The 227,750-nt window shown below is 72.2% G+C and carries 222 protein-coding genes, 7 tRNA genes, 1 other RNA gene and 1 pseudogene (2 of these 231 only partly in view); 89 read left to right on the top strand and 142 right to left on the bottom strand.

The features are described 5' to 3' along the window. Positions 1-302: the end of an NAD-binding protein gene (locus V3N99_17205; protein MEO3938473.1), read on the top strand. 1,090 nt of this gene lie to the left of the window's left edge; the window shows 302 of its 1,392 coding nt (coding positions 1,091-1,392); the start codon falls outside the window, past its left edge; the stop codon is at positions 300-302. Here the strand turns inward: V3N99_17205 and V3N99_17200 are convergent. The 7 genes from V3N99_17200 to tig form a co-directional block, all read right to left on the bottom strand. Beyond that, positions 291-941 carry a hypothetical protein gene (locus V3N99_17200; GenBank protein ID MEO3938472.1) on the bottom strand — a complete coding sequence of 217 codons (651 nt, stop codon included), beginning with the start codon at positions 939-941 and terminating at the stop codon, positions 291-293. The two genes, V3N99_17205 and V3N99_17200, sit on opposite strands and share 12 nt — an antisense overlap. An 82-nt stretch (positions 942-1,023) precedes the next feature. Further along, a complete protein-coding gene (locus V3N99_17195) occupies positions 1,024-1,173 on the bottom strand; it encodes a hypothetical protein (protein MEO3938471.1) in 150 nt (49 codons plus the stop codon). A 27-nt stretch (positions 1,174-1,200) separates the two neighbouring features. Beyond that, positions 1,201-2,490: an ATP-dependent Clp protease ATP-binding subunit ClpX gene (gene clpX, locus V3N99_17190; GenBank protein ID MEO3938470.1), complete on the bottom strand. Its 1,290-nt coding sequence runs from the start codon at positions 2,488-2,490 to the stop codon at positions 1,201-1,203. Positions 2,491-2,722: 232 nt separating this feature from the next. Continuing rightward, the gene (locus V3N99_17185) at positions 2,723-3,397 is read right to left on the bottom strand and encodes an ATP-dependent Clp protease proteolytic subunit (protein MEO3938469.1); all 675 of its coding nucleotides are present in this window, start codon (positions 3,395-3,397) and stop codon (positions 2,723-2,725) included. A gap of 11 nt (positions 3,398-3,408) precedes the next feature. Beyond that, positions 3,409-4,032: an ATP-dependent Clp protease proteolytic subunit gene (locus V3N99_17180; GenBank protein MEO3938468.1), complete on the bottom strand. Its 624-nt coding sequence runs from the start codon at positions 4,030-4,032 to the stop codon at positions 3,409-3,411. A 161-nt stretch (positions 4,033-4,193) separates the two neighbouring features. After that, on the bottom strand, positions 4,194-5,765 hold the full coding sequence (locus V3N99_17175) for a hypothetical protein (protein MEO3938467.1): 1,572 nt from the start codon (positions 5,763-5,765) through the stop codon (positions 4,194-4,196). 171 nt (positions 5,766-5,936) lie between these two features. Next, positions 5,937-7,298, bottom strand: a complete 1,362-nt coding sequence (gene tig, locus V3N99_17170; GenBank protein MEO3938466.1) for a trigger factor — start codon at positions 7,296-7,298, stop codon at positions 5,937-5,939. 254 nt (positions 7,299-7,552) lie between these two features. Between tig and V3N99_17165 the strand changes: the two genes are divergently transcribed. Continuing rightward, entirely contained in the window at positions 7,553-8,119 is a 567-nt protein-coding gene (locus V3N99_17165) for a hypothetical protein (protein ID MEO3938465.1), read from the top strand. Between the two features lie 10 nt (positions 8,120-8,129). Here V3N99_17165 and V3N99_17160 read toward each other — a convergent pair. After that, a tRNA-Pro gene (locus V3N99_17160) sits at positions 8,130-8,203 on the bottom strand. A 98-nt stretch (positions 8,204-8,301) separates the two neighbouring features. Between V3N99_17160 and V3N99_17155 the strand changes: the two genes are divergently transcribed. Further along, a tRNA-Gly gene (locus tag V3N99_17155) sits at positions 8,302-8,375 on the top strand. 29 nt (positions 8,376-8,404) lie between these two features. Here the strand turns inward: V3N99_17155 and V3N99_17150 are convergent. Next, the gene (locus V3N99_17150) at positions 8,405-9,121 is read right to left on the bottom strand and encodes a tRNA (guanosine(46)-N7)-methyltransferase TrmB (GenBank protein ID MEO3938464.1); all 717 of its coding nucleotides are present in this window, start codon (positions 9,119-9,121) and stop codon (positions 8,405-8,407) included. Between the two features lie 157 nt (positions 9,122-9,278). On the opposite strand from V3N99_17150, the gene V3N99_17145 reads away from it, so the two are divergent. Further along, positions 9,279-9,503, top strand: a complete 225-nt coding sequence (locus tag V3N99_17145; protein MEO3938463.1) for an antitoxin — start codon at positions 9,279-9,281, stop codon at positions 9,501-9,503. 39 nt (positions 9,504-9,542) lie between these two features. Here the strand turns inward: V3N99_17145 and V3N99_17140 are convergent, their stop codons facing one another. From V3N99_17140 to V3N99_17130, 3 genes are all read right to left on the bottom strand, one after another. Continuing rightward, positions 9,543-10,583: a PP2C family protein-serine/threonine phosphatase gene (locus V3N99_17140; protein MEO3938462.1), complete on the bottom strand. Its 1,041-nt coding sequence runs from the start codon at positions 10,581-10,583 to the stop codon at positions 9,543-9,545. Between the two features lie 280 nt (positions 10,584-10,863). Further along, positions 10,864-11,331, bottom strand: coding sequence for a ribose-5-phosphate isomerase (locus tag V3N99_17135; protein MEO3938461.1), 468 nt, complete (start codon positions 11,329-11,331; stop codon positions 10,864-10,866). Continuing rightward, the gene (locus V3N99_17130; protein ID MEO3938460.1) at positions 11,331-11,915 is read right to left on the bottom strand and encodes a DsbA family protein; all 585 of its coding nucleotides are present in this window, start codon (positions 11,913-11,915) and stop codon (positions 11,331-11,333) included. Before V3N99_17130 ends, V3N99_17135 begins: the two co-directional genes overlap by 1 nt. Positions 11,916-12,097: 182 nt before the next feature. Between V3N99_17130 and pepN the strand changes: the two genes are divergently transcribed. The 3 genes from pepN (at position 12,098) to V3N99_17115 (ending at position 16,259) form a co-directional block, all read left to right on the top strand. Next, complete coding sequence (gene pepN, locus V3N99_17125; protein MEO3938459.1) at positions 12,098-14,686, top strand: aminopeptidase N; 2,589 nt, start codon at positions 12,098-12,100, stop codon at positions 14,684-14,686. After that, complete coding sequence (locus V3N99_17120) at positions 14,679-15,626, top strand: mechanosensitive ion channel family protein (protein ID MEO3938458.1); 948 nt, start codon at positions 14,679-14,681, stop codon at positions 15,624-15,626. The genes pepN and V3N99_17120 overlap by 8 nt, the downstream gene beginning before the upstream one ends. A 171-nt stretch (positions 15,627-15,797) precedes the next feature. Further along, positions 15,798-16,259 (top strand): hypothetical protein, encoded by a 462-nt coding sequence (locus V3N99_17115; protein ID MEO3938457.1) that lies wholly within the window; start codon positions 15,798-15,800, stop codon positions 16,257-16,259. 224 nt (positions 16,260-16,483) lie between these two features. On the opposite strand, the gene V3N99_17110 is transcribed toward V3N99_17115, so the two are convergent. Further along, positions 16,484-16,909, bottom strand: a complete 426-nt coding sequence (locus V3N99_17110) for a globin (GenBank protein MEO3938456.1) — start codon at positions 16,907-16,909, stop codon at positions 16,484-16,486. Between the two features lie 117 nt (positions 16,910-17,026). Here V3N99_17110 and V3N99_17105 point away from each other — a divergent pair, with 117 nt between their 5' ends. The 3 genes from V3N99_17105 (at position 17,027) to V3N99_17095 (ending at position 20,175) form a co-directional block, all read left to right on the top strand. Then, positions 17,027-18,829, top strand: a complete 1,803-nt coding sequence (locus V3N99_17105; GenBank protein ID MEO3938455.1) for a glycoside hydrolase family 13 protein — start codon at positions 17,027-17,029, stop codon at positions 18,827-18,829. A 4-nt stretch (positions 18,830-18,833) separates the two neighbouring features. Then, positions 18,834-19,805: a phosphotransferase gene (locus V3N99_17100; protein MEO3938454.1), complete on the top strand. Its 972-nt coding sequence runs from the start codon at positions 18,834-18,836 to the stop codon at positions 19,803-19,805. A gap of 211 nt (positions 19,806-20,016) precedes the next feature. After that, on the top strand, positions 20,017-20,175 hold the full coding sequence (locus V3N99_17095) for a hypothetical protein (protein ID MEO3938453.1): 159 nt from the start codon (positions 20,017-20,019) through the stop codon (positions 20,173-20,175). A gap of 473 nt (positions 20,176-20,648) precedes the next feature. Here V3N99_17095 and V3N99_17090 read toward each other — a convergent pair whose 3' ends face one another. Next, positions 20,649-20,855, bottom strand: coding sequence for a hypothetical protein (locus tag V3N99_17090; GenBank protein MEO3938452.1), 207 nt, complete (start codon positions 20,853-20,855; stop codon positions 20,649-20,651). A gap of 61 nt (positions 20,856-20,916) precedes the next feature. Between V3N99_17090 and V3N99_17085 the strand changes: the two genes are divergently transcribed. Continuing rightward, the gene (locus tag V3N99_17085; GenBank protein ID MEO3938451.1) at positions 20,917-21,720 is read left to right on the top strand and encodes a glycerophosphodiester phosphodiesterase; all 804 of its coding nucleotides are present in this window, start codon (positions 20,917-20,919) and stop codon (positions 21,718-21,720) included. A 34-nt stretch (positions 21,721-21,754) separates the two neighbouring features. On the opposite strand, the gene V3N99_17080 is transcribed toward V3N99_17085, so the two are convergent. The 3 genes from V3N99_17080 to V3N99_17070 form a co-directional block, all read right to left on the bottom strand. Then, positions 21,755-22,414 (bottom strand): hypothetical protein, encoded by a 660-nt coding sequence (locus V3N99_17080; GenBank protein ID MEO3938450.1) that lies wholly within the window; start codon positions 22,412-22,414, stop codon positions 21,755-21,757. Beyond that, a complete protein-coding gene (locus V3N99_17075) occupies positions 22,411-22,914 on the bottom strand; it encodes an acyl-CoA thioesterase (protein MEO3938449.1) in 504 nt (167 codons plus the stop codon). The genes V3N99_17080 and V3N99_17075 overlap by 4 nt, the downstream gene beginning before the upstream one ends. 111 nt (positions 22,915-23,025) lie before the next feature. Then, positions 23,026-23,382, bottom strand: a complete 357-nt coding sequence (locus tag V3N99_17070) for a VOC family protein (protein MEO3938448.1) — start codon at positions 23,380-23,382, stop codon at positions 23,026-23,028. Positions 23,383-23,521: 139 nt separating this feature from the next. On the opposite strand from V3N99_17070, the gene V3N99_17065 reads away from it, so the two are divergent. Then, positions 23,522-25,867: a RecQ family ATP-dependent DNA helicase gene (locus V3N99_17065; GenBank protein MEO3938447.1), complete on the top strand. Its 2,346-nt coding sequence runs from the start codon at positions 23,522-23,524 to the stop codon at positions 25,865-25,867. Here V3N99_17065 and V3N99_17060 read toward each other — a convergent pair. Further along, the gene (locus V3N99_17060) at positions 25,816-26,532 is read right to left on the bottom strand and encodes a hypothetical protein (GenBank protein MEO3938446.1); all 717 of its coding nucleotides are present in this window, start codon (positions 26,530-26,532) and stop codon (positions 25,816-25,818) included. The genes V3N99_17065 and V3N99_17060 overlap by 52 nt on opposite strands. A gap of 61 nt (positions 26,533-26,593) precedes the next feature. Between V3N99_17060 and V3N99_17055 the strand changes: the two genes are divergently transcribed. The 3 genes from V3N99_17055 (at position 26,594) to fabG (ending at position 30,087) form a co-directional block, all read left to right on the top strand. Further along, positions 26,594-28,081, top strand: coding sequence for a PLP-dependent aminotransferase family protein (locus V3N99_17055; GenBank protein MEO3938445.1), 1,488 nt, complete (start codon positions 26,594-26,596; stop codon positions 28,079-28,081). Between the two features lie 39 nt (positions 28,082-28,120). Continuing rightward, positions 28,121-29,119, top strand: a complete 999-nt coding sequence (locus V3N99_17050) for an acyl-CoA thioesterase II (GenBank protein ID MEO3938444.1) — start codon at positions 28,121-28,123, stop codon at positions 29,117-29,119. A 209-nt stretch (positions 29,120-29,328) separates the two neighbouring features. Then, complete coding sequence (fabG, locus tag V3N99_17045; GenBank protein ID MEO3938443.1) at positions 29,329-30,087, top strand: 3-oxoacyl-ACP reductase FabG; 759 nt, start codon at positions 29,329-29,331, stop codon at positions 30,085-30,087. Between the two features lie 74 nt (positions 30,088-30,161). Here fabG and V3N99_17040 read toward each other — a convergent pair. After that, positions 30,162-31,306, bottom strand: a pseudogene (locus V3N99_17040) (acyl-CoA dehydrogenase family protein). Between the two features lie 59 nt (positions 31,307-31,365). Between V3N99_17040 and V3N99_17035 the strand changes: the two are divergent. Beyond that, on the top strand, positions 31,366-31,980 hold the full coding sequence (locus tag V3N99_17035; protein MEO3938442.1) for a TetR/AcrR family transcriptional regulator: 615 nt from the start codon (positions 31,366-31,368) through the stop codon (positions 31,978-31,980). Positions 31,981-32,093: 113 nt separating this feature from the next. Further along, positions 32,094-32,447, top strand: a complete 354-nt coding sequence (locus tag V3N99_17030; protein ID MEO3938441.1) for a hypothetical protein — start codon at positions 32,094-32,096, stop codon at positions 32,445-32,447. Positions 32,448-32,463: 16 nt separating this feature from the next. Here V3N99_17030 and V3N99_17025 read toward each other — a convergent pair whose 3' ends face one another. The 5 genes from V3N99_17025 to V3N99_17005 form a co-directional block, all read right to left on the bottom strand. Beyond that, on the bottom strand, positions 32,464-32,988 hold the full coding sequence (locus V3N99_17025; protein MEO3938440.1) for a hypothetical protein: 525 nt from the start codon (positions 32,986-32,988) through the stop codon (positions 32,464-32,466). 66 nt (positions 32,989-33,054) lie between these two features. After that, positions 33,055-34,737, bottom strand: a complete 1,683-nt coding sequence (gene ettA, locus V3N99_17020) for an energy-dependent translational throttle protein EttA (GenBank protein ID MEO3938439.1) — start codon at positions 34,735-34,737, stop codon at positions 33,055-33,057. Between the two features lie 104 nt (positions 34,738-34,841). Continuing rightward, entirely contained in the window at positions 34,842-35,411 is a 570-nt protein-coding gene (locus V3N99_17015) for a single-stranded DNA-binding protein (GenBank protein MEO3938438.1), read from the bottom strand. A 152-nt stretch (positions 35,412-35,563) separates the two neighbouring features. Next, entirely contained in the window at positions 35,564-37,249 is a 1,686-nt protein-coding gene (locus tag V3N99_17010) for a GTP-binding protein (protein ID MEO3938437.1), read from the bottom strand. Then, a complete protein-coding gene (locus V3N99_17005) occupies positions 37,246-38,958 on the bottom strand; it encodes a dynamin family protein (protein ID MEO3938436.1) in 1,713 nt (570 codons plus the stop codon). The genes V3N99_17010 and V3N99_17005 overlap by 4 nt, the downstream gene beginning before the upstream one ends. Before the next feature lie 254 nt (positions 38,959-39,212). Here V3N99_17005 and V3N99_17000 point away from each other — a divergent pair. After that, positions 39,213-39,285: transfer RNA gene (locus tag V3N99_17000), tRNA-Arg, on the top strand. A gap of 32 nt (positions 39,286-39,317) precedes the next feature. Here the strand turns inward: V3N99_17000 and V3N99_16995 are convergent. Next, positions 39,318-40,478, bottom strand: a complete 1,161-nt coding sequence (locus V3N99_16995; protein MEO3938435.1) for a PrsW family intramembrane metalloprotease — start codon at positions 40,476-40,478, stop codon at positions 39,318-39,320. Between the two features lie 40 nt (positions 40,479-40,518). On the opposite strand from V3N99_16995, the gene orn reads away from it, so the two are divergent. The 6 genes from orn to V3N99_16965 all read left to right on the top strand — a co-directional run bounded on the left by orn (position 40,519) and on the right by V3N99_16965 (position 44,534). After that, positions 40,519-41,157 (top strand): oligoribonuclease, encoded by a 639-nt coding sequence (gene orn, locus V3N99_16990; GenBank protein MEO3938434.1) that lies wholly within the window; start codon positions 40,519-40,521, stop codon positions 41,155-41,157. 149 nt (positions 41,158-41,306) lie between these two features. Next, positions 41,307-41,543 (top strand): hypothetical protein, encoded by a 237-nt coding sequence (locus V3N99_16985; protein MEO3938433.1) that lies wholly within the window; start codon positions 41,307-41,309, stop codon positions 41,541-41,543. Between the two features lie 9 nt (positions 41,544-41,552). Further along, positions 41,553-42,116: a ferric reductase-like transmembrane domain-containing protein gene (locus tag V3N99_16980; GenBank protein ID MEO3938432.1), complete on the top strand. Its 564-nt coding sequence runs from the start codon at positions 41,553-41,555 to the stop codon at positions 42,114-42,116. Further along, entirely contained in the window at positions 42,113-43,267 is a 1,155-nt protein-coding gene (locus V3N99_16975; protein ID MEO3938431.1) for an NADH-ubiquinone oxidoreductase-F iron-sulfur binding region domain-containing protein, read from the top strand. The genes V3N99_16980 and V3N99_16975 overlap by 4 nt, the downstream gene beginning before the upstream one ends. Then, the gene (locus V3N99_16970) at positions 43,264-43,485 is read left to right on the top strand and encodes a ferredoxin (protein MEO3938430.1); all 222 of its coding nucleotides are present in this window, start codon (positions 43,264-43,266) and stop codon (positions 43,483-43,485) included. Before V3N99_16975 ends, V3N99_16970 begins: the two co-directional genes overlap by 4 nt. After that, positions 43,482-44,534 (top strand): FAD:protein FMN transferase, encoded by a 1,053-nt coding sequence (locus tag V3N99_16965; GenBank protein MEO3938429.1) that lies wholly within the window; start codon positions 43,482-43,484, stop codon positions 44,532-44,534. The genes V3N99_16970 and V3N99_16965 overlap by 4 nt, the downstream gene beginning before the upstream one ends. Here the strand turns inward: V3N99_16965 and V3N99_16960 are convergent. Next, positions 44,523-44,598 (bottom strand) — tRNA-His (locus V3N99_16960). The two genes, V3N99_16965 and V3N99_16960, sit on opposite strands and share 12 nt — an antisense overlap. 130 nt (positions 44,599-44,728) lie before the next feature. Here V3N99_16960 and V3N99_16955 point away from each other — a divergent pair. From V3N99_16955 to V3N99_16945, 3 genes are all read left to right on the top strand, one after another. Further along, on the top strand, positions 44,729-45,130 hold the full coding sequence (locus V3N99_16955) for a hypothetical protein (GenBank protein ID MEO3938428.1): 402 nt from the start codon (positions 44,729-44,731) through the stop codon (positions 45,128-45,130). Positions 45,131-45,164: 34 nt separating this feature from the next. After that, positions 45,165-45,239 (top strand) — tRNA-Lys (locus V3N99_16950). Positions 45,240-45,425: 186 nt separating this feature from the next. Beyond that, entirely contained in the window at positions 45,426-45,824 is a 399-nt protein-coding gene (locus V3N99_16945; protein MEO3938427.1) for a hypothetical protein, read from the top strand. Positions 45,825-45,873: 49 nt separating this feature from the next. Here V3N99_16945 and V3N99_16940 read toward each other — a convergent pair whose 3' ends face one another. The 10 genes from V3N99_16940 to clpS all read right to left on the bottom strand — a co-directional run bounded on the left by V3N99_16940 (position 45,874) and on the right by clpS (position 52,690). After that, positions 45,874-46,206 (bottom strand): DUF3618 domain-containing protein, encoded by a 333-nt coding sequence (locus tag V3N99_16940; GenBank protein MEO3938426.1) that lies wholly within the window; start codon positions 46,204-46,206, stop codon positions 45,874-45,876. A gap of 62 nt (positions 46,207-46,268) precedes the next feature. Next, positions 46,269-46,736 carry a thioredoxin-dependent thiol peroxidase gene (gene bcp / locus V3N99_16935; protein MEO3938425.1) on the bottom strand — a complete coding sequence of 156 codons (468 nt, stop codon included), beginning with the start codon at positions 46,734-46,736 and terminating at the stop codon, positions 46,269-46,271. A gap of 74 nt (positions 46,737-46,810) precedes the next feature. Continuing rightward, positions 46,811-46,890 (bottom strand) — tRNA-Leu (locus V3N99_16930). A 54-nt stretch (positions 46,891-46,944) separates the two neighbouring features. Beyond that, on the bottom strand, positions 46,945-48,555 hold the full coding sequence (locus V3N99_16925; protein MEO3938424.1) for a molybdopterin-dependent oxidoreductase: 1,611 nt from the start codon (positions 48,553-48,555) through the stop codon (positions 46,945-46,947). Positions 48,556-48,601: 46 nt separating this feature from the next. Then, on the bottom strand, positions 48,602-49,261 hold the full coding sequence (gene rdgB, locus V3N99_16920; GenBank protein MEO3938423.1) for an RdgB/HAM1 family non-canonical purine NTP pyrophosphatase: 660 nt from the start codon (positions 49,259-49,261) through the stop codon (positions 48,602-48,604). Then, on the bottom strand, positions 49,258-50,031 hold the full coding sequence (gene rph / locus V3N99_16915; protein ID MEO3938422.1) for a ribonuclease PH: 774 nt from the start codon (positions 50,029-50,031) through the stop codon (positions 49,258-49,260). Before rph ends, rdgB begins: the two co-directional genes overlap by 4 nt. A gap of 64 nt (positions 50,032-50,095) precedes the next feature. Beyond that, positions 50,096-50,905 carry an MBL fold metallo-hydrolase gene (locus tag V3N99_16910; protein ID MEO3938421.1) on the bottom strand — a complete coding sequence of 270 codons (810 nt, stop codon included), beginning with the start codon at positions 50,903-50,905 and terminating at the stop codon, positions 50,096-50,098. Beyond that, positions 50,902-51,708 carry a glutamate racemase gene (gene murI, locus V3N99_16905; protein MEO3938420.1) on the bottom strand — a complete coding sequence of 269 codons (807 nt, stop codon included), beginning with the start codon at positions 51,706-51,708 and terminating at the stop codon, positions 50,902-50,904. The genes V3N99_16910 and murI overlap by 4 nt, the downstream gene beginning before the upstream one ends. A 67-nt stretch (positions 51,709-51,775) precedes the next feature. Then, complete coding sequence (locus V3N99_16900; GenBank protein MEO3938419.1) at positions 51,776-52,387, bottom strand: DUF2017 family protein; 612 nt, start codon at positions 52,385-52,387, stop codon at positions 51,776-51,778. Next, entirely contained in the window at positions 52,388-52,690 is a 303-nt protein-coding gene (gene clpS / locus V3N99_16895; GenBank protein MEO3938418.1) for an ATP-dependent Clp protease adapter ClpS, read from the bottom strand. 15 nt (positions 52,691-52,705) lie between these two features. Here clpS and V3N99_16890 point away from each other — a divergent pair, with 15 nt between their 5' ends. The 4 genes from V3N99_16890 (at position 52,706) to V3N99_16875 (ending at position 56,571) form a co-directional block, all read left to right on the top strand. Further along, a complete protein-coding gene (locus V3N99_16890) occupies positions 52,706-54,034 on the top strand; it encodes a nicotinate phosphoribosyltransferase (GenBank protein ID MEO3938417.1) in 1,329 nt (442 codons plus the stop codon). A gap of 92 nt (positions 54,035-54,126) precedes the next feature. Beyond that, a complete protein-coding gene (locus V3N99_16885; GenBank protein ID MEO3938416.1) occupies positions 54,127-54,723 on the top strand; it encodes an isochorismatase family protein in 597 nt (198 codons plus the stop codon). 155 nt (positions 54,724-54,878) lie between these two features. Then, entirely contained in the window at positions 54,879-55,211 is a 333-nt protein-coding gene (locus tag V3N99_16880; protein MEO3938415.1) for a YciI family protein, read from the top strand. 40 nt (positions 55,212-55,251) lie between these two features. Further along, complete coding sequence (locus V3N99_16875) at positions 55,252-56,571, top strand: sigma-70 family RNA polymerase sigma factor (protein MEO3938414.1); 1,320 nt, start codon at positions 55,252-55,254, stop codon at positions 56,569-56,571. On the opposite strand, the gene V3N99_16870 is transcribed toward V3N99_16875, so the two are convergent. The 3 genes from V3N99_16870 to V3N99_16860 form a co-directional block, all read right to left on the bottom strand. Further along, positions 56,548-58,383: a 5'-nucleotidase C-terminal domain-containing protein gene (locus V3N99_16870; protein MEO3938413.1), complete on the bottom strand. Its 1,836-nt coding sequence runs from the start codon at positions 58,381-58,383 to the stop codon at positions 56,548-56,550. The genes V3N99_16875 and V3N99_16870 overlap by 24 nt on opposite strands. 256 nt (positions 58,384-58,639) lie before the next feature. After that, positions 58,640-59,578 (bottom strand): hypothetical protein, encoded by a 939-nt coding sequence (locus V3N99_16865; GenBank protein MEO3938412.1) that lies wholly within the window; start codon positions 59,576-59,578, stop codon positions 58,640-58,642. A 254-nt stretch (positions 59,579-59,832) separates the two neighbouring features. Beyond that, a complete protein-coding gene (locus V3N99_16860; GenBank protein ID MEO3938411.1) occupies positions 59,833-61,074 on the bottom strand; it encodes a homogentisate 1,2-dioxygenase domain-containing protein in 1,242 nt (413 codons plus the stop codon). A 117-nt stretch (positions 61,075-61,191) separates the two neighbouring features. Here V3N99_16860 and fahA point away from each other — a divergent pair, with 117 nt between their 5' ends. Next, positions 61,192-62,454, top strand: a complete 1,263-nt coding sequence (gene fahA, locus V3N99_16855) for a fumarylacetoacetase (GenBank protein ID MEO3938410.1) — start codon at positions 61,192-61,194, stop codon at positions 62,452-62,454. 19 nt (positions 62,455-62,473) lie between these two features. Here the strand turns inward: fahA and V3N99_16850 are convergent, their stop codons facing one another. Then, positions 62,474-63,451: an RDD family protein gene (locus tag V3N99_16850; protein ID MEO3938409.1), complete on the bottom strand. Its 978-nt coding sequence runs from the start codon at positions 63,449-63,451 to the stop codon at positions 62,474-62,476. 110 nt (positions 63,452-63,561) lie between these two features. Between V3N99_16850 and V3N99_16845 the strand changes: the two genes are divergently transcribed. After that, entirely contained in the window at positions 63,562-65,076 is a 1,515-nt protein-coding gene (locus tag V3N99_16845; GenBank protein ID MEO3938408.1) for an amino acid permease, read from the top strand. Between the two features lie 33 nt (positions 65,077-65,109). Here the strand turns inward: V3N99_16845 and hppD are convergent, their stop codons facing one another. Continuing rightward, positions 65,110-66,342, bottom strand: coding sequence for a 4-hydroxyphenylpyruvate dioxygenase (hppD, locus tag V3N99_16840; GenBank protein MEO3938407.1), 1,233 nt, complete (start codon positions 66,340-66,342; stop codon positions 65,110-65,112). A 107-nt stretch (positions 66,343-66,449) separates the two neighbouring features. Here hppD and V3N99_16835 point away from each other — a divergent pair, with 107 nt between their 5' ends. Further along, positions 66,450-66,944, top strand: a complete 495-nt coding sequence (locus V3N99_16835; protein ID MEO3938406.1) for an Lrp/AsnC family transcriptional regulator — start codon at positions 66,450-66,452, stop codon at positions 66,942-66,944. Between the two features lie 63 nt (positions 66,945-67,007). Here V3N99_16835 and V3N99_16830 read toward each other — a convergent pair whose 3' ends face one another. Then, positions 67,008-68,756 (bottom strand): DEAD/DEAH box helicase, encoded by a 1,749-nt coding sequence (locus V3N99_16830; GenBank protein MEO3938405.1) that lies wholly within the window; start codon positions 68,754-68,756, stop codon positions 67,008-67,010. A gap of 248 nt (positions 68,757-69,004) precedes the next feature. Here V3N99_16830 and V3N99_16825 point away from each other — a divergent pair, with 248 nt between their 5' ends. Both V3N99_16825 and V3N99_16820 read left to right on the top strand, forming a co-directional pair. After that, positions 69,005-69,271 carry a hypothetical protein gene (locus V3N99_16825; protein MEO3938404.1) on the top strand — a complete coding sequence of 89 codons (267 nt, stop codon included), beginning with the start codon at positions 69,005-69,007 and terminating at the stop codon, positions 69,269-69,271. A 178-nt stretch (positions 69,272-69,449) separates the two neighbouring features. Then, positions 69,450-70,265 (top strand): hypothetical protein, encoded by an 816-nt coding sequence (locus V3N99_16820; GenBank protein MEO3938403.1) that lies wholly within the window; start codon positions 69,450-69,452, stop codon positions 70,263-70,265. Here V3N99_16820 and V3N99_16815 read toward each other — a convergent pair. From V3N99_16815 to V3N99_16790, 6 genes are all read right to left on the bottom strand, one after another. After that, the gene (locus V3N99_16815; GenBank protein ID MEO3938402.1) at positions 70,226-70,537 is read right to left on the bottom strand and encodes a DUF3039 domain-containing protein; all 312 of its coding nucleotides are present in this window, start codon (positions 70,535-70,537) and stop codon (positions 70,226-70,228) included. The two genes, V3N99_16820 and V3N99_16815, sit on opposite strands and share 40 nt — an antisense overlap. A gap of 40 nt (positions 70,538-70,577) precedes the next feature. Then, positions 70,578-73,244 (bottom strand): hypothetical protein, encoded by a 2,667-nt coding sequence (locus V3N99_16810; protein MEO3938401.1) that lies wholly within the window; start codon positions 73,242-73,244, stop codon positions 70,578-70,580. Between the two features lie 136 nt (positions 73,245-73,380). After that, a complete protein-coding gene (locus V3N99_16805) occupies positions 73,381-73,965 on the bottom strand; it encodes a YqgE/AlgH family protein (protein ID MEO3938400.1) in 585 nt (194 codons plus the stop codon). Positions 73,966-74,048: 83 nt separating this feature from the next. Then, positions 74,049-76,175, bottom strand: a complete 2,127-nt coding sequence (locus tag V3N99_16800; protein ID MEO3938399.1) for a DEAD/DEAH box helicase — start codon at positions 76,173-76,175, stop codon at positions 74,049-74,051. A 265-nt stretch (positions 76,176-76,440) separates the two neighbouring features. Continuing rightward, the gene (locus V3N99_16795) at positions 76,441-76,884 is read right to left on the bottom strand and encodes a VanZ family protein (GenBank protein ID MEO3938398.1); all 444 of its coding nucleotides are present in this window, start codon (positions 76,882-76,884) and stop codon (positions 76,441-76,443) included. A 70-nt stretch (positions 76,885-76,954) separates the two neighbouring features. Continuing rightward, a complete protein-coding gene (locus tag V3N99_16790) occupies positions 76,955-78,352 on the bottom strand; it encodes a lytic murein transglycosylase (protein MEO3938397.1) in 1,398 nt (465 codons plus the stop codon). 235 nt (positions 78,353-78,587) lie between these two features. Between V3N99_16790 and V3N99_16785 the strand changes: the two genes are divergently transcribed. After that, the gene (locus V3N99_16785; GenBank protein ID MEO3938396.1) at positions 78,588-79,262 is read left to right on the top strand and encodes an SIMPL domain-containing protein; all 675 of its coding nucleotides are present in this window, start codon (positions 78,588-78,590) and stop codon (positions 79,260-79,262) included. A 28-nt stretch (positions 79,263-79,290) separates the two neighbouring features. Then, positions 79,291-79,689, top strand: a complete 399-nt coding sequence (locus tag V3N99_16780) for a thioredoxin domain-containing protein (protein MEO3938395.1) — start codon at positions 79,291-79,293, stop codon at positions 79,687-79,689. 111 nt (positions 79,690-79,800) lie between these two features. Here the strand turns inward: V3N99_16780 and ssrA are convergent. Then, positions 79,801-80,167: a transfer-messenger RNA gene (gene ssrA, locus V3N99_16775) on the bottom strand. A gap of 146 nt (positions 80,168-80,313) precedes the next feature. On the opposite strand from ssrA, the gene V3N99_16770 reads away from it, so the two are divergent. The 4 genes from V3N99_16770 (at position 80,314) to V3N99_16755 (ending at position 83,110) form a co-directional block, all read left to right on the top strand. Then, the gene (locus V3N99_16770) at positions 80,314-80,745 is read left to right on the top strand and encodes an SRPBCC family protein (protein MEO3938394.1); all 432 of its coding nucleotides are present in this window, start codon (positions 80,314-80,316) and stop codon (positions 80,743-80,745) included. Then, on the top strand, positions 80,742-81,266 hold the full coding sequence (locus V3N99_16765; GenBank protein MEO3938393.1) for a DUF427 domain-containing protein: 525 nt from the start codon (positions 80,742-80,744) through the stop codon (positions 81,264-81,266). Before V3N99_16770 ends, V3N99_16765 begins: the two co-directional genes overlap by 4 nt. A 151-nt stretch (positions 81,267-81,417) precedes the next feature. Continuing rightward, complete coding sequence (locus V3N99_16760) at positions 81,418-82,005, top strand: acetoacetate decarboxylase family protein (GenBank protein ID MEO3938392.1); 588 nt, start codon at positions 81,418-81,420, stop codon at positions 82,003-82,005. Between the two features lie 85 nt (positions 82,006-82,090). Then, a complete protein-coding gene (locus tag V3N99_16755; protein MEO3938391.1) occupies positions 82,091-83,110 on the top strand; it encodes an NADP-dependent oxidoreductase in 1,020 nt (339 codons plus the stop codon). 21 nt (positions 83,111-83,131) lie between these two features. Here V3N99_16755 and V3N99_16750 read toward each other — a convergent pair whose 3' ends face one another. Then, positions 83,132-84,463: an MFS transporter gene (locus tag V3N99_16750; GenBank protein ID MEO3938390.1), complete on the bottom strand. Its 1,332-nt coding sequence runs from the start codon at positions 84,461-84,463 to the stop codon at positions 83,132-83,134. Positions 84,464-84,533: 70 nt separating this feature from the next. On the opposite strand from V3N99_16750, the gene V3N99_16745 reads away from it, so the two are divergent. The 3 genes from V3N99_16745 to V3N99_16735 all read left to right on the top strand — a co-directional run bounded on the left by V3N99_16745 (position 84,534) and on the right by V3N99_16735 (position 87,970). Further along, positions 84,534-85,709 carry an MFS transporter gene (locus tag V3N99_16745; protein ID MEO3938389.1) on the top strand — a complete coding sequence of 392 codons (1,176 nt, stop codon included), beginning with the start codon at positions 84,534-84,536 and terminating at the stop codon, positions 85,707-85,709. Between the two features lie 115 nt (positions 85,710-85,824). After that, complete coding sequence (locus V3N99_16740; GenBank protein ID MEO3938388.1) at positions 85,825-87,201, top strand: TrpB-like pyridoxal phosphate-dependent enzyme; 1,377 nt, start codon at positions 85,825-85,827, stop codon at positions 87,199-87,201. A gap of 52 nt (positions 87,202-87,253) precedes the next feature. Continuing rightward, positions 87,254-87,970: an alpha/beta fold hydrolase gene (locus tag V3N99_16735; protein ID MEO3938387.1), complete on the top strand. Its 717-nt coding sequence runs from the start codon at positions 87,254-87,256 to the stop codon at positions 87,968-87,970. 7 nt (positions 87,971-87,977) lie between these two features. Here V3N99_16735 and V3N99_16730 read toward each other — a convergent pair whose 3' ends face one another. The 21 genes from V3N99_16730 to V3N99_16630 all read right to left on the bottom strand — a co-directional run bounded on the left by V3N99_16730 (position 87,978) and on the right by V3N99_16630 (position 108,426). Next, complete coding sequence (locus V3N99_16730; protein ID MEO3938386.1) at positions 87,978-88,448, bottom strand: cupredoxin domain-containing protein; 471 nt, start codon at positions 88,446-88,448, stop codon at positions 87,978-87,980. A gap of 23 nt (positions 88,449-88,471) precedes the next feature. Beyond that, positions 88,472-89,188 carry a class F sortase gene (locus tag V3N99_16725; protein MEO3938385.1) on the bottom strand — a complete coding sequence of 239 codons (717 nt, stop codon included), beginning with the start codon at positions 89,186-89,188 and terminating at the stop codon, positions 88,472-88,474. An 8-nt stretch (positions 89,189-89,196) separates the two neighbouring features. Then, on the bottom strand, positions 89,197-89,964 hold the full coding sequence (locus tag V3N99_16720; GenBank protein ID MEO3938384.1) for a hypothetical protein: 768 nt from the start codon (positions 89,962-89,964) through the stop codon (positions 89,197-89,199). Between the two features lie 126 nt (positions 89,965-90,090). Further along, entirely contained in the window at positions 90,091-91,143 is a 1,053-nt protein-coding gene (locus V3N99_16715; protein ID MEO3938383.1) for a GNAT family N-acetyltransferase, read from the bottom strand. A gap of 153 nt (positions 91,144-91,296) precedes the next feature. Next, complete coding sequence (locus tag V3N99_16710; protein MEO3938382.1) at positions 91,297-93,243, bottom strand: DUF2207 domain-containing protein; 1,947 nt, start codon at positions 93,241-93,243, stop codon at positions 91,297-91,299. Further along, entirely contained in the window at positions 93,240-93,710 is a 471-nt protein-coding gene (gene smpB, locus V3N99_16705; protein MEO3938381.1) for an SsrA-binding protein SmpB, read from the bottom strand. The genes V3N99_16710 and smpB overlap by 4 nt, the downstream gene beginning before the upstream one ends. Before the next feature lie 69 nt (positions 93,711-93,779). Continuing rightward, positions 93,780-95,060 carry a peptidoglycan DD-metalloendopeptidase family protein gene (locus V3N99_16700; protein ID MEO3938380.1) on the bottom strand — a complete coding sequence of 427 codons (1,281 nt, stop codon included), beginning with the start codon at positions 95,058-95,060 and terminating at the stop codon, positions 93,780-93,782. A 127-nt stretch (positions 95,061-95,187) separates the two neighbouring features. Next, the gene (gene ftsX, locus V3N99_16695) at positions 95,188-96,096 is read right to left on the bottom strand and encodes a permease-like cell division protein FtsX (GenBank protein MEO3938379.1); all 909 of its coding nucleotides are present in this window, start codon (positions 96,094-96,096) and stop codon (positions 95,188-95,190) included. Between the two features lie 22 nt (positions 96,097-96,118). Beyond that, entirely contained in the window at positions 96,119-97,003 is an 885-nt protein-coding gene (gene ftsE, locus V3N99_16690; GenBank protein MEO3938378.1) for a cell division ATP-binding protein FtsE, read from the bottom strand. A gap of 146 nt (positions 97,004-97,149) precedes the next feature. Continuing rightward, a complete protein-coding gene (gene prfB, locus V3N99_16685; GenBank protein ID MEO3938377.1) occupies positions 97,150-98,280 on the bottom strand; it encodes a peptide chain release factor 2 in 1,131 nt (376 codons plus the stop codon). A 35-nt stretch (positions 98,281-98,315) separates the two neighbouring features. Beyond that, positions 98,316-98,735 carry a pilus assembly protein TadG-related protein gene (locus tag V3N99_16680; protein ID MEO3938376.1) on the bottom strand — a complete coding sequence of 140 codons (420 nt, stop codon included), beginning with the start codon at positions 98,733-98,735 and terminating at the stop codon, positions 98,316-98,318. Positions 98,736-98,794: 59 nt separating this feature from the next. Continuing rightward, positions 98,795-99,280 (bottom strand): pilus assembly protein, encoded by a 486-nt coding sequence (locus tag V3N99_16675; GenBank protein MEO3938375.1) that lies wholly within the window; start codon positions 99,278-99,280, stop codon positions 98,795-98,797. 44 nt (positions 99,281-99,324) lie between these two features. Further along, positions 99,325-99,783, bottom strand: coding sequence for a TadE/TadG family type IV pilus assembly protein (locus tag V3N99_16670; protein ID MEO3938374.1), 459 nt, complete (start codon positions 99,781-99,783; stop codon positions 99,325-99,327). A 4-nt stretch (positions 99,784-99,787) separates the two neighbouring features. After that, positions 99,788-99,940 carry a hypothetical protein gene (locus V3N99_16665; protein ID MEO3938373.1) on the bottom strand — a complete coding sequence of 51 codons (153 nt, stop codon included), beginning with the start codon at positions 99,938-99,940 and terminating at the stop codon, positions 99,788-99,790. Positions 99,941-100,112: 172 nt separating this feature from the next. Then, positions 100,113-101,057: a type II secretion system F family protein gene (locus V3N99_16660; GenBank protein ID MEO3938372.1), complete on the bottom strand. Its 945-nt coding sequence runs from the start codon at positions 101,055-101,057 to the stop codon at positions 100,113-100,115. Next, on the bottom strand, positions 101,054-101,923 hold the full coding sequence (locus tag V3N99_16655; protein MEO3938371.1) for a type II secretion system F family protein: 870 nt from the start codon (positions 101,921-101,923) through the stop codon (positions 101,054-101,056). The genes V3N99_16660 and V3N99_16655 overlap by 4 nt, the downstream gene beginning before the upstream one ends. Before the next feature lies 1 nt (position 101,924). Next, on the bottom strand, positions 101,925-103,154 hold the full coding sequence (locus V3N99_16650; GenBank protein MEO3938370.1) for an ATPase, T2SS/T4P/T4SS family: 1,230 nt from the start codon (positions 103,152-103,154) through the stop codon (positions 101,925-101,927). Between the two features lie 383 nt (positions 103,155-103,537). After that, a complete protein-coding gene (locus tag V3N99_16645) occupies positions 103,538-104,506 on the bottom strand; it encodes a zinc-binding dehydrogenase (GenBank protein MEO3938369.1) in 969 nt (322 codons plus the stop codon). A gap of 91 nt (positions 104,507-104,597) precedes the next feature. Beyond that, positions 104,598-106,340: a hypothetical protein gene (locus V3N99_16640; protein MEO3938368.1), complete on the bottom strand. Its 1,743-nt coding sequence runs from the start codon at positions 106,338-106,340 to the stop codon at positions 104,598-104,600. 57 nt (positions 106,341-106,397) lie between these two features. Next, positions 106,398-107,291 (bottom strand): glycosyltransferase family 2 protein, encoded by an 894-nt coding sequence (locus tag V3N99_16635; GenBank protein MEO3938367.1) that lies wholly within the window; start codon positions 107,289-107,291, stop codon positions 106,398-106,400. After that, positions 107,281-108,426, bottom strand: a complete 1,146-nt coding sequence (locus V3N99_16630) for a glycosyltransferase family 1 protein (protein MEO3938366.1) — start codon at positions 108,424-108,426, stop codon at positions 107,281-107,283. The genes V3N99_16635 and V3N99_16630 overlap by 11 nt, the downstream gene beginning before the upstream one ends. Positions 108,427-108,606: 180 nt before the next feature. Here V3N99_16630 and V3N99_16625 point away from each other — a divergent pair, with 180 nt between their 5' ends. The 3 genes from V3N99_16625 (at position 108,607) to V3N99_16615 (ending at position 111,771) form a co-directional block, all read left to right on the top strand. Next, positions 108,607-109,575: a methyltransferase domain-containing protein gene (locus tag V3N99_16625; GenBank protein ID MEO3938365.1), complete on the top strand. Its 969-nt coding sequence runs from the start codon at positions 108,607-108,609 to the stop codon at positions 109,573-109,575. After that, positions 109,572-111,146, top strand: a complete 1,575-nt coding sequence (locus V3N99_16620) for a glycosyltransferase (GenBank protein MEO3938364.1) — start codon at positions 109,572-109,574, stop codon at positions 111,144-111,146. Before V3N99_16625 ends, V3N99_16620 begins: the two co-directional genes overlap by 4 nt. Before the next feature lie 370 nt (positions 111,147-111,516). Beyond that, positions 111,517-111,771, top strand: coding sequence for a hypothetical protein (locus V3N99_16615; protein ID MEO3938363.1), 255 nt, complete (start codon positions 111,517-111,519; stop codon positions 111,769-111,771). Between the two features lie 20 nt (positions 111,772-111,791). Here the strand turns inward: V3N99_16615 and V3N99_16610 are convergent, their stop codons facing one another. Further along, positions 111,792-112,880: a hypothetical protein gene (locus V3N99_16610; GenBank protein MEO3938362.1), complete on the bottom strand. Its 1,089-nt coding sequence runs from the start codon at positions 112,878-112,880 to the stop codon at positions 111,792-111,794. A gap of 98 nt (positions 112,881-112,978) precedes the next feature. Here V3N99_16610 and V3N99_16605 point away from each other — a divergent pair, with 98 nt between their 5' ends. Further along, a complete protein-coding gene (locus V3N99_16605) occupies positions 112,979-113,329 on the top strand; it encodes a hypothetical protein (GenBank protein MEO3938361.1) in 351 nt (116 codons plus the stop codon). 268 nt (positions 113,330-113,597) lie between these two features. Beyond that, positions 113,598-114,422 carry a hypothetical protein gene (locus tag V3N99_16600; GenBank protein ID MEO3938360.1) on the top strand — a complete coding sequence of 275 codons (825 nt, stop codon included), beginning with the start codon at positions 113,598-113,600 and terminating at the stop codon, positions 114,420-114,422. 17 nt (positions 114,423-114,439) lie between these two features. On the opposite strand, the gene V3N99_16595 is transcribed toward V3N99_16600, so the two are convergent. Then, positions 114,440-115,591 (bottom strand): glycosyltransferase family 1 protein, encoded by a 1,152-nt coding sequence (locus V3N99_16595; protein MEO3938359.1) that lies wholly within the window; start codon positions 115,589-115,591, stop codon positions 114,440-114,442. Between the two features lie 122 nt (positions 115,592-115,713). Here V3N99_16595 and V3N99_16590 point away from each other — a divergent pair, with 122 nt between their 5' ends. From V3N99_16590 to V3N99_16580, 3 genes are read left to right on the top strand one after another with little or no spacing between them, the layout of a single operon-like run. Continuing rightward, on the top strand, positions 115,714-116,562 hold the full coding sequence (locus V3N99_16590) for an ABC transporter permease (protein ID MEO3938358.1): 849 nt from the start codon (positions 115,714-115,716) through the stop codon (positions 116,560-116,562). Next, positions 116,563-117,861 carry an ATP-binding cassette domain-containing protein gene (locus V3N99_16585; GenBank protein ID MEO3938357.1) on the top strand — a complete coding sequence of 433 codons (1,299 nt, stop codon included), beginning with the start codon at positions 116,563-116,565 and terminating at the stop codon, positions 117,859-117,861. After that, positions 117,858-118,826: a glycosyltransferase family 2 protein gene (locus V3N99_16580; protein ID MEO3938356.1), complete on the top strand. Its 969-nt coding sequence runs from the start codon at positions 117,858-117,860 to the stop codon at positions 118,824-118,826. The genes V3N99_16585 and V3N99_16580 overlap by 4 nt, the downstream gene beginning before the upstream one ends. Before the next feature lie 231 nt (positions 118,827-119,057). Here the strand turns inward: V3N99_16580 and V3N99_16575 are convergent, their stop codons facing one another. Beyond that, the gene (locus tag V3N99_16575; GenBank protein ID MEO3938355.1) at positions 119,058-121,634 is read right to left on the bottom strand and encodes a glycosyltransferase; all 2,577 of its coding nucleotides are present in this window, start codon (positions 121,632-121,634) and stop codon (positions 119,058-119,060) included. After that, positions 121,631-122,524 (bottom strand): dTDP-4-dehydrorhamnose reductase, encoded by an 894-nt coding sequence (gene rfbD, locus V3N99_16570; GenBank protein ID MEO3938354.1) that lies wholly within the window; start codon positions 122,522-122,524, stop codon positions 121,631-121,633. Before rfbD ends, V3N99_16575 begins: the two co-directional genes overlap by 4 nt. Positions 122,525-122,614: 90 nt before the next feature. Here rfbD and rfbA point away from each other — a divergent pair, with 90 nt between their 5' ends. Further along, a complete protein-coding gene (gene rfbA, locus V3N99_16565) occupies positions 122,615-123,493 on the top strand; it encodes a glucose-1-phosphate thymidylyltransferase RfbA (protein ID MEO3938353.1) in 879 nt (292 codons plus the stop codon). Further along, positions 123,493-124,092 (top strand): dTDP-4-dehydrorhamnose 3,5-epimerase, encoded by a 600-nt coding sequence (gene rfbC / locus V3N99_16560; GenBank protein MEO3938352.1) that lies wholly within the window; start codon positions 123,493-123,495, stop codon positions 124,090-124,092. The genes rfbA and rfbC overlap by 1 nt, the downstream gene beginning before the upstream one ends. A 7-nt stretch (positions 124,093-124,099) precedes the next feature. Here the strand turns inward: rfbC and V3N99_16555 are convergent, their stop codons facing one another. Beyond that, entirely contained in the window at positions 124,100-125,167 is a 1,068-nt protein-coding gene (locus tag V3N99_16555) for an NAD-dependent epimerase/dehydratase family protein (GenBank protein MEO3938351.1), read from the bottom strand. 63 nt (positions 125,168-125,230) lie between these two features. Continuing rightward, a complete protein-coding gene (locus V3N99_16550) occupies positions 125,231-126,451 on the bottom strand; it encodes a malic enzyme-like NAD(P)-binding protein (GenBank protein ID MEO3938350.1) in 1,221 nt (406 codons plus the stop codon). Between the two features lie 272 nt (positions 126,452-126,723). Between V3N99_16550 and V3N99_16545 the strand changes: the two genes are divergently transcribed. Then, complete coding sequence (locus V3N99_16545) at positions 126,724-127,077, top strand: S26 family signal peptidase (GenBank protein ID MEO3938349.1); 354 nt, start codon at positions 126,724-126,726, stop codon at positions 127,075-127,077. Between the two features lie 113 nt (positions 127,078-127,190). Then, positions 127,191-127,607, top strand: a complete 417-nt coding sequence (gene sodN / locus V3N99_16540) for a superoxide dismutase, Ni (GenBank protein ID MEO3938348.1) — start codon at positions 127,191-127,193, stop codon at positions 127,605-127,607. Between the two features lie 56 nt (positions 127,608-127,663). Here the strand turns inward: sodN and V3N99_16535 are convergent, their stop codons facing one another. The 11 genes from V3N99_16535 to V3N99_16485 all read right to left on the bottom strand — a co-directional run bounded on the left by V3N99_16535 (position 127,664) and on the right by V3N99_16485 (position 138,453). After that, complete coding sequence (locus V3N99_16535; protein ID MEO3938347.1) at positions 127,664-129,052, bottom strand: HD domain-containing phosphohydrolase; 1,389 nt, start codon at positions 129,050-129,052, stop codon at positions 127,664-127,666. Next, positions 129,049-130,458: an HD domain-containing phosphohydrolase gene (locus V3N99_16530; GenBank protein MEO3938346.1), complete on the bottom strand. Its 1,410-nt coding sequence runs from the start codon at positions 130,456-130,458 to the stop codon at positions 129,049-129,051. Before V3N99_16530 ends, V3N99_16535 begins: the two co-directional genes overlap by 4 nt. 35 nt (positions 130,459-130,493) lie before the next feature. After that, entirely contained in the window at positions 130,494-130,631 is a 138-nt protein-coding gene (locus tag V3N99_16525) for a hypothetical protein (protein ID MEO3938345.1), read from the bottom strand. 92 nt (positions 130,632-130,723) lie between these two features. Continuing rightward, positions 130,724-130,873 carry a hypothetical protein gene (locus tag V3N99_16520; GenBank protein MEO3938344.1) on the bottom strand — a complete coding sequence of 50 codons (150 nt, stop codon included), beginning with the start codon at positions 130,871-130,873 and terminating at the stop codon, positions 130,724-130,726. 131 nt (positions 130,874-131,004) lie between these two features. Then, positions 131,005-131,169: a hypothetical protein gene (locus V3N99_16515; protein MEO3938343.1), complete on the bottom strand. Its 165-nt coding sequence runs from the start codon at positions 131,167-131,169 to the stop codon at positions 131,005-131,007. Positions 131,170-131,654: 485 nt separating this feature from the next. Beyond that, entirely contained in the window at positions 131,655-132,659 is a 1,005-nt protein-coding gene (locus V3N99_16510) for a glycosyltransferase family 2 protein (GenBank protein MEO3938342.1), read from the bottom strand. A gap of 29 nt (positions 132,660-132,688) precedes the next feature. Continuing rightward, entirely contained in the window at positions 132,689-135,535 is a 2,847-nt protein-coding gene (locus V3N99_16505; protein MEO3938341.1) for a YfhO family protein, read from the bottom strand. A gap of 134 nt (positions 135,536-135,669) precedes the next feature. Next, complete coding sequence (rsrA, locus tag V3N99_16500; GenBank protein ID MEO3938340.1) at positions 135,670-135,966, bottom strand: mycothiol system anti-sigma-R factor; 297 nt, start codon at positions 135,964-135,966, stop codon at positions 135,670-135,672. Next, complete coding sequence (locus V3N99_16495) at positions 135,963-136,718, bottom strand: sigma-70 family RNA polymerase sigma factor (GenBank protein ID MEO3938339.1); 756 nt, start codon at positions 136,716-136,718, stop codon at positions 135,963-135,965. Before V3N99_16495 ends, rsrA begins: the two co-directional genes overlap by 4 nt. A 137-nt stretch (positions 136,719-136,855) precedes the next feature. Continuing rightward, entirely contained in the window at positions 136,856-137,608 is a 753-nt protein-coding gene (locus tag V3N99_16490; GenBank protein MEO3938338.1) for an alpha/beta family hydrolase, read from the bottom strand. After that, entirely contained in the window at positions 137,605-138,453 is an 849-nt protein-coding gene (locus V3N99_16485) for an SOS response-associated peptidase (protein ID MEO3938337.1), read from the bottom strand. The genes V3N99_16490 and V3N99_16485 overlap by 4 nt, the downstream gene beginning before the upstream one ends. Positions 138,454-138,635: 182 nt before the next feature. Here V3N99_16485 and V3N99_16480 point away from each other — a divergent pair, with 182 nt between their 5' ends. From V3N99_16480 to hisN, 5 genes are all read left to right on the top strand, one after another. Continuing rightward, positions 138,636-139,169 (top strand): DoxX family protein, encoded by a 534-nt coding sequence (locus V3N99_16480; protein ID MEO3938336.1) that lies wholly within the window; start codon positions 138,636-138,638, stop codon positions 139,167-139,169. A gap of 3 nt (positions 139,170-139,172) precedes the next feature. After that, entirely contained in the window at positions 139,173-140,537 is a 1,365-nt protein-coding gene (aroA, locus tag V3N99_16475) for a 3-phosphoshikimate 1-carboxyvinyltransferase (GenBank protein MEO3938335.1), read from the top strand. Between the two features lie 9 nt (positions 140,538-140,546). Next, positions 140,547-141,650, top strand: coding sequence for a ribosome small subunit-dependent GTPase A (rsgA, locus tag V3N99_16470; protein MEO3938334.1), 1,104 nt, complete (start codon positions 140,547-140,549; stop codon positions 141,648-141,650). 98 nt (positions 141,651-141,748) lie between these two features. Further along, positions 141,749-142,171, top strand: a complete 423-nt coding sequence (locus V3N99_16465) for a DUF2231 domain-containing protein (GenBank protein ID MEO3938333.1) — start codon at positions 141,749-141,751, stop codon at positions 142,169-142,171. Between the two features lie 42 nt (positions 142,172-142,213). Next, entirely contained in the window at positions 142,214-143,002 is a 789-nt protein-coding gene (gene hisN, locus V3N99_16460; GenBank protein ID MEO3938332.1) for a histidinol-phosphatase, read from the top strand. A 114-nt stretch (positions 143,003-143,116) separates the two neighbouring features. Here the strand turns inward: hisN and V3N99_16455 are convergent, their stop codons facing one another. The 19 genes from V3N99_16455 to V3N99_16365 form a co-directional block, all read right to left on the bottom strand. Then, positions 143,117-144,550 carry a pitrilysin family protein gene (locus V3N99_16455; protein MEO3938331.1) on the bottom strand — a complete coding sequence of 478 codons (1,434 nt, stop codon included), beginning with the start codon at positions 144,548-144,550 and terminating at the stop codon, positions 143,117-143,119. After that, a complete protein-coding gene (locus V3N99_16450; protein MEO3938330.1) occupies positions 144,547-145,887 on the bottom strand; it encodes a pitrilysin family protein in 1,341 nt (446 codons plus the stop codon). Before V3N99_16450 ends, V3N99_16455 begins: the two co-directional genes overlap by 4 nt. Before the next feature lie 39 nt (positions 145,888-145,926). Beyond that, a complete protein-coding gene (locus tag V3N99_16445; protein ID MEO3938329.1) occupies positions 145,927-147,297 on the bottom strand; it encodes an NAD(P)/FAD-dependent oxidoreductase in 1,371 nt (456 codons plus the stop codon). Then, entirely contained in the window at positions 147,294-148,943 is a 1,650-nt protein-coding gene (locus tag V3N99_16440; protein MEO3938328.1) for a DUF2142 domain-containing protein, read from the bottom strand. The genes V3N99_16445 and V3N99_16440 overlap by 4 nt, the downstream gene beginning before the upstream one ends. A 75-nt stretch (positions 148,944-149,018) precedes the next feature. Then, positions 149,019-150,293, bottom strand: a complete 1,275-nt coding sequence (locus V3N99_16435) for an ABC transporter substrate-binding protein (protein ID MEO3938327.1) — start codon at positions 150,291-150,293, stop codon at positions 149,019-149,021. A gap of 76 nt (positions 150,294-150,369) precedes the next feature. Continuing rightward, positions 150,370-151,563, bottom strand: a complete 1,194-nt coding sequence (locus V3N99_16430) for a hypothetical protein (GenBank protein ID MEO3938326.1) — start codon at positions 151,561-151,563, stop codon at positions 150,370-150,372. Beyond that, the gene (locus V3N99_16425; protein ID MEO3938325.1) at positions 151,556-152,437 is read right to left on the bottom strand and encodes a branched-chain amino acid ABC transporter permease; all 882 of its coding nucleotides are present in this window, start codon (positions 152,435-152,437) and stop codon (positions 151,556-151,558) included. The genes V3N99_16430 and V3N99_16425 overlap by 8 nt, the downstream gene beginning before the upstream one ends. Next, complete coding sequence (locus V3N99_16420) at positions 152,434-153,327, bottom strand: ABC transporter ATP-binding protein (protein MEO3938324.1); 894 nt, start codon at positions 153,325-153,327, stop codon at positions 152,434-152,436. Before V3N99_16420 ends, V3N99_16425 begins: the two co-directional genes overlap by 4 nt. After that, positions 153,327-154,130, bottom strand: coding sequence for an ABC transporter ATP-binding protein (locus V3N99_16415; protein MEO3938323.1), 804 nt, complete (start codon positions 154,128-154,130; stop codon positions 153,327-153,329). Before V3N99_16415 ends, V3N99_16420 begins: the two co-directional genes overlap by 1 nt. A gap of 205 nt (positions 154,131-154,335) precedes the next feature. Then, the gene (locus V3N99_16410) at positions 154,336-155,580 is read right to left on the bottom strand and encodes a globin domain-containing protein (protein MEO3938322.1); all 1,245 of its coding nucleotides are present in this window, start codon (positions 155,578-155,580) and stop codon (positions 154,336-154,338) included. Positions 155,581-155,637: 57 nt separating this feature from the next. Beyond that, complete coding sequence (locus V3N99_16405) at positions 155,638-156,006, bottom strand: LuxR family transcriptional regulator (GenBank protein ID MEO3938321.1); 369 nt, start codon at positions 156,004-156,006, stop codon at positions 155,638-155,640. 48 nt (positions 156,007-156,054) lie between these two features. After that, positions 156,055-156,525 carry a hemerythrin domain-containing protein gene (locus V3N99_16400; GenBank protein ID MEO3938320.1) on the bottom strand — a complete coding sequence of 157 codons (471 nt, stop codon included), beginning with the start codon at positions 156,523-156,525 and terminating at the stop codon, positions 156,055-156,057. A 15-nt stretch (positions 156,526-156,540) separates the two neighbouring features. After that, entirely contained in the window at positions 156,541-157,269 is a 729-nt protein-coding gene (narI, locus tag V3N99_16395; protein ID MEO3938319.1) for a respiratory nitrate reductase subunit gamma, read from the bottom strand. Then, complete coding sequence (gene narJ, locus V3N99_16390; protein MEO3938318.1) at positions 157,266-157,967, bottom strand: nitrate reductase molybdenum cofactor assembly chaperone; 702 nt, start codon at positions 157,965-157,967, stop codon at positions 157,266-157,268. The genes narI and narJ overlap by 4 nt, the downstream gene beginning before the upstream one ends. Continuing rightward, the gene (narH, locus tag V3N99_16385) at positions 157,964-159,613 is read right to left on the bottom strand and encodes a nitrate reductase subunit beta (GenBank protein MEO3938317.1); all 1,650 of its coding nucleotides are present in this window, start codon (positions 159,611-159,613) and stop codon (positions 157,964-157,966) included. Before narH ends, narJ begins: the two co-directional genes overlap by 4 nt. Further along, on the bottom strand, positions 159,613-163,344 hold the full coding sequence (locus tag V3N99_16380) for a nitrate reductase subunit alpha (GenBank protein MEO3938316.1): 3,732 nt from the start codon (positions 163,342-163,344) through the stop codon (positions 159,613-159,615). The genes narH and V3N99_16380 overlap by 1 nt, the downstream gene beginning before the upstream one ends. 93 nt (positions 163,345-163,437) lie before the next feature. Further along, positions 163,438-164,640, bottom strand: a complete 1,203-nt coding sequence (locus tag V3N99_16375) for a NarK/NasA family nitrate transporter (protein MEO3938315.1) — start codon at positions 164,638-164,640, stop codon at positions 163,438-163,440. Positions 164,641-164,834: 194 nt separating this feature from the next. Then, positions 164,835-164,908: transfer RNA gene (locus V3N99_16370), tRNA-Met, on the bottom strand. Between the two features lie 87 nt (positions 164,909-164,995). Further along, positions 164,996-168,043, bottom strand: coding sequence for a UPF0182 family protein (locus V3N99_16365; GenBank protein ID MEO3938314.1), 3,048 nt, complete (start codon positions 168,041-168,043; stop codon positions 164,996-164,998). 132 nt (positions 168,044-168,175) lie between these two features. On the opposite strand from V3N99_16365, the gene V3N99_16360 reads away from it, so the two are divergent. Further along, positions 168,176-168,730, top strand: a complete 555-nt coding sequence (locus V3N99_16360) for a PPA1309 family protein (protein MEO3938313.1) — start codon at positions 168,176-168,178, stop codon at positions 168,728-168,730. A gap of 32 nt (positions 168,731-168,762) precedes the next feature. Here V3N99_16360 and V3N99_16355 read toward each other — a convergent pair whose 3' ends face one another. Both V3N99_16355 and V3N99_16350 read right to left on the bottom strand, forming a co-directional pair. Then, a complete protein-coding gene (locus V3N99_16355) occupies positions 168,763-169,905 on the bottom strand; it encodes a PDZ domain-containing protein (GenBank protein MEO3938312.1) in 1,143 nt (380 codons plus the stop codon). After that, a complete protein-coding gene (locus V3N99_16350; protein MEO3938311.1) occupies positions 169,902-170,333 on the bottom strand; it encodes a molybdenum cofactor biosynthesis protein MoaE in 432 nt (143 codons plus the stop codon). The genes V3N99_16355 and V3N99_16350 overlap by 4 nt, the downstream gene beginning before the upstream one ends. A 242-nt stretch (positions 170,334-170,575) precedes the next feature. On the opposite strand from V3N99_16350, the gene V3N99_16345 reads away from it, so the two are divergent. Next, positions 170,576-172,327, top strand: a complete 1,752-nt coding sequence (locus V3N99_16345) for a zinc-dependent metalloprotease (protein ID MEO3938310.1) — start codon at positions 170,576-170,578, stop codon at positions 172,325-172,327. Between the two features lie 47 nt (positions 172,328-172,374). Then, positions 172,375-172,914, top strand: coding sequence for an NUDIX domain-containing protein (locus V3N99_16340; protein ID MEO3938309.1), 540 nt, complete (start codon positions 172,375-172,377; stop codon positions 172,912-172,914). Here V3N99_16340 and V3N99_16335 read toward each other — a convergent pair. Beyond that, positions 172,911-173,495, bottom strand: a complete 585-nt coding sequence (locus V3N99_16335; protein ID MEO3938308.1) for a M48 family metallopeptidase — start codon at positions 173,493-173,495, stop codon at positions 172,911-172,913. The two genes, V3N99_16340 and V3N99_16335, sit on opposite strands and share 4 nt — an antisense overlap. Positions 173,496-173,634: 139 nt before the next feature. Here V3N99_16335 and V3N99_16330 point away from each other — a divergent pair, with 139 nt between their 5' ends. From V3N99_16330 to V3N99_16320, 3 genes are all read left to right on the top strand, one after another. Beyond that, entirely contained in the window at positions 173,635-173,832 is a 198-nt protein-coding gene (locus V3N99_16330) for a DUF5679 domain-containing protein (GenBank protein MEO3938307.1), read from the top strand. Between the two features lie 149 nt (positions 173,833-173,981). Beyond that, complete coding sequence (locus tag V3N99_16325) at positions 173,982-174,917, top strand: helix-turn-helix domain-containing protein (protein ID MEO3938306.1); 936 nt, start codon at positions 173,982-173,984, stop codon at positions 174,915-174,917. Further along, positions 174,914-176,239 (top strand): AarF/ABC1/UbiB kinase family protein, encoded by a 1,326-nt coding sequence (locus tag V3N99_16320; protein ID MEO3938305.1) that lies wholly within the window; start codon positions 174,914-174,916, stop codon positions 176,237-176,239. The genes V3N99_16325 and V3N99_16320 overlap by 4 nt, the downstream gene beginning before the upstream one ends. A 16-nt stretch (positions 176,240-176,255) precedes the next feature. Here V3N99_16320 and V3N99_16315 read toward each other — a convergent pair whose 3' ends face one another. The 8 genes from V3N99_16315 to V3N99_16280 form a co-directional block, all read right to left on the bottom strand. After that, the gene (locus tag V3N99_16315) at positions 176,256-176,468 is read right to left on the bottom strand and encodes a hypothetical protein (GenBank protein MEO3938304.1); all 213 of its coding nucleotides are present in this window, start codon (positions 176,466-176,468) and stop codon (positions 176,256-176,258) included. A gap of 5 nt (positions 176,469-176,473) precedes the next feature. Next, complete coding sequence (locus V3N99_16310; protein MEO3938303.1) at positions 176,474-177,049, bottom strand: HhH-GPD-type base excision DNA repair protein; 576 nt, start codon at positions 177,047-177,049, stop codon at positions 176,474-176,476. Between the two features lie 51 nt (positions 177,050-177,100). Beyond that, the gene (locus V3N99_16305) at positions 177,101-177,955 is read right to left on the bottom strand and encodes a methyltransferase domain-containing protein (GenBank protein ID MEO3938302.1); all 855 of its coding nucleotides are present in this window, start codon (positions 177,953-177,955) and stop codon (positions 177,101-177,103) included. A 142-nt stretch (positions 177,956-178,097) separates the two neighbouring features. After that, positions 178,098-178,241 carry a hypothetical protein gene (locus V3N99_16300; GenBank protein ID MEO3938301.1) on the bottom strand — a complete coding sequence of 48 codons (144 nt, stop codon included), beginning with the start codon at positions 178,239-178,241 and terminating at the stop codon, positions 178,098-178,100. An 88-nt stretch (positions 178,242-178,329) separates the two neighbouring features. Continuing rightward, on the bottom strand, positions 178,330-178,623 hold the full coding sequence (locus V3N99_16295) for a WhiB family transcriptional regulator (protein MEO3938300.1): 294 nt from the start codon (positions 178,621-178,623) through the stop codon (positions 178,330-178,332). 265 nt (positions 178,624-178,888) lie between these two features. Beyond that, the gene (locus V3N99_16290; protein MEO3938299.1) at positions 178,889-179,125 is read right to left on the bottom strand and encodes a hypothetical protein; all 237 of its coding nucleotides are present in this window, start codon (positions 179,123-179,125) and stop codon (positions 178,889-178,891) included. A gap of 153 nt (positions 179,126-179,278) precedes the next feature. Further along, a complete protein-coding gene (locus tag V3N99_16285) occupies positions 179,279-181,432 on the bottom strand; it encodes an ATP-dependent DNA helicase UvrD2 (GenBank protein ID MEO3938298.1) in 2,154 nt (717 codons plus the stop codon). A gap of 96 nt (positions 181,433-181,528) precedes the next feature. Beyond that, a complete protein-coding gene (locus tag V3N99_16280) occupies positions 181,529-181,978 on the bottom strand; it encodes a PPOX class F420-dependent oxidoreductase (GenBank protein MEO3938297.1) in 450 nt (149 codons plus the stop codon). A gap of 73 nt (positions 181,979-182,051) precedes the next feature. On the opposite strand from V3N99_16280, the gene V3N99_16275 reads away from it, so the two are divergent. Then, complete coding sequence (locus V3N99_16275; GenBank protein ID MEO3938296.1) at positions 182,052-182,324, top strand: mycoredoxin; 273 nt, start codon at positions 182,052-182,054, stop codon at positions 182,322-182,324. Between the two features lie 18 nt (positions 182,325-182,342). On the opposite strand, the gene nudC is transcribed toward V3N99_16275, so the two are convergent. Continuing rightward, a complete protein-coding gene (gene nudC / locus V3N99_16270; GenBank protein ID MEO3938295.1) occupies positions 182,343-183,332 on the bottom strand; it encodes an NAD(+) diphosphatase in 990 nt (329 codons plus the stop codon). A 93-nt stretch (positions 183,333-183,425) separates the two neighbouring features. Between nudC and V3N99_16265 the strand changes: the two genes are divergently transcribed. Then, a complete protein-coding gene (locus V3N99_16265) occupies positions 183,426-184,628 on the top strand; it encodes a phosphotransferase (protein ID MEO3938294.1) in 1,203 nt (400 codons plus the stop codon). A 1,296-nt stretch (positions 184,629-185,924) separates the two neighbouring features. Here V3N99_16265 and V3N99_16260 read toward each other — a convergent pair. The 4 genes from V3N99_16260 to moeB form a co-directional block, all read right to left on the bottom strand. Continuing rightward, complete coding sequence (locus V3N99_16260) at positions 185,925-189,422, bottom strand: UvrD-helicase domain-containing protein (protein MEO3938293.1); 3,498 nt, start codon at positions 189,420-189,422, stop codon at positions 185,925-185,927. Beyond that, positions 189,419-192,625 carry an ATP-dependent DNA helicase gene (locus V3N99_16255; protein ID MEO3938292.1) on the bottom strand — a complete coding sequence of 1,069 codons (3,207 nt, stop codon included), beginning with the start codon at positions 192,623-192,625 and terminating at the stop codon, positions 189,419-189,421. Before V3N99_16255 ends, V3N99_16260 begins: the two co-directional genes overlap by 4 nt. 70 nt (positions 192,626-192,695) lie before the next feature. Then, entirely contained in the window at positions 192,696-193,052 is a 357-nt protein-coding gene (locus V3N99_16250) for an MGMT family protein (GenBank protein ID MEO3938291.1), read from the bottom strand. Between the two features lie 199 nt (positions 193,053-193,251). Beyond that, positions 193,252-194,517, bottom strand: coding sequence for a molybdopterin-synthase adenylyltransferase MoeB (gene moeB / locus V3N99_16245; GenBank protein ID MEO3938290.1), 1,266 nt, complete (start codon positions 194,515-194,517; stop codon positions 193,252-193,254). Positions 194,518-194,625: 108 nt separating this feature from the next. Here moeB and V3N99_16240 point away from each other — a divergent pair, with 108 nt between their 5' ends. From V3N99_16240 to V3N99_16230, 3 genes are all read left to right on the top strand, one after another. Next, positions 194,626-195,267 (top strand): TetR/AcrR family transcriptional regulator, encoded by a 642-nt coding sequence (locus V3N99_16240; protein ID MEO3938289.1) that lies wholly within the window; start codon positions 194,626-194,628, stop codon positions 195,265-195,267. 143 nt (positions 195,268-195,410) lie between these two features. Continuing rightward, a complete protein-coding gene (locus tag V3N99_16235) occupies positions 195,411-195,632 on the top strand; it encodes a DUF3107 domain-containing protein (protein ID MEO3938288.1) in 222 nt (73 codons plus the stop codon). An 85-nt stretch (positions 195,633-195,717) separates the two neighbouring features. Beyond that, positions 195,718-195,984 carry a GlsB/YeaQ/YmgE family stress response membrane protein gene (locus V3N99_16230; protein MEO3938287.1) on the top strand — a complete coding sequence of 89 codons (267 nt, stop codon included), beginning with the start codon at positions 195,718-195,720 and terminating at the stop codon, positions 195,982-195,984. A 103-nt stretch (positions 195,985-196,087) separates the two neighbouring features. Here the strand turns inward: V3N99_16230 and V3N99_16225 are convergent, their stop codons facing one another. Further along, on the bottom strand, positions 196,088-196,777 hold the full coding sequence (locus V3N99_16225) for a ferritin-like fold-containing protein (protein ID MEO3938286.1): 690 nt from the start codon (positions 196,775-196,777) through the stop codon (positions 196,088-196,090). Positions 196,778-196,983: 206 nt separating this feature from the next. Between V3N99_16225 and V3N99_16220 the strand changes: the two genes are divergently transcribed. Next, complete coding sequence (locus V3N99_16220) at positions 196,984-198,813, top strand: DEAD/DEAH box helicase (GenBank protein MEO3938285.1); 1,830 nt, start codon at positions 196,984-196,986, stop codon at positions 198,811-198,813. Between the two features lie 80 nt (positions 198,814-198,893). Here the strand turns inward: V3N99_16220 and V3N99_16215 are convergent, their stop codons facing one another. From V3N99_16215 to V3N99_16200, 4 genes are all read right to left on the bottom strand, one after another. Continuing rightward, positions 198,894-199,970 (bottom strand): NAD(P)-dependent alcohol dehydrogenase, encoded by a 1,077-nt coding sequence (locus V3N99_16215; protein MEO3938284.1) that lies wholly within the window; start codon positions 199,968-199,970, stop codon positions 198,894-198,896. Positions 199,971-200,083: 113 nt separating this feature from the next. Continuing rightward, positions 200,084-200,878 carry a ParA family protein gene (locus V3N99_16210; protein ID MEO3938283.1) on the bottom strand — a complete coding sequence of 265 codons (795 nt, stop codon included), beginning with the start codon at positions 200,876-200,878 and terminating at the stop codon, positions 200,084-200,086. Between the two features lie 28 nt (positions 200,879-200,906). Further along, positions 200,907-201,758: a PHP domain-containing protein gene (locus V3N99_16205; GenBank protein ID MEO3938282.1), complete on the bottom strand. Its 852-nt coding sequence runs from the start codon at positions 201,756-201,758 to the stop codon at positions 200,907-200,909. A 3-nt stretch (positions 201,759-201,761) separates the two neighbouring features. Next, a complete protein-coding gene (locus V3N99_16200; GenBank protein ID MEO3938281.1) occupies positions 201,762-202,244 on the bottom strand; it encodes a TMEM175 family protein in 483 nt (160 codons plus the stop codon). 122 nt (positions 202,245-202,366) lie between these two features. On the opposite strand from V3N99_16200, the gene V3N99_16195 reads away from it, so the two are divergent. The 3 genes from V3N99_16195 to V3N99_16185 all read left to right on the top strand — a co-directional run bounded on the left by V3N99_16195 (position 202,367) and on the right by V3N99_16185 (position 205,728). Next, complete coding sequence (locus V3N99_16195) at positions 202,367-202,900, top strand: SigE family RNA polymerase sigma factor (protein MEO3938280.1); 534 nt, start codon at positions 202,367-202,369, stop codon at positions 202,898-202,900. Continuing rightward, a complete protein-coding gene (locus tag V3N99_16190) occupies positions 202,897-203,943 on the top strand; it encodes a hypothetical protein (GenBank protein ID MEO3938279.1) in 1,047 nt (348 codons plus the stop codon). The genes V3N99_16195 and V3N99_16190 overlap by 4 nt, the downstream gene beginning before the upstream one ends. Positions 203,944-204,093: 150 nt before the next feature. Continuing rightward, on the top strand, positions 204,094-205,728 hold the full coding sequence (locus V3N99_16185; GenBank protein ID MEO3938278.1) for a sigma factor-like helix-turn-helix DNA-binding protein: 1,635 nt from the start codon (positions 204,094-204,096) through the stop codon (positions 205,726-205,728). A gap of 33 nt (positions 205,729-205,761) precedes the next feature. On the opposite strand, the gene V3N99_16180 is transcribed toward V3N99_16185, so the two are convergent. After that, entirely contained in the window at positions 205,762-206,280 is a 519-nt protein-coding gene (locus V3N99_16180) for a MaoC family dehydratase (protein MEO3938277.1), read from the bottom strand. Positions 206,281-206,486: 206 nt separating this feature from the next. Here V3N99_16180 and V3N99_16175 point away from each other — a divergent pair, with 206 nt between their 5' ends. Beyond that, positions 206,487-207,620, top strand: a complete 1,134-nt coding sequence (locus tag V3N99_16175) for a hypothetical protein (GenBank protein MEO3938276.1) — start codon at positions 206,487-206,489, stop codon at positions 207,618-207,620. Between the two features lie 130 nt (positions 207,621-207,750). Here V3N99_16175 and V3N99_16170 read toward each other — a convergent pair whose 3' ends face one another. Beyond that, the gene (locus tag V3N99_16170) at positions 207,751-209,226 is read right to left on the bottom strand and encodes a threonine/serine exporter family protein (protein MEO3938275.1); all 1,476 of its coding nucleotides are present in this window, start codon (positions 209,224-209,226) and stop codon (positions 207,751-207,753) included. Positions 209,227-209,373: 147 nt separating this feature from the next. Here V3N99_16170 and V3N99_16165 point away from each other — a divergent pair, with 147 nt between their 5' ends. Next, entirely contained in the window at positions 209,374-210,879 is a 1,506-nt protein-coding gene (locus V3N99_16165) for an aminopeptidase P family protein (GenBank protein ID MEO3938274.1), read from the top strand. Between the two features lie 85 nt (positions 210,880-210,964). Here V3N99_16165 and V3N99_16160 read toward each other — a convergent pair whose 3' ends face one another. From V3N99_16160 to V3N99_16150, 3 genes are all read right to left on the bottom strand, one after another. Continuing rightward, positions 210,965-211,477, bottom strand: coding sequence for a general stress protein (locus V3N99_16160; protein MEO3938273.1), 513 nt, complete (start codon positions 211,475-211,477; stop codon positions 210,965-210,967). Between the two features lie 68 nt (positions 211,478-211,545). Beyond that, positions 211,546-212,745 carry an acyl-CoA dehydrogenase family protein gene (locus V3N99_16155; protein ID MEO3938272.1) on the bottom strand — a complete coding sequence of 400 codons (1,200 nt, stop codon included), beginning with the start codon at positions 212,743-212,745 and terminating at the stop codon, positions 211,546-211,548. A 133-nt stretch (positions 212,746-212,878) separates the two neighbouring features. Beyond that, positions 212,879-213,814: a hypothetical protein gene (locus V3N99_16150; GenBank protein MEO3938271.1), complete on the bottom strand. Its 936-nt coding sequence runs from the start codon at positions 213,812-213,814 to the stop codon at positions 212,879-212,881. Positions 213,815-213,869: 55 nt separating this feature from the next. On the opposite strand from V3N99_16150, the gene V3N99_16145 reads away from it, so the two are divergent. From V3N99_16145 to V3N99_16135, 3 genes are all read left to right on the top strand, one after another. After that, positions 213,870-214,400 (top strand): DinB family protein, encoded by a 531-nt coding sequence (locus V3N99_16145; protein ID MEO3938270.1) that lies wholly within the window; start codon positions 213,870-213,872, stop codon positions 214,398-214,400. Positions 214,401-214,613: 213 nt separating this feature from the next. Further along, positions 214,614-214,901: a hypothetical protein gene (locus V3N99_16140; GenBank protein MEO3938269.1), complete on the top strand. Its 288-nt coding sequence runs from the start codon at positions 214,614-214,616 to the stop codon at positions 214,899-214,901. Between the two features lie 158 nt (positions 214,902-215,059). Then, positions 215,060-216,169 carry a beta-propeller fold lactonase family protein gene (locus V3N99_16135; protein ID MEO3938268.1) on the top strand — a complete coding sequence of 370 codons (1,110 nt, stop codon included), beginning with the start codon at positions 215,060-215,062 and terminating at the stop codon, positions 216,167-216,169. A 101-nt stretch (positions 216,170-216,270) separates the two neighbouring features. Here V3N99_16135 and V3N99_16130 read toward each other — a convergent pair whose 3' ends face one another. Genes V3N99_16130 through V3N99_16120 form a run of 3 tightly spaced genes read right to left on the bottom strand, consistent with a single transcriptional unit; the run spans position 216,271 to position 218,679 of the window. Next, positions 216,271-216,723, bottom strand: coding sequence for a YdeI/OmpD-associated family protein (locus tag V3N99_16130; protein ID MEO3938267.1), 453 nt, complete (start codon positions 216,721-216,723; stop codon positions 216,271-216,273). Between the two features lie 19 nt (positions 216,724-216,742). Next, positions 216,743-217,618 (bottom strand): CoA ester lyase, encoded by an 876-nt coding sequence (locus tag V3N99_16125; GenBank protein ID MEO3938266.1) that lies wholly within the window; start codon positions 217,616-217,618, stop codon positions 216,743-216,745. After that, on the bottom strand, positions 217,615-218,679 hold the full coding sequence (locus V3N99_16120; GenBank protein ID MEO3938265.1) for a CoA ester lyase: 1,065 nt from the start codon (positions 218,677-218,679) through the stop codon (positions 217,615-217,617). Before V3N99_16120 ends, V3N99_16125 begins: the two co-directional genes overlap by 4 nt. Positions 218,680-218,801: 122 nt before the next feature. On the opposite strand from V3N99_16120, the gene V3N99_16115 reads away from it, so the two are divergent. The 4 genes from V3N99_16115 to V3N99_16100 are packed head-to-tail and all read left to right on the top strand — an operon-like array spanning position 218,802 to position 222,437. Beyond that, positions 218,802-219,326, top strand: a complete 525-nt coding sequence (locus V3N99_16115; protein MEO3938264.1) for a hypothetical protein — start codon at positions 218,802-218,804, stop codon at positions 219,324-219,326. A gap of 46 nt (positions 219,327-219,372) precedes the next feature. Beyond that, the gene (locus tag V3N99_16110; protein MEO3938263.1) at positions 219,373-220,644 is read left to right on the top strand and encodes a CBS domain-containing protein; all 1,272 of its coding nucleotides are present in this window, start codon (positions 219,373-219,375) and stop codon (positions 220,642-220,644) included. Then, the gene (locus V3N99_16105; protein MEO3938262.1) at positions 220,637-221,284 is read left to right on the top strand and encodes a DUF1003 domain-containing protein; all 648 of its coding nucleotides are present in this window, start codon (positions 220,637-220,639) and stop codon (positions 221,282-221,284) included. The genes V3N99_16110 and V3N99_16105 overlap by 8 nt, the downstream gene beginning before the upstream one ends. 10 nt (positions 221,285-221,294) lie before the next feature. Next, the gene (locus V3N99_16100) at positions 221,295-222,437 is read left to right on the top strand and encodes a P-loop NTPase (GenBank protein ID MEO3938261.1); all 1,143 of its coding nucleotides are present in this window, start codon (positions 221,295-221,297) and stop codon (positions 222,435-222,437) included. 103 nt (positions 222,438-222,540) lie between these two features. On the opposite strand, the gene V3N99_16095 is transcribed toward V3N99_16100, so the two are convergent. The 3 genes from V3N99_16095 to sigE form a co-directional block, all read right to left on the bottom strand. Further along, positions 222,541-222,909, bottom strand: coding sequence for a twin-arginine translocase TatA/TatE family subunit (locus tag V3N99_16095; GenBank protein MEO3938260.1), 369 nt, complete (start codon positions 222,907-222,909; stop codon positions 222,541-222,543). Positions 222,910-223,018: 109 nt separating this feature from the next. Further along, complete coding sequence (locus V3N99_16090) at positions 223,019-223,621, bottom strand: zf-HC2 domain-containing protein (GenBank protein ID MEO3938259.1); 603 nt, start codon at positions 223,619-223,621, stop codon at positions 223,019-223,021. 60 nt (positions 223,622-223,681) lie between these two features. Further along, positions 223,682-224,296, bottom strand: coding sequence for an RNA polymerase sigma factor SigE (sigE, locus tag V3N99_16085; GenBank protein MEO3938258.1), 615 nt, complete (start codon positions 224,294-224,296; stop codon positions 223,682-223,684). Between the two features lie 245 nt (positions 224,297-224,541). Here sigE and V3N99_16080 point away from each other — a divergent pair, with 245 nt between their 5' ends. Further along, complete coding sequence (locus V3N99_16080; protein ID MEO3938257.1) at positions 224,542-225,174, top strand: O-methyltransferase; 633 nt, start codon at positions 224,542-224,544, stop codon at positions 225,172-225,174. A 6-nt stretch (positions 225,175-225,180) separates the two neighbouring features. Then, entirely contained in the window at positions 225,181-225,831 is a 651-nt protein-coding gene (locus tag V3N99_16075; GenBank protein MEO3938256.1) for a class I SAM-dependent methyltransferase, read from the top strand. 18 nt (positions 225,832-225,849) lie between these two features. Here the strand turns inward: V3N99_16075 and V3N99_16070 are convergent, their stop codons facing one another. The 3 genes from V3N99_16070 to V3N99_16060 form a co-directional block, all read right to left on the bottom strand. Continuing rightward, on the bottom strand, positions 225,850-225,993 hold the full coding sequence (locus V3N99_16070; protein ID MEO3938255.1) for a hypothetical protein: 144 nt from the start codon (positions 225,991-225,993) through the stop codon (positions 225,850-225,852). Between the two features lie 14 nt (positions 225,994-226,007). Further along, complete coding sequence (locus V3N99_16065) at positions 226,008-226,739, bottom strand: sigma-70 family RNA polymerase sigma factor (protein MEO3938254.1); 732 nt, start codon at positions 226,737-226,739, stop codon at positions 226,008-226,010. 83 nt (positions 226,740-226,822) lie between these two features. Further along, positions 226,823-226,996 (bottom strand): DUF3117 domain-containing protein, encoded by a 174-nt coding sequence (locus tag V3N99_16060; GenBank protein ID MEO3938253.1) that lies wholly within the window; start codon positions 226,994-226,996, stop codon positions 226,823-226,825. A gap of 211 nt (positions 226,997-227,207) precedes the next feature. On the opposite strand from V3N99_16060, the gene V3N99_16055 reads away from it, so the two are divergent. After that, positions 227,208-227,750, top strand: partial view of an enoyl-CoA hydratase-related protein gene (locus V3N99_16055; protein ID MEO3938252.1) — the 5' portion only. 279 nt of this gene lie beyond the right edge of the window; the window shows 543 of its 822 coding nt (coding positions 1-543); it begins with the start codon at positions 227,208-227,210; its stop codon lies off the right edge, out of view.

Below are 227,750 nucleotides of genomic sequence, written 5' to 3'. Positions count from 1 at the left end.
AGCTCGACAACATCGCCATCGCCATCGCCGCCCTGGCCATCGCGCCGGACGCGCGCGTCGTCGTGCGCGCCGGTGAGGACGACGTCATCGCCGAGACGACCTCGCTCTTCCGGATCGGGCGAGTCGTCGACGTCTCGGCGCTCATGGCTCTCAGCGTGGCCGCCACCGTGGGGCGGCGTCCCCCCCTGGTGGTGTTCGCCCAGCCCGGTGGGGTGGGCCTGCTCGGCGCGCAGGGTCCGCCCGTGTCCAGCAGCTCACCCCAGCGGTGCCGCTGCGGTGAGGCCACCGCGTCAGGGGGGTGAGGACCCGGCGCGCGGCAGGACGGCACACCACGCCACGTCCCAGCCGGCGATGCCGAGCCGTCCCGTCACGAAGCGCTCGACGTCGAAGGCGGTGACCACTCCGCCCGCGGGGTCGTAGAGACCCACCGGTCCTCCCGGGGCCGCGGTCCCGGGGCTGACCGCCAGGATCACGTGCCGCGGCAGCCACCGGTCGCCGAGGTAGAGCGCGGCGGGGCGACCCGGCGAGAGCTGCCGCCGCAGCCGCTCGGCGACGTGCCGGCGGGCCGCCGCGCCTCGGCACCACACGACGTCGTACGAGGTGCCGGGAAGCGAGCCACCGTGCTCGAGCTCGCGTCGCGCCCCCCAGGGTGGCGTGCCCAGTGCTCGTGGCCACGGCAGCTGGACGCCTCGGCCGGGGCCCACCAGCCGGTTGGTCCGCCGGATGGTGAGCTCCTCAGCCGCCGCGAACCGCTGGTCCGGGGTCGCGAGCTCAGGCAGGAAGGCCCGACCGACCGAGCCGACCGACACGCCGCTGTCCATCCAGCGGGCGAAGCCGGGGTCGGCCAGCAGCCGGGCGACCGTCAGCGACGCGGCACCGCAGGTCGTCGCAGTGTGCTGCACCGGTGCCCGGTCTCCCACGCGGAGCTGGAAGGCCGTCATCGGGCCATCGTGGCACGGGTCGACCCACGGACGTCCGGGTCGAGGCGGGGCAGGACCCACCCCGACCCGGACGCTCGGTGGGTCAGCCGAGGTGCGCGACTGCGCCGTCCTCGCGAGCCGCGAGCTCCTCGCGGGTGACCGTGAGCACGGTGAACACGAGCACGAAGGCGACGACGACCATGGTCGCCCCCACGAGGGAGCCCTGCGTCGAGCCGTCGGTCTGGGCCACCATCGGCAGCGCGCCCTTCGCCGCCTGAGGTCAGGCACTCTCCTTGCGCTGGTTGCGTCGCGGCCTCGCCGTGGCGGTGTCGCGTCGCACGATCGTGGGGTTGACGTTCTCGAGGACCGCCTCGCGGGTGATGACCACCTTGGCGATGTCGTCCTCGCTGGGCACGTCGAACATCACGGGGAGCAGGACCTCCTCCATGATCGCGCGCAGCCCGCGGGCTCCGATCCCGCGCAACAGGGCCTGGTCGGCCACCGCCTCGATCGCCTCGGGGGTGAACTCCAGCTCGACCCCGTCGATGTCGAACATCTTCTGGTACTGCTTGACCAGGGCGTTGCGCGGGCCCGTGAGGATCTGCACGAGGGCCGACTGGTCGAGGGGGCTGACCGTCGTGATGACGGGCAGGCGACCGATGAACTCGGGGATCAGGCCGAACTTCATCAGGTCCTCGGGCATGACCTCGTGGATCTGCTCGCTGAGGTCCTTGGCCATGTGCAGCTCGCTGCCGAAGCCGAGGCCCTTCTTGCCGTTGCGTGACTCGATGAGCTTCTCGAGACCCGCGAAGGCACCACCGACGATGAAGAGCACGTTCGTCGTGTCGATCTGGATGAACTCCTGGTGCGGGTGCTTGCGGCCGCCCTGCGGCGGCACCGAGGCCGTCGTGCCCTCGAGGATCTTGAGCAGGGCCTGCTGCACACCTTCACCGGACACGTCGCGGGTGATGGACGGGTTCTCGCTCTTGCGGGCGATCTTGTCGACCTCGTCGATGTAGATGATGCCCGTCTCGGCCTTCTTGACGTCGTAGTCAGCGGCCTGGATCAGCTTGAGCAGGATGTTCTCGACGTCCTCGCCGACGTAGCCCGCCTCGGTGAGCGCCGTGGCGTCCGCGATGGCGAAGGGCACGTTGAGCATCTTGGCCAGCGTCTGGGCGAGGTAGGTCTTACCGCACCCCGTGGGACCGATCAGCAGGATGTTGGACTTCGAGATCTCGACGTGGTCGGCGTCCTTCTTGGCCGGCCCGGCCTCCTGTGCCTGGATGCGCTTGTAGTGGTTGTACACCGCGACGGCGAGGGCCTTCTTGGCGACGTCTTGGCCGACCACGTAGCTCTGCAGGAAGTCGAAGATCTCCCGCGGCTTGGGCAGCTCGTCGAGCCCCAGGTCGGATGACTCGGCGAGCTCTTCCTCGATGATCTCGTTGCACAGGTCGATGCACTCGTCGCAGATGTAGACCCCCGGCCCGGCGATGAGCTTCTTGACCTGCTTCTGCGACTTGCCGCAGAAGGAGCACTTCAGCAGGTCACCACCGTCTCCGATGCGTGCCACTCCGCGCCTCCTGTGCCTGCTGTCACCCGATCGGGTGACGTGCTGTCTATCGGCTGACGCTACCCGTCAGTTGAACGTTTTGCTGATCATTACACGCGCTGCGAGCGGTGTGGCGCACCCTCTTGCCGGCAGTTCCGCTGACGGCTGACAGTGCGACCGCGCTCACGCCGGGCAACGGGAGCGGGTCGACCCCTGGTGAGGGGGGCCGACCCGCGTCGCCGAGCCGGTGGGCTCAGACCTGGAACGAGGCCTTGCGCGAGGTGAGGACCTCATCGATGAGGCCGTAGTCCTTGGCCTCGGCCGCGGACATGATCTTGTCGCGCTCGATGTCCTCGTTGACCTGCTCGGCCGTGCGGCCGGTGTGGCTGGCCAGGGTGTCCTCGAGCCAGGTGCGCATGCGCAGCACCTCGTTGGCCTGGATCTCGATGTCGGACGCCTGGCCGTAGTCGCCGCCACCCAGAGCCGGCTGGTGGATGAGGATGCGGGCGTTGGGCAACGCGAAACGCTTCCCTGGGGCGCCCGCCGCCATCAGCACGGCGGCCGCAGAGGCGGCCTGGCCGACCACGAAGGTCTGGATGTCAGGACGGATGTACTGCATCGTGTCGTAGATCGCCGTCATGGCAGTGAACGACCCGCCCGGGCTGTTGATGTACATCAGGATGTCGCGGTCGGGGTCGAGCGACTCCAGCACGATGAGCTGGGCGATGATGTCGTCGGCCGAGGCGTCGTCCACCTGCACCCCGAGGAAGATGATGCGGTCCTCGAACATCTTGGTGTACGGGTCACTGCGCTTCATGCCGTAGGACGTGCGCTCTTCGAACTGCGGCAGGATGTACCGGCTCGAGGGGCCGGGCACGTGCAGCCCGCCCACGTGGGCGGAGGGGCGGTTGTTCATCAGCTCTCCCATGGTCTCGCGCCTCACTTCTCGGTGGTGTCGGCGGTCGTGGCGTCACCGGTGATCGGGCTGTCGCTGCGGGCGGCGCCGTGCTCGGCGTCGGCCGCCCGGGAGAAGACGGCATCGACGAAGCCGTACTCCTTGGCCGCCTCGGCCGTGAACCAGCGGTCACGGTCGGAGTCGCGCTCGATCTGCTCGAGGGTCTGACCGGTGTGCTCGGCGATCAGCTCGGCCATCGTCTTCTTGATGTGCAGCATCTGCTCGGCCTGGATCTTGATGTCGCTGGCCGTGCCGCCGATGCCGCCCGACGGCTGGTGCATCATGACCCGCGCGTGCGGGGTGGCATACCGCTTGCCGGGGGTGCCCGCACTGAGGAGGAACTGACCCATCGAGGCCGCCATCCCCATCGCCACGGTGGCGACGTCGTTCGGCACCCACTGCATGGTGTCGAAGATGGCCATGCCGGCCGTCACCGACCCACCAGGGCTGTTGATGTAGAGCCAGATGTCCTTCTCAGGGTCCTCCGCCGCGAGCAGGAGCATCTGCGCGCAGATGGCGTTGGCATTGTCGTCGCGGACCTCGGACCCGAGGAAGATGATCCGTTCCTTGAGGAGACGGTTGTAGATGTGGTCGTCCAGCCCACCCATGCCTTCACCGGCGGCGACGATCTCACGCTGTGGGGCCACTGCGGTCTCTTTTCCTTCTCGTGACGTTGTCCTGCCCACCATCGGCAGGAGCCTTCCAGTGACCCTAACGTCAGGCCCCGACACAGGAATCCCGAAGACGGCCCTGTTCGCCGTGAGCGCACTCAGCGAGCGAGGGCACGCACCTGCCACGACGGCACGGCATGGACCCAGTCGCGCAGGTCGGGGTCCTCCACCGCGGGGTAGGCCTCGAACGAGCCGACCACGTCGAGCACCGCCTCGACCGGTCCGCTCGACGCCGTCAGGACGAGGCGCCCGGATGCTCCGACCTCGGCCTGCACGGACGTGGTGGCCTGGTCTGCGGCACCGGCGGGCAACGACCCTGCCGTCGCCGCGGTGGGAGCCGAAGCTGCGAGCTCGTCACGTCGCAGGGCGAGCTCGGTCACCCCCTGGGCTCCGGTCGAGGTGGTCAGGGTGGTGAGCGACCCGACCAGGGCGAAGGTGTTGTCGCCGACCACGTCGGCGGGCGGGCTGACGACCCGCGGTCCCCCGGTCCCGAGCGGTGCGGCTCCGGAGCCGGTGCGGGTGTCGAGCACCCGGCCGACCGGTAGAGCGCGGAACCGCAGGTCGGCCCCGAGACCTCCGTCGTCGTAGAAGCCGACGAGGTCGACCACGACGGGCACCGTGGTGGACGAGCCGTTGGAGACGGTCAGCCGGATCAGTCCCTCGTCGTCGAGCAGGGCAGGGACGACGGCGAGGTTGGAGGCCGTGACCCCCCGGTCGAGCGAGAGCGTCGGCGTGGAGAGGGTGGTCGACGGGCTACTGGTCGGGGAGGCGGGCACCGCGCCCGGTCCGGCGGCGCCGAACGGGCCGGGAGGACCGAACGGGCCGAGCGGCACGGACCCGTCGGACGAGCGGGCCCCCGAAGCGGCGTCGGCGGCCACGGTCACCTGCCCGCGGGACGGAGCCGAGACGACCGACACCCGCAGCAGCAGCGCGGTCACGTGCCGGGCCGTGCCGTCGCCGAGGTCGACCGCCACCCGGCGCACCCCGCCGCCCGGGAGCGGCGACGCGAGCACCGGGTCGACGGTGGGGGTCGGGGACGGTGTGGGGTCGAGGGTGTCCCCGACCGGGGGCGCCGGCTCGACACCGAGACCAGGCCCCAGGAGCCGGACGGGGTCGCTCGGTTGGTAGCCACCGCTGGAGCCGAAAGTGGCGACGACCGTGTCGTCGGCGGCATACAGGCCGACGAGGTCGACGGTGATCAGGGCCGGCGACGACGTGACGACGTCGAGGGCGCCCTCGGGGTCGAGCGGCACCGTCACCAGGCTCGTGCGGGTGCCGTCCGGCGGCACCGTCACCGACGTCGTCGGACGAGCGGAGGCCAGGGGGCCCCGACCGGGACGGAGGGCGACCAGGGTGGTGCGGGCCGAGGTCGCGCTCACGGTGACGTTCACCACGACGGCCGACACGCCCGCGGTCGGCAGCCCGGGACGACCGAGGACGGGCACCCGCAGCGGCACCCCGGGCGAGAGCGACTGCCCCGTCGCGGCGCCCACGAGTCGTGTGGCGGGCACGGGGTAGAAGCTGCCAGCCGACGGGTTGACCGTCGCGACCGGTTCGGGAACCGGGACCGCGCGAGCGGTGACCGCGGGGACCAGGGTGGCGGCAGCCAGGGTGGCTGCCCCCAGCGCGGCCCGCAGTCGACGGCCCGAGACGAGGTGGGGGTGCCGCATGAGCCGCTCCTTCCGCCGTGGTCGTGTGGGTCCGGTGCGACCGAGAGATTGATCCTACGCGCGCACGCCGGGCCGTGGTCGAGCCCGGGACGACAGGATCCGGTCAGGCGCGAGGCGACTGACCGGATCCTGGTCGAACGTGGAGCGGCCCGCGACCCGGGCCGCGACCCGTCAGCTGGTGCTGGCCTCGTCGTCCGGCCCGTTGGTGACCTCGACGGCCTCGACCGCCTCGACGGCCTCGGACTCGACGACGTCGTCGGCCTCGTCGGACAGCTCGAGGGCGTTGAGGTCGACGACGTTGCCGTCGGTGTCGGTGACCGTGGCGCGCTCGAGCACGTGGGCGAGCGCCTTGCGGCGGCCCACCTCGGCCACCATGGCCGGCACCTGCCCCTGGCCGTCGATCGCCTGGGCGAACTGGTTGGGGTCCATGCCGTACTGCTGGGCCGACATGACGATGTACTCGATGAGCTCGGGCTGCTCGACCGTGATCTCTTCCTTCTCGACGATCGCGTCGAGGAGCAGCTGCGCCCGCAGGGCCTTGCGGGTGCTCTCGGTGACCTCGGCGCGGTGCTCGTCGTCCTCGAGGCGGCTCTCACCCTCGAGGTGCGAGTGCACCTCGGCCTCGACGATGCTGTCGGGCACCGGCACGTCGACCGCCGCCAGCAGGGAGTCGAGCACCTTGTCGCGGGCCTGCACACCCTGCTCGAAGCGCTTGGCCTGCTCGGCCTGCTTCGTCAGGTCGGCGCGCAGCTCCTCGAGGGTGTCGAACTCGGAGGCGAGCTGGGCGAAGTCGTCGTCGAGCTCGGGCAGCTCGCGCTCCTTGACCGACGCGACGGTGACGACGCACTGGGCGGCCTCACCCTGGTGGTCGCCACCGGCGAGCGGGGCGCTGAAGTCCTTGGTCTCGCCGGCGTTCATGCCGACGAGGGCGTCGTCGATGCCCTCGATCATGTTCTTGGAGCCGACCTCGTAGGAGACCCCGGTGACGGCGTCGATCTCCTCGCCGCCGATGGTGGCCTTGAGGTCGATCGAGACGAAGTCGCCCTCCTGGGCCGCGCGGTCGACGCCCTTGAGGGTGCCGAAGCGCTGACGCAGGGTGGTCATCCGCTCGTCGATGTCGTCGTCGCTCGCGGCCACGGGGTCGACCTCGACGGCGATCGCGGAGTAGTCGGGCAGCGTGATCTCGGGGCGCACGTCGACCTCGACGGTGAACTTGAGGTCCTGGCCGACCTCGGCCGGCACCTCGGTCACGTCGACGTCGGGCTGCCCGAGCGGACGCACCGAGTTCTCGTCGATGGCCTGGCCGTAGAACTTCGGCAGGGCCTCGTTGACGGCCTCCTGCAGCACGGCGCCGCGGCCGACCCGCTGGTCGATGATCCGCGTGGGCACCTTGCCCTTGCGGAAGCCGGGCACCTGGATCTGCGCGCCGATCGTCTTGTAGGCCGCGTCGAGGCTCGGCTTGAGCTCGTCGTAGGGCACCTCGACGGTGAGCTTGACCCGGGTCGGGTTGAGGGTCTCGACGGCACTCTTCACTACAGGGCTCTCCAAGGCTTCAGATCGGCTGGGGGGTGGTGCACCGCACGCCCGCGTGACCGAGCAGAGGCTCGGACGGCGATGGCGGCCGGGCTGGCGGAGTCCGGGAAGGGCGAGCAGGACGACGGGCCTGTCCGGCCCGTCCTTGCCGCACGGCGGACGAAGGACCATGCTAGCCGCCCGGCCGTGCGGTGCCGAATCGTCGCTTCGGGCGTCGTCCCCGGTGCTGCCGAGCGCCCCGCTAGGTTGGCGCCATGAGCTCGTCATCCCCCTCGTCCTCCCCCGTCGCCGCGCCGACACCAGCCCTGCGCGTGCTCCAGGTGGTGGTGGGTGGCATGACGTCCGGGATCGTGCTCATCGGCGTCGCGTTCGCCCTCATCCTGCCGCTCGCGGCCCCGCCGCTGATGGCCGTGCTCGCCGTCGTCGTGGTCGCGGCCGCGATGCACCTGCTGATCGAGCGGGTCGGCTACCGGGTCGCACCGCTGGCGGCTTCAGAGCCGGTCGCGCAGACGCACCAGCAGGCGCAGGCTGCCTTCCAGCGTCTGCTCTTCGTGCGGGCGGTGCTCGCCGAGACCCCCGCCCTCATCGGCATCGTCGTAGCCTTCGCCTGGTCGCCCAGCTCGTGGTTCACGTATGCCGTCGGTGCCGTCCTCGCGGTCGCCCTCGTCGCGCGGCACGCGTGGCCCACGGCCCGCAGCGTCGACCGGGTCGTCGTGGCGCTCGAGGCCGACGGCACCGGGTCGGGCATCCGCGAGGTGCTGGGGCTGACCGCGGCCCAGCCGGGCCGGACCGGGTCGGGTGACGTCACCGAGTCCGGGTGAGCTGACCGAGTCGGGGTAACAGGATTTGAACCTGCGGCCTTCCGCTCCCAAAGCGGACGCGCTACCAAGCTGCGCCATACCCCGTGGACTCGTGGGACCGAGCCGGATTTGGCTCGTGCCCGAGCACTGCCACTAGGCTAGCCCCTCGGACGCATCCCCCCGACCCCGGTCGGCGCGTCAGCGCGGGCGTAGCTCAATGGTAGAGCCCCAGTCTTCCAAACTGATTACGCGAGTTCGATTCTCGTCGCCCGCTCCACCTCGTCACCGCCGCCTCGCGAGCTGAGATCAGCCCGCTCGAGTCAGCCTCAGCTCGCTGACCGTGCGCCCTGCCGCGAGCGCCTTGGCCTCGAAGCCCGCCACAGGTCGCCACGCAGGCCGTGAGCCCGGCGAGACGACCAGCCCGCCGTGGTGGCCGACCACCTCCCGGACATGGTCGGCGTAGAACGTCTGGTCGGTGGCCAGGAGCAGCTCACCCCCGGGAGCCAGCCGGTCGGCGATGAGGTCGAGGGTGTCGGGGCGCAGGAACCGGCGGCGCCGGTGGCGCTCCTTGGGCCAGGGATCGGGGAAGAACAGGTGGATGGTGTCGAGCTGTGCCGGCGCGACCCGCTCGACCAGGAACGCGACGGCGTCCTCTCGGTCGACCCGCAGGTTGCCACCCACGCCAGCCTCCTCGGCGAGGGCCATGAGGCGCGCCAGCCCGGGCACGTGCACGTCGAGGGCGACGAGGTCGCGCTCGGGGTGAGCACCGGCGAAGGCGACGGCGGCCGCGCCGTGGCCGCAGCCGATCTCGAGCACGACCGGGGCCTCCCGGCCGAAGGCCGCCTGCGGGTCGAGCAGGCCCGGGGGCAGCTGGCGCCGGGGTCCGAAGCTCGCGAGGCGCTCGTCGGTGAGCTCGCTGCGTCGACCCTGGCGTCCGTTGAAGGTGCGCACGTGGCGCAGACCGGTCTCGCGCATCGGGTCACCGATGAGGCGGCGCTCGGGAGTGGGCAGGTCGGATGGCACGGCCGCGATGCTAGCGGCCAGGCCGGGCACCGGGTGTTTCCTGACAGTTCGCTGTTCCGATGCCGCACGGGTCCACTCCGTCCTAGGGTGGGCGGGGATCGCCGGGGCCACGCCCCTGCGGGCCACCCACCCCCCAGCATCACAGGAGTCGATCACCATGGGCCTCTTCGACAACATCTCCGACCTCGCCGACCAGGCGAAGGAGAAGGCGGGCGAGCTCGTCGACCAGCACGGCAACCAGGTGGGTGACGGCCTCGACAAGGCCGGGGCCTTCGTCGACGAGAAGACCGGCGGGCAGCACAGCGACCAGATCGCCCAGGGCGTCGACAAGGCCAAGGTCGGCCTCGACGGCCTCGACGGTCAGGACGACGACATCCGCTGACCGCTGCCGTCCGACCCCGGGTCGTGGCGCCGTCTGCGGTCAGTCGCGCCAGATCATGACGACGGCGCGGTCGTCGCTCTCGCCCGCTCCCGCGGCCGCGCAGATGCGGGCCGCACCACCCTTGAAGCCCTTGGTGACCAGGCGCTCCGCGGTGCCCAGCATCCGGTCGACACCGGCGCTGAGGTCGCGGTCGCGGGTCTCGATGACCCCGTCGGTGTAGAGCACGAGCGCGTCACCCCGCTCGAGCGAGCCCTGGGTGCGGTGGTACTCCGCACCGTCGAGCACCCCGAGCACCGGACCCGACGTCGAGTCGAGCACCGACCACCGCCCCGACCCGCGGTGGAACTGCACGGCCGCGGGGTGGCCGGCCGTGCCGACGTCGTACAGGCCGGTGGTGAGGTCGATCGAGACGTGCACGGCCGTGGCGAAGCCCTCGTCCCACTGCTGCGCGACGAGGTAGCTGTTGGCGGCGCCGAGGAAGCGGTCGGGTCGGGTCTCGCCGAGCAGGCCACCGAGGGCGCCCGACAGCAGGAGCGAGCGGGTGCCGGCCTGGACGCCCTTGCCCGAGACGTCGACCACCGTGATCTCGAGGTGCTGCCCCTCGCGCCCCTTGGTGGCGACGACGAAGTCACCGGAGAAGGACTGGCCGTAGGCCGACTCGACCGCGCTCTCGGCGTGCCACCCCGCCGGCAGGGCGGGCAGCTCGCCGAACGCCTTGAGCCGGTCGCGCAGGTCGACGAACATCGACTCGCCGCCGTGCCCCTCGACCCCGACCCGCGAGCGGGAGCGATTGGCTGCGTAAGCCATCAGGATGACCAGGGCGTTGGCGACCAGCGCCCCCCAGGACGAGACGGCGATCCCCCGGTTCCAGCTGGTGGCCGCGGTCAGGACGATCAGCTCGATCGGGAACGCCACGGCGACGGCCGTCATCCACGAGGGCCGCAGGTAGAGGGCGGCCAGCAGGACTGCAGGCGCGTAGGCGCTCGGGGGGATCGTGTAGGGCCGCCAGACGCCGACAAGGCACATCATCAGGCCCAGCAGCAGGAACCCGATGCCGCGGGCGGTCTGGCTCTGTCGCATCCACCGACCCAGGTCGTGTGCAGATCGCACCACGCGACCCTGGTCCCGGACGCCGCGGGTGGGCAGCACGACCGTCGTCTCGGCCTGATCGCCGGCCTGGAGGGGGTCGACGGCCGCGGGGGCCGGTGTCCGAAGGGTCAAGGGTCACCGCCTGCCGTGGGGTCGAGGATGGTCGGAGGATCGAGTCGAGAGCACCGTGCGCCTGGTCCTGATTGTGGGGCAACGGGCCCGCCCGTGTCCCGGCAATCCGTACAACTCCCCCCGCGCGTTTGTTCCGTGCTCAGGCCTGGTCGGGGAGGGTCCCGTCCGCCTCGAAGGCCGCGACCATGGCGAGCCTGCGGGCGTGGCGCTCCACCCCGGAGAAGGGCGTCGCGAGGAAGGCGTCGACGATGGCTGCAGCCTCCTCGAGGGCAGTGAAGCGGCCGCCGATCGAGACGACCCGGGCGTCGTTGTGCTCACGGGCCAGCGTGGCGAGCTCGACGCTCCACGCGAGCGCCGCCCGCACGCCGGGCACCTTGTTGGCGGCGATCTGCTCGCCGTTGCCCGACCCCCCGAGGACGACGCCGAGCGACTCCGGGTCAGCGGCGACGGCGCAGGCGGCCCTCAGCACGGCCACCGGGTAGTCGTCCTCGGGGTCGAGCACGTGCGGGCCGTGGTCGGTCACGTCGTGTCCGGCCCCGGTCAGATGGGCCACGAGGGCCTGGTGCAGGTCGTAGGCCGCGTGGTCACCACCGATGTGGACCCGCATCAGTCGAACACCGGGCCCTGCGTGCGGGTGCGCTTGATCTCGTAGAAGCCGGGTGTGCTGGCGACCAGGAGGGTGCCGTCCCAGAGTCGGCCGGCGGCCTCTCCCTTGGGGGCGGGCGTCACGACCGGGCCGAAGAACGCCGTCCCGCCGACGGAGACGACCGGCGTGCCGACGTCCTCGCCGACGAGCGAGATACCGCGCTTGTGGCTGCGCTTGAGGGCGGCGTCGTACTTCTTCTGGGTGGCGGCCTTGGCCAGGGTGGCCGGAAGGCCGACCTGCGCGAGCGACTCGACCACGACCTGGGCGTAGTCCTTGTTGCCCTCGAGGTGGATCCGGGTGCCCATGGCGTCGTAGAGGGGCTTGACGACCTTCTGACCGTGGGCCTCGGCCGCGGCGATGACGACCCGGACCGGGCCCCACGCCTTGGTCATCAGCTCCTGGTAGGCCGGGGGCAGGTCGCGGCCCGAGTTGAGCACGGCCAGGCTCATCACCGACCACGTCACCGTGATGTCGCGCACCTGCTCGACCTCCATGAGCCAGCGGGAGGTCATCCAGGCCCACGGGCAGGCGGGGTCGAACCACATCTCGACCTTCTCGCGCTTGGGGCGGCGGGTGGCGGTCGTCTTCTTGGCGGCCGTCGCGGCGGCGGGCTTCTGCACAGGCGTCATGACCAGATCCTCTCACTGCGTGTGGTCGTGCAACGATGGACGCCGCCCACGAGGCGGCTCCCCACCCGCCGATCCACCCATGCAGAAGCGAGCCCGACGTGCCCGGTACCAACCTCACCCGCGACGAAGCGGCCACCCGTGCGGCGCTGGTCAGCGTCGACAGCTACGACGTGGTCCTCGACCTGACGACCGGGCCCCGCACCTTCACCACGTCGAGCACCATCCGCTTCTCGGCCCAGGCGGGCGCCGAGACCTTCCTCGACTTCGACGGCGAGTCGGTCGACGCGATCACGCTCAACGGCGAGTCCCTCGACCCCGCCGTCCTCGTCACCGACTCACGGATCACCCTGCCGGAGCTGGCGGTCGACAACGAGGTCGTCGTCGCGGCCACCGGGCGCTACACCAACACCGGCGAGGGCCTGCACCGCTTCGTCGACCCGGTCGACGACGAGGTCTACCTCTACTCGCAGTTCGAGGTCGCCGACTCCCGCCGGGTCTTCGCGGTCTTCGAGCAGCCGGACCTCAAGGCCACCTTCGCCTTCACCGTCACTGCTCCCGCCCACTGGCAGCTGGTCTCGAACTCCCCCACCCCGGAGCCGAGCGACGTCACCGATCGTGGCGGGGCCGCCTGTCGCACCTGGGCCTTCGAGCCGACGCCGCGACTGTCGTCGTACGTCACGGCGCTCGTCGCCGGCCCCTACGAGGTCGTGCGGGACGAGGCACCGTCGCGCAAGGGTCCGGTGCCCATGGCGATCTACGCCCGCAAGTCCCTGATGGGGCACGTCGACGCGGAGCACATCTTCGAGCTGACCAAGACCGGTTTCGAGTTCTTCGAGCGCGAGTTCGACTGCGAGTACCCGTTCGCGAAGTACGACCAGATCTTCACACCGGAGTACAACGCCGGGGCCATGGAGAACGCCGGGTGCGTCACCATCACCGAGGTCTACGTCTTCCGCGGCAAGGTCACGCAGTCGACCATCGAGCGGCGCGGTCTGACCATCCTGCACGAGCTGGCCCACATGTGGTTCGGCGACCTCGTCACGATGCAGTGGTGGGACGACCTGTGGCTGAACGAGTCCTTCGCCGAGTGGGCGTCGACCGTCGCCCAGGCCGAGGCCGGCACGCCGTGGCCCGACGCGTGGACGACCTTCCAGAGCCACGAGAAGACCTGGGCCTACCAGCAGGACCAGCTGCCGTCGACCCACCCCGTCTACGCCGACATCCGCGATCTCGACGACGTGCTCGTCAACTTCGACGGCATCACCTACGCCAAGGGCGGGTCGATCCTCAAGCAGCTCGTCGCCTACGTCGGGCGCGAGGCCTTCACCGCCGGGCTGCGCACCTACTTCGCGAAGTATGCCTGGGGCAACACGCAGTTCGCCGACCTCCTCGCCGAGTTCGAGGCCGGGTCGGGCCGCGACCTCAGCGCGTGGTCGCAGGCCTGGCTCAAGACCTCCGGGGTCAACACCCTGCGCGTCGAGCTCGAGGCCGACGAGTCGGGCACGATCACGCAGGCGAGCATCATCCAGACCGCCGACCCGGCCTACCCGACCTTGCGGCCGCACCGCATCGCGGTGGGTCTCTACTCGCTGCAGGACGGCGTGCTGCAGCGCACCAGCCGCCACGAGGTCGACGTCGAGGGCGAGCAGACGCCGCTGCCCGACCTCGTCGGCCTGACACAGCCCGACCTGATCCTGCCCAACGACGACGACCTCAGCTACGCCAAGCTGCGCTTCGACGACCGCTCGCTGGCCACGGCCCTCGCGCACGCGGCCGACTTCGCCGACAGCCTCCCGCGCTCGATCGTCATCGGCTCGCTGTGGGAGATGGTGCGCGAGGGCGACCTGGCTCCCGGGGACCTCGTGACCGTGCTGCTCGCATGCGCCGCCGTCGAGCAGCAGTCGACGGTCCTGCGCACGATCCTGCAGACCACCAAGCAGATCCCGTCGTCGCTCATCACCTCGGCCACCGCCTTCACCGCACCAGCCCACCGGGCCGCGCGGGTGCGGGCCGTCGCCGACGCCCTGCGCGACCTCGCCCAGACCGCCGAGCCCGGCAGCGACCGGCAGTACCAGCTCGTCACCGCCTTCGCCCGGCTCGGCCACGGTGAGCAGGACGTCGCCCGGCTCCGCGGCGCGCTCGACGGCACGGCGCCCTACCCCGGCCTCGAGATGGACCAGGACCTGCGCTGGGTCTTCCTCTCGGCCCTCGCCGCGGCCGGTGCGGCGGACGAGGCCGAGATCGAGGACGAGGCGGCCCGCGACCGCACCGCCGTCGGTCGTGAGCGCGCCTTCCACGCGCAGGCGGCCCGTCCGACGCCGCAGGCGAAGGCCCAGGCCTGGCGCCTGGCGGTCGAGGAGGACGGTCAGCCCAACTCCGTCATCGAGGCGCTGGGCACCGGCTTCAACCGGGCCCTCGACGCCGAGGCGCTGCTCGGCGACTACGTCGCGAAGTGGCACGAGATGCTGCTGCCGGTGTGGGAGTCGCGCTCGGCCGCGATCCGCGAGCGGATCGTCACCTTCTTCTACCCGCTCGGCCTCGTCGGCCCCGAGCTGGAGGCGACCACGAGCTCCTGGCTCGAGGAGCACCCCGACGCTCCGCCCGCCCTGCGCCGCCTCGTGAGCGAGAACCTCGACACGGTGCGGACGGCGGTGCGAGCCCAGGAGGCGGATGCCAAGCGTGGTTGAGGGGGCCCTCATCCGGCTCGCCGAGGCGCTGCGCACGATCCTGCCCTCCGCGAACACCGGCTCGGTGTGGGACCGGCTCCTCGGCACGCCGCTGCTGATCGTCGTCACCCTCGTCGGCGCTGTCGTGCTGCGCTGGGTGCTGCACCGTGTCATCGCGCGCACCGTCGTGGCGGCGACCAGCCGCAGCGCCGCCCGCATCCCCACCCTGCCCGGGCGGGCGGGCCGAGCCCTGGCCGACGCCGCGGGCCTGGCCCACCAGCGGCACGTCCAGCGCACGACGACGATGGGCTCGCTGCTGCGCAGCATCACCTCGTTCGTCGTGCTGGGCATCGCCCTGCTCACCGTGATGTCGCTGCTGGGCCTGCCGCTCGGGCCGCTCCTCGCCTCGGCAGGCGTGGGGGGCGTGGCGCTGGGCTTCGGTGCGCAGAGCCTGGTCAAGGACTTCCTATCGGGCATCTTCATGATCGTCGAGGACCAGTACGGCGTGGGTGACGTCGTCGACACCGGCGAGGTCGTCGGCACCGTCGAGGAGGTCTCGCTGCGGGTCACCCGCATCCGCGACTGGACCGGCATCGTCTGGTACGTGCGCAACGGCGAGATCCTGCGCATCGGCAACCGCTCCCAGGGCTGGTCGATGGCGGTCGTCGACATCCCCGTCGGGTCTCGCGACGACGTGCCCCGCGCCATCGAGGTCATCAACAGCGCACTGGCCTCGATGCCCACCGAGCCGCCCTGGGACGATGACCTCGTCGAGGCCCCCACCGTCGCCGGGGTCGAGTCGGTGACGGCCGGGATCGCGACGATCCGGGTGCTCGCCCGCTGCGCTCCGACGCAGAACGTCGGGGTGCAGCGCGAGATGCGCGAGCGGGTGCTCAAGGCTTTTGACGAGGCCGGCCTCGTCGTGCCGGTCGGCATGGTCCTGCCTCCGTCCCCGACCTGACCCCGACGCCGACCCCGCCGCTGACGCCTGGAGGCGACTGGGTACGCGCTCCCCGACCTGCGCCACGGAGAGGGTGCCCCGAGACTCGCCGCCCACCTCACCCGTGGGGCATGTCCGGGTGGCCTGTGGATGACGCGAGCAGTGGCGCCGCGCGATGAGGAGGCTGGCTCCATGAGGGCATCGAGCCACGACGTCGGGCAGGTGCTGCGCCGATTCGGTGACTGCGCCACCTGGCGTCAGCTGCGGACGGTGACCGAGCACCAGCGCGTGGCGCACCTGACCAGCGGGACCCTCTCACACCTGTCGGCCGCCGTCGCCCACGGGTGGGCGGTGAAGACCGAGCCGCACAGGCCCTGGGTGACCTACCAGCGCACCCGTCACCTCAACGCTGCCGACGCCACTGCCGTGCACCCGAGCTGGCGCAACCTGCCTGCCGCCGACCGCGAACGCGCCATCATCTCGGAGATCCCCGAGCTACACCGAGCCGCAGCACGCCATCTGGGACTGCGGCCTGTGGGCCAGGGTCGACCTCGGCGACCCCCGCCTGCTGCTCGCTCTCGAGGCCGAGGGCTTCGAGGCCCCACAGCTCACGCCGGCACCTGCGCCGTGACGCCCGTCGCTACACCGGGCTGACCGTCTGGCAGTGGGCGGTCCTGCGCTTCTCGTGGGAGGACGTGATGCTCGAGCCAGACTGGGTGCGGTGGGCGCTCCGGTCCTGGCTGGACGCGCGCCGCGGGATCCCTGTGTGGCCTCCGCCGAGGACTCGGGCCGCCTGAGGGGTCTCCCGGACACGCGCCACAGCGCAGGACCGGCCCGTATGCCGCTCTGTTGACCCTGAAGCATGTCGGGTGGCGCGCTCAGAGCGTTGCGTGCCCGCCCTGCCCGCCCGGCGCAGCCGGCTCGTCGGGGGCGTTGACCAGGGACTCGGCGGCCCTGTGCAGGTAGTCGCGCAGCAGCAGGTCGTGGGTGGCGTCGAGGGTGCCGTCGTCGCGCAGCAGGTCGACGGCCCCGATCATGTGCGTGAGCCAGCGGTCGCGCTGGGTGGGGGTGACGGCATACGGGTGGTGGCGCATGCGCAGGCGGGGATGGCCCCGCTGCTCGCTGTAGGTCGTGGGCCCGCCCCAGTACTGCTCGAGGAAGCCGAGGAGCCGGTCCTGCGCGGGACCGAGGTCCTCCTCGGGGTAGAGCGCGCGCAGACCGGGGTCCTCGGCCACTCCGCGGTAGAACTCGTGCACCAGCCGGGCAAACGTCGGGCGACCCCCGACCTCCTCGTAGAAGCTCACCGCTCCATCCTCACAGACGCTGCCGCGACGCTCGTCACCAGCGACCCGCCAACGCCACCGGGTTCAACCGGCTCCATCGATTTTGCCCACTGCCGACCGGACGGCAGGCTGGTCACCGTGACCCTCGCCACCGAACAGACCCCCACCACCGACCTCCCGGCCACTCCCCCACCAGCCGAGGACGCCAATTGGTGGCGCCATGCCGTCACCTACCAGGTCTATCCCCGCTCGTGGTCCGACAGCGACGGCAACGGCATCGGCGACCTGCCCGGCATCACCGCCCGCCTGCCCTACCTGCGCGACCTCGGGGTCGACGCCCTGTGGTGCTCGCCGTTCTACACCTCGCCGCAGGCGGACGCGGGCTACGACGTCGCCGACTACCGCGACATCGACCCCGTCTTCGGCACCCTGCAGGACGCCGACGCCATGATCGGCGAGGCCACCCGTCTCGGCCTCAAGGTCGTCGTCGACCTCGTCCCCAACCACTCCTCCGACGAGCACCCGTGGTTCCAGCAGGCCCTGGCCGCCACCCCCGGCTCGGCCGAGCGCGCCCGCTACCTGTTCCGCGACGGCCTCGGCGGCGACGGCGCCACGCCGCCGAACAACTGGCGCTCCGTCTTCGGCGGCGAGGCCTGGACCCGCGTCACCGAGGCCGACGGCACCCCGGGTCAGTGGTACCTCCACCTCTTCGACACCAAGCAGCCCGACTTCGACTGGACCAACCCGCAGGTGCGCGAGGAGTTCGAGTCGGTCCTGCGCTTCTGGCTCGACCGCGGCGTCGCCGGGTTCCGCGTCGACGTCGCGCACGGCCTGGTCAAGCGCGAGGGCCTGCCCGACTGGTCGGAGCCCACTGAGCTGCTGGGCAACCGCGACGAGCACGGCGAGGGCGAGCACGGCGCTCCCGACGCCAGCGGCGCCGAGACGCAGCGCGAGACGCGCGACGCCCCGATGTGGGACCAGGACGGCGTGCACGAGATCTACGAGGGCTGGCGCCAAGTGCTCGACACGTACGCCTCCCCCTCCCGCATCCTCTGCGCCGAGGCGTGGGTCGAGCCCCCGGAGCGGATGGCGCTCTACGTGCGGCCGACGGAGATGAACCAGGCCTTCAACTTCGACTTCCTCTCGTGCCCGTGGGAGGCCCCGCGGCTGCGCGAGGTCATCGACCACTCGCTCGCGGCAGCGGCCCGGGTCGGCGCCCCGAGCACCTGGGTGCTGTCCAACCACGACGTCGTGCGCCACGCCTCGCGCCTCGGCCTGCGCCAGGATCGTCGGCGCCCCAACGGGATCGGCGCCGACGACCCCCAGCCCGACCGCGCCCTGGGCCTCCAGCGGGCACGTGCCGCAACGGCGCTCATGCTCGGGCTCCCCGGGGCGGCCTACCTCTACCAGGGTGAGGAGCTCGGGCTGCCCGACTCCACCGACATGCCCGACCGTTACCGACAGGACCCCGCGTTCCTGCGCTCCGGCGGCACGGAGCTCGGTCGCGACGGCTGCCGCGTGCCGATGCCGTGGGTCAAGGACGCCGAGGCCTTCGGCTTCGGCACCGGCGCCCAGGGCGAGCCGTGGCTGCCGCAGCCCGAGGTCTACGGCGACTACGCCGTCGACCAGCAGGAGGGGGTTGCCGGCTCCACGCTGGAGCTCTACCGCGCTCTGCTCACGGCCCGTCGGACCCATGGCCTGGGCTCACGCGACCTGCAGTGGCTCGAGGCGTATGCCGCCCTGCCGCACGTCGTGGCGCTCGCCTCCACCGCCACGACCGAGACGGGTGACTCCACCACCCGGACGGTCGCGGTCGTGGCGAACCTCGGCGTCATCCCCGTGGCGCTTCCGGCCGGCGAGGTCGTGCTCTGCTCGGGCGACCTGGCCGCCGACGGGATGCTGCCGACCGACACCACCGCGTGGGTGCTGCTGGCAGGCTGAGCGCATGACGAGGTCCGGCCTGGCGGTGTGGTCGACCCCGCAGTGGCGCGAGCAGTCCACGGCGTGGGCCGACGACGCCCTGGCCGCCCACGGCATACGGCGCACGGGTGAGACGCAGCAGCCCCACCTGCGACCGTGGTCGACGGTCCTGCGGCTGCCGACCACGGCAGGCTCGGTGTGGCTGAAGGCCCCCGGGCCCGCCACGGTCGCCGAGGTCTCACTGGTGCCGGTGCTGTCGCGTCGGGCCGGTGACCGGGTGCTGATCCCCTACGCGGTCGACGTGCCTCGCGGCTGGCTCCTGCTGCCCGACGGCGGGGCGGTGCTGGCGACGAACACGCCGGAGGCACTGGAGGTCTGGAACCACGCCCTGCGGGGGTATGCCGAGCTGCAGCTCCAGGTCGTCCCTCACGTCGACGAGCTGCTGGCGGCCGGCGCGCCCGACCACCGGCCGGCTCGGCTACCCCAGCTGCTCGACGAGGTCGTCGCCGAGGCTCGTCCTCATGCCCGCACCGAGCAGGAGCGGGCCGTGGTCGAGGCGGCCGCCGGCCGGCGTGGTCTCGTCGAGGACCTGGCCGGCCTGCTCGAGCGCGAGCCGCACCACTCGTCGGTGCAGCACGACGACCTGCACCGGGACAACGTCTTCCGCAGCGGCGCGCGGGTCTTCGACTGGGGCGACGCCGTCGTGGGGCACCCCTTCTCGTCGCTGCTCGTCGCCCTGCGCGACACGGCCGAGCCCCTCGGGGTCGGGTTGGAGGACCCGCGGGTCGTCGCCGCCCGCGACGCCTATCTGGAGGCCTACGGGGGCCCGACGGCCGCCAACCTCACAGCGCTGTCGGCGGCCCGCACCCTGGGGGTGCTCAGCCGCGCCGCGAGCTGGCTGAGAGTGCTCGGGTCGGTGAGCACGCAGGAGGCCCGCGAGGTGCGTGAGGCACCGATCCGCTGGCTGGGGATGCTGGGCCCGGACGAGCCCTTCTGACCGTGGGCGCTCCGCTCCCCGCCATGGTTCCGCCGCTCCCCCCCCTCTCGGGGAGCGGATGAACCGTGCGGAGGCGGAGCGCCCCTGGAGGTGCCTCCTCAGCCGAGGAGGCCGGCAGTGAGCGATCTGCTCACGATGTCGGTGGCCCGGAAGCCGACCACTGCCCGGAGCCGGGTTCGCAGCGCTCACAGGCGCTTTCGAACTCACCGGGGTGCTTGACCCAGACGACGCCGCCGAGGTCGCCCGCCCCAGCGGGGCCGTTGCCGTTGCGCGAGGTGTCGACGACGGAGTGCGGGTCGACCAGGGCACACGCGCCCGGATGCCGGCCACGACCGTGGCGCCGAAGGAGACCTCGCTCGCGGTGGAGTAGAGGTTCGTGACCTTGAGGCTGAACCGTGATCACAGCGAGGGCGGACGGGCTTCGACGTCGGAGGGACCGCGAGGTGGGGAGGATCATGGCGGTGCCCTTCGGGAGGGCACGCAGCCGCACAGCAGTGACGTCGACGAGATCGATGGCGTCAGCACGAGCGCAGGCGGGCCGGTGTGGGGGGAGGACCAGACCGGTCGGTGGGAGCCGAGGGTCGTAGGCGGGTGGTGCGGGTGGTGCGGGTGGGTCGCCCGTGGATGCGGGCGATCAGGCAGGTCGACCGGCGAGCGGGGTGGGGTGCCGGGTCGGTCGGGTGGAGCTGGTCGGTCGGGTGGAGCTGGTCGGGCGGTGGAAGCGCCTACCTCGACCATAAGCCATAAATCGGACAGCCGGACATGGGCCGTTCGGGCGGGCCCGGCCGGTCTTCGACCGACGTGGGACACCGGTCGGCGGGCGCGTCGGGCTCCTGCGCAGAGCTAGGCTCGGGCGCGCTCGGCGACGACGGCCTGCGGCACCTCGCCCATCCAGTCGATCGGCGTCCACGACTCGGTGCGCACCCACTCGGACCCGCAGCCGTCGCAGACGAACAGCGGCTCGTGGCCGAGCCGCTCACCGGTGGTCAGCCACTCGCACTCACGTCGGCAGTCCGTCATCTCGAGGGGGCGGTGGGGTGAGGAGGTCACACCACCATCATCGGTGCACACCTGCGCCGAGTCTCCCCGGGTCACGTGCCAGAGTGCTGCGGTGTCCTCCACCCGTGCATCCGGCTGGCCCTACCTGGGCGCGCCTCCCCTGGCGCTGGCCCACCGTGGCGGCGTGGCCGGCGGTCCCGACGCGGGCCTCGAGAACTCCCTGGCCGCCTTCCGCTCCGCGGTCGGGCTCGGCTACCGCTACCTCGAGACCGACGTGCACGCGACCGCCGACGGCCAGGTGGTGGCCTTCCACGACGACCGGCTCGACCGGGTGACCGACGGGTCGGGCCTCGTGGCGCGCCTGCCCTGGGCGACGGTCGCGCAGGCCCGCATCGCCGGGCGCGAGCCCGTGCCGCTGCTGGCCGAGCTGCTCGAGGAGCTGCCGACGGCACGGTTCAACATCGACCTCAAGTCGTCGGGCGCCGTGGAGCCGCTGTGGCAGGTCCTGCGGGCGCACTCGGCCCTCGACCGGGTCTGCGTCGCGTCGTTCTCCGACCGGCGGCTCGCGGCCTTCCGGCGCCTCGCCGGCGACCGAGTCGCCACCGCTGCCGGCCCCCGCGAGACAGCGGCCGTGCGGTTCGGCCCGGCCCCCCTCCGCGCCCTCGCCCGCCTCCCCGCTGCCGTGCTGCAGGTGCCCGTCGTGCACCGGATCGGTCGTGTGCCGCTGCGGCTGGTGACGCCGGGCTTCGTGCAGCGCGCCCACCGCCTCGGCAAGCAGGTGCACGTGTGGACGGTTGACGACCCCGACGAGATGGTGCGCCTGCTCGACCTCGGGGTGGACGGCCTGGTGAGCGACCGCATCGACGTGCTCAAGCGGGTGCTGGTCGAGCGGGGCCAGTGGCACGACGAACCTTGAGGGACAACGGTTTCGGCGTTCACGGCCGGGTGGCTCAGCGCACGAGCACGTGTCCGTGGGCCGCTGCCAACCGCACCCAGCGCCCCTGCTGGAGCACCGTCGCGGTGCCGCCCGCCCCCGGGCCGCTGAGGAATCCGAGCACGTGCGCCGCGAATGCTGCCCCGGCCGGGACGGGCGGGGTGGTGGGCGTCAGCCGTGACCACACGGCATACCGGAGCGCGGCGAGCGCGGGGGCACCACCGGAGGCGCGGCCGTCAGCGGTGCGGCTGCCCAGCGCGACCTCCTCGATGCCCACCACCGCGGCGGCACGGAGGTCGTCGTCAGCGACCTCGCCGACCGTCTCCCAGCCACCGCGGGGCGCGGCCAGCGAGGCCCACGACACCGAGACGACGGTCGGGGGGACGGGCAGCGCGACCCCCGTGGGGTGGCGCGCGAGACGGTCGGTGAGCGCCGCGAGGGGCACGACGACATCGAGGTCGAGGGACTCACCGAGCCCGTAGGCCCGCAGCGCCGTCACGCCGCCGTCGGCGAGCAGGCCGCGCCCCGGCAGCACCTGCACGTGCGCCGCGAGGGTGGCCCCGACGGCCTGGAGGCGCATGGCCCCGTCGGCGTCGAGCGAGCGGGCCCGTCCGACGAACGTCGCGAAGTCGGCGTAGCCCCGTTCGTCGTCGAAGTGCAGTATGGGCGTGCTCATCGACTGCGCCACCGAAACCCTTGCACCGGGCCGAGATTCGCCTCGAGCACCTCGCGCTCCTCGCGGTCGAGGCGGCGCGGGGCGGCGCGGTCGAAGTCGTAGGTCACGATGCCGGTGGCTGCGCGGGCGTAGGTCACGTCACCGACCCCCTCGGGGTCGCGCAGGTCGTAGGAGAGGTCGAAGGAGGCCGCTCCGACCTTGGTGCACCACATGTCGACGGCGACGGGAGCGTGCCGGAAGGCGAGCGGCGCGAGGTACTCGATCTCGTGACGGGTAACGAGCACGCCGTGGTCGAGCAGGCTGCGTCCGCGCCCGAACCACTGCTCGAAACCGATGACGCGGGCGTCCTCGAGCAGCCGCAGGAACTGCACGTTGTTGACGTGACCGTAGGCGTCCATGTCGGACCAGCGCAGCGGGACGTCGACGGTGTAGCCCGTGCGGCGGGCGTCGCCGGGGACAGGGTCGGCATCGGGGGTCGCGCTGGAGGTGTCGTCGGGCATGGCGTCATCCTCGCAGCCGCGGTGGGTCGGTGGCGCCAACCGTCACGGGGTCGACGTCGTCCGGTCGACCGCCGCGCGGATCGAGCGCAGCCCCCCGCTGCCCCCGCGGGGTCAGCCCAGACACAGGCAGAACGGGTGACCGGCCGGGTCGAGGAAGACGCGGAAGGTCGTGCCGGGCTGGTGCTCGGCCCTGGTGGCCCCGAGCGCGCGCACCGCCGCCTCACCCTCGTCGAGGTCGTCGACGACGACGTCGATGTGGTGCTGCTGCGGCACCTCCTGGTCCGGCCACGTGGGCCGGCGGTAGTCGTCGACCCTCTGGAAGGCGAGCGGTGGCCAGTCCTCGCTCCAGGCCTCGGCCCACCCGTCCTCGACCTTGACCTGCCAGTCGAGCAGGGCGGCGTAGAACGCGGCGAGGGCCTCGGGGTCGGGGCAGTCGACGACGGTGGTGGGTCTGCGGGCGATGGCCATGCCCTGACCCTAGGCCGGGTGGGCCGGGGTCGCGGCGCGTCGTCGAGGATCGCGGCGGGTTCGCCGATGGTGGTCGACCTCGCCACGGGCCTGTGGATGACCCGCGGGCCGTGTCGGTGCGGCGGCATACGGTGGTCGTATGACGCCACCCCCCACCGCCCCGCTCACGGGTGCCGCCGGCTCGGCCACCCTCGCCGACGAGGCGCGCGTCGCCCTGCGCCGACTGGTCGGGCGTGACGACGTCGACTTCCGCGACGGGCAGCTCGAGGCCATCGAGACCCTCGTCGGGGCCCGCCAGCGCGTCCTAGTCGTGCAGCGCACCGGGTGGGGCAAGTCGGCGGTCTACTTCGTCTCGACGGCCCTGCGACGGGCCCAGGGCGCCGGCCCGAGCATCATCATCTCGCCGCTGCTGGCCCTGATGCGCGACCAGGTGGCCGCCGCGGCCCGGGCCGGCATCCGTGCGGTGACCATGAACTCGTCCAACGCGCAGGACTGGGGTGACGTCGCCGCCGCCCTGGCGGCTGACGAGGTCGACGTGCTGCTCGTGAGCCCGGAGCGGCTCAACAACCCCCGGTTCCGCGACGAGCAGCTGCCTGACCTGGCCCGCCGCTGCGGCCTGCTCGTGGTCGACGAGGCGCACTGCGTCAGCGACTGGGGCCATGACTTCCGGCCCGACTACCGTCGCATCCGCGACCTGCTCCAGACCCTGCCCAGCGACACCCCGGTGCTGGCGACGACGGCCACGGCCAACGCCCGGGTGGTGACCGACGTCGCCGAGCAGCTCGGCGCCGGAGGGCACGAGGTGCTGACCCTGCGCGGCCCGCTGGCGCGCGACTCGCTGCGGCTCGGGGTGCTGCCGCTGGCTGCTCCCGAGCAGCGGATCGCCTGGCTGGTCGCCCACCTGGCTGACCTGCCGGGCAGCGGCATCGTCTACACCCTGACCGTCTCGGCCGCCGACGACGTCGCGGCCACCCTGCGGGAGGCCGGGCACGAGGTGCGCGCCTACACCGGGCGCACCGACCCGGCCGAGCGTGAAGAGCTCGAGGGCGCCCTGCGCGACAACCGGGTCAAGGCGCTCGTGGCGACCAGCGCGCTGGGGATGGGGTTCGACAAGCCCGACCTCGGCTTCGTGCTCCACCTCGGGGCACCCTCGTCACCCGTCGCCTACTACCAGCAGGTAGGCCGCGCCGGGCGCGCCACCGACCACGCCGACGTGCTCCTGCTCCCCGGCCCGGAGGACCGTGACATCTGGCGCTACTTCGCCTCGGCCTCGATGCCCCGACAGGAGCAGGCCGATGCCGTGCTGCGTGCCCTGGCCGCGGCGCCGAAGGCGATGTCGACGGCGGCGCTCGAGACCGCGGTCGACGTGCGGCGCACCCGGCTCGAGCTGCTGCTCAAGGTGCTCGATGTCGACGGTGCGGTCGACCGTGTCACCGGTGGGTGGGTCGCCACCGGACGCGAGTGGGTCTACGACGCCGAGCGCTATGCCCGGGTGGCCCAGTCGCGCGAGCGCGAGCAGCGGCTGATGATCGACTACGAGCGCGGCGACGGGTGCCGGATGGCCTTCCTGCAGCGCGCTCTCGACGACGACACCGCGGTCCCGTGCGGGCGCTGTGACCGCTGTGCCGGGCCGTGGGTCGACACCACCATCCCCGAGGCCGCCATCGGTGCCGCGCGCGAGCGTCTGCGCCAGGTGGGTGTGCCCTTCGAGCCCCGGGCCCAGTGGCCGACGGGCATGTCGCGGCTCGGGGTGCCCGTCTCGGGCAAGATCGCCCCCGGCGAGGGCCTCGAGCCGGGGCGCGTCCTCGCCCGCCTCACCGACCTGGGCTGGGGCCAACGCCTGCGCGACCTGCTGTATGCCGCCCGCCCGGCTCCCCTGCCCACCGGCCCCGACCCGTGGGGTGAGCCCCCACCCGACCCGTGGGACCTGCCACCCGACCCGATGGACGACCAGCATGGCGCCGCCGGAATCGGCGGAACCGGTGGGTCCGGTCGCGACCCCTGGGCGGAGCCCGCGGGGCCACCACCCGCGGACGTCGTCGACCCCGCCCCTCGGCAGGCGTCCGACATCGAGGCCGACCCTGCCCTCGTCCAGGCCTGCGTCGGGGTGCTGCGCGACTGGGGCTGGTCGACCCGCCCGTCCGCCGTGGTCGTCGTCCCCTCGCGGGCGCGCCCGCGGCTGGCCGTCTCCGTGGCGCAGGAGCTGGCCCGGCTCGGGCGGCTCGACTACCTCGGCGAGCTCGCCCTCGAGCACGGGGGACCCACGGGTGGGGCCGGCGGCAACAGCGCGTTCCGGCTGGCCGGGGTGTGGGAGCGCCTGGTCGTGCCACCTGAGCTGGCTCGGGCGGTGGCGGCGACACCGGGCCCGGTGCTGCTGGTCGACGACCTGGTCGACTCCCGCTGGACGATGACGATCGCCGGCCGGGCGCTGCGTCAGGCCGGTGCGTCGGCGGTGCTGCCCTTCGCGCTGGCGAGCGCCGGCTGAGACGAGTCGGGCGTCGCGCCCGAGCGAGGCAGGGCCACCGTCACCCGCGGCAGCACGACGTGCACGATGGGTCCGATGAGCAGGGCGTAGGCCATCGTGCCCACTCCGACCCCGCCACCGAGGAGCCAGCCGACGACCAGCACGGTCAGCTCGAGACCGGTGCGCACGAGCCGCAGGCTCCAGCCGGTCCGCCGAGCCAGGCCGGTCATCAGCCCGTCACGGGGTCCGGCGCCGAACTGGCTCCCGATGTAGAGCCCGCCCGCGATGCCGTTGAGCAGGATCCCCGCGAGGAGCAGGGCCGCCCGGTCGACCAGACCGCCCGGGGCCGGCAGCAGAGCCAACCCGAGGTCGCTCACCACGCCGATGACGACGACGTTGGCGACCGTGCCGAGCCCCGGCCACTGCCGCAGCGGCCACCAGAGGGCGAGGACGAGAGCCCCCACCACCATCGTCACCTGCCCGAAGGTCAGGGGCAGGTGCGACTCGAGCCCGACGTGCAGCACGTCCCACGGTGCGAGGCCGAGGTCGGCGCGCACCATCATGGCCATTGACAAGCCGTAGAGCGCCAGCCCGACGACGAGCTGGGGCACCCGATGCCCCAGCCGCCCCGCTGTCAGCTGCTGGAGGGGCGAGAGGGCGGTCAGGGTGACGGACGGCAGAGCCATACCCCCCAGCGTGGCAGGTAAGTGGACTGTAAAAAAGAGCCACTTGTGATTGGGTGGCCCCATGTCCTCGACGATCTCCGCCCACCGGCTCGCCGACCTGCTCGCAGCCGGCGGCACGGGCGGTGTGGGGGCCGTGGGCGGTGAGCAGGCGGCCTACCGCGTGCTGGCGGAGGGGGTGCGGCGCCTCGTGGCCGACGGCCGGATCCTGGCCGGGGCCCGCCTGCCCAGCGAGCGTGACCTCACCACCGCCCTCGGCGTCAGCCGCACCACGGTCTCGAGCGCGTACGCCGTGCTCCGCGACCGCGGCTACCTGCTCTCGCGCCGGGGCTCGGGCAGCGTCGTCTCGCTGCCGACGGGGCGCGTCCCCGGCGGGCCGCTCCTGCCGGCTGACGGCGCCGACACCGACGGCACCGACGGCACCGACGTGTCTGACGTGATCGACCTGACCCTGGCGGCGCCGCGTGCCCCCGACGGCCTGACCGAGGCCTTCGAGGAGGCGCTCGCTGCGCTGCCCCACCACCTCGGCGGCACCGGCTACCACCCCTTCGGCCTGCTCGAGGTGCGCGAGCTCGTCGCCGAGCGCTACACCGAGCGGGGGCTCCCGACAGCCCCCGGGCAGGTCGTCCTGACGACCGGCGCGCTCGCCGGCCTGAGCGTTGCGCTGCGCGCCCTCGGTCGCCCCGGTGACCGCGTCGTCCTCGAGTCGCCGACCTACCCCAATGCCATGGCGGCGGTGCGCCAGTCCGGTCTGCGTCCCGTCGGTCTGGCTCTCGACCCGGGCGGTCTCGACGCCGAGGGCCTCGCGATCACCCTGCGGCAGAGCGCAGCCCGGCTGGCTTATCTCGTCCCCGACTTTCACAACCCCACCGGGGCGCTCGTCGACGAGGCCACACGCGCGCAGGTCGCCTCCGTGCTGCGCCGGCACCGCGCCGTGGCGCTGGTCGACGAGACACCGGCCGAGCTGCTGGTCGATGTGGCCGACGGCGACATGCCCCGGCCGCTGGCCGCCTTCGACGACCGGGCGATCTCGATCGGCAGCGCGAGCAAGACCTTCTGGGGCGGGCTGCGGGTCGGGTGGCTGAGGGCCCCCGTCAGCGATGTCCCCCGGTTGCAGCAGGCCCGGCTCAGCCTCGACCTCGGAGCCCCGCTGGTCGAGCAGCTGGCCCTGGCAGCGCTGCTACGGCGGCGGCACACGGTCATCGAGCACCGCCGGCGCGAGCTGCGCGCCTCGCGGGACGCGCTCGTCGGCGCCCTGCGCACCCGCCTTCCGGACTGGCGCTTCACCGTGCCCGCGGGCGGTCTGTGCCTGTGGTGCGAGCTCCCCCAGCCGCGCTCGTCCGCCCTGGTCGAGGCAGGTCTGCGACACGGCGTGCGGCTCGCCCCCGGCGGCAGCTTCGGCGTCGACGGCGGGCTCGAGTCGTTCTGCCGCATCCCGATGGCCCAGCCGGCTGCCGTGCTGGTCGAGGCGGTCGAGCGGATCGCCCGTGCGTGGGGTGACGCCCAAGGCGCGACGGTGCACCGCACGTCGCTCCCCGCCCTGATCGCCTGAGGGCACCCACCCAGGCGGGTTGTCGATAGGGTCCGGAGGGTGACGCGCGAGGACTCCATCTCCCCCATGTCCCCTCCCCCGTCGGCGGGGACCGACCCGCAGGGGGCGATCGCCGACCTGCTCGAGGTGCTCGACCTGCAACCGCTCGGCGAGGCCCACTTCACGGTCGAGGGCGCGGAGGGTGACCCCGAGAGCGAGCTCGGGCACTCGTCGGCCGCGGTCTTCGTCGGCCGCAGCCAGAAGCAGCTTCACGGGCGCGTCTTCGGCGGGCAGGTGCTCGCCCAGTCGGTGATCGCCGCCGGCCGCACGGTCGACGAGGTCGATGGGAGGCCGCGACCCATCCACTCGCTGCACGGCTACTTCGTGCGCCCCGGCGACGACAAGCACCCCATCCGCTTCGCCGTCGAGAACGTGCGCGACGGCAGGTCGTTCTCGACCCGCCGGGTGCACGCGATCCAGTACGGCCAGCCGATCCTGTCGATGATCGCCTCCTTCCAGGAGGAGGCCGACGGCCTCGACCACCAGGACCCGATGCCCGCCGCACCCGACCCCGAGAGCCTGCCCAGCCTGGTCGAGCTGGCGGCGAACACCGACGACCCGCGCACCGTGCGCTTCGCGCAGACCCGCCCGATCGACCTTCGGCACGTGCAGGGCAACCTCTTCGTCGAGGCGGCGCCAGAGCTCGTCGCCCGCCAGGACGTCTGGATGCGGGCCATCGGCCGGTTGCCCGACGACCCGCTCCTGCACGCCGCCGTCCTCGCCTACGCCAGCGACTACTCCCTGCTCGAGCCGATCATCCGTCGCCACGGCCTCGCGTGGTCCGACCCGCGCCTGCGCCCGGCCAGCCTCGACCACGCCATGTGGTTCCACCGCCGCGCCCGCGCCGACGAGTGGATCCTGTATGCCGAGGAGTCCCCCTCCGCCCAGAGCGGCCGCGGCCTCTCCCAGGCCCGCATGTTCACCGCCGACGGGCGTCTCGTCGCCTCGGTGGCCCAGGAGGGCATGATGCGCGTCAAGCACCCCTCGCCCCCCGCGTAACCCCCTCCCTCTCGCGTTCGGAACGAGGGAAACCCGTCGTTCCGAGCCTTCCCGGGGCTCGGAACGACGGGTTTCCCTTCGCTGGAACGGGGTGTGAGGGGCGCGACAGGGGTGGCGGACGTCAGGTAAGCGAGCGCTCAGTACGATCGGTGAGGCGCCGGAGCTTTCGGCGACCGTCCGCCTGACCCCTGTCGACGAGGAGCACACCCATGCCCACCACCCCCCGTACCGCCATCGTGACCGGCGCCGCCCGCGGCATCGGCGCCGCGACGGCGAAGCGACTGGCCGCCGACGGGCACGCCGTCGGGGTGCTCGACCTCGACGAGGCCGCCTGCGCCGCCACCGTCGACGCGATCACTGCGGCGGGTGGCAAGGCCCTCGCCGTGGGTGTCGACGTGAGCAAGTCCGACCAGGTCGAGGCCGCGGTGGCCAGGGTGGCGGCCGAGCTCGGCGCGCCCACCATCCTGGTCAACAACGCGGGCATCACCCGCGACAACCTCATCTTCAAGATGACCGAGGAAGACTGGGACTCCGTCATGGGTGTGCACCTGCGGGGGGCCTTCCTGATGACCAAGGCCGTGCAGGCGCACATGACCTCCGAGAAGTTCGGCCGCATCGTCAACCTCTCGTCGACCTCGGCGCTCGGCAACCGCGGGCAGGTCAACTACTCAGCCGCCAAGGCCGGTATGCAGGGCTTCACCAAGACCCTCGCGATCGAGCTCGGCAAGTTCGGCGTGACCGCGAACGCGATCGCGCCCGGCTTCATCCAGACCGAGATGACCAGGGCCACCGCCGAGCGCCTCGGCGTCGCCTTCGACGACTTCATCGCCTTCTCCGCCAAGGAGATCCCGGTGCAGCGCGTGGGCCAGCCCGACGACATCGCGGCGACCGTCTCCTTCCTCACCAGCGACGAGGCCGGTTTCGTCAGCGGCCAGGTCATCTACGTCGCCGGTGGTCCCAAGGACTGACGCGGTGCACGCACGCAGGGCCCCCTCCGGTCTCGGCGGGGGCCCCGCGTCGTCTCGTGCCCCGAGTTGGCGGGTCAGAGGCCGAGGTCGCGCCCGATGAGCTCCTTCATGATCTCGTTGGAGCCGGCCCAGATCTTCGTCACCCGGGCGTCACGCCAGGCGCGGGCGGCGCGATACTCGTTCATGAAGCCGTAGCCACCGTAGAGCTGGACGCACTCGTCGAGGACCTCGTTCTGCACCTGCGCCGACCACCACTTCGCCTTCGCGGCATCGACCGCCGTCAGCTCGCCCTTCGCGTGGGCGAGGACGCAGTCGTCGACGTAGGCCTGGGTGACCTCGATCTTCGTGACGAGCTCGGCGATCTTGAACTTGTTGTGCTGGAACGACCCGATGGGCTGCCCGAAGGCCTTGCGCTCCTTGGTGTAGGCGATCGTCTCCTCGAGGATCTGCGCCGCGTGCGCGGTGTTGGAGACCGCCGCGCCGACCCGCTCCTGCGGCAGACGCTGCATCATCGCGATGAAGCCCATGCCCTCGTCGCCGATGCGGTTCGCATCCGGGACGCGCACGTCGGAGAAGAAGAGCTCAGCGGTGTCTGACTCCTCCTGCCCGACCTTGTCGAGCTTGCGCCCGCGGGTGAAGCCCTCCATCCCGTTCTCGAGCACGAGCAGGGTGATGCCCTTCGCGCCACGGCTCGGGTCGGTGCGGGTGGCGACGATGACCAGGTCGGCCTGGTAGCCGTTGGTGATGAAGGTCTTGCTGCCGTTGACGATCCAGTCGTCGCCGTCGCGACCGCGGTCGTCCTGAGCGCGGCCAGGTCGGAGCCGCCCGAGGGCTCGGTCATCCCGATGGCGCAGATCAGCTCACCCGAGGCCATGCCCGGCAGCCAGCGCTGCTTCTGCTCGGGGGTGCCGAGGTCGACGACGTAGGGCGGGCAGACGTCGGAGTGGATTCCGAAGCACGACGAGACCGCCGCGGTGAACTTCGCGATCTCCTCGGCGACCACCGCGTTGAAGCGGTAGTCCTCCGCACCGACGCCGCCGAACTCCTCGGGGATGTCGAGGCCGAAGAGCCCCTGCTTGCCGGCCTCCTGCCAGATGTCGCGGGGGATCGACTTGAGCTCGATCATCTCCTCCGCCCGGGGCACGAGGGACCTCTCGACGAACTCACGGACGCTGCTGCGGAATGCGTCGTGGTCCTCGTCGTAGACGTGACGGGGCATCCTACCTCCTGGTTACTAAGCGCTTGCTTAGTGTCATGACGCTGGGGCATGCTGTCAATGTGACGAGCGCCGCGCAGGTCGACGGGTCCGGCGGGACGGCCACCCCCACCGTCACCCGGCTGCTGGCTGCGGCTGCGGGAGCCTTCTCGGCCAGGGGTTTTCACGCCACGACCACCCGCGACATCGCTTCCCGCGCCGGGCTCTCACCCGCCGGGGTCTACGTGCACTTCGCCTCGAAGGAGGAGCTGCTGCACGCCCTCAGCCATACCGGCCACCTCGAGGCGCTGGCTGTGGTCACGCGTGCGGCCGGCTCCGACGGCGACGCGACCGACCGTCTCGCGGCGGTGATGCGCTCGTTCTCGAGCTGGCACGCCGAGCACCACGAGGTGGCCAGCGTCGTGCAGTACGAGTTCCCCCACCTCACCCCCGCCCACCGCGACGACGTGCTCACCCTGCGCAAGCACATCGACGCCACGGTGCGGTCGGTCCTCGAGGACGGGCTCCTCGAGGGGACGATGGTCGTCGACGACGTGCGCGACACCGCCCTGGCCCTGATGTCCATGTGCATCGACGTCGCGCGGTGGTACTCCCCCACGATCAGCCGCTCCGCCGCCCAGATAGGCGACACGTATGCCGAGCTCGGCCTGCGGCTCGTCTCGGCGACTCCTCGCTGAGCGGGTCGCGTTTCTGCTAAACGCGACCTCGACATCCCGCTCACCTCACTGCATCAGGTCGGCACGGGCGAGACGCCACATCGGATGGCGTCCACGACAGGGGGAGCTTGGTCATGCTGTTCTGGGGATGGGGACGCAAGTCCCTTCAGCGTCAGGTCTCACCGGAGACCACGGTCGTCCGTAGCGACCGATACCTGCACCTGATGTTCTCCTTCACCGTCACGTGGGGCTACGACTACGCGATCGCCACCCTCACCCCGGTCGGCTGGGCGACCCGTCCTGCCCCTCCCCTCGAGGCCCGAGCGATGCTGAACGGCGAGGACCTCGAGCCGAGCTTCAGGAAGCGTGACAGCCTCGTGCTCGCACTGGCGGTCGTCGTCGCCATCCTCATCGGCAGCGCCCCTCATCAGGTAGACCCCGGGCCGAGACAGGTCTCGCTCGACGGGCAGGGCCTTGCCGGGCGATGAGCGCTTAGCGGGACGCTCAGTCCGGCTGGTCGAGCCCGATAGCCAGCAGGGCGAGGGGCCGCCCGGAGCGTGATCGCAGGGTGAGCCGGGTCAGCGAGTCCTCTCGCGCAAACCCCGAGAGGACCACTGCCCCGCTCTGCATCCCGACCACGACGGCGGCGAGGTCACGACCTCCGCCGCTGCGGGCCAGCACGACCGTGCCATCGGCGAAGCAGACCCGTGCGGTGCGGGTCCCGGGGGCCGCGCGGATGGCCCGGACGGGGACCTGCCGGGCGATGAGGCCGTGCAGCCTCGTCTCCAGCAGGTCGCCGAGCTCGTGGGCATGGGCGGCGAGGACGGCGTCGAAGGTGGCGTTGAGCTCGTCGTCGACCGGGAACCCGTCGCTCGCGGCCGCGGGGTCGGCACCGGCAGCACCCGCCGCCGCACCCCAACCCGAGGTCGTGGGCTGACCTGCGGCCGTTGCGCGGCGCCGCACGACCACGGCTCGCACGAGGCCCAGCACCCCCAGGAGGGCGGCTGCGACCAGCAAGCCGATGATCATTGACCCAGTGTGACCTCCTGACCGGCCCGCCGCCATCGACCGCTTTCGGGGGCCGGCACCCGGGCCTCAGTCGCGGGTCAGCTTGCGGTGCGTCATCCGGTGGGGACGCGAGGCGTCAGGGCCGAGGCGCTCGACCTTGTTGATCTCGTAGGAGTCGTAGTTGCCCTCGAACCAGTACCACGCGCCGGGGTGCTCCTCGGTGCCCTCGTAGGCCAGGATGTGGGTCGTCACCCGGTCGAGGAACCACCGGTCGTGGCTGATGACCACCGCGCAGCCGGGGAACTCGAGCAGGGCGTTCTCGAGTGACCCGAGGGTCTCGACGTCGAGGTCGTTGGTGGGCTCGTCGAGCAGGAGCAGGTTGCCGCCCTGCTTGAGGGTCAGCGCCAGGTTGAGCCGGTTGCGCTCCCCGCCGGAGAGGATGCCGGTCATCTTCTGCTGGTCGGGACCCTTGAAGCCGAACTGCGAGACGTAGGCGCGCGACGGGATCTCGACGTGACCCACCTTGATGAAGTCGAGGCCGTCGGAGACCGTCTCCCAGAGATTCTTCGTGGGGTCGAGACCCTGACGGCCCTGGTCGACGTAGGAGATCGAGACCGTCTCACCGACCTTGACGCTGCCGCTGTCGGCCTCTTCGAGCCCGACGATGGTCTTGAACAGGGTGGTCTTGCCGACACCGTTGGGGCCGATCACTCCCACGATGCCGTTGCGGGGCAGCGAGAAGGACAGGCCCTCGATGAGCACGCGGTCGCCGAAGCCCTTCTTCAGGTCCTTCACCTCGATGACCGTCGAGCCCAGCCGCGGGCCCGGCGGGATCTGGATCTCCTCGAAGTCGAGCTTGCGGGTGCGGTCGGCCTCGGCCGCCATCTCCTCGTAGCGCGCCAGCCGCGACTTCGACTTCGTCTGGCGGCCCTTGGCGTTGGAGCGGACCCACTCGAGCTCGGCCTTGAGCCGCTTCTGCAGCTTCTGGTCCTTCTTGCCCTGCACCTGCAGGCGCTCGGACTTCTTCTCGAGGTAGGTCGAGTAGTTGCCCTCGTAGGGGTAGAGGCGCCCGCGGTCGACCTCGGCGATCCACTGGGCGACGTTGTCGAGGAAGTACCGGTCGTGGGTGACCGCGAGCACGGCGCCGGCATAGCCGGCGAGATGCTGCTCCAGCCACTGCACCGACTCGGCGTCGAGGTGGTTCGTCGGCTCGTCGAGCAGCAGCAGGTCGGGCTTCTGCAGCAGCAGCTTGCACAGGGCGACGCGGCGGCGCTCACCGCCGGACAGGACGGTGACGTCGGCGTCGGGCGGCGGGCAGCGGAGCGCGTCCATCGCCTGCTCGAGCTGGGTGTCGAGGTCCCACGCGTCGGCGTTGTCGATCTCCTCCTGCAGGGTGCCCATCTCGGCCAGCAGCGCGTCGTAGTCGGCGTCCGGCTCGCCCATCAGGACCGAGATCTGGTTGTAGCGGTCGAGCTTGGCCTTGATCTCCCCCGCGCCCTCCTCGACGTTGCCAAGGACGGTCTTCTCCTCGTTGAGGGGCGGCTCCTGCAGCAGGATGCCGACGCTGGCACCCGCGGCGAGGCGGGCCTCTCCGTTGGACGGCTGGTCGAGCCCCGCCATGATCTTGAGGATCGTCGACTTGCCCGCGCCGTTGGGACCGACGACACCGATCTTGGCGCCGGGGTAGAACGACATCGTCACGTCGTCGAGGATGACCTTCTCGTTGTGCGCCTTGCGCGCCTTGGTCATGACGTAGATGAACTCGGGCATGACCGCAAGGCTATCCGCGTGGCCGACGGCGACCCAATCGCCGGCCCCACCCGGGCGGGAGTCGACCCCACCCGGGCCGGCCGCGCGGTGACGGCCCCGGGCGGTCAGTGGGCGCTGACGACGTAGGGGTCGGTGTCGGCATCCTCCTCACGCAGACCCGACCCCTGCTGCGTGCGGCCCACGGACTCGACGGGGTCGCCACCCTCGTGGTCTCCCGACGACTCACCGGCGAGCTCGTCGAGCGCCTCGACCTCGTCGAAGCTGGCCAGGATGTGCGGGTCGGCGAGTCGGTCGTGCGGCTCGAACTGCGGCCGCGAGGCCCGGCTGAAGGCGCTGCTGCCGCGGGTGAGGTCGTGCCCGACCCCGTGCGCGTCGACCTCGACCGAGGTCATGTTCTTGCCGTCGGCCGCGAGGTACTGGTTGACCCGCAGCCGACCGTAGACGATGACCGGGTCACCCCGCTTGAGGCTGGCCATGACGTTGGCGCCGAGCGCGTTGAAGCCGATGACGTTGACGAAGTTGGTGCTGCCGTCGACGAACCCGCGCGCCTCGGCGTCCCACCGCCGGGTCGTCGAGGCGACACGGAAGGACGCGAAGGGTTTGCCGGTCTTGGTCGAACGGCCCTGCGGGTCGGCGACCACGTTGCCGCACACGGTCACGAAGCTCTCGTTCATGTCGGGTCAGCTCTCCTGGTGCGAGTCGCCCACGCCGGGGTGGCGGGGCTGGTGGCACCACCCTCGACACTGCGCGGCGTCCGCACCAGCGACGGCAGGGCGGGCTGTGGACAACCCCCGACCGAGCCGGGGTTGTGGACGACCGGGTGAGGTCAGCCCACCTCGCCCACCGCGCCCACCGCGCGGTCGAGTGCCGCCCGGGTCGCGGCATGCCGCTGCAGCACGGCTCGCGTCGGGGACACCAGCTGCTCCTCCGCGACCTCGGAGATGGCGGCCTCGAGCCGCTCGGCCACCAGGGCGCGTCGTCGCACCGCACCACGGGCGGACAGCACGCGTGCCAGCGCGGCCAGACCGAGCCCGAGCGCGACCCCGAGCACCAGCATGAGCACCCCCAGCGGCACCGCGCCCAGCGACGCCGTGGGCAGCGCGGGCAGACGGAGCCACGCCGCGACGACGACCGCCACGAGCCACAGGGCACCCAGCACGGCCATGACGGCGAGCAGCCACTGGAGCACCCCTGTGACGCGCCACCACAGCGGGTCGGGCGCGCGCAGCGGGGTGCGCGTGACGGCCCGGTCGAGGTGCTCCTCGAGCCGGGTCTGGTCGGGCGAGGAGTGCTCCGCGACCGCGCGGGCCCAGCGCAGCGGCAGGCCCACGGCGGCGCGGTCGGTCAGCTCGCGGGTGGCCAGGCGCACGGCCGAGCGGGCGGCGGGCGACGGCGCCGGCAGCGACGAGCGACCGAGCACCGCGCGCACGTCGGCACTGTCGACCTCGGGCAGGACGAAGCTCGCGGTGTCGAGACGCAGCCGACCGAGGGGGTCGGGGTGCAGGTGCCGCCGCCAGCGGGTGAAGAGCCAGCCGGTGCGAGCGGTCGAGTTGCGCACGAAGTCGGCCTCGACAGCATCGAGGACAACCGGGACGCCGGCGGCCCGGGACAGGGCCTGCACGAGGCTGCCGTCCGGCCCCTCGGCGAGCACGACCTCGGTGTCGCCCACCGACCGCCGCAGCTGGGTCGACGTCCTGGTGAGGTCGGTGCCCAGCCGGTACCGCGACGCCGACTCGCCGGCCACGGCGTTGGCCAGCCGCTGGCGCAGCTCGGGCACCCCCTGCCCGGTGTGCGCGGAGGTCGTGAGCACTGACGAGCTGGGCAGGCCGTCGTGCTCGAGCAGCCGGATCAGATCGGTGCGGCACGCGCTCACCTCGGGCGTCTGGAGCCGGTCGACCTGGTTGAGGACGATGACCGTGGCCGCCTCGTGCGCTGACAGCTGGTGCAGGTAGTCGTCGTGCAGCACCGCGTCGGCGTACTTCTGCGGGTCGGTGACCCACACGAAGATGTCACACAGCTCGAGCACGCGGTCGACCTCGACCCGGTGGGCGCCCTCGCGCGAGTCGATGTCGGGCAGGTCCAGCAGCACGAGACCGTCGAGGCTGCCGAAGACCTCGTCGTTGCGCGTCGGTGAGGCCATGCCGTGCCGGCGCTCGATCTCGAGCCAGTCGAGCAGCGGCGCGGCCGGCTTCGGTCCCCAGACGGCCGCGGTGGCCGTCGAGGTCGTCGGGCGCCGCACCCCGACCTCGGCGAGGTCGGAGCCCGTGATCGCGTTGAAGAGCGACGACTTGCCGCTGCCGGTGGCGCCGGCGAGGACGACCACGGTGTGGTCCCCCCCGAGGGTGATCCGCTCCTGCACCCGCTGCACGAGGACGCGGGCGTCGTCGACGTCGGCGGGCACCAGCTGCTCGCCACCGAGCTCGAGCGCCGTGTCGATCGCCCGCGCGCGGTCGAGCAGCGCCGCACCGGGTGGGCCGGCCGTGCGACGCGACCCCGCGACGAGAGGGCTCATCGAGCCGCCCTGACCGCGTCAGCGGCAGTCGTCAGCGCCCGCCCCTGGTCGTCGGGCACCTCGAGCGCCTCGACGGCGTCGATGAAGCGTCGCTGCTCCTGCGCATACAGGGCGTCGACGCGTTCCAGGAGGCTCGAGCGGGCGGTGGCCGAGAGCGACCGCACGGCCTGGTCGCCGAAGATGGCCTCGAGCAGCTTCTGCCCGAGGACGGCCGTGCCGCCGGCGATGCCGACCTCGGCGCCGGTGAGCCCCGCCGTCGAGGCCAGGGTGACGAGCGTGAGGACGGTGCCCACCGCGTTGACGCCGTATGCCGTCACCCGAGCGCGGGTGCGCCGGTCCTGTCCCTCGGTGGCCACGAGCTCGAGCACCGAGGTCTGCCAGTCGTGCACGAGCGAGTCGACCCGCCCGGGGAACCCCTCGGACAGCCGCTGCAGGGCCGGGTCGCGGCGCAGCGCCTCGCTCCCGCCGGCCAGCCCACGCCAGCGGGCGACCGTCGTCGCGACCGCGCCCGAGCCCTCGGCCCGCACGAGCTGCGAGATGCCGCTGTGCAGAGCCTCTCCGAGGCCGTCGGCGCGGGTGGTCTCGCCCCGGATCGCGGCCACGAGGTGGTCGCGCCAGCGCGAGACGGTCGACTCGACCTGCTTGAAGAACTCTCCGGTGCCGACGAACTCCTGCCACCGGGCCAGCACCTCTCCGCGCAGCAGCGTGCCGTCGCTCATGCCGTCGACCACGGCGCGCAGGCCCTGGTCGAAGGCACTCGATCCGGCCCGACGCAGACGCGTGGTCGCCTCGTGCTGTGCCTCGGTGGCGTCGGCGAGCACCTGGACGCGGGTGTCGAACGAGTCGAGGGCCCCCCGCAGGGTCTGCCGCACGACCCCGGAGCGGGCCTGCTGGTCGCTCGCGAGGGCGACGAGCCACGACCGCAGCCGACCCACCTGTGCGCGCGGCAGGCGGCCCTCGTCGTCGAGGCCGCCCTCGGCCACGGCGAAGACGGGAGTGGCACCGAGGCCCTGCTCGAGGAGCATGGAGGTCAGGTGGTCACGGATGTCGGTGACCGAGGCAGGGGGCACCCGGTCGAGCACGACGGCGACCGACGTGCCGCGCTCCTGAGCCTGGCGCAGCAGGTCCCACGGCACCGCGTCGGCGTAGCGGGCGGCGGTGGTGACGAAGAGCCACAGGTCGGCCGCCGACAGCAGCTGGCGGGCGAGCATGCGGTTCTCGCTGACCACCGAGTCGATGTCGGGGGCGTCGAGCAGCGCAAGCCCCGCCGGGATCGCGCTGGAGGCGACGAGGCGCACGGTGCGGGGGCTCTCGACGGCGGCCTCGCCCGTGACCCGGCTCAGGTCGGGCAGGACCCGGTCGTCGGCGAACCAGGCGCGGTCGTCGGGGTGGTGCACCAGCACGGCCGAGCGGGTCGTGGGCCGCAGCACCCCGGGGGTGGACACCGTGGCTCCGAGCACCGAGTTGACCAGCGTGGACTTGCCCGCCCCGGTGGACCCGCCGACCACGGCGAGCAGGGGGGCGTCCAGGGAGCCGAGCCGGGGCAGCACGTAGTCGTCGAGCTGGTGCAACAGCTCACCGCGCACGGCGGTCGCGGTCGCCGCCTCGGGCAGGTCGACCGGGAAGCGGGTGCCGGCGACCCGGGTGCGCAGGACGCGGGCAGCACTGAGCAGTGCCTCGCCCTCGCGGGTCGCGGTCGGTGTGACCATCACCCCCAGATCCTCCTCATTCATCGCGTCTGGTAACAACCGACGCACCGCGCGCCTCACTGCCCGATGCTGCCACCCGGGGGGCGCCGACGCCGCATCGTCGCGCACCCAGCACGCACTCGGGTGCTCCCACCGCACAGTGTGAGCGTTCGGCCGATGGGGCCCGCCCGCTTGGCTGCCCCCTAGACTGTGCGGTCGGCACCGCCCGCACCCCTCGTCGACCGCGCGTCAGCGTGCCCGTCCCGACCCGCCCCGCCCTCGTAGCACAACGGATAGTGCAGCGGCCTTCTAATCCGCAGGTTGCAGGTTCGAGTCCTGCCGGGGGCACGACCACCCGCCCGCGTCGTGCGCTCCGCCCCTCAGGGCGAGCCGTGGGCGCCGGTGCCGAGGAACCCCGTGCGGTGGGCGACCACGGCGTCGAGCAGCGCTCGCTCACGGGCCTCGGCCTGCGGCTCGGCGGCCCCGCGGGCCATCCGGGCGCGCAGGAGCCCCAGGTCGGAGGCGCTGTCCTGGAAGGCTCGCATCGAGGCGAGCGCGGCCCGCCCCCCGTGCTGGCGGGCCCAGCCGCGGGCCTCGCGGCGTGCGCTGAGGGAGCCCAGCATCGCGACCTCGGGGTGAGCGAGCCACCCGGCGTCGGCATACAGGCTGAGGTAGAGGCGGATCTCGCGCCCCTCGCGCCATCGGGCCCACCCGAGGGTGGCGAGGTAGCCGACGAAGATGGGCACCTGCACCAGGAGGTAGGCGGTCAGGAGCGACCCGAGCGAGGCGCTGAGGTTCCACCAGCCGTGCAGCAGCATGGCCAGGAGGTATCCCGAGAGCCCCGCTGCCACCTTGGCCTGCCGGCTGCGCACGAGCGAGACGGCGACGCCCAGCCCGATGCCGGTCATCGAGGTGAAGAGCGGGTGGGCGAAGGGGCCCATCACGCACCGCAGGACGAAGAGGTAGCCCAGGCCCTCACCGCCGTAGTCGGTGTAGATGCGACCGAGGTAGAGGATGTTCTCGGTGAAGGCGAAGCCCGCGCCGATCAGGCCGGCGTAGACGATGCCGTCGACGATGCCGTCGAAGTGGTGACGCCGCAGCAGCACGACGAGCAGGATCCCGAGCCCCTTGAGACCCTCCTCGACGACCGGGGCGCTGACCACCGCCCCCAGCAGGTCGACCTGGTCGGGGTCCTGGCCGACGAGCAGCAGCACGAGGCTGAAGCCGGTGTTGAGCAGCAGCGCCCCCGCCGCCGCACACAGGGCTCCCCAGAGGAAGGCCACGACCAGGTATGCGGGGGGCTCGGCCTCGTAGCGGTCGACCCAGAGGTAGGTCGGCACGACCACCAGCAGGGGCAGGGCCGCGAAGAAGGCCGCGAGCAGCGTCGTGCGCAGACCGAGGCTCGCCCCGAGCTCGGAGCTGAGCACCACCGCGGCGAGCAGGAACGCCGTGAGGAGGCCGCCGTAGGCGACCACGCGCCGCCGGCTCGGCCGCGTGGTGACGTTACCGACCGCGCTCGGAGCGCGCTCCCCTGTGGACATGGCCGGAACGATAGTGGAGCTCTACCTCTAGGGTGGAGGCGTGACCCAGTCTGTAGATCGCGCCTCCACCGACCGCATCGTGTGGATCGACTGCGAGATGACCGGGCTGTCGCTGCAGCACGACGCGCTCGTCGAGGTGGCCGCCCTCGTGACCGACTTCGAGCTCAACCAGCTCGGCGACGGCGTCGACGTCGTCATCGCCCCGCCGCCCGAGGCGCTCGCGCAGATGGACGACTTCGTGCGCGACATGCACACGTCGTCAGGGCTGCTCGACGAGCTGGCCGCAGGCACGACGATGGCCCACGCGCAGGAGCAGGTGATGGCCTACATCCGGCAGTGGGCCCCCGAGGCCCGGAAGGCGCCCCTGGCGGGCAACACCGTGGGCACCGACCGCGGCTTCCTGGCCCGTGACATGCCCGAGCTCGAGACCCACCTGCACTACCGCATCATCGACGTGAGCTCGATCAAGGAGCTGTCACGCCGGTGGTACCCGCGGGCCTACTTCAGTGCCCCCAAGAAGTCGGGTGGCCACCGGGCGCTCGCCGACATCCGCGAGTCGATCGCCGAGCTGCGCTACTACCGCGCCGCGGTCTTCGTGCCGCAGCCCGGGCCCGATTCGGCCACCGCCCGCGGGCTGGCGGCCGAGCACCTCGTCGACCACCAGCGACCCACCGCCTGACGCTCCTCCCGGTTCTTGGAGGTTCCTGAGCCGTGCACGAAGACGTCACAAGAAGTGCACAGCGACCGAACAGCGGCGCAGAGCACAGTCCTCTCCATCACCCCAGGAGGTGGACGGGTCCCGTCCACCCAGGACCCCGGAGACGTCAGATGAGCCCTCGCCGCAAGCCCGCCCTGCGCACCACCCGACGATGGACCGCTGGCGCCCTGCTGGCTGCCGCCCTCGTCACCGGGGGTGTCGGTGTCCACCTCGAGCAGACGGCCACCACCGCGAGCACGACCGTGGCCGTAGGGTCGAGCGCCGGCACCACGACCTCGGGCTTCGCGGCCACGGACGCGGTCGCCCCCGCCGCGGGAGCGGTCAGCACCACGACCACCGGGTCCTGAGGCAGCGCCGTGAACGAGCTGCTCTGGTACGTCTCGCGGGGCACGGGGGTGGCGAGCATCGTCCTGCTCACCGCCGTGCTCGTCCTCGGGATGCTGACCGCCTCGCGCCGACCACCGGCCGGCATCCGCTCCGCCGTCGTGATGGGGCTGCACCGCTCACTGGCGCTGGGCTCCACGGTCTTCCTGTTCCTGCACATCGCCACCGCCATCGCCGAGACCTACGTCTCGATCGACCTCGTGTCGGCGGTCGTGCCGTTCACCAGCGGCTACGAGCGGGCGTGGGTCGGCCTCGGCACGCTGGGCGTCGACATCGTCGCCACCCTCGTCGTCACGTCGCTGCTGCGCCACCGGATGCCCGAGCGCATCTGGAGGGGCGTCCACCTGCTGGCCTTCGCGTTCTGGCCGATGGCCCTGGTGCACGGTCTCACCCTCGGCACCAGCGACCAGCCCCTCCTGCGGGGCACGACCCTGGCCTGCGGTGTGGTGGGCGCGGCTGCGCTCGGCTGGCGGCTGCTGGCCACCTCACCCGACCACGTGCGCCGCCACGCCGTCCTCGCGGAGGAGTGGTCATGACCACGACGACCGGAGGGTCCCCGACGATGCGCAACGCCCCCCAGGGTGCCCGGCTCGCCGACGTGCTCGCGGACGCCGGCCTGACCGGACGCGGCGGTGCCGCCTTCAGCACGGCGACCAAGCTGCGCTCGGCGCTGACGCGCTCCTTCGACCTGGTCGTCAATGCCTGCGACGGCGAGATCGGGGCGCTCAAGGATGCCTGGATCGTCGCCAACCGGCTCGACGAGCTCGAGCGTGGTGCGGCACTGCTCGGCGCCCGCTCCACCCGCTGGGCCGCCCACCGCGACAGCGGCACCCACGCCACGCTGGTCGCCGCCCGCCTCGACGTGCTCTCGGTGCCCCACCGCTACGTCTCGTCGGAGGAGAGCGCGCTCGTCTCGCTCGCCCACGGCGGGCTGGCCCGACCGCTCACCAAGCACGTGCCGGTCTCCACGGGTGGGGTCGACGGCCGCGGCAAGCGGCTGCGCCCGACCCTCGTGCTCAACGCCGAGACCGTGTGGAGGGTCGCTCAGGTCGTCGACCGCGCCGACCAGGGCCCGGCCTGGTTCCGGGGTCACGGCACCGCGGCCGAGCCCGGCCCGCGCCTGGTCGCCGTCGGCGGGGCCGTGGCGTCGCCGGGCGTCCTCGAGACCGCGGCCGGCGTGCCCGTGCACGACCTCGTCGCCGCCGCCGGGGGCGCCACCTCGCGGGTGATCGGCGTCGGGATCGGCGGCCTCAGCGGAGGCTGGCTGACCCCCTCTGAGGTCGAGCGGGCCGTCTGGTCACGTGCGGGTCTCTCCGCCTACGGCTTCCTCCCGGGAGCGGGGGTCGTCCATGTGCTGGGGGCCGACCGCTGCCCGCTCGACCACGTCGCCGAGACCCTGCAGTGGGCCGCCGGTGAGTCGGCCGGCCAGTGCGGGCCCTGCATGTTCGGTCTGCCCGCGGTCGCGACCGACCTGGCCCTGCTGGCGCAGGGTCGGGCGGGGCACGAGGTGATGACCCGGCTGCGCGGTCGGCTGGGGCTCCTGCCCGGGCGGGGCGCGTGCCGCTTCCCCGACGGCGTCGCGTCCTACGCTGCGAGCGCCCTGCGCGCCTTCGCCCCCGAGGTCGAGCGGCACCAGCGGGGCACCTGCACCCACGGGCCAGCCACCACCGCGAGGAGGTCGTCGTGACCGCAGCAGTCACGCGCAACCCGATCCCGGCGATCGTCATCGACCGCATCGCCTGCACCGGCCACGGGGTGTGCGCCGCAGTGCTGCCCGACCAGGTCTCGCTCGACGAGTGGGGCTACCCCGTGGTGGGCGGCGGCCGCCCCGACCCCGAGCTCCTCACCGCTGCAGTGAGGCTGTGCCCGGCCCGGGCCCTGCTCGCGGGGCGGACCGCCCCGTGAGCGGGGAGGCCTACGCCACCTACGAGTTCGACGCCATCGGATGCCACCACCGCCTGCTCGCCACGTGCCCTGACGCGCTCGCCGAGGCCGCCGAGCAGGCGACCCGGCTGGTGGCCGCCCTCGACCTCGCGGCGTCCCGCTTCCGTCCCGACTCCGAGGTGAGCCGGATCGCCGCCAGCGCGCCAGGACCCGGGGCGACGACCGTCACGCACCCGGTCTCTGCCCTGCTCACGTCGTGCCTGGCGGCGGCCCTGCACGCGGCCCGGATCACCGACGGTCTGGTCGACCCGACCGTCGGGGCCGCGCTGGTCGCCAGCGGCTACGACGACGACCTGGAGGTCGTCCGTCGCCGCGCGGTCGACAGCGCGGTCGCCGGTCGGCCCGACGCCATCCTCCACCTCGTGGGGTCCGTTCCGACGCGCCCGACCTGGCGGGACCTCGTCCTCGACGAGGCCACCGGGCAGGTCACCGTGCCGGCGGGCACCCTCATCGACCTCGGCGCCACCGCCAAGGCGCACGCGGCCGACCTGTTGGCGACCTCGCTCGCAGCGCAGCTGCCCGGCGGCTTCCTGGTCAACCTCGGCGGCGACATCGCCGTCGCCGGTGAGCTGCCCGACGGCGGCTGGCCGGTCGGGGTGCAGGACGCCGAGGGCGCCGTGCAGCAGGCCGTCACGACCACCGGACAGGCGCTGGCCACGTCGTCGACCCGGTTGCGCACCTGGCTGGTCGACGGGGTCGAGCGCCACCACGTCATCGACCCGCGCACGGGGGCGACGGCACCCACGACCTGGGCCCAGGCCACCTGCGCCGCCACGTCGTGCCTCGAGGCCAACGCGGCCAGCACGGCGGCCATCGTCCTCGGGGAGGCCGCGCCGGCCTGGCTGGAAGGCCACGGCATACCGGCTCGGCTGGTCGGGCTCGACGGTCGAGTGGTGACGACTCCCGGCTGGCCCGCAGCGGACGCCGACGACGCAGGCGGGGCAGCGAACGGGTCGAGCCCCCGGTCCTCGCGCGGAGGTCCGGGGGCTCGATCGGTGTGGGGTGAGTGACGGGACTCGAACCCGCGGCCACCGCGACCACAACGCGGTGCTCTACCAGCTGAGCTACACCCACCATGTGACTGCTGGGCGCGTGGCCCGCAGCGTCAGAAATGCTACCTGTTCTTGCGCGTGCCCGTGACCACCACCCGCGGCGAAGTCGCCCGGAGCGCATGTCGTCGCGGTCGTGGGTGACAATGGCGGGCATGTACCTGGGGAAGGAGCGGCGCGACCGCACCGTCGCGCTCGTGCTCGCGGCCGCACTCGTCGGGGCCGCCGTGCTCGGCCTGCTGGTCACCGTCGCCTCGGGCGGCGCCGGGGCGTCAGGAGCGCAGGGCACGCCGTATGCCGCCCCCACCCCCTCCGCCGCCGATGCCCCCGCAGCCGATGACGCGGCCACGGTGGTGCCGCCCGTCGGGCAGGAGGTCCATGCGCACGGCGACCTGCCGCCAGTCGATCCCGGCGACGGCGGCCACCCGTGGCGCCTGGTCGGCACACTCGTCGGGGTGGTCCTGCTCTTCGGCTGCGGCATCCTGGTCGCCCGCGAGCAGCAACGTCGCGCCGAGGACGGCGGAGCCAGTGGCGGCCCGGGGGAATGGATTTCGTGACCGCCGACGTGCTGGTGTAATCTCGACCCTCGTTGCGCCGCTAGCTCAATGGCAGAGCAAGTGACTCTTAATCACTGGGTTCGGGGTTCGAATCCCTGGCGGCGCACCAGCGCGAACGGCGGTCCCACAGGGGCCGCCGTTCGCCGTCGTCGGGCCGCCGCCCACCCTGTGGCCGCACCGGAGGCAGCAGGACCTTGAGCAGGTCTTGACGCTTCCCCCTGTTGCCGGCCGTCGGACATGTGGCATGCTTAAAAGCGACAAATGGTTCACCCCTCACCCCACCTCGGAGGACACCATGTCTGCAGCCTTCCCTGGGCCCACGCAGATCGCCCGCGCGGCAGACGCCGGGCTCGGCAGCTACGTCTGCCCGCTGCGCCCCGATCGGGACAGCGCGCTGCGCAGGACCCTCGGCGGGCTGGCGGTCGGCGGGCTGGGTGCCGCTGCCGGGACCCGGCTGACGTGGGACTCCAGCGTCGTCGACGGCGCCGTCATCCTGCTGGTGCTGGTCGCCCTGGTGGTCTCCGCTCTCGGGCTGATCGCGCTCCTGGGCGCGGACGGTGACGTCCACCTCTACGAGGACGGCTACGTGCAGATGCACCACGGCCAGGAGGACGTCGTGCTCTACGCCGCGGACCAGGACGGCGAGTGGCTGCGCGTCAAGTCGCGCACCGCCCTCTTCGCCCGGGCCGTCTGACCGCCGCCGGGGCTCGGCGAGGCGGTCGGCCTCGGGGCCGCCCGAGAGGTCAGCTGCGTCGACGACGCAGCAGGCCCAGGGCCACGACGAGGGCGAGCACTGCCGCGCCGACCGCCGCCAGTCGTTCGACCCGCAGGCCGCCGTCCTGGGTGCGGGTGGCGTCGATGAAGGCGAGCCGGGCGTTGGCCCCCTGACGACGCACGAGGGCCTTCGGCTGCGTGCGCGTGACCAGCTCGTCGACCGTCGTCGCCAGCCGGGCCCTGGTCTGGGCGATCTGCTCCTCGAGCTGAGCGGCGGTGGGCGCAGGGGTCCTGGCCGCCTTGTCGGGCGTGTCTGCCGAGCCGTCGGCGGTGCCCTCGTGGCCCTGGTGGGTGTCGCTCATCCCGGCTTCTCCTGGTTGTCGCGTGTCGGTGGTGCGCTGGTGCCCCCCGGAGGGGACCGGGCCTAGAGCCCGAGGTCCTTGCGGAGCTTGGCCACATGCCCCGTTGCCTTGACGTTGTACCGGGCGTCGACGACGGCTCCGGTCTCGTCGACCACCACGGTCGAGCGGATGACGCCCTGTACCGTCTTGCCGTAGAGCTTCTTCTCACCGAAGGCGCCGTAGGCCTCGAGCACCTGCTTGTCGGGGTCGGACAGCAACGTGATGCTCAGACCGTCTCGCTCACGGAAGGCCGCGAGCGTCTTCGGCTCGTCGGGGCTGATGCCGACGACCTCGTAGCCCTCGGCCCGGAGCGCGTCGAGCGAGTCGCTGAAGTCGCAGGCCTGCGTGGTGCACCCCGGGGTCATCGCCGCGGGGTAGAAGTACACGATGACCTTGCGCCCCCGGAGGGAGTCGAGCGACACCTCGCCACCGCGGTCGTCGGGAAGGGTGAACGCGGGGGCCTGGTCCCCGGGCTCGAGCCTGGAAGTCACGGGGGTCTCCTCGGTCGTCGGGCGGGTCTGCACGCCAAACCTAGCCGACGGGGGGTGCGACGGACGGCATCAGGTGCGGAAGACGGGACTCGAACCCGCAAGCCGAAGCACAGGAACCTAAATCCTGCGTGTCTACCAGTTCCACCACTCCCGCAGGGGAAGGCACCAGCCTACTGACCCTGGCACGACACCCCACCCTCAGGCACTGTCATCCCACTCTCACCGAGATGGTGTGGAAGCCCTGCGCGCCGTTCGGGGCGGGGGCGGCCGGAGCACTGGGCTGCAGCACCCCACTGCGGTCGGTCGCCCGCACCGCGATCTGGTGCTCCCCCGGCGTCGCGTCCCACTCGTAGACCCACTGCCGCCAGGCGTCGACGGTCGGCTCCTGCGCCAGCCGGACGGTCTGCCAGGCACCGCCGTCGACCTGGACCTCGACGGAGGCGATCCCCCGGTGCTGGGCCCAGGCCACCCCCGCGACGGCCACCTTGCCGGCGGAGACGCTGGACCCGTCACGGGGCACGTCGACGCGTGAGGCGGTCTTGACCGGCCCGAGGGCCGACCACCCGCGCGGCGTCCAGTAGCCCTGGTCGGCGGAGAAGCGGGTGACCTTGAGCTCGGTGAGCCACTTGGTGGCGGAGACGTAGCCGTAGAGCCCCGGCACGACCAGTCGCACGGGGAAGCCGTGCTCGAAGGGCAGCGCCTCGCCGTTCATGGCCACGGCCAGCAGCGCGTCGCGGTCGTCGGTCAGGGCCTCGATGGGGGTGCCGGCGGTGAAGCCGTCGCTGCTGCGGGAGAGCACCATGTCGGCGCCCGCTCTCGGCTTGGCCAGGGCGAGCAGCTCGCGCACGGGCCACCCCGTCCACACCGCGTTGCCGACCAGGTCGCCGCCGACCTCGTTGGAGACGCAGGTCAGGGTGACCGCCTTCTGCATCAAGGGCTTGCTCAGCAGCGTCTTCCAGTCGAGGGTGACCTCCTGCTCGACCTCACCGACCACCTTCAGCTGCCACGACGCGGTGTCGAGCTTGGGCACGACGAAGGCCGTGTCGATGCGGTAGAAGTCGGCGTTCGGCACGACCCAGGGCGTCAGGCCGGGCACGTCGAGCGAGGCGCCGGCGGCGCCCGCAGCGGGGGTGGCCGACGGCGAGGACGGGACCGGCAGCAGGACCGCATCGCGGCTGCTCGTCGCCTGTCCCACTCCGCTGTCGAGGCGGCTGCCGAGCCACGCCCCCGCCACTCCCCCGGCGCCGACCAGCACCCGGCGGCGGGTGAGCCCGGCGACGCCCGCGGCGTCGTCCACGCCTGTGCGGCGCAGCACCAGGATCGCGACGACCGTGCCGATGGCCGCCGGAGCGATGTCGAGGGCGCCGGCCTGCGGCCGCCCCGTCACCGCGAGCGCGGCGAGGGCCCCCCCGATCGCGAGGACGACGTAGGCGGCAGTGGGTCGACGGCGGGACAGCACGCCGGCCGCCGCACTGACCAGCAGCAGCACCAGCACCATGCCGACGAGCAGCGCGGTCTTGTCGTGGGTGCCGAAGGTCGCGATGGCAGCGTCCTTCAGCCACGGCGGCGTCCGGTCGATGAAGGCGCCCGCGAGCGCCGTCAGCGGTGACGGGGTGCCCGTGCTGAGCCCCAGGAAGGTCATCGCCCCCCCGAGCAGGCTCGAGAGGCCCACCGCCACCGACCCGGCGACCACGCCGTCGGCCGCGGCCAGCCACCACGGGCGGCGCTCACCCCGGGTGGAGACTGCGCCGGCGCTGCCGTGGTCGTCCGGTGCGGGCGGGGTCAGGCCCCGACCGAGGGGTGACGTCGACGTGGCCATGGGTCTCGCTCTCTCGTGCTGCTGAGGGTGGGTGGTGACGCGGGGATCAGGTGGTGAGGGCCTCGCGGAGCAGCGGGACCATCGCGCGAAAGGCCTCTCCCCGGTGAGAGATCGCGTTCTTCTGCTCGTCGGTGTAGTCCGCGAGCGTGCGCAGGGGTTCGTCACCGTCGACGACGAAGATGGGGTCGTAGCCGAAGCCGTTGCTGCCGTGCGGCTCACGGGCCAGCCGCCCGCTCACCTCACCCCGGGTCGTCACGACCCGGCCGTCGGGCATGGCCAGCACCGCCGCGCACACGAAGGCCGCGGCCCGGTGCTCGTCGGCGACGTCGTGCACCTGGTCGAGCAGGAGACGCACGTTGGCCGCGTCGCGCTCGCCGGGGGGCAGGTCGTCACCGCCCGCGAGCGTGCCGGACCAGCGAGCGCTGAAGACCCCGGGCGAGCCGCCGAGCACCTCGACGGCGAGCCCGGAGTCGTCGGCGACCGACGGCATACCGGTCGCCCGGGCCAGCGCCACCGCCTTGAGGCGGGCGTTGCCCTCGAAGGTCACCTCGGTCTCCGGCACGTCGGGCGCGCCCTCGACCTCGCCGGCGCCGACGACGTCGAGGCCGAGCTCGTCGACGAGGCTCCCGAGGATCTGGCGCAGCTCGTGCACCTTGTGCTCGTTGCGGGTGGCGAGCACCAGCGTCCGACGCCCCGAGTCACTCACGAGCGCACCCGCGGCGCGCCCGAGAGGGCCTGCTGCTGCAGCACCGTGAGGTCGGCGCAGCCCTTGGTCGCGAGGTCGAGCAGCTGCCCGAGCACCACGCGGTCGAAGGGCTCGGCCTCGGCGGTGCCCTGCACCTCGACGAAGCGACCGTCACCGGTCATCACGACATTCATGTCGGTGTCGGCGGTGGAGTCCTCGGGGTAGTCGAGGTCGAGCACGGGGCGGCCCTTGACGACGCCGACGCTGACCGCCGCGACCGAGCCGGTCAGCGGCTGCGCCTTCGCAGAGATGAGACGGCGCGAGCGGGCGTCCTCGATGGCGTCGACGAGGGCGACGTAGGCCCCCGTGATCGCCGCCGTCCGAGTGCCCCCGTCGGCCTGCAGCACGTCGCAGTCGAGCACGATCGTGTTCTCCCCCAACGCCTTCGTGTCGATGACGGCGCGCAGGCTGCGTCCGACCAGGCGCGAGATCTCGTGGGTGCGTCCGCCGATCCTGCCCTTGACCGACTCACGGTCGGACCGGGTGTTGGTCGAGCGCGGCAGCATGGCGTACTCCGCCGTCACCCACCCTGAGCCCTTGCCCTTCAGCCAGCGGGGCACGCCCTCGGTGAAGGACGCGGCGCACAGCACGCGGGTGCGGCCGAACTCGACGAGCACACTGCCCTCGGCGTGGTCGAGCCAGTTGCGGGTGATGCGCACCTCGCGGGTCTCGTCGGGGGCGCGTCCGTCGTGGCGCGGGGTCGCAGGGGTGCCGTCAGGCTGATCGCTCATGACCGCAAGGCTAACCACGACCTCAGGCTAGGTCGGCCCGGCCCACCAGCGAGGCCGTCAGCGGTTACGGCACGCTGACGCTCGCGGTCTCGGGCACCGGCTCGAGCTCGTACGACGCCCCCGGCTCGGCCAGCTCGACCTCGCGCCCGTCGCCGTGCCAGACCTCGGCCGCCTGCTCCCGGCAGTGCTCTCGGTCGTTCCACGCGGGGATGTGCGTGAGCATGAGCCGCCTCACGCCACCGGCCGACAGGGCCGCCTCGGCGCACTGGCGGCCGTTCATGTGCACGCCCGGGGCGACGTCGCGGCCGGCGAGGAAGGCCGAGTCGGCGAGCACGAGGTCGGCGCCAGCCATCAGCGGGCCGAGGGCGTCGCAGGTGTCGGTGTCGCCGGTGTAGGCCAGCACGACCCCACCCGCCTCGACGCGGACTCCGTAGCACTCGATGGGGTGGTTGACGGCATACGGGGTGATGGTGAAGGGGCCGACGGCGACGGACCGGCCTCCCACGAGGTCGCGGTAGTCGAACTCGGTGTCCATGGCGTGCGGGTCGTCGAGACCGTAGGCCTCGCTCATCCGCTTGCCGCTGCCCGTGGGGCCGTAGACGGGCAGCGGGCGGTTGGGTCCCTCGGGGTGGTACTTCTGCACGACGTAGAGCCCACACAGGTCGATGCAGTGGTCGGGGTGCAGATGGCTGAGCACGATCGCGTCGAGCTCACGCGGGTCGAGGTGCTGCTGCAGCGTGCCGAGGGCTCCCGCGCCGATGTCGAGCGCGAGGTTCCACGTGCGGCCCTCGTGCTCGGCCTGCACGAGGTAGCACGACGCGGGTGACGCCGGCCCGGCGAAGGAGCCGGAGCACCCGACGATGGTCAGCCTCACGGGACGCCTCCGAGGTTGCCGAAGACGGTGCCCACCTCGGGCCCGAGGAAGCGTCGCGCGAGACGGCGGAACTCCTGCGGGTCGCCGGTCGTGGAGAAGGCGATCTGTGGTGGCCCGAGGTCGTCGTCGCGCAGCAGGTCGTGGTCGGCCAGGGTGCGGAAGAGGTCCTTGGCCGTCTCCTCCGCCGACGAGACGAGGGTCACGTCGTCGCCCATGACGTAGGAGATGACACCGGTCAGCAGCGGGTAGTGGGTGCAGCCCAGCACGAGGGTGTCGACGCCGAGGGCGGCGACGGGCTCGAGGTAGCCCCGGGCCACCTCGAGCAGCTCCTTGCCGCTGGTGACCCCCGCCTCGACGAACTCGACGAAGCGCGGGCAGGGCGTGCTCGTCACCTCGATCTGCGGGGCGGCGGCGAAGGCGTCGGTGTAGGCCCCCGACTGATGGGTGCCCGCCGTGGAGATGACGCCGACGCGGTTGTTGCGGGTGGCCGCCGCGGCCCGCCGCACGGCTGGGCGGATGACCTCGATGACCGGCACGTCGTAGCGCTCACGGGCGTCGTGCAGCACCGCCGCGCTCGCCGTGTTGCAGGCGATGACCAGCAGCTTGACCCCGTGGGCGACGAGCCGGTCGAGGCACTCGATGGCGTAGGCGCGGGTCTGCGCGATCGGCCGTGGCCCGTAGGGCGCACGCGCGGTGTCGCCGTAGTAGACCACCGACTCGTGCGGCAGCTGGTCGATGACGGATCGGGCCACGGTGAGGCCACCGAAGCCCGAGTCGAAGATGCCGATGGGTGCGTCGACCACAGCTCAAGGATAAGGAGCGCGACGGCCGCAGCCGGGGGGTGGGTGCCGTCTCGTCCGTCACACCGGGTCAGCCGAAGAGGCCGCGGCCCATGAGGGCGCCCGCGAGCGACTCCTGCAGCCAGGTGAGGAACTCGTAGAACGACACGGCATACACCGTCGGGTCGTCGGCGTCGAGCCCGGCGAGCCGCTGCTCGAGCGCTGCTGCGTCGTCGTCGGTGCGCAGCCCGAGCCGCTCGCCGAGCAGCAGGCGGGTGTCGGTGAGGGCGATCATCGTGGCCTGGGCCTCGTCGCGGCTCAGCTCGAGCCGGTCGCCCGTCGGCCGGCGCAGCGCAGCGATCGCGGTAGCCAGGTTGGTCGCCTTGCGCTCGCGCAGGTCGTGCTCGGTCAGCCGGCGGAACTCCGCCGCCACCTGGTCGTCGCCGCGGTGGGCGGTCGGCAGCAGCCGGTCGAGGGCGGGGTCGCGCTCCTCGGGACCATCCGGCATCTCGAGCTGGTCCTCGGCGGCCAGCGAGACGCCCAGGCCCGCGACGAGGTCCTCGAAGGGGTCGCCGGTCAGCTCGCGCTCCGCGGGCGCCAGCAGCAGCCGGGTCTGCTCCATGAGCCCCGCCACCACCTCGCGCTCGTTGGCGTCCATCCGGGCCACGACGACGTCACCCTTGCGCTTGAACCCGCGAGCCACTCAGTCGTCCTTCTCGAAGGTCGCCCAGAGCCCGTAACCCTGCAGCGCCTCGGCGTCCCGCTCCATCGCCTCGCGGGGGCCGTGGGAGACGACGGCCTTGCCCTTCAGGTGCACGTCCATCATCAGCTTCTCGGCCTTCGACCGGGGGTAGGCGAAGTACGACGTGAAGACCCAGGTGACGTAGGACATGAGGTTGACCGGGTCGTTCCACACCAGCGTGATCCACGGGAGGTCCGGCTCGGCACGCACGTCGGCCTCCTCGCTCACGGCGGTGGAGGTCTCCTCCACAGGGGCGATGGACACGGCTCCCACCCTAAGGTGTCGCAGGTGACCTCGAGCACCCATGGCACGGCGCTGCTGACCGATCACTACGAGCTGACCATGCTGCAGGCTGCCCTGGCCAGCGGCTCCGCCCACCGGCGGTGCGTCTTCGAGGTCTTCTCGCGGCGGCTCCCCGACGGACGACGGTATGGCGTCGTCGGCGGGACCGGCCGCTTCCTCGACGCCCTCGCCGACTTCCGCTTCGACGACGCAGTCGTGGACGAGCTGCGGGCCAAGGGGGTGGTCGACGAGGCGACCTGCGCGTGGCTGTCGTCCTACCGGTTCTCGGGCGACGTGAGCGGCTACGCCGAGGGCGAGTGCTACTTCCCCGGCTCCCCGGTCCTCGTGGTGGAGTCGAGCTTCGCCGAGGGGGTCGTCCTCGAGACCCTGGCCCTGTCGATCGTCAACCACGACACCGCGATCGCGTCGGCGGCGTCACGGATGACGGCTGCGGCAGGAGACCGCCCCTGCATCGAGATGGGCTCGCGCCGCACCCACGAGGAGGCTGCGGTCGCGGCGGCTCGAGCGGCCTGGATCGCCGGCTTCACGGCGACGAGCAACCTCGAGGCCGGGCGACGCCACGGCATCCCGACCACGGGCACCGCCGCCCACGCCTTCACCCTGCTGTATGACGACGAGCGCGCCGCCTTCGCCGCGCAGGTCGCGTCCCTCGGCGTCGGCACCACCCTGCTCGTCGACACCTACGACGTACCGACCGGCGTGCGGACCGCGGTGGAGGTGGCCGGGACGGGTCTCGGGGCGGTGAGGCTCGACTCGGGCGACCTGCTGGCGCAGGCGCGCGAGGTGCGTGCGCAGCTCGACGCACTGGGGGCGACCGGCACGAAGATCATCGTCACGTCCGACCTCGACGAGCACTCGATCGCCTCGCTGGCCGCGGCACCGGTCGACGGCTACGGCGTGGGCACCCGGCTGGTCACCGGGTCGGGCGCCCCGACGGCGAGCATGGTCTACAAGCTGGTGGCGCGCACCGACCCCGACGGCGTGCTCCAACCGGTGGAGAAGCGCAGCAGCGGCAAGGCCACCGTCGGCGGACAAAAGTGGGCGCTGCGGCGTCGGACGCCCGACGGCGTCGCCCGGGCCGAGGTGATCGGAGTCGGCAGCCCGCCCCTCGACACGGGCGACGTGGGCGACGTGGGCGACGACCGGCTGCTCCTGGTGCCGCTGGTGCGCGACGGCGAGCTCGTGTCACCGCACACGACGGCGGCCGCGCGGCTGCGGCACACCGCCTCGCGGGCCGAGCTGCCGCCGGAGGCCCTGCGCCTGCAACGGGGGGAGCCGGCCCTGCCCACGATCTACCAGCACTGACGGTGCGGGCCCCTGGCGGAGAAGGGCCCCCTGGGGATCTGCCCTGTGGAGGAGGGCCTGTGGCCTGCGCCAAAACGGATAGCCTTGCCGACATGGCTCGTCGCGCACTCGTCCTCGTGGACCTCCAGCGCGACTTCTGCGAGGGCGGGTCCCTCGCGGTGCCGGGAGGCGCCGACGTCGCTCGACTGGTGAGCGACTACGTCGTGGCCCACTCCACCGACTACGCCGCCATCGTCGCGACCGCCGACTGGCACGAGGACCCGGGCGAGCACTTCTCCGACACCCCCGACTTCGTCGACAGCTGGCCCCCGCACTGCCGCATCGGCACCCCGGGGTCGGACTTCCACCCCACCGCAGCGACCGCTGTCGCGTTGGCCCAGGCCGTCTTTCGCAAGGGCCGGCACCGCGCTGCCTATAGCGGCTTCGAGGGCTTCACCGGCACCGAGGGCCACGAGATCGGGCTGGCGAAGTGGTTGTGGGAGAGGGAGATCGACGAGGTCGACATCGTCGGCATCGCCACCGACCACTGCGTGCGCGCCACCGCGCTCGACTCGGCCGACCAGGGCTTTGCCACCCGGGTGCTGCTCGACCTCACGGCCGGCGTCGCCCGCGACACCACCGAGGCAGCCCTCGCGCAGCTGACCCTCGCGAACGTGCACCTTGAGGGCATGCCGGTCCTGCGCGACTGACCTCCTCCCCCGTGCCTGCCCCGGTTCAGAAGTTCCTCGGGAAAACTCTCGCCACGGCTGTCGATCCGGGCGGATGCTGTTCGTCGTCCCCAGTGTCAGAGCCTCGATGGACCAGCCCGGCCGGCTTACGTCGGCCATCCCCGAAGGAGACCCCAATGGCCCAGTACCTCGTCCTCATCTACGAATCCGAGAACGACTACGCCAACGCGACGCCCGAGGTCTACGGGGAGGTCATGGCCGCCCATGACCGCTTCGCGGAGCGGTGGGGCGACGCCGTCATCGGCGGCAACGCCCTGCAGGGCAGCGACACCGCGACCACCATCCGCGGTGACGTCGTCACCGACGGCCCCTTCGTCGAGAGCAAGGAGATGCTCGGGGGGTACTACCTCATCGAGGCCACCGATCTCGACCACGCGCTCGAGATCGGGAAGTCGTGCCCGGCCGGTTTCGGCGGGGTCGAGGTCCGCCCGGTCATGGTCTTCGGCTGAACGCGGCCGGTCGGCAGCGTCGGACGGCGGGCGGCAGCAGGTGACGTCACCCGACGCCGTCCGGCAAGCACTGGACGACACGCACCGTCGCGAGTGGGGCCTCGTGCTCTCCGCGACGGTGCGCGTGGCCGGCGATCTCGACCTCGCGGAGGAGTGCACGCAGGAGGCCTACGTGCGCGCCCTGGAGGTATGGAGCCGCGACGGCATCCCCCGCAATCCCGGCGCCTGGCTCACGACGACGGCCCGCAACCTCGCCCTCGACCGGCACCGCCGGGCTGCGGTGCTGCGGGGGAAGGTCCCCCTGCTCGTCGAGGACGCGCGGGCCGCTCCCCCGGCCGACGCCGGCCTGCTCGAGGGGGACCCGGACGCCGACGCCATCCCCGACGACCGGCTCCGGCTGGTCTTCACCTGCTGCCACCCCGCTCTCGCCCGCGAGGCCCAGGTGGCCCTCACGCTGCGCCTGGTGTGCGGCCTCACGACCGCCGAGATCGCCCACGCCTTCCTGGTGAGCGAGGCGACGATGGCGGCCCGGGTGACCCGGGCCAAGAAGAAGATCGCCGCCGCGCGCATCCCCTACCGCGTGCCCGCCGGGCACGAGCTGGCCGAGCGCCTCGACGCCGTGCTCACCGTGCTGCACCTCGTGCTCACCACGGGACACACGGCTCCGACCGGGGACCACCTGCACCGCGACGACCTGCTCGAGCGGGCCGTCGACCTCGCGCGCGCGCTGCTGCGCCTCATGCCCGACGAGCGCGAGCTGCGGGCCCTGCTCGCGCTCGCCCTCCTCGGGCAGGCCCGGGCTGGGACCCGCCTCGACGCAGAGGGGTCCTTCGTGCCGCTCGAGGAGCAGGACCGCGGCCGCTGGGACCCCTCCCTGGTGGCCGAGGGCGACCGACTGGTCCGCGAAGCGCTGCGTGGTGGGCGGCCCGGGCGGTTCGCGCTGCAGGCGGCGCTCGCGGCGCTCCACACTGGGGCCTCGACCTTCGCGGCCACCGACTGGGCCGAGGTCGTGGCGGTCTACGACCTGCTGCTGCGGGCCTGGCCGTCGCCGGTGGTCGCGCTCAACCGGGCGATCGCGATCGCCTTCCGCGACGGCCCTGCGGCCGGGCTGCGCGCGCTCGACGCAGTCGAGGCGGCGCACGGCCCGGGGCTCGCGCGCTACCACTACCTTCCGGCGGCACGGGCCGACCTGCTGCGGCGGCTCGGTCGGCCCGAGGAGGCGGCGGCGGCATACCAGCTGGCGCTGGAGAGGTGCGAGAGCACCCCCGAGCAGGCCTTCCTGCGCCGGCGCCTCGCCGAGGTGGGCGCCGGTCGTCCGGCGACCGACGCCCCCCGGTCAGGCCGTGATCGTGATCGGTGAGCCGTTCGAGACCAGGCGCCAGTCCTGGCTCGAGAACACGCTCGCGTCGATGGTGCCGTGCTCCGTGACCCAGGCGATGATCAGCTCGCGGATGGGCTGCTGCGCGTTGTAGACGACCGGGGCCGTCGTCACGCCGGGGAAGCCACCGCCACCGCTCTGGCGGTAGTTGTTGATGGCGACGGTGAAGGTCTGGGCGTCGGTGACCGGGGAGCCGCCGTAGGCGAGGCCGACGATGCGCGACCCGACCGGCTTCGCCACGTCGATGTCGTAGGTCAGGGCCGCGTCGAGCCCGCCCATGATGTCGTAGTTGTAGTCGGGCGTACCCCCGGGCGCGTTCGGCGTGACCGCGTTGGTCAGCTGGTCGGGGGTGAAGGGGCCCGTGCCGGTGACCTGCTTGAAGTACTGCGCCGAGGTCTCGAGGTAGGCCTTGACCTGGGCCCCGGTGAAGGTGATGGCCACCAGGGTGTTGTCGTAGATGTAGAGCCCCGCAACGTCGCGCACGGTGACGTCGCCCTGGGGGATGGCGGCCGCCGCGTTGAAGGGTGCGGCGATCGACAGCACCGGGTCGCTCTCCTGGGGCGTGCCGACGAGCGCCTTCTTCACCGCGTCGGCCTGCACGTAGTTGATGAAGTCCATCGCAGCCGTGTCCTCGTAGCGTGAGGTCGCCGCCGACATCGCCTGCAGCGAGGTGCCGACGACGCCGTTGACGTAGGCCAGGACCTCGTTGTGGGCCGGGCGGATGAGGGCCGCGATCTGCGGGTCCTCGGTGGCGGTGTTGGCGTCGAGCAGGGTCGAACCCGAGGAGACGACCTGCCAGTGCCCGGCGACGAGCTCGAGGTTGAGGTCCATCACGGTCACCCGCATGCCCCAGTACTTCGGCTCGCTCAGCAGCACGCGCCTGCCGGTCTGCTCGTTCTTGACCTTGCGCATCGGGATCTCGGAGTGCGCGTGGCCCACGAGGATGGCGTCGATGTCAGGGACCCCAGCAGCGAGAAGGGTGCTCGCGTTCTCGGGGAAGGGCAGGGCGTCGCCGTAGGACGAGCTCGTGTCCATGCCGGAGTGGCAGGAGACGACGACGACGTCGGCGCCGGCGCGCTTCATCCGGGGCACGTAGATCGCGGCCTGCTCGACGATGCCGGGGAAGCGCACCTTGCCCTCGACGTTGGCCTTGTCCCAGATCGCGACACCGGGGGTGACCAGGCCGAGGATGCCGACCTTCACCGGCGGCTGGCCCGGCTTGGTCGGCATCTCCTTGACGACCCACGGGCGGAAGACCGGCTGGCCCGTCTCCCAGTCGACGGCGTTGGCGCCGAGCAGCGGGTGGTTCAGCTCCTTGCGGAAGCGGTCGAGGTGCTCGAGTCCGTAGTTGAACTCGTGGTTGCCGAGGGCGGCCGCGTCGTAGCCGAGGGCATTCATGGCCAGGGCCATCGGGTGCTTGGTGCGGCCTCCGATCGGCTTGATGCGGGCGTAGTAGAAGGCCAGGGGCGTGCCCTGGATGGTGTCGCCGGCGTCGAGCGTGAGGCAGCTCGCGGCGCCGCGCTCGGCGCGGACGGCCTTGATCAGCGTGGCGGCCTTGGCGAGACCGATGTCGTTGTGCGCCGCGTCGTCGTACTCCGCGTTCTTGTAGTAGTCCCAGTTGTAGACGTTGCCGTGCAGGTCGCTCGTGCCGAGGACCGTGAGGCGGTGACGGGGGCCGCTCGAGGTGGCGGAGGCCCCACCGGCGGTCGCGGTGGCGAAGAGGCCGGCGCCTCCGACCGTGGCGAGGGCGAGCAGCTGGCGGCGGGTGGTGGCGTGGTCGGGCGGCGAGGTCATGGTGCTCCTGCTGGTGGGTGGAGGGGGGCTGCCCGGGGCGTCGGTGTGCCCACCGGGGCGCTCCGACTCTACGCACGGGTGGTGAGGGCGCGGCATACGGAAGGTAACGGCCACACGTCGGGTCGGCACGTCGAGATCGGCGGGGCGCCGGTCCGGTCTGCTCGCCTCAGCTCGAAGATCTTCGAGGTAGGGCGACCCCGGGGCCGGATCGGGCACCACAGCTCGAAGATCTTCGACGTATGGAGAGCCGGCACCGTCAGGCCGCGCCGTCCTGGCCCGGGAAGTAGCGGCGGAACTCCTCACGCAGCGGCCCGGTCGGTCGGGCTCCCCGTTCGACCCGAGCCCGCTCGACGCGCATCACCGTGTCGACCGGGTCAACCACGAGTCCCTCCTGGATGACCTCGACGAACCGCCACGACTCCCGGGTGAGCTCCTCTCGACGACTGATGTCACCGACCCAGACCGCGTCCTTCGTGCGGTGCTGCCGGCCGTGGTACTCGATGCCGATCAACAGCTCTTCGTAGGCGAGCTCCATCCGTCGGCGCACGTGGCCATCGGGGTGGCGGAGCCTGTGGTTGACCGTCGGCTCCGGCAGACCCGCCAGCACCAGCAGCATCCGCAGCCGTGACTCCGGCGGGGAGTCGACCCCGGCGCGCACGAGCGACGCAGCCCGGATCGCCCTCTCCCTGGCCCACCCAGGCCATGACGCTGCGGCCTCGACCAGCTCCTGGCAGGTGGTCACCCTACGAGCGACGAAGCGGTCCCCGAGGACGACGAGCTCGACGAGGTCGAGGTCCCCGGCCAGGTCGAGAAAGGTCTGGGCCGCAGTCGTGACCCGCACCCCCTGGCGCATCGTCACCTCCGGCCGTCGCGCCCGTTGACGAGCCCTGATGCCCGGCACGACGACGACCTGGCGGGGCTCGACCGTGAGGTGCACCGACGACGAGGTCACGACGTCGCCGCCCCAGATGATGGCGGCAGTGTGGTGGCTGACCACCGCGTCGTCGGGGGCGATGCGCAGGGCCGCCCGAGCCCGCACCACGGTGGTGCAGGGCACGGAGCGCGCCACGTAGACGCCCCGGAAGACACGCACGTACTGGCGGGTCCTGAGCTCGTAGGGCGTGAGCCCCGCCTTGAGGCCCTCGATGCGGGTGAACACCTGGCGAGGGTCGAAGGAGCGGTCGTGGAGTGGCACGTCACCATCGTGGAACCTGGGGAACGGCCGAATCCGGTTGTCCACAGGTAACTTGCGTCGCCAGAGCTCGAAGATCTCCTACGGAGGGAGGCCGGGGCGGCGCCGCCGTCGCCACAACCCGAAGATCTTCGAAGTATGGCGACCCAGGGGCCGGATCCGCCGCCACAACCCGAAGATCTTCGAGGTATGGCGACCCGGGGGCCGGATCCGCGGCCACAACCCGAAGATCTTCGAGGTATGGCGACCCGACCCCGCTACTCGCTCTTGCGGCCGCCCGCCCACGTCCAGGCGTAGACCCCGTCGTCGACCGCGCGGCCACCCTCGCCCAGCTCGAGGGGGCGGAAGGTGTCGACCATGATCGCGAGCTCGTCGAAGAACTCCACGCCCAGCGCCCCCTCGACCGCTCCCGGCTGCGGGCCGTGCGGGTGACCGCCGGGGTGCACCGACACCGAGCCCCGCGTGATGCCCGAGCCCTTGCGCGCCTCGTAGTCGCCGTCGACGTAGAACACGATCTCGTCGCTGTCGACGTTGGAGTGGTAATAGGGCACCGGGACCGCGAGCGGGTGGTAGTCGACCTTCCTCGGCACGAACGCGCAGATCACGGCGCCGGCCATCTCGAAGACCTGGTGCACCGGCGGCGGCTGGTGCACCCGCCCGGTGATCGGCTCGAAGTCGGCGACGTTGAAGACGTAGGGGTAGAGGCAGCCGTCCCACCCCACGACGTCGAGCGGGTGGTGCGGCAGGACGTGCACCGACCCGACGACCGCCCCGCCGGCTCCGCGGTGCTTGACCAGCACCTCGGTCTCCTCCCCCGGGGACGCGCCCACGTCCTCGGCGAGCAGCGGCCCCTGCGGCAGCCGCAGGTCGCGCTCGCAGTAGGGCGCGTGCTCGAGCAGCTGCCCGTAGCGCGAGAGGTAACGGTGCGGCGGCGCGACGTGGCTCGTCGCCTCGATCGAGTAGGTGCGCAGCGGGTCCTTCGGCGACCGCCTCGGCAGCCAGCGGTGCGTCGTCGCCCGCGGCACGACCACGAGGTCGCCCTCACCCACGTCGAAGGCCCCGAACACGGTCTCGAGCCGGGCCCGGCCGCGCTCGACGTAGACCACCTCGTCGCCGAGGCCGTTGCGGTACCACGGGCTCGGGCGGGCCGACACGGCATACGAGATGCGCACGTCGCCGTTGCCGAGCACGAGGCGCCGGCCGGTGACGGGGTCGGTGCGCCGCACCGCCGCGGCGTCGAAGAGGTCGTGCAGCCGCAGGTGCCGCGGCTGCAGCGGGTGGTTGGGCGTCGTCGCCTGGTCGGGCAGGCTCCACTCGCGCACGTCGACCAGCGCGCTCGGGATCTCGCGGTGGTAGAGCAGCGACGAGTCGCTGGAGAAGCCCTCCTCGCCCATCAGCTCCTCGTGGTAGAGCGCCCCGAGGCGCCCACGCCCGGCCGGACGCCGGTGCTGCGTATGCCGTTTGGGCGGCACGCTCCCCTGCCGCTGGTAGTGCGCCATCGCACCTCTCCTGTCGCTCGGTCTCATCAGGGGACATCGTCGTCGCCGTCGTCGCGACAGCCCTCGAGCCTGCGCAGCACAACAGATCCTGCGCAGCACAACAGATACGGTGGCGGGGTGTCAACGCCGACGCCTGCCGCGCCCTCCCCCTCGCCAACCCCCGAGCTCTCGACCTGGCTCGACCTGGCACCCGACGACCCCTATGGGGTCGCTACCCTGCCCTACGGCGTCTTCTCGACCCCGGACCGACCCGCGCCCCGCATCGGGGTGCGCATCGGCGACCGGGTGCTGGATGTCGGCGCTGCCGCGACCCGGGCCGGTATGGAGTCCGCGACCGTCTGGCAGCACCCGACCCTCAACCCCTTCCTCGGCCAGGGAGCCGCGGCCTGGGCCGCCGCGCGCGAGTGGCTGACCCTGGTGCTGACCGACGAGTCCTACCGCGACGTCGTCGTGCCCCACCTGGTGCCTCTCGACCGCGCCACCCTGCACCTGCCGGTCGAGGTCGCCGACTACGTCGACTTCTATGCCGCCGAGCACCACGCCCGTCGGGCCGGCGAGATCTTCCGTCCGGGCGCCGGGCTGGCCGAGAACTGGAAGCACCTGCCGGTCGGCTACCACGGCCGGGCGGGCACTGTGGTCGTCAGCGGGACCGACGTGGTGCGCCCGACCGGCCAGCGTCGCGGCGAGGTGGGGGCCGGTCCCGAGTTCGGGCCCAGCACCCGGCTCGACCTGGAGACCGAGCTCGGCTTCGTGCTCGGCGGACCGACGACGCAGGGCACCCGGGTGAGCGTCGACGACGCGCCGCAGCACCTGTTCGGCGTCGTGCTGCTCAACGACTGGAGCGCCCGCGACCTGCAGGCCTGGGAGTCGGCGCCGCTCGGCCCCTTCCTCGGCAAGTCGTTCGCCACCAGCATCTCGGCCTGGGTCACGCCCATGGCCGCCCTGGCCGCGGCCCGGGTGCCGGTGCCGGGGCAGACCGACCCGGCTCCGTTGCCGTACCTGAGCGGGACCTCCCCCGCGCGAGGGCTCGACCTGCAGCTCGAGCTGCGCCTCGGCAACACCCTCGTCTCCCGGCCTCAGGCCCGAGACCTCTACTGGTCTCCCGAGCAGCTCGTCGCCCACCTGACCGTGGGCGGGGCCAGTATCCGCAGCGGCGACCTGCTCGGCTCGGGCACGATCAGCGGCACCGACCAGGGCAGCATCGGCTGCCTGCTCGAGCTGTCGTGGGGCGGGCGCGATGCGGTCACGCTCGACGACGGCAGCACTCGCACCTTTCTCGAGGACGGCGACACCGTGAGCATCACCGCCACCGCAGCCGGCGTCGGGAGCGCGAGGGTCGGCCTCGGCGAGGTCACCGGCACGGTGCGCCGGACTGGGTGAGCAGCCCGGCGCCTCGAGGTCAGCGACCCTTCGGCGGCGTCACGACGACGTTGGTCGCGGCGATCTTGTCGTGCAGGGCCTGGTTGCGCTGGTCCCACAGCGGCCACAGGTAGTCGAGCAGCTGCACGACGTTGAGCAGCAGACTGACGACGACGAGCAGACCGGCGGCACCGACGTCGCCGCTTCCGCGGGAGAACTGCAGCGGGAGCGAGACCAGGCCCACGAGCAGCGGCAGGGCGAGCCGGCGCAGGATCGTGAGGAGGTCAGGGGGTCCCGGCCGGTCCCGCCTGCGCACCTGCAGCTTGAGCAGCAGCTTGCCGGGGGTCGCGCCCTTCCACCGCAGGAAGACCACCTGGTAGGCCACCTGCACCAGGATCGAGACCACGAGGTAGGGGAACAGCCGCGACACGACCTCGGACTGCAGCGTCGCCTGGTCGACGACCGGGTTCTGCTGGTCCACCAGCGTGCCGATGTAGTCGACGTACCACCGGAAGAAGTCGATCAGCCAGTAGCTGCCGACCACCGCCGAGACGACACCCTGCAGGACGCTGTCGATGATCCAGGCCCCCAGGCGCGTGCCCCAGCCGGCCAGCGGCTGGCCGTCGGGCGTCGTCGCGACGCCCGGGCCGGCATACCCTCCGCTGTAGGCCGGGCCGTACTGCGGCGCCTGGCTCCATCCCTGCTGGGGCGGCTGCCCCCACCCCTGCGGGCCCGGCTGGCCCCAGCCCTGCGGGCCCTGTGGGGGTTGCTGAGGCGGGTGCGGTGGGGTCTGCTGCCCCCACCCGGACACTGGCGGCCCCTGCACGCCCCGGGTGTCGGCAGGGCCGCCCGCGGCGGGTCCACCGAGGGTGCCGGGAGGGCCGGCGTAGCCGATGGACGACCGGCTCGCGGTGGGTGACGCCTTGGGCTGGCGGTTCTTGGTCCAGATGACGCCGTCGAAGTACCGCAGGTACAGGGGGTCTTCGGGGTCGTCGTACCAGCCGGGTCGTTGCTCCATGGGCCGAGCATAGGTGGGCCCACTGTCAGCCCGGGCACGGTCTGCCCGTCCCACCTCGCGCCCCCCACCCCCCGGGTGCGAGGGGCCCGACCCGCGCCTAGGGTCGAGTGATGTCCACGTCACACCCCCGCACCGGTGCCCTGCGCACCAAGCCGGTAGAGCGCATCCTCGAGCAGCAGTCAGACGACGCGGCCTCCGCCGAGGAGTCCGGCGGGCTGCGAAAGAACCTCGGCGCCAAGGACCTCATGGGCTTCGGCATCGGCATCGTCATCGGCACCGGCATCTTCACGCTCACCGGCATCGAGGCGAGGAACCACGCCGGCCCGGCGGTCGTGATCTCCTTTGCGGTCGCCGGGGTCGTGAGCCTGCTCGCCGCCCTCTGCTACGCCGAGATGGCCTCGACGGTGCCCACGGCGGGCAGTGCCTACACCTATGCCTACGCGACGATCGGTGAGGTCTTCGCCTGGATCATCGGGTGGGACCTGATCCTGGAGTTCGCGCTCGGTGCGGCGGTCGTCGCCCGTGGCTGGTCGGGCTACCTCGCCAACCTCCTCGACCTGCCACCGGCGCTGTTCACCGAGAAGGCGACGGTCAACATCGGGGCGATCGGGATCGCCGTCGTGCTCGGCATCGTCGCGATGATCGGGGTCAAGGAGTCGGCGCGGGTCACCAACGTCCTGGTCGTCATCAAGGTCGCCGTCTGCCTCTTCGTCGTCGTCGCCGGCCTGTTCTTCGTCAAGCGCGCCAACCTGACGCCATTCGTCCCCTCCGCCCGGCCCGTCTCGGCCGGAACCAGCGGCATCAAGCAGCCGCTCAGCCAGGCCCTCTTCGGCATCCAGCCCACGGCCTTCGGCTTCGCCGGTGTGCTGACCGCGGCCGCCGTCGTCTTCTTCGCCTACACGGGTTTCGAGGCCGTCGCGAACATGGGTGAGGAGACCCGCAACCCCAAGAAGGACCTCCCGCTCGGGCTGCTCGGCACCCTCGGCATCTGCACAGTGCTCTACATCGGCGTCAGCTTCGTCATCACGGGGATGCAGAGCTACACCCAGATCAGTGAGAGCGCCCCGATCGCCGGGGCCTTCGACAGCGTCGGCCTCGGGTGGGCCAGCGCGCTGATCTCGCTCGCCGCCGTCTGCGGGCTCACCTCGGTCATCCTGGTCGACATCGTGGCCATGGGCCGCATCGGCTTCGCGATGGGCCGCGACAACCTGCTGCCTCCGTCGGTCGCCGCGATCCACCCGAAGTGGGGCACCCCGTGGAAGGTCACGATCGCCACGATCGTGCTCGTCTGCCTGCTCGGTGGTCTCGTACCGCTGTCGGCGCTCGCCGACATGGTCAGCATCGGCACGCTCTTCGCCTTCGTGGTCGTGTCCCTCGCCGTGCCGATCATGCGGCGCCGGCGCCCTGAGCTCGAGCGCCCATTCCGGGCGCCCTTCTCTCCGGTGCTCCCGGTGGTCTCGGCGCTGGCCTGCGTCTACCTCATGACCAACCTCAGCCTCGAGACGTGGCTGCGCTTCGTCGTGTGGATGGCCGTCGGCTTCCTCATCTACTTCTTCTACGGCAAGCGCAACGCCAGCCTGGCGACCTGGGAGCCGCAGGACGCGTCCGTGACCAAGCGCGCCTGACGCCTCAGCCCCTCGGGCGGTCCGTCGTCCCGGTCAGAGGTTGCCGCGACGCTCCTGCTCGCGCTCGATCGCCTCGAAGAGCGCCTTGAAGTTGCCCTTGCCGAAGCCGAGCGACCCGTGCCGCTCGATGAGCTCGAAGAAGACCGTGGGGCGGTCACCGACCGGCTTGGTGAAGATCTGCAGGAGGTAGCCGTCCTCGTCGCGGTCGACGAGGATCGAGCGCTTCTGCAGCTCCTCGACCGGCACCCGCACGGCACCGATGCGCTCGCGGAGCTCGGGGTCCTCGTAGTAGGAGTCGGGGGTGTCGAGGAACTCGACCCCGTTGGCGCGCAAGGCATCCACGCTGGCGAGGATGTCGTTGGTCGCCACGGCGAGGTGCTGCGCGCCCGCTCCGCGGTAGAACTCGAGGTACTCGTCGATCTGGCTCTTGCGCTTGCCCGGTGCCGGCTCGTTGAGGGGGAACTTCACCCGGTGGTTGCCGTTGGCCACGACCTTGCTCATGAGAGCCGAGTAGTCGGTGGCGATGTCGTCGCCGACGAACTCCGCCATGTCGACGAAGCCCATCACCTTGTTGTAGAACCCGACCCACTCGTCCATGCGGCCGAGCTCGACGTTGCCGACGATGTGGTCGAGGGCCTGGAACAGCCGTGTCGGCTGGCCGGGGCGCGGCACGAAGGTGCTTTCCCGCGACACGTGTCCCGGCAGGTACGGCCCGTCGTAGCGGCGTCCGCCGACGACGCGCTGCACGAGGGTGTGGCGCGTCTCGCCGTAGGTCGCGATCGCGGCGAGGCGCACGGTGCCGTGCTCGTCGGAGAGGTCGTGGGCCTCGTCGAGCACGGTCGCACCGGCGCGGCGGGCCTGCGCGACGCAGCGGTCCACGTCGGGCACCTCGAGGGCGATGTCGACGACACCGTCACCGTGGCGGCGGTGGTGGTCGGCGAGCGGGCTGTGCGGGTCGACGGCCCCCCGCACGACGAAGCGGATCGAGCCGGAGACCAGCACGTAGGAGACGTGGTCGCGGTTGCCGGTCTCGGGCCCGCTGTAGGCGACCAGCCGCATCCCCCACGCCGACTGGTAGTAGTGCGCGGTCTGGTGGGCGTTGCCGACGACGAAGACGATCGCATCCCAGCCCGTCACGGGGAAGACGTCGGTGGCCTCGTCGTAGTCGACCAGCCCCACCAGCTGCTTGAGCTGCTCGACGTCGAGCCGGGCGTCGCGCTCCTGCTCGGTCAGCATGGGGTCGGTGGTCCGGGTGCCGGTCGTCATACCGCGAGGGTGGTGGATCGCCGGCTGCTGGTCAACCGTCGCGGCATCGGCTGGTCAGGCTGCACAGGTTGTTGCCCGTAGGCCGCGGCATCCCGGACACTGTGTCCATGCCCGCCTCCTCACCCCCGATCGACCACCTCGACGCCCGCCTGCTGCACCTGCTCGCCGAGGTGCCCGACATCGGCGTGCTCGGGGCCTCGCGGCGGCTCGGGGTGGCTCGAGGCACCGTGCAGGCCCGGCTCGACCGGTTGCGGTCGAGCGGGGTCATCGCCTCGCTAGCCCCCCACCTCGACCCCAGCGCCCTCGGCTACCCGGTGACGGCCTTCTGCACCCTCGAGATCCGCCAGGGACGGGGGCACGGCCCCGTCGTCGAGCACCTCGAAGCCATCCCCGAGGTGCTCGAGGCCCACACCACCACCGGGAGCGGTGACCTGCTCATCCGGGTCGTGGCCCGCGACAACGCCGACCTGCAGCGGGTCATCGACCTCGTCGTCGACGACCGGCACGTGGTGCGCGCGTCGACCGCGATCTCGCTTGCCACCCGGATCGCCCTGCGCACGCTCCCCCTCGTCGACGCGGCCGCCGCGCCCGGAACGGGGTGAAGCGTCGCCGGGTGGAGCGACCCGTCACCCCAGACGCGTAGCGGGGTAAAACGCCTTCCCGCGTCAGCGCCGCCCGACCATCCAGTTGCGGATCGCGGTGATCCGCTGCGCCACCTGCTCGCTGCTCGCCGCCTCGAGGGTGGGACCGCCGCACGACTTGCGCAGGTCGCTGTGGACCATGGCGTGGGGGGTCGCCTTCTTGCGGGCGTAGGCCGACACCAATGCGTTCAGCTCCTTGCGCTGCGCTGCGAGCGCCCGATGGGCCGCGACGGGGGCGGCAGCGGCGGGGTTCTTGGCCGACTGCTTGGTCTGACGCTCGCGCAGCAGACCGGCGACCTGGTCGGGCTCGAGCAGCCCCGGCAGCCCGAGGTAGTCCTGCTCCTCGGCCGACCCCGACGCGGCGTGCAGGCCGAACTGCTCGGAGTCGAAGAGCACGTGGTCGAAGTGCGCATCCGACTCGAGCGCCTCGAAGCCCAGCTCGTCGTCGACGCCCTTCTCGTCCCTGGGGCGCTCGGCATCCGCCAGCAGCGACTCCTCCTCCGCCCACATCGACGCCACGTCGGTGCCGCCCCGCTTCGAGAGCGCGTGGTCGCGCTGCTCCTCGATCCGGGCGGCGTGGTCGAGGATCACCGGCACCGAGGGCAGGAAGACCGAGGCCGTCTCGCCCCGCCGACGCGCCCGCACGAAGCGGCCGACGGCCTGGGCGAAGTAGAGCGGCGTCGACGTCGACGTCGCGTAGACGCCCACGCACAGCCGCGGCACGTCGACCCCCTCGGAGACCATGCGCACGGCCACCATCCAACGAGACGTCGAGGCGCCGAACTCCTCGATGCGCTGCGACGAGCCCACGTCGTCGGAGAGCACGACGGTCGGCTTCTCGCCCGTGATCGAGGTGAGGATCGCGGCATATGCCCTCGCCTGCGTCTGGTTGGTCGCGATGACCAGCCCACCCGCGTCCTCGACGTGGCGGCGCACCTCGGTCAGGCGGGTGTCGGCCGCGGAGAGCACCGACGGGATCCACTCCCCCTTCGGGTCGAGCGCGGTGCGCCAGGCCTGTGCGGTGAGGTCCTTGGTCATCGGCTCGCCGAGGTTGGCCGCCACCTCGTCACCGGCGCTGGTGCGCCAGCGCATGCTGCCGCCGTAGGCCAGGAAGAGCACCGGCCGCACGACGCCGTCTCGCAGCGCCTCGGTGTAGCCGTAGGAGTAGTCGGCCGCCGAGGTGAGCACCCCGGAGGTGTCGAGCTCGTAGCGCACGAAGGGGATCGGCGTGGTGTCGCTGCGGAACGGCGTGCCGGTCAGCGACAGCCGCCGGGTCGCGCCCTCGTAGGCCTCGCGGATCGCGTCGCCCCACGAGCGGGAGTCGCCACCGTGGTGGATCTCGTCGAGGATCACGAGGGTGCGCCGGGTCGCGGTGAGCTGCCGGTGCAGCGCCGGCCGCGCCGCGACCTGGGCGTAGGTCAGCGCCAGCCCGTGGTAGTCGTCGGACGTGCGCCCCGCGGCGTTGGAGAACTTCGGGTCGAGCGCCATCCCCACCCGTGCGGCCGCGTCGGCCCACTGCGTCTTGAGGTGCTCGGTGGGCGCGACCACGACCACGCGCTCGACCTCCCCGCGCCCGATGAGCTCGGTCGCCACGCGCAGCGCGAAGGTCGTCTTGCCGGCGCCCGGGGTCGCCACCGCGAGGAAGTCGCGCGGCTGCTGCTGGAGGTAGGACGAGAGCGCGGCCTGCTGCCACGCCCGCAGCGCCCCTGCGGTGCCCCAGGCCGCCCGCTCCGGGAAGGCGGGTGACAGGTGCGACGCGGCGGAGGTGCTCATAGGCGCCCGATTCTAGCCCGGCGAGGGACCGGCTCGGACCCTCGCACCCGAGCACTGGCCGTGCACGCCCCGGCCCTGTTGCATGGTCTCGTGCTGCCCGCCGCCGACCCCCTCGACGACCTCACCCACCCCCACGACGCCGGCTCGCGGGTGGGCGGCGGTCTCCTCACCCGCGCGCACCTGCCCTTCGTGCTGGCCACGCTCGCCATGGTCACCACCAGCGCCTTCCGGACCGGGCGGTCTCCACCGTGCTGCCGACGGTCGCCGACGAGCTCGACGGGCTCCCCTGGTTCGGCGCCGCCAACGCCGCACCCCTGATCAGCTACCTCGTCGCGACGGCGGTGGCCGGGGTGTGGACCGACCGACGGGGGGCAGCGGCCCCGTTGCGGCTCGGGGTGGTCGCGTTCGCCCTCGCGGGCGCCGCCTCCGGTCTGGCACCGGGCATCGTGCCGTTCGTGCTGGCACCGCGTGGATCCTGCCCTCGGTCCTCGGCCCGGGGGTCGCCGGGCTCGTGACGAGCGCCGTCGGCTGGCACTGGGTCTTCCTGCTCCCGCTGCTCCTGCTCGGGCCGGCCGTGGCGGCCCTGTGGCACCACCTGCGGGGCCGCGGCGCCCGCTCCACAGACCCCGCCACGACCCCACCGCGGACACCACCGCCGGTGGTGGGGGCGACTCGGCCACCGTCCGGGGCGCGGTGCTGGCCACCCTCGCGCTGGCCGTCGTCAGCGCGGTGGGCCCGCTCGCGTGGCACCCGGGGCTGGTCGTGGTCGTTGCCACCGTCATCGCCCTGGGCTCGGCAGCCGCCGTCGCCGCGCTCCGACCGGTCGTGCCCGCCGGCACCGTCGGGCTGGCCCCCGGGGTGCCCGCGGTGGTCGGCCTCAGCGGGCTGCTGTTCGCCTCGTTCGGCACCGCCGGCACCTTCATCCCGCTGATGCCGACGACGCTGCGTGACACCGGTCCGGCACCCGCCGGCGTCAGCCTCAGCGTGACCAGTGCGTTCTGGTCGCTGGGCTCGTGGGTCCAGAGCCTCGAGCGCATCCAGGAGCGCACGTCGGTCGTGGGGTGTCTGAGGGTCGGTTTCGTGCTGCTCGCCCTGGGCACCCTCGGCCCGATCCTCCTGGCCGTCAGTCGGGTCTCCATCGTGGCGGGGATGGCGCTGTGGGCTCTTGCCGCGACCGGCATGGGGGTCTGCTCCCCCACCCTCGCGACGACGACGCTGGCCCTGACCCCACCCGAGGCCCTCGGCCGGTCCACGCGGCTCGCGCCCTGGCCATGGCGGTGGCCCAGGGCATCGTGCTGGCCGCGGCTGGCGCGGTGCTCGCCGCGAGGGCCCACGGTCTCACCGCCGGCGTCTTCGCCTCGATCGCGTCGCGCTGCTGCTGGCCCTCGCCGGTCTCGCCGGCTCAGGACGCGCCCGACCCCCTGGTCGCGTCACCTGAGCGGGCCCCTCGAGCCCGGTGACGGAGCCGGCTACTCGCCGCCGTCCTGCGGGGCGCGCAGGCCCTGGTAGATCTCCTTGCACGTCGGGCAGACGGGGAACTTCTGGGGGTCGCGCCCCGGCACCCAGACCTTGCCGCAGAGAGCCACGACCGGGTCCCCCGACATCGCGCTCTCGAGGATCTTCTCCTTGCGCACGTAGTGCGAGAACCGCTCGTGGTCGCCCGGCTCCTGCACCTGCTCCGACGGCAGGGTCTCCTCCCGCTCGAGGACGGTCGTCGACGTGCTGGGCCCCGAGGGCTCGAGCTGCGGAGCGAAGGGGTCTTCCGGCATCTGCGTGCTCATCGGGCCAGTGTATGCCGCGCCGGGTCGAGCCCGGGCGGCCTCAGGAGGGCGCCCCGCCCTTGCTCGGGGCACCCTCGGGGGTCGACCGGGGGATGATCGTCCACGGGTTCTCCTGGGGGTCCGACGTCACTCCCTGCGGCGCGAGCCCGACGGGGGCGATCATCCTCGTGGGGGTGGTGTACCTGCCCCGCAGCTGCACCGCGAAGGTGTTGCCGGAGCGGGAGAGCACCGAGATGTGCACTCCCTCGACCGTCACCGAGTCACCGACCTGCAGGACGTGGTCGAAGGAGTAGGGCCCACCCATGCCCTGGCTCGTGCGCCGCAGCAGGCTGATCCCGGAGGCGCTGGGGGTCTGGCGCACCAGCGAGACGACGACCCCGTCGTGCCCGGTGGGCAGCAGGCTGTCGCACATGGTTCCGCCCGACGACGAGCCCGGGTCCGCGATGACGTGGCAGTAGGGACCGGAGAGGTACTGGTCGTAGTCGACGGCCGCCCGGCCCTCGACCGTGAGGACGCTGAGCGGGTCGTGCGGGTCCTGCACCGCGACCATCTGGGTGCCGCCGCTGTTTGACGCGTGGGCGTTCGCGGCGTCGAGGGTGTAGTTGACCACGCCTGTGTTGATCGCCGACTGCCGGGCGGTCATCCAGCCGGCCGCCATCCGGTCGAAGGCGAGCGCACTCTGCGGTGCGCACGGGTAGGCGAAGTCGCCGGTCGCGGCGCACCAGCCGTTGACGCCACTCCCGGGGCTGCCGCTCATGACGTCGGTCGGGTTGTCGAACTCGTCGTCCGAGATGAAGGAGTGGGGCCAGTGGATCGTGTGGCCCATCTCGTGGACGGCGATCATCGGGTTCCTGTCGACCGCGGTGATGCTGCCCCCGAGATAGACACCGCGCAGCGTGGTCTTCGGTGGCCCGGAGGTCAGGACCGTCTGCTCCTGCGGCTGCGGGAGCGTGGGCAGCCGGCCCGGGCCGGCGAAGGCGAAGTCGACCAGACGGTTGTCGGTGGCCAGCACGTTGGTGATGCCCGCGGTGGCGACGGAGGCCATCGCCTTGTCCAGGCAGTCGTCGGGGCCCCCAGCCGCGCTCGGGACCGACAGCGTCACCGGGCTCGCGGCCACGAAGGTCGGACGGTAGGCCCCACCGGAGACGGCGGTGTAGTAGGGCGCGACGGTGTCGTTGGCCCACGTGGCGATGGCGCTCGCGCTCAGCGGTGTCGGCACCGGCCCCCAGGTCGAGTAACCGCGGTAGCCCGTCGGCACCGAGCAGACGACCACGGCGACGCGGTCGTCTCCGACCACCTTCTGCAGACCCGAGCGGTAGACCAGCTGTGAGCGCACGCTGTCGGGGCTGGTGTTCACGGCGAGGCTCGGGCACGCAGCGGTGACGCTGGGGACGTCGGCGGTGAGGTAGCCCGTCACGTCGACCACCAGGTTGGTCGAGACGCCGGCGGTGGTGAGGCAGACGCCTCCGGTGGAGCTGAGGGGGGCGACCACGAGGTTGCCGACGATCTCACCCCTGCCGTAGTTGAGGTTGCTCGCGTTGGGCGCGCCGCCGCCCGGGTAGACGGAGGTGTAGCCGGTCCCCGTCGGACCCACCGCCGTGACGTTGAGGACGACCGCCTTGGCACCCGAGGGGATGCTCCCGCGACCGGCGACGGACAGGGTCAGGCTGGCGTTGGCCGGCTCGGCCCCGAGGTCCCTGAAGTCGCTGTCGACGGTAGTGCCCGCCCGGGTGTCGAGCAGGCGCTCCGGCATGGTCAGCGGTGAGAAGGTCGTACTCGGCAGGGTGGCGCTGGCATCGATGACCACGTCTGCCGTCCCGGCGCTGAAGACGCAGACCTGCCCGCCCGAGGTGAGCCCGGTGACGACGGCGTTGGCCCGGGTGACCCCACCCCCGAAGTTGAGGCTCGACGCGTTGGGCCGGCTGCCACAGGGGTAGAGCGAGAGGTAGCCGGCGGACCGTGCGCTCACGACCGTCAGGTTCAGCACCACGGCCGAGGCGTCGGAGGCGATGCCCCCGCGACCCGCGACGGGCACGGTGATCTCCTGGCCGGGGACCAGGGCCCCCCGGCCGACCTGCGCCCCGTCGACGGTGGCCCCCGTCGCCCGGGTGTCGAGCAGCCGCACGGGTGCGGCGAGGCCGGCGACCCCGCTGTCGAGCAGGTAGCCGCTGACGTCGACGACGACGTCGGTCTGACCGGCCGAGAAGAGACAGACCTGACCGGTGCTGCTGAGCTTGGCGATGACGGCGTTGGGCACCGTGCTGCCCGCGCCGTAGCTGAGGCTCGAGGTGTGGGGGCGGTCGCCGCAGGGGAAGACGGTGACGTAGCCCGCGGTCCCGGCGGCGACGGCGGTCACGTTGAGGACGGCGGCCCCCACCCCACTGACCGGTATGGAGACCCGACCGGCCACCTGCAGCTGCAGGGTCTGGCCCGGGCTGACCCGCCCGACGGCCTGCGCCTGCCCGTCTGCGGTCCGGCCGCTGGCTCGGGTGTCGAGGATGCGCGAGGGGGTCGCCAGGGCCACGAAGGGCGTGCCCACGGCAGCCGCCGGCACGCTCGTGCCGACCAGCAGCGACCCGAGGACCGCCAGCAGCAGCAGGCCCACCGACAGCCCGCGACGTCGCCCCGCGACCCGCGGGACGGCAGACCGCCAGCCCCCGGTCGCCGTCAGCACCCTGCTCGTCGCGCCCCGCCGCTTGACACCCATCGTGACCACCTCATGCTCGCTGCGCCCGATCGGGCCTACCGCGGAAGAATGCCACAATCATCACAAAAAGTCACTATCACATCTTAAGCCCCTATAAGTTACTTATCGGGCAGGTGACCTGAGGAGTTCTGCCCCCTCAGTTCATCGTCGGGTCGTCGGGGAAACCGGCCACGAGCCGCAGGTTGTCGCTCTGTCGCCTCAGGACCTGCTCCCACAGCCCCTCGGGCTCGGCCGAGAACGCGTCGCGGGGCTCGTGGTCGACGACGTACCAGTCCCCGCGACGCACCTCCCCCTCGAGCTGCTGCGGCGACCACCCGGCATACCCGGCGAAGATCCGCATACCCGCGACCTCAGGGGCGACCAGCGCGGGCGGCGCGTCGAGGTCGACCAGACCGAGACCACCGAAGAGGTGCCGCACCCCCAGCGGCTCGGGGTCGTCGCCGGGCACCGTGACCACCCCGAGCGCCGAGTCGATCTCGACCGGTCCCCCACGGAAGATCTGCCGCGGTCGCGTGGCCACCTCGCCCCAGCCGGGCAGCACGGCGTCGATGCGCGCCGCCAGCGGCTGGTTGAGGACGACGCCCTGCGCGCCACCCTCGTCGTGGTGCAGGACCAGGACCACCGCGCGCCGGAAGGGGCCGTCGCTGATCGTCGGGGTGGCCACGAGCAGGCGACCCGCCAGGAACCCCGAGGGGCCGAAGAGGCCCGAGGACGACGACACGCCCCCAGTCTCCCTCATGAGGGAGGCCGGGGGCGTGGTCAGCGCGTATGCGGGCGCGCAGGTGCTGCGGGTACGGCTGGTGATCAGCCCTGGCGGTCGTAGCGGCGACGGTCGCCACTGCGGTCGCCGCGCTCGGGACGCGACGAGCCGGCGCCGTGCTGGGGACGGTAGCCCCGACCGGCCGGGCGGGCACCGCCGGTGCGACGCTTCGGCGGACCATCGAGCAGGCGGCGGAACGCGTCCGGCGAGACCGGGATGCCGCTCGGGGTCGTCGCGCCGGTGGCGGCCAGCGTGGCGTCGCCGGGCACGGCCCGGGTCGGCACCGCGTCGACGCCGGCGTCGCGCAGCTGGCGCTCCATACCCTTGCGCTGGTGCGGCAGGGCGAGGGTCACGACCTTGCCCTTCTCACCGGCGCGGGCGGTGCGGCCCGAGCGGTGCAGGTAGTCCTTGTGGTCGGCCGGCGGGTCGACCTGCAGGACGACCGAGATGTCGTCGACGTGGATGCCGCGCGCGGCGACGTCGGTGGCGACGAGCACCGGCAGCGAGCCGTCACGGAAAGCACCGAGGACGCGGTTGCGAGCACCCTGGTTGAGCCCACCGTGCAGAGCCGCGGCCATGACCCCCTGCTCGCGCAGCTGCTCGGCAACGCGGTCGGCGCCGAGCTTCGTGCGCACGAAGATGACCGTGCGCCCCTCGCGGTTGGCGACCTCGGCGGTGATGACCTTCTTGTGCTGCGGGTCGATCAGCAGCACGTGGTGCTCCATCGTGGTGACGGACGCCTTCGCGTCGTCGGTCGAGTGCGTCACCGGGTCGGTGAGGTAGTTCTCCACGAGGGTGTCGATCCCGCGGTCGAGCGTGGCCGAGAACAGCAGTCGCTGCCCACCGGCCGGCAGGGCGTCGAGGATGCTCGAGATCTCGGGCAGGAAGCCCATCTCGGCCATGTGGTCGGCCTCGTCGAGGATGACCGTCTGCAGGTCGCGCAGCTCCACGGCGCCGCGCTCGATCAGGTCGTTGAGCCGACCCGGCGTGGCGATGAGCAGGTCGACGCCGCGGTTGAGCGCGTTGATCTGGGTGGTGTAGCTGAGACCGCCGGCGACCAGCTTGTGGGTCAGGCCGACGACGTGCACCAAGGGCTCGAGCGCGTCGGAGACCTGCATGGCCAGCTCGCGGGTGGGCACGAGGATCAGGGCGCGGGGTCGGCGCGGCGCCGAGCGCGGGCCGTCCTGCGCCAGCCGGGTCAGGGTCGGCAGACCGAAGGCCAGCGTCTTGCCGGAGCCGGTCTGGCCGCGACCGAGCACGTCGCGGCCGGCGAGGGCGTCGGGGATCGTCGCGACCTGGATCGGGAAGGGGGTGGTGATGCCGTCACGGGCCAGCCGCTCGACGAGGCGCTCGGGCAGACCGAGGGCCGAGAAGCCGTTGTCGGCCGCGACGTCGACGGGGCCGTCGCTGACGCTGGTGCGGGTCGACTTGGTCCAGGTGTCGGCCTCGATGCGCTCGGCCTCGGCGCCCTGACCTCCGTCGGTGCGCTCGAAGCGGCCACCCGCGGGCTCACGGGCGACGCGGCTGTCCCGCGGCGCCCACTCACGGCGCGGACCGTCGAAGGAGCGGGCGGGGCGGTCCGTGCGCTGGGGGCGGTCGCCGCGGGGGCTGCGGTCCGTCCGGTCGGCACGCTCGGCCCGGTCGGGGCGGGGGGTCCACTCGCGACGGGGGCCGTCGGTCAGGCGGGCCTCGGGACGCCCCGTGCGGTCGGGGCGCTCACCGCGGTCGGGGCGGGGGGTCCACTCCCGACGGGGCCCGTCGAACGAGCGCGCCGGCCGGTCGCTGCGCTGGGGCCGGTCGCTGCGCGGGGCCCACTCACGACGCGGGCCGTCGGTCCCGCGCGCAGCGGGACGGTCGGTGCGGTCGGGACGGTCGTTGCGGGGAGCCCACTCACGACGCGGGCCGTCGGTGCCCCGGTCGGGACGGTCGCTGCGGGGGGCCCACTCGCGGCGGGGGGCACCAGCGACACTGGCGCCACGGTCGGGGCGGGCGCCACGCTCGGGCCGGTCGGGGCGGGCGCCACGCTCGGGGCGGGAGAACCGGTCGGACGGGCTCGAGGCGCTGGGCGCCCCCTGCCCGCGATGGGGCTTCCTGGCGCCCGCGACGGCAGCCTTCTTGTCGGTGGACCAACGGGCCTTCTTGGGCGCGCCAGAGGTCGGGTAGTTGCTCACGGTCGTTCAACTCACTTCAGTGACTCGAGTAGACACGTCTCGAGCCACCTGGCGAAGGTGACCGGGAAAGACGAGCCTCAGGCGCGCTGGGCGCCCGGTGGGCCGGCTTCCAGCAGGGTTGCTGGCCGGCGACGGACCCGCTCCGCGTCGGGAGATGGTGCTGTTGCCACGCGATTGCGTCAGCCCGGGCGACGAGATCGCGCCGGGAGGCGAAGAGCATGACATCGGGCGCGGCCTTGCGCCTCGGAGTCGGGTTTCTCCCACCCTACCAGCGGTTGGTGCTCGACGTGACCGCGCCCTGTGGGCGGGAGGCGGCGCTCCGGCCCGCTCGGCGCAGCACGACGGCGGCCAGGATGCCGACCCCCACCCCCAGCAGGTCGGCCACCGAGTCCCACGGGTCACCGGAGCGATGGGGCAGCAGGCCGTGCTGGACCACCTCGCTGACCACCGCGTGCGCGGCGAGCACCGCCGCGACCGGCTGCCACCGACCCCACCAGCGCGACCAGACGAGCATGGGCACCAGGAAGAGCAGTGGGTGCACCAGCTTGTCGGTCCACGCCACCGGCCCCTCGACGGTGATCCGCGGCCAGTAGAGCGCCGCGAGGTGCCCCGCGGCCACGACGACTGAGGCCACCGCCCAGGAGCGGCTGCGGAGGGGTCTCCCCGACACCGCCTCGGGCTCTCGGGAAGCGGAGGGTGATCCGGTCACACCCCCCAGTCTCCCACGCAAGGCCCCACGCCCCGGGTCGATGCGGGGCTGACCCCCGTCTGAGCGACGGTCAGGGAGCCACACTGCTGGTCGGGCTGCTCGAGCCCGTGCCCGTCGTGATCGAGGTCGTGCTGCTCGTGCTGCTGGTGCTGCTCGTCGTGCTCGAACAGGAGGGACCGGTCGGCGAGGTGGTCGGCGACGTCGTTGTGGACGTCGCCGGTGCCGTCGTCGTCGTGGGCGTGCTCGAGGTCGTGGCGGTCGTCGAGGTGCCCGGGGGGCACGTCGTGGGGGTCGTCGACGTGGTGGTCGGCGTGCCCGTTGTCGTCGTCGACGACGTGGTCGCGGTCGGAGGCGCGGTGGTCGGGCTCGATGACGAGGTCGGGCGCTCAGTCGTGCTCGGGGTACTGGTCGTGCTCGGGGTACTGGTCGTGCTCGGCGTGCTGCTCGTCATCGGCGTAGTGGTCGTGCTGGTCGTGGGCCGGGGGGTCGCCGCTGGCGCGATGCTGCGACCGCTGTCCTGGGTGGGCGTCACGCCGTCTCGGTAGGCCACGCCCCAGCTGACCACCGAGTCGAGGTAGGACCGCGAGTAGTTGTAGGACAGCACCGCCGAGGCGATGCCGGCGTCGGTCGAGAGGTCACGACCACCGGCGCACAGGTAGGCCCCGGCGGCCAGACTGGCGTCGTAGACGTTGCTCGGGTCCTTGACCCCGTCGCCGTTGCTGTCGCGACCCCAGCTGCGCCAGGTGCTCGGCAGGAACTGCATGGGGCCGACGGCCCGGTCGTAGGCCGGGTCGCCGTCGAGGGCGCCGTGGTCGCTGTCGGCGATGACGGCGGTGCCGGCCAGCGAGCCGTCGAGCCGCGGCCCGAGGATGCGGCCCCGGGTCGTGCCGTCGGCCGTGACACGCCCACCAGAGGCGTGGCCCGACTCGATCCGACCGATGCCGGCGAGCAACCACCACGGAAGGTGACAGGCGGGGTCGCTCGCCGCGAGGCTCTTCTCGGCAGCCCGGTAGGCCGCCAGCAGCGTGACGGGTATGCCCGAGGCCCCCACGGCACCGGCCGGGCCGACCGGACCCGAGATGCGCAGCACGGCGACCGCCGAGGCGGCCCTGGCGGCATCGACCGTCGCGGCGGGCGCATCCACGCGGTCGTCCTGCCCGGTCCACGAGCGACGGACCTCTGGGTCGTGCCCGTCCGCGCGCAGCAGGAGGCCGCCCGACGCGGCGTGGGCCTGCGCGATCTTGTTCACGGCGAGCGCCTGCGCGGGCGCGGCGACGGCGGGCGGCACGATCGTGCCGGGGACGACGGCGAGCACGGTCGCGGTGGTGGCGAGCAGAGGGAAGCCGACCCATCGACCGAGCCGCGCGGCCACGCGCCGCTGAGGGACGGGGGTGGAGCGGCGGAGCGCATCGGCGCGCTGCCACGACGCGATCGCCTCGTCGTCACGCACGATGCCGAACCAAGCCACGACTGGTCGTCCCTCCCCGGTGGGTGCCGGTCTGCCGACACCAGCCCACAGTAGTTCGCCTCAGGTGAACCGGCGGCACCTTCTGACGAAAACCTCATGTGAACGTCAGACGCCACCGCAGTGGGCAGACAGCGACCACCCGACCCGCCCGCCGACGGCAGTCATCGTGCAGGTGACCTCGCCGCGACGCCCGCCCTCGTCCCCGCCGCCCGGACGACGGCCTACGGTGTTCCGTATGGAGACCTCGGACCCGACCGCGCCCGACGAGCGACGCCGCGGACCCCGCCGCCGGGTCGAGGTCGTGGGCACCGGACGGGCGAGCGCCACCCCCGATGTCGTCCGCCTGCAGCTGCGGCTCACCACCGACGCCCCCGACGTCGCAGCGGCCCTGCGCAGCACCGGCGCCCTCGTGACGGCGATCGGGGCGGCGGCGAGGGACCAGGGCGTGGCGGCGTCCGACATCGCCTCGTCCGGCGCCGGCGTCCACCCTCGCTACGACCGCGACGGACAGCACGTCGTCGGCTACCAGGCCTCCCACCAGCTCGCCGTGCTGGTGCGCGACCCCGCCGGGGTGGGTGACCTGGTGGACCGGGTGGCCACCCTGGCCGGCAACGCCCTGTCGGTCGACGCGATCACGCTCGACGTGGCCGACACCGGTGAGCTCGAGGTCGCGGCCCGCGACGCGGCGTTCGGTGATGCCCGCGCCAGGGCCCGCCAGTACGCGATGCTCGCCGGTGCCCGCCTGGGCGACGTGCTGACCATCAGCGAGGGCGGAGGGCGCCCGTCCTCGCCCATCGGCGCAGGCCGCGTGATGTCGATGCGGGCCGAGTCGGCGATGCCGGTCGAGGCCGGCGAGCATGCCGTGACGGCGAGCGTCGTGGTGTCGTTCGCGCTCGAGCCGGGGGAATGATCGCCGTGGGCGCCCCGTTCACCCAGACATGTCCACCACCGACCTGACCGCCTCGACCTTCGAGCAGACCGTGCTCGACCACGACATCGTCATGGTCGACCTGTGGGCGTCGTGGTGCGGCCCGTGCCTGCGCTTCGGACCCGTCTACGACAAGGCGTCCGAGGCCAACGCCGACATCGTCTTCGGCAAGGTCGACACCGAGGCCGAGCAGGCGCTCGCCGCCGCGCTCGACATCTCGTCGATCCCGACCCTGATGGCCTTCCGCGAGGGCATCCTCGTCTTCCGACAGGCGGGTGCGCTCCCGCCCGAGACCCTGGCCACCCTGATCGAGCAGGTGCGCGGCCTCGACATGGCGCAGGTGCGCGAGCAGGTCGCCACCGCCAAGCAGGAGGCGACCGCGCAGACGGCGGGTGCGCCGACCGCGTGAGCGGCGCCACCGCAGACGACCGACATGTGATGACGGGCCGCACCCCTGCAGGGGTGCGGCCCGTCGTCGTCGGTCTCTCGACCCTGCAGGTGTGACGTGGCACTCCACGGGTGGTGGAGGTGGCGGGAATCGAACCCGCGTCCGATGACGCGAATCCAGGACTTCTCCGGGCGCAGTGCGCTATGGATTTTCTTGGCCCCAGGGCTCGCACGCACACGTCCCCTGACAGGCTCAGCCGAGTGAGTGTCCCGCGTCGCCCCTCGGCATGACGACACGGTAAGTCCCCTAGCTGACGCCGGTTACTGAGTCGGGAACGAGCTCAGGCCGACGGACTTCGGAGCTCGCTCAGGCGGCGAGGGCGAAGTCGGTGCGCTTGGAATCGGCACCTATTGGTTTGCACGGGTCGTTAACGAGATAACCGTGCATCCTCGGCCCGCTTCTCCTGGACAGACGACCACCGTCGAAACCGATCACCCCCGAGGGGGATGACCACGTCACACTCTGCAGTTGTCAAGAAGCACGATCCTCGCAGACAACGCCCGCCCGACCAACTCTCATCCCGACCAAGTCTGATCCCGACCACCGCTGACCACCTCTGATCCCCTCAACCGCCAGGAGCACCCCATGCGCGTCGAACGCACCGTCACCACCGACCGGCCCCTCGAGGTCGTCTACGCCTACCTCAGCGACTTCACGCACACGACGCAGTGGGACCCGGGCACCGTGCGCACCGAGAAGATCCGGGGCGACGGCGGCGTCGGCACGACCTACCACAACGTCTCGACCTTCCGCGGTCGCGAGACCGAGCTGGTCTACACCGTCGTCGAGCGCGTCGAGAACGCCCAGCTCACCCTCGAGGGGGTCAACAAGACGGTCACCGCGGTCGACTCGATGACCTTCGCTGCCACCGCCTCCGGAGGCACGACGGTAACGTATGCCGCCGACTTCACCTTCAAGGGCATCGCCAAGCTCGCCGAGCCCTTCCTGCGCGGCGCGTTCGACCACCTCGGCGACGAGGCCGAGGCCGGACTGCAGAAGGCGACGGACGCGCTGTGAGCACCCACCCCGGCGCCCGCCAGCGGGTGAAGCCCGGCCCCGGGCAGGAGTCGGTGTGGGACTACCCGCGACCGCCTCGGCTCGAGGCCAGCGCGGTGTCCATCGAGGTCGTCCTCGGCGGGGTCGTCGTGGCCCGCACCACCTCGTCGCTGCGCGTGCTCGAGACCAGCCACCCGCCGACCTACTACCTGCCGGTGTCGTCGTTCGTCGACGGGGCCCTGCGCCCGGCGCCAGGCTCGTCGTGGTGCGAGTGGAAGGGCGAGGCGGCCTACCTCGACGTCGTCGCTCAGGGCGCCGACGGCACGACGGTCGTCGCGCCGCGGGCGGCGTGGACCTACCCCGAGCCCACCCGCGGCTTCGCGACGATCGTCGACCACGTCGCCCTCATGCCGGCGGCGATGGAGCGCATCACCCTCGACGGCGAGGTGGTGCTGCCGCAGGAGGGGGGGTTCTACGGTGGGTGGATCACCTCCCGCGTCGTGGGGCCGTTCAAGGGCGGGCCGGGCACCTACGGGTGGTGAGGCCCTTCGGTGCCTTGACGTCCGCGCCGGAGAGCCACCACCCTTGCGTCCCATGTCCTCCTCGACCGCGAGTGGCCACCTCCCCTGGCTGACCGGCTACCCGCCCGAGCCGTGGCGGCTGGTCGGCCAGCTGCACCTGGGCGCCTAGCTCGTGCCGGCCGACCGGCTGCCGACCCTCGCGGTGCCGGGGGTGCGGCCGCTCGTGATCGCCGGGCGCGGGGTCGTCGGCACGGCCTGGGTCGTCTACGAGCCGGGTGGCGTGCTCACCTACCACGAGCTGATGGTCACCGTGCTGGTGCGCCAGGGCGGGCGCCTCGTGCCGAGCGTAACCTCCATCTGGGTCGACAGCCCGGTGTCGAGGGACGGTGGCCGCGCCCTGTGGGGCATCCCCAAGGAGCTGGCCCGCTTCGAGGTGCAGCCGACCGTCGACGGTGGGGGCACGACCTTCCGAGCCCAGGACGACGACGCGTCGCTGGGGGCGGTCGAGCTGAGACCTGGGCGCCGGCTGCCGGTGCGCGTGCCCTTCCGCTTCTCCGTGCTCCAGTCGCTGGCCGGCCGGGCGAGGCGCAGCCCCGTGAGCGGGTGGACGCGGGTGGGGGTCGAGCGCGGCACGTGGACCCTGCCCGACCACGGGCCGCTGGCTGGCCTGCGCGGCCGCCGGCCGCTGCTCGAGCTGGCCCTCACCGGTTTCGTCATGCGCTTCGGCAGCCCCGAGGGTGCGCGCCGCACCGGCGTGTGATGTGCTCGTCGACGCGCGGGCGCGGGGGCGGCCGCGCCACCCCCGCAGCCGTCACCAGGCAGCTGGCTACCCCCAGGAGACCCCGATGACCTACCGCGAGTGGCACCTCACCCGGCGCCCCGAGGGCGCACCCGTCGACGACGACTTCGCGCTCGTCGAGGCCACCCTTCCCGACCTGGAGGACGGGCAGGTGCTGATCGAGAACACCTTCCTGTCGGTCGACCCCTACATGCGGGGGCGGATGAACGACGGCGAGTCCTACGTGCCGCCCTTCCGGCTCGACGCACCCATGGACGGTGGCGCCGTCGGCGTCGTGCGGCAGCTCGACGGTGACGTCGTCGACTCCACCGGGCGCACCGTCCAGGCCGGCGACACCGTGCTGCACGGGCAGGGATGGCGCACCCACGCGGTCCTGCCCGGGAAGGCGCTGCGCGTGGTCGACACCGACGTGGCCCCCGCCGGGGCCTGGCTGGGCGTGCTCGGCATGACCGGCCTGACGGCCTACGCGGGGCTGCTCCGGGTGGCCGCCTTCACCGAGGGCGACGTCGTCTTCGTCTCTGCTGCAGCGGGATCCGTTGGCTCGCTCGTCGGGCAGATCGCCCGGCTCAAGGGCGCCTCGCTCGTCATCGGCAGCGCCGGCGGCCCCGAGAAGTCGCAGTGGCTGCTCGACGACCTCGGCTTCGACCGGGCCATCGACTACAAGTCGGTGCCGATCGCCAAGGGCCTGCGCGAGGCCGCACCCGACGGCATCGACGTCTACTTCGACAACGTCGGTGGCGACCACCTCGAGGCTGCCCTGTGGTCCTTCAAGCAGCACGGGCGTGCGGCGATCTGCGGCATGATCCAGCGCTACAACGACACGCAGGCGGTGCCCGGGCCGCGCAACCTCGCCCTCGTCATCGGCAAGCGGCTGACCATCACGGGCTTCATCCAGAGCGACCACCTCGACCTGCGCGACCAGTTCGAGGCCGAGGTCGGCGCGTGGGTGAGGGAGGGCAAGGTGCAGTGGCGCGAGACGGTCGTCGAGGGCATCGAGGAGGCCGTGCACGGCTTCCAGGCGCTGCTGTCCGGTGGCAACACCGGCAAGATGCTCGTGCGCCTCTGACCGAGGGCCGTCGCGCCTTGCTCAGCGCGAGGAGCGCACCGGACCGCGGGTGTGGCGCGCCGCGACGGCTGCTGTCGCCAGCGCCCCCATCGCGAGCACCGAGGCGCCTGCGTTGAGCCAGCCGTAGCCGAGGGTGCCGACGACCACCCCGGCCACGGCTCCCCCGGCCGCGGCGGTGAAGCCGGTGAGCATGTCAGCGAGGCCCTGCACCTGGGGTCGCTGCTGCACCGGCGCCGACGCGGTGAGCAGGGTCGACGACGCCACGGTGCCCAGCGACCAGCCGACACCGAGCAGGAAGAGCCCCAGCGCCAGGGTCCAGCTGCCCCCGGGGGCAGACCCGCCGGCCAGCCCGAGGGCGAGCAGCAGCACGATCGCGCCCGCGCCCAGCACGGGCGCGCTCCCGAGGCGGTCGACCGCACGCCCGACCACGGGTGAGAGGGCATACATCCCGAGCACGTGGATGCTGATGACCAGCCCGATGACCTCGAGGCTGGCGTGTCCGTGGTCCATGTGGATGGGCGTCATCACCATCACCGACACCATGACCGCGTGGGTCAAGGCCATGCCCAGTGTGGCAGCGCGCACCCGCGGCACCGTGCGCAGCACCGTCCAGGCACTGTCCGCCCGAAGGGCCGCCACCGCGCCGCCGGTCGCCGGGGCAGTCACCGGCAGCGCCGCCGCCCGCGCGGTCAGCAGGGGGTCGGGCCGCAGCCGCACCAGGACGAAGACCGCAGTCAGCACGAGGGCGACGGCGGTGAAGACGTAGGGTCCGGCCTTCGACGGCACGTGCAGCCAGCCGGCGACCACCGCCCCCGGGCCGGTGAGGTTGGGGCCGAGCACCGAGCCGATCGTCGTGGCCCACACGACCGTGCTGAGGTCGCGCCCGCGGTGGGCCGGCTGCGCGAGGTCGGTCGCGGCATACCGGGACTGCTGGTTGGCCGCGGTGGTGGCGCCGAGCAGCACGCACCCCACCAGCAGGAGGGGGAACGTGCGCAGCACCGCGGCCGCGATGCAGAGCACCGCGCCCAGCGCGCCCAGCGCGTAGCCGAGCACCAGCCCGGGGCGGCGTCCGTGCCGGGCCATGACGCCGGCGAGCACGGCCGCGATGACGGCCGCCCCGAGCACCTGCCCGGTCTGCGCGAGACCGGCGAGGGTCTCGCTGCCCGACACGTCGCGCGCGACGAGCGCCGAGACCGCGATGCCCGAGCTGAGACCGACGCCACCGAGGGCCTGCGACACCACGAGGGTGCGCACCGAGTGGCGCTGCACGGCGACCACGTCGGGTACGGCCGTCGTCGGCCCGTGGTCGGCCGGGGCCGGGGGGCGGTCGGGCACCTGCGAGGCGGCGGTCACGGGCATCGAGTATGCCGCGCCGGGTCACCCCGGCTCGTCAGACCTCCGCTCGTCGTGCTGAGGTGGTGCGGTGCGCCCCCTCGCCCCCACGCCTGCGTTCGCGACCGTCGTCGCTGCCTTCCTCATCACCATGATCGCGACGACCCTCCCGACGCCGATGTACGGCGAGTACCAGGCGCGCTTCGGCTTCTCGCTCACCATGGTCACCGTCATCTTCGCGACGTATGCCGTCGGGGTGCTCGCTGCCCTGCTCGTGACCGGGCGGTGGTCCGACGCCGTCGGGCGGCGACCGCTGCTCCTGGCTGGGCTCGCGCTGTCGGCGGCGAGCGACGTCATCTTCCTCGCCGCCGGGGATACGTGGGTGCTGCTGGTCGGACGGCTGGTCTCCGGCGTCTCGGCGGGGGTCTACGTCGGCACAGCGACGGCCGCCGTCATCGAGTCGGCACCGGCGTCGTGGCGCCGACGGTCACCGCTGGTGGCCACCGCCGCCAACATCGGCGGTCTCGGGCTCGGGCCCCTCCTGGCCGCCCTGCTCATCACCGTCGGGCCGTGGCCCGTCCACCTCAGCTTCCTCGTGCACCTCGTGCTGGCCCTCGTGGTTGCGGTCTTCCTCGTGCGGGTGCCCGAGACCGTCGACGTGCGGCCGGGGGCCCGGCTCGAGGTCTCCCGCCCCGAGGTGCCGCCCCCCGCCCGCTCGACCTTCGTCGGCGCCGCCCTCGTCGGGTTCGCGGGCTTCGCCGTGCTGGGCCTGATGACCGCGGTGTCGCCCCGTCTGGTCGCGACGGCCGACCCCGGGGCCGGGCCCGTGCTCGGGGTGTCCATCGTCGTCGTGCTCCTGCTGAGCTCGGTGATCGCCCAGGTGCTGCTCACGCGGGTGCCGCTCGCGCTCGCGGTCGACCTCGGGTGCACGCTGCTCGCCGGAGGCACCACGCTGCTGGCGCTGGCGATCGCCCGCGACTCGCTGCCGCTGATGCTCGCCGCCGCCGTCGTGGGCGGCGCCGGCCAGGGACTGTCGTTCAGCAAGGGACTGGCGTCGGTGCTGGCGAAGGTCGATCCCGGGGCCCGAGCAGGCACCACCTCCGCCTTCTTCGTCGTCGCCTACATCGCCATCTCGGCGCCGGTCGTCGGCGACGGGCTGGCCACGCAGCGCTGGGGCCTCGCGCCCACGGGGGTCGCCTTCTCGGTGAGTGTCGCCGCCCTCGCGCTGGTGGCCCTGGCCGCCCTGCGCCGCAGCCGACCCGCCTGACTCCCCCCTTGGTGCGTCACACACCAGGCAAACCCGTGGTGTCGAGGGTCACGACGGTCGCAGAAACCAGGGGTTCCCTGGTTCGGACCGCGATAGGGGGATAGCGTGTCGCTTCATGCCGACGCCGACGACGCACAAGGTCCTGCTCGACGAGTCGGAGATGCCGACGCGGTGGTACAACATCGTGCCCGACCTGCCGTCGCCTCCCCCGCCGCAGCTGCACCCCGGCACCTTCCAGCCGGTCGGGCCCGACGATCTCGCGCCGCTCTTCCCGATGGACCTGATCCTGCAGGAGGTGTCGACCGAGCGTTACGTCGACATCCCCGAGGAGGTGCAAGAGGTCTATCGCCTGTGGCGCCCGTCCCCCCTCTTCCGCGCGCACGCTCTGGAGAAGGCGCTGGGCACCCCCGCCCGCATCTACTACAAGTATGAAGGCGTCTCGCCCGCCGGGTCGCACAAGCCGAACACCGCTGTGCCACAGGCGTACTACAACGCCAAGGCCGGCGTGCGAAAGCTGACGACCGAGACCGGAGCCGGCCAATGGGGTACCGCCCTCGCCTTCGCGTGCGCGCAGTTCGGGCTCGAGTGCGAGGTGTGGCAGGTCGGGGCGAGCTATGACCAGAAGCCCTACCGCCGCATGATGATCGAGACCTTCGGCGGCACGGTGCACCGCTCCCCGTCCGAGCTGACCCAGGCCGGTCGCGACATCCTCGCGGAGCGGCCGGAGCACCCGGGGTCGCTCGGCATCGCGATCAGCGAGGCGGTCGAGGTGGCCGCGCAGAACGCCGACGTGCGCTACGCCCTCGGGAGCGTGCTCAACCACGTGCTGATGCACCAGACGATCATCGGCGAGGAGGCCCTGCTGCAGTTCGCCAAGATCGGCGAGACGCCCGACGTCATCGTCGGGTGCACGGGCGGTGGCTCCAACTTCGGCGGGCTGACCTTTCCCTTCCTGCGCGAGAAGATGGCCGGCCGCATGTCGCCGACCATCCGGGCGGTCGAGCCCGCCTCGTGCCCGTCGCTGACCCGTGGCGTCTACGCCTACGACTACGGCGACACGGCGGGGATGACACCGTTGATGAAGATGCACACCCTGGGGCACGGCTTCATCCCCGACCCCATCCACGCCGGCGGTCTGCGCTACCACGGCATGTCGCCCCTGCTCAGCCACATCTACGAGCTCGGGATGATCGAGGCCCTCGCCATCCCGCAGACCGAGTGCTTCACCGGGGCCGTGCAGTTCGCGCGCGCCGAGGGCATCGTGCCGGCCCCCGAGCCGACCCACGCGATCGCCGCCTGCATCCGGGAGGCGTTGGCGTGCAAGGAGACCGGTGAGGAGAAGGTGATCCTCACGGCCCTGTGCGGCCACGGCCACCTCGACCTGCCCTCCTACGACGCCTTCCTGCACGGACGGATGGTCGACGAGGTCACCAGTGACGAGCGCTTCGCCGAGGCGTTGACCCACCTGCCGACGGTGCCCGCCGACGCCTGACCCCTACCGCCCCGGTCCGGACGGACGTCGCGTCGTCGGGCAAAATGGGGTGATGACGACGGTGCGCACCCGGTGGTTCGGCCCCACGGCCGCCCGAACGGTCGTCGCGGTGCTGCCCGGGCTCGGTCTGCCCTCTTACGTCAGGCCCCTCGCCGATGACCTCGCCCGCCGCGGTGTGGCCTGTGTCGTGCTCGACCTGCCCGGCTTCGGCTCGACCGCGGGTCTGGTCTGCGCACCCGACGTGCTCGCCATGGGTGAGACCGCCGCCGACTGGGTCGACGGCTTCGACCCGGCTCGCCGGGTCATCGTGCTGGGACACTCGACCGGCGCCCAGGCCGCGCTCGCCACCGTCCTGCGGGTGCAGGGCACTCGACCCGACAGCGCCCTGGTGCTGTGCGGTCCCACCTTCCACCCGTCGCATCGCCGCCTGCTCGGGCTGGCGGTCGCCACGAGCACGGCCTACCGACGCGACTCCCCCCAGGAGGTCGTCGTGGTCCCCGACCTCGTGCGCGGCAACATCGGGGTGGCACGCATCATCCGCTCCGGTATGCGTGACCGCCCGGAGGTGCGCATCACCGGCCTCGAGCTGCCGGTGCTGCTGACAGCCGGCCGCGCCGACAGCTACGCCCCCGCGTCGTGGCTGGAGACCCTCGCGGCCCGGGCCACCCGCTCTCCCCAGGTCTCGACCGCCGTGCTCGACGGGTCGCACAACAACCTCTACACCCACGGCGAGGCGCTGGCGGGCACCGTGCTCGACACCGTCGGCTGAGTGCCGGTCAGGAGACGACGAGCACGCCGGTCATGTCGGCGTGGAAGTCACAGCTCAGCTGGTATCGGCCGGCAGGAGGCGCCGTGAACGTGGCCGTGCCTCCGTGCCCAGCGACCTTGAGGTCGAAGCCACCGTCCTTCGACGTGACCGTGTGAGCCTCGGGGTCCGCGTTGGACACCGTCACCGTCGCGCCGGGGGCCACCGAAACCGGCACACCGTACATGAAGTCCTTGATGGTCAGGGTGGCGCCAGCCGGGGCTCCAGCGGGGGGTGACGAGGACGTCGACGTCGAGGGATCGGTGGTGGTGGGGGCGCTGACGGCCGAGGTCGATGTCCCCCCGGGGGCCGAGGTCGACGCAGCGGGAGCACCGGTGGTGCTCGGCCCGCCACACGCAGAGCTCGACAGGACCCCGATGACGATGGCGAGTCCGACGCCGGCCGCCCGGGTGGCAGAGAAGATGGGGCGGGAGGTCGTCATGCGTTCTCCTTGGTCGGGCTCGCTCAGGCGATGCGGGTGAGGTGGCCGAAGACGACCACGTTGTCGAGATAGTGCTTGACCTTGTCGAAGGGGCCCCCACAGGTCACGAGCCGGATCTCCGACTGAGTGAAGGTGCCGTGGTAGACCGCGTCGGTCGGGAACGCGTCCTTCGGGTAGGTCGCCACCTTGTCGACCGTGTAGGTCAAGGTGCGGCCATCGGCCCGCGAGACGGTGACGGCGTCGCCCGCCTTGACGGACCCCAGACGGTAGAACACCCCGGGACCCTGCTTGCTGTCGACGTGGGCGGCCAGGACTGCCGGTCCCAGCTGACCTGGGGTGGGCCCGTTCTCGTAGAGGCCCACCTCGTCGGCGGTGCCCGGCACAGTGATCGTGGAGTCGGTGGCGAGCCGCAGGGGCACGAACGAGGATGAGCGCAGGCCAATGGACGAGATCTCGATCCGGGTCGGCTGCGAGGCCCCGAGGAAGGGCCCGATGTGCGACGCCGGCGCGGGATCAGGGGGGGACGAGGGGGTGTCGGCACCAGAGGTGGTGGTCGGCCGAGGGATGGCGGCTGGCGGGAAAGGCGCGGCAGTGGCTGCCGCCGGCGCCGGCGCCGGCGGGCCGGGATGGCCCGTCACGCCGACGACCAGGGCGACGACGCCCACGAGGAGGAGAGCGGCGGAGGCCGCCGCGGCAACGATGCTGCCACGGCGCCCCCCGCGCCGACTCACGTCGGGCATCGCGTCGATCAGGCCTGGACGCGACGCCGACGAGCCGCGACGACGCCGGTCCCGGCCGCACCGATCAGGGCTGCACCGCCGAGCGCGATGAGGGCTCCGTTGCTGCTGGCGGCCGCACCGCCCTCACCAGTGGCCATGCCACCCGCAGGGGCGGAGGTGAGCACGCCGCACAGGGCCGGGTCGGTCGCCTCGGTCGGCAGCGCCGGGTTGATGTCGCTCTTCGTGGCGCCGGAGTACTTGCCGTCCTTGTTGTAGTCCACCCCGTGGATGACGACCACGGACTTGCCCGCGCTGATGGCCGAGGCGACGTCGGAGGAGACCGTGATGCTGCCGCGCTGGTAGGCGATCTTCCCACCGGGGGCGGTGTCGAAGCGGTCGACGGCCAGCGCGCTCTTCGGAGACGTGTCACCGGTCTTGGTCAGGGACACGACGATCGCCCCGTAGGAGGGGGCACCCTCGCTGACGTTGATGTGGCCGTCCTTGTTGGCGTCCTGCGTCAGGGTGGGGCACTCGTGCATGGCGGCCGCACCGAAGTGGATGTGGGCGGCGTGCGGTGAGTCGGCCAGCAGCCCGGTGGCGGCCATGGTGACGCTGATGGTGGTGCCGGTGACGGTGACCATGGCGGTGCCGCTACCGGCGACGCCGTTACCCGCCACAGGACGCAGGTTGGCCGAGACGTTGCCGTCGGCGAGGGCCGGTCCGGCTCCGAGGGCGACCATCGCCGCTGCCCCGAGGGCGATCCCGGCGATCTTGGTGGTCTTGGTGGTCGTGCGCATGTGCTTCCTCCTTGAAGTGCGGGCAGTCCGCCTGAGTGGGAACGCCGTCAGGATCTCGGCATCTCGAACTGTCCCTGCCAGTGCTTCGACACTACCCGCCTATCGGATGGGAGGAGGTGCCCCACATCACATCGAGGCACCGACGCTGCAGGCGTCCCGCTGCCACGACTGCGTGACGTATCGCGTCTGCCACCCCATCGCGACGTAGAGCCCGTCGGCCCCGGTGGGTGAGTCGGCGTCGACCTCGAGCCCGACCCGGTTGCGGCCCCGCTCGACGGCGTCGGTCATCACCTGGTGCAGCAGCGCCTTGGCCACGCCCATCCCCCGCGCCCGGCGGTGCACGCCGATGTAGTCGATGTAGCTGCCCTCGACCCCGTCGGCGTCGGCCGGCAGCACCGACGACACCAGCGCCCCGCCCGGCACCTGGGCACCGTCGACCTCGACGAGGGCCAGCCACCAGTGGTCCCAGCGGTGGCCGGGGTCCTCGCGCAACCGGGCGGCGAACTCGGCGAACGACTCGCGATAGCTGTTGAAGTGGTCCTCGAACGACTCCTCGAGCACCCGGTGAACCGCCTGCAGGTCCTCGGCGACCGGCATCGTGGTGCCGTCGCCGAGGTCATGCACCCCGACACGACGCACGACGACCCCCTCGCGGGGGCCGGGCAGGTGCTCGTCGGCCCCGAGCGGCCGGCTCATGTTGAGCCACCGGCGCGTGCACTCGTACGACGCCTCGCCCAGCCAGCGCTGCTGCCGGGTGTCGCCCTCGTCGAGCAGCGCGTCCAGCTGCGTGCCCGGCAGCCCGCGCTCGGCGGCATACGCGAGGGCGGTGGTCTCGAGCCAGGGGACGAGGCCGTCGGCGACTGCGTCGGCGACCGCGTCGGCGAGGTCGGGGTCGACGGTGAGCTCGACCACGGTGCGTCCGGCAGCCCGGTCGTGCACGGTGGCCCACGCACGCACCCGCCCTGACTCGTCGCAGGCCAGCAGCTGACGGCGGGTCCACGACCCACGGCCGACGACCTCGGCGGTGACCGCCTCGGCATCGGCGCTCCCGGAGCCCCGCGCGGCCCGGCGACGGGCGGTGCCGAGCTCGACCAGCCGGTCGAGGTCGTCGGCGGCCGGAGACCGGCTCGACCAGCCGTCGGGCAGGACGGGCGCATCACTGAAGGTGGGGTCCGTCACGGCCCCATTCTGTCAAGAACCGCAGGGTCCCTGTCGCGCCCCACCCCCCACCCCCGCGTTCCAGACCAGGGAAACCCGCTGTTTGGAGATCCGCGAAGGCCCGAGACGACGGGTTTCCCTGGTCTGGAACGCGTATGTGGGTGGGGGTGGGGGTTACCAGGAGCCGGAGCTGCTGCCGCCGCCACCGCCGCCGGAGAAGCCGCCCCCACCGCCGAAGCCCGAGCCTCCCGAGCCACCGGTGGTCGCCGACGCGGCGAAGGTGCCGTCGGCGGTCGTGGCGAAGCTGCCGGCTCCGTCGGCGATGCTGCCGAAGTCGGGGAAGCCGCTGCCACCGTAGAGGTACCAGGTCGGCATGATCAGGGGCTGGCCCGCCGCCTGAGCCGCCTCGGCCACCTGCGCGAAGGTGCCGGCCCAGCGGTCGGCGACCCCGAAGACGATCGCGTAGGGAAGGTAGCGGCTGAAGATCGACTGGGCCTCCTCGAAGCGGATCTGACCCGCCTCGGCCGTCTCGAGGTAGCGCTTGAAGCCGAGCGCCTGCGCGTTGACGGCCGAGCCCTGCGCCGTACGGGCGGCCATCCGCGAGCCCAGCACCCGCACGATCAGCCCGGCGAGTAACAGGCCGATCCCGAGCACGATCCCCGACGGGACCCCGATGCCGATGCCGCCGGTGCGGTCGATGTCGCTGGTCGCGCCCCCGAGCCAGACGGCCGACGCCACGCCGGCCCCGATGAGCAGGAAGCCGAGGGCCTGCCACCCGGCCCGCTGGCTGGCGGGGTTGCGCCGGAACCAGCCGCGCTGCACCACGTCGTCGTACATCTGCGCCTTCGCCGCGGCCAGGGTGGTGGCGAAGTGGGTCTTGAGCGCGGAGAGCTGCACCGGGTTGCTGTCCCCGAAGAGTCCCTCGAGGACAGTCGACTCCCAGACCCGCAGCGGCGGCTGGTCGGGGTCGGCCTCGAGCCGGGTGAGGGTCCAGTCGGTGCGCTTGAACACTCCTGCCGTCTGCGTCTCCTCGATGCGCAGGTAGCCGCGTACGGCGAGGTCGACGACGGTGGCCGAGACGTCGACCGTGTCGGCGCTCTCGTCGATGAGGGTGCCGACCATGCCCGGCTGCACCCCGGCCGGCGGCGTGAACTGCACCGCCACGACCGGTGACCCGCCACGCACCACGGGGGCGGAGCCGGCCGCCGTCGGGCCCGGGGTGAGGCCAGGGGTAAGGCCGGCATACCGCTCGTCGCGGCCGCGGGTGGCGACGAGCACCCCCATGCCGCCTGCCGCGAGCAACGGCACGAGCAGCCCGCCGCCGAGGGCGAGGCTCGACAGGACGCGCGACTGACCGACGGAGTAGCCACTGGTGCCGGTGCGCACGTCGGGGGTGAGGGCGTCGAAGCCGCCGGTGGGCAGCTGCGCGGCAATGGTGACGTCCTCGTTGCTGCCTACGCCCGTCAGCACGAACGAGGCGGGGTTGCCCGGGATCGCTGCGTCGCAGGGGCTGCCGTCGCCCGTCGTGTCGGTGCCTGAGCCGCCCCGGGCGCACCGCACCTGCGTGACGCCACCTGGGCCGGTGACGGTGATCCGCAGCCGGTCCTTCGGGACGGGGTCGTCCTTGAAGACGTTGTAGAAGAGCTCGACGTGGGCTCCTGACCCCGTGTCGCCGAAGGCGTTCATCACGTTGGCGAGGTGATAGCCGATCACGTAGGTCTGGGGACCGTCGACGAGCGTGTCGGGGTCACCGATGCGGATCCGGGTCGAGAGCCCCTGGTCGACCAGCTCGACGCCGGACGGGGCGCCGGTGGGGCTGCTCGCGGAGACGTCGCCCAGGTCGTAGTAGCGGTACCGGTCACCCGGCCGCCCGTCCTGGCCCTGGTCGTCGGTGACCGCCTGCCGGGTCACGACGTCGCGGAAGATGCCGTGGTGCGTGCCGGGGCCGAAGTCGTAGGCGATCGTCTCGCGGAAGGTCGCCCCACCCTGCCGGTCGAGCGTGATGGCGACGTCGACCGACGTCATGACGTCGCCGGTGGCGGCCTGCGCGGTGGCCGGGAAGAGGACCATCAGCACCGTCGCCAGCACCACGGCCCACCCCGCCCCCACGCGTGAGGTCACCGGTCCTCTTTGCTGCTCATCGCCCGCTGGCTCTCGCGCAGGTCCTGCCGCTCGCGCAGCGCGTGCCGCTTGTCGTACTCCTTCTTGCCGGTCGCGACTGCGATCTCGACCTTGGCCCGGCCGTCCTTGAAGTAGACCGACAGGGGGATGATCGTGCGCCCGCTCTCACGCGTCTTCGCGTCGATCTTGAGCAGCTCGTCGCGGTGCAGCAGCAGCTTGCGCCGCCGCCGAGGGGCGTGGTTGGTCCAGGTGCCCTGGGTGTACTCCGGGATGTGCACACCCTCGAGCCACAGCTCGCCCCCGGTGAACTGGCAGAAGCCGTCGACCAGTGAGCACCGGCCGGCGCGCAGCGCCTTCACCTCCGTGCCCCACAGGGCCAGCCCGGCCTCGTAGGTGTCACCGATGAGGTAGTCGTGGCGAGCCTTGCGGTTGCTCGCGACCACCTTCTGACCTCGCTCCTTGACCACGGACCTACGCTACCCGGTGGGGCAGACCCTCCCGTACGGAGTTACGGCCGAGCCGGTGGGTGGCCCGGGTTAGATCCACTTGCGCGGGTTGACGAACGCGCCGTTCTCGAGGGTCTCGAAGTGCAGGTGGCAGCCGGTGGAGTACCCGGTGTTGCCGGAGTAGGCGATGAGCTGGCCGCGCGAGACGCGTCCACCGGTCACGACCAAGCGGCTGAGGTGGTTGTAGGTCGAGGCGAGGTCGACACCGCTGACGATGCCGTGGTCGACGACGATGCGGTTGCCGTCACCACCCCCCCAGCCGGCGCTGATCACGGTGCCGTCGGCCGCGGCATACACCGGGGTGCCGCACGGCACACCGAAGTCGGTGCCGCTGTGCAGCTTCCACACGCGCAGGATCGGGTGTAGGCGCAGACCGTACTCGGAGGTGACGGGGGCGTTGGCGGGGTAGCGCAGGAAGCCGGTCCCACCGCTGGTGCTGACGTAGACCTGGCCGGAGGCCCGGGCGCGGGCCGCAGCCGCCGCCTCGGCCGCCCGCGCCCGCGCCGCCTGCGCCACGAGCAGCGCCTGCAGGCGGCGGCTGTCGGCCGCAGCCGCAGCCACGACCACCTCGTCGGCCTTCTTCTCGGCCTCGAGCGCACTGGCCTGGGCGGACTGCCGCCGCACGAGCGCGTCGAGCGAGGCCTTCGCCGTCTGGGCGCTCTCGCGTGCCTGGGTCGCCGTCGCCAGCGCCGCCTCGGCCTCGGCCTGGAGCACGACGATCTCGGCCCGCACGGCCGTCAGGTAGGCCTTCTGCGCGGTGTCCTCGGCGCGGGCGTTCTGCAGGTCGCTGATCGCGGAGCTGGTCAGCGAGGTGACGGTGTCGGCGAGCACGAGCCGTGACGCGAAGTCGTCGGGGCTCGTCGCGCCCATCGCCACAGAGAGCTGCGACTCGCCGCCGCCCTGGAAGACGTCGGCCGCGAATCCGTCGAGTGCGTCCTGCGTCTGCTGGAGCGCGACGGCGTTGTCGGCGACCTGCTGGATCGCGCGGGCCTCGTTGGCCTGGGCCACGGCCAGACGGGCGGCCACCTCGTCGTTGCGCTGGCTCGCCGTGCGCTCCAGCGCCTGGGCGGACGCGAGCGCACGCTGCGCGGCCGGGACGCGGGCGAGGGTGGCCTGGTAGGCCTCGTAGGCCTTCACGAGCGCGGCCGAGGTGCCCTCGAGGGCGTCCTGCGCGGCTGCGACGCGCTGATCGGCTGCGCGCTTGTCGTCGCCGGTGTCAGCGACCCCCGAGGTCGGCGAGACGACCCCGAGCGCGGTCACGCTGGCCAGCACCAGGGCAAGGCTCAGCCCCCGTCTGCGTGCAGCGGCCATGCTCACCCGTCCCATAGTGATCATTGGTAACACACAGACCCGTGAAACGGTCGCGGGCGGCCAGGTGTGTCCGGCCTCTCGTGCATCGACCCGGTCCCGCCCGACCTGAGCAAGACAGGCACCGACATCAGACGCGCAGGTAGCGGCGCAGGGTGAAGCCCGAGGTGACGACCGCCAGACCGACGACCCCCGCCACCACCCACGGCGCGATCAGGGCCACGTCGCCGACACCGATGAAGGCGGTGTCGAGCAGGGCGCCGCTGAGGTAGCCCGAGACGCCGTACCGGACGGTGGCCCACAGCAGGCCCATCGCCACACCCGCCCCGATGAGCGACGAGATGACCGTCTCCATCACGAAGGGGAACTGGATGGTGAGGTTCGAGGCCCCGACCAGCCGCATGATGCCGGTCTCCCGTCGCCTGCTGAAGGCGTTCTGGCGGATCGTCGTGGCCATCAGCAGGATCGCGCAGATCACCATCAGCACGGCCAGCGAGATGGCCGACCACGACACGACGTTCATGAAGGTGAAGAACTTGCTCAGCAGCTCCTTCTGGTCCTGCACCTTGCCCACGCCCGGCGCCCCCTCGAAGGAGGAGGCGATGACGTCGTACTTGTCGGGGTCGGAGAGGGAGACGCGGAAGGAGTCGGCGAACGCCCGCTCGGTGGCCTGGTCACCGAGCGGCGAGTTCTTGAACTGCTCCGTGAAGCGGGCGTAGGCCTGCGCCTGCGACTCGTAGTAGACGTCCTTGACCAGTGGCTTCATCGCCGTCAGCTGCGTCTGCAGCGCCGTCCGCTGCTCGGGGGTGGTCGCCTGCCCACCGCAGCTGGGGTAGAGCGACTTGTCGACGCAGAGGAAGACCGACACCTGGACCCGGTCGTACCAGTAGTCCTTCATGGTGTCGACCTGGCGCTGGGCGAGGAGGCCGAGGCCGAGCAGGTACATCGAGATCATCGTCACCAGGACGACGGACACGACCATGGACACGTTTCGGCGCAGACCGCCGGCGATCTCGCCGGCGAGGAAGGTGACGCGCATCGCGGTTGCCTCTCAGAGCTCTTCAGGAACGGCGCAGGGAGAGCCGGCGGCGGGACGGGCGGGGCTCCTCGGCCTCGGAGCCCGGAGGTGTCATCGCTGATGACGCGACCAGGTCGTCGTCGCCCTCCTCGGCGCCACGGGCCGGCGGGGCCGCGGTGGGGTCGACCCACGCCTCGACGTGGCCGTCGGGCGTGCGGGGCGTGATCACCGGCAGGACCGACCCGGTGACGCTGTAGCCGGCCTCGCGCTGGTCGCGCTGCACGCGCCCCAGCTGCAGCTCGATGACGCGCTTGCGGAACGAGTTGACGATCTCGTCGTCGTGGGTGGCCATGACGATCGTCGTGCCGGAGCGGTTGATCCGCTCGAGCAGGGCGACGATGTCGAGGCTGGTGGCCGGGTCGAGGTTGCCCGTAGGCTCGTCGCAGAGCAGGATCGCCGGCTTGTTGACCACGGCGCGGGCGATGGCGACCCGCTGCTGCTCACCACCGGAGAGCTCGTGCGGCAGACGCTTCTCCTTGCCCTCGAGGCCGACCATGGCGAGGGTCTCGGGCACCGTCTGGCGGATGGTGGACCGCGAGGTGCCGATGACCTGCAGGGCGAAGGCGACGTTCTGGTAGACGTTCTTGCCCGGCAGGAGGCGGAAGTCCTGGAAGACGACGCCGATCTCGCGGCGAAGGATCGGCACCTTGCGCTCGGGTAGGCGGGCGAGGTCGCGGCCGGCGACGAGCACCCGGCCCGAGGTCGCGACGTCCTCGCGCAGCGCCAAGCGCAGCAGCGTCGACTTGCCCGAGCCCGACTGACCCACGACGAAGGCGAACTCGCCCCGCTCGACCTCGGCCGAGACCTCGTCGAGAGCCGGGCGCGTGGTGCGCGGGTAGGACTTGGTGACGCGGTCGAAGAGGATCATCGGGGAGGCCTAACGCGGGACGGGCGACGCTGCATACGGGCACACGGGCAGACGGGCACACGGACGAGCGCGCGTGCCTGTCGAGGCTACGGGCGCCACCTGTCGATCACCAGAATCCCCGCTCCCCCGGCGTGGCGCGTGCGCGCTCAGCGCTCGCGGTCGCGCGCGTCCTGCTTGTCGGCTCCGAGCCGCCACCGGATACCGGCCTCGATGAAGCCGTCGATGTCGCCGTCGAAGACCGCCGAGGTGTTGCCGACCTCGTAGTCGGTGCGCAGGTCCTTGACCATCTGGTAGGGGTGCAGCACGTAGGAGCGCATCTGGTCACCCCAGCTGGCCTTGATGTCGCCGGCCATCTCCTTCTTGGCGGCGTCCTCCTCGGCCCTGCGCTGCAGCAGCAGGCGCGACTGGAGCACGCGCAGGGCGGCCGCACGGTTCTGGATCTGGCTCTTCTCGTTCTGCATCGACACGACGATGCCGGTCGGGATGTGCGTCATGCGGACCGCGGAGTCGGTGGTGTTGACCGACTGGCCACCGGGACCCGACGAGCGGAAGACGTCGACCTTGAGCTCGTTCTCGGGGATCTCGACCGAGTCGGTCGACTCGATGAGCGGGATGACCTCGACCGCGGCGAAGGAGGTCTGGCGTCGGCCCTGGTTGTCGAAGGGGCTGATGCGCACGAGGCGGTGGGTGCCGGCCTCGACCGTGAGGTGGCCGAATGCGTAGGGCGTGTTGACCTCGAAGGTCGCGGACTTCAGCCCCGCCTCCTCGGCCCAGGAGGTGTCCATCACCGCAGTGGGGTAGCCGTGGCGCTCGGCCCACCGCAGGTACATCCGCATGAGCATCTCGGCGAAGTCGGCGGCGTCGACGCCACCGGCACCGGAGCGGATGGTGATGACGGCCGACCGCTCGTCGTACTCCCCGCCGAGCAGCGTGCGCACCTCGAGCTCGCCGACGGCCTTCCGGACCTTGGTCAGCTCGGCCTCAGCCTCGGCGAGGGTGTCGGCGTCGCCGCCGTCCTCGGTGGCCATCTCGACGAGGGTCTCGAGGTCCTCGATGCGGCTGTCCATGCCCATGACGCGGTCGCGCTCGCTGTTGGCCCGCGACAGGGCGGAGGTCACCTGCTGCGCCCGCTCCTGGTCGTCCCACAGGTCTGGCACCGAGGCGGCGGCCTCGAGGTCGGTGATCTGCTTCTCGAGGGAGGCCAGGTCGGTCACCTCGCGGACGGAGTCCATCGTCGCACGCAGGGTCTTGATCTCTTCACCGAAGTCGACAGCCACGGTCGCTCAGCCTACGGCAGCGAGCGCGTGAGGCCTCATCGCAGGTCGGCGCGGGCGCGCCCGACGACGGTGATGGTCACCGAGCTGCCCAGCGCCGAGAGCACGCCGCTGGCGAACGGCAGGTCGGCGTCGCCCTCGAGCACGACCACGGCGGTGCGACCGTCGGGCGACCCGCTGCCCGGCCCGAGACGCCAGGCGCTGACCCCGGTCGGGCGGGGCCGGCCGGCCAGGCCCTGCTGGGCCGACGCGACCACGGTCTGGGTGCTCACCGTCACCGACGCGCCGATCCCCTGCGTGTAGGCGCCCGGCTCGTCGATCGCATCAGCCGCGTCGAGAGCGACCGCATCGGCCGCGTCGAGCAGACGGGTGCGCGCGATCTGCGCCGCCGTCGCGTCGATGCCGCCGAGGATCACGACCAGCGCCACCACGATCAGCCCGAGGATCAGGATGGTCATCGAACCGCCGTCACGGCGCGAGCCCCGCAGCGTATGGAGCCGCCGGGCCAGGGAGCCCCTCATCGGCCCGCGAACCGGTCTGCCGTGACGACGTGGGTCGCCGACACCGGGATGCTGACCGGCAGCACCCCGGCCAGCAGGTCGGGCACTCCCGGCAACGCCACCGTCACGGTCGACGTCACCGAGATCCGGCCCTCGGGCCGCAGGCACGGAGACCCGTCGCAGACCAGCTGCAGGTCGGTGCCCGAGTCGAAGCCGAAGTCGGCCAGCGGCAGCGCGGCCGCCGCCCGGGCCCGGGGCTCGGCCTGCTCCTGGCTCGGTGAGGTCGTGTAGGCCCGACCCGCCTCGCGCGAGGCCGCCGACACCGCGAAGGACGCCGCCTGCAGCTGGCCCACCACCATCACCAGGTAGACCAGCGGCACCAGCAGCAGGACCCCGACGAAGATGAACTCGACGATGGCCCGTCCCTCGTCGGCCGCCCCCAGTCGCAGACGGGTGCGGACGGCGAGGGCAGTCAGGAGCGACCGCGACGGCGTCGACCGCATACGGTGTCGGCCGTGGTGGCCACCGCACGACGTCGGGGCGCCGCTCACTGCGACTCCAGGAAGGCGCGGCCCTGCACCGTCAGGGTGCCCGAGGGGCCGAGGAGGCCGAAGACGGGCAGCGGCGCCGTGACGGTCACGTCAACGACCAGCACCCCGTCGGCCGTCGTCTGCGTGGACTGGCTGACCGCCTGGGCGTAGGAGGGGCTGAGGCTGCGCTCGACGAGATCACGGGTGCGCTCGGCACCCTCGCCGGGGGCAGCCCCGAGGCGGGCGCCCAGCCGGGCGCCCTCCGACGCACCAGAGACGAGCGTGTTGCGCACGTAGAGCAGCAGCCCCAGCTGCAGCACCCCGATGCCGAGGACGAGCACGAGCACCGACACCATGACGAACTCCGCGATGGCACTGCCTCGCTCACGACCGCTCAGGCGCCTCCTCAGCCACCACGCCACCAAGTCGGGACGTGGATGGCGCAGGGCGAGCACCCCGGTGGGCGGCGCGGGCACCAGCTCAGGGACCCTTGACGCTGTTGATCGCCGTGGTGAAGATCTGGAGGAGAGCAGGCTGGGCGAAGGCGTAGATGGCCGCGACGATCCCCGCCGTCATGACCGTGATGAGCACCCAGCCGGGCACGTCGCCCCGGTCCCGGTGACCAGCAGCCATGAGGCGGCGGTGGATCGAAAACGTGGTTCGGGTCATGGTGTGTCCTCCGAGCAGGGCAATGGGTGGGCTTGATAAGGCTGGCTGGGGAGTTGCTGGGGAGTGACTGGGTGTTAGCGGTTGAGGGAGACGGTAGGCGACAACCGGGTCCCGCGGGGCCTGCGTCAGCTGCGACCTAGATCCGGAAGCGGAGGAAGCTGACCCCGGGGTAGATGGCGAAGAGGATGGTGACGGGCAGCACGAGGAAGACGACGGGCACCATCATGGCGATCTCCTTGCGTCCGCCCTCCTCCATGATCTGGCGGCGGCCGGCCTCCCTGACGTCCTGCGCCTGGGCGCGCAGCACGTCGGCCAGCGGGGTGCCGCGCTCGACGGCGACCACCATCCCGTCGACGAACCGGGCGAGGCTGGGCAGGCCGGTGCGGTCGGCCAGACCCTGGAGGGCCACGGGCAGGCTGGCTCCCGCGCGGGCATCGGCGAGGCAGGCGGCGAGCTCGTCGGCCAGCACCCCTCGCGAGAGGCGACAGACACGGTCGAGCGCTCCAGCAGCCCCTTCGCCGGCACTCACAGCGAGGGCGAGCAGCTCTGCGACAGTGGGGAACTCGGCGAGCATACGCTGCTCGCGCCGATTCGCCTCCCGGCTGAGCCACTGGTCACGGGCGAGGGCGCCGGCCAACGTGGCCGCCACGACGACGAGCACGACCGGAACCACACCTGCCCCACGCGTCACCACGGCGGCAACACCGAGCGCAAGGCCGAGGGCAGCGCCACCAGCACCCCAGATGACCTGCTCGGCCCGAAACCGCTCGACGTCGGGAGGCCGTCCGGCCCGCTCGAGCCGTCGGCGCACGCTTGCCGTGCCTCCGAGCAACCGGTCAGCGAGCCCCGCAAGGTTCACCAGCAGGGGCCGCAGCACCCGCGCCAGCCCCAGGCTGGGCGCGCCGGCCACACCCCGCAGCAGTCGCGAGGGACGAGGCGCGTCCCTCAGGTACGGCTCCAGCCGCTCGTCCAGACCGGGTCGTCGGTTGACCGGCAGACCCTGGAACACCAGCACCAGCCCCGCCGCCACGACCAGCCCGATGAGCGCTCCCACCCAGCTCCATCCGGCGAACCCGCTCACCGCAGCACCCGCTCGTCCTCGGGCAGCCGCCCGATCCTGATCATGATCCGGTAGGCCGCGACCGTCACCGCCGCGCCGATCGCGAGGACCACGACGCCCGCCGGCCGCGAGTACGCCTGCAACGAGGCGCTCTGGAAGGACAGCATCGCGAGGACGACCCACGGGGCAGCGCTCGCCAGCCGGGCCGCGTTGATGGTCCAGCCCTGGCGCGTCTCGAGCTCGGCCCTGGTGCGGGCATCCTCGCGCAGGAAGGTCGACAGCGTGCGCAGCAGGCGGCCGAGATCGGCCCCGCCCACTTCGCGGGCGATCCGCAGCGACTCGATCAGCCGGTCACCCACGGGGTCGCTCAGCCTGACCTTGAGCCGGTCGAGGCACTCGTGGAACCTCCCGGACGAGCGGTAGTCCTCGGCGAAGGCGCCGAAAGCGGGCCGCAGCTCCTCCGGCCCGCGCACGGCCAGCTGACTCAGGGCCTCGGGCAGCGCGAGCCCCGCCCTCACGGCCGAGGCGATGTTGTCGACCGCGTCGGGCCACAGGTCACGCAGCTGGGCCCGCCGCTTGCGGGCCCGCATCCGCACGATCGCGATCGGCGCCCACCCCGCGATGACCGCGAAGGCCAGCGCCACGGGCACCACCCGGGTGCTGGCGGCGAAGGCGACGAAGACGAGCAGGGCCGCGCCGATGCTCAGCCCGATCAGGCTCGTTGGCGTGAAGGACGACAGGCCCGCCTGGGCGATCTCGTCGGCGAGACGGGCGGTGGGGCTCGGCTTCGACCGCACCCGGGCGGGCATCGGGTCGGGTGGCCAGCACGACCACCAGATGCAGAAGAGCCCGACGCCGAGCATCAGACCGATCGCCAGCGCGGCCACGTCAGACCTCCTGCGCGAGCAGGGCAGCGACGTCGTAGCCAGCACGCTCGAAGCGGTCCTGGTGCGGCGGGAACCCGTCGAGCCGGCGCAGCACACCCCCACGGCGACCGAAGAGGTCGGCCACCTCGATGACGTCGGACTCGGCCCGCCCGGGGACGGCGACGATCTCGCGCACGCGGCGCACGCCGTCCCGCTCCAGTGCCTGGTGGATCACGATGTCCACGGCCGAGGCGACGGTCGGCACGACGAAGCGGGAGGAGACGTTGTCGCCGGCGAGCAGCGGCAACGTACACATTTTCATCACGGCCTCGCGGGCGGAGTTCGCGTGCACCGTGCACATGCCCGGCAGCCCGGAGTTGAGGGCGATGAGCAGGTCGAGCGCCTCGGCCTGGCGCACCTCCCCGACGATGATGCGCGAGGGCCGCATCCGCAGCGCCTCCTTGACCAGCCGCCGCAAGGGCACCTCACCCGTCCCCTCGAGACTGGGCTGGCGGCACTGCATGCTCGCGACGTCGCGCAGCGGGATCTTCAGCTCGAAGACCTCCTCGCACGTGACGACCCGCTCCCGCGCCGGCACGGCGGCGGCCAGGCAGTTGAGCATCGTCGTCTTGCCCGCCTGGGTGCCGCCCGCGACCAGGATGTTGAGCCCCGCGACGACCGCGGCATCAAGGAAGGTCGCCGCCTGACGCGTCAGCGTCCCCAGCCGCACCAGGTCGTCGAGGTGGTCGGCCTTGACGACGAACTTGCGCACGTTGACGAACCAGTGCTCCTGCGTGATGTCCGGGATCACCACGTGCAACCGCGACCCGTCGGGCAGCATCGCATCGACGAACGGCGAGCTCAGGTCGACCCGTCTCCCCGAGCTGCGGAGCATCCGCTCGACCAGGTCACGCACCTCACCATCGGTCAGGATCGTCGTCGTCAGCTCGCTCACGCCACCGCGGGCGACAAACACCTGCGAGGGGGCGTTTATCCAGATCTCCTCCACCGCCGGGTCGTCGAAGTACCGCTGCAACGGGCCGTAGCCCGCCACCGTGTCCATCACCGACTTGTGCACCTCGCCGAGGTCACCCAGCGTCGCCATCCCGCCGTGCATCGACCGGTCGTCGTAGTCGGCGACCACCTCACGTACCAGCGCACTGATCTCCACCAGATGACGCGCCGGGTCGAGACCCGAGCGCCGGATCAGCTCACGGACCTCACCCTCAACCACCCGCACCGCGTCGGACACGACGACCCAGACCCCTCACCGATGACCCCGAAGAGCCGCCCCCGGGCGGCCCACGACCGCACCAGCGCCCGTGCGGCACATCGTAGCCAGCGCACGCACCCCCATGCGGCTCACGACGGCCGCCCTGTGGACAACGTGTGGGTCCCGGTGCTCAGCACACACCGCACTCCCCGGGTCCCTCCGACACTGTGAACAGACCCAACGGACTATTCGTACTGCGAGCAACCTCCGTCACGCTTGAGAGGCGGAGGTGGAACCACCCAGCCAGCTCCGCCCGGACCGACTGTGCCCAGCCCGATCCGGGCCCGGTCCGGTCGGCCCCGGACAGGCACCTGCCCGGGGCCGGCCACACCTGGGCCCGATCGGCAGCGCTGGCGGCGGCGTCAGAGGGTGAAGACGATCTTCCCGAAGACGTCGCCCTGCGCCATCGACGCGAACCCGTCGCGGGCCTGCGCCAGCGGCATCGTGCTGTCGATGACCGGCGCGATGCCGGTGAGGGTCACGAAGGCGGCCAGCCGCTCGAGCTCGGCCCGCGAGCCCATGGTCGAGCCGATCACGCGGAGCTGCTTGAAGAAGATCTTGGTCAGCTCGGCCTTGGTCGGGGCGTCGCCCGAGGTAGCCCCCGCGATGACGATGGTGCCGCCGGGGTTGAGCGAGTTGACCGAGTGCGACCAGGTCGCCGCCCCCACGGTCTCCATGACCGCGTCGACCCGCTCGGGCAGCCGCTCGCCCGAGCCGAAGGCACGGTCGGCGCCGAGCGCGAGGGCCTTGGCCGCCTTGTCCTCGTCGCGGCTGGTCACCCACATGCGGTAGCCCGCGGCCTGCCCCAGCTGCACGAGCGCGGTCGAGACGCCGCCACCGGCGCCCTGCACGAGCACGGTGCCGCCGGGCTGCACGCCCGAGTTGGTGAACAGCATCCGGTATGCCGTCAGCCACGCCGTCGAGAGGCAGGCGGCGGTCTCCCACGACATCCCCTCCGGCTTCGGCACGAGGTTGTGGGTGGGCACGGCCACCTGCTCCGCGAGGGTGCCGTCGTAGATCTCCGACAACAGCGAGCGCTTCGGGTCGAGGGTCTCGTCGCCGGTCCACCCCGGGCTGCCCACGACGGCGTGCACGATGACCTCACGGCCGTCCGGGTCGACGCCTGCGCCGTCGCAGCCGAGGATCATCGGGCACCGGTCGGCGGGCAGGCCCACGCCCTTGAGCGACCACACGTCGTGGTGGTTGAGGCCCGCGGCCTTGAGGGTGACCGAGGACCACCCCTCCCTGGCCTGCGGGGCGGGGCGTTCGCCGACCTCGAGGGCGCTGAGCGGGTCGGTGGCGTTGGTCGTGGCGGCGTAGGCAGCGAGCATGGCGCCAGAGTAACGAGTCACCGGTTCACCGCATCCGCTCGGCCCTCGCTCGGCCCTCGCACGGCCCTCGCACGGCCCTCTCACACGGCGCTCACACCGTGGCGAGCCCCAGCCGCTCCTCGGCGGCGCGCACCTCGCGGGCCCCGGCCCGGCCGTCGCGCACCAGCACGACCAGCGCAAAGAGGCTGGCCACGGTGGGCAGCACGAACACCAGCAGCACCGTCACGGTCGACGGCAGCGGTGACCACCGCAGCAGGCCGTGCACCCCCGACAGCAGCGTGCCGGGGCCCGAGCCCTTCAGCGGGGTGTACCACTGCTCGAGGATGAAGACCCACGCTGCAACGGTCGTGACCAGCCCACCGATCAGCACGACCGGGGCCAGCAGCGGCAGCGAGGCCGGCCGCAGCACCCGCACCCAGCCGAGGACCGAGACCGCGGCCAGCACGACGACCAGGTGGTAGACGTAGCGCCCCTGGGCGCCCGAGATGACGTTCGACCACTTCTGGTTCGCGGCCAGCGAGCCGGCCCCGACGACGGCGAAGGTCAGGAGCACCGACGCCGTCAGCACCAGCGCCATCCCGCGAGCACCGTTGCGGGAGCGGGCGGTGCAGGCCACGAGGATGCCGACCACGACGAGCGAGAACCAGCCGTAGGTCAGGACCGGGCCCATGCTCGGGGTGTCGGCGAGCCCGATGCCGCCCCAGATGCGCATGACGAACTGCGACGAGAAGTCGGGGAGGAACTTCGAGATCGGTCCGCCGCCGTCGGGGAGCCCGTAGGCCCGGATCTGGGTCGCCTCGCCCATGCCGTTGACCTGGAGCGTCTTGTAGAGCACGAGGTTGCGCACCCACCACGTGATGCCGATGGCCCCGCCGACGGCCACGACCAGCAGCGGTCGCACCAGGGCGGCGACTGCCCGCCCGAGGCCGCCGTCGGCGCGTCGGCGCCAGCCGGCCACGAGGTAGGCGGCCAGGATCACGGGCGGGAACACCAGCCCGAAGCCCTTGGTCAGCAGGGCCACGGCGAGCGCCACCGAGACCCAGGTGGCGACCCGCAGGCTGAGGTCGCCGGTCATCACCCGCACGAGACCCCACACGAGGACCGACCCGGCGAGCACGAGCAGGGTGTCGTTCGTGACGGCCGACCCGTCCCGGGCGAGGTTGGGGATGGTCAGCAGCACGGCGGCGGCGGTCAGGCCGGCCGCCGACGCCTCGATGCGGGCCTGGCGCACCACCTCGTCACCCACGGTCTCCTGCCCGTCAGCCGTGCCCCCGCCCGGTCGTCTCACCTGGAGCAGCCGCCGCATCGTGGCCCAGCAGAGCACCGGCACCGGCAGCAGGAGAAGTGAGCTGACCAGGCGCATCAGCCAGACCTGCACGTCCCACGCCAGGTGGTCGACGCCGGGCAGTCGCAGCACCACCGCCATGGTCCAGTAGTAGAGCGGCGGGTGCTGCATCATCTGGTTGGGCTGGCCGCCGACGACGAAGGCCCGACCTCCGAGCTGCTCGAAGGACTGCCGATCGCTGCGCGGGGCGATCGGGGCGTCGAGGAACGCGACCCGCGGGGGGAAGCCGGGCTGCAGCGACTGCAGACCCGCGCTGGCCCGGGTGGGCGGCAGCTGCGCAGGGTCGTAGAAGGTGAACGGCGCCCCCGAGTAGACGTAGGCCATGTCGATGTGCTGCGGCTCGTCGTAGCCGTAGGCCATCGGCCAGACCAGTCCAGCCCCCAGCAGCACGGCCGCCCAGAGCACCGTGATCGCCCAGACGGTCAGCGGAAGCCGGCCCCGGGTGGACCGGGGCGATCGGGCGGATGGAGCGGGACGAGTGCCGGACAAGGGGACTCCTGAGGCTGCGTGGTGACGACGCTGGATCGTAACGGAGCGGGCAGGGCCTCAGCCGTCGCCGCGCGTGGGCTGCGCCCCGTGCACGATGCGCGTGACCCGCCGCGACAGCTCGAAGCGGGCACGCAGCCCGAGCCTCAGGGCGAGGCGCACCGGCAGCCAGGGCCACCCGGCATACCGGCGGGAGAGGTAGCGGTAGGCGCTGTCGTGGTGGGCCCGCGAGCTCGCGACGAGGTCGCGTGAGGTCGACGCACCGCCGTGGTGGCGCACCGTCGCCGAGGGGGCGTAGACGACGTCCCAGCCGGCCTGCCCGAGCCGCTCGCACAGGTCGGTGTCCTCGAAGTACATCCAGTAGGCCTCGTCGAAGCCGCCCACCGACTCGAAGGCCTCGCGGCGCAGCACCATGCAGGCGCCCGACAGCCAGCCGGCGCGCTCCTCGCGGGGCTCGCCCCGCTCCCGCCGGTAGGACGCCGTCCAGGGGTTGCGCGGCCAGATCCACCCGAAGAGCGCATGACCGACGCCGCGCCCGAGCGAGGGCAGCTCGCGCGCCGACGGGTAGAGCAGACCCTCGGTGGTGAGGATCCGCGGGCCGAGCACCCCGGCGCGCGGCCACCGGCTCGCGACCTCGAGCAGCTCGTCGAGGGCACCGTCGTCGAAGGTGAGGTCGGAGTTCGCGACGACCACCCACTCCTCCGGCGCCTGCTCGACGCCCGTGTTGGCGCCGCCGCCGTAGCCGAGGTTGCGACCGGTCTCGACCAGCGTCAGCAGGTCGCCCTCGCGCGCGCGGACCCACTCGACCGTGCCGTCGAGCGAGCCGTTGTCGACGACCGTGACGGGCACTGGTCGCTTGCTGGCCCGGCGCACGGACTCGAGCAGCTGGGGCAGGTGCTCCCCCGGGAACCACGTGATGACCACGATGCGCACGGGGAGGAGGTCAGTGCCCACGGGCCACCTCGGTGAAGACCCGCGCATGGGCTGCCGCGGTCGCCTCCCACGTGTAGGTCGCCGCCCGCGTCAGCGCGGCAGCCCGCAGCCGCTCGCGCTGCTCCGGGTCGTCGAGCAGGGCCGCGAGCGCGGTGGCGAGGTCGGCGGTGTCGGGTGACGCGGCATACGCGACGGCGTCGCCACCGACCTCGGGCAGCGAGAGACGGCGGGTGGTGAGCACCGCTGCGCCGCAGGCCATGGCCTCGAGGACCGGCAGCCCGAAGCCCTCCCCCAGGGCCGGGTAGGCCACGACCCGCGCCCCCCCGAGCAGCGCCGGCACGAGCTCGTCGGGCACGAAGCCGGGGCGCACCACCTGCAGGTGCGCAGGCACCCGGGCGAGGGCCGGCTCGACCTCGTCGTCCCAGCCGCGGCCACCGGCGACGACGAGGGCCGGGGGGTCGGGCCGGTCGCGGCAGACGCGCACCCACGCGTCGACGAGGGCGGGCACGTTCTTGCGCGGCTCGAGGGTGCCGAGGAAGGCGACGTATGGAGTGCCGTCAGCGAGCCCCAGGCGCGCGCGCACCGCCGCGACCTGCGCCGGCGTCGGTGGCTTGAACTGCTCGTGGTCGACGCCGTGGGGCACGACCGTGAACGCCTCGGGCGCCCCCCCGACGTGCTCGCGCACCTCGTCGAGGGTGGCGCGGCTCGGCACGATCAACCGGTCGGCCAGGCGCACCGAGGCCCGGGTCCAGGCGCTGAAGAAGCGCCGCTTCGCCGGCAGGTGGGTCTGAGGCAGGCTGAAGAACGTGGCGTCGTGCAGGGTCACGACCTGGGCCGGGCCGCCGGGCAGGGCCAGCAGCAACGGCATCGTGTAGTGCGGCGAGTGGACCACGTCGGCCCCCACCCGGCGCGCCGTGGCGGCCAGCCCGGACTGCTCCCACGCCAGGCGCACGGGGGTGCGCGCAGCCCACACCGGGGACGGGTGCACGTGCTCTGGCCCTATCCACTGCGCGAAGCGCTCAATGTCGCGGGCGGCCGCCGCGACGTGCGTCGTGAGCCCCAGTCCGGGCAGCCGGCTGACCAGCTCGTCCACGTAGCGACCGACCCCACCACGGTCGGCCGGCAGGGCCGTCGCGTCGACGAGCACGATCGTCATGCAGGGAGGACCTTCGTCTACGGGGGGCGCCAGGGGGGTCGGGAAGGGCGGGGCGCGTCACTCTACCGCCCGCGCCCGGCGGGCGGTCCGACGCGTCGGGGCTAGACTCACGGCCCGGGAAGCCTGCCCGGTGCAGCCTCCCTCCCCAGCTCCCTGCACCACGATCCCGAGGACTCCCACGTGAGCGACGCCACGGCCGTCTCGACCGGCGGAACCACCGCCATGGACTACAGCGAGGCCTACTACCGGCACTACTCCGACAGCGACGAGCCCTACGCCTGGAGCAGCGCCGGGTGGCGCAACTTCTTCACCCACGTCGCCGGCCGCATCATCGCGACGACCGGACCCGCGGAGCGGGTGCTCGACGTCGGCTGCGCCAAGGGGATGCTGACCCAGGCGTTCCTCGCCGCCGGGAGCAGCCAGGCCGAGGGGTTCGACATCTCGCAGGCCGCGATCGACGACGCCGACCCCGAGGTGCGGTCGCGGCTGCGCGTGGGCAGCGCCACCACGCCCATCGACGGCCGCTACGACCTCGTGACCTGCATCGAGGTGCTCGAGCACATGGCCCCGCCGGACGCCGCAGCGGCCATCGACAACATCTGCGCCGTCACCGACCGGGCCGTCATCTCGTCGACCCCCCGCGACTTCGACGAGCCGACCCACGTCAACGTCCACCCGGTGGCCGACTGGGCCGCCGAGTTCGCCGCCCGAGGGTTCTTCCGCCGCACCGACACGGACCTGTCCTTCCTCTCGCCCTGGGCGGCCTACTTCGAGCGGGGCAGCCTCACCACTCGCGACGTCGTGCACCGCTACGAGAGCGCGATGTGGCCGCTGCGTGAAGAGGTCGGCGTCAAGCGCGCCTCGCTGCTCGAGGCGCACCGCCAGCTCAGCCAGGTCGAGGACGGCGAGACGATCGCCGCGCTGCGCCACGAGATCCTCGTGCTGCGCGACCACGCGGTGGGGGCCGAGGCCGAGGTCGGCACCGCCCGGGCCAACCTGGCCCGCGCCCAAGCCGAGTGCGTGCGCATGCAGGAGCAGCTGAGCAGCTACGGCCAGCGGCTGCACGAGGTGGAGCAGTCCACCCGCTGGCGGATGAGCGGCGCCGTGATGGAGCCGCTGGCCAAGGTCAAGCGCCGGGTGCGCCCGTGACCGACGGCACGCCTCGCCCACCGCTGTTCTCGATCGTCACCCCCGTCTACAACCCGGACGTCGCGGTCCTGCGCGACACCATCACCTCGGTGCTGGACCAGACCTTCGTTGACTGGGAATGGGTGCTGGTCGACGACGCCTCCCCCGACCCCGCCGTGCGCGCCGAGCTGCGGCGGGCCGCGGCGGAGGACACCCGCATACGGCTGGTCGAGCGTGAGGCCAACGGTCACATCGTCGCGGCGTCCAACGACGGGGTGGCCGCGGCGACCGGTGAGTTCGTCGCCCTGCTCGACCATGACGACCTGCTGGCCGAGACCGCCCTCGAGGAGGTCGCCACGGCGATCGGGGCTCACGACGACGTCGACTACGTCTACACCGACGAGGACAAGGTCGACCACGAGGGGCGCTACTACGACGCCTTCCTCAAGCCGGCCTGGTCGCCCACGAGGCTCCTCGGCCAGATGTACACCTGCCACTTCTCGGTGTTGCGACGCAGCCTCGTGGCGCAGGTCGGCGGCTTTCGAGAGGGCTTCGACGGCAGCCAGGACCACGACCTCGTGCTGCGGGTGACCGAGCGCGCCCGCCGGGTCGTGCACGTGCCCGAGGTGCTCTACCACTGGCGGGTGGTGCCCGGCTCGACCGCCGGTGACGCCCAGGCCAAGCCGTATGCCGCGGTCGCCGGCCGCAAGGCCGTCCAGGAGGCGATCGACCGCCGGGGGCTGCACGGCACGGTCGTCGACGCGCCGCAGGCCTTCGGGCACTACGTCGTCGAGGGGTCGCTGGACCCGAGCACCCGGGTCAGCGTCGTCATCCCCACGATCGGGCAGAGCGGCATCGTCTGGGGCACCAAGCAGGTCTTCGTCGTGGAAGCCGTCCGCTCGGTGCTGGCCAAGACGTCGCACCCCGAGCTCGAGATCGTGGTCGTCTACGACGCCCCGACCCCGACCGACGTGCTGCACGAGCTGCGCCGGATCGCCGGCGACAAGCTCGTGCTCGTGCCGTTCCGCGACGCCTTCAACTTCAGCGAGAAGTGCAACGTCGGCGTCGTCCGCTCGACCGGGTCACGGATCGTGCTGCTCAACGACGACGTGCGGGTGATCTCGGATCGCTGGCTCGAGAACCTCGTCGCGCCGCTCGACGACCCCCGGATCGGCATGACCGGGGCCAAGCTCTACTTCGCCGACGGCACCATCCAGCACGCCGGCCACCGCTACACGGACGGGGAGTACACCCACCCCTACACCGGCACCGTCATGGCCGACCCCGGCCGGCTCGGTGACCTCGTCATCAGCCGAGAGGTCTCGGGCGTCACGGCAGCGTGCGCCGCGCTGCGCCGCGAGGTCTACGACGAGGTGGGTGGGCTCTCGGAGACGCTGCCGGTCAACTTCAACGACGTCGACCTCTCCTACAAGGTGCGCCGCGCAGGCCACGACATCGTGTGGGTCGCCAACTGCGAGCTCTACCACTTCGAGTCCCGCACCCGGCCGCGCCAGATCGACCAGTGGGAGTACTTCGCGACCACTGCTCGATGGGGAGTGCCTGAGCAGGACGACTACCTGCCTGTCCTCTAGCTGCGGCGCGGTCCGCTGACGGCGCCCGGCTCCGTGGCTGCGCCCGTCAAGGTGGCCGCGCATCTCAAGGTGGCTGATGTATTCGGCACCGTCTGCGGGTGACGTTCTTGATGGAGACGACCTCATCTGAACCATGTCGTCGGCATCGTCTTGCAGGCTGTCGGCGAGACGCGAGAAGCCGTCAGGCGGCGACGTCGGTGGCGTTGCGTGGGTGGGTGGTGTGGATGCGGCCGAGGGGGGTGGTCCAGGTGCAGGTGCCATCGGGGGTCATGGTGAAGGCCCATCCGGGGTGGTGTTTGAAGGTGTGGTGTCGTCGGCAGCGGCAGACGAGGTTGGTGGTGGTGGTGGGGCCGGTGGGGAAGGGGGTGACATGGTCGAGGTCGGTGCGGGCGGCGTCGGTGGTGCAGCCGGGGAAGCGGCAGTGGCCGTCGCGGGCGCGGATGAGGCGGGCGAGGCGGGCGTTGGGGCGGTAGGTGGTGGGGTCGTGTACGACGATGGTGCCGGTGGTGGGGTCGTACCCGTGGAGGCGGATCGCGGTGTCGGGGTGGGCGAGCCAGGTGGTGATGGCGGTGTTGAGGATGATGCCGACGCGGGTGTGCAGGACCCCGATCCGGCTGGTGGCTGATCGGTCGTGTGGGGGGAGCGTCAGGGGGGTGTGAGGGGGGCGGGTGCCTCCCCCGAGGGTGCTGGTGATGCCGGTGGCTGCCGGGTGGCCGGGGCGTCACCGCTTTGGTCGGGGTCTGGTCCGAGGTCGCGGTCCGCCTCTGACGGCGGCTCTTCGAGGAGCAGCTCGTGCAGGCGCAGTAGGTCCTCCAGCTCTGCCAGGCCGGGCTGGCCGTCTGGCTGCGACGCTGGTTCAGCCGCTGGTTCAGCCGCTGGTTCAGCCTCTGATTCAGCAGGCTCAGGCACGGGGGTGGGGGTGCAGTGTGAGGGCAGGCCTCCGTGGTGCCACTCCAGGGGGGTGAGGGTCTCGAGGTGGATCCGCGTGCCCTGGGAGACGATGAGGTGCAGGTGGCGTTCGTCGGTGGTGACCCGTCGAGGGGGTGGGCTGCAGGTCTGACAGGTCGCGTCGGGGTCGTCGGCTACGGGACAGATCGAGCCTGCCGGGCCTGCCGGGCCTGCCGGGCCTGACGGGCCCGACGGGCCTGACGGGCCTGACGGGGCTGCGAGGGCTGTTGGTGGTCGCGGCGTGCACGCCGTGTGGGTCGTGTCGGGTGTGTGGGGTGTGTGGGGTGTGTGGGGTGTGTGGGGCGTGTGGGGTGTGGCGGTGTGGTTGTGGTCGCCGGTGCTGGGTGGTGGTGGGGGGTAGGGCACGAGGAGCTCGATGGTGGTGCTGATAGTGGCCTGGGCCAGGATCAGGTCGACCATCGCGTCGGCGCGGGCCTGACCGATCCGCAGTCCGGGGGTGGTGGTGGCGTACTGGCTGGCGAGGGCGTCGATCGCGGCCCACGCCTGGAGGGACGTGTCCGACGGCAACGACGCCGTCCAGGACGTGACGCCGGGGTCAGCGCCGGCCCGGACCCGGACGAACCGTTCGTCGAGTGCGGCGGCGGCGCGGGCGGCGGCACTGTCGGGGTCGACCGTGGCCGCGACCCCGGCGGCGCGGCGGTGGACCCCGCCCGGGGTCAGGTCGACCAGTGGGGTGCGGACACGACCGGAGATGGTCGTGATCTCGGTGTCGAACTCGCCCCGCAACGGGGGGTCGACGAGCGCGGCCTCCGCAGCGACCCGCACCGGCCCGGTGCCGGTCGAGACGGCCCCCCCGCACCAGCGCGAACGTGGCGGGCAGGTCGGTGACCAGGGTGTGCGCCTCGTGCAGGCGGGCACTCATCGTGCGCGGGGTCAGGTGCACCACCGGCGCGAGCATCGCGGTCGCGACCTCCGCCGCCGTCTCCCCCGGGTGCGGCCGCCGACCCCCTTGGCCCCCCTGGCCCACCCGGGCCCCCCTGGCCCCCCGGGCCCCCCGGGCCCAGCTGGCCCAGCTGACGCTGCTGCTCCTGCTCGACGGCCAGCCGCTCCGCGGACCGCCGCACGAACGCCACCATCGCGAGCACCGACACCGCGGACAACGCGGCCGTGGCCCGCTCGACGATCTCGACGACCGCCAACGCCTCCTGCTCGTCCAGCCCGAGCACGGCCGGGTCCGTGAGGTCTCCGAGCGCGGACACCAGCGACAGCGGTGACACGGAACCCTCCGTCACCGCTGCCGTCACCTCCACCCACTCGAACACGTGTTCGATTCTACGTATCCAACCGTCGGGTGGCAAGGGGTGGGAGTGGCCAGTGGATCGCCTTCGGCCAGACCGCGCGGCCCGGGTGCACGAGCGCGCCAGCCTGCTCGGCCTCAGTCGCCATGGCCTGTCAGACCCTCCCCCTAGCGTTCCCATCAGACCGCTGGAATCGCGGCGCCCCGGGCAGAGCCCGTGGCCAACCCACCCGGAGGAGGGGTCCATGCCAGAAGACTGGGACGGTGTGTACAAGCGTCTGTTCCGAGACTTCCCGCGCGAGGCCCTGCGCATCCTGTGCGACATCGACGCCACTGGAGCCGAGGTCACCCCGGCGCCGACCGAGTTCACGATGAAGCTGCGCGCTGACGGCGTCTTCCAGGTCCGACCGCCCGACGGCGCTCCGTTCGTGGTGCACGTCGAAGTCCAGCGCTCACCTGCCGACGACTTCGAGCTCCGGCTGGTGCGGCACTGGTTGGCCATCACGACCGAGCACGGCGAGCCGCCACGACAGGTCGTGATCTTGCCCCTCGGCGGTCCTTACACGGGCCAGTACGAGGCCGGCGGGCTCACCCTGACCTACGACGTGCTGGACGTCACCACCCTGGACCAGACCGTGCTCCGCGGCTCTCCTCTGGCTCCGCTGGCCCTCGGATCGCGTGCGTCACCGACGCTCGTCGACGCGGTGGTTGCCCAGATCGCGGCGGTGACGGACGACCCGGATGCCCGGGCCACCCTCGTCGATCTCGCTATGCTGGGAGCAGACGATCTGCTGGCGGCCCTTATCACCGACTCCATCAGAAGGAACGACATGAGCGACGTGCTTGAGCGCACCGCGGAAGGCCGGGCACTCCTGGCCCGCGGGGAGGCCCGCGGGGAGGCCCGCGGGTACACCGCGGGTGAGGCTGCTGGCCTACGGGTCCTGCTGGTCGAGAAGTTCGGCGAGTCGGCCGATCTGGACGCCCTGTCCCAAGGCCTCGCCGCGGAGGGCTTCGCAGCCGGGCTGCGCCGCATCCAGGGCGCCACATCGCTGGCCGACGTGCTCGCCTGAGCGCCCGTCCACCAGGTTCAGCTGACCACGACGGCGGCGTACTCCGCCCACAGTCGAGCCCCCACGAGGGCCGGTGCGAAGGCTTCTGCCCGTCGACGCTCGGCCATGCCGACACCTCGGTCCGCACCGCTCCCTACGTGAGCCGCGTTGACCATGTTGACCATGTCGATGACGCGGGCCACGGCCGCAGCGAGGGCCTCGGCGTCCCCCACGGGAGCGATCGTAGCTACTCCCCCGCCCACCTCGACCAGCGCCGGGTCGTCACTGGTCACCACCGGCACCCCGACCGACATGGCCTCGATGACGGGCAGCCCGAAGCCCTCCGCCCTACTGGGCACGACCAGGGTCAGCGCGCCGGCATACAGGGCGGCGAGGTCGGGGTCGCTGACCCGCCCGACCACGAGCACCCGCTTACCCACCCCACGTCGCCGGGCCAGGTCGTCGACGCCGACGTCGCCCCAGCCTTGCGGTCCAACCACGACGAGGGTCGGCAGACCCGGGTCGGCCGCGAGCGCGTCCACCAGCACGTCGAGGCCCTTGCGGGGCTCGGCGGTGCCGACCACGAGTAGGTAGCGCGGCGGCACGCCCAGGGCCCGTCGCCGGGCTGGCGCATCGGCCGGCACGGAGACCGCGGCGACCGCGGGGGGCACGACCCGCACCGGACAGGCCGGCTGCAGGAGCTCATCGAGCCGCCGCGCCACGACGGCCGTCGGCGCGATGATCAGGTCGGCGCTGCCGGCCACGCGCTCAGCCATCCGCCGGTGGAAGGCGACGCCGCGGGGCGTCAGCGTCTCGGGGTGGGTCCACGGAACGACGTCGTGCACGGTGACGACCAGCCGCGACCCGGCGCGGGTCGGCGGCACCATCAGGGTCGTGGCGTGCACCAGGTCGGCGCGTGGGGCACGCGGTGGCAGCCCCCGCTCCCAGAGCCGCGCGAGCACCCGGAAGCCCATCGGCGACCGTGAGGAGTCGAGCCCCACCGGCAGCTCGAGACCGCCGCCGGGCACGACCCCGCCACACAGGTATGCCGTCAGGCCGGCTCCGGCCGGCCGGGTCGCGTCGAGCGAGCGCAGGACGTTCGCGGCATACCGGCCCGTCCCTCCCGGCAGGGGCGCGGAGAGCTGCGTCGCGACGACGAGCGCGCTCAGGACATGGGGCTCATCAGGCACCGCGCCATCGTGCCACCCGCCGGCGGCGCGTGTCGGCGCACGGCTGGCGCAGGTATCGTGGGCCAGCACCCTCGCAGGGGATCACCCCACCTCGCACGCCTCGACCGAGCAGAAGGACGCGCATGACGCTGGCCACGGAGCGCCACTCACCGCAGTCGTCCCTGCGGTTGCAGCTGATCACGCAGCTGGTCCGCAAGGACCTGAAGATCAAGTACCAGGGCTCGACCCTGGGCTTCATGTGGTCACTGGCCAACCCGCTGCTGATGCTGGTGGTCTACACCTTCGTCTTCTCCTACGTCTTCAAGTCGAACGTGCCGATCTTCGGTTACTTCCTGCTCTCCGGGCTGCTGGTCTTCAACCTCTTCCAGATGGGCGTGATGGGCGCCTCCACCTCGATCACCGGAAACGCCGGCCTGGTCAAGAAGGTCCCCTTCCCCCACATCGCCCTCCCGCTGGCCTCGATCGGCTTCGCCGGGGTGCAGGTGCTGCTGCAGTACGTCGTGCTCATCCTGGCGATGACGCTGACCGGCCACGCGCCGCTGCGCCCCGAGCTGCTGCTGCTGCTGCCTGCCGGGCTGGTCGTGCTCACCCTCACCGTGGGGCTCTCCCTCTTCGTCTCGAGCACGACCGTGCGCTACAAGGACACCCAGCACATCCTCGAGGTCGGGATGTTCGCCTGGGTGTGGCTCTCGGCCGTCATCTACCCGCCGGCCCTCGTCCACGAGAAGCTGCACGGCGGGCTGCCGCTGGCCGCGTTCTACCTCAACCCCATGGCTGGCGTCACCGCGAGCTTCCAGCGCGCCATCTACGGCCAGGTCTACGACCCGAACGGCAACCTGATCCTCGCCAGCCCCGACGACATCTTCTACGTCAAGGCACTGGCCCTCGGCTTCGCCGTCTCCCTGGGCGTCCTCGCTCTCGGCGTGTGGCAGTTCCGGCGCCTCTCGGCCGACTTCGCCGAGGAGCTGTAGATGGTGCGCTCGCTCGGGCAGGAGCTCGACCCCGACGCCCCCGTGCTCATCGCGGCGACGGGAGTGGGCAAGCGCTTCCAGCGGCACAGCCGCAAGGCCACCAGCCTCAAGGAGCGGGTGATCCGCCGCGAGCAGGGGCCCTCCGACGACTTCTGGGCCCTCAGGGGCGTTGACGTGGTCGTGCGCCGCGGCGAGACCGTGGGGCTGATGGGCCCCAACGGGTCGGGCAAGTCGACCCTGCTCAAGGTCCTCTCCGGCATCCTGCGCCAGACCGAGGGGACGGTGCAGATCGAGGGTCGCGTCGCCTCGCTCCTCGAGCTGGGGGCCGGCTTCGACGGTGAGCTGACGGGCCGCGAGAACATCTACCTCAACTCCGCCCTGCTCGGTGTGCCCAAGACCGAGACCGACGCGCTCTTCGACGAGATCGTCGCCTTCAGCGAGCTCGGCGAGTTCATCGACAACCCCGTCAAGCACTACTCCTCGGGGATGTATGTGCGGCTCGGCTTCTCGGTCGCCGTGCACATCGACCCCGACATCCTCATCGTCGACGAGGTGCTCGCCGTCGGCGACGCCGCCTTCCAGAAGAAGTGCCTCGACCGCATCGGCGAGTTCCAGCGGCAGGGCAAGACCATCCTCTTCGTGTCGCACTCGGCCCAGCTGGTCGAGGCGCTGTGCACCCGCGCCGTGCTGCTCAGCCACGGCCAGGTCATCTTCGACGGCCCCACCCGAGAGGGCGGCGACCGCCTCAACGAGCTGATGGGCGTCGACAACGTGGGTCGCGCCGACGTGGGTCTGGCCAAGATCGCGGCCGTCCTGCTGGTCGACCCCAGCACCAACCTGACCCCCGACAGCTTCTCGGCCGACGGCGAGGCCCTCTTCATGGCCGACATCGACTGGGTCGACGACCACCTCGACGAGCCCCTGACCGCGTCGCTGACGATGATCGACGGCGTCGGGGACACGGTCATCGAGGTTGACCCGCGGCCCCTGGTCATTCCGCCCTCCGAGGTGCGCGCCGGTCACCGCTCCTCGATGCGGTGGCGCATCACGCAGCTGCCCGAGCTGCTCGGCGACGTCAGCCTCGTGCTCACCCTGCGCCACGGAGAGTCGTCCATCGCCACCGCCGTCCTGCCCGGCATCCGGGTGCGTCAGAGCGAGCTGCGCACGGCGCCGGGCCAGGCCCGCTTCCTCACGCCGCAGGAACAGGTCGCGGTGCCCGTTGAGCCGGTCGCCGAGCCGGTCGCCGAGCCGGTCGCCGAGCCCGAGCAGCCTGAGGTCGTGCAGAGCGTCGAGGCGTGACGCCCGAGCTCACCGTCGTCGTCGTCACCTGGGAGGCCCGTGACCTCGTGCTGGCCTGCCTCGACTCGCTGCGGCAGCAGGGCCTCGACCGTTCGCGCTGGGCGGTGCACGTCGTCGACAACGGCTCGCACGACGGGACGGCGTCCGCGCTGGCCCAGCACCATCCCGAGGCGACCGTGCAGCGGCTGGAGCGCAACCTCGGCTTCGCCGGCGGCGTGGCGGCCGCGCTCGAGGTCGTCGCCTCGCCGTGGGTCGTGCTGCTCAACAACGACGCCATCCCCGAGACCGACTTCCTCGAGACCCTGGTGCGCTCCCGCGACGCCGACCTCGCGGCCGAGCTGCCGGTCGCGGCCTGGACGGCACGGGTGCTGCTGGCGCAGCCCGTCGACGGTCAGGAGCGGGTCAACTCCACGGGCGTGCTCGTGCACCGCGACGGCAACGGAGCCGACCGCGACTGGCTGGTGCCCGCGGCCGACTCGCACCCTCCGGCCGACGTCTTCGGCTTCTGCGGGGCGGCGGTGCTGCTCGACGCGGAAGCCGTGGCCGGTGTGGGCGGCTTCGACGCGGCCTACTTCCTCTACTACGAGGACACCGACCTCTCGTGGCGGCTGCGCCTCGGTGGCTGGTCGGTGCGCTACGTGCACGAGGCCGTCGTGCACCACGAGCACGGCGCGTCGTCGGGGCTCGGCAGCCCGGTCTTCCGCTTCCACAACGAGCGCAACCGCCTGACCACCCTGGTCAAGGACGCCCCGTGGCGCCTGGTCGTGCCCGTCGTGCTGCGCCACCCGGTGATGTCGCTGGTGCGCATCGCCCGGGGCGGCCCCGCGCGACCCGACGGTCTCCTGCGCCTGCGCGCGTATGCCGCGTTCCTGCGACGCCTCCCCCGCACCCTGGCGACCCGCCGGGCGATGCCGGCCGACATGCGGCGTCGCCGGAGCGACGTGGCCCGCCTGCTCGGCTCCTGACGTGGGGCCGCCCATCGACAGTCAACGCCGCCACAGCGCGAAGATCCTCGACCTCAGGCGACCGCCACAGCCAGAGGCTCACCACAGCTCGAAGATCTGCGACCTGGAGCGACCGCAACACCCCCATGGAGGCCGCGTCCGGGGATGAACCGGGCACCCAGTGTGCCCGGTGTCCTGTCATGGGGCCCCACCGCCCCCGGTCGGATGGCTGGGGGCCGTCCGCCCCCGGGGTCAGCCGCCGCGGGCCAGGCGCAGGATGCGGCCGGAGGCGCGGCGGGCGATCTCACCGACGCCACCCTCCTCGAGGTAGCGCCTGGCCAGCTGGAGGTCGTCCTTCATGCGCGCCTTCGGCAGCGGCGCAGTGAACGAGCGGCCCGCGGAGACGACGACCTCGCCCTTGCTGCGGGCGATGTCGGGCGCCCGGGTGGGGTTGCGGACGAACGCGAGCAGCGGTGCCAGCGAACGGGTCCAGGTGAAGTCCGCGGCGATCGCACGCGACCGCTCCGACGCCGCGGCAGCCGCCTCCTCGTCGGTGAGCAGGTCGGCCATGGCCCGGGCGAGGGCCTCGACGTCCTCGGGGGGCACGGCGGCGCCGAGACCCTCGCGCGAGACGAGGTCACCGAAGGCGTCACCGTCGGTGCACACGATCGGCAGCCCCGCCCATAGGTAGTCGAGGATGCGGGTGCGGAAGCTGAACTCGGTCTCCACGTGGTCGAAGTGACAGCTGACGCCGATGTCGGAGTCGAGCAGGTAGTTCTGCCGGTCGTCGTAGGCCACCCACTGCTCGTTGAAGAAGACGTGGGTGCCCTCGAGGCCGAGGGAGCGGGCCAGCTCGCGCGTGCGCGCCGCCATGTCCATCTCGGGCACGCCGGGGTTGGGATGCTTCATTCCCAGGAAGACGAGTCGTACGGTCGGGACGGTGCGGCGCACGACGTCGATGGCCCGGATGAGGGTGAGCGGGTCGAACCAGTTGTAGACCCCGCCACCCCACAGGACGACCTTGTCGTCGACACCGATTCCCGGGAAGGTGCCCTTGAGCGCGTGCCGGGTCTGCACCGGGGCGCCGGCCGACAGCCCGAAGGGGGCGACGTCGATCAGGCGGCGCAGGCTCTCGTCGGCGTCGTAGGTGAAGGGGTTGATGCGCCCCATGCCGGCGAGCTGACCGAGCCAGAAGTCACGCTGCTTCTCGGAGGCGCACAGCAGGTAGTCGGCACGGGAGAGCTGCCGGTTGAGCGCATCGACGGTGTCGTGCGAGATCTTCTGGCGCTCGTCGGTCGGGCGGGCCCGCTCCTGCTCGAGGGTCTCGAGGTGGAAGGGGTCGTAGACGTCGGCGACGAGGACGGTGTCGCTCTCCTCGATCCAGGTGTGGAACGACAGCAGCAGGCCCTGAAAGACCAGCACGTCCGCCCACTCGACCAGCTCCTTGAGGGCCTTCTTGCTCGTGATCGACTCCGTGTCGAAGCCGTCACCCCCGATGTCGCACCGCGAGGCCGTGGTGACGAGCCGCACCTCGTGCTCGAGACCCATCAGGCGCGACATCTCGTAGGCGCGGATGGCAGGCCCGGCCATCCGCTCACCGAGCGGCTCACCGGTGACCACGGCCACCCGGCGGCGCCGGCTGAAGACCTGCTCGATACCGAAGGCCTCGACGACGTCACCGTGCGCCTTGACGTAGGAGTCGAACGGGTAAGCCGGCTCGAGCGCCTGGCGGAAGAGCGGGAAGAGGTCGAGGTCGGACCGGCGGCGACGACGCTGGAGGTCCTCCCGGTCGCGCAGGAGCGTCGGCAGGTGCTCGACGAGGTAGTCGATCGCCAGGGGGCCCGTCAGGGCCATCTTCGGCACGGCGACGTCGGGGTCACCGTCGCCGCCCGGTCGCACCTGCAGGTCGAGCATCCGGGCGTCGAGGTCGGTGCGGGCCACGGAGCGCCGCACCGCGAGGGCCATCGCTCCCGGGAGGGTGCGGGCGAGGGTCTCGTCGTCGTAGTTCTTGTAGAGCGACATGAGCGCGTTGCGCTCGAGGAGGTAGGCCTCGCGGTAGCTGCCGAACTTGTTCATCGTCGCGTGGTGCTTGTGGAAGGCCAGCGAGGTGGGCACGTAGCGGAAGCGGTGGCCGAGCAGGTTGAGCCGCCAGCCGAAGTCGACGTCCTCGTAGAACATGAAGAAGCGCTCGTCGAAGCCGCCGAGCTCGTGGAAGAGCGCCCGGCGCACGAACATCGCGGCGCCGGTGCCGAAGAGGACGTCCTGCGGCCGGTCGTAGCCCGGTGCGTCGACGTGCTCGGCCTCGCGCTTGTAGCCGCCGCCCCACCAGGTGAGCGACCCGTCGACGAAGTCGACGAGCTTGCCGTCCCAGTCAAGGACCTTGGAGGCCACGGCGCCGACCTCGTGGTCGGCGAGGAAGACGGCGATGGCAGCCGAGACCCACCCGGTGTCGGGGCGGGCGTCGTTGTTGAGGAAGGCCACGAACTCGCCTGTGGCGCGGGACGATCCGAGGTTGCAGCCACCGGCGAAGCCGAGGTTGCCGCCCGACTCGACCACGACGACGTCGGGCAGCGCCGCCCGGATGCGCTCGGCGGACCCGTCGCCCGAGTCGTTGTCGACGACCAGCAGCTCGAGCTGCTCGGCGGGCCAGTCGAGCTCCTTCAGAGCACGCAGGCAGGTGATCGTGTCGTCGGCCCCCTTGTAGTTGACGAGGACGACCGAGACCAGCCCGGGCACCAGCGTCTCGGGGGTGTCGGTGAGGTGCTCACGGGCCGGGTCGACCGGCTCGTCGCCGCCCCGACGCAGCACGCGACGCACGAGGTCGCTCATCGCGCCCCTCCGACGGTCGAGCCGTCGACGGCCGGGGCGAGCACGGGGGCCGTGACGGCCCGGACCGACCGGGCGAGCGAGGCCCGCCACGGCGGCAGCGGCTCGACGCCGGCGCGGGCCCACGCGTCGTGCCCCAGCACGGAGTAGGCGGGGCGGGGGGCCGGTCGGGGGAAGGCCGCGGTCGTGGTCGTGGCCACCCGCTCGGGATCGAGCCCGAGCAGGGTGAACATCTCGCGGGTCAGCCCCCACCAAGTCGTCTCACCCTGCGCGGTGCCGTGGTAGGTGCCCGCCGGCGCACCGGCCGACAGCAGCCGCTCGATGCCCTCGGCCAGGTCGCGCGTCCACGTGGGCTGCCCCCGCTGGTCGTCGACGACCGACAGGGTCGGGTGCTGCGTGGAGAGCCGGGCCATCGTGCGCACGAAGCTGGGGCCGTGCTCGCCGTAGAGCCAGGCCGTGCGCACGACGAGGGCGTCGGGGCAGATCGCCCGCACGGCCCACTCGCCTGCGGCCTTGGTGCGGCCGTAGGCGGAGATGGGCGCCAGCGGTGCGTCCTCGGCATACGGGGTCGTCGCCGTGCCGTCGAAGACGTAGTCGGTGGAGACCTGCACCAGGCGGGCACCGGCCCGGGCGCTGGCCGTGGCGAGGGTCGCCGCGCCGGTGGCGTTGGCGGTGAAGGCCTCGGACTCGTGGGTCTCGGCGTCGTCGACGGCCGTCCACGCGGCGGCGTTGACCACCGCGTCGTGGCCCGTCACGGCCTGCGCACAGGCGTCGGCGGAGGTGATGTCGAGGTCGCTGCGAGTGGTCAGGGTGACCTCGTGGCCGGCCGTCCGGAGCACGTCGTCGAGGTCGCGCCCGAGCATGCCGGCGCCGCCGGTCACGAGGATTCTCATGGCGTCGAGGCTATCGCGACCGGCAGGCCCTCCCGGTCCGGGCTGCGTCGGTTGTCCACGGGGCGACCTCGGTCGGTAGGGTCGGCACCCATGAAGGGAATCATCCTCGCCGGTGGCTCGGGCACGCGTCTGCACCCCATCACCCGTGGCATCAGCAAGCAGATCATGCCGGTCTACGACAAGCCCATGATCTACTACCCGCTCTCGACGCTGATGATGGCCGGCATCCACGAGATCCTGGTCATCACCACCCCGCAGGACGTCGACCAGTTCGAGCGGCTGCTCGGCGACGGGCGCAGCTGGGGCATCGAGATCTCCTATGCCGTGCAGCCCAGCCCCGACGGGCTGGCTCAGGCCTTCATCATCGGCGCCGACTTCATCGGTGACGACTCGGTGGCCCTCGTCCTCGGCGACAACATCTTCTACGGCATCGGCCTCGGCACCTCGCTGCGCGAGAACGCCGACCTCGTCGGGGGCAAGGTCTTCGCTTACCACGTGACCGAGCCGTCGGCCTACGGCGTCGTGGAGTTCGACGACGACGGCACCGTGCTCTCGATCGAGGAGAAGCCGGTCGAGCCGAAGAGCAGCTACGCCGTCCCCGGGCTCTACTTCTACGACAACGACGTGATCGCGATCGCCCGCGACCTGCAGCCGAGCGCCCGCGGCGAGCTCGAGATCACCGGCATCAACGACGCCTACCTCAAGCGCGGGTCGCTGTCGGTCACGGTGCTGCCGCGCGGCACGGCGTGGTTCGACACCGGCACCTTCCAGGGGCTGCTCGAGGCGAGTCAGTTCGTCCACGTCATCGAGGCCCGGCAGGGCCAGAAGATCGGCTGCGTCGAGGAGGTCGCCTGGCGCAACGGGTGGCTCACCGACCTCGAGTTCGACGCCCTCGCCGACCCGCTCGTCAAGAGCGGGTACGGCACCTACATGAAGGGCGTGCTGCTCGAGGGAAAGGACCGCCGCTGATGGACATCAGCCCCCTGTCCATCGAGGGCGCCTGGGTCGTCACCCCGCGCCAGTTCCCCGACAGCCGAGGCGTCTTCGCCGAGGGCTTCCGGACCGACCACCTCGCCGAGGCCATCGGTCACGAGATGACGGTGCGCCAGACCAACCTGTCGGTGTCGGTCGCCGGCGCCGTCCGCGGCATCCACTACAGCGACGTGCCGCCGTCCCAGGCGAAGTACGTCCAGGCCATGTCGGGGGTCTTCCTCGACATCGTGGTCGACGTGCGGGTCGGGTCGCCGACCTTCGGGCAGTACGACGCCGTGCGGCTCGACACCGTCGACCGCAGGGCCGTCTACCTCTCGGAGGGTCTCGGGCACGCGCTGGTCTGCGTCGAGGAGGGGATGTGCGTCTACCTCTGCTCCGAGGTCTACGCCCCCACCCGCGAGCGCGGCATCACGCCGGTCGACCCGCAGATCGCGCTCGCCTTCCCCGAAGGCCTGGCCACCGTGCTGTCCGAGAAGGACACGGGCGCAACGACGCTCGCCGAGGCGGCCGAGCAGGGCCTGCTCCCTTCGTACGACGACTGCGTGGCCTTCCGCCGCTCGCTCGCCGGGCGCTGACCGCGCTTCAGGCGGGGGCCTCCGGTCCCTGCGCGTCGATCCACGTGCAGAGCGCGGGCAGGCCGGCCGCGAGCGGCACCGAGGGGCTCCATCCCAGTTCCTGCCCGGCCGGCACGGGGTCGGCCCAGCAGGCCCGCACGTCGCCGTCGCGGAAGGCGCCGGTGACCCGGGGGTCCGGCGCGCCGTAGACCGACGCGACCTGCTGGGCGAGCGCGAGCACCGACGTCGCCTCCCCTGACCCGATGTCGACCGCCCCGGATGGGACCGCGTCACCGCAGACGGCCCGCACGAGCGCTCTCGCGACGTCGTCGACGTGCACGAAGTCACGGAGGATGGCGCCGTCCTCGTAGACCGGGATCGACTCGCCCGCTCGGGCGAGCCGGGCGAAGAGCGGCACGATGCCGGTGTAGGGGTTCGTGAGGGACTGGCCGGGCCCGTAGACGTTCTGCAGGCGCAGCACGCTCGGCTCGACCCCCACCGCCAGCGCCCAGGCCCGGAGCACGTGCTCCTGGGCGAGCTTCGTCGCGCCGTAGACGCTGGTCGGGGCGGGAAGCATACGAGGGTCACCGGCCGGGAGGGGGGTGAGGCCGGGGAAGTCCCACTGCGCGGCCGCGAGCATCGCGTGGCTGCGCTGACCGGGCTGGCGCACGGCCCCGTCAGCGTCGACCCACGCCCCCTCGCCGTAGACGGCACGGCTGGAGGCGAGCACGATGCGCTGCGGCAGGGCGTCGTGGCGCGCGAGGGCATCCAGCAGGCGGGTCGTGCCGACGACGTTGGTGCTCGAGTGGCGGGTGGACTCGGTGAGCGACTGGGCCGTGCCCGTCTCCGCCGCCAGGTGCAGCACGACCCGGGGACGCAGGCCGCGCAGCAGGTCGTCCCAGACCCGCTCGTCCGTCACGTCACCCACGACCAGCTCGACGCGGGGGTCGAGAGCCGCCGGACGCTCGCGAGGCTCGTGCACCTGCGGGTGCAGGCTGTCGAGGGCGACGACCGCCCCGAACGAGTCGGCGAGGGCGGCAGAGACGGCGACGCCGATGAAGCCGGCCCCGCCCGTGACCAGGCACAGGTCGTCCATCCTCCGACCCTACCGACCCCCACCCCACCCCACGCGACTTGACGCAGCGCTGGGGGCTGCGAGTCAGACGGCGGAGGTGACCGCTGCAGCGACCGCGGGCGCGACACGAGGATCGAAGACGCTCGGCACGATCGTGTCGGCCGTCGGTCGCTCGACGAGCCCGGCGATGGCGTGGGCCGCCGCGAGCTTCATGTCCTCGGTGATCGCCGTGGCCCCCGAGTCGAGGGCCCCGCGGAAGATGCCGGGGAAGGCGAGCACGTTGTTGATCTGGTTGGGGAAGTCGGAGCGGCCGGTGGCGACGATCCGGGCGTAGCGGTGCGCCACGTCGGGGTGCACCTCGGGGTCGGGGTTGGCCAGCGCGAAGATCATGGCGTCGGGCGACATGCCGGCGAGCGCCGTCTCGGGGACCGTCCCTCCGGAGACCCCGACGAAGACGTCGGCTCCGTCGAGGGCCTCGGCCAGGCCACCTTGGACGTCGCGCGGGTTGGTGAGGGCGACGAGGTCGGTCTTGTGGCTGGGCAGCCCCTCCCGACCGCTGTGCAGCGTGCCCCGGCTGTCGACCACGACGACGTCGGGCACACCGGCGAGGAGCAGGATCTTGGTCACTGCCACCCCGGCGGCGCCGGCGCCCGACACCACGACCCGTAGGCCGTCTAGACGGCGACCCAGCACCTTGGCGCCGTTGATCAGGGCAGCCAGGGTGACGATGGCGGTGCCGTGCTGGTCGTCATGGAAGACCGGGATGTCGAGGCGGGCCTTGAGCCGGGCCTCGATCTCGAAGCAGCGGGGGGCGGAGATGTCCTCGAGGTTGATGCCGCCATACGTCGGGGCGACGCGGGCGATGGCCTCGACGAGCTCGTCCACGGTGCCCGTCTCCATGCACAGCGGCACGGCGTCGACGTCGGCGAAGTGCTTGAAGAGCACCGCCTTGCCCTCCATCACCGGCAGCGCCGCGAGGGGGCCGATATCGCCGAGGCCCAGCACCGCGGTGCCGTCGCTGATCACCGCGACGGTGTTGCGCCGTGTCGTGTAGGTCGCCGCGAGCTTGGGGTCGACCGCGATGGCCTGGCAGACGCGGGCCACCCCCGGGGTGTACAGCAGAGCGAGGTCGGCCGCGTCGCGCAGCGGGTGCGTGGCCGCCGTGGCGAGCTTGCCACCGATGTGCGCCCGGAAGACCGGGTCGTTGGGGTCGAAGAACGCGCCACCGACGCCCTTCGTCGAGTCGTGAGTCGCGTCAACCGACGGATCGGCGGTCGTCGGGTCCGTGGTGGTGGTGGAGGTCATGACGGGGAACCCTTCCGGGTCGAGAGAGGGATCTCGAGGAGGCTCGAGGCAGGCGACGAGGACGACGCCGGGGCGGAGCGGCACACGCATGGATGTCTGCATTCGCAGGCCGAGGTGGTGGCCACTACAACGCTGGTGACGGACGCCCGGAGCTGGTGGGCCCGGTGATCCTGTCCTCATCGTGCCATGCCTCAGCCGTTCGGCGCCATCGATCCGAGCACGATGTGACCCGGGTCGCGTCCGCCACCCCCGGGGTGAGCAGAATGGGTCGCATGGGATGGCCCAGGGTCGGTGTCGCCGTGGTGCACGGTCGCTCGATGGAGCCGACGCTGCACGAGGGAGACCGCCTGCTGGTCGCCTACGGCGTCCGCGCTCTGCGGGGTCGGCTCGCGATCGTGAGGTTGCCGGACGGGGAGTCGGGCCCGCGGCCTCCCGCCGTCAAGCGTGTCACCCACCGAGCGCCCGGCGGCGCGGGCTGGTGGGTGGAGCGCGACAACCCCGCCGAGGGTGTCGACTCGTGGTTGGTGGGGGCGGTCCCCGAGGCCGGGGTGCTCGGTCTCGTCGTCTGCCGGCTCCCGCGCCTCCCCGGCCCGCTCGGGCGCTGGATGGCGCGGCGGCCCGGCTGAGGGCCCACCGTCGGCGCCGGTGCCCCCTGCGGGATGTCGGCTCCCGGGTGCGGGGGTAGGTTGAGTCAAGCAGCGACGACACCCCGCTGCCCACCGACGAAAGGGATCACGCGATGACAGCTCGACTCCTGACCCGCCTGTTCGCCCCCACGATCGAGGTCAGCGCCCACTGCGACCTCCCCTGTGGCATCTATGACCCCGCCCAGGCCAAGCTGGAGGCGCAGTCGGTCAAGGCCTGTATGGAGAAGGTCCAGGGCAACGACGCGGCCGACTTCGTGGCGCGTGCGCGCACCATCAAGGAAGAGCGCTCCGACCTGGTCAAGCACCACCTCTGGGTGCTGTGGACCGACTACTTCAAGCCCCCCCACTTCGAGAAGTACCCGCAGCTGCACGAGCTGTTCAACGAGGCGACCAAGCTCGCCGGTGCCGGTGGCACCAAGGCCTCGTGGGACGTCGCGGTCGCCGACCAGCTGCTGGCGAAGATCGACGAGATCGCCGACATCTTCTGGGAGACTAAGAAGGCGGCCTGACGCCGAGTTCCTCTGCGCGCCGGTGGGCGGTACCCCTCGCGGGGTGCCGCCCACGGTCATCGCAGTGACGTCTCCGCGACGTCGGCTCCACCGTCGAACCCCTGCGGGTCCCGGACTCCCTCGCCCCTGCGCAGGATGAGCACCCGCTGCAGCGCGTCGACCACCACGGGGTCGTACTCGTAGCCCAACCCGAGCTGGATGCGCTCGATGGCGGTGTCGCGGCTGGCGGGGGTCGGCTCGTCCCCCGCGAGATCGTCGTAGGCGTTGGCCACCTTGATGATCCGGGCCGCCAGGGGGATCTTCTCCCCCAGCTCGCGGACGTGCCGGTAGGGCCGGGCCTGCAGCTCGAGGATGGCGGCCACCTCGTCGAGCACCCCTGTGCGCTGCACGATCTGGGCGGAGTCCACGGCGATGCGGTCCTGGTCGGCGGGGGCCGCGAGCATCGTGGCGCCACCGGGGATCGGCACCCGCAGGGCGAGCTGACCGATGTCGTGCAGCAGCGCGGCATACTCCAGCGTGACCACCTCACGCGAGGGGACACCGAGCACGCGACCGATCCCGATGCTGAGCCGCGCGACGCGGGCCGGGTGGTCTGCGGGGGTGTAGCCGCCGACCTCGGTCAGTCGCGACAGGGTGCGGATCGTCTGGGTGTAGGTCTCGCGGATGCCGGCGTAGCGGCGGATCGACCACTGGGTCAGGACGAGCGGGATGAGGAACACCGGGACGGCGATCACCCCGAGCGCGGGCTCCGCCAGCGCGATGAGGGCGCCCGAAGCGGCGAGCGCCGTGCTGAGACCGAGCATCTGCCGCAGCTCGTCGAGCACCGCGACCCGCCAGGGCACGTGACCGTCCCCAGCAGCCAGGGTCGCCGACACCAGGCTCTCGGCGACGAGGGCAAGCGCCGAGACGACCACCATTGCGACGGCGGTCAGCCACCGCTGATCCCCCCACCCCGACTGGGCGACGACCAGGGGTGCACCGCCGACGAGCGGCACCGTGCGGTAGATGACGGCGGCGGCCGCGGCCCCGAGGAGTCGGGCGGCCACCTCTTGGTGGTGCCGGGGTCGCTTGACCACGGCGGTCACCAGCAGCGGCAGGGCCATGGCCACCGCAGTGGTGGCGATGGTGGTGCTCGCGTCGAAGTGCACCGCCTGGCTGTCGACCTCGGCGGTCATCGCCAGCGCGTAGGCTGCAGCCACCGACATCGGGGCGCTCTCCCGAGACCCCGGGAGCGTGATCCGGTTGAGCTCCCCCACGGCGATGGTGACCAGGAACACCCCGAGCACGAGCACCTCGCGCGCGCCGCGGATACCCGTCCCGGAGCCACCGGTCCACCCCACGGTGGCGGCGACGGTGCGGGCGAGGCAGAGCAGGCCGAGCGCGGTCGCGAAGCCGATGACGAGCATCCCCCGCCGACGCCGCACCACCAGCCTGAGCCGGGTCACGGCAACAGCCCGATCGACGGCCTGACGTCGGCGACCAGCCGGGCGTAGAGGTCGGAGGCCGCCGGGTCGTCGTGGTCGAAGTAGGCCGCCCTCGCGGGTGGGTCCTCCATCTCGACGACCCCCGCCTCCCAGGTGCGCCGTTCCAGAACCCGGGCGAGGGCATCGACGATCGCGGGGTCGAACTGGGTCTCGGAGCGCGCCCGCAGTTCGAGCAGCGCGTCACGCACGCCGAGGCCGTCCCGGCCGGGCCGGCGCACGGTCAGGGAGTCGAAGCCGTCGGCCACCGCGATGATCCGGCTGATCAGGGGGATATCGCCCCCGGCCAGACCGTCGGGGTATCCGCGCCCGTCCCATCGCTCGTGATGGTGGCGGATGCCGTCGAGCGAGTCCTCGAGGAACGTCACCCCTCGGAGCAGGTCGACCCCGCTCTCGCTGTGCCGGGCCAGAACCATCAGATCGGCCCTGGTCTGGTCTCCCTCGCCTCGGACGATGCGGGTCGGGAGGCCCACCTTGCCGACGTCGTGGAGCATTGCAGCGAAGCGCAGGGCGCCGACCTCCTGCACGGACAGCCCCAGGGGCTCGACGAACCACTCCACGAGGCCGGCCAGCCTCGCGCTGTGGCCCACCGAGTGCGGGTCCTTGGTCTCGACCGCTGTGACGAGCGCCGACAGCGCGCTCTCGTGGGCCCGCACCTCGTCGCCGTACTGCACGAACGCCCAACGGGCGACGAAGAGGGGCGCGAGGATGAGGACGGCGCTGAAGGGACCGACGCCGGCGGGCACCCACAGCACCACGAGGAGGAAGCCGACGACGCCGTAGCCGAGGTAGGCCGGGCCTGAGGTGCCCACCATGCCGAGGAAGGTGACGCGGAAGGGCCGTCGGATGTCGGCGTTCATGATGCCGGCGATGAGCACGGCGTTCCCGACCATCTGCGTGACGTCGGCCAGGAGCAGGGGCAGTGCCACGCTCAACACCAGGGACTGGGCTCCGGTGACCGAGTTCAGGTCGCGAGCCCCCCCCACCAGGAGGTAGACGCTGCCTCCGAGAGTGCCCAGGACGAGGAACGCGACGGAGTTGAAGTACCGGCGGATCAGCGGGGTGGGCCGCGGGTTGACCGCGAAGGTCACGGCTCCAACGACAGCCGCTCCGACGGGGCCGACCAGGGGGATGGCCGCGAGGACGATGATGCTGAGGTTGGAGAACTGGATCCGCGCGCCGACGTCCCTCTCCTTGAGGAACTCACTGAGCAGACCGAGGCCCGTGAGGGCGACGAGGGCGACGAGGTTGGTCGGCGCCGGCGCCAGCCACCACGCGAGCACGAACCCCACGAGCGCCAGGACGGAGGTCGCGGTGATGTAGGCGACCAGCCGGGGCGACCTGCGGGGTGCGGGGACCGCATGGGACATGACCCCACGGTAGTCGCACGCCCCTGCGCGGGTCATCAGCTCCAGGCGGACTGCGGGCCCCAGCTCCAGGCGGACTGCGGGCCCCAGCTCCAGGCCGACTGCGGGCCCCAGCTCCAGGCACCGTCGGTGTCGGTGTCGCGGTCGGTGAGGGTGGTGGTGGAGGTGGTGTTCATGGTAAAGGCCTCTCGTGGTGGTTCAGCGGGAAGGGGACGGCAGGGGGGACAGCGACGGAGCGCGAGCGGGCGAGACCGAGGGTCTCGCCGGGTCACCAGCTCCAGGCGGACTGCGGGCCCCAGCTCCAGGCGCTCTGCGGGCCCCAGCTCCAGGCGCCCTCGGTGCCGGTGAGGGTGGGGTCGGACGCGGGAGCCGCGGCAGCGCGGGGGGTGGAGGACGGGGTGGTGGCGACGATGTTCATGGCAAGGACCTCTCGTGGTGCTTCAACAGAAGGGGGGACTTCGGGGGGGACTTCCGGGGGGACTGCTGTGGGGGGACTTCAGAGCGACGGCGAGGGAGCGCGACCGGTTAGGACCGAGGGTCTCGCCGGGGTCACCAGCTCCAGGCCGACTGCGGGCCCCAGCCCGGCGCGTGGCGGGCACCGTTCGGCGCGTCGGCGGCGCGGCTCGCCGGTGCGGCCGCGACGTCGGCTCTGTCCCAGGTCGGCATCGCGGGCGTGGTGAGCATGGACTCGAAGAGCTTGGTGAACGACTTCATCGGATGACCTCTCGTGGTGTCGCGTTCGGGGCGCGACGACATGGCGGCGCCGAGGTTTTCGGGACCGTGTCTGGACCAAGGGCCACGCGTCCGCGGCCACCTACTGCACTGCTCAATCTCGCAGAGAGCGAGGTTTGATACGACGGGTACCTCCTCTCAGTCGGCAAACTTTGCCAAGAATTGAAGGTATCTGACCCTTTGGGAGGTTTTTGACCTGCGCCGACAGAGTATGGTCTCCCCTCCGGCCCAGTTCCAGGGGGCCGAGCGTCGGCCTCGCGTGTGGGAGACTGAGCCAGGACGAGCCCCCCGCTCGTGACCATCCACCCGACCACGACCGACGGGAGCCACCATGAGCAAGCGTGCTCGCAAGCGGCGCTCGCGCAAGGGCAACGCCGCCAACCACGGCCGCAAGCCCAACGCCTGAGCCAGACACGACTGACCCCCGAGCCCGCAGAGGGTCGGGGGTCTTGTCGTGCGGCGGGCCGTCAGCGCGTGAGGACGGGGACCGCCAGGTCGACAGCGGCCGGCTCGGCGACCAGCTGGCCCTGGCCGTCTCCGAAGCGCATCTTCTTCGTGTGCTCGAGCGTGTCCTCGATGAGCATCCGGTTGGTGCGGATCAGGTCGGAGACCACCCCCAGCATCACCGACATGAAGCTGATCATGAGCAGGGCCACACCGAGGAGCAGGGACTGGATGTGGTTGCCGCCTGCATCGGTGCGCGTCAGGATGGCGTAGCGCACGAAGGGGGTCAGCCCCAGCACGCCGAACACGAGGGCGATGACGCCGAAGATGGCGTAGGGCTTGTACATGATGTAGGCCCGCACGATCGCCATGCCGGACTTGGCGACGTGCTCCTTCGTCGACTTGAAGAGCCGGGACTCGCGCGTCTTGGGGTTGGTCGTCACGGGGATGCTGGCAATGCGCAGCTTCTTGTTCCCCGCCTGGATGATGGTCTCCATGCAGTAGCTGAAGCGGGTGATCGTGTTCAGCAGCATGAGGGACTCGCGCGAGTAGGCACGAAAGCCGCTCGCGGCATCCGGCAGCTCGGTGCCGGCGGCGCGGTTGACGACGCTGCTGCCCAGCTTCTGCAGCGCGACCTTCCCCTTCGAGAAGTGCTCGACGAGGTGCACCTGCCGGTCGGCGATCACGATCTCGGCCTCACCCCGCAGGATCGGCTGCACGAGGTCGGTGATCCGCTCCTGCGGGTACTGGTTGTCGCCGTCGGTGTTGACCACGATGTCGGCGCCGATCTCGAGGGCCCGCTGCACACCGTCGTGGAACGACCGACCCAGCCCCCGGTTGCGGGCGTGCTGCACGAACTCGGTCACCCCGTGGGCCCGGGCGACCTCGACCGTGCGGTCGGTCGACCCGTCGTCGATGACGAGGATGACGATCTCGTCGATCCCCGGGATCTCGCGGGGGATCGACTGCAACACGAGGGGAAGGGTCTCCTCCTCGTTGAGGCACGGCACCTGGACGACGAGTTTCACAGCAACTACCTCTGGCTCGGGATGATGCTTCAGGACGATACCCGGTCACGCGACCGCGCGGGTGTGCCCGCGCGGCGGCGGGGGCGACCTCCGACGAGCACGAGGACCACCACGGCGACGCCCACGAGGCTCAGCGCGACGCCCTGGGCCAGCCCGGGCGCGTCGTACCGGAGGGTGACGACGTGCTTTCCGGCCGGCACGGCGACCGCCGCCAGCGCGTGGTCCGCCGCGACGACGGGCACCGTGACGCCGTCGACGCTCGCGGACCAGCCGCTGCCCGCGAGGGCGTCGGCGACGACCAGGTGCCCGGAGGCGCCGGCCGTGACGTCGACCGAGATCTCACCTCCCTCGTCGCTCACGCTGCGCACCAGCGCCGCTCCCCCCGACCCGGGCCTGCCCGATGCGGTCCCGTCCGACAGGACCACGGTGTCGGGTGACACACCCGCGACCAGGGCCGCGACCCGCGCCACCGGGTCGGGCTCGACGACGGCCGCCCCGGCCCAGCGCACGCGGGGCAGGCTGCTCAGTCGCTGCCAGGTGATGGCCCCGCGGTGGGAGTCGACCAGACGCAGCCCGTCGTCCACCGCCGTCACCCGACCGCAGGCGAGCGAGCCTCGCGTGCCGGCGAGGACCGGCGTGCCCGCGGTCCCCGTCAGGCGCACGCTGGCCGTGAGCGGTCCGTCGGCGACCGTGAGGCCCTCCCCCGGCACGCCTACCGGGATCACCGTGGCGTCGCGCGCCCCCCTGCCGATCGAGCGCGCCCCCGTGATGACGCGTCCGTCGGCGGTGCGCACGGACACCTCCGCGTAGGCGCCGGGGCCCGGCCCGGCGGCACTGGTGAGGTCGGCGGCCGCCTGCACGGTCACGGCTCGCAGGGGGCCGGCCGGCAGGGGGCAGGTGAGCTCGGTCCCCGCGGTGGCGACGATCTTGTCGCCTGTGCCCGCGGGCGCGGTCAGCGTCCCGGGCACCGTTGCGTCGTTGCCCAGCCAGTAGCGCACCGCGAGCCGGTCGAGGACGCGGTTGCGACCGACCTGGGCGAGGGGGATCGCTGCCGTCGCGAAGTCGGAGTAGGTCGGCGTCTTCATCACCTGCGGGTCGACGGCCTTCAGCAGGTCGCTCCACACCGGCTTGGTGAACTGGTGACCCGTCGGGGCGCGCAGACCGTAGAACCCCGCGGTGGACGACAGCCCCACGAGGTCGGCACCCGCGAACCGCTCCTCACCCAGGTGCGCCTGCAGGAAGGCGTGCGTCGGGGTCACGGGGTAGAAGCTCTCGCGGTCGCTGCCCCCGATGTCGATGGCGATGAACGCGGTGGCCTGGAAGACCGTGATGCCCACCACGCCCAGCAGGGCCAGAGCACCGAGGACGCGCGGCCCCAGACGGATGACGACGAGCAGGACGAGGGCGAGCAGGAGCAGCAGCCCGGCCATCAGGGTCGGCTCCCACCAGGGCAGGTAGTAGTCGCCCGTGACCGCCGCGTCACGGGCGGAGACGAAGACCTGGACCGCCGCGTAGACCGAGGCCGCAGCGACGATCAGCACCGCGACGGCCCAGACCGGTCCGCGCGAGGAGCCGCGGGCGACCCCTCGTGCCGACACCACCTCGGTGTCCGCGCGACACGACGTCGGCGGCCCCGACCGGTCCGACACCCGGGAGGACGACGCGGTGCCGCGCAGCCGCAGGTGGATGAGCGCCCGGTCGAGGCCGAGCCCCGCGAGGACGGCCATCGAGAAACCCAGGATGACGCGGATGCGCCAGATCGGGGTGTTGGAGAAGACCGGCAGCCCCTGCAGCGCGACCAGCACCGGTCCGCCGAACCAGCCGATCACGACGCAGACGACGGTGACCGCCGTGAAGAACCAGATCACGTGACCCGGCTGCGCCCACCGACCCCGAGCACGCGACCACACCAGCGGCACCATCGCGAGCACGATGGCGCCGACCCCGACGAAGGCGGCGGTCTCGACCGGCGTCGGTCCGCGACCGTCTCCACCGACGCAGGTGCCCAGGATGTTGGGCGACAGGACGGTGATCAGGCTGTAGAGCGGGGAGTGCGCACCCGTGCTGCTGTTGCGGTAGGAGAGGTCGGTCTCGGCGATCTGCCGGGCGAAGGGGACGAGCTGGAAGGCGGAGAGGAGGGCGCCGGTGACCAGACCGGCGACGGCCAGTGCCGTGCGACGCAGGGCGTCCCGCCAGCGCCTGCCGTGGAGGGCGAGGACGCGGAGCACGAACCAGGCCCCGGCGACGTAGAGCGCGAGCCCGGTGACCTGGGGGAACCCCCCGAGCAGCATGCTGGCCAGCACCAGGGCCACGGGCACCACATCACGGACCCTCGCTTCGTTCACGAGTCGCTCGGTCGCCCACAGGAGGGCCGGGACGAACGCTGCGGTCTGGGTCTGGGGCCAGTTGGACCACATGATCATGAAGCCCGACGACGCGTAGACCAGCGACCCGAGCAGACCACCGGCCCGACCCACCCCGAGCCGACGCAGGAAGGCCGTCATCCCCGCCGTGACGACGAGCACCTGCAGCAGCTTGACGAAGGCCGGGGCGAGCCACAGCGGCATCACGTAGTAGGGCAGGGCGAGGGGCGAGAACTGACCGGTGTTGGGCGACGTGGTCGGCACCCCGCCGACGTTGCTCTGGGACCAGGTCGGGTAGCGGCCCTGCCCCAGGTCGCGCTTGACACCGGCGAGGGCGGGCATGACGTTGTCGACGGTGTCGGTGCGGCAGGTGTTGGTGGTGGCGACGTCGAGACCGGTCTGCGAGCGCCACGGCTGCACCAGCGTCAGGATGTTGGTGTCGACCGCGACGTCACGCCCGATCAGCGAGGGCCCGAGACCAACGGCGACGAAGATGAGCAGACCGAGGGCCATCACCCGGTCGAACCCTGACCAGCCGCGCAAACCTGCACTCCCCTGCTGCCGACCTCGACCCGAGGGGGAGCCGAGCTGTCGCCGAGGCTATCGGACCACGGGGGGTCCCCCCTCCAGCCAGGGCGGCAGGGACATCAGTCTCCGGTGGTGTACCGGATCATCGTGATGCGCTGCAGGATGCTGGCCCGCAGCTCGACGGGGGCGGCCTCGCTGGAGCACGAGCGCTTGATGACGGCCTTGAGGGCCTCGTCGAGGTGGTACTGCTTGAGGCACGCGGTGCACTCGTCGAGGTGGATCTTGATCTTGGCGACGTCACCCTCGCCCATCTCGCCGTCGAGGTACTCGTAGACCCTCAGGAGGGCCTCGGAGCAGTCGGTGCTCCCCGCGAGCTGCTCGGCGGCGACGTGCTGGTGGTCGTGTGACTGAGTCATGCGCCCACTCCCTGGGTCGTCTCGGTCGGGGTCGTCTCGGTCGGGTTCGGGCCGGAGGGTGCGTCGGCCGCAGGTCGCCGGAAGCCACGGTCCGTGGCATACCCGCTCAGGAGCTCCCGCAGCTGGCGACGACCCCGGTGCAGCCGCGACATCACGGTGCCGATCGGTGTCTGCATGATCTCGGCGATCTCCTTGTAGGCGTAGCCCTCGACGTCGGCGAAGTAGACCGCGAGGCGGAAGTCCTCCGGGATCTCGAGCAGTGCGCGCTTCACGTCGCTGTCGGGTAGGTGCTCGAGCGCGACGTCCTCCGCCGAGCGCAGGCCCGACGACTGGTGGGACTCGGCCCGGTGCAGCTGGTAGTCCTCGACGTCGGAGGCGTCGGACTGCAGCGGCTCGCGCTGCTTCTTGCGGTAGGTGTTGATGTAGGTGTTGGTGAGGATGCGGTACATCCACGCCTTGAGGTTGGTGCCGGGACGGTACTGGTGGAAGGCGCCGTACGCCTTCGCGTAGGTCTCCTGCACGAGGTCGTCGGCGTCGGCGGGGTTGCGCGTCGTGCGCATCGCGGCGGAGTACATCTGGTCGAGCAGCGGCATGGCCTCCCGCTCGAAGCGGGCCCGGCGCTGCTCCTGCGTCTCGCTGGCCACGTCGACGCTGTGGTCGGCCGCGCGCTGCGCGGCGACGGCGTCCTCGTCGAGCTGGGCGAGTGCGGTGGCGTCGGTGAGGTCGGTCGCGGTCTGCGTGTCATCGGTCATCGCCGTCCAGCCTAGTCTCGCCGTCCCGCGGCCCGCGCTGCCGACGGACGGCTCGGTGAGCATCAACACGAAAGGACCTCCAGGCCTACGGGGGCACGACCATCACGGCCGCGAGTCCTCCTCGACAACAGACGCGGTCAGGGGGCCATTCCCGGGTGGGCGGCGGCGCCCAGGACGCTGCCGGCGAAGGCCGCGACCGCCTCACCCACAGCCCTCGCGCTCGAGGCGGGCACGGTGTGGGTGGCCTTCACGACGTGGACGCAGCCGGCGGGCAGGTGGGCCGCGACCTCGGCGGGGCCGCCGAAGGGGTCCTTCTCGCCCTGGACCACCGCGATCGGCAGACCGGCCTCCAGCACGAGGGCGAGCTCAAACGCGCGCGACCGCTCGGGGCGACCGGGTGGGTGTAGCGGGAAGGAGAGGGCGAGGACCGCGTCGGCGTGCAGGAGGGTCGCCGTGCGGCAGGCCACGCGCGCGCCGGCGCTGCGACCGGCGAGCAACAGCGGTCCCGGCACACCGTCCAGCACGCCGTTCAGCACGCCGTCCAGCACGGCGCCGGGAGCGCGGAGCGCGTGCACGACGGGCACCCACGCCGCGTCGAGGGTGCGCGGCGGACCGGCGATCCGGCGGCCGGCCACGAGCCAGGGCTGCTCGACCAGGGCGGTGGTCCACCCCTGGGCGACGAGCGCCAGCACGGCAGCGGTCAGGTCGACCGACCGCAGCCCGCCGCCGGCACCATGACCGAGGACGGCGAGGCCCCGTGGCCGGTCGGGTCGGCGCACGTGGACCCGCGCCGGCCCGGTGGGGGTGGCCACCTCGACGGCGACCTCGGGCGGCGGGGACTCCTGCGACGACGCCGCCCCCACCCCGGCGGGGCGCTGCCCGCTGCTCACGCGCCGACCACCTCGCCCGTGACCGGGTCGACCGCCCCGCGCAGCTCGTCCCGGGCCAGCGGGAGCAGCAGCTGCTCACCGTTGTTGCGGGACGAGCTGACGGCCGACGAGACCGGGTAGGCGTCGAAACGGCCCGGCGCAGGGGGCCCGTCGGGCAGCAGGAGACCGTGCACGCCATCGGCGGTCGAGCCCGGGTCGAGCCATTGACCCCAGTCGTCGCGCTCGAGCACCAGCGGCTGGCGGTCGTGGATGCGGTCGAGGCCGGGCTCCGCCGCCGTCGTGATGACGGTGAAGGTGGTCAGCCACGCCTCGGGATCGGTGTCGGCCGGCACCTGCGGGTCGCGCCAGAACTCGTAGAGTCCGGCGAGCGCGACGACGTCGCCGTCCACGCGGTGCATGAAGAAGGGCTGCTTGCGCGGCTTGCCCCGGGCATCGGTCGCGACCGGCGACACCTGCCACTCGTACCACCCCTGCGCCGGCGCGAGGCAGCGCCGGGAGGCGGCGGCCCGTCGGAAGGCGGGCTTCTCGAGCACCGTCTCCGCCCGCGCGTTGATCATCCGGATGCCACCTTTGACGTCCTTGGCCCAGCTGGGCACCAGACCCCACGTCAGCAGCCGCAGCTGCCGCACCGGGACCTCAGCCTCCGGGGCCGAGCCGCGGGGCGCGCGGGCGATGACGACCGGCGCCTGCTTCGTGGGGGCCATGTTCCAGTCGGGCGTGCCGGCCGGTGGACTCTGCGGGTGCACCAGCAGGCTCCGAGACGGCTCGCCCGTCGCATCGAGATCGATGTCGAGCTGCTCGACCAGCTCGGCCGTGTCCTTGCTCGCGGCATACCGCCCACACATGCGCTTCACTGTAGGCGGGTAAGGGCCTCGGCAGGGGTCGCCACCGGCTCCCCCACGGGCGTCGTACGGCGTGTCGGGGCAACTGCTGCCGGCGCCGCCGGGCCCGCCGCCCCCGCGACACCAACTACGGTGGGGGTTGACCGCACCGGGCCACCAGGCCCAGCAAGGAGACACACCCGATCATGTCGATCGTCCGCCGGATCGCCCGCCCCATGCTCGCCGCCATCTTCCTGGTCGGGGGGATCGACCAGCTGCGCCACCCCGGCGTCAAGGTCGGCTCCGCCTCCCCACTGCTCGACAAGGCCATTCCCGCACTGGGGCTGCCCGACGACAAGGAGCTGCTGGTGCGGGCCAACGGCGCGACGATGGTCGCCGCCGGGGCGATGCTGGCGACGGGTCGTCTGCCCCGGCTCGGCGGCCTGCTCGCCGCCCTGTCACTGGCGCCTACCACCGTGGTCGGGCACGCCTTCTGGGAGAAGTCCGATCCCGCCGAGCGCGCGCAGCACCGCACCCAGTTCCTCAAGAACCTCGCCATCATCGGCGGGTCGCTGATGGTCGCCGTCGACACCGGGGGCCGCCCCGGGCTGGCCTGGCGCGCGCAGCACGCCAAGGACGCCACCCGTCGCGAGGCCCGGCACGTCAAGCGGGCGGCGAAGCGGGAGGCCAAGATCGCCACCCAGTCGGCCCAGATCACCGTCCAGGACGCTCTCCGCTGACCGATGGCGACGACTCCTCAGCCCGCTGATGCGGACGACCCCCTGCATCTGCCCGAGCCGGCCCCGCCGCCTGTCTGGCCTGCGCCGGTCGCACCCCACCGGCTCTCCGCGGTCGTGCCCCTGCCGGGCAGCAAGTCGCTGACCAACCGCTTCCTCGTGCTGGCCGCGCTGGCCAACGACCGCTCCCGGCTGCGACGGCCCCTGCGCTCGCGCGACACCCTCCTGATGGCTCAGGCCCTGCGAGAGCTGGGAGTCGGCATCGAGGACGTGGCGCCCGACGGTGGTGGTGACGGCACCGCCGACTGGCTGGTGACGCCGCCCACGTCGCTGGCCGGTGGCCGCCGCGTCGACGTCGGTCTGGCCGGGACGGTCATGCGCTTCCTGCCCCCCGTGGCGGTCCTCGCCGACGGACCCGTCGATTTCGACGGCGACCCGGGGGCCCGGGTGCGCCCCATGGGGCCGGTGGTCGACGCGCTGCGCACGCTCGGTGCCCAGATCGACGACGGTGGTCGGGGAGCCCTGCCCTTCTCCGTCCGGGGCAGCGGGAGCCTGCGGGGTGGGTCGGTCACCCTCGACGCATCGTCGTCCTCGCAGTTCATCTCGGCGCTCCTGCTCGCCGGGGCACGCTACGACGAGGGCGTGACGATCCACCACGAGGGCAAGCCGGTGCCGAGCGAGCCCCACATCGCGATGACGGTCGAGACCTTGCGCGACGCGGGCGTCGACGTCGACGACAGCGAGCCCAACACCTGGCGGGTCGAGCCCAGCGAGATCAGCTCGCTCGACGTGCACATCGAGCCCGACCTCTCCAACGCCGGGCCGTTCCTCGCCGCCGCCCTCGTCACCGGCGGGTCGGTGCGGGTGCCCGACTGGCCGCAGCACACCACGCAGGCGGGCGACGCCCTGCGCGACATCCTCGACGCCATGGGCGCCGACGTCTCGCTCGACCGCGACGGGCTCACCGTGCGTGGTGAGGGCCCCATCGAGGGTCTCGACATCGACCTGCACGACGCGAGCGAGCTCACCCCGCTCGTGGCGGCACTGGCGTCCCTGGCCCAGTCCCCCACCTGGATCCGCGGGGTGGCCCACATCCGCTTCCACGAGACCGACCGGCTCGCCGCGCTCGTCACCGAGATCAACGCCCTCGGCGGTGACGCCGTCGAGACCGAGGACGGGCTCCGCATCCACCCGAAACCGTTGCGGGGTGGGCAGTTCCACACCTACCACGACCACCGCATGGCCACGGCTGGCGCTGTCATCGGGCTGCGGGTGCCGGGCGTGCGCGTCGAGGACGTCGCGACCACCACCAAGACCCTCCCCGACTTCACCGGCATGTGGACCTCGATGCTCGCCTCGACGAGGGCCTGACCCCGGGCCATGCCGCCGTCCTCCCGCTGGCGAGACCTCGACGAGTCCGACGTGCGGGTGCGGCCCAACCCCCGTGGCTCGCGGCGCCGCACCAAGGAGGGCCCGGCGCACGAGGACGCCATACCGGGATTCGTCGTCACGGTCGACCGCGGCCGCTACACGGTGCTGGTCGCGGCCGGGGTCGGCGGGCGCCGCGAGCCCGAGCGGCTGGTCACCTCGATGAAGGCCCGTGACCTGGGCCGCAAGGGCATCGTCGTCGGTGACGACGTCGAGCTCGTCGGCGACTCCTCCGGCGGCCCCGATGCCCTCGCCCGCATCGTGCGGGTGTCACCACGACGCTCCGTGCTGCGCCGCACGGCCGACGACACCGACCCGATCGAGCGGGTGATCGTCGCCAACGCCGACCAGCTCGTCGTCGTCTCGTCGCTGACCAACCCCGAGCCCCGTCCTCGGCTGATCGACCGCTGCCTCGTCGCCGCCTACGACGCGGGCCTCGAGCCGCTGCTCGTGCTGACGAAGGCCGACCTCACCGACCCCACACCCTTCCTCACGACGTATGCGCCGCTCGAGGTGCCGCACGTCATCACCTCGTGGGGCGGCGCCAGCCACCAGGTCGCGGGCGCCGAGACCGGGCCCGGCAGCTTCGTCGGGCTCGACGAGGTGCGCGAGCGCCTGACCGACCGGGTGTCGGTGCTGGTGGGCCACTCGGGGGTGGGCAAGTCGACCCTCGTCAACGGCCTCGTCCCCGGCGCCCGACGCGCCACCGGCGACGTCAACGACGTGACGGGCCGGGGTCGGCACACGTCGAGCTCGGGGATCGCGCTGCGCCTGGCCGGTGGCGGGTGGGTCGTCGACACCCCCGGGGTGCGGTCATTCGGGCTGGCCCACGTCGACCCGGAGCGGATCGTCGTGCACTTCCCCGACCTCGAGCGCGGCACCGACGGCTGCCCCCGGGGCTGCTCGCACGACGAGCCCGAGTGCGGTCTCGACGCGTGGGTCGCCTCCGGAGCCGCCGGGCCGTCCGGCCCGGCGCGGCTCGACTCGTTGCGACGCCTGCTGCGGGCGCGCGCCGGTGCGCCCGACGACCGCACGCAGGAGTGGGGCGAGGACTGACTCCCACTGACCACGAGGCTACGGCCTAGGCGAGACACCCCGGCCGGGCCGGGCCCAGAATCGATGCACGTTGCCAGAACGACTGACGAGGAACCCCGATGACGATTTCCGGCCTTCCCCTCCATCCGCTCGTGGTGCACGCCGTGGTGGTGCTGCTGCCGCTGATGGCCCTGCTCACCGTGGTCGTCGCCGCGCGACCGCGCCTGCGCGAGACCCGGATCTGGTGGGTGGTGGGCGCCAACGCGGTAATGACCGGCGTGACCCTGCTGGCCCGTGAGAGCGGGCAGTCGCTGCAGTCCTCCCTCGGAGGGCGAGTCGCGCAGCAGCACGCCGAGATCGGTGGCCTCCTGCCGCTCTTCGCCGGCATCCTCTTCCTGGCCTCTGCCGCGGTGGGGCTCACCCGGCGCAGCAAGACCCTCGGCACCGTCGCGACGGTCGTGTCCGTCCTGGCTGCGGTGGCTGCCGTCGCCTGGACCGTGCGCACCGGTGACTCGGGCGCCCGCGCCGTCTGGGAGCGGTAGACCCTCGACCCGTGGGGGGGGCGGGACGGATAGCGTGGGCGGGTGACCTCCTACGACGACGACCTGCGCTTGGCCCACGTCCTGGCCGACTCCGTCGAGCGGGTGACGATGGCCCGGTTCCGCGCCGACAACCTCGTCGTCGACACCAAGCCCGACCTCACCCCCGTCACGGACGCCGACCGCGCCACCGAGCAGGTCCTCCGCTCGCAGCTGGCCCGTGCCCGCCCGCGCGACTCGTTCCTCGGTGAGGAGTTCGGCGTGACCGGGCACGGGCCCCGCCAGTGGGTCGTCGACCCGATCGACGGCACGAAGAACTTCGTGCGCGGGCTCCCCGTGTGGGCCACCCTCATCGCCCTCGTCGACGACGGCCAGCCCGTGGTCGGCCTCATCGCCGCACCGGCGCTCGGGCGCCGCTGGTGGGGCGCGATCGGGGCCGGGTCGTGGTCGGGTCGGTCGATCTCGAGCGCCCACCCCAACCGGGTCTCGCGGGTCAGCCGTCTCGAGGACGCCTCTCTCTCCTACTCGTCACTGTCGTCGTGGCGAGCGGTCGGCCGGCACGAGCAGGTCGTCGGCCTCACCGACACCTGCTGGCGCAGCCGCGCGTACGGAGACTTCTGGTCCTATGTGCTGGTGGCCGAAGGCAGCGTCGACATCGCCGCCGAGCCCGAGCTGGCGCTCCACGACATGGCCGCCCTGGTGCCGGTCGTGACCGAGGCCGGCGGCCGCTTCACCTCGCTCGACGGCGACGACGGCTGCTGGGGCGGCAACGCCGTCGCCACCAACGGCCTGCTCCACGACGAGGTGCTGGACAGGCTAGCCCCCGGGCAGTGACCTGAGGCCCGCCCTCCATCCTCACGTGTTGCGGTGGGCGCCGGGCATTTCAGGCTTCGAGGCCTCCATACGCGGCCCTCACCGCAACACGTCGGAGGGTGGGTGGGTGGCTGGCTAGGCGGGGAGGACGGTGACGTCGCCCCGGCCCAGGGCCCGGATCCCGTCGGCGTAGGCCGCGGCGTCACCGACGACGACGACCGTCCACCGCCCGTCGACGACGTCACGGTAGGCCCCGTCGAGGTCGGCGGCCTCGAGCCGCACCATCTGGCGCAGGTTGTGGGTGGTGAACTGCGTCGTGAGCCCGTCCTGGGCCATCGTCGCAGCCTCGTCGGCGATCGCGTCGGCCGTCGCGTAGCGCCCGGGCGCGGTCATGGCCACGAAGTCGACGCCGGAGCGGACCTCGGCGTCGGTGAAGCCGTCACGCCCGCCGTCGAGGATGTCGAGCAGGGTGCCGAGCGCCTCGACGGTGCTGTCGGCGCGCACGCTGCCGCTGGTGAGGAAGAGCCCGCCGCTGCGACGAGGACGGAAGCCCGAGCGGATGCCGTAGGTGAAGCCCTTCTCCTCGCGCAGCACGGAGTCGATGCGCGCGTTCGGGCCCCCGCCGAGCACGAAGCTCAGCACCGGGTAGGCCGACCAGCCGCGGGCCACCTTGCGGTCGGGGCCGGGGCAGGCGACGACGAGCTCGGTCTGCACCGACCCGGGACGGTCGAGCATCACGATGCGCACGCGGTCGTCGGCAGGCGCCGCGGGCGTGGCGGCGACGTCGCCCTGCGGTAGGGCGGAGCCGGCGGGCACCGCCCAGCCACCGAGCGCGGCCTCGACAGCGGCCACGGCGTCGACGCCGGCGAGGTCTCCGGCCACCACGATCGTCGCCCCCGCCGGGCCGACGTGAGCGGCGTGGAGAGCGGCGACGTCGTCGCGGGTGATCGAGGCGATGGTGTCGCGTGAGCCGGCGGTGGGGCGGGAGGCCCGCTCGCCCGGCGCATACAGCGTGGCCAGCAGCTCGATCGCCGCGCGCTGACCGGGCACCGCCCGCTCCTGCTCGATCTCGGCCAGTCGCTGCTTGCGGTGTCGCTCCACCTCGGCCGCGGGGAAGGCCGGCTGGGTCAGCGCCTGGCGCAGCAGGTCGAGCGCGTAGTCGAGGTGCCGCTTCGCCACATCGACCTCGACCGTGAGCCCCGGCTCGGAGGCCCCGGCTCCGAGCGCCACGCCCTTGCGCTCCAGCAGCTCGGCGAACTCTGCCGACGTGTGCTCGGTGGTGCCCTCGTCGAGGGTGCGAGCGAGGATCGTCGCGACACCCTCTCGGTCACGCGGCTCGGTCGCCAGCGGCAGGGGCAGCACCAGCCGCACCGAGACGACGTACTGCCCCGGCACGTCGTAGGCCACGACCGTCAGGCCGTTGGTGAGGGTCTGCCGCGTCGGCTCGGGGAACGTGTAGGGCTCCGGGGGAACGACCTCGGGTCGCGGCACCTGCGTGGTGTCGCTGGTGTCGATGGCGTCGCTGTCGGTGGCGTCGCTGGTATCCGTGTCCTGGCTCTGAAGGGTCATGCCGAGACCTCCTGGTCCTGGGTGCTCGGGTCGTCGGTCGCCTCGCCGGTCGCCTCGCCGGTCGCCTCGTGGGTCGCGACGTAGGCGACGACCGCCCGCGCCGACGGCGTCAGCCAGTGGGCGGCCGCGGCGCGGACCTGCTCGGGGCTGACGGCACCCACCCGGTCGAGGAACGTGTTGACGTAGTGGGGGTCGTCGAGCAGCAACGTGTAGTGGCAGATCGCGTCGGCGCGCTCGTCCATGCTCGCCAGCGCGCTCAGCCAGGCGCGCTCGGTCTCGGCGGTGGAGGCCTCCTGCTCGGCCTCCGTGGGCCCCTCGACAGCGAAGCGCTCGAGCTCGTCGAGGACGGCCGTCTCGACGGCCGCTCGATCGGCTCCGTCGGCGACGTCGACCGAGATCAGGCCGAGGGAGACACCGTCGACCAGGCCCATCGTGTGGGCGCTGAGGCCCGTCGCCACCTGCTCCTCGCGCACGAGGCGACGCACCAGTCGGGAGGTCGCGAGACCGCCGATCGCGTCCATGGCCAGACAGCACGCGTAGTAGGCGTCGGTGCCGTCGGGCGGCAGGCGGAAGGCGAGGTACAGCCGGTCGTTGGGCACGGCCTCGCGGCGCTCGACGTGGACCGGGGCGGTCAGCGGCTCCAGCGTGTGCGGCGGCTGCGAGGCCGGGTGCGTCGTCGCCGTGAGCCCCCCGAAGTAGCGCTCGACGGCGGCGAACGCCTCATCCGGCTCGACGTCGCCGACGACGGTGAGCACGGTGTTGCCCGGGCCGTAGTGCGTGCGGAAGAACGTGTGCACGTCGTCGAGACTGGCCGCGTCGAGGTCCGCCATCGACCCGATCGTCGGGTGGTGGTAGGGATGGTCGTCGGGGAACACGGTGGCGTAGACGTCGAGCAGCGCACTGCCGTAGGGCACGTTGTCGTAGCGCTGGCGCTTCTCCTCCTTGACCACGTCGCGCTGGTTGTCGAGGTTGTCCTGGGTCAGCGCGTCGAGCAGGTGCCCGTGCCGGTCGGCCTCGAGCCACAGCGCCAGCTCGAAGGCGCCCTTGGGCACGGTCTCGAAGTAGTTGGTGCGGTCGAACCACGTGGTCGCGTTCAGCCGACCGCCCTGTGCCATCAGGGCGCTGAAGTGCTCCCCCGAGGCCACCCGGCGCGACCCCTGGAACATCAGGTGCTCGAAGAGGTGGGCGAAGCCGGTGCGGCCCGCGACCTCGTGCCGCGACCCGACGCCGACCCAGAGGTTGACGGTCACGGTGGGCACGGCGTGGTCGGGCGAGACGACCACCCGGAGGCCGTTGTCCAGCGTGCGGAGCTCGATCGGGTACGCGATGTCAGCCACCCTCGCGACCCTACGCGATCACTGCAGCACCCTGACGGGTCAGGTCCCGCGCGGGCCGGGCAGCCGGGGCTGGTGCTCCTCCCCGAGCCGCTCGATCGCCCCGCGACCGAAGACCTGCTGCTCGGTGATCGTGCGCTCGGCGCGGCCCCGGCCGATGAAGCTGACCGCCCAGTGCAGCAGCGTCGTGATGCGGTTCTTGAAGCCGATGATGTAGACGAGGTGCACGGCCAGCCAGAGCAGCCAGGCGATGAAACCGCCGAACCGCAGCTTGCCGACACTGGCCACCGCGGAGAACCGCGACACCGTGGCCATCGACCCCTTGTCCTTGTAGTGGAACGCCGGCGCGGTCTCGTGGCCATCCTGCCGGGCCCGAATCGCCTTGGCGGAGAAGCGCGCTCCCTGGATGGCGACCTGTGCGACACCGGGCAGCCGGTCGAGCGCGATCATGTCGCCGACGACGTGGATCTCCGGGTGCCCGGGCAGGGTGAGGTCGGGCAGCACGGCGATGCGGCCCGAACGGTCGAGCTCTGCGCCGGTCTGCTCCGAGAGGGTCGCCCCCAGCTCGCTCGCCTTGACGCCCGCCGCCCAGACCTTGGTGATCGCCTCGATGCGGCGGGTGTAGCCGCTGTCGCCGTCCTTGACCTCGATGCCGGTGGAGTCGACGTCGACGACCATCCCGCCGAGCACCACCTCGACGCCCATCTTCTCGAGCCGCCGCTGGGCGAGCTCGCCGAGGCGGTCACCGAAGGCCGGCAGCACCTGGTGGGCGCCGTCGACGAGGGTGACCGACGCGCTGCGCGGGTCGATGTGCCGGAAGTCGCGCTTGAGGGTGCGGCTGCTGAGCTCGGCGATCTGCCCGGCCATCTCGACCCCGGTGGGGCCGGCGCCGACGACGACGAAGCTGAGCAGGCGCGCCACCTCCTGCTTGTCGCCGCGGACCGCGGCGAGCTCGGCCTGCTCGAAGGAGCCGAGGATCAGTCCACGCAGCTCCAGCGCGTCGTCGATGTCCTTCATCCCCGGCGCCCACCGGGCGAAGTGGTCGTTGCCGAAGTAGGACTGGCCGGCGCCCGCGGCCACCACCAGGTCGTCGTACGGCGTCACGAGGGTGCGCCCGAGGTGGTGGGAGGTGACCGTGCGGGCCGTGACGTCGATCTCGCGCACATCGCCCACCAGCGTGGTGACGTTGCGCTGACGCCGCACGACCTCGCGCGCTGCCGGGGCGATCTCGCCCTCGGAGAGGATGCCGGTGGCGACCTGGTAGAGCAGGGGCTGGAAGAGGTGGGCGGTCGTCTTGCCGATGAGGGTGATGTCGACGTCGGCCCGCTTGAGGGCTTTCACGGCGAACAGCCCACCGAAGCCGGTGCCGATGACGACGACCCGGTGACGGCCAGGGACCTGTGTGGTGCTCATACCCCATTGTCCCGCTGCGGGAGGGTGCCCGCGACACCGGCCAGCGCGGCCGCGACAGGGAGCACGAGCACGAGGCAGACGGTGACGGCGAGCGGCACCGGCGAGACCTGCCCGAGCACCTGGAAGCCCGCCACGAGATCGGGCGGGGAGGTGGCCCGGCCGGGCGCGAACCACGAGGTCAGCAGCATCGCCCAGGTCGAGGTCTGGGTCGCCAGGGCGGCGACGAGCAGCACCCCGGGCAGGACGCGCGTCGCGCGAGGGCGCAGCCTGGTCGCGCCGGCGACTGCCCCGGCGGCGAGGCCCACGACGAGCGGGTAGAGGTAGCGACCCTGGGCGCCGCTGATGGACGAGGACCACCGGTGGTAGGTCGACCAGGAGCCGGAGCCGACCACGAGCAGGGTCAGCAGCACCGGCGCCCAGGCGACGAGGGTCACGCCGAGCCGCGCGCCCGGTCGGCGGGACGGCAGCGCCACCGCGACGAGCAGGGCGGCCACCAGCAGCACGGGCCACCCCCACACCACGAGCGGGGAGGGCACCGGAGTGTCCGGCAGCCCCACGCCACCCCACATCCGCACCGCCACGAGGTAGGGCCAGCCGCGGATGAAGTCGACCGGGCGACCAGCCCCGTCCGGCGCCCCGTAGAGCGCCAGGAGGCCGGCCTCCCCCACCCCGGTGACCTGCACCTGGTGGAAGAGCACGACGTTCCGCAGCCACCACAGGCCCCCGACGACGCCGCCGACGAGGACGGTCACCAGGCTGGCCCGGTGCCGCCGGGCAGCGACGCCGAGGGACACCACCTGCGACCGGGCGTGGGTGCGCAGCGCCCACCCGTAGGCGACGACGACGAGAGGCGGCAGCACGAGGGCCAGCCCCTTGGTCCAGAGAGCGGCCGCGAGACCACCGCCCACCAGCAGCGCCGCATGACGGCCGAGGTCGCCCGTCACGACCCGAGCCAGCCCGAGCAGCAGCACCGAGGTGGTCAGCACCAGGAGCACGTCGTTCGACACCGACGCGCAGACCCGCACGAGGTTGGGCAGCGTCAGCGGCACCACGGCCGCCGCGATCGCGAGCGCACCGAGGTCGGGCCGACGCCCCGGGCGTGCGTCGATCCCTGGAGCGGGCAGCAGGCGTCGGGCGGTGGCCCACGCGAGGGCCGGGACGGGGGCAGCGACCAGGACGGACAGCAGTCGCAGCAGCCACACCTGCTGGTCCCACGCCAGCCCGGACACCCCCGGCGCGCGCAGCAGGGCGGCATACCCCAGGTAGGCGAGCGGGGGGTGCTGCACCATCTGGTTGGCCGCCCCGGTGAGGTCCGGGGTGAGCCCGCCGAGCGCAGCGAAGCTGGGCCGGTCGCCGCGGGCGGGCAGGGGCAGGGCGTCGTACGGCGTGCTGGCAGGGTCGGCGGGCAGCCGCTGCCGCAGCGCACGCAGGGCGGTGGTCTCGGTGAGCTCACCGGGGTCCCAGAGGTGGGTGGGTGAGCTGGCGTAGGCCGCAGACATCCCCACGTGCATCGCCTCGTCGTAGCCCGTCAGTGGAGGCCAGAGCAGGCTCGCCCCGAGCAGCAGGGCAACCCACAGGCCGGTGACGAGCACGACGGCCCGGGGCATCCGAGAGGCCGAGGGGGGACGCACCACCGGCCGGCTCACCGCCCCAGTATCGAGGTGGTGGCCGGCCGGTGCCGTGCGGGGTGGTCGGGTCAGGCGTCCCTCACCACCCTCGCGTCACTTCTGGAACGGCGTCTTGTAGGCCTTGGCCTCGTCGGAGGTGTAGGGCTCTGGCTGGACGAGGCTCAGGCCGCCCTCGACCTCGGCCGGCTTGAGCAGCCACACCGCGCGCGTGGACGGCGCGCCGAGGTTGGTGAAGTCCAGCACGCTGGGGGCCAGGCCACCGGTGTCGACGGTGGTCTTGGCCCGGGCGTCGAGGATGCCCTGACGGGTCAGGTCACCGGCGTCACAGGCCGTCTTGAGGATCGCTCCCCAGGTCTGGCCGAAGGTGTAGCCGACGAGCGGGCCGAAGGTCGGCGTGTCCTTGTACTTCGCCTTGTACCTCGTGGCGATGTCCTTCACGACAGGCGCGTCGGAGCTGAAGGGCTGGATGCCCGCGACCGTGATGAAGTTGCCGCTCGTCAGGGCCGCCTTGGCGGGCGTCTGGAGCAGCTGCGGGGTGAAGGTCGGGTTGTTGCCGAAGACCGGCACGTCGAGACCCTGGGCCGCGGCCTGTCCGACGGCCGAGGCGGTCTGGGCCGGGGTGGTCGTGAGCAGGATGGCCTTGACCCCGGCGCCCTTGAGCTGGGTGATCGCGCTGGTGAGGTCGGAGTCGGTGGAGGTGATGGCCGACTGGACGATCTTCATCTTGTGGGCGTCAGCGAAGGACATCGATCCCTTGAGACCGTTCTTGCCGTACTCCGAGTCGACGTAGATGTGGCCGAGCGTGTCACCCTCCTTGATCTTGCCCTTGCTCAGCAGGTAGGACAGCCCGTCGACCATCTCGACGTCGTAGGTCGTGCCGACCATGACGACCTCGGGCACGTCGAGGTTGGTCGAGGCCCACGACGAGGGCACCACGGCGACCTTGTCGTCGGTCAGCGGCTTCTTCAGCGCCGCGAGGATCGGTGAGCCGAGGAGCTGCACGTAGCCGAGCACCGACCCCTTGCTCTGGGCGTACAGCGGCACGGCCTTCTCGGCCGAGTAGCCGTGGTCCTGGCTGGTGATCTTGATCTGCCGTCCGCAGATGCCACCCTTGGCGTTGACGTCCTCGGCCCACATCTGGGTGCCCTGGGTGATGCCGAGACCCAGGGTCTTGAAGACGCCGGAGAGGTCGGTGAGGTTACCGAGGGTGATGTCCTTGTCGGTCACGCCGACGTCGGTCTTGACGCCTCCGGCGGCGGGGGCACCCCCGGAGTTGCTCGTGCTCGCCTTGGTGCTGCACCCAGCGAGGGCGACGGAGAGCACTACCGTGGAGACGGCCAGGGTCCTCGCGATCTTCGAGCTGCCCATGGTGATTCCTTTCTGTGCCCGGACACAGGTGTCCGGGATGGGGTACGCCGGCCGCGAGGTGCGTCGACGGGAGATTTCAGCCACGGCGGAGCCGGGCGGTGAGCTTGCGTCCGAGCCCGGCGAAGCCGCCGGGCTCGAAGACGATGATGAGGACGATGAGCGCGCCGTAGATCAGGTTGGTGATGACGACGGGCGAGAAGTCGGTGCCGCTCACGGCGTTGATGCCGCTGCCGTCGCCCTGCGTGAGCAACGGGAGGATGAGCGGCATCCCGAAGACGATGGCCGAGCCGAGGATCGCGCCCCCGAGCGAGCCCACTCCCCCGATGACGACCATCGCGAGGTAGGCGATGGCCACCGAGGTGCTGTAGGTGCCGGAGTCAACGGCCTCGTCGGGCTTGAGGAGCCCGTCGTACCACCAGACGACCATCACCCCGGCGAGACCGGCGTAGGACGAGGAGACGGCGAAGGCGATCGCCTTCTGGCGCACCACCGAGACGCCCATGACGGTCGCGGCGGCCTCGTTGTCGCGCACCGCCCGCCAGGCCCGGCCGATGCGCCCCCGCACGGCCCCCCTCGCCACCGCGTAGGCGATGGCGGTGAGCGTCGCGAAGAGCCACCAGAGGCGCTCGTTCTGGCCGATGGGGACGTCGAGCACATAGAGGCTGGGTGACTTCTCCCCGAAGTAGAAGCCGAAGAGGTGCAGGTCCTCGACGTAGCGGCCGCTGGAGGTGGTGCCCGCGAGACTCGGCAGCGAGCGGGCGAGGTACCAGCCGAGGAACACGAGGCTGAGCGAGGCCACCCCGAGGTAGATGCCGCTCAGGCGACCCGAGACGGGCGCGAAGGCGGCGCCGACCAGCGCGGTGATCGCGACCGCGAGGACGAGGGCGACGAAGGTCGGGAGGTGCAGTCCGATGAAGCCGTCGGACCCGTCTCCGGAGAGCACGGCATAGCTGACTCCCCCGACGAGCAGGAAGAAGGAGTGGGCGAGCGAGAGCTGGCCGGCCTGCCCGACCAGCATCGTCAGGCCCATGGCCCCGACGGCGCCCGTCATCACCCACGTGCCCACGGTGAGGTACTGCCCCGGGAGGTAGACGGGGGCGAGGAACATCACGACCGCGAGCAGCAACCAGAGGGCCCAGCGCACGAGGGCGCCGCGGCCACCCCGCGGGGCGGCCGCTGTCGCCCCGGACCCGGGGGGCTGCGGCGCTGCCGGGAGCTCGGCCGAGGGTGCGCCGGCCTCCGGCGTCAGGGGTGTCGTCGTCTCAGACACGTTGCTGCTCCACCCTTCCGAAGAGCCCGGACGGTCTCGCGACGAGCACGATGAGCATCACGAGGTAGACCGCCACCTTGGCGAAGTCCTGGTTGATGTACTGCTGGGAGAAGGCCTCGACCAGCCCGACCGTGAGGCCGCCGACGACGGCCCCTCCGGGTGAGGTCAGACCCCCGAGGATCGCGGCCGGGAAGGCGGCGAAGGCGATCGTGTGGGCTGCGGTGAGGCCCGCTCCGCCGGCGATCGGCAGGGTGGCGATGAAGAGGACGGCGATGCCGGCCAGCGCTCCACCGACCGCCCAGGCGCTGGAGGTGACCCGGCTGCTGCGGATGCCCATCAGGGCCGCCGCCTCCTTGTTCTCCGACTGCGCCCGCATGGCCAGACCCCAGCTGGAGTAGCGGAAGACCACGAAGAAGGCGCCGATGAGCACGATCGCGCTGATCAGCGCCACGATCTGCGGGCCCTCGACCGTGGCTCCGAGGATCGAGAGCCGGATGCCCTGGTAGGGGTCGCCCAGGAAGGGCGCCGCCTCCGTGCCGAGGCGGCGGCTGATCTCGGTGAGGATGATGATGTCGACCCCGATGGTGAGGATCGCCAACGAGTCCTGAGAGGCGAGCTTGGCTCGCGAGAGGATGAGTCGCTCGAGAAGGAAGGCGAGCAGGGCCGCCGACAGCACGCCGAGCAGTGCGGCGAGGTACCAGCCGACCTGTGACTTGAGCGCGTAGGTGAGGTAGCCACCGAAGAGAGCGAGCGACCCGTGCGCGAAGTTCACGACCTCGGTGGCCTTGTAGATGATGACGAAGCCGAGGGCCAGGAGGGCGTAGATGGCGCCGCGGCCGGTGCCGTTGAGCAGCACCTGGACGAGGATGCTCATACCGGTGACTCCTTGTCGTCGGTGGGGGCTGGGGACGGGGTGCCCGGTGCCGTGGGTGCGTCCTCGGTCTCGGCGCCGAGGTAGGCGCTGATGACGGCCGGGTCCTGCTGAACGACGGAGGGCACGTCATCGGCGATGAGACGACCGAAGTCGAGCACCGTGACCCGGTCGGCGATGCCCATGACGAGGCTCATGTCGTGCTCCACCAGCAGGATCGAGATGCCGAGGCCGATCCGGATGTCGTGGATCAGCTGGGCCATCTCGGCCGTCTCGGAGGAGTTCATGCCGGCCGCGGGCTCGTCGAGCAGCAGGACCGTGGGCTCGACAGCGAGGGCCCGGGCGATGTCGACCCGCTTCTGGTCGCCGTAGGAGAGGACCCCGGCCGGTTTGTGCAGGTGTGCCGCGATGCCGAGGAAGTCGCAGATCTCGGCCGCACGCTCCTGGTGGCGCCGCTCGGCCTTCATCGTCCACGGCAGGTTGAGCCCGTAGGACAGGAACCCGCCCGTGGTGAGCGAGTAGCGCCCCAGCATGACGTTGTCGAGCACGCTCGAGGTGCCGGAGAGCGCGAGGTTCTGGAAGGCCCGGCCGATGCCGAGTGCGGCGATCCGGTGGGCCGGGGTGTCGACCAGGTCTTTGTCGCCCAACCGAATCCGGCCCTCGGTGGGCTTGTAGATGCCGGTGATGGCGTTGAAGCAGGTCGACTTTCCCGCTCCGTTGGGCCCGATGAGGGCGTGGATCGTGCGTGGCTGGACCGCGAAGGACACGTTCTCCAGCGCCACGATCCCCCCGAAGCGGATCGTGAGCCCCTCGATGGTGAGCGGTCGCACGTCGCGCTCGGTGTCGGCGGGGGCCGGGGAGGACTCCGCTGCGGCTTGGGCGGTCGTGGTCATCAGCCCCTCCAGACCGAGAGCGTGCGGTGGACCTTGGCGCGGGCGTGCTCGACGTCGGCCTGCGCCCTCTCGTCGCTCTCGGCGTGCCCGCCCAGGTAGAGACGCTGCACGTCCTCCGACGAGGCGAGCTCTGCGGCAGTGCCACTGAGTGCGAGCTCGCCGACCTCGAGCACCACGGCCTTGTGAGCCACGCGCAGGGCCATCGTCGCGTTCTGCTCGACCAGCACCACGGCCGTGCCGCTGTCGTTGATCTCGGTGACGATCGTGCCGATGAGGTTGATCATCTGCGGCGCGAGCCCGAGCGACGGCTCGTCGAGCAGGAGCATCTTGGGGTTGGACATGAGGGCGCGCCCGATCGCGAGCATCTGCTGCTCGCCTCCCGACAGCAGCCCCCCTGCCTGGTCGAGGCGCTCCTTCAACCGCGGGAACAGCTCGAAGACCCTCTCGCGGGCGGCGTCGCGGTGACGGGGCTCGGCCGACAGCCCGCCGACCCGCAGGTTCTCCTCGACCGACATCCGACCGAAGATCTGGCGGCCCTCGGGCACCTGCAACAGCCGGCGGCGCACGATCGCGGCCGGGTCGAGACCGGTCAGCCGCTGTCCCTCGAAGGTCACGGCACCGGAGGTGACCGAGCCCCCGTGCAGGGGGAGGGTGCCCGAGATGGCCCTCAGCAGGGTCGACTTGCCGGCGCCGTTGCTGCCGAGGACAGCCAGGACCTCGCCCTCGGCGACCTCGAAGCTGACCCCCCGAAGGGCCTGCACAGAGCGTCCGTAGCGCACGGATACGTTGTCGAGCTGAAGCAACGGAGCCTCCTGGAGTCGCATCGTCGCGGCGGTCGCCCGAGGCTAACCACGACTCGGCGACTTCCCCCGCCTCTTGGGACTGTCGTTACCCAACGGGGACCGAGGCGTGCGCCAGACGGCGCACTCAGCGCGACCAGCGGTCATTCGGGCCGGCAGCCACCCCGGCGGGCTGCCGGCTCAGCGCTGTGAACTCGACCTCGCGGGATCAGGTCGCGGCGGGCGGCGCCGCCCAGAGGTCGGGACCGAAGACCTCGTAGCGGATGTGGTCTGCAGGGACACCTCGGGCCAGCAGGTCGGCCCGGATCTGTCGCATGAAGGGCAGCGGGCCACAGGTGAAGACGTGCACACCCTCGGGCAGCGCCACGTCGGTGAGGTCCATGAGTCCCGTCCGGGAGCGGTGGTCGTCGCCGTCCACGCTCTCGTACCAGGTGTAGGAGGTGAAGTGGTCGAGCTGACGACCCGCGTGGAGCACGGTCTCCCGCAGGGCGTGGTCCTTGGCCGTGCGGTCGGCGTGGGCCACGATGACCGGACGCTGGGGCTGGGTGCGCGCGATGTGCTCCACGATCGGCAGCACCGTGGTGATGCCGGCGCCGGCGGTGGCCAGCAGCAGGGGTGAGTCCGAGGAGGGCACGACCAGGTCGCCGGCCGGAGGGCTGACGTCGACCAGGTCCCCCACCGCGATCTCGTCGTGCAGGTAGGACGAGACCCGCCCGTCGGGTGCCCCGCCTCTCCCGTGGACCTTGCGGACGGTGACCTGCAGGCGAGTGCCGACGGCGGTGGAGGACACGGTGTACTGCCGCGGCTGCCGGTCGCCTCCGGGCAGGTCCACGAAGAGCGAGACGTACTGACCCGGCTCGATCTCCGGCACCGGAGCGCCGTCGGCCGGCTCGAGCACCAGGGACACGACGTCGTCGGTCTCCTCGATCCGCCGGACGAGCCGGTAGGGCCGGGTCGGGGTGCCCGGGTCGACCCCGGCGAAGGCGTACAGCCGGGCTTCCTCGGCGATCAGTTGGGTGGCGAAGAGCCAGTAGACCTCAGCCCAGGCGTCGGCCACTGCAGGGGTCACCGCATCGCCGAGGACCTCGCCCACCGCCCCGAGGAGATGGTGTCCCACGATCGTGTACTGCTCGGGCCGGATGCCGAGGGAGACGTGCTTGTGGGCGATGCGGGTCATCACGTGGGCGAAGGAGGGCGCCGACGGGTCGACGAGCTGAACGGCGTAGGCGACGACGGAGGCGGCGAGCGCGCGACTCTGCTCGCCCGTCGCCTGGTTGGCGAGGTTGAAGACCCGCAGCAGCTGCGGGTTGTCGGCGAACATCTGTGGGTAGAAGCGAGCGGTGATCTGCTCGGCGTGCTCGGCGACGACGGCGGCTGTCGCCGCGATCACGGAGGCAGAGCCGGGGGACAGCAGGCTGAGGGAGGTGGAGGCGGGGGTCAGGGTGGCAGTCATCGGGTCGGGCTCCTGTGGATGGGGATGGAGATGGGGAAGGTTGGTCGGCTGGACGTGCTAGGCCGGCCCTGCGTGCAGGGCGACGGTGAGCAGCACGACGGCGTCGGTGAGCGCCAGCAGGGCGTGCCGCGCAGGAGGGATGTCGGTGATCTCGCCCTGCTCGAGGGTCCGCTCGCCGTCGTGCCAGCGCAGGCGCACCCGGCCCTGCAGGACCTGCAGGGTGGCCGCGGGGGGTGCGTCGTGCTCGGCCAGCTCCGACCCGGACACGAGCGCGATGACGGTGGCGCGCAGGGCGGAGCCGGAGTGGATGGTGCGCGCGGAACGGTGCGCCGACTGCCCGCGCGCCTGCTCGAGGAGCTCGGCCGTCAGACGGGGCAGCTGCTCCACTTCGGAGCCCAGGGGTCGGGTGTTGGTGTGCTCGGTCATGAGTCTTCTCTCGATCGTCGTCGGATGGAGGGGCCGTCGCCCTGCGTGTCAGGGTGATGGGGCGAGACCGTTGCCAACCCGGTCTCGGATGTCGTCGACCAGGGTCCAGTCGTCGTCGCGCAGGACGCTCAACGCGGCGGGGAAGACGCCGTCCTGCTCCTTGAGGATGTGTTCGCGCAGGAGGTCGAGGGCGCGCAGCACCCGCTCCGGCCAGCCAGGATCCGGCGGGGTGCCGGCGGCGCACTCGGCGAGGACGGCCTCGATCGCCCGGTGCTCCTGCTGGAGGCTCTCGACCTGGTCGGGGAACTCGGCCGCCATCGCCGGGAAGAGACCGTACTCCTCGACGGCGGTGTGGGGAACGAGGATGCGCGTGATCCGTCGACAGGCCTCGGCGGCGGCGGCGGTGTTCCCGTCGCCCAGCCGGCGGGTGACCTCGCCGATCTGGTCGACGACGGCGTCGTGCTCCGACGTCAGCTCGCGGATCGCGGGGATGCTCTGGCATCCGCAGTACTCGCACATCAGTGACCCCGCCCCTCATCCGACCCGGTCCCACCCGCGGCGGGGTCGGTGGCTGCCGAGCGTCGTGTCGTCGCGGCTGCGGTAGACGATGTAGGGGCGGGTGAGATAGCCGACGGGCGCGCTGAAGACGTGCACGAGCCGGGTGAAGGGCCAGAGGGCGAAGAGCCCGAAGGCGACCAGTGCGTGCACCTGGAAGCCCAGCGGGGCGTTCGCCATCAGGGACGCGTCGGGGTGGAACGCGAGGAACGAGCGGAACCAGACCGACACGCCCTCGCGGTAGTTGTACTCGCCCCCGATGGTGAGGATCGACCCGGCGACCGTGTTCCACATCCCCAGGATGATGACCACCGCCAGGAACGCGTACATGACCTTGTCCATGACGGTGGTCGCCGAGAAGACGGGGCCGGTGGTGCGCCGTCGGTAGATGAGGATCGCCATCCCGACCACCGCAGCGATGCCCGTGAGGAGGCCGCCCACGACGGCGACGACGTGGTACCCGGTCTCGCTGATGCCCACCGCGTCGGTCCACGACTGGGGCACGAGGAGGCCGATGACGTGGCCGCCGACGACGCCGAGCATGCCGAAGTGGAACAGGGGGCTGCCGATGCGCAGCAGGCGGTTCTCGTAGAGCTGCGACGAGCGGGTCGTCCAGCCGAACTTGTCGTAGCGGTAGCGCCACAGGTGCCCGACGACGAACGTCGTGAGACACACGTAGGGGACGACGACGAAGAGGAACTCGTTCATGCGTGGGCTCCCGGGAAGGACGGCATCGGCAGGCGGATGGAGCCGCGGGTGGTCGCTGCGGGGCTGAACTGTGGTGCGGCGAAGGGGGCGAGCCCCACCTCCTCCTCGGGCGGGCCCGCGGCGGCCAGGCGACGTACGGCGTCACGCTCGTCGCCCGCCAGGGGCGGGAGGGTCGCCGTCACCGCGTCGAGCAACCCGGCCCACGGGGAGCCCAGGTCCCGCAGCGAGAGTCGCAGGAGCTCGAGCCCGGCGCGGTGGTCGAGCATGAGGTCGCGGCCCAGCGACTGGTCTCCGGTGGCGGCGAACTCGAGGACGACGCAGAGGTGGTCGGGCAGCTCGGCGTGGTCGAGCTCGAGGCCGGCGCTGAGGTAGGTCTGCTTGAACCTCAGCAGCGCCATGCCCCGCTTGCGGGTGTCGCCGTGGGCGAAGTACGTGAGGAACAGGTTGCAGCGCCGGCGGGTGTCGAAGGTCTCGACGTAGTCGGCCTGCAGCTGCGGCAGCGGGGTGGTCTCGAGGTGGTCGAGGAAGCGGCCCAGCGAGTCCCCGACCGCGGGAGGCACGTCAGCGGCAGCCGACCGCAGCAGCCCGACCCGGTCGAGCAGCGCCTCGTCGGGGTAGTCGAGGAGCAGCGAGACCGACTGCCACACGAGGGTGAGCTGGTGCGGCGGCAGGGTCGGCTTCGGTCGACGGGCGCTCACGAGTCCGCCCCCTTCGGCGGGAAGACCCCTGGAGGTGAGCCCTTGCCGTCCCAGTTGAGCAGGTTGACCCGGCGGCCCGTGTTCTCCGGGCCGGTGAGCGCGTCGGAGGACTGCCGGGCCTGCAGCATCTGGAAGTTCTCGACCGCGATGGGGGTCGGGGTGCCAGAGCCCTCACCGAAGACGTCCTGCTGACCGCCGCCGTAGTCCGAGACCGAGCACTCGGTCGACAGCTCCTCGAGCGAGTGCGCCTGCTCGGCGTGCGCCGGGGGGATCACGTAGCGCTCGTCGTACTTCGCGATCGCCAGGAGGCGGTACATGTCATACATCTCCTCCTCGGTCATGCCGACGGCAGCAGGTATGGCGCCGTCGGGGTCACGCCCGAGGTTGATGTCGCGCATGTAGCAGCGCATCGCGGCCAGCTTCTTGAGGACGGCGTCGACCGGGGCGACGTCGCCGGCCGTGAACAGCTCGGCGAGGTACTCGACCGGGATGCGCAGCGCGTCGATGGCGGCGAACAGGTTGCCCGTGTCCTCGGCGTCCTCACCGGTCTCGGCGACGACGTCGACCACGGGCGACAGGGGTGGGATGTACCAGACCATCGGCATCGTGCGGTACTCCGGGTGCAGCGGGAGGGCGACCTTGTAGGTGTTGATCAGGGCGTAGATCGGGGAGCGCTGGGCGGCGTCGACCCAGTCACGCGCGATCCCCGCCTTCTCCGCCTCACGCATCACCTCGGGGTCGAAGGGGTCGAGGAAGACGTCGCGCTGGGCCTCGTAGAGGCCCTGGTCGTCGGTGGTCGACGCGGCCGCGAGGACCTTGTCCGCGTCGTAGAGCATCAGGCCGATGTAGCGCAGCCGACCGACGCAGGTCTCGGCGCAGACGGTGGGCAGGCCGACCTCGATGCGCGGGAAGCAGAACGTGCACTTCTCGGCCTTGCCGGTGCGGTGGTTGAAGTAGACCTTCTTGTAGGGGCAGCCCGAGACGCACTTGCGCCAGCCGCGGCACTTCTCCTGGTCGACCAGGACGATCCCGTCCTCTGCCCGCTTGTAGATCGCCCCGCTGGGGCACGACGCGGCACAGGACGGGTTGAGGCAGTGCTCGCAGATGCGCGGCAGGTAGAACATGAAGGTCTGCTCGAACTCGAACTTCACCTTGTCGGCGATCTTCTTCAGCATCGGGTCGCGGTGGGCCGTGGCCGTGGAGCCGCCGAGGTCGTCGTCCCAGTTGGCCGACCACTCGATCTTCATGTTCTTGCCGCTGATCAGCGACTTCGGGCGGGCGACCGGGGTGTGCGCCTGGGCGGGTGCGTCGGTGAGCGTGGCGTAGTCGTAGGTCCACGGCTCGTAGTACTCGTTGATCGAGGGCAGCTTGGGGTTGGAGAAGATCGTCATGAGGTTCTTGAAGCGGCCCCCCGCCTTGAGCTTCATCCGGCCTCGGGAGTTGAGCTCCCACCCGCCCTGCCACTTCTCCTGGTCCTCGTAGGTACGGGGGTAGCCGAGACCCGGCCTCGTCTCGACGTTGTTGAACCAGATGTACTCGGTGCCCGAGCGGTTGGTCCACGCCTGCTTGCACGTGACCGAGCAGGTGTGGCACCCGATGCACTTGTCGAGGTTCATGACCATCGCCATCTGCGCCATGACCCTCATCAGTACGTCACGTCCTGGCTGCGCTTGCGGATGATGGTGACCTCGTCGCGCTGGTTGCCCGTCGGACCGAGGTAGTTGAAGGCGAAGGTCAGCTGCGCGTAGCCACCGATCAGGTGGGACGGCTTGACCAGCAGGCGGGTGAGCGAGTTGTGGATGCCGCCTCGCTTGCCCGACGTCTCCGCGAGCGGGACGTCGATGAGCCGATCTTGTGCGTGGTACATGTACACGGTCCCCTCGGGCATGCGGTGCGAGACGATGGCGCGGGCCACGACGACCCCGTTGCGGTTGACCGCCTCGATCCAGTCGTTGTCGACGATGCCGACCTTGGCCGCGTCGCGGTCGCTCATCCAGATGTTCTGACCGCCGCGTGAGAGCGACAGCATGAAGAGGTTGTCCTGGTACTCCGAGTGGATCGACCACTTGTTGTGCGGCGTCAGGTAGCGCACGGTCAGCCCCTCGACCTGCCCGCCCGACCCGTCAGAGATGTTTCCCAGGACGGGTTCGCGGAAGAGGGCCGCCATGTTGAGCGGGGGCCGGTAGACCGGCAGCCCCTCCCCCAGCTCGGTCATCCAGTCGTGGTCGAGGTAGAAGTGCATCCGACCCGTCAGGGTGTGCCACGGCTTCTTGCGCTCGACGTTGATCGTGAACGGCGAGTAGCGCCGCCCCCCGGTCTCCGAGCCCGACCACTCCGGGGAGGTGATCACCGGGACCGGCGGTCCCTGGGTGTCGGCGAACGTGATCTGCTTGCCCTCGTGCTCCGACGCGAGGTCGGCGAGCCGCACGCCGGTGCGCTTCTCGAGGGTCGTGAACCCCTGGGTCGCGAGGTGCCCGTTGGTGGTGCCCGACATCGCGAGGATGGCCTCGCAGACGAAGACGTCGCGCTTGAGCGACGGGCGGCCGTCGGCCACCCCTCCGCGGACGGCGCCGTTCTTGGCCCGCAGGTAGTCGACCTGCTTACCGAGCTCGAAGGTCACGCCCTTGGTGGTCGCCCCGAGCGTGTCCACCAGCGGCCCGAGGGCGTTCATCTTCTCGGCGACGGCGCCGTAGTCGCGCTCGACCTCCACGAGCTTCGGCATGGTGACGCCGGGGATGGGCTCGCACTCGCCCTTCTTCCAGTCGCGGACGACGCCGTGCGGGTTGGCCATCGCGTCGGGGGTGTCGTGCGTCAGAGCGACCGCGACGACGTCCTTGCGCACGCCGAGGTGGGTGGCGGCCAGCTCGCTGAACGTCGCGGCGATGGTCTGCCAGGCATCCCAGTCGGTGCGGGTCTGCCAGGGCGGGGCGATGGCGGGGTTGAACGAGTGCACGAAGGGGTGCATGTCGGTGGTGTTGAGGTCGTGCTTCTCGTACCAGGTGGCGGCCGGCAGGACGACGTCGGAGAAGATCGTCGTGCTCGTCTGGCGGAAGTCGATCGTCATCAGCAGGTCGAGCTTGCCCTCGGGTGCCTCGTCCCGCCAGCGCACGTCGACCGGCCGCTGGCCCTCCGGCGTCTCGGTCGCCCGCACCGACGAGTCGGTGCCGAGCAGGTGCTTGAGGAAGTACTCGTTGCCCTTGCCCGAGGAGCCGAGCAGGTTGGCCCGCCAGATCGAGAGGATGCGCGGGTAGTTCCCCGGAGCATCCGGGTCCTCCCCGGCGAACTCCAGGTCTCCTGACTTGAGCTGCTCGACGACGTACTCCCCCACCGGCTTCCCGGCCGCGGCAGCGTCGTCGCTGAGGTCGAGCGGGTTGCGGTCGAACGTCGGGTAGGACGGCATCCAGCCCATGCGGGCGCTCTGGGCGATGACGTCGGCGGTCGACTTGCCGGCCAGCTGCCCCTTGCCGGTGGTGGCCGACAGCGTGTCTGCGCCGAACTGGTCGTAGCGGAACTGGTCGGTGTGGAGGTACCAGAACGCGGTCTGGATCATGTTGCGCGGCGGTCGGTTCCAGTCGAGGGCGTTGGCGATCTGGTTGTAGCCGGTGATCGGGCGGACCTTCTCCTGGCCGACGTAGTGCGCCCACCCGCCGCCGTTGACGCCCTGGCAGCCGGTGAGGTTGGTGAGGGTGAGGAAGGCGCGGTAGATCGTGTCGGAGTGGAACCAGTGGTTGGTGCCGGCGCCCATGACGATCATCGAGCGACCCGTGGAGTCCTCGGCGTTCTGGGCGAACTCGCGCCCGACGCGGGCCGCGGTCGCAGCCGGGACGCCGGTGATGGCCTCCTGCCAGGCCGGGGTGCAGGGCGAGGTCGCGTCGTCGTAGCCGGTGGGCCAGGTGCCCGGCAGTCCCGGCCGCGCGACGCCGTACTGCGCCATGAGCAGGTCGAAGACCGTGGTGACGAGGTGCCCGTCGACGCGGCGTACGGGGACGCCACGGGGCAGGTCGGCGGCGGCACCGTCGGGGGTGTCGAAGCGCGGCAGGCGCACCACCACCGACTCGGTCGCGCTCTCGAGCAGGGAGAGAACCGGGTCGACGTCGCCGAGCTCGAGGTTCCACCTGCCCACGCCAGCCTCGCCGTAGCGGTGCCCGAGGGAGCCGTTGGGGACGACGGGCTCCCCGGTCGCGGAGTCGATGACCACGGTCTTGAAGTCGGCGTTCTCGTCCGACGCGTGGCTGGCGAGGTCGGCGGCGGTGAGGAACTTGCCGGCGGTGTACTCGCCCTCCCCCGCGTCGTCCAGCCGCACGAGGTGGGGCAGGTCGGTGTAGGTCTTGACGTACTGCGTGAAGTAGGGGGTCGTCTTGTCGACGAAGAACTCCTGGAGGACGACGTGGCCCATCGCCATCGCGAGCGCGCCGTCCGTGCCTGGCTTGGCTGGTAGCCACTCGTCGGCGAACTTCACGTTGTCGGCGTAGTCAGGGGCGACGGCGATGACCTTCTGGCCGCGGTAGCGGGCCTCGGTCATCCAGTGCGCGTCGGGCGTGCGGGTGACCGGCAGGTTGGACCCCCACATGATCAGGTAGCCCGCGTTCCACCAGTCGCCCGACTCCGGGACGTCGGTCTGGTCACCGAAGACCTGGGGCGAGGCGACGGGCAGGTCGGCGTACCAGTCGTAGAAGCTCAGCATCGAGCCGCCGATGAGGTTGACGAACCGGGCCCCCGATGCGTGGGAGACCATCGACATCGCGGGGATCGGCGAGAAGCCGGCGACCCGGTCGGGGCCGTACTTCTTGATGGTGTGCACGTGGGCGGCGGCGACGATCTCGCTGGCCTCCTCCCACGTGGCCCGCACCAGACCTCCCTTGCCACGGGCGGACTTGTAGGCCCGGGCCCGCTGGGGGTTCTCGACGACGTGCTCCCAGGCCCGCACCGGGTCACCGCCGTGCTGGGCCTTGGCCTCCCGGAACATCTGGAGCAGCACCCCGCGCACGTAGGGGTAGCGGACCCGGGTCGGCGAGTAGGTGTACCAGGAGAAGGCTGCTCCGCGAGGGCATCCGCGCGGCTCGTACTCCGGGGAGTCCGGACCGACCGACGGGTAGTCGGTCTGCTGGGTCTCCCAGGTGATGATCCCGTCCTTGACGTAGACCTTCCACGAGCACGAGCCGGTGCAGTTGACACCGTGGGTCGAGCGGACGACCTTGTCGTGGCTCCACCGGTCACGATAGAAGTCGTCGGCCTCGCGCCCCCCCACCTTCGACAGCGTCCGCAGGTCGTCGGAGACGACGCCCTTGGTGAAGAACCGGCGGCTGCGGACCAGCGCCTGGGTCAAGGGGTCGTCGAGCGCAGGGGTGTGACGTGGCCGCTTGGGGGTCTGGGTCATGGTCGGACTCTCTTCGTGGGGGCGAGCCATGGACGGTTCGGTCGTCGACGGTGGCCGTGGACAGGTGATCGTCGCGGCCCTCGCGGTGGGCCGTCACACCAGCTGCGGTGTCGTGGCGCGCCGCATCGAGGCCGCCAGCAGCAGCACCCCGACAGCCACGGCAGACAGGGCCACCAGGCCTGGCTGGTAGTCACCGGCGCGACCGAAGATCGACCCCATCACCAGCGGTGGGACGAAGCCGCCGAGACCGCCGGCGGCCCCGACGATGCCGGTGACGGAGCCGACCTGAGAGGCGGGTGCGCGCTGAGCGACCAGCGCGAAGGTCGCGCCCGACGCCGCCCCGAGGGCGCCGGCCATGGCCAGGAACGCCACGGTGCCCATGGGGACCAGTGCGGGAGTGGACGACTGGATGAGGGCACCGACCGCGACGACGGCAAAGGACACCGACAGGACGGAGGCCGGACGCACGCGGTCCGAGAGCCAGCCGCCGACCGGTCGCATGAGGACGGCGACGACGACGAAGCCGGCCATCCGGTTGGCAGCGTCTGCGGGCGTGAGCAGGTAGGCGTTCTTCAGGTAGGTGGGCAGGTAGACGCTGAACGCGACGTAGCCCCCGAACGCGACCGTGTAGAGGGCTGAGGCCTGCCAGGTGATCGGTAGCGCCGCTGCGCTCCTCAGCCGACGACCCAGCGACTGGGTCGGGATGGTCCGGGTCGGGGAGTCGCGCAGCACCAGTGCCGCGACGACGCCGTAGGCCACGAGCACCACCGCGGTGATCAGGAACGGGGTGCTCGTCGAGTGCGCGTTGACCAGCTTCACCGTGGTGAGCGCGCTGATCGCCGTGCCCCCCATTCCCGCACCGAACACGCCGATGGCGAAGCCGCGCCGCTCCGGCGGGAACCAGGCTCCGACGAACGGCACACCGACGGCGAACGCGGTGCCGGCGATCCCCAGGAAGAACCCGCCCACCAGGAGGGCAGTCAGGCTGGAGTGCCCGAGGAGACCCAGGTAGAGCACCGGCACGACGGTGGCCAGCGAGACGACCGGGAACATCACCCGCCCACCGAAGCGGTCGGTGAGCGCGCCGACGGGAATGCGTCCCAGAGAGCCCACCACCACCGGGACCGCGACCAGGAGGGACTGCTGGAACGACGACAGCCGCAAGGCCGCCGTGAACGAGACCGCCAGAGGTGACAGCAGGGCCCAGGCCCAGAAGTTGAGGGCGAACCCCAGTGTGGCCAGGGTCAGCATCAGCCCGGCCTTGCCGGCCACCGATCCTTCGGCTGTCGTGGACATCGTCGGCTCCTCGTCATGTCGAACGTCACTTTGGGATGACGTTGCCACGGCGACAGCCGGCGAAGGGGGGACCAAGGTCCCGTGACGGCCGAGCGCGCAGGGACCCGCCGCTGGGCGTCCTCGCCGAGCACACAGAAAAGCCCCCAGGTGAACCTGAGGGCTTCTGCGTCGACCGGACGATGCCGGTCGTGTTGTAGCGGGGGCAGGATTTGAACCTGCGACCTCCGGGTTATGAGCCCGGCGAGCTACCGAGCTGCTCCACCCCGCGTCGGTATGCCTTGATCTTACGGGAGCCACACCGGGACCGCCAAATCGTGGGCGGCCCCGGCACGAAGACCCCTCGGGGGGTCGGACCTCAGCCGGTCGGCGTGGCCGTCGGCACCGGTGTCGTGGTCGGCGTGGAGCTGCCTGCCCCCGTCGGGGCCGCCGCTGCGGCCTTCGTGATGGCGGCCTTGAGATCGGTCTGCGCCTTGCCGTACGCCGTGAAGTCACCCGCCTTGAGGGCGGCCTCCGACGCGGTGACCGCCTTCTGAGCGTCAGCCAGTGCCTGCGCCAGCGCCGCATTGTTGCCCGTGCCCGTGCCGGTGCCCGGCGCCGTCACCGGGGGGGTGCCCCCGGTGGTCGGCTTGTCGGGCGCTGTCGTGCCGGACCCCCCGGGGAAGAGCGCGTCGAGCGCGCCGCTGAGGGTGGCCGACCAGGTCAGCTTGTTGCCGAAGATGGTCACCACCAGCTGGTTCAGCGGATACGACGACGACTTCGTCCCCTGCACGTAGATCGGCTCGACGTAGAGCAGGCCACCACCGACCGGGAGGGTGAGCAGGTTGCCGAAGACGACGGTCGACCCGCCCGAGCGCACCGAGGTCAGGTAGCTCGACAGCCCCAGGGGCTGGCCGCCGGTCTGGGTCTCGTTGGAGGTGTTGATGACGTTCTGCACCTGACCGGGGCCGTTGACGTTGAGGTCACGAGGCAGCTGGAGCAGGCGCAGCCGCCCGTAGTCGGCCGCCCGCGTGCCGGCGCTGGTGCCCGCGTCGGAGTCGACGGCGAGGAACCCGGCGAGCGCGTCACGCGTGGGGCCGTACGGCTTGTACGTCGACGTCAACGAGAACGCCGGCGCCGGCTGCCCCGGCATGGCCAGGCTCAGGTAGTAGGGCGGCTGGTAGGTCGAGACGTTCTCCTTGGTGGGGTCGGTCGGCACGTCCCAGAGGTCGTTGCTCTGGTAGAGCGAGCCCGGGTCGGTGACGTGGTAGCGCGCCAGGACGGTGCGCTGCACCTTGAAGAGGTCCTCCGGGTAGCGCAGGTGCGACATGAGCGACGCCGGGATGGCCGAGAGGGGCTCCACGGTGCCGGGGAAGGCCGCCGACCACGCCTTGAGCAGCGGGTCGGTCTCGTCCCACGTGTAGAGGTGGACCGAGCCGTCGAAGGCGTCGACGGTCGCCTTGACCGAGTTGCGGATGTAGTTGATCTGTCCGGCGTCGATCGCCTGCACGGCGCTGCGCGTCGTGGTGATCGAGTCGGCCGTGGCCGTGTCGATCGAGGTCAGGCGCGAGTTCGGATAGCTCGCGGTCGTCGTGTAGCCGTCGAGGATCCACGTGACGCGACCGTCGACGACGGCGGGGTAGGCGTTGCCGTCCAGCGTCAGCCAGGGGGCGACGCGCTCGATCCGCTCGCGCGGGGTGCGGTAGTCGAGCAGGCGGGACGAGCCGTTGACCGCGTCGGAGAGGAAGAAGTTGGGCTCGCGGTACTTGATGGCGTAGGCGAGGCGCCGGGCCGTGGAGCCGATGGCGACGCCGCCGGTCCCGGCATATGTGTTCTGGGCCTGGTTCGACGACTGGCTGTCGACCGGGTAGTCGAACTCCCGGGCGGCCCCACCGGTCGGGGCGCCCACGATGCTGTAGGTGCTCGACTGCTCGCCGAAGTAGATGCGTGGCTCGTAGGAGCCGAGCTGGCCCTTGCCCACCGGCACCGAGCTCTCGAGGAAGACCGGCCCGCCATCGGCTGCCTTGCGGTTGCCGTAGGCGGCGACGAGACCGTAGCCGTGGGTGTAGACGGCGTGGTCGTTGAGCCAGTTGCGCTGGCCGGCGGGCACCCCGTCGAGGTCGAGCTCACGCGCACCGATCACCGTGTCCTGGGTCGTGCCGTCGATGGCGTAGCGGTCGACGTCGAGCGTGTCGGGGAAGCGGTAGAAGTTGCGGCCCAGGGCCTGCAGCTGCTGGAAGGTCGGCGAGACGACGTTGGGGTCGGTGAGGCGGATGCCCGGGACCGTGGCCGCGTCGTTGCGCAGCCCCTGCGAGGTGGCCGTGGTCGCCGCGTTGTAGACGGTCGAGTCCACCCCGGCGATGCCGTAGGCGTCACGCGTGGCCTTGATGTTGTTGGTCAGGTAGGGAGCCTCGAGCGACTGCTCGCTCGGCTTGACCCGCAGCGACTGGATGAGCGCGGGGACGATGCCGCCGACGACGATGGCGACGACGACGAGGCTGACGAGACCGATGAGCGGCAGCCGCCACGAGCGCAGCCAGATGACGGTCAGGAACATCAGCGCCACGACGATCGAGGCGATCGACAGCAGCGCCTTGGTCGGGAGCACGGCGGTGGCATCGGTGTACTGGATGCCGGTCATCAGGTCGCTGGTCTTGGTGGTCAGGGAGTAGCGGTCGAGCCAGTAGCCAGCGGCCCGCAGCAGGATGATCGCCGCCAGCAGGGCCGAGAGGTGGACCCGCGCGGTCTGCGTCGTGCGCCGGTTACCCGGGGTGAACTGCAGGCCACCGAAGACGTAGTGCGTGAAGGCGGCGGCGACCAGGGCGACGACCAGGGCGGTCGTCAGCAGGCCGATGACGAACTGCAGCCACGGCAGGGTGAAGACGAAGAAGCCGAGATCCAGCCCGAACTGCGGGTCCTTCTGACCGAACGACTGCCGGTTGAGCCACAGCAGCCAGGTCTCCCACTGGGCGGAGGCACCGAGCCCGGTGAGCAGGCCGATGACCACCGGCACACCGACGGTCGCGAGCCGGCGCAGCGGCTCGATGGCCTCGCGGTAGCGCTCGAGGGAGTCCTGCTCAGGGTCGGGCACGTAGATCGGGCGGGAGCGGAAGGCGACGACCAGGCTGGAGCCGACCAGCGCGGCCGTCACCACCCCGGCGACGACACCGAGCAGCAGCTTGGCCCCCAGCGCTGTCGTGAAGACCGAGCGGAACCCGACGGAGTCGAACCACAGCACCTCCGTCCACACCTGCGCGACCACGGTGAGCAGCACACCGAGGACGACGAGCACGATGATGGTCGGCACCAGCGGCCCCCGCCGCCGCACGCGCTGCAGGGTCGACGCCGCTCCGTTGCCCCCACCTCGGCCCGCAGCGGACTCCTCGCCCTCGCCGGCACCCTCGTTGAACCATCCGCGTTCGCTCACTGCCAACCCCATCGTCGTCGTCACCGTCGACCGCGGGCGGGCGACGTGGATCCTCAATATACGAACCCCAGCCATGAGAGCGCGGTCGCAGGACCCCCTGCAGCCACCCCGACACCCGATCGTCACCCACGGATGAGCGAGGATGGGCCCGTGACCCGCGAGCACCGGTCGGTCGTCGACCCCCTCTCCATCGCCGCCCTCGACACCGAGCGCCACGTCGCCGCCGCCGGGTGGGACCAGCCGCCGCGACTGTTCGCCCTGGTCCTGACCCAGGAGCTGGTGCGGCGCGAGCCCCAGCTCGCGAACGGGCTGTCCGCCAGCGACCTCGCCGAGGGCGCGCTCTCGGCGGTCGAGCAGGAGGGCCTGCCCAACTCCACCGACCTCGAGTCGGTCCTAGGCCGTATCGCCTGGCCCGACGACGTCGACGGCTGCGCCTTCGCCGTCGAGAGGATGGTCGTGCCCCCCGACGCCGAGCGCGACCTCCCAGCCGACCCTGACGCCGCCGTCACCGCGCTCGCCGCCCACCCCGACCGCCGCGACGTGCGGCTGCTCGTCGCGGTGCTCCGCGACGGCCGCTCGGTCTGCCTGCTGCGCCAGCGCGCGCACGACTCCGACGACGAGGTCGCGACCGGGCCCGACCTCGCGCCGGGTCTGGTCGCCGCCCTGCGGGCGACCTTCGAGTCGTAGGCCGGTCTCCGGCATACGGCTGGCGTGCTGGGTCAGCAGTGGGGCAGGCTGCCGGTGTCTCCGCGGCCGATCCGGGTGACCGCGGCCTCGGCCTCGTCGAAGGTCGCCACCTTGACCGCCTGCATGCCGTCGGGCACGTGACCGACGACCTCGTTGCAGTTGTCGGCCGGCGCGAGGAACCACGCCGCCCCCTCCTCGTGGGCGCCGGCCATCTTCTGTCGGATGCCCCCGATCGCGCCGACCGTGCCGCTGGCGTCGATGGTGCCCGTGCCGGCGATCTTCTGGCCACCGGTGATCGAGCCGTCGGTGAGCTTGTCGTAGATGCCGAGCGAGAACATCAGGCCCGCGGACGGGCCACCGACGTCGCCGGCGTCGATCTTGACCGTGAAGGGGAAGCGGAAGCCGACCGCCAGCACGACCCCGAGGACCGTGCGGCCGGACGCGGCACCGGTGCGCGCGTCGACCGTCACGGGCCTGCCGTCGCGGACGACACCCACGGCGAGCACCCCACCGGGCGTGACCTTCTGGACCTGCGCGCGGATCTGCGACGAGTCGGCCACCTTCGCCCCCCCGACCGAGGTGATGACGTCACCGACGCGGAGGGCGTCACCCGAGGGGGCGTCCTTGGCGACCTGTCCGACGCTGACCACCTGGGTGACGGGGATGCCGAGCGCCCTGAGGGCGACGGCGGTGGCCTCCTGCTGGGAGTCGGTCATCTGGGCCTGGTTCTCGGCCGAGACGTCCTGCGCCGACTGGCTCGGCGGGAAGAGGGCGTCGACGGGGTAGACCTCCTGGTGGCCGTCGAGCCACGCCTTGAGCACGTCCCACACCGACACGGGGTAGCCCGGGCCACCGTTGACCCGGACCGTCGTGAAGTCGAGTGCACCCGTGGCGGGGTAGGTCGTGCGTCCGCTGATGGTGATCAGCTGGGCCTTGCCGCCGTCGCCCCCGCCGGCGGCCAGGACGTTGGTCGCGGGGCCGGGGGACATGATCGCATACGGCAGGTGCACGAGGTTTCCGACCGCGATGATCAGCAGTCCGACGAAGACGGTGCCCAGCGCCACGGCGGTGCCGCGGGAGGTGCGCCGCTCGGAGGGGAGCGGTGGCGCAGCGGGATACGGCTCGGCGGGGTCAAGGGGCACGGTGGGCACGGTCGGCAGGTCGTCGGTGCTCACGGCAGGCCCACCCACTCGTCGGACCCGTCGGTGAAGGTCTGGTGCTTCCAGATCGGCACTGTCGCCTTGAACTCGTCGACCAGGGTGCGGCAGACCTCGAACGACTCGGCCCGGTGCGCCGAGCTCACCGCAGCCACGATGGCGACGTCGCCGATCGTGAGGTGCCCGTAGCGGTGCACCACGCCGATGCGCAGGGCCCGCCCGTCGGCGGCGAGGCGGGTCGCCAGCGCGTGGGCGACGTCGGCGGCGCTCGGGTGCACCTCGTAGTCGAGGACCTCCACGCTCTCACCGTGGTCGTGGTCGCGCACGTAGCCGACGAAGACGCAGACCGCCCCGGCTCGACGGTCGCGCACGGCGCCCACCACCTCGTCGATCGACAGGGGCGCGTCGCGGACCTCGGCGAGGACGACCTCGGTGGTGTGGCTCATCTGCTCCTGCTTCGCTGCGGACGGTGGGCGGGCGCCAACCGTCGTCGAGGGACATTGTCCAACGCCCGGCTGAACGGCGCACGACCACCCGCTGACCTCCGTCCGAGGACCCGTCGCCGGGCGCCCTGACGCGGTCGGGAACCTTCCCACCGGCCGTGTGGTTGACCGGTCAGCGCCCCGACGCGGTGGGCGGCAGGTGTCGGCAGGTTGTGGTCCTCGCGGGGACCGAGGAGGCTGGAGCGATGGCAGCAGGATTCGGTCGACCCGAGGACCCCCAGGAGCCCGACGAGGAGGCGGCGCACGGCGCCGACGCGCCCGACGGCGCCGAGGTGACGCCGGGCGAGCAGCCGTCCGCAGAGCGTCCCCCCATGGGCTTCGGCGGCGTCCCCTCGCGCCCGTCGTCGGGCACAGGCGGTGAGGACGCCGCAGGCCCTCCCGACTTCGCGGCCCTGCTGCGCCAGCTCACCGGCTCGGGCGAGCTGCCCGACCTCGAGCAGATCATGAGTCAGCTGAGCGGCTCAGGCGGCTCGATGCCCGACCTCGGTGCCCTGATGGGCCAGCTCGGCGTGGGCGGCTCCGGGGGCGGCATGCCCGACCTCGGCGAGATGATGCGCCAGCTCGGGGTGACCCCGCCGGGGGCGGGCGAGGCCCCGATGGGCGCGTTCGCCGCGATGCAGCAGCAGCTCGCGGGTCTGTTCGCCCCGCAGACGGCGCAGAGCCGGGCCGAGATGGCGACCGACGTGGCCCGCAAGACCGTCGCCGCGGGCGACGCGGACCCCAGCATCACCGACGCCCAGCGCCGCGAGGTCAGTGACGCGGTGCGCGTCGCACAGCTGTGGATCGACCCGGTCACGGCGTTCGACGCACCCACCGGCACCGGGGTCGCGTGGAGCCGCGCCGAGTGGGTGGAGGCCACCATGGCGACCTGGGCCGGGCTCGTCGAGCCGATCTCGGCGGGTGTGACCCGCGCCGTCAGTGCCGCCCTGCGTCAGCAGATGGGTGCCCTCACCGACAACCTCCCCGAGGGATTCGCCGACCAGCTGCCTGACGAGCTGAAGGCGGCCCTCCCCACCGGCGGCCTGGACTTCTCGGCGTTGCTCGACCAGGTGGCCCCGGCGATGGAGCAGCTCTCGGGCTCGATGTTCGTCGCCCAGCTCGGCCAGGGAGTGGGCGCGCTCGCGTCCGACGTGCTCTCCGGCACCGAGGTCGGGTTGCCGCTGGTGCCCTCCGAGGACGTCGCCCTGCTGCCGACGAGCGTCGCCGCCTTCACCGAGGGTCTCGGGCTCGAGGCCTCCCAGGTGCTGCTCTACCTCGCGGTGCGGGAGGGGGCCCGGGCCCGGCTCTTCGCCGAGGTGCCCTGGCTCGGCCCGCAGCTCGAGGCCACGGTGCGCGACTACGCCGCCAACCTCAGCATCGACACCGACGCCATCGAGGCGCAGGTGCGTGACATGGAGTCGCCCGACTCACCGGAGGGCTTCGCCCAGCTGCAGGAGGCGTTGCAGCACAAGCTCTTCTCCCCCACGCCCACCCCCGAGCAGCAGGCCGCGCTCACCCGGCTCGAGACGTCCCTCGCGCTCGTGGAGGGCTGGGTCGACCTCGTCACCGACCAGGCGACCGCGGCCCACCTGCCGCAGTCGGGCGCCCTGGGTGAGGCCGTCCGACGACGCCGCGCCGGAGGTCCGGCGCAGAAGGCCTTCAGCGCCCTCGTCGGGCTCGAGCTGCGACCCCGGCGCCTGCGGGACGCCCGCAACCTCTGGGCCGCGCTCGAGGACGCCGGCGGCATCGGCCTGCGTGACGGCGCCTGGTCGCACCCTGACATCGCCCCGCGCACCGAGGACCTCGACGACCCGCTCGGCTACGTCGAGAAGCGTCGCGGCGGTGGTGGTCACGACGACGTCGACTCCGCGCTCGAGGCGCTGCTGCGTGACGCCGGGGCCGAGGGCCCGTCCGGAGAGGCGGACGGGCCCTCGACGCCCGACGGCCCGGCGCAGTGACCGGGGCGGGTGACCCGGGAGCATACGGTCTGCTGCACGGTGACGCGGTGCGGGTGCTGGCTGGTCTCGAGCCCGCTGACGCCCGGCAGGAGCTGGTCCGGCTCGACATGCTGGCGCACCTGGGCGCGCACCCCGACGCGATGGCGAAGGCCGGGCCGCCCTCCCACTTCACCGCCAGCTGCCTCGTGCTCAGTGCAGACCTGACCCACGTGCTGCTCACCCACCACCGCAAGGCGGGGCAGTGGTACCAGCTCGGTGGGCACCTCGAGCCCGTCGACCGGTCGGTGCGCGCCGCGGCCGCGCGCGAGGCCCTCGAGGAGGGCGGCATCGACGGCCTGCGGGTCACCCCCGGCCCCGTGCACCTCGACCGTCATGTGCTGGTCGGCGCCTTCGGCCGCTGCCAGCAGCACCTCGACCTGCGGTATGCCGCCGTGGCGCCGGCCGGCGCCGAGCCGGTCGTCAGCGACGAGTCCCACGACGTGCGGTGGTGGCCGGTCACCGCCCTGCCCGAGGGAACGGCCGCCGAGCTGGCCGGGCCGGTCGAGCTCGCCCTGCGTGCGGTCTCGTCGGTCGTCCGCCCGACCTAGAAGAGCCGGCCTCGGCTCGGAGGGCCGTCGCCGTCAGTCGTGTCTCCGGAATCAGGTGCGTCGAGTCCTGTTGCGGCGGCTACTCCCTCGAGGTATCCCCTAGCGCGCTCGAGCCGCGGATAGGTCGAGAGCAGCAGCCAGAACGCCCGGTCGTGCGACGGGTTGACCAGGTGCGCGAGCTCATGGAGCAGCACGTAGTCGAGCACGTAGGCCGGCATCCCCCTGAGCCGCTCGGAGATGCGGATGGTGCCGTCGGCCGGGGTGCACGACCCCCAGCGGCTGCGCTGGTTGGACACCCAGCGCACCGAGGTGGGACGGGCGAGCCCGCCGAGGAAGCGCGTCGCGAGATCCGCTGCGCGGGCGGCCAGCTCGACGTCGTCGGGGCTGCGACGCCGGTCCCCCTGCGCCAACCGGCCCAGCATGGTGTCGACCCATCGCCGCTCCTGCGCCTTGCTGAAGCCCGCGGGGATGAGCACCACCGTGCGACCGTCCTCGCGGTAGGCGCTGACGGTGCGACGTCGGCGGCGGCTGCGTCGCACCTCGATGTCGCTCTCCGCCCCGGCCTGCCGTGCCTCGACCATGGGTCGAGGGTACGACGACTTCGAGACGACGCGCGGGACGTGCGGCGGACCGTTGGACGTGTCCACGCTCACGCTGGTCTAGGGTTGACCAAGTCCTGCGCCGGAGACCGAGGTGCAGACAGACAAGGAGAAGCGTCACATGGCTGACCAGAAGGCTGAGAAGAAGCCTGCCACCGAGACGGGCGAGACCTACTCGGGCGAGTTCTACTGCGTGAAGTGCAAGGCCAAGCGCGAGGCCGAGGGCAAGGTGGTCGTCAGTGAGAACGGCCGCCGCATGGCCAAGGGCCAGTGCCCCGTCTGCGGCACGAACCTCAACCGCATCCTCGGCAAGAGCTGACCTCCTCGCGCCCTCTCGGCGCGAGGTCGGCAGTGGGCGGGACCGACCTCGGTCCCGCCCACAGCCGCGTCCGGGGCTGTGGATGACGGCGGAGGGTGACGCCTGCGGTGTGGCACTGTCGTCTCGACGCCCCCTAAGGAGCCCTCCGAATGACTGCTGGCCGCCGCTCCGACAGCTCGCCCCGCGCCCTGCGCCGTGGGCGTGACGCCGTGCAGCTCGGATGGAGCCCCGGCGCGCGGGGCGTGGTCGTCGCCGGGCTCGAGCCGTCCGAGGTCGAGGTCATCACGGGCCTCGGGGGCAGCCTGGAAGGCACCGTGGACGCTGCCGCCCTCCAGCAGGCCGCCGCCCGTCTCGGGGTGACCCGATCGCGCACGACCCGGCTGCTGGGCGTGCTGCGCGACCACGGCCTGGTGAGTCGGCGCCCGACCTCACCGCTGGCGGTCGTCCGGCACCGTCACCACGTCGTCGTGGAGGGCGTCGGCCCGCTCGCGTGGCAGGTGGCCACCCTGCTCCGGGCCGGGGGGATCGGCCGGGTCGACCTCGGCGCCGAGGCGGCCGACGACCTCGACCAGCGACTGCGGGCGCGCACACCGGGGGTGGTGGCGCCCCACCTCGTCGTGCTCGTCGGCCGACCGGTCGTCCCTGCCCACCGCGGCGAGTCGTGGCGTCACCGCGACGTGCCGGTGCTGCCGGTCGTGGTCGAGGGTCGCCGTGTCCTGGTCGGCCCGCTGGTCCGTGACGACGACGGACCGTGCCTGCACTGTCTCGACCACGTGCGCACCGACCTCGACGCCGCGTGGCCGGTCATCGCGACTCAGGCCGGAGAGAGCCTGCAACCTGATGACGGCACCCTCCTCACGCTGGCCTCGGCTGTCGTCGCGATGCTGGTGCGAGCCCAGCTGGACGGCCCGGGGGTGCCCGCCGGGGTCTCGGTCGAGGCGGCACTGCCCTTGCCCCGGCTCGACCACCGCCGCTGGCCCCGTCACCCCGCCTGCGCCCACCACCGCGCGAGAGGTCGCTGTGACGCAACCGCCGTCGGGGCGCCCGAGACCTCGGGCAGCGCAGGAGAGAGAATGGTGAGGTGACCGACCTGCCCCGAAACGCCGTGACCAGGGCCGCCAAGCTCGCGACCCTCCCCGCTGGCATCGCCGGCCGCGCCGCATGGGGTCTGGGCAAGCGGCTGGGCGGCAAGCCGGCCGAGCTCGTGGCCGCCGAGATGCAGGCCCGCACCGCCGAGCAGCTCTTCAAGGTGCTCGGTGAGCTCAAGGGCGGGGCGATGAAGTTCGGCCAGGCCCTCTCGGTCTTCGAGTCGGCGCTGCCGGAGGAGATGGCGGCTCCCTACCGGGCCATGCTGACCAAGCTGCAGGACAGCGCCCCACCGCTCCCCGCCGCCACGGTGCACGCGGTGCTCGCCGACGAGCTGGGGCCCCGCTGGCGGCGCAGCTTCACGGAGTTCGACGACGTACCGGTCGCTGCGGCGTCCATCGGGCAGGTGCACCGGGGGGTCTGGCGAGACGGGCGCGAGGTGGCGGTCAAGATCCAGTACCCCGGCGCCGGCAAGGCGCTCATCTCCGACCTCAACCAGATCTCGCGGGTGGCGAAGGTCGCGACCGTGTGGATCCCCGGGATCGAGATCGGCCCCATCCTCGACGAGCTCAAGAGCCGGATGAGCGAGGAGCTCGACTACAACCTCGAGGCCAAGTCGCAGGCGAAGTTCGCCAAGGGTTTCGACGGCGACCCGCACTTCGCCATCCCGAAGGTCATCAAGAACAGCGAGCACGTCATCGTCAGCGAGTGGCTCGAGGGCCGGCCGCTGTCGCAGGTCATCACCGACGGCACCGTCGAGGAGCGCGACGCGGCGTCGAGTCTCTACATGGAGTTCCTGCTCGAGGGGCCCGACCGGGTCGGTCTCCTGCACGCGGACCCGCACCCCGGCAACTTCCGCATCACTCCCGACGGACGCCTCGGGGTCATCGACTTCGGCGCGGTCAACCGGCTGCCCCAGGGCCTGCCCCCCGAGATGGGCATCTTCCTCAGCATGGCGCTCGAGGGCAACGCCGCGGGCACCCTCGACGGGCTACGGGGCATCGGTTTCGTCCGTCCGGGCATCGACCTCGACGCGCAGCGCCTGCTCGACTACCTCGCGCCGTTCGTGGACCCGCTGCGCACCGACCGCTTCCGCTTCTCGCGCGAGTGGATCCGCGACGTCTTCGCCTACATCAACGACCCGCGTCGACCCAACTACTCGGTGGGGATGAAGCTCAACCTGCCGGCTGAGTACCTCTTGATCCACCGCGTCTGGATCGGCGGCATCGGCGTCCTGTGCCAGCTCGGTGGTGAGGTCGAGGGCCGCAAGATCGTGGGCGGGCACCTGCACGGGGCCGACCTGCAGCCGGTCGGCGACTGACCAGTCCTCGCGCCCGCTACCACCAGGCAGAGTCGAGCTTTCCCTCGATGCTGCGCAGGTGCGTGCGGGCACACGTGGCACAGGTCCACACCAGGCGGCCGTTCTCGACGCCACGCACCCACGCGAGCCGCGCCGCCGGCACGGCGTCATCGCTGACGCGGGCCCCGCAGAGCGCGCACACCATCTCGTCGGGGTGGGCGCCAGCGGGCAGCGCACTCGTCGGATCCACGACGGTCAGGCCTTGGCCTTCGCCGCCGCCTTGGCCTGCTGCTTGAACGATCGCACCTTCGCCAGCGACTCCTCGTCGACCACGTCGGCGACGGAGCGGAAGGACCCGCTCTCGGCGTAGGGCCCGATCGCCTCACCCCAGCCGGTGGGAACCACGCCGAGCTGCTTGCCGACCAGGGCCGCGAAGATCCGCGCCTTCTGGTCACCGAACCCGGGCAGGGCCTTGAGCCGGGTGACGAGGTCGGCGCCGGTCTCGGCGCCGAGCCAGATCGACTCGGCGTCGCCGTCGTAGTCGCTCACCACGACCGCCGCGAGCGACCGGATCCGGCCCGCCATCGAGCGGCCGTAGCGGTGGATGGCCGGTGGTGTCGAGCAGAGGTCGGCGAAGGCGTCGGGCTCGGCGGCCGCGATCGCCGCGGGGTCGAGGGTGCCGAGCCGCTCGAGCACCTTGGCCGGGCCGGCGAAGGCCCGCTCCATCGGGAACTGCTGGTCGAGCAGCATCCCGACGAGCAGACCGAAGGCGTCAGTGCTCAGCACCTCGTCGGCGGCAGGGTCCTGGGCGATGCGTATCGATGCCTGCATACCGGTCAGCCTACGGGTGGCGGGCCCACGGACGGTGGGCGTGCCCGGGCGTCAGCGTCGGCGGGCGAGGGTCGACAGGCGACGGACCCCACCGGTGAGCTTCCACGAGCTGCTGGCGTAGACGGTCGCCAGCTCGGCGTGGACGGCCGAGGTCTGCTGCTCGAGCGCAGCGCACCGCGCCTGGGCGGCCGCGAGCGCGGCCTGGGCCTCGACGAGCTCGCCGCGAGTGGCCTGCTCCTGCGACCCGACCTCCGCGAGCTGGCCCTGCACCGCGTCGATGCGCTGCATGTCGTAGGTCGGGCTGCTCTCACGGTCGATCTCGGGACCGTCGATGTCGTGGACGTTCATGACCTCACCGAGGTCGGCCATCCGGCCCGAGCGCACCAGGGGCGGGCCGGCCTTGCGGAAGACCGCCACGAAGTCGCACCAGCCCGACGCCTCAGGGGCGGCGACGAACGACTCGACGAGCTCGACCTCGACGTCCTTGCGGCGCGCCCACTCGACGAGGGCCACCCCCGAGTCGGGGTAGAAGCGCCAGCAGTCGAGGGGGTAGCGGTGGAACGCGTTGTTGCTCGGGGCGTTGACGTAGAGCAGCCCGCCGGGCCGGGTGATGCGCAGCAGGTCGAGGAAGGTCTCCCAGAAGCACACGTCGTGCTCGAACGCCGAGCTGGTCACGACGACGTCGAACGACTCGTCCTCGAGCTCGAGCGGCTGGCCGGGGACCACGACGAGGTCCACTCCCTTGCCCTCGACCATGTCCAGGCCGACGTAGCGGGCTGACTCGGGCGCGTGGTCGCGGATGCTGCCGTTGACGTCCTGGCTCCCCAGCTCGACGACATCGGTGAAACGGGGGTTCCAGTAGACCTCGAAGAACTGACGGCCGTGCTCATAGGCGCTCTCGTGCATGCGGCCACTGTAGCCAACCCGAGACACGACAAGGGCGGGGAGGCCGTCGCCCTCCCCGCCCTGGCGGCGGTACCGGGTGGTGCTGGTGGTGCTGGTGGTGCTGGGTGGGTGGTGGTGGTGCTGGCGACGGAGGTCGCCCTCGTCACCGGCGGTGGCCGGCGTCGCGGGCGCGGCGGATCTCCAGCTGGATCAGGCGCGAGCCGCGTCGGATCCCGCGGACGTCCTGCGTGCGCTGGCGCCGGGCGATGCCCTGATTCGCCAGCTCGATGTGCTGAGCGTCGAACATGGTGGTGCTCCTTACTGGGTCGGTGGTGCGTGGTCGATCGGGTGGTGCGGGTCGGACCGGCTCTGGTCCCGCTCGGGGTCGGGCCGGATCAGGCGGCGTAGACCGTGTCCTTCCGCGGCCGGCCGCGGGGTCTCTTGCGGGCGACGACGGCGCCCTGCACGAGTAGCTGGCCGCCCCAGACGCCCCACGGCTCGCGCCGCTCGAGGGCGTCGGCGAGGCACTGCGGCCTGAAGGGGCAGCTCCCGCAGAGAGCCTTGGCGAACTCCACGTCGCTCGGGCTCTCGGCGAACCACAGCTCGGCGTCGTAGTCACGGCACGGGATGCCGCTGGGCTCGGTCGGCCCGTGGCCCGTCACGTGGCTCGTGAGCGTGCTGAGGGTCATCGGTGTCACCTCCTGGTCTCGGGGACCGCGGTCGCGCTCCCTCGTGGTGATCCGTGGTGTGGATCGGTGTGGTCTCGTTGCTGCTGGTGCTGCTGGTGCTGGTGCTGGTGCTGCTGGTGCTGCTGGTCGTTGGAGCGTGATGGTGAGGGTCATGGGTCTTCCTCGGCTCGACGGCGGCCGCGCGCCCCGCAGGGACGACGAGAAAGGCCGCGGATCCCGATGTCGGGTTCCGCGGCCTGGAGGTGAGCACCAGCCTGAGGTGCACTCAGACAGGCGGTCTCCCGCGGCGGAACGAGAAGGCATCGTTGGACGTGTGGGTCGTGGCATCGGCGACGACGTGGGCACCGACGAGGGATCCGACGAGGGATCCGGTGCTGGGCAGGGAGATCCCCTGGATCGAGACGCAGTCCGGCGACACGAGGCGGTAGGTGCTCGTCGGACGTGCGGAACGCTCGCGCCGGATCTGGACCGGGGCGATGCGCTTCATCGTGGTGATGTCCATGACCTGCCTCCTCTCGTGCACTCGTGGTCCCCGCGGCCGCCTGGGCCGCGTGGGGTTGACTGTCCTGCAGGTTACGCCGTAGGCGGATCAGCCGACAACCGATTTACGGGTGGATTCTCACAAAAGTTTTGACCGACGGCTGACGAGAGCGAATCACCTAGTGGCAGAAGCCTTTTCAGCAACAAGACGCGGGTCGGCACCAGCCAGGACCTCGAGGACCGCGGACCCGTGCTGCTCCAGCTTGGTCGCGCCGACGCCCGGGACCCGCGCCAGCTCGGGCAGCGAGCGCGGCGTCGACTCGGCGATCACGGTGAGCGTGGCGTCGGTGAAGACCACGAACGCCGGCACCTTCGCTGCCGTGGCGACGAGGCTGCGCCAGGTGAGCAGGGCGTCGTAGGTCGCCTCGTCGTAGGTGGGCGGGCAGGTCTCGCACCGTCCCACCTTGCGCCGCGCGGCCGTCGTGAGGGAGACGCCGCAGGTGCGGCAGACCGACGGGGCCGCGACCACCGGGGGCGGCGTACGGGTGCGCGGCTGCGCAGGGGTCGAGCGGGCCCCCTCGCCGAGCAGGCTGGCCGTGGCGTCGAGGAAGCGCGACGGGCGTCGGCTGGCCCGGCCGCCGGGAGCCCGGGAGGCGGCCCAGCTGAGACGCAGGTCGCGGCGGGCCCGCGTCATGCCGACGTAGAGCAGCCGCCGCTCCTCCTCGATCTCCTCGGCGCCGTCGGCCATGCTGATGGGGATGAGGCCGTCGCTGCAGCCGAGCAGGAAGACGGTGTCCCACTCAAGGCCCTTGGCAGCGTGGAGCGAGGCGAGGGTGACGCCCTCGACGACGGGGGCGTGCTGGGCGGTAGCGCGCTCGTCGAGCTCGCGCACGAGCTCAGGCAGCCGGGCCGAGGGCTGCGCCGCCACGAGGTCGTCGGAGACCGCCGCGAGCGCGGTGAGCGACTCCCACCGCTCCCGCACCGCTCCCCCGCTGCTCGGCGGGTGCGGGGTCCAGCCGGCGCCACCGATGACGTCGCGCACGAGGTCGGGCAGGGGCCGGCTGGCGTCATCACCGCGAGCCGCTCCCCGCAGCAGCAGCACGGCCGCCTTGACCTCCTGCCGGGCGAAGAAGCGCTCGCCGCCGCGCACGAGGTAGGGCACGTCGGCGTCGGCGAGCGCCGTCTCGATGGCCTCGGACTGCGCGTTGATGCGGAACAGCACGGCGATCTGCGACGGTGCGTGGCCCTCGCGCACGAGGCGGGCGATCTCGGCGGCGACCGCCTCCGCCTCGGCCGGGTCGTCGGGGTGAGCCGAGAGGCTCGGCGTGCGGCCCGGCTCACCCTGGGCGACGAGCTCGACGTAGCTGCCGGCGGAGGGCCCGGTCGCCGAGCGGGCGGCCGAGCGGACGACGAGGTTGGCCAGCCCCACGATCTGCGGCGACGAGCGGTAGTTGCGCACCAGCCGCACCACCTGGGCCCCCTCGCGGCGGGCGAAGTCGAGCAGGTGACGCGGGGTGGCCCCGGTGAAGGAGTAGATGGTCTGGGCCGGGTCGCCGACGACGCACAGGTCCTTGCGCTCCCCCACCCACAGCTCGAGCAGGCGCTGCTGCAGGGCGTTGACGTCCTGGTACTCGTCGACGACGAAGTGGCGGTACTGCGAGCGCACCACCCGCGCGATGTCCTCACGCTCGGCGAGGATGCCCGCCATGATCAGCAGCACGTCCTCGAAGTCCATCACCCCGCGCTGGACCTTCGCGTCCTCGTAGGCCTCGTAGAGGCGCGCCATCGCGGTCGGGTCGATGCCCGCGGGGTCGCGGCCTGCGCCGCGGGCGGCCGCGGCATACGTCTCGGGGGTCAGCAGGTTGACCTTGGCCCACTCGACCTCGGAGGCGAGGTCGCGGATGGCAGCGCGGTCGAACTGCAGGCGCAGGCGCGACGCGGCCTCGGCGACGACCGGAGCCTTGTAGGGCAGCACCTCGGGCGAGGCCCCGCCGATCGCCTGCGGCCAGAAGAAGTGCAGCTGGCGCAGCGCGGCAGCGTGGAAGGTGCGCGCCTGCACCCCAGGCACGCCGAGCGTGCGCAGGCGGGTGCGCATCTCGCCGGCGGCGCGCGCGGTGAAGGTCACCGCGAGCACGCGCTGCGGCTGGTAGGCGCTCGAGTGCACACCGTAGGCGATGCGATGGGTGATCGCGCGGGTCTTGCCGGTGCCCGCCCCGGCGAGCACGCACATCTGCCCGAGCGGGTTGGCGGCGACCTCGCGCTGCTCGGGGTCGAGGGCGGCGAGCACCTCGTCGGCCGAGGGCGCGGCGGGGGCGGTGACTGAGCTCATGACGGTGTCAGTCTAGGTCGCGCGCAGGGGTCAATCCCCGGTTGTCCCCAGCCCGGACGGCGTTCCTCAGCGCCGGGCGCGGTCGGCCTGACCGCCTCAGCCCTGAACCAGCCCGTAGGCGCGCTCGACGTCCACGGTCAGCACGAGTCGGCCGTCGGCGACCATCACCCGGCGGTAGTCGCCCCAGTCGGGATGCTCCTGACCGCTGATCGTGCGGTAGAGCTCGACCAGCGAGTCGACGACCGAGTCGTCGGGCGCGCTCGCGACCTCGGACAGCCGGGCGGCGCCCTCGAGGACGGCATACGACCAGCCGGCCTCGTCGGTGACCAGCAGCGAGGCGCGCGGGTCGCGGCGCAGGTTGTGGACCTTGGCCAGGCTGGCCCGGGTCGAGACGCGCAGCGTGCAGTGCTCGGGCGACCAGGCGTAGCTCACCTGCGACAGCTGTGGGCGGCCGTCGCGCTTGATCGTCGTGAGGGTGCCGTTCCTGCGGGAGGCGACCAGCGCGGCCAGGTCGGTGGGCAAGGGGGTCGGCTCGGCGGTGTGCATGCCTCCATCCCACGGGAAGGTTCGGCGCCCGTCAACGGTTGCTTCCTCGAACCCCCCTCTGAAGGAGCACGGCATGTCGACCCAGACGCAGGACCACACCCCCGCCGCCGGCACGATCACGATGTTCAGCACCAGCTGGTGCGGCTACTGTGCGCGGCTGAAGACCCAGCTGGGTCGCGAGGGCATCGCCTTCACCGAGGTCGACATCGAGGCCGACCCGGCGAGCGCCCGCTTCGTCGAGGAGGTCAACCACGGCAACCAGACCGTGCCGACCGTCGTCTTCCCCGACGGCTCCGCAGCGACCAACCCCAGCGTCATCGAGGTCAAGAAGCGCCTCGGGCTCTGACGTCGTCGGGCCGACGACCTACCAGATGATGCGGTGGTCCGCCCCGCCAGCCGCAGCGACGGCGTCCTCGACGGGCATCCCGAGCCAGTGCTCGATCATGCGCTGCGCGATGGAGATCCCGCTCGGGGTGCGCAGACCGCCTCCGCGCAGCGCGGCGACGTACTCCTCGCGGCTGAACCAGGCCGCCTCGGCGATCTCGACCGGGTCGAGCGTGAGGTGCGTCGACAACGCCCGGGCGCGGAAGCCGATCATGCCCGACGCGGGGAACGGCCAGGGCTGGTTGCCGAGGTAGGTCACGTCGGTGACGGGGACGCCGACCTCCTCCATCACCTCGCGCGCGACGGCCGCCTCGAACGACTCCCCCGGCTCGACGAAGCCAGCGAGCACCGAGAAGCGCCCCTCCGGCCACAGCGGTGAGCGGCCGAGCAGCATCCGGTCGTCGTCGTCGAGCACGCTCATGATCACCGCGGGGTCGGTGCGGGGGTAGTGCTCGGAGCCGTCGACGGTGCACTGGCGCTGCCAGCCCGCGGCGACCGGCTCGGTGCGCGCCCCGCAGCGCGGGCAGAACTCGTGCCGCGCGTGCCAGTTGAGCAGCGCCTGCGCGGTGGTGAAGACGCCCGCGTCGCGGGCCCCCAGGTCGAGACCGGCATCGCGCAGGTTGACCCACAGCGCCTCGTCGGCCCGCAGCGTCGGGTCGACCACCGCCACGTATGCCGTGGGCCCGGCGCTCGTGGTCCCCGACTCTGTGGGTCCCTCCTGCCCGAGGAAGAAGGCGAGGCGCGCGTCGTCGCCCGGCTCCGGTGACCGGTAGGCCAGCCCTCGGCCGGTCGGCGACGTGGCGTCGTCCTCGAGCTCGGCGTGCTGGTCGGCGGAGAGCACGACCACCCGGGTGGTCGGGTCGGCGAGCAGCCCGGACATCAGGCCGGCGTCGCTGCGGCGGTGGGACGCCCGGTCGAGGGTGCCGCGCGAGAGCGCGAGCCGGGTGAGGACGTCAGGGGCAGGGGCCACCTCGCCACCCTACGGCGACGCCTCCGCCGACACCTGCGCGGCACCGCCCGCGGGTGCGCGCCTCACACGGGTCGACGGCATACGGTGGAAAGCGTGACCCGCACCCCCGTCCAGCTGGCCGCCCTCGCGAGCTCGGCCGTGCCCGGGCTCGACCCGGTGGAGGTGCGCGGCGCGCTCACCTCGCCCGAGCAGGGTTACGAGCTCGCGTTCGTCACCGACGTGCAGCACCGGCAGTGGGTCGTGCGCGCGCCGCTCACCCCGGCGGCCGGAGCGCAGATGGACTCCACCGTGGCGCTGCTGGCGTTGCTGGGTCGGCGGCTGCCCTTCGCGGTGCCCGCTCCCCGGGGCTTCGTGGCCGTACCGGAGGGCCGGGCCGTGGTCTACCCGCACATCGCCGGGCGGCCGGTCGAGCTCGCGGCGGTGCCGCCGGGGCCGGGGCTCGCAGCCGAGCTGGGCCGCACGCTCGCGGCGATCCACAACGTCGACCGGGCCGTCTACGACGAGGCGGGCGTGCCGGTCTACGACGCTGAGGCGTGGCGCCGGCGTCGTCTGGCCGACCTCGACCGCGGGGCCTCGACGGGGCACGTGCCCACGGCGATGCTCGCGAGGTGGGAGCGCGAGCTGGAGAACGTCTCGCTCTGGCGCTTCGCACCCACCCCCGTGCACGGCGACATCACCGGCGAGCAGGTGCTCGCGACCTTCGAGGACGAGCTCGACGCGGCGACCGGCCGCATCCGGGGGGTCACCGGCTGGGACGACGCCAAGGTCGCCGACCCGGCCGAGGACTTCGCGCTCGTCGTGACCCGGTGCGACGCGGCGACGATCGAGACCGTGCTCGAGGCCTACGCCAACCACCGGGTCGAGCGGCCCGACGCCCACCTGCAGCGCAGGGCGCGGCTGGCGGCGCAGCTGCGGCTGCTGACCGGGCTGCTCGCGGCGACGGCGGCCGGCCGGCGCGACCTGGTGCGTGACCGTGCCGCCGAGCTGCGCGACCTCGACGAGCAGATGGTCGACGTGGACGCCGACGAGCTCGAGGCAGCGCAGGCCCGGGCTGGCGAGGCGGCTCGCGCAGCCGACACCTACATCGCGGCCCCGGTTGCGGTGGGGGACGTGGGCGACGTCGAGCACCTGCCCGCAGTCGAGGAGGGTGAGCCCGTGGCGGACGGGTCAGCTGTCGAGGACACCACGGTGATCCCACCCGAGGAGCTCGAACTGCTGCGCGCGGCCCGGATCGACGACGACGAGCAGGCGCAGGCGGGCCCGGAGTCGGACGAGGCGCCCGAGGGCGACTCCTGACCCGAAACCACCAGCATCCCCCATGGGGTCTCTGCTCGAGAATCGCTCCGTGAGCACAGGCACCCGTCCGGGCCGGCGCGATCGAGGGCGCCCCACCGGTCTGGGACCATCTCCTGGCGCCCTACGTCGCTGCGGTCGACGCTCCGCCTCCACCTGCTGGCGGCAGCTCGCCGCCGCCTACCCCGATGCCCCAGTGCTGCTGTCGCACCGCGCCAGCGCCGAGATCTGGCACCGCAGCATGACCGCGACCGTCCTTCCCCTCGCTCGCGAGATCGTGGCGCCGGGCGACGACGACCCGCTGGTGCCGCTCTTCCGGGTGCTCTTCCGCGACCTCTTCACCGATCCCGACGACCCGGCTGACGTCATGGCCGGCTACGACCGCTGGCTCATTGAGGTGCGGACGGAGGTCCCTCCCGACCGGCTCGTCGAGTGGCAGCCGGGCGACGGCTGGGAGCCGATCTGCCGAGCCCTCGGCGTCTCAGCAGGAGGTCGCGATGAAGACTACGGGCCACGACGAGTTCCGCGCTCGCGACGCCGGACGCTCGTAGCCGCCTGCGACCACGAAGAAGTCAGTGCACGCGGCCACGAGACGCATGACCGAGCACCACTCACACCACCGTCGAGAGCGTTCGCTCCGCGACCACGAGCGTGTCCGACTCGACCCGCACGCGGACCGGGTCGTCGACACCGTGCCGGACCGCAGGCTCGCTCCCGTCGACGGTGGCGGCCAAGGCTCACGCACGAACCACGCCAGTGCCCGCTCCCCCGGAGACGGCAGCGCCAGATCCGGAGCCTGGACCCGTTGCAGAGACAGGCACCAGCCGGTGGCACCGGTGCCGGTGCCGACGATCAGGCCCCACGACGACTGCCGCTCCACCGGCCCACCAACCTCGAGCGGGTAGCGCGCAGACTGGTGGGTCGGCTGGCCGATGTAGACCTCGTTGAGGGCCACGTGGCTCTGCCTCTCGTCGGTCTCGGCCCTCATCATGGTGCGGTGCAGGACCGTATCGCTGCCGCCGGTCATGGCGGCCAGCAGGTGGAGTCAGGACATCGCCCTGACCAAGAACACCTACACGATGGCCGACCTGCTGAACACCTTCAGCGCCGCCGGACTGTGGATCGAGACGACGCTCGAGCCACGGCTGTCCGAGGATGCCGCATCGCGGTACCCCCACAAGCAGGCATGGATGAACTCCTACCTGGGCATCCTCGTCTTCACGCTGCGTCCGCTCCCCCACCTCGAGGCAGCGTCCCCTCGCTGGCCCCCGTGCTCGCGGACGGGCAGAAGACAGGCGCTCACGTCGTCCCCTGCACGCGCTGCAGCAGGGTCACGAGGTCCCTCTCCCGCGGCAGCCTCGGCCGCACGGTCTCCCCGGTGCCCGCGTAGTAGAACGCCGCGTCGACCTTGGCTGCGGGCAGCCCGCGCAACCGTGCGTAGGCGAGGGCGTACGCCCCGAGCTGGAGAGCCCGGTGCTTCGCCTCGCCCGTCGAGGGCTTGGCGCCGGTCTTCCAGTCGACGACGGTGTAGCCGCCGTCGTCGCGGGGGAAGACCGCGTCGAGGCGGCCGCGGATCGCGATGCCGTCGACGACCGTCTCGACCGAGGTCTCGATCGCCTCGGGCACCCGGTCGGCCCACTCGCTGGCCAGGAACTGCGCCTTCATCGCGGGCAGCTCGGCGTCGTCGCCCGCGTCATCGTCGGCGCTGCCGGGCAGGTCGAACACGTCGACCATCGCCGCCGACGCGTAGTGCTCCTCGACCCAGGCGTGGAAGGCCGTGCCGCGGCGGGCCGCGTGCGCCGGCTCCGACGGCATCGGGCGACGCAGCTGCGAGGCATACCGGGCGCTGTCGGTCGCGAGCTGCACGACCGCCGACGCCGACAGGTGCCTCGGCAGGTCGACGACCGGCTCGCCCGGGCGTCGCCGCCCGTCCCGCTCGCGCAGCAGCAGCGTCAGCTCGCGCTCGGTCTCGGCGTCGACGATACCCGTGGCCCCGCCAGCGTCGCCAGCCTCCGTGGCCTCACCCGACACGACGGTTTCCAGGGCCTGCAACGTCAGCCCCACCCTCGCCACGGCATCGGCCAGCTCGGCCCGCCGGGCCGCCAACGGGTCGTGCGGCCACTCGTGCTGCACCGGCTCGGCCGTCCGCGGGTTCACCGGCTTGTCGCCCTCCACGGGAGGCATGTCGGCCCACGCCACCCGTCGCACCGGCAGCCCCGACTCCGGGTCGAGCAGCTCGAGCAGGAAGGTCGAGGTCACCCGCGGGCTCTGCCCGTCCGACCACACCGGCGCCGTGAGCAGCATCGACGCGCGGGCCCGGGTGAAGGCGACGTAGGCCAGCCGGCGCTCCTCGGCCAGCGCGTGCCGGCCACCCTCGACCTGGAACTGCGCGAAGGCCTCCTGCAGGTCCTTCCAGTCGGCGTCAGCCGCCCAGCTGAGGTGCGGCAGGCCATCGCGGTCACCGCGCAAGGGGTACGGCACGCCGTCGGCCCCCACCAGCCAGCCCTTGTCGTGGTGCTCCCCCACCACCCACTCGCCGTCGACGACCTTGCTCGTCGCGCCGTGCTCGCGCGCGGGGAACGACCCCTCGACCAGGCCCGGCACGGCCACGTGGTCCCACTCCAGCCCCTTGGCCGCGTGCACCGTCAGCACCTGCACGGCGTCGACGTTGGACTCGGAGGTCGGCGTGTCCAGCCCGCGCTCCTGATCGACCGCGGCATCGATCCACGCCAGGAAGCCCAGCAGCGTCGGTCGGTCGGCCTGCATGCTGAACTGCGCTGCCACGTCGGCGAAGGCATCGAGATGGGCCCGCGCCGTCGTCGGCGTGTGCTCGGGCCGCGCGAGCACCTCGATGTCGAGACCGATCGAGCGCTCGGCCTCCCCCACGAGGTCGGCCAGAGGCAACGCGGTCAGCGCCCGCAGCCCCCGCAGCACCAGCCCCAGCTCGCGCAGCCGACCCAGCCCCGAGGGGGAGATCTGCTGCCCGTCGGGCCCGCGCCACTCCTGTCCCGGCAGGTCGTCGAGCGCCTCGACGATGCTCGCCCGCTCCGAGCTCTCGGGCGCCTGGTCACGCACCACGTCGTCCGGCGGCAGCACCGCCATGCCCGACTCGTCGGCGTCGCGGCTGTCTGACGCCTCCTCGCGCGGGTCGTCGAACTGCACGACCGGCTCCACCGGCTCCAGACCGGGCAGCGGGACGACGTACAGCCCACGCGGCTCGCGCTGCTGGGCCCGCGCCCAGGTGGCGAGCCCGTCGAGGTCGGCCGCGCCCAGACGGCACAGCGGCCCGGTGAGCAGACGCATCAACCGGTCTCCACGGGACGGATCCTGCACCACCCAGAGCAGGCTCACCAGGTCACTCACCTCCGGGGTGAGCAGCAGCCCGCCGAGCCCCACGACCTCGACCGGCAGGTCGTGACGACGGAGGGCTTCGACGACGAGCGGGAACTGGGATCGCTTGCGGCACAGCACTGCTGCTGTCTCACGGGTGCGGGTGCCGCTGGGGCGTCGCCACTTCGCGGCGATCCACGCGGCCAGGTGCTCGGCCTCGTCGTCGACCCGGTCGAAGCGGCCCACCTCGATGTCGCCGGGTCCGGCGCCCGGGCGGGGCCGGAGCGCGGCGACCCGCACCCGCGACTCGTCGCGCAGCGGCGCGGAGACGACGTTGGCGGCGTCGAGCACTGCCCGGTCGTTGCGCCAGCTGGTCGACAGCTGCGCCTCGCGGGCCAGCCCGTCCGGCGCCTCGGGGTCGGGGAACTGCTGCCGGAAGTCGGCCAGCGTCGTGGCGCTCGCACCGCGCCAGCCGTAGATCGACTGGTTGGGGTCGCCCACGGCGGTGACGCCGATGCCGGAGCCGGCAGCGGCGTACAGGTGGCTGAGGAGCACCATCTGGGCGCGCGAGGTGTCCTGGAACTCGTCGAGCAGCACCGCCCGAAACCGTTGCCGCTCGAGGGCGCCCACCGATGGCACGTCGCGCGCGAGCCGCGCCGCCAGGGCCATCTGGTCGGAGAAGTCGAGGGCGTCGCGCGAGCGCTTGAGGTCGAGGTAGGCGCGGACCATCGGCAGGATCGCCCGCCGGTTGACCAACGCGTCGAGGGGAACGCGCAGGGGATGGATTCGCAGCTGGTTCTTGCCCTTGGGCACCGCCAGCCAGCGGTCCTCGACCTCGTCGATCAGGGCGATGACGTCCTCCGGCTCGAGCAGGTGCTCGGCCATCTCGCCCGCGAGCGAGGTGACGCTGGAGATGATCGTCGACTCCGCGGACGTCACCTCGTCGACCGGACCGTCATACCGCGCGACAGCCTCGGCGGCATACTGCCAGGCCGCCGCCTCGGACAGCAGGCGGGACTCCGGCTCGTAGCCCAGTCGCAACGCGTGCTCGCGCACCAGCCGACCGGCGTACGAGTGGTAGGTGGAGACGACCGGTATGCCGCCGAGCGCCTCGGCGCCGTCGTCGTCAAGGGCCCGGGGCGTCCACAACCCGCTCGACTCCAGCCGGGCGAGCCGGCGGCCGATGCGCTCGGCCAGCTCGGAGGCAGCCTTGCGGGTGAAGGTGAGGCCGAGCACCTGGTCGGGCTCGACGTGGCCGTTGGCGACGAGCCAGACGACCCGCGACGCCATGGTCTCGGTCTTGCCCGAGCCGGCCCCGGCGACGACGAGCAGGGGTCGGTCGGCCGGGGCCTCGATGACCGCCCGCTGCTCGTCGGTGGGCGGGGGGTTGTCGACGGCCGCCGAGATCTCGTGGGCACTGAGCACCCTGAGGGGTGTGGCCTGCCTGTCCTCGTGCACGACGCTCATGAGACGACGTCCCCCTCCGGCTGGACCGGGCACGAGCTGCGCACGGGGCAGAACTTGCAGTGCTCACCGGCGACGGCCTGCACGCTGGCGCCGGCCATGCCGTCGGCGACCTGCGCGACGACGTCCTGCGCCCAGCCGGGGTCGTCCTGCTCGGCGAGCGGTCGCTGGGTCAGGGGCACGTTGTCGCGGGGCGCCTTCTTGCTGAGCCTCAGGATGGCCGCTCCCGCGGAGTCGGTGCCGGCCTCGAAGGCACCGTGCTCGACCGCCACCTGGTAGACCGCGAGCTGCAGGTGCTGGTCCATCGCCGCCTTGGTCGGCACGCTCGACCCGGTCTTGTAGTCGAGCACCCGCAGCCCCCCCTGGGCGTCGCGCTCGAGCCGGTCGACGCGGCCGGTGACCACGGCCCGGCCGATCTCGGCCTCCATCGTGACCTCGGAGCCGACGAGCTCCCAGCCCTCTCGGGGCGCCCGCTCGTAGTAGTCGACCAGTCGGGTGACCATGCCGTGCGCCTCCTGGCGCAGCCGGTCGGTCGACCACCCCGGTGGCAGCCCCAGCCGACCCCAGCGCCGGTCGACCTCGGCGACGAGGGTGGGCACGTCGACGTCGTCGCCGAGCTCGTGGGCGATGTCGTGGACCAGCGTGCCGAGGTTGGCCCGGCCCACGCTGGGGCTGTCCCCACCGGCGGTCGTGAGCAGCCACCGCAGACCGCAGGTGGCGAAGGTCTCGACCTTCGACGGGGAGACCCGCACCTGCTGGTCGACCTCACGCAGCGGGCGGTCGTCGCTCACGGGGCGCAGGGCCCACCAGCGGCCGGGGTCGGCGCCGGGCACGCCCTCGACGGCCAGCCGGCGCAACGCCGTTGCGGCAGAACGGGCCTGGGCCACGGACCCGATCACGAGGTCGCGACGCAGACGGGCCACGAGCGCCGGGAGGGTGAGCGGTGGGACGACGTCGACGGGCTGCCGGACGCGCTCCATGCGAGCTCCGGGGTCGTCGCGGGGGTCGAGCGGCTCGTCGGGCCACTGGCCCGGCGGGTCGACAAGGTCGAGATAGACCGAGGGCTGCTCGTCCTCGCTGCGCACTGCGGTGACGAGCAGTCGCTCGCGGGCGCGCGAGATGGCGACATGGAAGAGCCGCGTCTCGTCGTAGCGCACGGCCGCCTGCGCCGCGCGGGTCGTCGTGCCGCGGCCCGTGACGACGGCTACGAGGTCCTCCGACCCGAGGAGCGAGCCGCGCAGCCGCAGGTCTGGCCACACGCCCTCCTGCACGCCGGCGACGACCACGAAGCGCCACTCCAGGCCCGCGGCGAGCGCCGGCGTCAGCACCGAGACGGCCTGCTCCTGCGGCGCGCGGGGCACGAGCGTGTCGCCCGGCACGTCCTGCCCGCGCACGTGCTCGAGGAAGGCGTCGGGCCCGGAGCCGGGGAGCCGGTCGACGAAGGCGGCGACCGCCCCGAAGAGGGCGACGACGGCGTCGAGGTCACGGTCGGCCCGCTCCCCTCGCGAGCCGCCGCGCAGGGCCCGGTTGCGCCACACGGACGCGACGTCGAGACCGCGCCAGATCTCCCACAGCACGTCCTCCGCCGTGACGCCCGGCGCCCAGACGGGCGCCCCGTCGTCGCCGTCGACCACGCGCGCCGCCGCGAGCCCGTGCGACACGGCCGTCGCGATGCGCCGCAGCGGGGCACCGTCGAGGCCGAGGTCGACCGCGGCCCCGAGGTCGAGCAGGGCCACGGCGAGGAGCTCGTCGCTCGGTCGCTGCCCTCCGGCGTCGAGCTCGTCGCGGCGCAGCAGCCGCCGCAGCCGCCGCAGGCGCACGGCGTCGCACTCTCCGAGCGGCGAGAGCAGCAGGTCGACCGCCTCGTCGGGTGACGGGGTCGCCTCAGGGTCGCGGGCGACGCGCAGCACGAGGTCGAGCAGGGTGAGCAGCGGGCGGACGGCCACCTCGTCGCGCACCGGGATCTCCGACGCCCCCGCGGCGACGGGCACCCCCTGGGCGGCGAGCGCGCGGCGCAACGCGGCGTCACGGCTGCGGCCGCGCACGATGACGGCCATGTCGCCCCACGGCATCCCGTCGAGCAGGTGGGCCCGCCGCAGCTCAGCAGCGACGTGCGCAGCCTCCTGCGGCACCGCGCGCAGGAGGGCGACGTCGAGGCGCTCCATACGCTCAGGGGCAGGTCGGGCCACGCGCTGGGCGGCGCCGCCGAGGGCGCCGATACGACGGGCCACCGCCGCGGAGGCCTCCCGCAGCCGCGGGCCCTGCCGGTACGCCGTGCCGAGCACCACCGTGGGCCACTCCCCCGGGCGGGGCGCGAGGTCGGCCCAGCCCGAGGCGAGGATGCGCGGGTCGGCGCCGCGGAAGGTCTGCACGGCACTGTCGGGGTCGCCGATCAGGACGACGTCGACGCCGGCGCGGCCGAGCACGCCCAGCAGGCGGGCACCGGCTGACGTCAGCTCCTGCGCGTCGTCGACGACGACGACCCGCACCTGCTCGGTGAGGCGGGCCAGGGCCTCGGGGTCGTCCTCGAGACGGTCGGCGGCGGCGGTGAGGATCCAGGCCGGGTCATAGCCGCCCGGGCGGGAGAGGGCGGTGACCTCGTCGTACTCCCGCAGCACCTGGGCGGCCGCGACCCACTCGGGGCGGTGCTGCTCCGCACCGAGGGCGGCGAGGTGCACAGGCTCGAGGCCGTGCTCGACGGCCCGCATCAGCAGGTCGCGCAGCTCGGCGCGGAAGCCCCGGCGCTCGAGCGCCGGCCCGAGGTGGGCGGGCCAGGCCGGACCGGGGACCCCACTGACGTGGCCCGCGAGCAGGTCACGCAGCACGACGTCCTGCTCCGGGCCGCTGAGCAGGCGTGGGGCGGGCTCTCCGCGCAGAGCGGCCTCGCGGCGCAGGATGCCGAAGCCGAACGCCTGATGGGTGCGGGCCAGGGACTCGGTGGTCGTGCCGCCGACCCGGGCCGTCACGCGGTCGCGCAGGCGGGCAGCGGCGGTGCGGCTCGAGGTGAGCAGGAGGCAGGAGTCGGGGGTCAGCCCGTCGTGGGCCACGCGGTGGACGACGACCTCGACGGCCGTGGTCGTCTTGCCGGTGCCAGGGGCGCCGAGCACCCGCAGCAGCCGGCCGCGGTGGTCGACGGCACGCTGCTGGTCGCCGTCGAGGTCGGGCACCTCGACGACGAGTGCGGGGGCGCGGCGCAGGTCGACCATGGCGGCCATCCCACCACGCGGGGGTGACAGGGGCGGGGAGGGGCCGGGGGTCACGATCAGGAGCGACCGATCACCCCGTACCGCTCTCCGGCCACCCGTTGCTGAGGTCCGGCTCCCACCGGGCGCGCCCCAGATCGACCCGCAGCCCCTCGAGCGTGCCACCGACCATCGGCGTCCCCTCAGCGCGATAGTGATCCAGCGCTTCCGCCTCGAGCCCCTTCGGCGGCCACCCACCGGCCCGCAGCACACGCCACCAGGGCAGTCCCGCGGCATACCGGCTCATGACGTTGCCGACGAAGCGCGGGCCGCGCCCGCCGACCATCTCGGCGACGTCGCCATAGGTGACGACCATGCCCGAGGGCACCCGGGCGACCACCTCGAGCACCTCTTGCGCCTTGTCCGGCACCAGCCCGTATGGAGCGCTCACAGCGCCATTCCAGCACACTCGCCCCGTCAGACGTGGCCACGAATCAGCAGCGGGGTGATCGGTCGCGCCAGATAGCGAGCCATCACCCCTCTGCGCACCCGTCGATGCTGTGGACGCAGACACCGGGGTGATCCGTCGCTGTCTGGCGCGACCTGTCACCCCGTTCACGTAGCGGGGTAAAACGCCCCCCCCGGCCCGCTCAGTAGGTCGGCAGGCCCGGGTCCACGTCCCGCACCCACGCCAGCACGCCGCCGTCGAGGCTGCGCACGTCGTCGTAGCCCTTCTCCAGCAGCAGTCGCACCGCCTCGGCCGATCGCCCGCCGACCTTGCAGTGCACGACCACCGGCAGGTCGAGGATGCCGAGGCTCGGCGTGCGGAAGGCGCTGCCGTCACGGAAGGCGTCGAGGTGGATCGCGACCGCTCCCGGGATCGACACGATCGAGCGCTCGTCGTCGCCGCGCACGTCGATGAGCACGGGCGGGTCGTCCGAGGCCAGAGCCGCCGCGAGCTCGGCAGCCGACACGAGCGGCACCGGTGGGAGGGCCGACACCGCCCCGGCCGACGGCAGCCCGCAGAACGCGTCGTAGTCGACCAGCCCGGTCTCCCGCGTGATCGTCGGCGCATCACCGCACAGCGGGCACCCCGGGTCGGCCCGCACCGCGATCTCGTCCCACGTCATCCGCAGCGCGTCGTGCACGAGCAGCCGCCCCAGCAGCGGCTCCCCGATGCCGAGCAGCAGCTTGACCACCTCGGTGACCTGCGCCGAACCGATGGCCGCGCAGAGCACCCCGAGCACGCCCCCCTCCGCGCACGAGGGCACCGCTCCGGGCGGCGGGGGCTCGGGGAAGACGCAGCGATAGCAGGGCCCGTGGCCTGCCCACCACACGCTGACCTGCCCGTCGAAGCGGTAGATCGAGCCCCACACGTGCGGGAGGCCGAGCAGCGCGCACGCATCGTTGACCAGGTATCGGGTCGGGAAGTTGTCCGTGCCGTCGAGCACCACGTCGTAGCCGGCGAGCACCTCGAGCGCGTTGGAGGAGTCGAGGCGTACGTCGTGCCGCACGACCCGGACGTGCGGGTTGGCCCGTGCGACGGCGTCGGCCGCCGACGCGGTCTTGGCCCGCCCCACGTCGGCGTCGCGGTGCACGACCTGGCGCTGGAGGTTGCTCAGCTCGACGACGTCGGCATCCACGATGCCGATCGTGCCCACCCCGGCGGCCGCGAGGTAGAGCAGCGCCGGAGACCCGAGCCCGCCCGCACCGACGACGAGCACCCTGGCCGCAGCCAGCCGCTCCTGACCGGTGAGACCGATCTGGGGCAGCAGCACGTGGCGGGCGTAGCGCTCCACCTCCTCGCGGGCCAGCGGCCGGGGAGCGGTCACCAGGGGTGGTCGCGCCCCGCGGTCGGAGACCCCGGATGCCGCTGTGCTGACCGGAGGCGAGTTGGGGGTCGTGGCGGTGCTCACCCGCGAGACGCTACCTCCGCACCGTCGCGCCAGCGACGCCTACCCGTGAGTACGATGACCACCAACCGCGTCCCGCCTGCGCGGTCCCACCGGAGGAGGACGACGCGGATGTCGGTCGATGCACCAGGGGGCTCTCGGGGCCAGCGCCTGCCCCGGTCTGCGCGGCGGGCCCAGCTGCTCGAGGCGGCGCAGGCGGCCTTCGTCGAGTCGGGCTACCACGCGGCCGCGATGGACGACATCGCCGAGCGCGCCGGCGTCTCCAAGCCGGTGCTCTACCAGCACTTCCCGGGCAAGCTCGACCTCTACCTCGCCCTCCTCGACCACCACCGGGGCGAGATCGAGGCCGCGGTCCGCGAGGCCCTCAGCCGCACCACGGACAACAAGCAGCGGGTGCTCGACTGCGTGGCGGTCTACTTCGAGTTCGTCGCCCGCGAGGGCGCGCCCTTCCGGCTGCTCTTCGAGTCCGACCTGACCAACGACCCCGCCGTCAGCGAGCGGGTCGAGGGGGTCGCGGTGACCTGTGGTGAGGCGCTGGCCGAGGTCATCGCCGCCGACACCGAGATGGCCGACGCCGACGCCCACCTGCTCGGTATGGCCCTGACCGGAATGGCCCAGGTCTCCGCCCGCTACTGGCTCTCGCAGGGCTCGACCGTGCCCCAGGCGGAAGCCGCCCGCATCGTCGGGCAGCTGGCGTGGCGCGGTATCGGTGGCTTCCCCAAGGCCGGCGCCGAGCCCGGGTCACCGGCGTAGCCCCCGGTTCCTCTCTCGGCGAACAGACGGCGCGTCCAGAGCCCGCGAGGAACAGCGCCCAGGCTCGTAGGGTTGAGTCAGCATCAGTCGCCCACACACCCGGGTGGCCCACGCATCGGGAACAGCGAAGGAAAGGCATCACCGTGGAGGTCAAGATCGGCGTGCAGAACGTCGCCCGCGAGGTCGCGTTCGAGTCCAACCAGAGCTTCGCGGAGGTCGAGGCGGCCGTGACGTCGGCGCTCGCCGAGGGCGGCGTGCTCAGCCTCCTCGACGACAAGGGGCGACGATTCCTCGTTCCCGCCGGCCATATCGGATATGTCAACATCGGTGAGCAGGAGAAGAGCCGCGTCGGTTTCGGCGGCTGATCCTGCGGGCACTACGGTCCTTCAGGCGGTCGGCGCAGCTGTCGACCCACAACGGCCACGCGAGTGGCCAGAAGGAGGCCCTTTCATGATTGGCTCAATCATCGGCGCCATCATCGTCGGCGCCATCATCGGCGCCCTGGGACGGCTCATCCTCCCCGGGAAGCAGAACATCTCGATCGTTGTGACCATCGTCATCGGCATCGTGGCGTCCATCGTCACCAACTTCATCCTCGGTGCGGCCTTCGGCTACTCCGGTGGTGGCGGTATCAGCTGGTGGTTCTGGATCGTCTCGGCCATCGTGGCCGCTGGCGGCATCATCCTCTACGGGCGGATGAACAGCAGTCGCGTCTGACCTTCCGACGCACGACGAGGGCCCGGCCACAGCGGCCGGGCCCTTCGTCGCTCCATGCGGGTCGTGCTCGTCGTCTGCCGGGATGACGCGCTGGCACCTGACCTCAGGCCGACAGCCCCAGCCGCTGCATGCGGTGAGTGTGCTCGTCGGTGAGCCGGGCGAGCATCCGGCCCAGCTCGGCCAGGTCGGCGCCGGGACGCCCGGGGGCGCCCACGAGGATCGACGCGAGCCCATCGCGCTCCACCGCCACCCGCTGCGCCTGGGTCAGGGCCTCCCCCACGAGGCGCCGGCCCCACAGGGCCAGTCGACCCGCCACTCGCGGGTCGGCCTTGATCGCCGCGCGCACCTGGGTGACGACGAAGGCCTCGCTGCCGATGTCGGACACCGTGCGCTCGACGAGCGTGCGGGTGCGGTCGTCCACGTAGACCGAGATCTCGCGGAAGAAGTCCTGCGCGATGCCGTCCCCGACGTAGGCCTTGACCAGGCCCTCGAGGAACGTGTTCGGCTTGGTGCGCTCGTGGAACGCGTCGAACGACGCGACGAACGGCTCGACCGCGGTGTGCGGGTCGACACCCATCTCGGCCAGCCGGGTGGTGATGGCCTCGTAGTGCTGGAACTCGGCGACGGCCAACCGGGCCACCCCGGCCTTCTGCGGCAGGGTCGGAGCCATCTCGGCGTCGGCCGCCAGATGGGTGAAGGCCATGAGCTCGCCGTAGGCGAGCACCCCCAGGAGGTCGAGCACGGCCGGGCGGTAGCCCGCTTCGTCACTGACCGGCAGGGCGTCGTCGCTCATGAGCGCCACCTTACGGGGGCCAGCAGGTAGACTCGTACCTGTTCACGGTGCCCGGTCGGCCCGACACGCATTCGCCGAGGGACTCGGCACCCGGAAATCCTCCGATCGGCCCACACTGACGTCAGTGACGACGACGCGATCGCCCAGAGCTCCGCGATCACGCACCGTCGGGCATCCTGACCCCGATCGAGAGACATCACAACTCCATGAGCGACACCACGACCGACACGCTGCCCGACGAGGTGGCCGGCGACGCGATCGAGGCTGACTCCCTCGCCCCCGCGGCCATACCCGAGCCCGAGCCCACCTTCGCCGACTTCGGCGTCCACCAGGACATCGTCGACGCACTCACGGCCCACGGCATCGTCACCCCCTTCCCCATCCAGGCCATGACGCTGCCGATCGCGCTCGGTGGGCACGACATCATCGGCCAGGCGAAGACCGGCACGGGCAAGACCCTCGGCTTCGGCGTGCCGATCCTGCAGCGCGTGATCAGCCCGGTCGACGAGGGCTTCGCCGCCATGCCCCACCCGGGCAAGCCGCAGGCCCTCGCCGTCGCCCCGACCCGCGAGCTCGCGGTCCAGGTCTCCAGCGACCTCGAGCGCGCCGGCGCCCGCCGCGGCATCCGCGTGCTGACCGTCTACGGCGGCCGCGCCTACGAGCCGCAGATCGAAGCCCTCCGCACCGGCGTCGAGGTCGTCGTCGGCACTCCCGGACGCCTCATCGACCTGGCCAAGCAGGGGCACCTCGACCTGTCCCAGTGCAAGGTCGTCGTGCTCGACGAGGCCGACGAGATGCTCGACCTCGGGTTCCTGCCCGACGTCGAGACCCTCATGTCGCTCACCCCGCCCACCCGGCAGACCATGCTCTTCTCGGCCACGATGCCGGGCGCTATCGTCGCGCTGGCCCGCCGCTACATGAGCCAGCCCACCCACATCCGTGCGATGGGTGACGACCAGGAGAACGCCCACACCGTCAAGGCGGTCACGCAGTACGTGTACCGCGCGCACGCCATGGACAAGGTCGAGATGCTCACCCGCATCCTCCAGGCCGAGGACCGGGGCCTGGTCCTGGTCTTCACGCGCACCAAGCGCACGGCAGCCAAGGTCGCCGACGACCTCAGCGAGCGCGGCTTCGCGGCCGCCGCCATCCACGGCGACCTCGGCCAGGGCGCCCGTGAGCAGGCCCTGCGGGCCTTCCGCAACGGCAAGGTCGACGTGCTCGTCGCCACCGACGTCGCCGCCCGCGGCATCGACGTCGACAACGTCACCCACGTCGTCAACTACCAGTGCCCCGAGGACGAGAAGACCTACGTCCACCGCATCGGTCGGACGGCGCGAGCCGGCAACACCGGCACGTCGGTCACCTTCGTCGACTGGGACGACATGCCCCGCTGGGGACTGATCAACCGGCAGCTCGACCTCGGCATCCCCGAGCCGGTGGAGACCTACTCCTCCTCCGACCACCTCTTCGCCGACCTCAATATCCCCTCCGCGGTGACCGGCCGGCTGCGGCGCTCGCAGCAGACCCGCGCCGGTCTGGATGCCGAGGTCCTCGAGGACCTCGGCGAGACCGGCAAGTCGTCGGGCCGTCGCGGCTCGGCGGGCTCCGGTGGCTCCGGTGGGCGGGACGACCGCGGTGGGCGTGACGACCGCGGTGGGCGTGACGATCGCGGAGGCCGTGACAACCGGGGCAGCCGCGACGAGCGCGCCGGTCGCGACGAGCGCGCCGGTCGGGACGAGCACGCCCGTCGCGCCGAGCACGCCGAGCACGCCGAGCACGCCGACGCGCCGACCCCCGACGCTGACGGTGAGACCCGGCCCCGCCGCAACCGCAGCCGCCGCCGCACGGTCAACGTCGACGGCCAGGTCGCTGGCGATACCAGCGTGAGCACCTCCACCCACGACGCAGCACCCGCAGCCGAGGGCTCCGCACCGGCCGGCGGAGACGACGCACCGCGCCGCCGCCGCCGCGGTGGCCGGGGCCGCGGGCCGTCGGCAGGCGACTCGGTCGTGGCTGCTCCGGCGGGCGACTGACCACCCCGCATCCGGGTAGGCAGCAGACGACGACGGGCCCCGCACACTGGTGCGGGGCCCGTCGTCGTGTGTCTCGTGCGTCAGGCGGAAGCCGACTCCATGTCGGCACCGTCGGTGGGGATGGTCGCGGTGTCGATGACCACGCGGTAGCGCACGTCACCGGCGACGACGCGCTCGTAGGCCTCGTTCGCGTCCTTGGCGTCGATCAGCTCGATGGTCGCGCCCACGCCGTGGGCGGCGCAGAAGTCGAGCATCTCCTGAGTGGCGGGGATGCCACCGATGTTGGACCCACCCAGCGTGCGGGTGCCACCGACGACGGAGAAGGGGCTCACGGAGTAGGGCTTGCTGGGCAGGCCGACGTTGATGAGCGCGCCGAGGGGGCGAAGGATCGCGAGGTAGGCGTCCATCTCGAGGTCGGCACTCACGGTGTTGACGACGAGGTCGAAGCTGGACTTGAGCGCCTTCAGCGCGCCCTCCTCTCCGGTGGCGACGTAGTGCGCGGCGCCGAGGCCGAGCGCGTCGTCCTTCTTGGCCTGCGAGCGCGAGAGCACGGTGACGTCGGCGCCCATGGCGACGGCGAGCTTGACGGCCATGTGGCCGAGCCCGCCGAGACCGACGACGGCGACGCGCTTGCCGGGGCCGGCGTTCCAGCGCTTCAGCGGCTCCCAGGTGGTGATGCCGGCGCACAGCAGCGGCGCGGCGACGTCGAGCTCGAGCTCGTCGGGGATCCGCACGGCGAAGCGCTCGGACACGGTGTGCGACTGCGCGTACCCTCCGCGGGTCCACTCACCGTCGAAGCCCTGGCTGTTGTAGGTGCCGACGTTGCCCTTCTCGCAGAACTGCTCCTGGCCGTCCTTGCAGAACTCGCACTCGCCGCAGGAGTCGACCATGCAGCCGACGCCGACGCGGTCACCGACGTGGTAGCGGGTGACGCCTGCTCCGACCTCGGAGACGATCCCGGCGATCTCGTGCCCGGGCACGATCGGGAAGTGGGCTGCGCCCCACTCCTCGCGGACGGTGTGGATGTCGCTGTGGCAGATGCCGGCGAACTTCACGTCGATGCGGATGTCGTCGTCACGCAGGGGGCGGGGCTCGTAGGTGACGGCCTCGAGCGGGCCTCCGGCGGTGCGGACGGCCATGGCGGCGATGGGGCTCATAGAGCAGGTACTCCTCGTGGTGGGGTGCGCATACGGATGGGGACCGACTCGGCGCCAGCCCCCTCGCTGGGTTCAAGTCGGATCGGCACCCACTCATTCCCCGTCGGACTCGCTCAGAGGTGTGGGAGCAGCGAGGAGGCGACGTCGCGGTAGGCCTGGGCCGCCGAGGACGTGCGGGCGGTCGCGAGGATCGAGCGGCCGACCCCTGGCGCCTCGGCGAAGCGGATGGTGCGCGGGATCGGTGGGGAGAGCACCGGCAGCGAGTAGCGGTCGCCCACGTCGGCCAGCACGGCCTGCGCGTGGTTGCTGCGCCGGTCGTACATCGTCGGCAGGATGCCGAGGACCTCGAGGTCGGGGTTGAGGATCTTCTTCACGTCGGCCACCGTGTCGAGCAGCTGCCCGACGCCGCGGTGGCTGAGCATCTCGCACATCATCGGGATGACCAGGCCCTGCGACGCGGTGAGGGCGTTGAGGGTCAGCACCCCCAGACTGGGTGAGCAGTCGAGCAGCACGACGTCGTAGTCGCCGAGCACGGGCTCGAGGGCGGTGCGCAGGATGTACTCCCGACCCGGTCGGCCGAGCAGCTGGGCCTCGGCCCCGGCGAGGTCGATGACGGACGGTACGAGGTCGACCCCGTCGTCGGTGGCGATGACCGCGTCGGACACACCGACCTGACCGAGCAGCACCTCGTTGACCGAGATCTCGACGGCGTCGGGGTCGACCCCGAGGCTGAAGGTCAGGCAGGCCTGCGAGTCGAGGTCGACGAGCAGCACCCGCTTGCCCAGCTCGGCGAACGCCGCCCCCAGGCTCGCGACCGAGGTGGTCTTCGCCACCCCACCCTTCTGGTTGGCGACGGAGACGACGGTCGCGCCGGTGCGCTTCTTGCGGGCTCGCTTCGAGGGAGGCACGCCGCCAGTGTGGCAGGTCGCCGGCCGCTCAGGGCCGCAGCACCGGCGTGCCCCCGCTGCTCCGGTGCTCGAGCTCGTCGAGCACCGTTGCTGCAGTGGTGTTCTCGCCCAACCGGTTGCGCTTGCCGTCGCCGTGGTAGTCGCTCGACCCGGTGACCAGCAGGCCCAGCCGGTCGGCCAGCGCCAGGCCCCGCTCGCGGCCGGCACCGTCGTTGTCGCGGTGCCAGACCTCGATGCCGGCCAGCCCGGCCGCGGTCATCTCGGCGATCAGCTCGTCGCTGCTCTGGCGCCCGGGGCTGCCGGTGAAGGGGTGCGCCATGACGGCGACACCGCCGGCCTCCACCACGAGCTCGACCGCGCGCACCGGGTCGGGGGCGTAGTGGCTGACGTAGAAGCGGCTGTCGTTGGAGAGCCACCGGGCGAAGGCCTCGTCGCGGTGGGCGACGACCCCCTTGCGCACCAAGGCATCCGCGATGTGCGGACGCCCCGGGGTGGCGCCCTCGGGCACCGAGGCGCGCACCTCGGCATAGGAGATCGGCAGGCCGGCCTCCTCCATCAGCCCGACCATCCGCTCGAGCCGGGTCACCCGCGAGGCGCGGGCCTGGTCGATCTCACCGGTGAGACCGGGGGCGGCCGGGTCGGTGAGGTAGCCGAGCAGGTGCACCGAGGTGCTCCCCCGCTCGCACGAGATCTCGATGCCACGCACCAGCGCCACTCCGGTCTCGGCGACCGCGGCCCCCGCCTCGTCCCAGCCGCGAGTGGTGTCGTGGTCGGTGAGGGCGATGACGTCGAGCCCGGCCGCAGCGGCCGAGCGCAGCACCTGCGCAGGGGGCTCCGTCCCGTCACTGGCCGTCGAGTGGGTGTGCAGGTCGATGCGCAACCGTCAGTCCTCCAGGGTCGGCGCCGGGGTGGGAGGGGTGCGGCGTCGCCACAGGCGCAGGAGGACGACGTAGACCGGCTGCCCGGGGGCGTACAGGCCGAACCGCCAGGGAAAGCCGCTCCCGTCGCCGTCACCGCCGGTGAATGCCTTCGTGACGAAGGGGGTGAGGACGATCGAGAAGAGCCACAGTCCGTGCCACCGCACCAGGGCGGGCGGGCTGTCGGTGAGATGGCGGAAGGAGCGGTGGTGGCCGTCCCAGTGCAGGAAGATGACCAGGAAGCTGATGACGAAGGCGAGGTACTCCGAGAAGCCCTGGGCGAAGGCGGCCGCCAGCTCGGACGCGCTCGCCCCCTCCGGCACCGGCAGCTCGATCGCGAGCAGGGTCAGCGCGATGGCGACGACAGCGTCGGAGAAGAAGACGAAGCGGTCGGCGGCACCCTTGGCGCCGTCGGCCGTGCTCGAGTGCCCCGCCCGTGCCCCGCTCATGGCCGCCACCCTACCGACCGCCCTCCGGCGACGGACTCAACCTTTCGCCGGGCTGGTCCGTAGTAGAGGGTGTGAGGTCCACCGCCGTGGGCCATGCTTGACCGACAGGGACGGGGCCGGGGATGAGCAGGTCGGGAAAGATCGAGCGTGACGCCGAGTTCACGGCCTTCATGCGCCAGGCCGAGCCGTCCCTGATGCGCACCGCATGGCTGCTCACCGGCTCGAGCGACGCCGCCCGCGAGCTCGTGCAGGCGTCGCTGGTCAAGACCTACGCCTCGTGGTCGAAGGTGCGGCCCGAGACGGCTCTCGCCTTCACCCGGCGCGTGCTCGTCAACCACAAGGTCGACGTGTGGAGAGCCCGCTCGCGCGAGGTGCTCGGCGACACCGGCGACCGACCCGCGCCCGGCGGCGGCGGGGTCAGTGACGACCGCGACGAGATCGTCCGCCTGCTCGCCCGGCTGCCCGAGCAGCAGCGCAAGGTCGTCGTCCTGCGCTACTACGCCGACCTGTCCGAGCAGGCGACCGCCGATGCCCTCGGGGTCTCACTGGGCACCGTGAAGTCCACCGCCAGCCGCGCGCTGGCCACCTTGCGGGGGCTCGCCCCCGCCGTTCCCAAGACGACCCCGCACACCGAGCCCGAGAGGAGCGCGCGATGAGCACCCCGCCCGACACCTTCGAGGAGCAGCTGCGCACCCAGCTGCACAGCACCGCCCCCGGTCCGTATGCCGGGCTCGACCCCTCCGCGGTCATCGGCGCCGGGGAGCGCGTCGTGCGTCGCCGCCGTCTCGGCACCGCGCTCGTCGCGGCCGTGGTCGTGGCCGCTGTGGCGGTCGGGGCGACGACCCTGAGCGGCGGGCAGCCCCTGGCAGCAACGGTGCCCGCAGCCCCGAGCGTGACCTCGGGGGTCGGCACGGCCCACCTGACGATCGCGCAGAACGGGAAGACCGAGCGTGGATACACCGTGACGCTCCTGCCCGATCCCGACCAACCGGGACAGCTGCGTGAGACCTGGCGGCAGGACGGGGTCGAGGGCACCATCGGGTCGAGCGTCGACCAGTCGTCGCGACGGGCCACGTGGGGCCACGGAGGCGACTCGCCGTTCGTGCTCGGGCTGGTGCCCGACGAGGCGGCCCGCTCGGTGACGATGGGCACGACGGGTGACTTCGGGGGCAACACCACTGCGGTCGAGCCGGTGCTCGGCACCGGGTGGTCCGCCTTCGTGCTCGCCTACGACCGCCCGGTCACGGGGGACGCGCCCTTCCCCTCGATCCTGTGGACCGACCATCTCGGGAGGCCCGTCGACGGCGACGGGAACGTCGGCACGACGACACGAGTCGGCGGGCGCCAGGTGTGGCTGACCAGGGACGGCGCCGTGCTCGGGGTCGACGAGCGTGGGTCCACCTACTCCACGCCGATGGCGGGGACGCAGGACTTCGGGGCGCTGGGAGCCTATCCGCGGATCATCATGGGGGGCGCCCCGTCGCGCTGGTCCCTCATCCTGCGCCTGCGCCCCGAGGCAGTCACAGCGACGCTGGTGCTCGGGGACGGTCGGCGGGTCGTCGTGGAGCCCATCCGCCTCGGGGGCTGGGCGGTGGCGGTGTCACCGGAGGTCAGCGGCAGCACTCCCCCGGTCCTGGCCCGGGTCGAGTGGACGACGGCGGCCGGGGTCCGGCACGACGACCCGGTGACCGGCGGCTGAGCCAGCCCCCCCCCCACCGACCAGCCGTCCTACCCGGGATGAGTGACGAGCCCCGGAGTCCATGCCACGCTGTCGGTCACCACGCCTCGCACCCCTGCCCGCACGACCCAGTACGGGGAGTGAGGCAATAACGACAGCGAAGGGGGCACGGTGGCGCACGTCGAGGTCGCAGCGGACTTCACCCGCTTCGTGGTCGAGGCACAGGAGCGACTGCTTCAGACGGCCTGGCTGCTCACCGGCTCGACCTCGGGGGCAGCCAGCCTCGTGCAGGCTGCCCTGGTCGAGACCTGCGTGCGCTGGCCCGGCGGCGCCGCGCCGGCCCACACCTGTGCCCTGCGCTTCCTCGTGACCCACGACGCCGGCCCCGGGAGTGCGTCGTCGCCGCGTGACGGCGCCCCGACACCCGCCGTCGTCGACCACCGCGAGGAGACACTGAGCTGGCTCGCAGGGTTGTCCCCGACCCAGCGGCGGGTCGTCGTGCTTCGGTTCTTCGCCGGGCTCTCCGAGACCGAGACTGCTGACCTCCTCGCCACGACCCCCGAGGAGGTGTCCTCCGCCGAGAGCGGCGCCCGGACCTCCCTGCGCGATCTCTCGCTTGACAACCGAGCGCGGCTCGGCGGCTTCGCCCGCCCCACCGGCGGCGTCCTGCACCCCGCCCGGCCCACGTTCCCTCCGCGCGACGGTTCCCGGTCGCAGGCGGTCCCCGCGGCCGACCTGCGGGCCCGCCTCACCACGGCCCTTCCTCCGGTCGACCTCGACGGGGACGCCGAAGACACCGGGGTCGACGTCCGCGCGGCGCTGCGTCGCCGCGACCGGGCCGTCTGGCGCCGCCGCCTCGCCGTGACGGTCACGGCTGCCGCCGTCGTCGCCGCTGTCGCGGGAGGGGTGACGCTGCTGCACCGTAAGCAGGTCGACACCGCGACGGCAGGTGCAGCGCCCACCGCGTCGGCCACGGGTACGGCCGCCCCGATGCAGGCGACCCTCCACCTGGACGACTCCCTCATGCCCCAGGCCGGCGAGCAGCCAACCAGTGGAACGGATCTCGGATCCCAGCCCCACGTCGTCACTCTCGTTCGGGGCCCCCACGGGGAGCTGACGCTCGACTACCTCGGCGCCTCGCACACTGGCGGCTTCGGCGCGTCGGCCACCCCGCTGGACACCGCGGCTCCTCGCGTGACGTGGCTGATGGTCGACCGGTCCCACGCCATCGGCGTGATCCCCTCGGCCACCGCCCAGCACACGGTCGACGTCATCACCGACCATGACTACGGCGGCTACACCTCTGACATGCAACCGATCCCCGGAAGCGACTGGACGGCCTTCGGCATCAGCTTCTCCAAGCCGCTCACGGGCGAGGCGCCGATCAGCGACATCCGGTGGTACGACCACGCCGGTCGGCCCGTGGGCAAGGACGGCCGGGTCGGGTCGAGCGCGAGCGTCGGCGGTCGCACGGTCTGGGTCACGGCCGATCACACGGCCGTCGGCGTGCTCGGGGTGGGGTCCACCTCGGGTCGAGGTCCGCTGCCCTTCTTCCTGACGGGCGCCAGGCCGGATGATCCGGAGCCGAAGGCCGACCTCACGCTCTTCGGCCCGGCTCAGGCGGTGCGCGCCACGGTCACCCTCTCCGACAGGCGGACGGTCGCCATGGCCATGACCCCCCTCGACGCGAGGTACAGCGTGGCCCGGGTGTCCTACCCCATCACGCAGGACGACTTCACGAGACCCGTGCGCTACGTCTGGACCGACGCGCAGGGCCGAGGGCACCCGATCACCTTGCCGAGCTGAACGACGCGTCGCTCCATACGGTATGGAGGGCCGTCAGGCCCTGGGCGCCGGATCCTTGAGCACCGGGCGACCCGGCTGCTCCCCACCCCGGGCGGCGAGGTAGCTGTCCTTGGGCACCATGACCTTGCGGCGGAAGACGCAGACGACGGTGCCGTCCTGGTTGCAGCCGGTGGTCTCGACGTAGACGATGCCGCGGTCGTCCTTGCTCGTGCTCTCCCACTTGTCGAGCACGAGGGTCTCGCCGTAGATGGTGTCGCCGTGGAAGGTCGGCGCGACGTGCTTGAGCGACTCGACCTCGAGGTTGGCGATGGCCTTGCCCGAGACGTCGGGCACCGACATGCCGAGCAGCAGCGAGTAGATGTAGTTGCCCACGACGACGTTCTTGCCGAACTGCGTGGTCTCGGCGGCGTAGTTGACGTCGAGGTGCAGCGGGTGGTGGTTCATCGTGAGCAGGCAGAAGAGGTGGTCGTCGTACTCCGTGACCGTCTTGCCGGGCCAGTGCTTGTAGACCGCACCGACCTCGAACTCCTCGTAGCTGCGACCGAACTGCATGGGTACTCCCTCGAAGACGTCTGGCGCGTGGGCTCCCCGCCATCCTGCCCGAGACGACAGCAGCCCACACGCCCGTCGCGCGTGCCGTCCGTCACCTCGGGTCCGCGAAAGAACACGACGCGGCGACGCAACCTCAGAGCTGGCTGCGGCGACTACCCAGCATCACCGGTCACCGGGGCCGGACCACTCAGGGAGCAGACACGATCATGTTCTTCTCGACCCGCCGCCGCCGTCCTCTTCTCGTCGCGACCGCCACCTCCGTCACCGCTGCGGCCGCCACTGCCCTGCTGACCCTCGGGGTTGCCGCAGCCACCGCCAGCACCACCGCCACGACCCCTGACACGCAGGCCGGCTGGCGGGCATCCGTCGGCCCCGGCTGGGTCGTCGACGCCACGTCGTCGTCGACCACCACAGCCCCTGGTCGCCGTGGCCCCTTCACCATCGCGATGATCTCGCCCGTCGGGGTCCGCCACGTCGTGGCGACGACGTCACTGGACGTCAAGATCGTCGACGTGAGCCCCGACGGGCGGCGGGCGCTGGCCCTGCGCAACCTCCCCGACTTCTCGTCGCGTGTGCTGGAGTTCGACCTCGCCACGGGCACGTCACACGTGGTCTCGTCGCGGTCGGTCGTCTGGGCGCAGTACAGCCGCCCCTCCGCCGCCGACGTCCTCCTGCCCGACAGCGACAACCTGGCCGTCACGCGGGTCGGTCTCGACGGTCGAGTCCTCACGCGCTACCGCATCGGCAGCCTGTCCTACGTCGTCCCCAGCGTCAACGGGAAGAGCATCGTCTCGCAGAGCAGCTCGTCCCGGGGGCTCACGGTCTACGACGTCACCAATGCACGGCCGGTCCGCAAGGTCGCCGACCCGATCGGCTACAGGTCCTGCATCCCCGCGGGCACCTGGGACGCCACCCAGGTGACCCTGCAGTGTCCCAAGACCGGCACGTCTGCCTACGACGTCGCCCGGGTGTCGACGACCACCGGTGCCCTCCAGCTGCTCACCCACTCGGGGACAGCCAGCGGGGACGGCCAGTTCGGCTACGACCGGGCGTGGAAGATCGGCAGCTCGGTCCTCGCGCAGCGGTCGACCGGCTGCGGCCCCGGCCCGCTCGGCCTCCTCGACGCCGCCGGCCACATCGGCACCGAGCTGACCTGGCCGGCCACGTGGGCCGCCCCCCAAGTCCAGGGTGTCACCGGCACCTCCGTCGTCTCGAGCTCCGCATCCTGCTTCAACGACGCGCCAACCACTGAGCTCGCCATCCAGGACGTCGTCACCCATGCCACCGTCACCCTCGACTCCGCCGCCCACCTCAGCGCCGCCGTGGTCGCCCACGAGTGACCCCCTGACCCCCCTTTCGCGTTCCAAACTAGGGAAACCCGCGTTCTATCGCACAGGAAACACACAGAACCGCGGGTTTCCCTAGTTTGGAACGCAAGTGGGGGCGGGGCGGGTCAGGGGGCTCAGGGGGTCAGGCGCGGGCGCCGGGGGCCCGGCGACGGAGCCGACCCCTGCGGCCGTCCTGCACCAGCCTCGCCACGTACGTGCCGAAGGAGACCCCGGCGGCCAGACCCACCCCGATGCCGGCGGCCTCGAGGAGCGTGGCGATCCCCTGGTAGAGACCGGGGCCCGCCGAGTCGGAGACGATCTGGAAGAGCCCCTGGTAGACCGTGCGGCCCGGCAGCAGGGCGACGATGCTCGAGGTCGTCACCGCGATGGCCGCGATGCGCAGACGCCGGGCGACCAGCTGCGCGGAGACACCGATGACGAACGCGGCCACGGCGCTGGCCGTCGGCTTGCCCGCGCCGAACGAGCCCATCGCCTCGTAGACCCCCCACCCGACCCCGCCGGCCAGCGCCGCGACGACGACGCTGCGGCCCGCGGCATACGTGGAGACGGCGAAGGCCGCCGCGCTGACCCCGGCCGCCCCGAGGCGCACGGTGAGGGGGACAGAGCCGACCAGCCCCTCGCTGACGGACAGCACCAGCCCGAGCTTGTGGGCGAGTGCGAGCACGACCGTGATGCCGACGACGAGCCCGAGGGTCAGCACCAGCACCTCGAACGCGCGCGCACCGGCGGTGACGTAGAACCCCTCGATGGCGTCCTGAGCCGCGCCGACGACGGAGAGCCCGGCGAGGAGCACGACGATGCCGGACGCGACGACGATGGACGGCAGGATGCCCTCGAGCACCCCGAATCCCGACTGCAGGCCGGCCACGGCCACGGCGATGGCCGTCGGCACGGCCGCCGCCACCGCCTGAGCGAAGAACGACTCGATCCCCAGCCTGGCCATCCGGTGCTGCACCACCGCGACCAGCGCAGCCGTGGCCAGGCTGACCGCCACGATGAGCGGCCCGGCCCCGAGGATGGCCGCGGCGGAGGCGCCGAGCACGCCGGTGGCGAGGGTGGTCACCCAGCGGCGGTAGGGGTTGGGTGACTCGATGACCGAGTCGAAGCGGATGCGCGCTTCGTCGACCGGCACCGGGTCCTCGCCGAGGTCGATGACCAGCGCACGCAGCCGGTCGAGACGCTCGAAATCCGCCGAGCGCGAGCGCACCGTGCGCAGCAGCGTCATCGGGTCGGCTCTCGGACCGCGGTTGTAGGAGACGGTCACCGCGCTGAAGGTGACGTCGACGTGCACCCCCCGCAGCCCGTATGCCGCGGTCAGGCGCAGCACGGTCGCCACGACGTCGGAGGCCGGGGCGCCGGTCGCGAGCAGCGCCGCTCCCGCCCGCATGGCGAGGTCGATGACACCACGCGCGAGGTCGCTGTCAACCCCGTCCGGCCCGGTCCACACGACCGGGAGCCGGTCGGTCGGGGGGCCGGTCGGCCGCAGCACCTGACGGGTGCGGCGCCCTCGGGCCTGGCTGGGCTCCGGGCGCGCGCCGCCGGCCCCCGTCGCTGGTCGGCGGGGGCGGCGCGGTGGAGGGCTGATCGGGTCGGCCACCGGGCCAGTGTGGCAAAGGGCTGCGCGGCCTGCGCTCGGAGGGTAATCCCGGCACCCCTGTCCCCCCGTCAGCCGACGGGCTCCCATCGACTCGGTCGCGGCCATGCCCGCCGCTGCGGCACGCTCGCGCCGTGACACGATGTCGGGATGAGTGAGCAGCAGCAGCAGTCCGAGAGCCGTTCTCGTCCGCCGACCGACGAGCTGCGCCGGTTCATCGCGTCGGGATGGGCACCACGCCCGACCGGCACGCCCGACCGCGCCCCCGTCGCCGACTTCGCCGCCCGACGGCGTGACGCGGTCAGCACGTCGTACGCCGGTGAGCGCCTGGTCGTCCCGGCCGGCGGCTTCAAGGTGCGCTCCAACGACTGCGACTACGTCTTCCGCCCGCACACGGCCTTCGCCTGGCTGACGGGCTTCGGCGGCGACCAGGAGCCCGACGCGGTGCTCGTGCTCGAGCCACAAGCGGGCGGAGGCCACGACGCCGTGCTCTTCTTCCGCCCCTGGGGCGGCCGCGACTCCGACGAGTTCTTCAGCGACAGCCGCTACGGCGAGTTCTGGGTCGGGGCGCGCCCGACGCTCGACGACGTCGAGGCGCAGTTCGGCGTCACGGCACGCCACATCGACGACCTGCCCGAGGCACTGGCCAAGGACGCGGGCACCGTGACCCTGAGGGTCGTGCGGGACGCCGACGCCGACATCACGCAGCTGGTCGACAAGGTGCGCAGCGAGGCCGACGCCCAGGAGACGACGCAGGAGCAGACCGAGGCCGCCACGGAGCGCGACCTCGAGCTGGCCGCCGTGCTGTCGACCCTGCGCCTGGTCAAGGACGACTATGAGATCGAGCAGATGCGGGCCGCGGTCGCGGCCACCGGCATGGGTTTCGACGAGGTCGTGGCCCACCTGCACGAGGCGGCGAGCAAGGCCCGTGGGGAGCGGTGGGTCGAGGGGCTCTTCGGTCTCCACGCGCGCCACGAGGGCAACGGTGTCGGCTACGACTCGATCTGCGCGAGCGGCAACCACGCCACCACGCTGCACTGGATCAAGAACACCGGCGCGATCGGCGCGGGCGAGCTGCTCCTGCTCGACGCCGGGGTCGAGGTCGACGCGCTCTACACCGCCGACATCACCCGCACCCTGCCGGTCGACGGCACCTTCACCGACGTGCAGCGGCGCATCTACGACGCCGTCTACGCCGCGCAGGAGGCCGCGCTGGCGGTGATCCGCCCGGGGGTGAAGTTCTCCGAGATCCATGACGCAGCCATCCGGGTCATCGCCCAGACGGTGCACGACTGGGGCCTGCTGCCCGACGGGATCACGGTGGACGACACGCTCGACGTCGACCACGGCCAGCTCCACCGCCGCTGGATGGTGCACGGCACCAGCCACCACCTCGGTCTCGACGTGCACGACTGCGCCCTGGCGACCCGCGCCGACTACCTCGACCGCGAGCTCGAGGTCGGCATGGTCCTCACCGTCGAGCCCGGCCTCTACTTCAAGGCCGACGACGAGCTGGTGCCCGCCGAGATGCGCGGCACCGGCGTGCGCATCGAGGACGACGTCGTCGTCACCGCCGACGGCTACGAGCTGCTCTCGGCCGGCATCCCCCGCTCGGCCGACGAGGTCGAGGCCTGGATCGCGCGCCTGCAGCGCTGAGCCGGGCGGCTCGGCATACGGCACCGTCCGCGTCCCGGAGGGTTCTACCCCACCGGGACGCGGACGCAACGGCCGTCAGGGGCGGTCAGGTCAGGTCGGCGTGCCCGAGCAGCCCGGCACCGGCGAGGATGTCGCGGGCCTGCGCGGCCACCTTGTGCTCGCAGAGCACCTCGTACTTGCTCGGCACGATCTGGCTGACCGAGCTGAAGTCGCGTCGGCCACCGGTTGCTGCGTAGCCGATCGCGCCCCAGACCAGGCCGAAGACCGCACCGAAGAGCACCGTCGACAGCACCAGGGTCACGACGTTGTTGCCGCTGTCGAAGAGCGCGAAGATCAGCCCGACGAAGAGCCCCAGCCACACCCCCGAGAGAGCCCCCGCCGCAAGCACCCGACCCCAGGTCAGCCGCCCGGTGATCCGCTCGAGCTGCTTGAGGTCGGTGCCCACGATCAGGCAGTTCTGGACCGGGAACTCCTTGTCCGACAGGAGGTCGACGGCCTTCTGCGCCGCGACGTAGCTGTCGAAGATCCCCAGGGACATGGGGTACTCCAAGGAGAGGCGGGCCTGTGGCATCCGGGGCGTGTTGGCCTGTGTGCTCATGACCCCATGCTCTCAGACGAGAGCCGGGGTCGTCGTCACAGCACGGTCACGCCACCATCCTTGCGGCGTCAGCTCCTGAGCTTGTAGTCCTCGAGCAGGCGTCGGCCGATGATCATCTTCTGGATGTCGGCGGTGCCCTCACCGATCAGCAGCATCGGCGCCTCGCGGTATAGCCGCTCGATCTCGTACTCCTTGGAGTAGCCGTAGCCGCCGTGGATGCGGAACGAGTCCTCCACGACCTGCGAGCAGTACTCGGACGCGAGGTACTTCGCCATCCCCGCCTCGAGGTCGTTGCGCTGCCCCGCATCCTTGACCTTGGCCGCCTTCACCATCATCTGGTGCGCCGCCTCGACCTTCGTCGCCATGTCGGCGAGACGGAACAGCACCGCCTGGTGCTCGGCGATCTTCTTGCCGAAGGTCTCGCGCTGCTGCGCGTAGGACACCCCCAGCTCGAACGCGCGGAGCGCGACCCCGCAGCCGCGGGCGGCGACGTTGACCCGGCCGACCTCGACGCCGTCCATCATCTGGTAGAAGCCCTTGCCCGGGACCCCACCGAGGATCTGGTCGGTCGTGGTGGTGTAGCCGTCGAAGACCAGCTCGGTGGTGTCGACCCCCTTGTAGCCCATCTTGTCGATCTTGCCCGGCACCGTCAGCCCCGGCGCGGTCTCCCCGAAACCGGACTCCTTCTCCACCAGGAACGTCGTCATGTTCTTGTACACCGACTCAGCACCCGTGTCCGTCTTGACCAGGACCGCGACGAGGTTCGAGGACCCACCGTTGGTCAGCCACATCTTCTGGCCGTTGATCGTCCAGGTGTCGTCGTCGCCCACAACGGCCTTGGTCGTGATGGCCGAGACGTCCGAGCCGCACCCGGGCTCGCTCATCGAGAACGCGCCCCGCACCTCCCCCGTCGCCATCCGCGGCAGGTACCGCTGCTTCTGCTCCTCCGTGCCGTGCTGCAGCACCAGGTACGCCACGATGAAGTGGGTGTTGATGATCCCCGACACCGACATCCACCCCCGCGCGATCTCCTCCACGCACAACGCGTACGTCAGCAGCGACTCCCCGAGACCGCCGTACTCCTCCGGGATCATCAGCCCGAAGATCCCCATCTCCTTCATCGCCTCCACGATCTTCGTGGGGTACTCGTCCGCGTGCTCCAACGACGTCGCCACCGGGATGATCTGCTCATCGACGAACAGCCGCACCAACGCGAGCAGCTCGGTCTGCTCCTCCGTGAGGCCATCGGTCTGCTGCAGTCGTGCCATGGGAAGCGCCACCTCGGTGTCAGGAAAGATCTCCATGCGAGTATGCCGAGCGCTCCTCGCTGCTGGCTCACCGTCTGCCTGTGAGACCCACCACCTGTGGGCTCGCTCACGGCGCCCACCCGGCGCGACCGCCCTACGGCCGCCTGGCCAGCGTCGCGTCGAGGAACCCGTGCCACGCCGTGACCCCGTCGGTGAGCGCTTCCCCGACACCGATCTGCGCGAGCACTCCGGCGGTCGCCTCGCGCGTCGGGGAGTCCCACGCGCCGGTCGTCTCGACCGGGCGACCCCAGACGAAGGAGCACATCGCCTGCACCGCCTGCACCTGCACCCGTGAGCCCGCGCGGAAGAGCGACCCACCGGTGCCGGCCATGCGTCCGTCGTCGATGTGCACGTGGGTGTGGTGCAGGTCGTTGTAGAGATAGGTCAGCACCGAGTCGAAGTCGCGGTGCAGCCCGGCCACCGTGCGCCAGTAGCGCTGCCGTGCGGTCTCGAGCTCAGCGCCGGTGAACCGCGACCACAGGTCGTAGCGGGCCGAGACGACCACTGTCCCGGCGCCGTCGACGAGCCGGGTCAGGTCGAAGGCGCGACCCGCGTTGTGCCAGGAGCGGCACCCGCCGGCCGTGTCGACGGTGCCGTCGGCGGCGACGCCGGTCCCACCGGGGTCGCCCGCGACCCACGAGCCCAGCGTCCACACCTGGGCGGGCACCCCCAGCCCCGACGCGCTGGCGTGACGAGGCAGCCAGGCCTCCAGTCGGGCCCGGAAGCCGGGCTCGAAGCGAAAGCTCGTGCGGTCACCCGACTCGTCGTAGACCAGCGGTATGCCGCGCAGCTGGCCCGTCGAGCCCAGCGCGTCCGGCGCCACGCAGCTGGGTGAGCCGCCCGGCAGGGAGGCGTCCGGCGGTCGGGTGACCCGGTCGGCGACCGACACCGGCCCACCGAGCGCCTGCACGGCGAGCCCGAGCCCGCCGACCCCGACGACCCCTGCCCCACCGAGCACGAGGGCGCCGCGACGGGTCAGGCGCAGCGGCGCGTCTGCTGCCGACGCCGCGCGCCTGGGTGCCCCGTCCACGCCCCGAGCGTAAAGGTCTTGCCAATCCTGATCACCGACCGCCACGCTGCCTGTCGTGACCGACGCCACGAGCCACCCCCAGCCCGACCTGCGGCCTGACACCGGCGACGAGCGCCGCCAGCTGCTCGGGTTCCTGCAGGGCCAGCGCGACATCCTGCTGCGCAAGTGCGAAGGACTGGACGCGATCGCACTGGGAGCGACCCACCCTCCGTCGACGCTGACCCTCGGTGGGCTGTTGCACCACGCCGCCCTCAACGAGGACTGGTGGTTCTCGGTGCGGATGACGGGGGCCCAGCCCCCACCGCCCTGGGATCGGGCCGACTGGGACGCCGACCCCGACTGGGAGTTCACCCGGGCCCGGGACCTCACGGCCGATGCCCTCGTCGAGCAGTACCGGCTCTCGTGCGCCCGGAGCGATGTCGTGCTGGCCGGGGTGGGCCTCGAGACCCTCGCGGCGGTCGCCCACGGTGACGGGCTCTACGGCAACGTGCGCTGGATCGTCCTGCACATGATCGAGGAGACCGCCCGCCACGCCGGGCACGCCGACCTGCTGCGTGAGGCCATCGACGGACGGACGGGCGAGTAGGCCCGTGGCTGCTTCGACCCACGCGTCGCGCCGTGCTCTCGGCGGGGGCCGGCGCCGCCGTCCTCACGAGCGGCGCTGCGGTCGGGATCCGGGCCCTGCGTGCTCCTGACGTGCGCACCCACCGCTTCCGCTCCGAGGCCGTCGGCAGCGACGTCACCTGGGCGGTGAGCCGCCCCTCACGTCCTGCGCGGCCGGGTACGGGCCGTCACCACGATGAGTGCAGCGCTGTGGACGTCACCGGGCGCCAGCGCACCCGGCGCCTTCGATGACGCCGACAACTTCCGCGTCCACGACGTCTTCGCGATGCGCGCCACCCTCGGCCGGATGCCGGTGGTGCTCGACTGCGGCGACAGCGACCCCTTCATCCGGGCCGACCACGCCTTCGTCGACGGCTTCACGACGCCACCGGGCACGCAGTACGCCCCCGGCGGGCACCCGACCGACTACTGGCGCCGGACGGCGCCCTCTCTGCTCCGGTTCGCGTCGGCTCACCTCGCCTGAGCAGACCTTGCCTGTCCTACCCGGACACGTGTTACGGAGGCATTACCCGGGCGCTTACGCGGGCCTTACCGAGCGCCCACAGGACTGTCGCCGACGCGGCTGGAGTCGTGAGATGTGAGAGCCACCAACGGCATTCGCTTCTCGAGAGGACCTACCCCATGTCCGCCACCCGCACCCGCACCCTCGTCTCCGGCGGTATCGCCGGCCTCGTCGGGCTCACCGCCACCACCGCCCTCGCCCTGCCCGCCCGGGCGGCGACCCCCACCCCGGTCGGTCACGTCTACGAGGCGACCAACGCCGTCGACGGCAACGCGATCCAGGTCTTCGACCAGTATGCCGACGGGCACCTCGCAGCGGCGGGAGTCGTCGCCTCGGGAGGCGTCGGGACCGGCGGCTCGCTGCACTCCCAGGGCGGTGTCGTCCGCGACGGGAGCCTGCTCTTCGCGGTGAACGGCGGCAGCGACTCGGTCTCCGTCTTCGCCATCACCGGCGCCGGGCTCATCCTGCGCGGGACCGTGCCGTCCGGTGGCCTGCTGCCGGTCAGCGTCACCGTCCACGACGGCATCGGCTACGTGCTCAACCAGAGCGATGACACCGTCAGCGGATTCCGTTACACCCGTACGGGACTCGTCGCAGCCATGCCGGCCACGACGCGGTCGCTCACACCCAACCCGGCGGGGGGCATCACCGACGCCGCGCAGGTGTCGTTCACCCCGGACGGCTCCCGGCTGCTCGTCACCGAGAAGGCGAGCAACGCGCTCGAGACCTTCGCCGTGCGCGGGAGCGGCGCCCTCGGGACGCTCTCGACGACGGTGTCTGCTGGCACGACGCCCTACGGCTTCGCCTTCGACACCCACGGCAACGCCCTCGTCTCCGAGGCCGGCACCGGGTCGGTGTCGTCCTACCGCCTCGCCGGCAAGGCCGCCAACGTCATCTCGGCCGCCGTCCCCGACGGCCAGTCGGCGGCCTGCTGGCTCGTGGTCGCACCCAACGGCACGACCGCCTGGGCCGTCAACACCGGCAGCCACAGCCTCTCGAGCTACGCCATCAGCCGCACCGGGGCCCTGACGCTCACCTCGGCGGTCGCCGCCGACACGGTGCTGGGCGGCACCGACACGACGGTCGCGGCCGACGGTCGGGCGGTCTATGTCCGGCTCGCCGGCGGGCTGCTGTCCACCTGGGCCATCGGCCGCCACGGCGAGCTGCGGGACCTCGGCACGGTGCAGGGCGCTCCCACCTTCGGCACCTCCGGTCTCGCCTCCAGCTGACCGGGGCCCGGCTGGTCTCCTCGACCACCCGCTGTCCGTTCTACCCCCGCTCCGACGGGGGCATGCCGGACAGGTGGGTGTCGGGGAGACCAGCGGATGCCTCAGCCGGCCCCCGACCCCCGCAGCTGCTCGACCGCCGCCACGACCCGGGCGGCGCGGGTCTCCGCCCGCTTGGCCTCGGTCACCCGGCGGACCAGCTCCTTGCGGCGGGAGGGCGACAACGCCGCGTAGGCTGCGGCCGCACCCGGCGCCGCCGCGAGCGCCGCCGTGAGGTCGTGCGGCACCTCGACGGTGCGCTCGGCAGCATCGGCGACGACGGTGACGTCGTATGCCTCACCGATCTCCACCCCCGCCTGCTCGCGCGCCGACCTGGACAGGCCGACCAGGTTCTCGCCGCCCATGCGGGCCAGGCGCAGGGGCAGCGTGACCCCTCCGACCGTCAGGGTCACCGGGAAGGTCTTCGCCCCGGCTCCCAGCTCGACCACCTGCTCGTCGGTCAGGACGAACGCGCCTGCTGGGCCACGCTTCTGAAGGACCGCCGCTGTGAGCTCCATGGTGCCGACGCTAACGACCTCAGCCCCGCGCCGCGATGGCGTGCCCCATGGCGATGGCGCGCCGAGCGATCTCGACGTGGAGGTTCTCCACCATCCTGCCCTGGTGGGTCACGACGCCCTTGCCCTGCTCGAGGGCCTCCTCGAAGACCGCGACGAGCTCGTGCGCGTCGGCCACCTCCTGCTCGCTGGGCGCGAAGAGGCGGTTGGCGGCCTCGACCTGACCGGGGTGGATCAGGGTCTTGCCGTCGAAGCCGAGGGCCCGACCCTGGCGGCACTCGGCCTCCAGGCCCTCGGTGTCCTTGACGTCGTTGTAGACCCCGTCGAGCACGGCGACGCCGGCCGCCCGGGCGCCGAGCACCGCCAGCGAGAGACAGGTCAGCAGCGGCTCGCGACCGGGCACGTGCGCGGCATACAGCTCGCGCACGATGTCGTTGGTGCCTAGCACCAGCACCTCGAGCCGATCCGACGCACGGGCGATCTCGCGCACGTCGAGGATCGCGTCGGGCGTCTCGATCATGGCCCAGAGCCGCAGCGAGTCCGGGGCGCCCGCCGCCTCGAGCGCGCCGACGACCGCGTGCACGTCGGCGACCGACCCCACCTTGGGCACGACGACGGCGGAGGCGCCCGAGGTGGCGACCGCGACCACGTCGGCGTCGTGCCACGGGGTGCCGATGCTGTTGACCCGGATGGTGACCTCGCGGTTGCCGTAGTCCCCCGAGGCGGCAGCGACGCAGGCGGCAGAGCGGGCCGACTCCTTCGCGTCCGGGGCGACGGCGTCCTCGAGGTCGAGGATGAGGGAGTCAACCGGCAGGGTCTTCGCCTTGTCGAGCGCCCGCTCGTTGGAGCTCGGCATGTAGAGCACCGAGCGGCGCGGACGCAGCACCGGCGCGCTCACGCCACCGCCCCGGCCGCGTAGAGGTCGGCCAGGTCGGGGTCGGTCAGGCTGAGGCGCTCCGCCAGCTCGAGCAGCACCTGGCACTGCTTGAGGCTCGCGTCGTCCTCCATCTTGCCGTCGAGCATCACCGCGCCGGTGCCGTCGCCCATCGCCTCGACGACCCGGCGGGCGTGCGCGACGTCCTCGGACGACGGGCTGAAGACCTTCTTGGCGATGGCGATCTGCGCCGGGTGCAACGACCACGCACCGACGCAGCCGAGCAGGAACGCGTTGCGGAACTGGTCTTCGCAGGCCACGACGTCGGCGATGTCACCGAAGGGCCCGTAGTAGGGGTAGATACCGGCCATCGCGCAGGCGTCGACCATCCGGGCGATCGTGTAGTGCCAGAGGTCCTGCTGGTAGACCGTGCGCTCCCCCCGGATGTCGCCCCCGGTCGGGTCCTGCCGCACGAGGTAGCCGGGGTGGCCACCACCGACGCGGGTCGTCTTCATCCGGCGGGAGGCCGCGAGGTCGGCGGGGCCGAGCGAGAGGCCCTGCATACGCGGGCTGGCGGTGACGATCTCCTCGACGTTGACCATGCCCCGGGCCGTCTCCAGGATCGCGTGCACCAGGATCGGACGGGTCAGCCCGGCCTTGGCCTCGAGCTGCGCGAGCAGCCGGTCGACGTAGTGGATGTCCTCGGCGCCCTCGACCTTGGGCACCATGATGACGTCGAGCTTGTCGCCGATGCCGGCCACCAGCGCGGTCACGTCGTCGAGGAACCACGGGGAGTCGAGGCTGTTGACCCGCGTCCACAGCTGGGTCGTCTCACCGAAGTCGGTCGACGTCCCGATTGCGATGAGCCCCTCGCGCGCGGCGACCTTGTTGTCGGCCTTGACCGCGTCCTCGAGGTTGCCCAGCAGCACGTCGACCGAGCCGACCATGCCCGGCACCTTGGCTGCCATCTTGGGGTTGCTGGGGTCGAAGAAGTGGATGACGCGCGACGGCCGGGCCGGGATCTCGCGGACCGGTATCGGCGCCCCGACCGCGAGGGGGGCGTAGAAGGCCTTGGGGTTGCGCATCGGCGTGGTCTCCTGAGACGAGAGGACGAGGAGGCCGCGACGGCCCGGACGCGGCGAACCTAGCAGCGGCCTCCGGCGACGGGCTATGACGCACTTCACCCGTGGCTGGATACCCTCGTCACATGACCACCAGCGGGCCCGCGCCGCTCAGCCCGACCGACGACCCGCTGCTCGGCGTGGCCATGACCCGCTCGGGGATCCTGTGGGTCGACGTGCCGGGCGACCGAGCCTGGCCGTGCTGGTTCGCCTGGATCGACGGCACCGCCTACGTCGTCAACGGCGCCGGCGAGCAGCACCTGCCGTGGCTGCCGGAGTTCGTCGCCCTGGTGCTGCGCGGCCAGGACGGTGGCCGGCTGCTGCGGGTGCGCGCCCGCACCCGGGTGCTCGACCCCGAGGGGCTCGAGTGGGCTCCCGTCGTCGAGGCCCTCGTCGCCCAGCGCCTCAACGCACCCGCCGGCGCGCGCGAGCGCTGGCGCACCTCGTGCGCCGTGACCGCCCTGACCCCCGTCGGGCTCCTGCTCGAGAAGCCCGGCTCGTACGACGACTCGTCGGGCGCCACGGCGCCCGTCCCCACCCGCGCGACGACCGTGTCGTGGCACCCGCGCCACCTGGGCGGTCGGCCGAAGAAGCGGCGCGGTACGCGCTGAGCGCGGGGGTCACGGACGGGCTCTCCCCGACGGATAGCCTTGAGCCGTGCCACCCACCCGCGCCTTCGTCGCGCGCCTCGCGGAGCTGAGCGTCTTCGACCCGCTCGGCGATCCCGTGGGTCGGGTCCGCGACGTCGTCGTCACCTTCAGCGCCACCCGGCGCCAGCCGCGGGTCATCGGCCTGGTGGTCGAGGTGGCCGGTCGCCGGCGGGTGTTCGTGCCCATGACGCGGGTGACGTCGGTCGAGGGTGGTCAGGTCATCACGACCGGTCTGGTCAACATGCGTCGCTTCGAGCAGCGCAGCAACGAGACCCTCGTGCTCGCCCAGCTGCTCGAGCGGGTCGTGACGGTGACGACCCCCGAGGAGGTCTTCGAGGGCACGGTCGAGGACGTCGCGCTCGAGCGTCGCACCAAGGACTGGGTCATCGCCAAGCTCTTCTGCCGCAAGACGACTGCGGCCCCCAGTCGGGGGCTGCGGCTGACGCGTCGCCGCGGTGAGACCGTGCTGGTCGACGTCGAGCAGGTCACCGGCCTGCAGCTGCGCAGCGCCGACCAGGGCGTGGCCCGACTGCTCGAGAACTACGAGGACCTGCGCACCGCCGACCTCGCCGAGGTCATCCACGACCTCGACCCGCAGCGCCGGGCCGAGGTCGCCGCCGCCCTCGACGACGCCAAGCTCGCCGACCTGCTCGAGGAGCTGCCCGAGGACGACCAGGTCGAGATCCTGCGCGGGCTCGACACCGAGCGCGCCGCCGACGTGCTCGAGGCGATGCAGCCCGACGACGCCGCCGACCTGCTGGCCGAGCTCCCCGCCGAGCAACAGGAGCAGCTGCTCCAGCTGATGGAGCCCGACGAGGCCGCACCGCTGCGCCGGCTGCTCACCTACGACGAGAAGACCGCGGGTGGTCTGATGACCACCGAGCCGGTCATCCTCGGGCCCGAGGCCACGATCGCCGAAGCGCTGGCCGTGGTGCGGCGCGAGGAGATCTCGCCCGCCCTGGCCTCGACCGTCTTCGTGTGCCGCCCGCCCCTCGAGACGCCGACGGGCCGCTTCCTCGGCCTGGTCCACCTGCAGCGGCTGCTGCGCGAGCCCCCGCACAGCCCGGTCGGCGCCGTGATCGACAAGACCATCCAGCCCCTGCTCGTCGACGCCCCGCTCGAGCAGGTCACCCGGATGCTGGCCACCTACAACCTCGTGGCCGTGCCGATCGTCGACACCGCCGGCCTGCTGCTCGGGGCGGTGACCGTCGACGACGTGCTCGACCACATCCTCCCCGAGGACTGGCGCGAGGACCGGCACGAGGTGACCCGTGGCTGAGCGCCCCGGCAGCCGTGCGCGCAGCGGCACCCAGTCCACGCGGCTGGACCAGCCGCGCGAGTTCCGCCGCCGCTTCATCCCCTCGACCAGCTTCCTGCCCAGCTACTCGCAGGAGGACTTCGGCCGGCTGAGCGAGAGCTTCGCCCGGCTCATGGGCACTGCCGGGTTCCTCCTCGGGATGACCCTCTTCGTCGTGGCCTGGCTGGCGTGGAACACCTACGCGCCCGTGACCTCCCAGTTCGACCCCAGCAAGACCAACTACACGCTCCTGACCCTCATCCTCAGCCTCCAGGCGTCGTATGCCGCACCCCTGATCCTGCTGGCGCAGAACCGGCAGGCCGACCGCGACCGAGTCGCGCTCGAGCAGGACCGGGCGCGCGACGAGCGCAACCTCGCCGACACCGAGTTCCTCACCCGCGAGGTCGCCGCGCTGCGCATCGCCCTGCGCGACCAGGCGACCCGCGACTTCGTGCGCTCCGAGCTGCGCAACCTCTTCGACGAGCTCGAGGACCGCGGCGTGACGGTCACCAAGCCCCCCAAGCCCCCCAAGGGGTCGAAGGTGACCAAGGTGACCAAGGTGACGCCCCCCGAGGCACCTGAGACGCCGACCGACCACGAGGGCCCGCGCCCGACGACCTAGCATGGGAAGCATGCCCATCTCGGTCCTGCCCACCCATGACGCCCTGCTCAGCGCCCTCGCCGGGGTCGACGACCCCGAGATCCGCAAGCCCATCACCGAGCTCGGCATGGTCAAGAGCGTCGAGGTCGACGACTCGGGCCGAGTGGCCCTCGCCATCTTCCTCACGGTCTCGGGCTGCCCGATGAAGGACACGCTCACGAACAACACGACCGCGGCGCTCATGGCCGTCGAAGGCGTCACCGCCGTCGACGTCACCCTCGACGTGATGAGCGACGAGCAGCGCACCGCCCTCAAGACGCAGCTGCGCGGCGGCCAGGCCGAGAAGGAGATCCCCTTCGCGAAGCCCGGCTCCCTCACCCGCGTGTACGCCGTAGCCTCCGGCAAGGGGGGCGTCGGCAAGTCGACCGTGACGGTCAACCTGGCGGCCTCGCTCGCCCAGCAGGGCCTGCGGGTCGGGGTGCTCGACGCCGACGTCTACGGCTTCTCGGTGCCGCGCATGCTCGGTGTCGAGCAGCGCCCCACTCAGGTCGACGACATGATCCTGCCGCCCATCTCGCACGAGGTGAAGGTCATCTCGATCGGTATGTTCGTGCCCGGCAACCAGCCGGTGGTGTGGCGCGGGCCGATGCTGCACCGGGCCCTGCAGCAGTTCCTCGCCGACGTCTTCTGGGGCGATCTCGACGTGCTCCTGCTCGACCTGCCGCCGGGCACCGGGGACATCGCGATCTCAGTCGCCCAGCTCGTGCCGAACGCCGAGATCCTCGTCATCACGACCCCGCAGCAGGCGGCGGCCGAGGTCGCCGAGCGCGCCGGCGCCATCGCGCTGCAGACCCACCAGCGCATCGTCGGGGTCGTCGAGAACATGTCCTGGCTCGAGCTGCCCGACGGCACGAGGCAGGAGATCTTCGGCTCCGGTGGTGGCCGGGCCGTCGCCGAGTCGCTCACGCGCTCGATCGGCTCCGACGTGCCGCTGCTGGGTCAGATCCCGCTCGACACCGCGCTGCGCGTGGGCGGAGACAACGGCACCCCCGTGGTGCTGTCGCACCCCGACTCCCCCGCCGCCGTCGCCCTGCGCGGGATCGCCCGGGGCATGGCCACACGGGCCCGCGGCCTCGCCGGCCGCTCGCTGGGCCTCAGCCCCAAGGGCCGCTGACCCGCACACGCATCCACCTGTTGCGGTAGGCGCCGGATGTTTCGGACATGAAATCCGCTATTCGCGGTGCTCACCGCAAGAAGTCGCAGGGTGTCGCGGGGGGTCAGGTGGCGTCGACGTCCCACGGGACGGGCTTGGCCGGGTCGTAGACCGGCTGGCTGGGCACCGACATGACGCCGGAGACCGGCTTGTCCTGCTGCGCGTCGTCGTCGTCGTCCAACGGCTCCATGAGCGCCTCACGCACGATCCGGCGCGGGTCGTACTGCCGCGGGTCGTACTGCTTCCAGTCGACGTCGGCGAACTCCGGGCCGAGCTGGTCGCGCAGCGACACCTGGGCGTTGGTGGCCATCGACCGCACCTGCTTGACCATCTGCGCCAGCTTCGCGGCATACTCCGGCAGCCGGGCCGGGCCAAGGACCACGATGCCGACGACGAGCAGCAGCAGGAACTCCCAGCCGTTGACGTCGAACACCTGGATCGCCTGCCCTTCGTGGTCTGCCCCGCCCCTGTCGCCCCCGGTGCAGGACGATCCGACGCGGGTCATTGTCGCACTGACTCCTGAGCCACCGTTCAGGTGGGAGTCATCGACCCCTCGTTGTCGTGCGGGTCCACAGGGCAGCGCCGACGGGACGCACGGTGCTGGCGCTCGAGAGCTGCGTGGCGCCGAGCAGGGAGGCGTCGGCGACCACCGTGGCCGGCGCGGGTGCGGGGGCCGACGCCTGACCCACGAGGGACACCGACACCGCCCCGGACACGGAGCCGGCCGGGCGCGCCGGAGGGGTGCGCAGCGGTGTCACAGCAGGGCCGGCGACCGCGAGACCGATGGCCGCCGCTGCCGACGCGGTGGCCGCGAAACCGGCCAGGCCGGCCGCCCTGCGGGGCGAGCGGTGCAGTCCCGGTCGCCTGGGCGACACCGTGGGCACCTGAGCCGTCCGGGAGGCTGGGCTGACGGCCAGCGGGGTCAGCTCGAGACCGCTGGCAAGCGACAGCAACGACGCCTGAAGACCTTCCGACAGCCGTGGAGTGGCTCCGAACCGCAGCGACAGGAGCAGCTTGCGCTCCTGGTCGACCGCGTGCCGACACACCTGGCAGGCCACGAGGTGGCGGTCGATCTCACGCTGTGCGTCCGCGCCGAGGCAGCCGTCGACGTAGGCCGAGAGCTGCGCTCCCACATGTCGAGTCATCCTGTCGCGGCCCTCTCCCCTGTCGTGCGTGGTGTCGTGGTGTGCGTGATCTGGTGCGAGTCAGGAGGAGGCCGTGGCCAGGCTGGCCCCGCCCGGCAGGACCGGGGCGGTGAGGCGGCGGCGGGAGGTGTGACTGCCCGTGGTCGCGGCCCGCGGCCCCTGCGGTGCCCGGTGGGCCAGGGCCTCGCGCAGCAGGGCGCGACCGCGGTGGATGCGCGAGCGCACGGTGCCGAGCTTGATCCCCAGGGTCTGGGCGATCTCCTCGTAGGAGAGTCCCTCGATGTCGCACAGCACGACCGCCGCCCGGAAGTCGGGCGACAGCGCGTCGAGGGCCCGCTGCACGTCGTCGTCGAAGTGGGTCTCGTCGTAGGCCTGCTCCGGGCCACGCTCCTTGGTCGCCATCCGGCCCGCGGCGTCCTCGGGCAGGGCGTCGAAGCGGATGCGCTGCTTGCGTCGCATCCGGTCGAGGAAGACGTTGGTGGTGATCCGGTGCAGCCACCCCTCGAACGTGCCGGGGGTGTAGGAGCTCAGCGAGCGGAAGACGCGGATGAACACGTCGTGGGTCAGGTCCTCGGCGTCGTACGGGTTGCCCGTCAGGCGGTAGGCGAGCCGGTAGACGCGGGCCGAGTGCTCGGTGACGATCTCCTCCCAGGAAGGGGGGGTCCACGGGGTCATGGCAGAGCCCGTCGTGTCGGGCAGGGTGTCGGTCACGTGCCTAAGCCTTTCGCAGGGCGCTCATCCGGTCTAACCGGTCTTGTCAGTCCAGAGTTCCCGGAACACTGACGAGACCACTGTGCCCAACCTGTGAGCCCGCTATCCATCGGGGACGACCCTGAGTCCCCCCCGGTGCCCACCCCCCGACCCCAGGGTCGTCACCCACGGACCACCGGCGCGGGCGAGGGTGACAGTAGGGTCGAGACATGAGCGCACAGAAGCCCGCGAGCTGGGCCTACGCCGAGGACTTCGCCGTCGAGGCAGAGGTGGTGCAAGCCGCCCGACACCGCGGGGAGGAGCTCGGCGCCACCCCGGTCGGGGTCGCCGTGGGGGCGGCCCTGCGCATGGTCGCTGCCGCGAGCGCCGCCCGGGCCGTCGTCGAGATCGGGACAGGCGCCGGGGTGTCGGGCCTGTGGCTGCTCGAGGGCATGCCCTCCGACGGCATCCTGACCACGATCGACGTCGACGCCGAGCACCAGCGCGCTGCCCGCGAGGCGTTCTCGGCCGCGGGGGTGGCCCACCAGCGCACCCGGGTCATCCAGGGCCGGGCCCTCGACGTGCTCGACCGGATGACCGACGGCGCCTACGACCTCGTGCTCGTCGACGGTGACACGTCGGAGTATCCCGACTACGTCGTGCAGGCCACGCGCCTGCTGCGGGCGGGCGGGGTGATGGTGGTCGACCACATGCTGGGCCACGACCGCGTCGCCGACCCGGCGGCCCGCGACGAGGTGACCCGCTCGCTGCGCGACCTGGGCAAGGCCCTGCGTGACGACCCCCGCTTCGCCACCACGTTGCTCCCCGTGGGCGACGGCGTGCTCGTCGCCGTCAAGCGCTGACCGCCCATGGCCCACCACCGCCACGGTCGCCCACCACGCCCGTCGCTCGCCCCCGCCACCCGCTGGGAGCAGGAGATGACCGGTGAGGAGTGGGAGGGCTACGTCGCCCGCTTCGACCTCCTCGCCGACGCGGGCGAGGACCTCGACGGCGAGGCGCGCCTGATCGACGCCCTCGCCCCCCGGGGCGCCCGCGTCCTCGACGCCGGGGCCGGCACCGGGCGGGTCGCGGCGGCGCTGACCCGGATGGGGCACCTCGCGCTGGGGGTCGACCGCGACACCGGGCTCGTGGAGCGTGCCCGCGCCCGCTACCTCGGGGTCCCCTACCTCGCGAGCGACCTGCTCGACCTCGACCCCGAGGTGCTCGCCGACGAGGGCTTCGCCGACCCCTTCGACGTGGTGGCGCTGCCCGGCAACGTGCTCGTCTTCGTCGCACCGGGCACCGAGAGGGACGTGCTGTCGACCATGCACGGTCTCCTGCGCCCCGGCGGACGGCTCGTGGCCGGCTTCGCCACCGACCGCGCCTACGGCGTCGACGACCTCGACCGGGACCTCGCCGCGGTCGGCCTCCAGCACGAGCACCGCTACTCCACGTGGCAGCTCGACCCCTGGCACGACGACGCGTCGTGGCAGGTCACCGTCGCCCGGCGACCTGCCTGACCTTCGTGACCTGCCTGGTCACACCGACAGACGACCCCGCACCAGGCTCTCGCCCGAGTGCTGCGGCCGGTCGTCGAACGCCTTTCGGGAGACGTCGACGATGACGTAGCCCTTCGCGGGGAGCTCGGTCGACACCGGGAAGGTGCTGTTGCTCTGGCTCATGACCCCGATCGAGATCATCCGCTTGCCGTCGGAGTCGAGCAGCCAGACCTCGAGGCATCCGGGGCCGGGGGTGAGCTCGCCCATCTCGACCCGGAGGTCCAGCACGCCGTCGTGACGCTGCAGCACGGCATCGCCGAGGTGCTGCCGGGTGTCGAGGGTGTCGAGGCCGACGGAGGCGACCGTCGTGATCGGAGCTGGAGGAGACCGCGGCGCACATGGCTCTTGACGATCCCCAGGGGCAGGTCGAGGATGCGGGGGACCTCGTGGGCGGGGCGCTGCTCGACGACGGCGAGCCACACGACCGTGCCACGCGGCTCGCCGAGCTGGCCGAGCTCGTGGGCGAGCAGGACGCGGTCGGCGAGGCCGGCGTCACGGACCGCCTCCTCGGGACGCTCCACCCGGGCGACGGCCGCGACGTTGCGGATGGTGCGGTAACGCTGGGCCCGGACGTCGGCGATCCGGTGCCGGGTGATCCCGACGAGCCACCCGGGCACGACACCCTGACCGGGGCGCAGGGTGCCACGGCTGTGCCAGGCCGAGACGAAGACCTGCTGCGTGACGTCCTCGGCGTCGTGGTGGTCGCCGAGCGCGCGCAGCGCCACGGTGCAGACCAAGGGCGACCAGCGATGGTAGGCCTGCTCCAGCGCGGTGCGTTCACCGGCCCGCAGACGCTCGCCGACATCGTCGACCGCCTCCGAGTCGTCGAGCTCGACCAGCTGGAACGGGCGCCGCTCAGCTGCGTCCACCGCTGGACCCGCAGGACACAGCCGACGGGACCCCCCGGCGCTCGTGGCGCCGGAGGGTCCCGGGTGGTGCACTGGCCTGACGGCTAGCTGACGCCGTCGCAGCCCTGGATGGCGTCGCGCAGAGCGGCCGCCTCGCCGGGGGTCATCTCGACGACGAGTCGACCGCCACCCTCGAGCGGCATGCGGAGCACGATGCCACGACCCTCCTTGGTCACCTCGAGCGGGCCGTCTCCGGTCCTGGGCTTCATCGCCGCCATGGGCACCCCTTCCCTGTGTGTCTGGACATGACCGGATCGTGCGACGAGGGCACCGCTGTAGACGACTCCGGCAGTCGTCACCATTATCGCGCAGGGTGCGGCGCGCCACGAAATCAGGGGTGGCGTACGCGACGATGGTCGCGGCTGCGACCTCACCCGCGACCCCACCCATCTCCATCCCCATCCCCATCCCCGAGCGACAGGATCAGCGATGACACCGGACTCCTCCACCCCACCCCAGCCCGACCGGCCGCCCGTGGCCCTGGTCGAGCACGACGACGGCGTCACCACGATCACCCTGCACCGGCCCGAGTCGATGAACGCCCTCGACCTGGCCCTCAAGGAGCAGCTGCTGGAGGCCCTCGAGAACGCCGCGCAGGACCCGGCCGTGCGGTGCGTGGTCCTCACGGGAAGCGGTCGGGCATTCTGCGTGGGCCAGGACCTGCGCGAGCACGTCGCTCAGCTGCGAGGCGGCGAGCAGCTCGGCGACACCGTGCTCGAGCACTACAACCCGATCGCCCTGCTCCTCGCGACGATGAACAAGCCCGTGATCGCCGCCCTCAACGGCGTGGCCGCCGGTGCGGGGGCCTCGATGGCGCTGGCCGCCGACCTGCGCTTCATGGTCGACACCGGCGGCCTCAACACCGCCTTCGCCGGCATCGGCCTGTCGTGCGACACCGGGTCGTCGTGGACCCTCCCCCGGCTGGTCGGCACAGCCAGGGCCAAGGAGCTGCTCCTCATGCCGCGCACGGTG

Source organism: Dermatophilaceae bacterium Soc4.6 (assembly GCA_039889245.1).
Classification (GTDB): domain Bacteria; phylum Actinomycetota; class Actinomycetes; order Actinomycetales; family Dermatophilaceae; genus Lapillicoccus.
The sequence above is the reverse complement of the archived record's forward strand: the minus strand, read 5'-3'. Positions and strand labels throughout refer to the sequence as shown.

Coding starts and splice junctions, on each gene's coding strand:
- V3N99_17200 (MEO3938472.1), bottom strand. CDS start 941: ATGACGGCCTTCCAGCTCCGCGTGGGAGACCGGGCACCGGTGCAGCAC.
- V3N99_17195 (MEO3938471.1), bottom strand. CDS start 1,173: ATGGTGGCCCAGACCGACGGCTCGACGCAGGGCTCCCTCGTGGGGGCG.
- V3N99_17185 (MEO3938469.1), bottom strand. CDS start 3,397: ATGGGAGAGCTGATGAACAACCGCCCCTCCGCCCACGTGGGCGGGCTG.
- V3N99_17180 (MEO3938468.1), bottom strand. CDS start 4,032: ATGGGTGGGCTGGACGACCACATCTACAACCGTCTCCTCAAGGAACGG.
- V3N99_17175 (MEO3938467.1), bottom strand. CDS start 5,765: ATGCGGCACCCCCACCTCGTCTCGGGCCGTCGACTGCGGGCCGCGCTG.
- V3N99_17165 (MEO3938465.1), top strand. CDS start 7,553: ATGAGCTCGTCATCCCCCTCGTCCTCCCCCGTCGCCGCGCCGACACCA.
- V3N99_17145 (MEO3938463.1), top strand. CDS start 9,279: ATGGGCCTCTTCGACAACATCTCCGACCTCGCCGACCAGGCGAAGGAG.
- V3N99_17140 (MEO3938462.1), bottom strand. CDS start 10,583: ATGCGACAGAGCCAGACCGCCCGCGGCATCGGGTTCCTGCTGCTGGGC.
- V3N99_17135 (MEO3938461.1), bottom strand. CDS start 11,331: ATGCGGGTCCACATCGGTGGTGACCACGCGGCCTACGACCTGCACCAG.
- V3N99_17130 (MEO3938460.1), bottom strand. CDS start 11,915: ATGTGGTTCGACCCCGCCTGCCCGTGGGCCTGGATGACCTCCCGCTGG.
- V3N99_17115 (MEO3938457.1), top strand. CDS start 15,798: ATGAGGGCATCGAGCCACGACGTCGGGCAGGTGCTGCGCCGATTCGGT.
- V3N99_17100 (MEO3938454.1), top strand. CDS start 18,834: ATGACGAGGTCCGGCCTGGCGGTGTGGTCGACCCCGCAGTGGCGCGAG.
- V3N99_17080 (MEO3938450.1), bottom strand. CDS start 22,414: ATGAGCACGCCCATACTGCACTTCGACGACGAACGGGGCTACGCCGAC.
- V3N99_17075 (MEO3938449.1), bottom strand. CDS start 22,914: ATGCCCGACGACACCTCCAGCGCGACCCCCGATGCCGACCCTGTCCCC.
- V3N99_17070 (MEO3938448.1), bottom strand. CDS start 23,382: ATGGCCATCGCCCGCAGACCCACCACCGTCGTCGACTGCCCCGACCCC.
- V3N99_17065 (MEO3938447.1), top strand. CDS start 23,522: ATGACGCCACCCCCCACCGCCCCGCTCACGGGTGCCGCCGGCTCGGCC.
- V3N99_17060 (MEO3938446.1), bottom strand. CDS start 26,532: ATGGCTCTGCCGTCCGTCACCCTGACCGCCCTCTCGCCCCTCCAGCAG.
- V3N99_17055 (MEO3938445.1), top strand. CDS start 26,594: ATGTCCTCGACGATCTCCGCCCACCGGCTCGCCGACCTGCTCGCAGCC.
- fabG (MEO3938443.1), top strand. CDS start 29,329: ATGCCCACCACCCCCCGTACCGCCATCGTGACCGGCGCCGCCCGCGGC.
- V3N99_17030 (MEO3938441.1), top strand. CDS start 32,094: ATGCTGTTCTGGGGATGGGGACGCAAGTCCCTTCAGCGTCAGGTCTCA.
- V3N99_17025 (MEO3938440.1), bottom strand. CDS start 32,988: ATGATCATCGGCTTGCTGGTCGCAGCCGCCCTCCTGGGGGTGCTGGGC.
- ettA (MEO3938439.1), bottom strand. CDS start 34,737: ATGCCCGAGTTCATCTACGTCATGACCAAGGCGCGCAAGGCGCACAAC.
- V3N99_17015 (MEO3938438.1), bottom strand. CDS start 35,411: ATGAACGAGAGCTTCGTGACCGTGTGCGGCAACGTGGTCGCCGACCCG.
- V3N99_17010 (MEO3938437.1), bottom strand. CDS start 37,249: ATGAGCCCTCTCGTCGCGGGGTCGCGTCGCACGGCCGGCCCACCCGGT.
- V3N99_17005 (MEO3938436.1), bottom strand. CDS start 38,958: ATGGTCACACCGACCGCGACCCGCGAGGGCGAGGCACTGCTCAGTGCT.
- V3N99_16995 (MEO3938435.1), bottom strand. CDS start 40,478: ATGTCCACAGGGGAGCGCGCTCCGAGCGCGGTCGGTAACGTCACCACG.
- V3N99_16985 (MEO3938433.1), top strand. CDS start 41,307: ATGAGCCCTCGCCGCAAGCCCGCCCTGCGCACCACCCGACGATGGACC.
- V3N99_16975 (MEO3938431.1), top strand. CDS start 42,113: ATGACCACGACGACCGGAGGGTCCCCGACGATGCGCAACGCCCCCCAG.
- V3N99_16955 (MEO3938428.1), top strand. CDS start 44,729: ATGTACCTGGGGAAGGAGCGGCGCGACCGCACCGTCGCGCTCGTGCTC.
- V3N99_16945 (MEO3938427.1), top strand. CDS start 45,426: ATGTCTGCAGCCTTCCCTGGGCCCACGCAGATCGCCCGCGCGGCAGAC.
- V3N99_16940 (MEO3938426.1), bottom strand. CDS start 46,206: ATGAGCGACACCCACCAGGGCCACGAGGGCACCGCCGACGGCTCGGCA.
- V3N99_16925 (MEO3938424.1), bottom strand. CDS start 48,555: ATGGCCACGTCGACGTCACCCCTCGGTCGGGGCCTGACCCCGCCCGCA.
- rph (MEO3938422.1), bottom strand. CDS start 50,031: ATGAGCGATCAGCCTGACGGCACCCCTGCGACCCCGCGCCACGACGGA.
- V3N99_16885 (MEO3938416.1), top strand. CDS start 54,127: ATGGCTCGTCGCGCACTCGTCCTCGTGGACCTCCAGCGCGACTTCTGC.
- V3N99_16880 (MEO3938415.1), top strand. CDS start 54,879: ATGGCCCAGTACCTCGTCCTCATCTACGAATCCGAGAACGACTACGCC.
- V3N99_16870 (MEO3938413.1), bottom strand. CDS start 58,383: ATGACCTCGCCGCCCGACCACGCCACCACCCGCCGCCAGCTGCTCGCC.
- V3N99_16860 (MEO3938411.1), bottom strand. CDS start 61,074: ATGGCGCACTACCAGCGGCAGGGGAGCGTGCCGCCCAAACGGCATACG.
- V3N99_16850 (MEO3938409.1), bottom strand. CDS start 63,451: ATGGAGCAACGACCCGGCTGGTACGACGACCCCGAAGACCCCCTGTAC.
- V3N99_16845 (MEO3938408.1), top strand. CDS start 63,562: ATGTCCACGTCACACCCCCGCACCGGTGCCCTGCGCACCAAGCCGGTA.
- hppD (MEO3938407.1), bottom strand. CDS start 66,342: ATGACGACCGGCACCCGGACCACCGACCCCATGCTGACCGAGCAGGAG.
- V3N99_16835 (MEO3938406.1), top strand. CDS start 66,450: ATGCCCGCCTCCTCACCCCCGATCGACCACCTCGACGCCCGCCTGCTG.
- V3N99_16830 (MEO3938405.1), bottom strand. CDS start 68,756: ATGAGCACCTCCGCCGCGTCGCACCTGTCACCCGCCTTCCCGGAGCGG.
- V3N99_16815 (MEO3938402.1), bottom strand. CDS start 70,537: ATGAGCACGCAGATGCCGGAAGACCCCTTCGCTCCGCAGCTCGAGCCC.
- V3N99_16810 (MEO3938401.1), bottom strand. CDS start 73,244: ATGGGTGTCAAGCGGCGGGGCGCGACGAGCAGGGTGCTGACGGCGACC.
- V3N99_16785 (MEO3938396.1), top strand. CDS start 78,588: ATGGAGACCTCGGACCCGACCGCGCCCGACGAGCGACGCCGCGGACCC.
- V3N99_16780 (MEO3938395.1), top strand. CDS start 79,291: ATGTCCACCACCGACCTGACCGCCTCGACCTTCGAGCAGACCGTGCTC.
- V3N99_16770 (MEO3938394.1), top strand. CDS start 80,314: ATGCGCGTCGAACGCACCGTCACCACCGACCGGCCCCTCGAGGTCGTC.
- V3N99_16755 (MEO3938391.1), top strand. CDS start 82,091: ATGACCTACCGCGAGTGGCACCTCACCCGGCGCCCCGAGGGCGCACCC.
- V3N99_16740 (MEO3938388.1), top strand. CDS start 85,825: ATGCCGACGCCGACGACGCACAAGGTCCTGCTCGACGAGTCGGAGATG.
- V3N99_16735 (MEO3938387.1), top strand. CDS start 87,254: ATGACGACGGTGCGCACCCGGTGGTTCGGCCCCACGGCCGCCCGAACG.
- V3N99_16730 (MEO3938386.1), bottom strand. CDS start 88,448: ATGACGACCTCCCGCCCCATCTTCTCTGCCACCCGGGCGGCCGGCGTC.
- V3N99_16725 (MEO3938385.1), bottom strand. CDS start 89,188: ATGCCCGACGTGAGTCGGCGCGGGGGGCGCCGTGGCAGCATCGTTGCC.
- V3N99_16720 (MEO3938384.1), bottom strand. CDS start 89,964: ATGCGCACGACCACCAAGACCACCAAGATCGCCGGGATCGCCCTCGGG.
- V3N99_16700 (MEO3938380.1), bottom strand. CDS start 95,060: ATGGCCGCTGCACGCAGACGGGGGCTGAGCCTTGCCCTGGTGCTGGCC.
- ftsX (MEO3938379.1), bottom strand. CDS start 96,096: ATGCGCGTCACCTTCCTCGCCGGCGAGATCGCCGGCGGTCTGCGCCGA.
- ftsE (MEO3938378.1), bottom strand. CDS start 97,003: ATGATCCTCTTCGACCGCGTCACCAAGTCCTACCCGCGCACCACGCGC.
- V3N99_16680 (MEO3938376.1), bottom strand. CDS start 98,735: ATGACCATCCTGATCCTCGGGCTGATCGTGGTGGCGCTGGTCGTGATC.
- V3N99_16675 (MEO3938375.1), bottom strand. CDS start 99,280: ATGCGGTCGACGCCGTCGCGGTCGCTCCTGACTGCCCTCGCCGTCCGC.
- V3N99_16665 (MEO3938373.1), bottom strand. CDS start 99,940: ATGGCTGCTGGTCACCGGGACCGGGGCGACGTGCCCGGCTGGGTGCTC.
- V3N99_16645 (MEO3938369.1), bottom strand. CDS start 104,506: ATGCTCGCTGCCTACGCCGCCACGACCAACGCCACCGACCCGCTCAGC.
- V3N99_16630 (MEO3938366.1), bottom strand. CDS start 108,426: ATGACGATCGTGCTCGTCGACGCGACGGCCCTGCCGGCCGACCGTGGT.
- V3N99_16615 (MEO3938363.1), top strand. CDS start 111,517: ATGGTCGAGGTCGGTGCGGGCGGCGTCGGTGGTGCAGCCGGGGAAGCG.
- V3N99_16600 (MEO3938360.1), top strand. CDS start 113,598: ATGCCAGAAGACTGGGACGGTGTGTACAAGCGTCTGTTCCGAGACTTC.
- V3N99_16590 (MEO3938358.1), top strand. CDS start 115,714: ATGACGCTGGCCACGGAGCGCCACTCACCGCAGTCGTCCCTGCGGTTG.
- V3N99_16585 (MEO3938357.1), top strand. CDS start 116,563: ATGGTGCGCTCGCTCGGGCAGGAGCTCGACCCCGACGCCCCCGTGCTC.
- V3N99_16575 (MEO3938355.1), bottom strand. CDS start 121,634: ATGAGCGACCTCGTGCGTCGCGTGCTGCGTCGGGGCGGCGACGAGCCG.
- rfbD (MEO3938354.1), bottom strand. CDS start 122,524: ATGAGAATCCTCGTGACCGGCGGCGCCGGCATGCTCGGGCGCGACCTC.
- rfbA (MEO3938353.1), top strand. CDS start 122,615: ATGAAGGGAATCATCCTCGCCGGTGGCTCGGGCACGCGTCTGCACCCC.
- rfbC (MEO3938352.1), top strand. CDS start 123,493: ATGGACATCAGCCCCCTGTCCATCGAGGGCGCCTGGGTCGTCACCCCG.
- V3N99_16555 (MEO3938351.1), bottom strand. CDS start 125,167: ATGGACGACCTGTGCCTGGTCACGGGCGGGGCCGGCTTCATCGGCGTC.
- V3N99_16550 (MEO3938350.1), bottom strand. CDS start 126,451: ATGACCTCCACCACCACCACGGACCCGACGACCGCCGATCCGTCGGTT.
- V3N99_16545 (MEO3938349.1), top strand. CDS start 126,724: ATGGGATGGCCCAGGGTCGGTGTCGCCGTGGTGCACGGTCGCTCGATG.
- sodN (MEO3938348.1), top strand. CDS start 127,191: ATGACAGCTCGACTCCTGACCCGCCTGTTCGCCCCCACGATCGAGGTC.
- V3N99_16530 (MEO3938346.1), bottom strand. CDS start 130,458: ATGTCCCATGCGGTCCCCGCACCCCGCAGGTCGCCCCGGCTGGTCGCC.
- V3N99_16525 (MEO3938345.1), bottom strand. CDS start 130,631: ATGAACACCACCTCCACCACCACCCTCACCGACCGCGACACCGACACC.
- V3N99_16520 (MEO3938344.1), bottom strand. CDS start 130,873: ATGAACATCGTCGCCACCACCCCGTCCTCCACCCCCCGCGCTGCCGCG.
- V3N99_16515 (MEO3938343.1), bottom strand. CDS start 131,169: ATGAAGTCGTTCACCAAGCTCTTCGAGTCCATGCTCACCACGCCCGCG.
- V3N99_16505 (MEO3938341.1), bottom strand. CDS start 135,535: ATGGCCCTCGGTCTGCTCATCTTCGTCGCCGTTGGTCTCGGGCCCTCG.
- rsrA (MEO3938340.1), bottom strand. CDS start 135,966: ATGACTCAGTCACACGACCACCAGCACGTCGCCGCCGAGCAGCTCGCG.
- V3N99_16495 (MEO3938339.1), bottom strand. CDS start 136,718: ATGACCGATGACACGCAGACCGCGACCGACCTCACCGACGCCACCGCA.
- V3N99_16485 (MEO3938337.1), bottom strand. CDS start 138,453: ATGTGTGGGCGGTATGCCGCGAGCAAGGACACGGCCGAGCTGGTCGAG.
- V3N99_16480 (MEO3938336.1), top strand. CDS start 138,636: ATGTCGATCGTCCGCCGGATCGCCCGCCCCATGCTCGCCGCCATCTTC.
- aroA (MEO3938335.1), top strand. CDS start 139,173: ATGGCGACGACTCCTCAGCCCGCTGATGCGGACGACCCCCTGCATCTG.
- rsgA (MEO3938334.1), top strand. CDS start 140,547: ATGCCGCCGTCCTCCCGCTGGCGAGACCTCGACGAGTCCGACGTGCGG.
- V3N99_16465 (MEO3938333.1), top strand. CDS start 141,749: ATGACGATTTCCGGCCTTCCCCTCCATCCGCTCGTGGTGCACGCCGTG.
- V3N99_16455 (MEO3938331.1), bottom strand. CDS start 144,550: ATGACCCTTCAGAGCCAGGACACGGATACCAGCGACGCCACCGACAGC.
- V3N99_16445 (MEO3938329.1), bottom strand. CDS start 147,297: ATGAGCACCACACAGGTCCCTGGCCGTCACCGGGTCGTCGTCATCGGC.
- V3N99_16435 (MEO3938327.1), bottom strand. CDS start 150,293: ATGGGCAGCTCGAAGATCGCGAGGACCCTGGCCGTCTCCACGGTAGTG.
- V3N99_16425 (MEO3938325.1), bottom strand. CDS start 152,437: ATGAGCATCCTCGTCCAGGTGCTGCTCAACGGCACCGGCCGCGGCGCC.
- V3N99_16420 (MEO3938324.1), bottom strand. CDS start 153,327: ATGACCACGACCGCCCAAGCCGCAGCGGAGTCCTCCCCGGCCCCCGCC.
- V3N99_16410 (MEO3938322.1), bottom strand. CDS start 155,580: ATGACTGCCACCCTGACCCCCGCCTCCACCTCCCTCAGCCTGCTGTCC.
- V3N99_16405 (MEO3938321.1), bottom strand. CDS start 156,006: ATGACCGAGCACACCAACACCCGACCCCTGGGCTCCGAAGTGGAGCAG.
- V3N99_16400 (MEO3938320.1), bottom strand. CDS start 156,525: ATGTGCGAGTACTGCGGATGCCAGAGCATCCCCGCGATCCGCGAGCTG.
- narI (MEO3938319.1), bottom strand. CDS start 157,269: ATGAACGAGTTCCTCTTCGTCGTCGTCCCCTACGTGTGTCTCACGACG.
- narH (MEO3938317.1), bottom strand. CDS start 159,613: ATGAGGGTCATGGCGCAGATGGCGATGGTCATGAACCTCGACAAGTGC.
- V3N99_16380 (MEO3938316.1), bottom strand. CDS start 163,344: ATGACCCAGACCCCCAAGCGGCCACGTCACACCCCTGCGCTCGACGAC.
- V3N99_16375 (MEO3938315.1), bottom strand. CDS start 164,640: ATGTCCACGACAGCCGAAGGATCGGTGGCCGGCAAGGCCGGGCTGATG.
- V3N99_16360 (MEO3938313.1), top strand. CDS start 168,176: ATGAGCGAGGATGGGCCCGTGACCCGCGAGCACCGGTCGGTCGTCGAC.
- V3N99_16350 (MEO3938311.1), bottom strand. CDS start 170,333: ATGAGCCACACCACCGAGGTCGTCCTCGCCGAGGTCCGCGACGCGCCC.
- V3N99_16345 (MEO3938310.1), top strand. CDS start 170,576: ATGGCAGCAGGATTCGGTCGACCCGAGGACCCCCAGGAGCCCGACGAG.
- V3N99_16335 (MEO3938308.1), bottom strand. CDS start 173,495: ATGGTCGAGGCACGGCAGGCCGGGGCGGAGAGCGACATCGAGGTGCGA.
- V3N99_16330 (MEO3938307.1), top strand. CDS start 173,635: ATGGCTGACCAGAAGGCTGAGAAGAAGCCTGCCACCGAGACGGGCGAG.
- V3N99_16325 (MEO3938306.1), top strand. CDS start 173,982: ATGACTGCTGGCCGCCGCTCCGACAGCTCGCCCCGCGCCCTGCGCCGT.
- V3N99_16310 (MEO3938303.1), bottom strand. CDS start 177,049: ATGCAGGCATCGATACGCATCGCCCAGGACCCTGCCGCCGACGAGGTG.
- V3N99_16305 (MEO3938302.1), bottom strand. CDS start 177,955: ATGCACGAGAGCGCCTATGAGCACGGCCGTCAGTTCTTCGAGGTCTAC.
- V3N99_16300 (MEO3938301.1), bottom strand. CDS start 178,241: ATGTTCGACGCTCAGCACATCGAGCTGGCGAATCAGGGCATCGCCCGG.
- V3N99_16295 (MEO3938300.1), bottom strand. CDS start 178,623: ATGACCCTCAGCACGCTCACGAGCCACGTGACGGGCCACGGGCCGACC.
- V3N99_16290 (MEO3938299.1), bottom strand. CDS start 179,125: ATGGACATCACCACGATGAAGCGCATCGCCCCGGTCCAGATCCGGCGC.
- V3N99_16285 (MEO3938298.1), bottom strand. CDS start 181,432: ATGAGCTCAGTCACCGCCCCCGCCGCGCCCTCGGCCGACGAGGTGCTC.
- V3N99_16280 (MEO3938297.1), bottom strand. CDS start 181,978: ATGCACACCGCCGAGCCGACCCCCTTGCCCACCGACCTGGCCGCGCTG.
- V3N99_16275 (MEO3938296.1), top strand. CDS start 182,052: ATGTCGACCCAGACGCAGGACCACACCCCCGCCGCCGGCACGATCACG.
- V3N99_16260 (MEO3938293.1), bottom strand. CDS start 189,422: ATGAGCGTCGTGCACGAGGACAGGCAGGCCACACCCCTCAGGGTGCTC.
- V3N99_16255 (MEO3938292.1), bottom strand. CDS start 192,625: ATGGTCGACCTGCGCCGCGCCCCCGCACTCGTCGTCGAGGTGCCCGAC.
- V3N99_16240 (MEO3938289.1), top strand. CDS start 194,626: ATGTCGGTCGATGCACCAGGGGGCTCTCGGGGCCAGCGCCTGCCCCGG.
- V3N99_16230 (MEO3938287.1), top strand. CDS start 195,718: ATGATTGGCTCAATCATCGGCGCCATCATCGTCGGCGCCATCATCGGC.
- V3N99_16225 (MEO3938286.1), bottom strand. CDS start 196,777: ATGAGCGACGACGCCCTGCCGGTCAGTGACGAAGCGGGCTACCGCCCG.
- V3N99_16220 (MEO3938285.1), top strand. CDS start 196,984: ATGAGCGACACCACGACCGACACGCTGCCCGACGAGGTGGCCGGCGAC.
- V3N99_16215 (MEO3938284.1), bottom strand. CDS start 199,970: ATGAGCCCCATCGCCGCCATGGCCGTCCGCACCGCCGGAGGCCCGCTC.
- V3N99_16200 (MEO3938281.1), bottom strand. CDS start 202,244: ATGAGCGGGGCACGGGCGGGGCACTCGAGCACGGCCGACGGCGCCAAG.
- V3N99_16195 (MEO3938280.1), top strand. CDS start 202,367: ATGAGCAGGTCGGGAAAGATCGAGCGTGACGCCGAGTTCACGGCCTTC.
- V3N99_16190 (MEO3938279.1), top strand. CDS start 202,897: ATGAGCACCCCGCCCGACACCTTCGAGGAGCAGCTGCGCACCCAGCTG.
- V3N99_16180 (MEO3938277.1), bottom strand. CDS start 206,280: ATGCAGTTCGGTCGCAGCTACGAGGAGTTCGAGGTCGGTGCGGTCTAC.
- V3N99_16175 (MEO3938276.1), top strand. CDS start 206,487: ATGTTCTTCTCGACCCGCCGCCGCCGTCCTCTTCTCGTCGCGACCGCC.
- V3N99_16165 (MEO3938274.1), top strand. CDS start 209,374: ATGAGTGAGCAGCAGCAGCAGTCCGAGAGCCGTTCTCGTCCGCCGACC.
- V3N99_16160 (MEO3938273.1), bottom strand. CDS start 211,477: ATGAGCACACAGGCCAACACGCCCCGGATGCCACAGGCCCGCCTCTCC.
- V3N99_16155 (MEO3938272.1), bottom strand. CDS start 212,745: ATGGCACGACTGCAGCAGACCGATGGCCTCACGGAGGAGCAGACCGAG.
- V3N99_16140 (MEO3938269.1), top strand. CDS start 214,614: ATGAGTGCAGCGCTGTGGACGTCACCGGGCGCCAGCGCACCCGGCGCC.
- V3N99_16135 (MEO3938268.1), top strand. CDS start 215,060: ATGTCCGCCACCCGCACCCGCACCCTCGTCTCCGGCGGTATCGCCGGC.
- V3N99_16130 (MEO3938267.1), bottom strand. CDS start 216,723: ATGGAGCTCACAGCGGCGGTCCTTCAGAAGCGTGGCCCAGCAGGCGCG.
- V3N99_16120 (MEO3938265.1), bottom strand. CDS start 218,679: ATGCGCAACCCCAAGGCCTTCTACGCCCCCCTCGCGGTCGGGGCGCCG.
- V3N99_16115 (MEO3938264.1), top strand. CDS start 218,802: ATGACCACCAGCGGGCCCGCGCCGCTCAGCCCGACCGACGACCCGCTG.
- V3N99_16100 (MEO3938261.1), top strand. CDS start 221,295: ATGCCCATCTCGGTCCTGCCCACCCATGACGCCCTGCTCAGCGCCCTC.
- V3N99_16090 (MEO3938259.1), bottom strand. CDS start 223,621: ATGACTCGACATGTGGGAGCGCAGCTCTCGGCCTACGTCGACGGCTGC.
- sigE (MEO3938258.1), bottom strand. CDS start 224,296: ATGACCCCGTGGACCCCCCCTTCCTGGGAGGAGATCGTCACCGAGCAC.
- V3N99_16080 (MEO3938257.1), top strand. CDS start 224,542: ATGAGCGCACAGAAGCCCGCGAGCTGGGCCTACGCCGAGGACTTCGCC.
- V3N99_16075 (MEO3938256.1), top strand. CDS start 225,181: ATGGCCCACCACCGCCACGGTCGCCCACCACGCCCGTCGCTCGCCCCC.
- V3N99_16070 (MEO3938255.1), bottom strand. CDS start 225,993: ATGAGCCAGAGCAACAGCACCTTCCCGGTGTCGACCGAGCTCCCCGCG.
- V3N99_16060 (MEO3938253.1), bottom strand. CDS start 226,996: ATGGCGGCGATGAAGCCCAGGACCGGAGACGGCCCGCTCGAGGTGACC.